203 protein-coding genes, 4 tRNA genes, 3 rRNA genes, 8 pseudogenes and 2 riboswitches (1 of these 220 cut by a window edge) are annotated in these 230686 nt (G+C 69.1%); of the genes and pseudogenes, 61 read left to right on the top strand and 157 right to left on the bottom strand.

Going from position 1 to position 230686, the window contains the following annotated elements; all coding sequences use genetic code 11:
- Positions 1-450, top strand: partial view of a tryptophan--tRNA ligase gene (gene trpS, locus IPN02_19900; protein ID MBK9299040.1) — the 3' portion only. The gene continues 579 nt to the left of window position 1, outside the view; only the last 450 of its 1029 coding nucleotides appear in the window; its start codon lies off the left edge, out of view; its stop codon occupies positions 448-450.
- 187 nt (positions 451-637) lie between these two features.
- Here trpS and IPN02_19895 read toward each other — a convergent pair whose 3' ends face one another.
- The 20 genes and pseudogenes from IPN02_19895 to IPN02_19800 form a co-directional block, all read right to left on the bottom strand.
- Complete coding sequence (locus tag IPN02_19895; GenBank protein MBK9299039.1) at positions 638-2377, bottom strand: amidohydrolase family protein; 1740 nt, start codon at positions 2375-2377, stop codon at positions 638-640.
- A gap of 116 nt (positions 2378-2493) precedes the next feature.
- Positions 2494-3021 (bottom strand): HD domain-containing protein, encoded by a 528-nt coding sequence (locus tag IPN02_19890; GenBank protein MBK9299038.1) that lies wholly within the window; start codon positions 3019-3021, stop codon positions 2494-2496.
- Complete coding sequence (locus IPN02_19885; GenBank protein ID MBK9299037.1) at positions 3018-4019, bottom strand: tyrosine recombinase; 1002 nt, start codon at positions 4017-4019, stop codon at positions 3018-3020. The genes IPN02_19890 and IPN02_19885 overlap by 4 nt, the downstream gene beginning before the upstream one ends.
- The gene (locus tag IPN02_19880) at positions 4016-4513 is read right to left on the bottom strand and encodes an NUDIX hydrolase (GenBank protein MBK9299036.1); all 498 of its coding nucleotides are present in this window, start codon (positions 4511-4513) and stop codon (positions 4016-4018) included. The genes IPN02_19885 and IPN02_19880 overlap by 4 nt, the downstream gene beginning before the upstream one ends.
- Positions 4514-4769: 256 nt before the next feature.
- Positions 4770-6356, bottom strand: a pseudogene (locus IPN02_19875) (CTP synthase).
- Positions 6357-6455: 99 nt separating this feature from the next.
- Positions 6456-8861, bottom strand: coding sequence for a hypothetical protein (locus tag IPN02_19870; GenBank protein MBK9299035.1), 2406 nt, complete (start codon positions 8859-8861; stop codon positions 6456-6458).
- Complete coding sequence (locus IPN02_19865; protein MBK9299034.1) at positions 8861-9967, bottom strand: glycosyltransferase family 4 protein; 1107 nt, start codon at positions 9965-9967, stop codon at positions 8861-8863. The genes IPN02_19870 and IPN02_19865 overlap by 1 nt, the downstream gene beginning before the upstream one ends.
- Positions 9964-11589 (bottom strand): hypothetical protein, encoded by a 1626-nt coding sequence (locus IPN02_19860; protein ID MBK9299033.1) that lies wholly within the window; start codon positions 11587-11589, stop codon positions 9964-9966. Before IPN02_19860 ends, IPN02_19865 begins: the two co-directional genes overlap by 4 nt.
- 28 nt (positions 11590-11617) lie before the next feature.
- Positions 11618-12742, bottom strand: a complete 1125-nt coding sequence (locus tag IPN02_19855) for a copper transporter (protein ID MBK9299032.1) — start codon at positions 12740-12742, stop codon at positions 11618-11620.
- Positions 12739-13983, bottom strand: a complete 1245-nt coding sequence (locus tag IPN02_19850; protein MBK9299031.1) for a hypothetical protein — start codon at positions 13981-13983, stop codon at positions 12739-12741. The genes IPN02_19855 and IPN02_19850 overlap by 4 nt, the downstream gene beginning before the upstream one ends.
- Entirely contained in the window at positions 13983-15584 is a 1602-nt protein-coding gene (recN, locus tag IPN02_19845; protein ID MBK9299030.1) for a DNA repair protein RecN, read from the bottom strand. The genes IPN02_19850 and recN overlap by 1 nt, the downstream gene beginning before the upstream one ends.
- A gap of 108 nt (positions 15585-15692) precedes the next feature.
- A complete protein-coding gene (locus IPN02_19840; GenBank protein MBK9299029.1) occupies positions 15693-16574 on the bottom strand; it encodes an NAD(+)/NADH kinase in 882 nt (293 codons plus the stop codon).
- Positions 16567-17394 (bottom strand): TlyA family RNA methyltransferase, encoded by an 828-nt coding sequence (locus IPN02_19835; protein ID MBK9299028.1) that lies wholly within the window; start codon positions 17392-17394, stop codon positions 16567-16569. Before IPN02_19835 ends, IPN02_19840 begins: the two co-directional genes overlap by 8 nt.
- Positions 17395-17428: 34 nt before the next feature.
- Positions 17429-17893, bottom strand: a complete 465-nt coding sequence (locus IPN02_19830; protein ID MBK9299027.1) for a hypothetical protein — start codon at positions 17891-17893, stop codon at positions 17429-17431.
- Positions 17894-17900: 7 nt separating this feature from the next.
- Entirely contained in the window at positions 17901-18956 is a 1056-nt protein-coding gene (locus IPN02_19825; protein ID MBK9299026.1) for a class I fructose-bisphosphate aldolase, read from the bottom strand.
- 57 nt (positions 18957-19013) lie between these two features.
- Entirely contained in the window at positions 19014-19634 is a 621-nt protein-coding gene (locus IPN02_19820; protein ID MBK9299025.1) for a tetratricopeptide repeat protein, read from the bottom strand.
- Between the two features lie 647 nt (positions 19635-20281).
- Positions 20282-20398 (bottom strand): 5S ribosomal RNA (gene rrf / locus IPN02_19815).
- 60 nt (positions 20399-20458) lie between these two features.
- Positions 20459-23522, bottom strand: a 23S ribosomal RNA gene (locus tag IPN02_19810).
- Between the two features lie 239 nt (positions 23523-23761).
- Positions 23762-25284, bottom strand: a 16S ribosomal RNA gene (locus IPN02_19805).
- The 16S, 23S and 5S rRNA genes sit together here, the layout of an rRNA operon.
- 538 nt (positions 25285-25822) lie before the next feature.
- A complete protein-coding gene (locus IPN02_19800; protein MBK9299024.1) occupies positions 25823-27145 on the bottom strand; it encodes a tyrosine--tRNA ligase in 1323 nt (440 codons plus the stop codon).
- A 197-nt stretch (positions 27146-27342) separates the two neighbouring features.
- Between IPN02_19800 and IPN02_19795 the strand changes: the two genes are divergently transcribed.
- On the top strand, positions 27343-29781 hold the full coding sequence (locus IPN02_19795) for a transglycosylase domain-containing protein (protein MBK9299023.1): 2439 nt from the start codon (positions 27343-27345) through the stop codon (positions 29779-29781).
- A 53-nt stretch (positions 29782-29834) separates the two neighbouring features.
- Complete coding sequence (locus tag IPN02_19790; protein MBK9299022.1) at positions 29835-30413, top strand: hypothetical protein; 579 nt, start codon at positions 29835-29837, stop codon at positions 30411-30413.
- Between the two features lie 49 nt (positions 30414-30462).
- Here the strand turns inward: IPN02_19790 and IPN02_19785 are convergent, their stop codons facing one another.
- On the bottom strand, positions 30463-31050 hold the full coding sequence (locus IPN02_19785; GenBank protein ID MBK9299021.1) for a DNA-3-methyladenine glycosylase: 588 nt from the start codon (positions 31048-31050) through the stop codon (positions 30463-30465).
- Between the two features lie 32 nt (positions 31051-31082).
- Positions 31083-32573 (bottom strand): argininosuccinate lyase, encoded by a 1491-nt coding sequence (gene argH / locus IPN02_19780; protein MBK9299020.1) that lies wholly within the window; start codon positions 32571-32573, stop codon positions 31083-31085.
- A gap of 139 nt (positions 32574-32712) precedes the next feature.
- Here argH and IPN02_19775 point away from each other — a divergent pair, with 139 nt between their 5' ends.
- The 3 genes from IPN02_19775 to mgtE all read left to right on the top strand — a co-directional run bounded on the left by IPN02_19775 (position 32713) and on the right by mgtE (position 36558).
- Positions 32713-33663 (top strand): ribonuclease Z, encoded by a 951-nt coding sequence (locus tag IPN02_19775; protein MBK9299019.1) that lies wholly within the window; start codon positions 32713-32715, stop codon positions 33661-33663.
- Between the two features lie 225 nt (positions 33664-33888).
- Complete coding sequence (gene glsA, locus IPN02_19770; protein MBK9299018.1) at positions 33889-35097, top strand: glutaminase A; 1209 nt, start codon at positions 33889-33891, stop codon at positions 35095-35097.
- A gap of 129 nt (positions 35098-35226) precedes the next feature.
- Complete coding sequence (mgtE, locus tag IPN02_19765) at positions 35227-36558, top strand: magnesium transporter (protein MBK9299017.1); 1332 nt, start codon at positions 35227-35229, stop codon at positions 36556-36558.
- A gap of 68 nt (positions 36559-36626) precedes the next feature.
- On the opposite strand, the gene bfr is transcribed toward mgtE, so the two are convergent.
- From bfr to rimK, 4 genes are all read right to left on the bottom strand, one after another.
- Entirely contained in the window at positions 36627-37097 is a 471-nt protein-coding gene (bfr, locus tag IPN02_19760) for a bacterioferritin (protein MBK9299016.1), read from the bottom strand.
- Complete coding sequence (locus tag IPN02_19755) at positions 37094-37318, bottom strand: (2Fe-2S)-binding protein (GenBank protein MBK9299015.1); 225 nt, start codon at positions 37316-37318, stop codon at positions 37094-37096. Before IPN02_19755 ends, bfr begins: the two co-directional genes overlap by 4 nt.
- A gap of 113 nt (positions 37319-37431) precedes the next feature.
- Positions 37432-38460 carry a succinylglutamate desuccinylase/aspartoacylase family protein gene (locus IPN02_19750; protein MBK9299014.1) on the bottom strand — a complete coding sequence of 343 codons (1029 nt, stop codon included), beginning with the start codon at positions 38458-38460 and terminating at the stop codon, positions 37432-37434.
- Between the two features lie 17 nt (positions 38461-38477).
- The gene (rimK, locus tag IPN02_19745; protein MBK9299013.1) at positions 38478-39389 is read right to left on the bottom strand and encodes a 30S ribosomal protein S6--L-glutamate ligase; all 912 of its coding nucleotides are present in this window, start codon (positions 39387-39389) and stop codon (positions 38478-38480) included.
- Positions 39390-39477: 88 nt separating this feature from the next.
- Here rimK and IPN02_19740 point away from each other — a divergent pair, with 88 nt between their 5' ends.
- The gene (locus tag IPN02_19740) at positions 39478-39984 is read left to right on the top strand and encodes a flavin reductase family protein (protein ID MBK9299012.1); all 507 of its coding nucleotides are present in this window, start codon (positions 39478-39480) and stop codon (positions 39982-39984) included.
- 140 nt (positions 39985-40124) lie between these two features.
- Positions 40125-41438 (top strand): argininosuccinate synthase, encoded by a 1314-nt coding sequence (gene argG, locus IPN02_19735; GenBank protein MBK9299011.1) that lies wholly within the window; start codon positions 40125-40127, stop codon positions 41436-41438.
- Between the two features lie 307 nt (positions 41439-41745).
- Here argG and IPN02_19730 read toward each other — a convergent pair whose 3' ends face one another.
- The 6 genes and pseudogenes from IPN02_19730 to argB form a co-directional block, all read right to left on the bottom strand.
- Complete coding sequence (locus IPN02_19730; protein ID MBK9299010.1) at positions 41746-42198, bottom strand: ATP-dependent zinc protease; 453 nt, start codon at positions 42196-42198, stop codon at positions 41746-41748.
- A gap of 39 nt (positions 42199-42237) precedes the next feature.
- Positions 42238-42441 (bottom strand): annotated as a pseudogene (locus tag IPN02_19725) (ATP-dependent zinc protease).
- Positions 42438-43031 carry an ArgR family transcriptional regulator gene (locus tag IPN02_19720; GenBank protein MBK9299009.1) on the bottom strand — a complete coding sequence of 198 codons (594 nt, stop codon included), beginning with the start codon at positions 43029-43031 and terminating at the stop codon, positions 42438-42440. The pseudogene IPN02_19725 and the gene IPN02_19720 overlap by 4 nt, the downstream one beginning before the upstream one ends.
- On the bottom strand, positions 42979-43947 hold the full coding sequence (gene argF, locus IPN02_19715; protein MBK9299008.1) for an ornithine carbamoyltransferase: 969 nt from the start codon (positions 43945-43947) through the stop codon (positions 42979-42981). Before argF ends, IPN02_19720 begins: the two co-directional genes overlap by 53 nt.
- A gap of 154 nt (positions 43948-44101) precedes the next feature.
- Positions 44102-45247, bottom strand: a complete 1146-nt coding sequence (locus IPN02_19710) for an acetylornithine transaminase (protein MBK9299007.1) — start codon at positions 45245-45247, stop codon at positions 44102-44104.
- A gap of 246 nt (positions 45248-45493) precedes the next feature.
- A complete protein-coding gene (gene argB, locus IPN02_19705; protein ID MBK9299006.1) occupies positions 45494-46354 on the bottom strand; it encodes an acetylglutamate kinase in 861 nt (286 codons plus the stop codon).
- 197 nt (positions 46355-46551) lie between these two features.
- On the opposite strand from argB, the gene IPN02_19700 reads away from it, so the two are divergent.
- Complete coding sequence (locus IPN02_19700; protein MBK9299005.1) at positions 46552-47661, top strand: N-acetyl-gamma-glutamyl-phosphate reductase; 1110 nt, start codon at positions 46552-46554, stop codon at positions 47659-47661.
- Between the two features lie 110 nt (positions 47662-47771).
- Here IPN02_19700 and ald read toward each other — a convergent pair whose 3' ends face one another.
- Positions 47772-48893 (bottom strand): alanine dehydrogenase, encoded by a 1122-nt coding sequence (ald, locus tag IPN02_19695; protein ID MBK9299004.1) that lies wholly within the window; start codon positions 48891-48893, stop codon positions 47772-47774.
- An 83-nt stretch (positions 48894-48976) separates the two neighbouring features.
- Between ald and IPN02_19690 the strand changes: the two genes are divergently transcribed.
- The 3 genes from IPN02_19690 to IPN02_19680 are packed head-to-tail and all read left to right on the top strand — an operon-like array spanning position 48977 to position 51501.
- Positions 48977-50599 carry a succinate-semialdehyde dehydrogenase (NADP(+)) gene (locus tag IPN02_19690; protein ID MBK9299003.1) on the top strand — a complete coding sequence of 541 codons (1623 nt, stop codon included), beginning with the start codon at positions 48977-48979 and terminating at the stop codon, positions 50597-50599.
- 27 nt (positions 50600-50626) lie between these two features.
- Positions 50627-51157, top strand: coding sequence for a hypothetical protein (locus IPN02_19685; GenBank protein ID MBK9299002.1), 531 nt, complete (start codon positions 50627-50629; stop codon positions 51155-51157).
- On the top strand, positions 51154-51501 hold the full coding sequence (locus IPN02_19680) for a hypothetical protein (protein ID MBK9299001.1): 348 nt from the start codon (positions 51154-51156) through the stop codon (positions 51499-51501). Before IPN02_19685 ends, IPN02_19680 begins: the two co-directional genes overlap by 4 nt.
- 79 nt (positions 51502-51580) lie before the next feature.
- On the opposite strand, the gene IPN02_19675 is transcribed toward IPN02_19680, so the two are convergent.
- The 6 genes from IPN02_19675 to IPN02_19650 form a co-directional block, all read right to left on the bottom strand.
- Positions 51581-53974 (bottom strand): phenylalanine--tRNA ligase subunit beta, encoded by a 2394-nt coding sequence (locus tag IPN02_19675; protein MBK9299000.1) that lies wholly within the window; start codon positions 53972-53974, stop codon positions 51581-51583.
- 169 nt (positions 53975-54143) lie between these two features.
- Positions 54144-55172, bottom strand: coding sequence for a phenylalanine--tRNA ligase subunit alpha (pheS, locus tag IPN02_19670; GenBank protein ID MBK9298999.1), 1029 nt, complete (start codon positions 55170-55172; stop codon positions 54144-54146).
- A 64-nt stretch (positions 55173-55236) separates the two neighbouring features.
- Positions 55237-56043: an RNA methyltransferase gene (locus IPN02_19665; GenBank protein MBK9298998.1), complete on the bottom strand. Its 807-nt coding sequence runs from the start codon at positions 56041-56043 to the stop codon at positions 55237-55239.
- Between the two features lie 35 nt (positions 56044-56078).
- Positions 56079-56474 (bottom strand): 50S ribosomal protein L20, encoded by a 396-nt coding sequence (gene rplT / locus IPN02_19660; GenBank protein ID MBK9298997.1) that lies wholly within the window; start codon positions 56472-56474, stop codon positions 56079-56081.
- A gap of 67 nt (positions 56475-56541) precedes the next feature.
- Complete coding sequence (gene rpmI / locus IPN02_19655) at positions 56542-56739, bottom strand: 50S ribosomal protein L35 (protein MBK9298996.1); 198 nt, start codon at positions 56737-56739, stop codon at positions 56542-56544.
- A 105-nt stretch (positions 56740-56844) separates the two neighbouring features.
- The gene (locus tag IPN02_19650; GenBank protein MBK9298995.1) at positions 56845-57567 is read right to left on the bottom strand and encodes a translation initiation factor IF-3; all 723 of its coding nucleotides are present in this window, start codon (positions 57565-57567) and stop codon (positions 56845-56847) included.
- A gap of 356 nt (positions 57568-57923) precedes the next feature.
- Here IPN02_19650 and IPN02_19645 point away from each other — a divergent pair, with 356 nt between their 5' ends.
- Complete coding sequence (locus IPN02_19645) at positions 57924-58595, top strand: hypothetical protein (protein MBK9298994.1); 672 nt, start codon at positions 57924-57926, stop codon at positions 58593-58595.
- Between the two features lie 19 nt (positions 58596-58614).
- Positions 58615-58890, top strand: a complete 276-nt coding sequence (locus IPN02_19640; GenBank protein ID MBK9298993.1) for a hypothetical protein — start codon at positions 58615-58617, stop codon at positions 58888-58890.
- 3 nt (positions 58891-58893) lie between these two features.
- On the opposite strand, the gene hisC is transcribed toward IPN02_19640, so the two are convergent.
- Genes hisC through IPN02_19625 form a run of 3 tightly spaced genes read right to left on the bottom strand, consistent with a single transcriptional unit; the run spans position 58894 to position 62678 of the window.
- Positions 58894-59964 carry a histidinol-phosphate transaminase gene (gene hisC / locus IPN02_19635; protein MBK9298992.1) on the bottom strand — a complete coding sequence of 357 codons (1071 nt, stop codon included), beginning with the start codon at positions 59962-59964 and terminating at the stop codon, positions 58894-58896.
- 12 nt (positions 59965-59976) lie between these two features.
- The gene (locus tag IPN02_19630) at positions 59977-61701 is read right to left on the bottom strand and encodes a hypothetical protein (protein ID MBK9298991.1); all 1725 of its coding nucleotides are present in this window, start codon (positions 61699-61701) and stop codon (positions 59977-59979) included.
- On the bottom strand, positions 61698-62678 hold the full coding sequence (locus tag IPN02_19625; GenBank protein MBK9298990.1) for a 3-deoxy-7-phosphoheptulonate synthase: 981 nt from the start codon (positions 62676-62678) through the stop codon (positions 61698-61700). The genes IPN02_19630 and IPN02_19625 overlap by 4 nt, the downstream gene beginning before the upstream one ends.
- A 279-nt stretch (positions 62679-62957) precedes the next feature.
- Between IPN02_19625 and IPN02_19620 the strand changes: the two genes are divergently transcribed.
- A complete protein-coding gene (locus IPN02_19620; protein ID MBK9298989.1) occupies positions 62958-63137 on the top strand; it encodes a hypothetical protein in 180 nt (59 codons plus the stop codon).
- Entirely contained in the window at positions 63134-63469 is a 336-nt protein-coding gene (locus IPN02_19615; protein MBK9298988.1) for a hypothetical protein, read from the top strand. Before IPN02_19620 ends, IPN02_19615 begins: the two co-directional genes overlap by 4 nt.
- A 12-nt stretch (positions 63470-63481) precedes the next feature.
- Here IPN02_19615 and IPN02_19610 read toward each other — a convergent pair whose 3' ends face one another.
- From IPN02_19610 to IPN02_19580, 7 genes are all read right to left on the bottom strand, one after another.
- Complete coding sequence (locus IPN02_19610; protein ID MBK9298987.1) at positions 63482-63928, bottom strand: SRPBCC family protein; 447 nt, start codon at positions 63926-63928, stop codon at positions 63482-63484.
- A 65-nt stretch (positions 63929-63993) separates the two neighbouring features.
- Positions 63994-65673: an iron ABC transporter permease gene (locus IPN02_19605; GenBank protein ID MBK9298986.1), complete on the bottom strand. Its 1680-nt coding sequence runs from the start codon at positions 65671-65673 to the stop codon at positions 63994-63996.
- Entirely contained in the window at positions 65670-66809 is a 1140-nt protein-coding gene (locus IPN02_19600) for a thiamine ABC transporter substrate-binding protein (GenBank protein MBK9298985.1), read from the bottom strand. Before IPN02_19600 ends, IPN02_19605 begins: the two co-directional genes overlap by 4 nt.
- The gene (locus IPN02_19595) at positions 66806-67636 is read right to left on the bottom strand and encodes a thiamine diphosphokinase (protein ID MBK9298984.1); all 831 of its coding nucleotides are present in this window, start codon (positions 67634-67636) and stop codon (positions 66806-66808) included. The genes IPN02_19600 and IPN02_19595 overlap by 4 nt, the downstream gene beginning before the upstream one ends.
- Positions 67620-67731, bottom strand: a riboswitch (TPP riboswitch). (Overlaps the previous gene by 17 nt.)
- Positions 67732-67773: 42 nt before the next feature.
- Positions 67774-68928: an acyl-CoA dehydrogenase family protein gene (locus tag IPN02_19590; GenBank protein MBK9298983.1), complete on the bottom strand. Its 1155-nt coding sequence runs from the start codon at positions 68926-68928 to the stop codon at positions 67774-67776.
- Entirely contained in the window at positions 68928-69329 is a 402-nt protein-coding gene (locus IPN02_19585; GenBank protein ID MBK9298982.1) for a hypothetical protein, read from the bottom strand. Before IPN02_19585 ends, IPN02_19590 begins: the two co-directional genes overlap by 1 nt.
- A gap of 76 nt (positions 69330-69405) precedes the next feature.
- On the bottom strand, positions 69406-70089 hold the full coding sequence (locus tag IPN02_19580; protein MBK9298981.1) for an alpha/beta hydrolase: 684 nt from the start codon (positions 70087-70089) through the stop codon (positions 69406-69408).
- Between the two features lie 391 nt (positions 70090-70480).
- Here IPN02_19580 and IPN02_19575 point away from each other — a divergent pair, with 391 nt between their 5' ends.
- A complete protein-coding gene (locus tag IPN02_19575; GenBank protein ID MBK9298980.1) occupies positions 70481-72133 on the top strand; it encodes an acyl-CoA dehydrogenase family protein in 1653 nt (550 codons plus the stop codon).
- 74 nt (positions 72134-72207) lie between these two features.
- On the opposite strand, the gene IPN02_19570 is transcribed toward IPN02_19575, so the two are convergent.
- From IPN02_19570 to ygiD, 5 genes are all read right to left on the bottom strand, one after another.
- A complete protein-coding gene (locus IPN02_19570) occupies positions 72208-74646 on the bottom strand; it encodes an HAD-IC family P-type ATPase (GenBank protein MBK9298979.1) in 2439 nt (812 codons plus the stop codon).
- A gap of 96 nt (positions 74647-74742) precedes the next feature.
- A complete protein-coding gene (locus IPN02_19565) occupies positions 74743-75576 on the bottom strand; it encodes an SDR family NAD(P)-dependent oxidoreductase (GenBank protein MBK9298978.1) in 834 nt (277 codons plus the stop codon).
- 28 nt (positions 75577-75604) lie between these two features.
- Positions 75605-76684 (bottom strand): FUSC family protein, encoded by a 1080-nt coding sequence (locus IPN02_19560; GenBank protein ID MBK9298977.1) that lies wholly within the window; start codon positions 76682-76684, stop codon positions 75605-75607.
- Positions 76685-76716: 32 nt separating this feature from the next.
- A complete protein-coding gene (locus IPN02_19555; protein MBK9298976.1) occupies positions 76717-78273 on the bottom strand; it encodes an NAD(P)/FAD-dependent oxidoreductase in 1557 nt (518 codons plus the stop codon).
- Positions 78274-78640: 367 nt separating this feature from the next.
- Complete coding sequence (gene ygiD, locus IPN02_19550) at positions 78641-79513, bottom strand: 4,5-DOPA dioxygenase extradiol (GenBank protein MBK9298975.1); 873 nt, start codon at positions 79511-79513, stop codon at positions 78641-78643.
- A gap of 94 nt (positions 79514-79607) precedes the next feature.
- Here ygiD and IPN02_19545 point away from each other — a divergent pair.
- A pseudogene (locus IPN02_19545) lies at positions 79608-79880 on the top strand (DUF1905 domain-containing protein).
- A 289-nt stretch (positions 79881-80169) separates the two neighbouring features.
- Here the strand turns inward: IPN02_19545 and IPN02_19540 are convergent.
- The 3 genes and pseudogenes from IPN02_19540 to IPN02_19530 all read right to left on the bottom strand — a co-directional run bounded on the left by IPN02_19540 (position 80170) and on the right by IPN02_19530 (position 82176).
- A pseudogene (locus tag IPN02_19540) lies at positions 80170-81124 on the bottom strand (transposase).
- A gap of 286 nt (positions 81125-81410) precedes the next feature.
- Positions 81411-81776, bottom strand: coding sequence for a hypothetical protein (locus IPN02_19535; protein MBK9298974.1), 366 nt, complete (start codon positions 81774-81776; stop codon positions 81411-81413).
- A gap of 49 nt (positions 81777-81825) precedes the next feature.
- Positions 81826-82176, bottom strand: a complete 351-nt coding sequence (locus tag IPN02_19530) for a hypothetical protein (GenBank protein ID MBK9298973.1) — start codon at positions 82174-82176, stop codon at positions 81826-81828.
- 109 nt (positions 82177-82285) lie between these two features.
- On the opposite strand from IPN02_19530, the gene IPN02_19525 reads away from it, so the two are divergent.
- Both IPN02_19525 and IPN02_19520 read left to right on the top strand, forming a co-directional pair.
- Positions 82286-82540: a DUF4277 domain-containing protein gene (locus IPN02_19525; protein MBK9298972.1), complete on the top strand. Its 255-nt coding sequence runs from the start codon at positions 82286-82288 to the stop codon at positions 82538-82540.
- The gene (locus IPN02_19520) at positions 82537-83994 is read left to right on the top strand and encodes an IS1634 family transposase (protein MBK9298971.1); all 1458 of its coding nucleotides are present in this window, start codon (positions 82537-82539) and stop codon (positions 83992-83994) included. Before IPN02_19525 ends, IPN02_19520 begins: the two co-directional genes overlap by 4 nt.
- Before the next feature lie 59 nt (positions 83995-84053).
- Here the strand turns inward: IPN02_19520 and IPN02_19515 are convergent, their stop codons facing one another.
- From IPN02_19515 to IPN02_19495, 5 genes are all read right to left on the bottom strand, one after another.
- Complete coding sequence (locus tag IPN02_19515; protein ID MBK9298970.1) at positions 84054-84287, bottom strand: carboxymuconolactone decarboxylase family protein; 234 nt, start codon at positions 84285-84287, stop codon at positions 84054-84056.
- Between the two features lie 272 nt (positions 84288-84559).
- On the bottom strand, positions 84560-85426 hold the full coding sequence (locus tag IPN02_19510) for an MMPL family transporter (protein ID MBK9298969.1): 867 nt from the start codon (positions 85424-85426) through the stop codon (positions 84560-84562).
- 100 nt (positions 85427-85526) lie between these two features.
- Positions 85527-87233, bottom strand: a complete 1707-nt coding sequence (locus tag IPN02_19505) for an MMPL family transporter (protein MBK9298968.1) — start codon at positions 87231-87233, stop codon at positions 85527-85529.
- 334 nt (positions 87234-87567) lie between these two features.
- Positions 87568-87641, bottom strand: a tRNA-Val gene (locus IPN02_19500).
- 69 nt (positions 87642-87710) lie between these two features.
- Entirely contained in the window at positions 87711-88442 is a 732-nt protein-coding gene (locus tag IPN02_19495; GenBank protein MBK9298967.1) for a DnaJ domain-containing protein, read from the bottom strand.
- A gap of 233 nt (positions 88443-88675) precedes the next feature.
- Here IPN02_19495 and IPN02_19490 point away from each other — a divergent pair, with 233 nt between their 5' ends.
- Positions 88676-90073 (top strand): MFS transporter, encoded by a 1398-nt coding sequence (locus IPN02_19490; GenBank protein ID MBK9298966.1) that lies wholly within the window; start codon positions 88676-88678, stop codon positions 90071-90073.
- Here IPN02_19490 and murF read toward each other — a convergent pair.
- Positions 90051-91370: a UDP-N-acetylmuramoyl-tripeptide--D-alanyl-D-alanine ligase gene (gene murF / locus IPN02_19485; protein ID MBK9298965.1), complete on the bottom strand. Its 1320-nt coding sequence runs from the start codon at positions 91368-91370 to the stop codon at positions 90051-90053. The genes IPN02_19490 and murF overlap by 23 nt on opposite strands.
- A 210-nt stretch (positions 91371-91580) precedes the next feature.
- Between murF and IPN02_19480 the strand changes: the two genes are divergently transcribed.
- Positions 91581-92750, top strand: coding sequence for a D-alanine--D-alanine ligase (locus IPN02_19480; GenBank protein ID MBK9298964.1), 1170 nt, complete (start codon positions 91581-91583; stop codon positions 92748-92750).
- A 115-nt stretch (positions 92751-92865) separates the two neighbouring features.
- Here IPN02_19480 and rpsA read toward each other — a convergent pair whose 3' ends face one another.
- The 12 genes from rpsA to IPN02_19420 form a co-directional block, all read right to left on the bottom strand.
- Complete coding sequence (rpsA, locus tag IPN02_19475; GenBank protein ID MBK9298963.1) at positions 92866-94134, bottom strand: 30S ribosomal protein S1; 1269 nt, start codon at positions 94132-94134, stop codon at positions 92866-92868.
- A gap of 387 nt (positions 94135-94521) precedes the next feature.
- Entirely contained in the window at positions 94522-97218 is a 2697-nt protein-coding gene (gene polA / locus IPN02_19470; protein ID MBK9298962.1) for a DNA polymerase I, read from the bottom strand.
- 36 nt (positions 97219-97254) lie between these two features.
- A complete protein-coding gene (locus IPN02_19465; GenBank protein ID MBK9298961.1) occupies positions 97255-97851 on the bottom strand; it encodes a response regulator in 597 nt (198 codons plus the stop codon).
- An 11-nt stretch (positions 97852-97862) separates the two neighbouring features.
- Positions 97863-98159, bottom strand: a complete 297-nt coding sequence (locus IPN02_19460; protein MBK9298960.1) for a hypothetical protein — start codon at positions 98157-98159, stop codon at positions 97863-97865.
- 65 nt (positions 98160-98224) lie between these two features.
- Positions 98225-98455, bottom strand: coding sequence for a preprotein translocase subunit SecG (gene secG, locus IPN02_19455; GenBank protein ID MBK9298959.1), 231 nt, complete (start codon positions 98453-98455; stop codon positions 98225-98227).
- A gap of 187 nt (positions 98456-98642) precedes the next feature.
- Entirely contained in the window at positions 98643-99416 is a 774-nt protein-coding gene (locus IPN02_19450) for a triose-phosphate isomerase (protein ID MBK9298958.1), read from the bottom strand.
- A gap of 30 nt (positions 99417-99446) precedes the next feature.
- A complete protein-coding gene (locus IPN02_19445; GenBank protein ID MBK9298957.1) occupies positions 99447-100613 on the bottom strand; it encodes a phosphoglycerate kinase in 1167 nt (388 codons plus the stop codon).
- Between the two features lie 6 nt (positions 100614-100619).
- The gene (gene gap, locus IPN02_19440; protein ID MBK9298956.1) at positions 100620-101627 is read right to left on the bottom strand and encodes a type I glyceraldehyde-3-phosphate dehydrogenase; all 1008 of its coding nucleotides are present in this window, start codon (positions 101625-101627) and stop codon (positions 100620-100622) included.
- A gap of 135 nt (positions 101628-101762) precedes the next feature.
- A complete protein-coding gene (gene yvcK, locus IPN02_19435; GenBank protein ID MBK9298955.1) occupies positions 101763-102665 on the bottom strand; it encodes a uridine diphosphate-N-acetylglucosamine-binding protein YvcK in 903 nt (300 codons plus the stop codon).
- Between the two features lie 61 nt (positions 102666-102726).
- Complete coding sequence (gene rapZ / locus IPN02_19430; protein ID MBK9298954.1) at positions 102727-103578, bottom strand: RNase adapter RapZ; 852 nt, start codon at positions 103576-103578, stop codon at positions 102727-102729.
- Positions 103579-103588: 10 nt separating this feature from the next.
- On the bottom strand, positions 103589-104548 hold the full coding sequence (locus IPN02_19425; protein ID MBK9298953.1) for a class I SAM-dependent methyltransferase: 960 nt from the start codon (positions 104546-104548) through the stop codon (positions 103589-103591).
- On the bottom strand, positions 104545-105243 hold the full coding sequence (locus IPN02_19420; protein ID MBK9298952.1) for a thymidine kinase: 699 nt from the start codon (positions 105241-105243) through the stop codon (positions 104545-104547). Before IPN02_19420 ends, IPN02_19425 begins: the two co-directional genes overlap by 4 nt.
- A 225-nt stretch (positions 105244-105468) precedes the next feature.
- Here IPN02_19420 and IPN02_19415 point away from each other — a divergent pair, with 225 nt between their 5' ends.
- Genes IPN02_19415 through IPN02_19400 form a run of 4 tightly spaced genes read left to right on the top strand, consistent with a single transcriptional unit; the run spans position 105469 to position 110174 of the window.
- Positions 105469-107517, top strand: coding sequence for a GNAT family N-acetyltransferase (locus tag IPN02_19415; GenBank protein MBK9298951.1), 2049 nt, complete (start codon positions 105469-105471; stop codon positions 107515-107517).
- A complete protein-coding gene (locus IPN02_19410) occupies positions 107514-108290 on the top strand; it encodes an enoyl-CoA hydratase/isomerase family protein (protein MBK9298950.1) in 777 nt (258 codons plus the stop codon). The genes IPN02_19415 and IPN02_19410 overlap by 4 nt, the downstream gene beginning before the upstream one ends.
- An 18-nt stretch (positions 108291-108308) precedes the next feature.
- Complete coding sequence (locus IPN02_19405) at positions 108309-109184, top strand: SDR family oxidoreductase (GenBank protein ID MBK9298949.1); 876 nt, start codon at positions 108309-108311, stop codon at positions 109182-109184.
- Between the two features lie 45 nt (positions 109185-109229).
- Complete coding sequence (locus IPN02_19400) at positions 109230-110174, top strand: alpha/beta hydrolase (protein ID MBK9298948.1); 945 nt, start codon at positions 109230-109232, stop codon at positions 110172-110174.
- Positions 110175-110211: 37 nt separating this feature from the next.
- On the opposite strand, the gene IPN02_19395 is transcribed toward IPN02_19400, so the two are convergent.
- Positions 110212-110544 carry a hypothetical protein gene (locus IPN02_19395; GenBank protein ID MBK9298947.1) on the bottom strand — a complete coding sequence of 111 codons (333 nt, stop codon included), beginning with the start codon at positions 110542-110544 and terminating at the stop codon, positions 110212-110214.
- 50 nt (positions 110545-110594) lie between these two features.
- On the opposite strand from IPN02_19395, the gene IPN02_19390 reads away from it, so the two are divergent.
- A complete protein-coding gene (locus IPN02_19390) occupies positions 110595-111818 on the top strand; it encodes an AMP-binding protein (protein ID MBK9298946.1) in 1224 nt (407 codons plus the stop codon).
- On the opposite strand, the pseudogene IPN02_19385 reads toward IPN02_19390, so the two are convergent.
- The 4 genes and pseudogenes from IPN02_19385 to IPN02_19370 all read right to left on the bottom strand — a co-directional run bounded on the left by IPN02_19385 (position 111781) and on the right by IPN02_19370 (position 115606).
- A pseudogene (locus tag IPN02_19385) lies at positions 111781-113114 on the bottom strand (FAD-dependent oxidoreductase). The gene IPN02_19390 and the pseudogene IPN02_19385 overlap by 38 nt on opposite strands.
- Complete coding sequence (locus tag IPN02_19380) at positions 113111-113830, bottom strand: transposase (protein ID MBK9298945.1); 720 nt, start codon at positions 113828-113830, stop codon at positions 113111-113113. Before IPN02_19380 ends, IPN02_19385 begins: the two are co-directional and overlap by 4 nt.
- Before the next feature lie 404 nt (positions 113831-114234).
- A complete protein-coding gene (locus IPN02_19375; GenBank protein ID MBK9298944.1) occupies positions 114235-114945 on the bottom strand; it encodes a deoxyribose-phosphate aldolase in 711 nt (236 codons plus the stop codon).
- A gap of 7 nt (positions 114946-114952) precedes the next feature.
- Positions 114953-115606, bottom strand: coding sequence for a phosphoribosylanthranilate isomerase (locus IPN02_19370; GenBank protein MBK9298943.1), 654 nt, complete (start codon positions 115604-115606; stop codon positions 114953-114955).
- Positions 115607-115800: 194 nt separating this feature from the next.
- Here IPN02_19370 and IPN02_19365 point away from each other — a divergent pair, with 194 nt between their 5' ends.
- The 3 genes and pseudogenes from IPN02_19365 to rpiB all read left to right on the top strand — a co-directional run bounded on the left by IPN02_19365 (position 115801) and on the right by rpiB (position 117698).
- Positions 115801-116358, top strand: a complete 558-nt coding sequence (locus IPN02_19365; protein MBK9298942.1) for a DnaJ domain-containing protein — start codon at positions 115801-115803, stop codon at positions 116356-116358.
- 113 nt (positions 116359-116471) lie between these two features.
- Positions 116472-117187, top strand: a pseudogene (locus tag IPN02_19360) (indole-3-glycerol-phosphate synthase).
- A gap of 64 nt (positions 117188-117251) precedes the next feature.
- Positions 117252-117698 carry a ribose 5-phosphate isomerase B gene (rpiB, locus tag IPN02_19355; GenBank protein MBK9298941.1) on the top strand — a complete coding sequence of 149 codons (447 nt, stop codon included), beginning with the start codon at positions 117252-117254 and terminating at the stop codon, positions 117696-117698.
- A 112-nt stretch (positions 117699-117810) separates the two neighbouring features.
- On the opposite strand, the gene IPN02_19350 is transcribed toward rpiB, so the two are convergent.
- The 5 genes from IPN02_19350 to IPN02_19330 form a co-directional block, all read right to left on the bottom strand.
- Positions 117811-118674 carry a class I SAM-dependent methyltransferase gene (locus IPN02_19350; GenBank protein ID MBK9298940.1) on the bottom strand — a complete coding sequence of 288 codons (864 nt, stop codon included), beginning with the start codon at positions 118672-118674 and terminating at the stop codon, positions 117811-117813.
- Between the two features lie 315 nt (positions 118675-118989).
- Positions 118990-119886: a DUF1365 domain-containing protein gene (locus IPN02_19345; protein MBK9298939.1), complete on the bottom strand. Its 897-nt coding sequence runs from the start codon at positions 119884-119886 to the stop codon at positions 118990-118992.
- A complete protein-coding gene (locus tag IPN02_19340) occupies positions 119883-120137 on the bottom strand; it encodes a hypothetical protein (protein MBK9298938.1) in 255 nt (84 codons plus the stop codon). Before IPN02_19340 ends, IPN02_19345 begins: the two co-directional genes overlap by 4 nt.
- A gap of 60 nt (positions 120138-120197) precedes the next feature.
- Positions 120198-121214 (bottom strand): FAD-dependent oxidoreductase, encoded by a 1017-nt coding sequence (locus IPN02_19335; protein MBK9298937.1) that lies wholly within the window; start codon positions 121212-121214, stop codon positions 120198-120200.
- A complete protein-coding gene (locus IPN02_19330; GenBank protein ID MBK9298936.1) occupies positions 121147-122241 on the bottom strand; it encodes a hypothetical protein in 1095 nt (364 codons plus the stop codon). The genes IPN02_19335 and IPN02_19330 overlap by 68 nt, the downstream gene beginning before the upstream one ends.
- A gap of 81 nt (positions 122242-122322) precedes the next feature.
- Between IPN02_19330 and IPN02_19325 the strand changes: the two are divergent.
- A pseudogene (locus tag IPN02_19325) lies at positions 122323-124007 on the top strand (YdiU family protein).
- Positions 124008-124091: 84 nt separating this feature from the next.
- Positions 124092-124952 (top strand): enoyl-CoA hydratase, encoded by an 861-nt coding sequence (locus IPN02_19320; GenBank protein ID MBK9298935.1) that lies wholly within the window; start codon positions 124092-124094, stop codon positions 124950-124952.
- A 43-nt stretch (positions 124953-124995) separates the two neighbouring features.
- Here IPN02_19320 and IPN02_19315 read toward each other — a convergent pair whose 3' ends face one another.
- A complete protein-coding gene (locus IPN02_19315; protein ID MBK9298934.1) occupies positions 124996-126018 on the bottom strand; it encodes a pirin family protein in 1023 nt (340 codons plus the stop codon).
- A 251-nt stretch (positions 126019-126269) separates the two neighbouring features.
- Between IPN02_19315 and IPN02_19310 the strand changes: the two genes are divergently transcribed.
- Positions 126270-127814: an acyl-CoA synthetase gene (locus IPN02_19310; GenBank protein MBK9298933.1), complete on the top strand. Its 1545-nt coding sequence runs from the start codon at positions 126270-126272 to the stop codon at positions 127812-127814.
- 523 nt (positions 127815-128337) lie between these two features.
- Here IPN02_19310 and IPN02_19305 read toward each other — a convergent pair.
- The 5 genes from IPN02_19305 to IPN02_19285 all read right to left on the bottom strand — a co-directional run bounded on the left by IPN02_19305 (position 128338) and on the right by IPN02_19285 (position 134720).
- Positions 128338-129489 carry an acyl-CoA dehydrogenase family protein gene (locus tag IPN02_19305; protein MBK9298932.1) on the bottom strand — a complete coding sequence of 384 codons (1152 nt, stop codon included), beginning with the start codon at positions 129487-129489 and terminating at the stop codon, positions 128338-128340.
- A gap of 10 nt (positions 129490-129499) precedes the next feature.
- Complete coding sequence (locus tag IPN02_19300; protein ID MBK9298931.1) at positions 129500-130411, bottom strand: endonuclease/exonuclease/phosphatase family protein; 912 nt, start codon at positions 130409-130411, stop codon at positions 129500-129502.
- Between the two features lie 83 nt (positions 130412-130494).
- Positions 130495-131637: a zinc-binding dehydrogenase gene (locus IPN02_19295; protein MBK9298930.1), complete on the bottom strand. Its 1143-nt coding sequence runs from the start codon at positions 131635-131637 to the stop codon at positions 130495-130497.
- A gap of 23 nt (positions 131638-131660) precedes the next feature.
- Entirely contained in the window at positions 131661-133010 is a 1350-nt protein-coding gene (locus IPN02_19290) for an SLBB domain-containing protein (protein ID MBK9298929.1), read from the bottom strand.
- Positions 133011-133250: 240 nt separating this feature from the next.
- Complete coding sequence (locus IPN02_19285; GenBank protein MBK9298928.1) at positions 133251-134720, bottom strand: multicopper oxidase domain-containing protein; 1470 nt, start codon at positions 134718-134720, stop codon at positions 133251-133253.
- Between the two features lie 283 nt (positions 134721-135003).
- On the opposite strand from IPN02_19285, the pseudogene IPN02_19280 reads away from it, so the two are divergent.
- The 5 genes and pseudogenes from IPN02_19280 to IPN02_19260 all read left to right on the top strand — a co-directional run bounded on the left by IPN02_19280 (position 135004) and on the right by IPN02_19260 (position 137749).
- Positions 135004-136316 (top strand): annotated as a pseudogene (locus tag IPN02_19280) (DUF222 domain-containing protein).
- 58 nt (positions 136317-136374) lie between these two features.
- Complete coding sequence (locus tag IPN02_19275) at positions 136375-136584, top strand: type II toxin-antitoxin system CcdA family antitoxin (GenBank protein MBK9298927.1); 210 nt, start codon at positions 136375-136377, stop codon at positions 136582-136584.
- Entirely contained in the window at positions 136581-136886 is a 306-nt protein-coding gene (locus IPN02_19270; GenBank protein MBK9298926.1) for a type II toxin-antitoxin system PemK/MazF family toxin, read from the top strand. The genes IPN02_19275 and IPN02_19270 overlap by 4 nt, the downstream gene beginning before the upstream one ends.
- A gap of 81 nt (positions 136887-136967) precedes the next feature.
- Positions 136968-137396 carry a hypothetical protein gene (locus IPN02_19265; GenBank protein ID MBK9298925.1) on the top strand — a complete coding sequence of 143 codons (429 nt, stop codon included), beginning with the start codon at positions 136968-136970 and terminating at the stop codon, positions 137394-137396.
- Positions 137393-137749: a DUF5615 family PIN-like protein gene (locus IPN02_19260; GenBank protein ID MBK9298924.1), complete on the top strand. Its 357-nt coding sequence runs from the start codon at positions 137393-137395 to the stop codon at positions 137747-137749. Before IPN02_19265 ends, IPN02_19260 begins: the two co-directional genes overlap by 4 nt.
- Here the strand turns inward: IPN02_19260 and IPN02_19255 are convergent.
- The 8 genes from IPN02_19255 to hisB form a co-directional block, all read right to left on the bottom strand.
- The gene (locus IPN02_19255; GenBank protein ID MBK9298923.1) at positions 137746-139317 is read right to left on the bottom strand and encodes a chorismate-binding protein; all 1572 of its coding nucleotides are present in this window, start codon (positions 139315-139317) and stop codon (positions 137746-137748) included. The genes IPN02_19260 and IPN02_19255 overlap by 4 nt on opposite strands.
- Positions 139314-139664 (bottom strand): phosphoribosyl-AMP cyclohydrolase, encoded by a 351-nt coding sequence (gene hisI, locus IPN02_19250; protein MBK9298922.1) that lies wholly within the window; start codon positions 139662-139664, stop codon positions 139314-139316. Before hisI ends, IPN02_19255 begins: the two co-directional genes overlap by 4 nt.
- Complete coding sequence (locus IPN02_19245; GenBank protein MBK9298921.1) at positions 139661-140032, bottom strand: co-chaperone GroES; 372 nt, start codon at positions 140030-140032, stop codon at positions 139661-139663. The genes hisI and IPN02_19245 overlap by 4 nt, the downstream gene beginning before the upstream one ends.
- A 42-nt stretch (positions 140033-140074) precedes the next feature.
- Complete coding sequence (locus tag IPN02_19240) at positions 140075-141121, bottom strand: 2-oxoacid:ferredoxin oxidoreductase subunit beta (GenBank protein MBK9298920.1); 1047 nt, start codon at positions 141119-141121, stop codon at positions 140075-140077.
- Positions 141118-142980 carry a 2-oxoacid:acceptor oxidoreductase subunit alpha gene (locus IPN02_19235; protein ID MBK9298919.1) on the bottom strand — a complete coding sequence of 621 codons (1863 nt, stop codon included), beginning with the start codon at positions 142978-142980 and terminating at the stop codon, positions 141118-141120. The genes IPN02_19240 and IPN02_19235 overlap by 4 nt, the downstream gene beginning before the upstream one ends.
- Positions 142981-143115: 135 nt before the next feature.
- Positions 143116-143907, bottom strand: coding sequence for an imidazole glycerol phosphate synthase subunit HisF (gene hisF / locus IPN02_19230; protein ID MBK9298918.1), 792 nt, complete (start codon positions 143905-143907; stop codon positions 143116-143118).
- Positions 143904-144524: an imidazole glycerol phosphate synthase subunit HisH gene (hisH, locus tag IPN02_19225; protein MBK9298917.1), complete on the bottom strand. Its 621-nt coding sequence runs from the start codon at positions 144522-144524 to the stop codon at positions 143904-143906. The genes hisF and hisH overlap by 4 nt, the downstream gene beginning before the upstream one ends.
- Positions 144521-145144, bottom strand: coding sequence for an imidazoleglycerol-phosphate dehydratase HisB (hisB, locus tag IPN02_19220; GenBank protein MBK9298916.1), 624 nt, complete (start codon positions 145142-145144; stop codon positions 144521-144523). The genes hisH and hisB overlap by 4 nt, the downstream gene beginning before the upstream one ends.
- Positions 145145-145298: 154 nt before the next feature.
- On the opposite strand from hisB, the gene IPN02_19215 reads away from it, so the two are divergent.
- From IPN02_19215 to IPN02_19205, 3 genes are read left to right on the top strand one after another with little or no spacing between them, the layout of a single operon-like run.
- Complete coding sequence (locus IPN02_19215; protein ID MBK9298915.1) at positions 145299-145700, top strand: hypothetical protein; 402 nt, start codon at positions 145299-145301, stop codon at positions 145698-145700.
- Between the two features lie 37 nt (positions 145701-145737).
- Positions 145738-147165: a right-handed parallel beta-helix repeat-containing protein gene (locus IPN02_19210; GenBank protein ID MBK9298914.1), complete on the top strand. Its 1428-nt coding sequence runs from the start codon at positions 145738-145740 to the stop codon at positions 147163-147165.
- 14 nt (positions 147166-147179) lie between these two features.
- Positions 147180-148043 carry a DUF1996 domain-containing protein gene (locus tag IPN02_19205; GenBank protein MBK9298913.1) on the top strand — a complete coding sequence of 288 codons (864 nt, stop codon included), beginning with the start codon at positions 147180-147182 and terminating at the stop codon, positions 148041-148043.
- Between the two features lie 5 nt (positions 148044-148048).
- Here the strand turns inward: IPN02_19205 and IPN02_19200 are convergent, their stop codons facing one another.
- The 3 genes from IPN02_19200 to hisD are packed head-to-tail and all read right to left on the bottom strand — an operon-like array spanning position 148049 to position 151499.
- Positions 148049-149074 (bottom strand): hypothetical protein, encoded by a 1026-nt coding sequence (locus tag IPN02_19200; GenBank protein ID MBK9298912.1) that lies wholly within the window; start codon positions 149072-149074, stop codon positions 148049-148051.
- Between the two features lie 44 nt (positions 149075-149118).
- Positions 149119-150216, bottom strand: coding sequence for an aminotransferase class I/II-fold pyridoxal phosphate-dependent enzyme (locus IPN02_19195; protein MBK9298911.1), 1098 nt, complete (start codon positions 150214-150216; stop codon positions 149119-149121).
- Positions 150213-151499, bottom strand: coding sequence for a histidinol dehydrogenase (gene hisD, locus IPN02_19190; protein ID MBK9298910.1), 1287 nt, complete (start codon positions 151497-151499; stop codon positions 150213-150215). The genes IPN02_19195 and hisD overlap by 4 nt, the downstream gene beginning before the upstream one ends.
- Before the next feature lie 27 nt (positions 151500-151526).
- Between hisD and IPN02_19185 the strand changes: the two genes are divergently transcribed.
- Complete coding sequence (locus IPN02_19185; GenBank protein ID MBK9298909.1) at positions 151527-151718, top strand: hypothetical protein; 192 nt, start codon at positions 151527-151529, stop codon at positions 151716-151718.
- Here the strand turns inward: IPN02_19185 and IPN02_19180 are convergent.
- From IPN02_19180 to IPN02_19170, 3 genes are read right to left on the bottom strand one after another with little or no spacing between them, the layout of a single operon-like run.
- Entirely contained in the window at positions 151704-152708 is a 1005-nt protein-coding gene (locus tag IPN02_19180) for an alpha/beta hydrolase (GenBank protein MBK9298908.1), read from the bottom strand. The two genes, IPN02_19185 and IPN02_19180, sit on opposite strands and share 15 nt — an antisense overlap.
- A gap of 17 nt (positions 152709-152725) precedes the next feature.
- Positions 152726-154117 (bottom strand): hypothetical protein, encoded by a 1392-nt coding sequence (locus IPN02_19175; protein MBK9298907.1) that lies wholly within the window; start codon positions 154115-154117, stop codon positions 152726-152728.
- 6 nt (positions 154118-154123) lie between these two features.
- Complete coding sequence (locus tag IPN02_19170; GenBank protein ID MBK9298906.1) at positions 154124-155185, bottom strand: NAD-dependent epimerase/dehydratase family protein; 1062 nt, start codon at positions 155183-155185, stop codon at positions 154124-154126.
- A gap of 119 nt (positions 155186-155304) precedes the next feature.
- Between IPN02_19170 and IPN02_19165 the strand changes: the two genes are divergently transcribed.
- Both IPN02_19165 and IPN02_19160 read left to right on the top strand, forming a co-directional pair.
- Positions 155305-155958 carry a glycosyltransferase family 2 protein gene (locus IPN02_19165; protein ID MBK9298905.1) on the top strand — a complete coding sequence of 218 codons (654 nt, stop codon included), beginning with the start codon at positions 155305-155307 and terminating at the stop codon, positions 155956-155958.
- A gap of 7 nt (positions 155959-155965) precedes the next feature.
- Entirely contained in the window at positions 155966-156592 is a 627-nt protein-coding gene (locus tag IPN02_19160; GenBank protein MBK9298904.1) for a DUF2064 domain-containing protein, read from the top strand.
- A 21-nt stretch (positions 156593-156613) separates the two neighbouring features.
- Here the strand turns inward: IPN02_19160 and IPN02_19155 are convergent.
- From IPN02_19155 to IPN02_19115, 9 genes are all read right to left on the bottom strand, one after another.
- Positions 156614-156687 (bottom strand) — tRNA-Val (locus IPN02_19155).
- A gap of 49 nt (positions 156688-156736) precedes the next feature.
- Positions 156737-157825, bottom strand: a complete 1089-nt coding sequence (locus tag IPN02_19150; protein MBK9298903.1) for a hypothetical protein — start codon at positions 157823-157825, stop codon at positions 156737-156739.
- Between the two features lie 116 nt (positions 157826-157941).
- Positions 157942-158012 (bottom strand) — tRNA-Cys (locus tag IPN02_19145).
- Between the two features lie 20 nt (positions 158013-158032).
- Complete coding sequence (locus tag IPN02_19140; protein MBK9298902.1) at positions 158033-159598, bottom strand: FAD-binding oxidoreductase; 1566 nt, start codon at positions 159596-159598, stop codon at positions 158033-158035.
- Positions 159599-159747: 149 nt separating this feature from the next.
- Positions 159748-159823: transfer RNA gene (locus tag IPN02_19135), tRNA-Gly, on the bottom strand.
- A gap of 54 nt (positions 159824-159877) precedes the next feature.
- Entirely contained in the window at positions 159878-161041 is a 1164-nt protein-coding gene (locus IPN02_19130; protein ID MBK9298901.1) for a hypothetical protein, read from the bottom strand.
- 65 nt (positions 161042-161106) lie between these two features.
- Positions 161107-161928: a formamidopyrimidine-DNA glycosylase gene (locus IPN02_19125; protein MBK9298900.1), complete on the bottom strand. Its 822-nt coding sequence runs from the start codon at positions 161926-161928 to the stop codon at positions 161107-161109.
- On the bottom strand, positions 161916-163082 hold the full coding sequence (locus IPN02_19120) for an aminotransferase class I/II-fold pyridoxal phosphate-dependent enzyme (GenBank protein ID MBK9298899.1): 1167 nt from the start codon (positions 163080-163082) through the stop codon (positions 161916-161918). The genes IPN02_19125 and IPN02_19120 overlap by 13 nt, the downstream gene beginning before the upstream one ends.
- Positions 163079-164356 (bottom strand): homoserine O-acetyltransferase, encoded by a 1278-nt coding sequence (locus IPN02_19115; GenBank protein ID MBK9298898.1) that lies wholly within the window; start codon positions 164354-164356, stop codon positions 163079-163081. The genes IPN02_19120 and IPN02_19115 overlap by 4 nt, the downstream gene beginning before the upstream one ends.
- A 48-nt stretch (positions 164357-164404) precedes the next feature.
- Positions 164405-164521, bottom strand: a riboswitch (SAM riboswitch).
- A 169-nt stretch (positions 164522-164690) separates the two neighbouring features.
- Between IPN02_19115 and IPN02_19110 the strand changes: the two genes are divergently transcribed.
- Positions 164691-165125: a hypothetical protein gene (locus IPN02_19110; GenBank protein ID MBK9298897.1), complete on the top strand. Its 435-nt coding sequence runs from the start codon at positions 164691-164693 to the stop codon at positions 165123-165125.
- Positions 165126-165172: 47 nt separating this feature from the next.
- On the opposite strand, the gene IPN02_19105 is transcribed toward IPN02_19110, so the two are convergent.
- The 3 genes from IPN02_19105 to IPN02_19095 all read right to left on the bottom strand — a co-directional run bounded on the left by IPN02_19105 (position 165173) and on the right by IPN02_19095 (position 169481).
- On the bottom strand, positions 165173-166198 hold the full coding sequence (locus IPN02_19105; GenBank protein ID MBK9298896.1) for a hypothetical protein: 1026 nt from the start codon (positions 166196-166198) through the stop codon (positions 165173-165175).
- A 209-nt stretch (positions 166199-166407) separates the two neighbouring features.
- Positions 166408-168306 (bottom strand): SAM-dependent DNA methyltransferase, encoded by a 1899-nt coding sequence (locus IPN02_19100; GenBank protein ID MBK9298895.1) that lies wholly within the window; start codon positions 168304-168306, stop codon positions 166408-166410.
- Between the two features lie 5 nt (positions 168307-168311).
- A complete protein-coding gene (locus tag IPN02_19095; GenBank protein MBK9298894.1) occupies positions 168312-169481 on the bottom strand; it encodes a DEAD/DEAH box helicase in 1170 nt (389 codons plus the stop codon).
- A gap of 93 nt (positions 169482-169574) precedes the next feature.
- Between IPN02_19095 and IPN02_19090 the strand changes: the two genes are divergently transcribed.
- On the top strand, positions 169575-170405 hold the full coding sequence (locus IPN02_19090; protein MBK9298893.1) for a beta-lactamase family protein: 831 nt from the start codon (positions 169575-169577) through the stop codon (positions 170403-170405).
- Positions 170406-170414: 9 nt separating this feature from the next.
- Here the strand turns inward: IPN02_19090 and IPN02_19085 are convergent, their stop codons facing one another.
- From IPN02_19085 to IPN02_19075, 3 genes are all read right to left on the bottom strand, one after another.
- Positions 170415-171419 carry a prolipoprotein diacylglyceryl transferase gene (locus IPN02_19085; GenBank protein MBK9298892.1) on the bottom strand — a complete coding sequence of 335 codons (1005 nt, stop codon included), beginning with the start codon at positions 171417-171419 and terminating at the stop codon, positions 170415-170417.
- 13 nt (positions 171420-171432) lie between these two features.
- On the bottom strand, positions 171433-171936 hold the full coding sequence (locus tag IPN02_19080) for a CarD family transcriptional regulator (protein ID MBK9298891.1): 504 nt from the start codon (positions 171934-171936) through the stop codon (positions 171433-171435).
- Between the two features lie 99 nt (positions 171937-172035).
- On the bottom strand, positions 172036-174750 hold the full coding sequence (locus IPN02_19075) for a vitamin B12-dependent ribonucleotide reductase (protein MBK9298890.1): 2715 nt from the start codon (positions 174748-174750) through the stop codon (positions 172036-172038).
- Between the two features lie 527 nt (positions 174751-175277).
- On the opposite strand from IPN02_19075, the gene IPN02_19070 reads away from it, so the two are divergent.
- Positions 175278-176021 carry a dihydrofolate reductase family protein gene (locus tag IPN02_19070; GenBank protein MBK9298889.1) on the top strand — a complete coding sequence of 248 codons (744 nt, stop codon included), beginning with the start codon at positions 175278-175280 and terminating at the stop codon, positions 176019-176021.
- A gap of 10 nt (positions 176022-176031) precedes the next feature.
- Here the strand turns inward: IPN02_19070 and nrdR are convergent, their stop codons facing one another.
- Both nrdR and IPN02_19060 read right to left on the bottom strand, forming a co-directional pair.
- Positions 176032-176508: a transcriptional repressor NrdR gene (gene nrdR, locus IPN02_19065; protein ID MBK9298888.1), complete on the bottom strand. Its 477-nt coding sequence runs from the start codon at positions 176506-176508 to the stop codon at positions 176032-176034.
- Positions 176509-176553: 45 nt separating this feature from the next.
- Positions 176554-177009: a LysM peptidoglycan-binding domain-containing protein gene (locus IPN02_19060; protein MBK9298887.1), complete on the bottom strand. Its 456-nt coding sequence runs from the start codon at positions 177007-177009 to the stop codon at positions 176554-176556.
- Between the two features lie 314 nt (positions 177010-177323).
- On the opposite strand from IPN02_19060, the gene lexA reads away from it, so the two are divergent.
- Entirely contained in the window at positions 177324-177941 is a 618-nt protein-coding gene (gene lexA, locus IPN02_19055) for a transcriptional repressor LexA (protein ID MBK9298886.1), read from the top strand.
- Positions 177942-177956: 15 nt separating this feature from the next.
- On the opposite strand, the gene IPN02_19050 is transcribed toward lexA, so the two are convergent.
- The 10 genes from IPN02_19050 to IPN02_19005 all read right to left on the bottom strand — a co-directional run bounded on the left by IPN02_19050 (position 177957) and on the right by IPN02_19005 (position 189493).
- Positions 177957-179030, bottom strand: a complete 1074-nt coding sequence (locus IPN02_19050) for a 2,3,4,5-tetrahydropyridine-2,6-dicarboxylate N-succinyltransferase (GenBank protein ID MBK9298885.1) — start codon at positions 179028-179030, stop codon at positions 177957-177959.
- Between the two features lie 109 nt (positions 179031-179139).
- Positions 179140-180294 (bottom strand): succinyl-diaminopimelate desuccinylase, encoded by a 1155-nt coding sequence (locus IPN02_19045; protein ID MBK9298884.1) that lies wholly within the window; start codon positions 180292-180294, stop codon positions 179140-179142.
- The gene (locus IPN02_19040) at positions 180236-181039 is read right to left on the bottom strand and encodes a hypothetical protein (GenBank protein ID MBK9298883.1); all 804 of its coding nucleotides are present in this window, start codon (positions 181037-181039) and stop codon (positions 180236-180238) included. Before IPN02_19040 ends, IPN02_19045 begins: the two co-directional genes overlap by 59 nt.
- Positions 181036-181692 carry a hypothetical protein gene (locus tag IPN02_19035; protein MBK9298882.1) on the bottom strand — a complete coding sequence of 219 codons (657 nt, stop codon included), beginning with the start codon at positions 181690-181692 and terminating at the stop codon, positions 181036-181038. The genes IPN02_19040 and IPN02_19035 overlap by 4 nt, the downstream gene beginning before the upstream one ends.
- A 58-nt stretch (positions 181693-181750) precedes the next feature.
- Positions 181751-182854, bottom strand: coding sequence for an aminotransferase class I/II-fold pyridoxal phosphate-dependent enzyme (locus tag IPN02_19030; GenBank protein ID MBK9298881.1), 1104 nt, complete (start codon positions 182852-182854; stop codon positions 181751-181753).
- Positions 182851-184302, bottom strand: coding sequence for a GTPase HflX (gene hflX / locus IPN02_19025; GenBank protein ID MBK9298880.1), 1452 nt, complete (start codon positions 184300-184302; stop codon positions 182851-182853). Before hflX ends, IPN02_19030 begins: the two co-directional genes overlap by 4 nt.
- Positions 184303-184313: 11 nt before the next feature.
- Complete coding sequence (gene dapF, locus IPN02_19020; protein MBK9298879.1) at positions 184314-185117, bottom strand: diaminopimelate epimerase; 804 nt, start codon at positions 185115-185117, stop codon at positions 184314-184316.
- A gap of 76 nt (positions 185118-185193) precedes the next feature.
- The gene (gene miaA, locus IPN02_19015; protein MBK9298878.1) at positions 185194-186270 is read right to left on the bottom strand and encodes a tRNA (adenosine(37)-N6)-dimethylallyltransferase MiaA; all 1077 of its coding nucleotides are present in this window, start codon (positions 186268-186270) and stop codon (positions 185194-185196) included.
- 44 nt (positions 186271-186314) lie between these two features.
- Positions 186315-188840, bottom strand: coding sequence for a DUF3516 domain-containing protein (locus IPN02_19010; GenBank protein MBK9298877.1), 2526 nt, complete (start codon positions 188838-188840; stop codon positions 186315-186317).
- Complete coding sequence (locus IPN02_19005) at positions 188837-189493, bottom strand: DNA-3-methyladenine glycosylase I (GenBank protein ID MBK9298876.1); 657 nt, start codon at positions 189491-189493, stop codon at positions 188837-188839. Before IPN02_19005 ends, IPN02_19010 begins: the two co-directional genes overlap by 4 nt.
- A gap of 155 nt (positions 189494-189648) precedes the next feature.
- On the opposite strand from IPN02_19005, the gene IPN02_19000 reads away from it, so the two are divergent.
- Positions 189649-190380 carry an SDR family oxidoreductase gene (locus IPN02_19000; GenBank protein ID MBK9298875.1) on the top strand — a complete coding sequence of 244 codons (732 nt, stop codon included), beginning with the start codon at positions 189649-189651 and terminating at the stop codon, positions 190378-190380.
- A 30-nt stretch (positions 190381-190410) separates the two neighbouring features.
- Here the strand turns inward: IPN02_19000 and IPN02_18995 are convergent, their stop codons facing one another.
- Both IPN02_18995 and IPN02_18990 read right to left on the bottom strand, forming a co-directional pair.
- Entirely contained in the window at positions 190411-191154 is a 744-nt protein-coding gene (locus tag IPN02_18995) for a phosphotransferase (GenBank protein MBK9298874.1), read from the bottom strand.
- Between the two features lie 20 nt (positions 191155-191174).
- Entirely contained in the window at positions 191175-192689 is a 1515-nt protein-coding gene (locus IPN02_18990; protein ID MBK9298873.1) for a radical SAM protein, read from the bottom strand.
- A gap of 172 nt (positions 192690-192861) precedes the next feature.
- Here IPN02_18990 and IPN02_18985 point away from each other — a divergent pair, with 172 nt between their 5' ends.
- Positions 192862-195045: a glutamine synthetase III gene (locus IPN02_18985; protein MBK9298872.1), complete on the top strand. Its 2184-nt coding sequence runs from the start codon at positions 192862-192864 to the stop codon at positions 195043-195045.
- Between the two features lie 30 nt (positions 195046-195075).
- Here the strand turns inward: IPN02_18985 and IPN02_18980 are convergent, their stop codons facing one another.
- Positions 195076-195465 (bottom strand): VOC family protein, encoded by a 390-nt coding sequence (locus tag IPN02_18980; protein MBK9298871.1) that lies wholly within the window; start codon positions 195463-195465, stop codon positions 195076-195078.
- A gap of 65 nt (positions 195466-195530) precedes the next feature.
- Here IPN02_18980 and IPN02_18975 point away from each other — a divergent pair, with 65 nt between their 5' ends.
- Positions 195531-196829, top strand: a complete 1299-nt coding sequence (locus IPN02_18975; protein ID MBK9298870.1) for an MFS transporter — start codon at positions 195531-195533, stop codon at positions 196827-196829.
- Between the two features lie 26 nt (positions 196830-196855).
- Here the strand turns inward: IPN02_18975 and IPN02_18970 are convergent, their stop codons facing one another.
- Complete coding sequence (locus IPN02_18970) at positions 196856-197758, bottom strand: NTP transferase domain-containing protein (protein MBK9298869.1); 903 nt, start codon at positions 197756-197758, stop codon at positions 196856-196858.
- Positions 197759-197840: 82 nt separating this feature from the next.
- Here IPN02_18970 and fdhD point away from each other — a divergent pair, with 82 nt between their 5' ends.
- A complete protein-coding gene (fdhD, locus tag IPN02_18965; GenBank protein MBK9298868.1) occupies positions 197841-198686 on the top strand; it encodes a formate dehydrogenase accessory sulfurtransferase FdhD in 846 nt (281 codons plus the stop codon).
- Positions 198687-198898: 212 nt separating this feature from the next.
- Here the strand turns inward: fdhD and recA are convergent, their stop codons facing one another.
- Positions 198899-199981, bottom strand: a complete 1083-nt coding sequence (gene recA, locus IPN02_18960; GenBank protein MBK9298867.1) for a recombinase RecA — start codon at positions 199979-199981, stop codon at positions 198899-198901.
- Between the two features lie 318 nt (positions 199982-200299).
- Here recA and IPN02_18955 point away from each other — a divergent pair, with 318 nt between their 5' ends.
- Positions 200300-200698 (top strand): nitroreductase family deazaflavin-dependent oxidoreductase, encoded by a 399-nt coding sequence (locus tag IPN02_18955; protein ID MBK9298866.1) that lies wholly within the window; start codon positions 200300-200302, stop codon positions 200696-200698.
- Here IPN02_18955 and IPN02_18950 read toward each other — a convergent pair.
- From IPN02_18950 to IPN02_18920, 7 genes are all read right to left on the bottom strand, one after another.
- Positions 200685-202115: a hypothetical protein gene (locus IPN02_18950; GenBank protein MBK9298865.1), complete on the bottom strand. Its 1431-nt coding sequence runs from the start codon at positions 202113-202115 to the stop codon at positions 200685-200687. The genes IPN02_18955 and IPN02_18950 overlap by 14 nt on opposite strands.
- 4 nt (positions 202116-202119) lie before the next feature.
- Positions 202120-203673: a hypothetical protein gene (locus IPN02_18945; GenBank protein ID MBK9298864.1), complete on the bottom strand. Its 1554-nt coding sequence runs from the start codon at positions 203671-203673 to the stop codon at positions 202120-202122.
- A gap of 20 nt (positions 203674-203693) precedes the next feature.
- Positions 203694-204944 (bottom strand): competence/damage-inducible protein A, encoded by a 1251-nt coding sequence (locus IPN02_18940; protein MBK9298863.1) that lies wholly within the window; start codon positions 204942-204944, stop codon positions 203694-203696.
- A gap of 88 nt (positions 204945-205032) precedes the next feature.
- Positions 205033-205893, bottom strand: a complete 861-nt coding sequence (locus tag IPN02_18935) for a hypothetical protein (GenBank protein ID MBK9298862.1) — start codon at positions 205891-205893, stop codon at positions 205033-205035.
- Positions 205894-205947: 54 nt separating this feature from the next.
- Complete coding sequence (locus tag IPN02_18930; GenBank protein ID MBK9298861.1) at positions 205948-206607, bottom strand: CDP-alcohol phosphatidyltransferase family protein; 660 nt, start codon at positions 206605-206607, stop codon at positions 205948-205950.
- A gap of 2 nt (positions 206608-206609) precedes the next feature.
- On the bottom strand, positions 206610-208043 hold the full coding sequence (locus tag IPN02_18925) for a radical SAM protein (GenBank protein ID MBK9298860.1): 1434 nt from the start codon (positions 208041-208043) through the stop codon (positions 206610-206612).
- 94 nt (positions 208044-208137) lie between these two features.
- Entirely contained in the window at positions 208138-210486 is a 2349-nt protein-coding gene (locus IPN02_18920; protein ID MBK9298859.1) for a DNA translocase FtsK 4TM domain-containing protein, read from the bottom strand.
- Positions 210487-210743: 257 nt separating this feature from the next.
- Here IPN02_18920 and IPN02_18915 point away from each other — a divergent pair, with 257 nt between their 5' ends.
- Together IPN02_18915 and IPN02_18910 are read left to right on the top strand one after the other, a co-directional pair.
- Entirely contained in the window at positions 210744-211214 is a 471-nt protein-coding gene (locus tag IPN02_18915) for a flavodoxin family protein (GenBank protein ID MBK9298858.1), read from the top strand.
- 34 nt (positions 211215-211248) lie between these two features.
- Positions 211249-212385 (top strand): beta-lactamase family protein, encoded by a 1137-nt coding sequence (locus IPN02_18910; GenBank protein ID MBK9298857.1) that lies wholly within the window; start codon positions 211249-211251, stop codon positions 212383-212385.
- 102 nt (positions 212386-212487) lie between these two features.
- Here the strand turns inward: IPN02_18910 and IPN02_18905 are convergent, their stop codons facing one another.
- The 10 genes from IPN02_18905 to IPN02_18860 form a co-directional block, all read right to left on the bottom strand.
- Positions 212488-213156, bottom strand: coding sequence for an alpha/beta fold hydrolase (locus tag IPN02_18905; GenBank protein ID MBK9298856.1), 669 nt, complete (start codon positions 213154-213156; stop codon positions 212488-212490).
- Between the two features lie 91 nt (positions 213157-213247).
- The gene (locus tag IPN02_18900; protein ID MBK9298855.1) at positions 213248-214909 is read right to left on the bottom strand and encodes a ribonuclease J; all 1662 of its coding nucleotides are present in this window, start codon (positions 214907-214909) and stop codon (positions 213248-213250) included.
- Between the two features lie 82 nt (positions 214910-214991).
- A complete protein-coding gene (gene dapA / locus IPN02_18895) occupies positions 214992-215870 on the bottom strand; it encodes a 4-hydroxy-tetrahydrodipicolinate synthase (GenBank protein MBK9298854.1) in 879 nt (292 codons plus the stop codon).
- Between the two features lie 108 nt (positions 215871-215978).
- Positions 215979-216611: a transcriptional regulator gene (locus IPN02_18890; GenBank protein ID MBK9298853.1), complete on the bottom strand. Its 633-nt coding sequence runs from the start codon at positions 216609-216611 to the stop codon at positions 215979-215981.
- A gap of 15 nt (positions 216612-216626) precedes the next feature.
- Complete coding sequence (locus IPN02_18885; GenBank protein MBK9298852.1) at positions 216627-217526, bottom strand: ferritin-like domain-containing protein; 900 nt, start codon at positions 217524-217526, stop codon at positions 216627-216629.
- 97 nt (positions 217527-217623) lie between these two features.
- The gene (locus IPN02_18880; protein MBK9298851.1) at positions 217624-217806 is read right to left on the bottom strand and encodes a hypothetical protein; all 183 of its coding nucleotides are present in this window, start codon (positions 217804-217806) and stop codon (positions 217624-217626) included.
- A complete protein-coding gene (locus IPN02_18875) occupies positions 217803-218573 on the bottom strand; it encodes a helix-turn-helix transcriptional regulator (protein MBK9298850.1) in 771 nt (256 codons plus the stop codon). Before IPN02_18875 ends, IPN02_18880 begins: the two co-directional genes overlap by 4 nt.
- Positions 218574-218666: 93 nt before the next feature.
- Positions 218667-219311 (bottom strand): TetR/AcrR family transcriptional regulator, encoded by a 645-nt coding sequence (locus tag IPN02_18870; GenBank protein ID MBK9298849.1) that lies wholly within the window; start codon positions 219309-219311, stop codon positions 218667-218669.
- Positions 219312-219390: 79 nt separating this feature from the next.
- On the bottom strand, positions 219391-220329 hold the full coding sequence (locus IPN02_18865) for an SURF1 family protein (GenBank protein MBK9298848.1): 939 nt from the start codon (positions 220327-220329) through the stop codon (positions 219391-219393).
- A 130-nt stretch (positions 220330-220459) separates the two neighbouring features.
- A complete protein-coding gene (locus IPN02_18860) occupies positions 220460-222097 on the bottom strand; it encodes a long-chain fatty acid--CoA ligase (GenBank protein ID MBK9298847.1) in 1638 nt (545 codons plus the stop codon).
- 415 nt (positions 222098-222512) lie between these two features.
- Here IPN02_18860 and IPN02_18855 point away from each other — a divergent pair, with 415 nt between their 5' ends.
- Positions 222513-223148, top strand: coding sequence for a hypothetical protein (locus IPN02_18855; protein MBK9298846.1), 636 nt, complete (start codon positions 222513-222515; stop codon positions 223146-223148).
- Here IPN02_18855 and IPN02_18850 read toward each other — a convergent pair.
- Positions 223119-223484 carry a hypothetical protein gene (locus tag IPN02_18850; protein ID MBK9298845.1) on the bottom strand — a complete coding sequence of 122 codons (366 nt, stop codon included), beginning with the start codon at positions 223482-223484 and terminating at the stop codon, positions 223119-223121. The two genes, IPN02_18855 and IPN02_18850, sit on opposite strands and share 30 nt — an antisense overlap.
- A gap of 1296 nt (positions 223485-224780) precedes the next feature.
- On the bottom strand, positions 224781-225143 hold the full coding sequence (locus tag IPN02_18845; protein MBK9298844.1) for a hypothetical protein: 363 nt from the start codon (positions 225141-225143) through the stop codon (positions 224781-224783).
- A 74-nt stretch (positions 225144-225217) separates the two neighbouring features.
- Here IPN02_18845 and tadA point away from each other — a divergent pair, with 74 nt between their 5' ends.
- The 3 genes from tadA (at position 225218) to IPN02_18830 (ending at position 228118) form a co-directional block, all read left to right on the top strand.
- Positions 225218-225814 (top strand): Flp pilus assembly complex ATPase component TadA, encoded by a 597-nt coding sequence (tadA, locus tag IPN02_18840; GenBank protein MBK9298843.1) that lies wholly within the window; start codon positions 225218-225220, stop codon positions 225812-225814.
- A gap of 834 nt (positions 225815-226648) precedes the next feature.
- Positions 226649-226921: a hypothetical protein gene (locus IPN02_18835; GenBank protein MBK9298842.1), complete on the top strand. Its 273-nt coding sequence runs from the start codon at positions 226649-226651 to the stop codon at positions 226919-226921.
- 840 nt (positions 226922-227761) lie between these two features.
- Positions 227762-228118, top strand: a complete 357-nt coding sequence (locus tag IPN02_18830) for a hypothetical protein (protein MBK9298841.1) — start codon at positions 227762-227764, stop codon at positions 228116-228118.
- 44 nt (positions 228119-228162) lie between these two features.
- On the opposite strand, the gene IPN02_18825 is transcribed toward IPN02_18830, so the two are convergent.
- Positions 228163-228336 (bottom strand): hypothetical protein, encoded by a 174-nt coding sequence (locus IPN02_18825; GenBank protein MBK9298840.1) that lies wholly within the window; start codon positions 228334-228336, stop codon positions 228163-228165.
- Positions 228337-228365: 29 nt separating this feature from the next.
- On the opposite strand from IPN02_18825, the gene IPN02_18820 reads away from it, so the two are divergent.
- Both IPN02_18820 and IPN02_18815 read left to right on the top strand, forming a co-directional pair.
- On the top strand, positions 228366-229037 hold the full coding sequence (locus tag IPN02_18820) for a hypothetical protein (protein ID MBK9298839.1): 672 nt from the start codon (positions 228366-228368) through the stop codon (positions 229035-229037).
- 1016 nt (positions 229038-230053) lie between these two features.
- Positions 230054-230524, top strand: a complete 471-nt coding sequence (locus IPN02_18815) for a hypothetical protein (GenBank protein ID MBK9298838.1) — start codon at positions 230054-230056, stop codon at positions 230522-230524.
- The last annotated feature ends 162 nt before the right edge of the window (positions 230525-230686 follow it).

Below are 230686 nucleotides of genomic sequence, written 5' to 3'. Positions count from 1 at the left end.
CTGGCCGGTGCCCGGGTGATGGACCTGCAGGCACCGACCAACAAAATGTCAAAGTCGACCGACACCGACGCCGGGATCATCTACCTCTCGGACACCCCGGCGGCGATCACCAAGAAGTTCAAGCGGGCCGTGACCGACTCGGAGACCGAGGTTCGATACGACCGGGCCGCCAAGCCCGGCGTGTCCAACCTGTTGTCCATCCTCGGTGCCGCCACCGGCCGCACCCCCGAGGCGGCGGCCGAGGGCATCGAACGCTACGGCGACCTGAAGGTGGCCACCGCCCAAGCGGTCGTCGAGCTGCTCGCGCCGATCCAGGCCCGAGCGGCCGAGCTGCGGGACGACCCGGCTGAGGTACGCCGCCAGCTGGCCCGAGGCACCGAGCGGGCGACCGAACAAGCGGCTGCTGTGATGGACCGCGTCTGGGACCGCCTGGGCACCCTCCGCTCCTGAGCTGTCGGGAGGCGCCAACGTGATGGACCTCGTCTGGAACGGTGTTCAAATGTGTCTTCAAGCCGCCCTAGCATCACGACGACACATTTGACGCATCAGGCGCCGGGCGCAGGCCGATCAGCACGCACCAGGTACCAGGCGCAGGCCGATCAGGACGCTCCGGCCGACCGCTCGGCGGGGCCGTTGGTCAACCGCCGAGGGGGAGGAACTGGCCGTAGTGCCTGGCGGTGCCCAAGTCGGCAGCAGGAATGCCGCCGCGCCAGGCCACCCGACCGTTGACCAGCACGGCCCGCACCGTGTCGTCGTTGCGACGCACCAGGCGATCGAGATCCCCAAAGCCCACCATCTGCTGCTCGTGCACCTCCTCGACGCTGTCGTCGAGCCGCTCGGGGTCGATCACGACCACGTCGGCCCGCTTGCCGACCGCCAGACGGCCGGCGTCGATGCGGTGGAAGTCGGCGATGTCGGCGGTCAGCTTGTGCACGGCCTGTTGCACCGACATAAACGGCGCCCCGGCCAGCTCGGCGTCGCGCACGCGCTTCAGCATGCGCAGCGGGAAGTTGTAGAAGGCCATGTTGCGCAGGTGCGCTCCGGCGTCGGAGAAGCCGATCATCGCCGCCGGATGGGACACGATCGACTGGAGGTGCCCTGGGTTGGCGTTGGCGATCACCGTGTACCACCGCAGGTCGTTGCCATAGGTCGCCTGCAGGTCGAGGAAGGTGTCGAGCGGATCGGCGCCCCGTTGGGCGGCCACCTCGGCGAAGGTGCGACCGTCGAGCGAGGTGTCGGGTGCCGACACGATACGAGCCTCCGACAGGTTGCGGTGATAGGCCCGTGGCGCCACCTTGGAGGTCCATTGCTTGCGGAACATCTGCTGATAGCCCGGAGCGCCCATCAGCTGGCGGCGGGCGTCGACATCCTCGAGGTGCAGCGCCTCGGTGCCGGCCCCGAACTCCTCGAACACCGGGTTCTCGATGCCGTCGGTGTACACGTCGAACGGGGTGGGCAGCGCCTGAAAGCGCACGTGGGCACCCAGCTTGGAGTTGTACAGGTTGGCGACCGCACCGAGCGCCCGGTAGGCGCCCATCGCCGGGGGCGCATCCATCATCGTCAGCATCGACGTTCGCAGCGCCCGGCCGTCTCGGGGTCGGCTCATATCGAGGATCGGGCCGAAGCTCCAGCGGGTCTGCAGGTTGGGGATCGCCTGAAACACCCCGTCGCCCGCCCGGATGGGTTCGGTGAGGCGCCGGTACTCGGCGAAGCGGGCGAACACCGAGGGGGTCGGCCGGCTGCGGAACCGTTCGCCACCCATCTTGTCCCAGGGCAGCAGGTTGACCGACATGCCCAGCAGGCCCGCCTCCATGCCCTCGGAGACCAGGCGCGACATGGCGTCGAGTTCGCCTTGGTCGGGGCGCACGGTGCGGTCCAGGCTGCGCTCCATGCCCAGTACGTGGGTGCGCAGGGTGGAGTGCCCGGCCATGCCGACGACGTTGGGGCCCAGTGGCAGCGACGACAGGTGGTCGACGTACTCGGCCGGCCCCTTCCAGTCGACGATGTCCTCGAGCATCGGCAACACGATGTCGCGCGGGATGCCCTCCACCCGACAGAACGTGTCGGCCAGGTCCTCGGGTTCGCCGACGACGAGCGACAGCCCGCACGAGCCGATCAGCGTCGTGGTGACACCGTGGCGCAGCGACTCCGACAGCGCCGGGGCGATCTCGAGTTCGGCGTCGTAGTGGGTGTGGATGTCGAGAAACCCGGGCGTCACCCAGCACCCCTCGGCGTCGATCACCTCGGCGTCGTCGGGCGCCGCCAGCGCGACGCCGATCGCCTCGACCGTGCCGTCGTCGGCGATGAGCACATCGGCGCGCTTTGGCGCCGCCAGCTCGCCGTCGTAAAGCGTTCCGTTGCGGATGATCGTGCGCATTTCTCGGCCCTTCCGGCTGCCCTCAACTGGCCCGCCAGACTAGGCGTCGCCACGGTCCGCTCCCTGGCGCACGGGTCGCCCCCGTCGGCGTCGGACGAGCCTGGGCTCGGCGACGGTCAGGCAGCCCCGTCGGCCTCGGCCAACACCTGTCCGATCGCCTGGGGCACGGTCCATTGGTCCGCCGGTAGATGATGCTCTCGGGCCCAGGCGCACACCATCGGATGTGAGCCCAGCCGCTCGAGGCGCTGCGCCCCGAGCTCGGTGTACGTCAGGTAGGCGCCCATCCTTGCGATCGGGGCGACCCGGCTGTGGGCCCGGGCCTCGAGCCAGTCGCCGGCGGCGCTGCCCTCGGCGAGCGAGGCGATCACCCGGCCCGTCGTGCCCAGCGGGGCGAGCGACTTACCGACGTCGTGAAGCAGCGCTGCCCGCACCGCCCAGTCGACCGCCGAACCGATGAGCGCCGCCTCCACCCGGCGGGCGACCGCCACCGAATGGACCCGGTCGCGCACGGTCATCGACGCGAACAGCGCCAGCTCCTCACCTTCGAGGCGTTGGGCGGCCCAGCGGTCCGACGACCACGGGTCGGGGGTGGGGCCGACGTGATAGCGGAATCGGCGGTACAGGTGCGCTGGTGAGTCCTTCATGATCCACCGCCGGCCTTCTGCCGGCCGCCGGGCATCGAGGCCCGGGGATGGGCCGAGCGATAGGCCGCCACCAGCGTGTCCATCGCCACCCTGGTGTAGCGCTGGGTGGTCGTCAGCCGTGCATGGCCGAGCAGTTCCTGCACCGTGCGCAGGTCGGCGCCGCCGTCGACGAGGTGGGTGGCATAGCTGTGGCGCAGGACGTGCGGCGACAGCGTGGTGACGTCCAGGCCGGCCGCAGCCCCACGACGCTGCAGGATCAACCAGGCTCCCTGGCGGGACAGGCGACCCCCCCGCTGGTTGAGAAAAACCGCGTCGGCCGCGTCGCGGGTGGGGCGGGCGTTGCGGGCGGCCAGCTCGCCCCGGCCGCCATCGAAATAGTCGGCCATCGTGGTCAGCACCGAGCGGCCGACCGGCAAGATGCGTTCCTTGCGGCCCTTGCCGAGCACCCGCACCAGGGCGCCGTCGAGGTCGACGTCCCCCAGCGACAGCCCGGTCGCCTCCGACACCCTCAGGCCCGCCCCGTAGAGCAGCTCCAACAGCGCCCGGTCGCGCAGCGAGGCCGGGTCGGCACCGTCGATGCCGTCGAGCAACGCCGCGACCACGTCGGCGGCCAGTGCCTTGGGCACCAGATCGGCGGTACCCACCCCGTCGAGGTCGACGGCCGGATCGTCGCACCCCAGCTCCTCGGCCCGAAAGCGGTACCAGCCCCGCACCGAGGCCACCGCCCGGGCCACCGACGAGCGGGCCCGGCCCTCGTCGAGCAGCGAGCGCACCCACCGCTCCAGGTCGGTGCGCGTCGGCTCCGGGGCCGCTCCCCCGTCGACGCTCAGCTTCGACCGCTCCAGCCAGGCGAGGTGGGCCAGGAGGTCGCGACGATAGGCCTGGACGGTGGACGGGGCGCGGCCCCGCTCCACCCGCAACCACCCCAGAAACGCGTCGACGGTGGGATCGGTGGGCGCGCAGACCTCGCCGTCGACGGCGACCGAGCCTCCGGTCATGTCGAGCGCGCGCCCGGTCCCCGGCGTTCGGTGGCCAGCAGCGCGATGATCGTCTTGGCGTCGACGATGCCGCCGGAGGCGACCGCCTCGACCGCATCGGTCAGGCCGAGCCGCACCAGGTCCATGTGGCGCTCCTCGACCCCGTCGAACTCGGTGGGCACCTCGCTCAGGCCGGTGGCGAGGAAGGTCTCGTGCCATTCGTCGCTGTAGCCGGGCGACAGATAGAACCCGGCGAGGCGCACGCAGCTGCTCGCTGCGAGACCCACCTCCTCGGCCAGCTCACGCAGCGCCAGGTCGACCGGATCCTCGTCGTTTCGATCGGCCTTGCCGGCGGGGATCTCCAACAGGTCGCCGTCGGGGGCCACCCGATACTGGCGAACGAGCGTGACCGTGCCGTCGTCGTGCAGCGGCAGTATCGAGACCGCTCCTGGATGACGCACGACGTCACGGGCGTGGACGCCGCCGTCGGGGTCGCACATCTCGGCCTCGACCATGTCGATGACATAGCCGGAGTGGATCGGGGTCGTGGCCTTGACCGAGAACCCGGCCGCGGACGACATCTCCGGTCGTGCCCAGCCGGTCGCAGCCCGGTCGCTCACGCGGGGTCGCTGTCGGCGGCCGGGGCCAGTCCCCCGCCGGCGCCGACGCCGACCGGATTGCGTCCGTTGGCCGGTTCGCCGTCGGCCTTGCTCGAGGCGGTCTCGGTGGACTCGCCCCCGGCCCGGCGGCGGCCGTGCGGCCGGTCAGGCGTCGCGCCGCCGCCTCGACAAAGGCGGCAAACAGCGGCGCCGGACGGGTGGGGCGGCTCTTGAACTCGGGATGCGCCTGGGTGCCGACCCAGAACGGATGGCCCTCCAACTCGATGAACTCGACCAGGCGACCGTCCGGCGACGTGCCCGAGCAGCGCAGGTCGGATTCCTCGAACCGGCTCCTGAAGCGGGGGTTGAACTCGTAGCGGTGGCGATGGCGCTCCGACACCACCTCGCTGCCGTAGGCCTCGGCCACCTGCGACCCCGGCTCGAGCCGGGCGATGTAGGCGCCAAGGCGCATCGTTCCACCCTTGTCGGTGACGGTTCGCTGGCTGTCCATGATGTCGATCACCGGGTACGGCGTGGTCGGGTCAAACTCCGAGCTGTTGGCCCGCTCCATGCCCAGGGCATTGCGCGCGTACTCGACCGTCATCACCTGCATGCCCAGGCACAGACCCAGGCACGGCACCCCGTGCTCTCGGGCCCAGCCGGCGGCGGCCACCTTGCCCTCCACGCCTCGGGGGCCGAACCCGCCGGGGATGATGATCCCGTCCAGGTCGTGCAGGCGACCCTCGGCCAGCAGGCCCTCGGCGTCCTCGGCCTGGATCCAATCGATCGTCGGCTTGACGCCGCTGAACGCCGAGGCGTGGTTGAGCGCCTCGACGACCGACAGGTAGGCGTCAACCAGGCTGACGTACTTCCCGACGATGCCGATGCGCATCGGTGTGACGGCCGCCTCCCCGCGGGCCACCACCGCCTCCCACTCGGTCAGGTCGGGTTGGCCGACCTCGAGGCCGAGCACCTCGCCGACGACGGTGTCGAGGCCCTCCTCGTGCATGGCCAGCGGCAGCTCGTAGAGGCTGGACACGTTGGCTGCGCTGATGACCGCCGACAGGTCGACGTCGCACATCGATGAGATCTTGCGGCGCAGGTCGCCACCCAGCTCGGCCTCGGAGCGACAGACGATCACGTCGGGGGCGATGCCCCGGCTGCGCAGCTCGGTGACCGAGTGCTGGGTCGGCTTGGTCTTCAGCTCGCCCGAGGCACCGATGAAGGGCACCAGGGTGACGTGGACGTAGCACACGTTGGGCCGGCCGACGTCGAGGCGGATCTGGCGTATCGCCTCGAGGAAGGGCAGGATCTCGATGTCGCCAACCGTGCCGCCCACCTCGGTGATCACGATGTCGACATCGTCGGTGGCCAAGGAGGTGATCCGGCTCTTGATCTCGTCGGTGATGTGGGGGATCACCTGCACGGTCTTGCCCAGGTAGTCGCCCCGGCGCTCGGCGGCGAGCACCGCCTGGTAGATGCCGCCGGTGGTGGCGTTGGAGGCCCGGGTCAGAAACTCGTCGATGAAGCGTTCGTAGTGACCGAGGTCGAGGTCGGTCTCGCCGCCGTCCTCGGTGACGAACACCTCGCCGTGCTCAAAGGGGTTCATCGTGCCCGGGTCGACGTTGATGTAGGGGTCGAGCTTTTGCAGCGTGACCCGAAGGCCCTTGGCCTTCAACAGGGTGCCCAACGAGGAGGCGGTCAACCCCTTGCCCAGGCCGCTCACCACCCCTCCGGTGACAAAAATGTGCTTGGCCACTCTCACGCTCCCACAGTCGTTGACGCGCCCAGGACGCGGAGAAGCCCCAGCGTCATCGGTCCGCATCTGCTCGCTGGGTGATCAGGCTACCGGAAGTGCTCACGCGTCCTTCGGACGACGATGCCCGGCGATCACCGGGTAGTCGGCTTGGATCTCGTCCAATCGTGTGAGCAGGAACAGCGTCATCGGGACCAACACGGCGAGGAACAAGCCGATGATGGCCACGCCGGAGTCGTTGAGCGCGGCGCCGAGCAGGGCACACAGCATCGCTGCGTCGACGAGCAGCCGCATGCCGGGCACCCGACGGAGCACCTCGGTCAACGGCGTGTTCGAGCGGGTGGCGAGGAAGACGACAAAGACCGCAGCGACGGGCAACACGAGCGACCAGACCGACGAGGTGAGGATCGACAGGTTGGCGTCGATCTTGCGGGACAGGATGGTGCCCGCCTCGCCGTTGGCCACCGACTCGAGGAACCGCCCCAGATGGGTGCGCTGGTCCGGCGGTCGGGCCAGATCGATCGCCCCGAACACGCCGAGCACGGCCACGGTGCCGATACCGATCAGGCCCATCGTTTTCCACCCGACCCTCCGCCCGGCCAACAGCAGGACGATGATCGAGAACGCCGGGACCAGCGCCAACACGCCACCGACGTCGCTGCCCAGCGCCGGGTGGCCATCGACGATCACGGTGGTGATCGCCAGCAGGCCGATCGCCACCAGGACGACCGGCGATGCCCGGGTGGACCCAGGTTCGTCCCCGTCCTGGCGGGACGGCCACACCAGCGCCTGACCGACCGACGCCAAAATGAGCGCCGAGACGGCCAACAGCGCGAAGGCCAGGTTGCCCAGCCCGGCGAAGCGCCCGGCCACCTGTGGCGAATAGCCGAACACCGTGTCGATCTGAAGCGTGGCACCGGTCCACAGGTCGACGACGAGCACGACGAAGCTCAGCGCAGCGATCGTGACCGGGGCGGCCACCAGGCAGCGTCGCGTCAGCGCCATGACCGCGAAGGCGAGGACGGCGGAGCCCCCGACCATCAGCGCGACGTAGAGCGGGGGCGGAACGCAGGCGAGCCGGCCGGACAGCCCCATCATGAACGCAACCGGCGGTACCGCCATCAACGTGAGCGCCGGAACCGCCAGGTGCCGCACCAGCGTCGGCCGGAAGTACCACAGCCCGACGGTCAACAACACCAACAGGACGATCAGGACGACGAAGATCGTCGCTGCGGGATCGTGCGTCGCCATGATGCACACCGACGTGTCGTTGGCCTCGGTCAGCTCGGCGATCGGCAGCTGACCGCCGGCGCGGTCGGCCGAGCGGATCAGCCGGGTATCGGGCATCGACGTCGGCAGTTTGATGTCGAAGGCCGCCAGGATCGAGGGGGCGATGTCGGTCAGCGTGACGTAGCCGGTTCGACGGGTAGAGGCCGAGCGGGCCCACCCCGGGTCCAAGCCGGGCCCCTGAGCGGCAAAAATCCCCAGCTGTGCAGGTCCAAAGGGCACGTCCGGGGTCAACATCAGGGTGAGGTCCCTGGTTGGATCGACCAGGTCGAGCACCTCGCCGAGGACCTCGTCGGATTGTTGGAGCGCGCGGCGTTGCAGCCGTTCGGCCTCCGCCGGCGAGAGCTTGTCGTTGATCACCTGCGCCGCCCGCTCAAGGTCGGAGAGCTCGACCACCACCACATCGGAGCTGTCGAGGGCCTCGGAGGTGGCCTTGGCGACGGCGCCCGGGTCGAGCCGAACCCCTCCCGCCGACTCGTCATCGGACATCAGCAGGCTGGGCGTGACCGAGCCTGCCGCCACCTGCCCATCGGGGGTGATCGCCATCAGGGCTGCCGCCCTCGAGCGCCGCTCGGGGTCGGCCAAATCGGCGTTGCCGATCGCAGCCATCTGCCGGTCGTCTCGGGTGAGGGCGTCGGCCAGCGACCCCACCTGGGAGCCGTACTTGAGGGCTTCGTTGTACTCGATGATCGCGCCGATGTTGACGGCGAGTGCGACACCGGTCGGGTCCACCCCGGTTCGCTCCTCGAACACTTCGGCGGCGGTTTGGCCCTCGACCATCTCGTCGGGGCCGTAAACCAACCCGGGCCGGTCGAGTTGAACGAACGAGCTGGGCGGCGCGCCCGCCCGGTTGCCGGCCCCCAGTGTCAGGTAGCCCTCGGGGGGGTCGGTGACCGGGCCCAGGGTTCGCACGCTCATCGACGCGATCACCCCGTCGCCGGCGAAGGCCGCCAGATTGGGCGTGTCGTCGGTGACGTCAGCCCACCTCAGGCGGGGTGTGGTGACGACGATGATGCGCTCGGGGGCCTCGGCCGCGGTTGCCAGCTCCACCTCGGCGGCCCCGGAGCGGGCGACGACGGCGAGGATCGTGCCGAGGGTCAAGACGACCAGCGATGCGATCACCACCCGCTGTACCCAGGTGCGCACGGCGGATGCGGGTGGCACACAGTTGGACGCCGGTGGCACGCTGTTGGACGTCGGCGGCGAGCGGTCGGGGGCCATCAGATGCTCGCCTCCATCAGTACCTCACCATAGACGTCGACGATCTGGTCGACGAGACGATCGGGCTCGTAGATGCGCTCGGCCAATTTCCGTCCCCGCTGGGCCATCGCCTCGGCCTTCACCGGGTCTGTGAGCACCTCGACGATCGCCGTCCCGAGTGCCGCGGGGTCACCGATCGGCACCACCCGGGCGTCGACCCCGTCGGTCAGGTCGTAGGGGACGGTGCCGACCGCGGTTGACACCAACGGGCGTCCCAGGCGCAGCGCCTCGACGACGGCGATCGGCGATCCCTCCCAGGCCGACGACAGCGCGACGACGTCGGCCGCCATCATCTCGTCGGCCGGGTTGGTCCGCCGACCCACAAACTCGACGGTGGACCCCAAGCGGAGGGACTGGCGCAGTGCCTCCAGCGTGGTCGCCTCGGCCTCCTCACCGTCGCCGACGACGATCGCACGGACCTGGGGCAGGCGGTCACGTACCGCCGCCATGGCCCGCAGGAACGTGCCCAGGTCCTTCTGAGGGTTGATGCGGGCGACGACCACCACCAACGGGATGCCCTCGGCGATGCCGAGCGCCTCGCGGGTGGTGGCCCGATCGCGGTCGGGGGAACGTTCGGCCGACATCGGCAGGACGTAGCGTCGACGCTCGTCGGGGACGACCGTGGCCACCTCGGCATCGATCTCCGGGGAGATGACGATCACGCGGTCGCAGCCGGCGAGCACCTGACGGGCCAACCACACCTTGGCGGCGTGAAACCGGCCAGCGTTCTCGGGGATGACCAGGTTGTGGACCGTCACGACCAGCGGACGCCCGAGGCGGGCCAGCCGGCTCACCGCCGCGGCACCGAAGCCATGGGCGTGGATGACCTCGGCGTCGCCGCGGACCCGGCGGAGCTGACCAGCGGCGCGCAGCAGACGATCCGGCCGCTTGGACGCCGGGACGTCGATCTCGGCATCGAGACGGCGGAGCCCGTCCATCACCCCGGGAGGGCCCGCCACCCGCACCGTCCAGCCCCGCTGTTCCAGCGCGCCGGCCAGCACGGCGACATGCTGGCGGATGCCCCCGGCGGATGGCCCGAGCACCAACAGCACGCGACGGGGGCTCATGACCAGCCCCGCTCGGTGGCGCCCATCGTCTTGACCGCCCGGCCGGGCGTCGGCCCGCCGATCCCCCACCACAGCACGAGGAAGGTGGCGACGACCACCCCGCCGGTGACACCCGATCCGAGCGCCGCGACTGACCAGCCGGCGCCGACGAACTCGTGGGCCACCATCCACCCCAACGCGGTCGCCCCGGCGGCCGCCGCCAGGCGACGCCCGAACTGCGCCCCCAGACGCGCCAGCGGCGAGTCGCGCGCCACCCCCCGCCGATACAACAACACGGCGAGCACCGCTGCGCCGAACGTTTGACCCAGCGAGAAGCCCAGCGACATCGCCCCCACCCGAAGCTCGTCGCTGACCAGCTGGATCCCAACGATCATCGCCAGTGCGGCCAGGGAGGTGGCCACGACGTTGACCAGCGCCGGGGTACGGGTGTCCTGGAGCGCGTAGAAGGCGCGGGTCAACAGCAGGAAGATGCCGAAGCCGATCAGCCCGGGGGCAAAGCCGATCAGGCCACCGGCGAGCACGTCAGGGTCGCCTGCCCGGTCGCTGATGGCGATGACGCGCGCCACCAGCGGGGCGGCCGCCACCAAAAACGCCCCGGAGACCAGCGAGACGGTGGCGATCGCCCTCACCCCGGCGCCCACCGACCCGGAGAACCCCCGGCGATCGCCCGCCTGCACCTGACGGGACATCGTGGGAAACCTTGTCGTGAGGATCGGAACCGCCAGGACGGTATGGGGAAGCAGAAAGACCTGCCAGGCGGTCTGCCAGATGATGAAGTTGCCGGCTTCGGCGGACGACAGCCTGATCACGACGAGCACGAGCAGCGGTTGGAGGGCCAGGTAGGCGATTGCCCACGTCGACTGGCGCCCGAAGTGCACCAGCGCCGGGTCGCGCGGCGACAGCGGCCGCCTGGGTCGGAAGCCGTCGGCCCACGCTCCGGCGCCGACCGCCACGCAGAACACGACCACGCCCAGTGTGGTTCCCCCGGCGAGCACCCACTTCTCGGGCCCGGTCAACAGCAGGTTGGGCTCCTGGTCGCCTCGCATCGCAGCGAAGACCAGGTAGGTGGCGATCACGACGATGTTGTTCAGCAGCGGTGCGGCCGCCGGCAACAGGAACCGGTCGCGGGCATTGAGCAGCGCTGTGGCCACAGCGTTGATCAGGTACAACACCACCTGCGGCAAAAACAGCCACAGGAACTGGGAGCCCAGGGTGATCGCTCGCTGCCGTGCGATCGGTTCGCTGATCCCGCCGAGCGACACGGCCATGATCTGCGGGGCCAACACGATGCCGATGGCGGCGACCACCCCGAGGATCACCGATCCGTGCACCAGTACCGAGCTGGCCAACTGGTCGGCCTTGCGCCGGTCATCATGTTTCAGCTCCGCCACGATCTGTGGCACCAGCACCGCCTGAAGCGCACCGGCGGCCAGCAGCTCATAGAGGATGTTCGGGACGTAGTTGGCCGACTGGTAGACGTCGTTGAGCAACGTGGAGCCGAGCACGTTGAGCACGACCCAGACGCGGACGAACCCGGTCAACCGGCTGACCAGCGTCACCGCCGACATCCCGGCGGTCGCACGGGTCAGGTTGGTGCGGGGGGCGACGGTCGTCTCGGTCAAGCCGCCCCCCTGCGCAGAGGGGTGTCGCTCATCGGGTGATCGACGGCACCGGACCGTCGGTCCCGGCGGCCAACCCGTAGTCCCCGGTCTTGCCCTCCCGCAGCTCCATCAGCGCCACGACGACGGCGGCCTTGCCCAACGGGCTCTCCAGCCCATCGAGGGTTGAGCTCTGACCGCGCAGTGCATCGTCGGACCGCACCACCTCGAGCGCGGCCCCGCGAACGGGGACGTCGTCCTCGGTGGCTTCAGCTTGAATTGTGCGGGTGTTGCGGGTTTCGGCCACCAGCACGCGACCGGGGTTGAACGACACCAGCTCGGTGACGATGGGCAGATAAGCCTTCTTCGGATCCAACGAGGAGCCCTCGCCGGTGATCGAGACGATCAGCGCCTCAGGTCCGGGCACCGACAGGTTGCCCGCCGGCGCCGCCTCCTGCTCGATCAACTCGGCGTCGGTCAACCGTTCGAGCAGCTCTTCGGGGCCGGCGTCGAGCGCAACCGTGGTGCCAGGTGAGATGCCGGTGGTCGATGTCGACGCCGCGCCATCCGTCGGCGCCGTGGTCGTCGGATCACCCTGCGCCGTGGTGGACGGGGCATTGGTGGCCGGGGCAGTGGTGGCCGGGGCAGTGGTGGCCGGGGCATTGGTGGCCGGGGTCGGTCCCGCAAGCGCCAAACCGAGCATCGCCGCCGCTTCGGCGGTCACCTGGGCCGGGTCGGTTGTGTCGAGGTCGAGCGACTCCGCAATCTCGGCGGACCGCTGGGGGTCGGTCGGATTCCAGCGATCGGTCAGCCACACCACCGCCGGCACCTCGGCGTCGGCCGCTTGGAGCACCTCGACCGTTCGGTTGACCTGGTCCTCGTCGATCCCCCGGTTGGCCAGCACGACGACCTGGGCATCGGTCAGCTGTCCGGCCAGCAGCTGTTCGTAGCCGGCGTCCGCCGCCGCCTCCTCGGTCAGGGTCTGCTCGTCGATCACCCGGTTGAGCGCCTCGACCTCCTCGGTTCGCTGGTCGACCCGATCGTTGAGCCGCCTCACCTGGGCGTCGAGCGCGTCGACGAAGGTCCGGTCGAGGAAGGTCGAACCGAGCACCAGCCCGATCCCGAGGGCGAGGAACACCGCCGTCAGGCTGATGATGTGGGTGCGCAGCTTGATCACGAGAAACTCCAGAGGGCCACCAGGCTCAGCAGCCTTCCGGGGGCGGGGACGGCAGACAACAGCGCCATGTTGGTCAGGTTGAGCCACGCGGTCTTGATGATCAGACGGATCGGCGCCGAGATCATCACCACCGCGCCGAGGGCGAACGCAGCCGCCAGCACCATCAGGATCAGGTCGCGGGTGTGAACCTCGGTGTGGTAGAGCTTGGACACGCCCTTGGCGTCGACAAGGCGGGTGCCGATCTTCATGCGCACCAGGACGGTCGAGGCCATCCCCGCCCGGCCCTTATCGAGAAACTCGACCATCGACGTGTGGGTGCCCACCGCCACGATCAGCTCCGCACCCTGTTCGTAGGCCAACAGCATGGCGATGTCCTCGCTCGTACCCGACGCCGACATCGTGTGGTACTCGAGGCCGAGCTCGTCGAGGCGGGCGGCGCCGGGGGCATGACCGTCCTTGTAGGCGTGCACCACCAGCTGGGCACCGGAGCGGAGCGTCCGTTCGGTGACCGAGTCGAAGTCGCCAACGATCAGATCGGGCGTGTGCCCCAGCTCCATCAACGCGTCGGAGCCCCCGTCGACGCCGATCAGGATCGGCTTGAGGTCGGCCAGGTAGCCGTTGTCGGAGAGAATCTGGAGATCCTCCCGATAGGTGGAGCCGCGCACCACGATCAGAACGTGTCGGCCGTCGAAGTCCAGGCCGACGTCGGGAAACTCCAGGTCGCTGCCCAGCAGGTCGCGATCCTGTTCGATGTAGGTGAGGGTGTTGGCGACAAACCGGCCGAATTCGGCGTCGAGGCCGTCCATGGCCAGCTGGTGGCTGACGGCGATGGTCTCGACGGTCTCCTCGACACCTCGGGCGATCAACACGTCGCCCCGGTAGACCTCGGCGCCGACCACCTGAACCTGGTCCCCGTCGGCGATCTCCTCGATCACGTCCGGACCGCAGCGGTCGACCAACGGGATCCCCGCCCCGATGACCAGCAGCGGCCCCTGGTTCGGGTAACGCCCAGAGGACGAGGCGTCGGCGTTGATCACCGCTGCCGGGCGGGCCTCGACCAGGGTTTCGGCCGCCACGACGTCGAGATCGGTATGGGAGATCACCGCGATGTCGCCCGGCTTGAGCCGCTGGACGAGGTCCTTGGTGCGCCGGTCGACCTTGGCCTCACCGATGATGTGGGCGCGCGCCGCCAGCGACTCCTCGTCGCTGCGCGCCTGGGACTTCGACGGGCGCAACGCCATCAGTGCCTCTCCGCAACGGCGGGCCTGCTCGCCCGGGCCAGCAGTTCCTCGGCGTTCGAACGGGTCGCCGTCGAGTCGGGCGTTCCCGACAACATGCGCGCCAGCTCGGCCAGGCGAGCCTCGCCATCGACCGGCTCGACGGTCGTCGTCGTCGCCTCCTCGCCGATCGACTTGGCGATCCGCACCTGTTGGTCGGCGTGGGCGGCCACCTGCGCCAGGTGGGTGACGACCAGCACCTGCGAGCCCTCGGCCACCTCCGCCAGGGCACGACCCACCTCGAGGGCGGTTGCGCCGCCGATGCCGGCATCCACCTCGTCGAACACCATCGTGTCCGGGCCGCCCGACAGCACCAGCCTGAGCGCCAGCAATACCCGGGACAGCTCGCCGCCCGAGGCAGCCCGTTGCAGCGGTGCCGGGTCGATCCCCGGGTTGGCGGCGAGGCGAAACTCCACCCGGTCGCCTGGATCCTCTTCGCCGACCTCGATCTGCAGGGTCGCCTGGGGCATCGCCAGCGCTGCCAGCCGGCCCTCGACCTCCGCCGCCAGTTTGGGAGCGGCGGCCCGGCGGGCGGCCCCGACCTTGGCGGCGGCCCGGTCGCGGCGGGCGGTGGCCTGGGCGAGTTCGTCCTCCAGCTCGGCCGCGCGGCGCTCCCGATTGGTCAGCTCGTCGAGACGCCGACGGCACTCGTCGCCAAAGGCGATGACATCCGCCAGCGTCTCGCCGTACTTGCGGCACAGATCGCGTAGCTCGACGCGTCTCAGGCGGATGGCTTCGAGCCGTTCGGGGTCGTCCTCGATCGTCTCGGCCTGATTGCGAAGATCGCTGGTCAGGTCGGCGAGTTCCGCCTGCTGGGCGAGCACCCGCGCCAACGCGTCCTCATAGGGTTTGCGGTCGGCGAGGGCGCCGGCCATGGCGGCGAGGGCGTCGGACAGGCCGCCCTCGTCGGAGGCGATGCCCAGGGCCATGGCCGCCGCCTCCCGGTGCCCGACCGCATCGGCGAGCAGCGATTCCTCGGCGGCGAGCGACGCGTCCTCGGCGGCGTCGCCCAGGCCGGCCGCATCGATCTCATCCACCTGAAACCCCAACAGGTCCATCTCGCGCACCCGGGCCCGTTCGTCGCCACCCAGCTCGCCGAGCTGGGACCGCAGCGCTGCGGCCTCGGCGTCGGCGTCGGACAGCTCGGTCAGGTCGATGGCCGCCCATCGGTCGAGCGCCCGACGTTGAACCGCTGTCGTCGTCAGCGCCAGTTGGGCACCTTGGGAGTGGATCTCGAGGAGCCCCTCAGCGGCCGCAGACAGCTCGCCGACCGTGACGAGTTCGCCGTTGCGATACGCCCGGCTGCGGCCCTCGCGGAGGACCACCCGTCGGAGCACCAGTTCGTCGCCGGATTCGGTCGAGAAGCGTCCCTCGACCACCGCCTGGTCCGCACCGGTCCGCACCACCGTGGCGTCGGCCCGTGCGCCGGAAAGCAACTCGAGTGCACCGAGCAGCAGCGTCTTTCCGGCGCCGGTCTCTCCGGTGAGGGCGGTCATGTGGTCGCGCAGATCCAAGCGGGCATGGGCGATAACGCCCAGATCGGTCACTGCCAGCTCATCCAACATGGGTGCCCACCATCGTAGGGCTCCCCCGGGTACCCGATGGGGCCCGGCGACGGCTGGTGGCTGCGCAGCCGGACCGTCGTCGTCGCGGTCGGGCGTTCCGGGGGTAGCTCAGCGGTCGGCCAAGGAGAACTTGCGCTTCAGGACGTCGTGAAAGCGCAGCTGCTCGAAGCGGATGAAGCGGGCCGGGACCGGCGCCATCGAGCAGCACACCCGGCCGCCTGGTGCCACTTCGGTTCCGGACTGGCCGTCGACCGACAGGACTGCAGAACGGTGACCGACCACCTCGAGCTCCACGGTGGACGAGGCCTCGAGCACCATCGCCCGATCGAACAACAGGTGGGGCGCCACCGGCACCATCACCAACGCCCGGTGGGTGGGGGCGACGATCGGACCGCGCACTGAGAGGGCGTAGGCGGTCGACCCGGTCGGGGTGGCCACCACCATCCCGTCGGTGACATAGGAGGTGAAGAACTCGCCGTCCAGGTACACCCGCAGTCGCAGGGTGTGCCCGGTCAGCGAGCGCTCGACCACCACCTCGTTCAGGCCGGTGCGGGTCGAGATCGGCGTCTGTGGGTCGCCCGCAGCCGGAGTGACCGTCGCCTGCACCCGCATGCGCTCCTCGAGGCGGCCCCTCCCGGCGGCCAACTCGTCGAGCGCCCACTCCGCCCGTTCGGGGGCGACGTCGGCCAGATATCCAAGCTGACCGGCGTTCAAGGCCACCAACGGAACCCCGGCGTCGGCCACCATCCCGACCGCTCGCAACACGGTTCCATCGCCGCCGATGGCGACGACGACGTCGGCGGTGACCAACTGCTCGCTCTCGACCGCCAGCGAGGGGGCGCCGGCCGCCCGGGCATCCGCGTCGGTCAACATGACCGTCGCCCCCAGCGCCTCGGACCAGGCGATCACCCGTGCCGCCAGCTCGGCGGCAAGCGGTCGATCCTGATGGACGACCACCCCGATGCGCTTCAGCGTTCGCTGCTCAGCCATCGGCGGCACCGATGTCCTCGTCTGTGGGTTTGGTCGACGTCACCAGAGTGTCGATCCACCCGTCGCCAAGCGCGGGCACCTCCGAGGAACCGTCGTGGCGAAAGCGCACGAAAAACTCGGTGTTGCCCTGTGCGCCTCTCACGGCCGAGACCGTAGCCCCGACAACCCTCAGCCCGCGATCCTCGGCGGAGCGTTCGACCGCGCCGAGCGCCGAGCGCCACAGACGCGGATCCCTGATCACCCCACGACCGCGGGACGCATCGCTGCGCGCAACCTCAAACTGGGGTTTGACCAGGACGACCAGATCGCCGTCGGGGGCGGTCAGGGCCGCCAGCGACTCGATGATCGAGCACACCGAGATGAACGAGACGTCGACGGTCACCATCGGGAACGGAGCGGCGACCGCTTCGTGGTCCAGCGAGCGGATGTCGGTCTGCTCGAGCACCGTGACGCGAGGGTCGTTCCTCAGCCGCTCGTGCAACTGATGGGTGCCCACGTCGACGGCGACGACCGCTGCGGCTCCGTTCTGGAGCAGGCAGTCGGTGAATCCTCCCGTGGACGATCCGACATCGAGGGCGCGTGTGCCCTCGACGTCGAACGCCCAGTCATCAAGGGCGTGGCGCAGCTTGTCACCGCCACGTCCGACAAACCGTCGGTCGGCGACGAGGCGAACCGGCTCGCCGTCGTCGGTCAGCCGTTGCGGGGTCAGAGCCGGTGCGCCTCCAACCAGCACCAGCCCGGCGGCGATCAGCTCGGACGCCGAGTCGACATCGGCCGCCAGCCCGCGACGCACCATCGACCGGTCCAGACGGCGTCTCATCTGCCGAGTACCGGCTCGACCGGCCGCAACGCAGCTACGCGTCGGGCGTGCTCGACGGGGTGGGCGTTGTCGGAGCCTTCTTGGCCGGAGCCTTCTTCGCCGGAGCCTTTTTCGCCGGAGCCTTCTTCGCCGGAGCCTTCTTCTTCGCCGGAGCCTTCTTCGCCGGAGCCTTCTTCTTCGCCGGAGCCTTCTTCGCCGGAGCCTTCTTGGCCGGGGCCTTCTTCTTCGAAGAACCCTTCTTGGCCGCGGAGCTGTCCGCCCCTTCGAGCGGCTCGGCGACCAAGTCCCCGACCATCGGAACCCGTTCCAGGAAGGGCCGGAGCGACTCGGCCATCGGCTGGATGCTCTCCACCACCTCGTTGGCTGCCTCGAGCGCACGGTCGCTGATGCGATCGGGAGTCTTGCGAAGCGCCTCGGTCACCTGCTCCAGGTAATCGCGGAGCGTTTCGGCAGCCTTCTGGGCGGCGTCGTTCAGCTTGGCCAATCGGTCATCGTTCATCGTCATATCATGCCACCGTGATCGTCTCGTCGAGGTATACGTCTTGGATGGCGTTGAGCAACTCCACGCCCTCGGCCAGGGGGCGCTGGAACGCCTTGCGGCCCGAGATCAGGCCGGTACCACCGGCCCGCTTGTTGATCACGGCGGTGCGGACGGCATCGGCCAGGTCGGTCGAACCCGAGCTGGCACCACCGGAGTTGATCAGGCCGATGCGCCCCATGTAGCAGTTGGCCACCTGCCAGCGGCACAGGTCGATCGGGTGATCGGTGGTCAGCTCGTCGTAGACCAGCGCGTGCGTCTTGCCGAGCCCCTTGATCTGGTTGAAGCCGCCGTTGTTCTCGGGGAGCTTCTGCTTGATGATGTCGGCACCGATCGTGACGCCGATGTGGTTGGCTTGCCCGGTCAGGTCGGCCGCTGCGTGGTAGTCAACGCCGTCGACCTTGAAGTCGTTGTTGCGCAGATAGCACCACAGCACGGTGAACATGCCCAGCTGATGGGCTTCCTCGAACGCCGCCGACACCTCCTGGATCTGGCGGTCCGACTCCTCGGAACCAAAGTAGATCGTCGCACCCACGCCGGCGGCGCCGAGGTCGTACGCCTCCTGGACCGATCCGAACATGATCTGGTCGAACGTGTTCGGATAGGTCAACAGCTCGTTGTGATTGAGCTTGACAATGAAGGGGATCCGGTGGGCGTGGGTCCGGCTGGCCATGCCCAGCACGCCGAAGGTCGTCGCCACCGCGTTGCAACCGCCTTCGATCGCCAGATCGACGATCTTCAGCGGGTCGAAGTAGTCGATGTTGGGAGCAAAGCTGGCTGCCCCGGTGTGCTCGATGCCCTGGTCGACCGGAAGGATCGACACGTAGCCCGTGCCCCCGAGTCGCCCGTGGTTGTAGAGGCTCGCCAGGCTGCGCAGGACCTGCGGCGACCGGTTGGACGTCATCATCGTTCGCTCGATGAAGTCGGAACCGGGCAACGTCAGGCGATCACTCGGGATCCCCGAGGCCTCGTACCCCAGCAGCGCCTCGGCATCGTCGCCCAACAACTTTGAAATATCGACCACATCAACTCCTTGTCCGCGAACCGCCAAGCGTAGAAGACCGGCACTGCGGAGGCACGTTCACCCCAGCGCGCTCAGGCGGGCGTCCACATCGGCGAAGCCCGGTGCGACGTTGGACAGCCAAGCAAACAGCTGCCGTGCACGGGGCACCGATCCGGCCCGCTCGAGCAGATCGGCCAACGCATAGGCCCGGCGGAGGTGGACGTCCTTGGGCCGTTTTGGTGCCTTCCAGCCCTTTTCCAGGAGGCGGATGGCGTCGGCCAACCGGCCCTGGTCGGCCAAGGAACCGGCGGCCACGATGCGACCCTCGTTGACCAGCTCGGCCGACGGTGACTGCTCGCGCAGCTCCAGCCACAACTCGTCCACCCGTGAGTGCCGGCCGAGCGCCCGATAGGAGTCGGCGAGCACCGGGTACTGCTCGTTGCTCGCCGTCAGCGATCCAAAGGCCTCGAGCTCACGCACCGAGTCGCGCCAGCGGCCCAGCCGGTAGTAGGTCAGGCCCAGCAGCTCCCGCACCTCGGGGGTGTCGGGAGCCTCCCGAGCAATCGGTCCCAGGATCGACCTGGCTTCCTCAAAGCGGTCCGCCTCGAAGGCCACGGCTGCGTCGCCCACCCGGCGGGCTAAGCGTTCCGCTCGGCGGGGGCTGACCGCTTGGCCGAAGGCCTCAGGTGCAATCGTCAACCGTGCCGACCGGGCGGCCTCGCCTCGGGCGGAGCGTCGTGGACGGTCGGGCCGTCGCTGACCCGAGCCGCTGGAAACCGGGCCGTCATCGACCCATTCGTCGCGTTCCGGGGCTTCCTCGATCCCGCTATTGGGGATGTAGCCGGGCCTTGGCGCGGCCCCGCGCCCCGTATAGGCCGTGCGGCGCCCAGAACCCGACCCCCGCCCGTCACGTCCTCCCGGGCGGGAGCCGCGCTGGTCGCGCCCACCGGAGCGCGATCCACGCTCGTCAGGGCCGCGGGAGCGCCCACGGTCTGAACCAGAGCGCCCATCCGAGCTACGCCGGTCGGAACCGGGACGTGCATCAGAGCTGCGTCCGTCGGAGCTGCGTCGGTCGGAAGCAGGCGCATCACGGCCGGCACTCGAGCCACGGGAGGAACTCTGCCCACGAGAAACGCCTCCACGCGCGCCACCGTCCCGTCGTGCAGGACCTCGACTCCCCGGCTGGTTCCGACCTCGGTCGCCCCTGGATTCCATTTGCTCTCTCCTGAACGGTCGACTGATCACGCATGGCCGCCACTCCGGACGGACGCCGCTAGAAGGAGCCTGTCAGCAATTGTGCCCGGACGCGAAACGAGGGGAGCCAATGGCTCCCCTCGCTCGTTCGAAACCGGCGGCGACCTACTCTCCCAGGGACTCTCGTCCCAAGTACCATCGGCGCTGGAGGGCTTAACTTCCGTGTTCGGGATGGGAACGGGTGGAGCCCCTCCGCTATGGCCACCGAGACCTAGGCCTCGTATGGACGATCGTCCTTGTAGAACTTCATTGCGAGCACGAGCTTGTGTGAATTCAAGCCCTCGGCCGATTAGTACCGGTCAGCTGAACGTGTTGCCACGCTTACACTTCCGGCCTATCAACGTGGTGGTCTACCACGGGCCTTACCAGGTTAACCCTGTGGGTGAATTCATCTTGGAAGAGGCTTCCCGCTTAGATGCTTTCAGCGGTTATCCTTTCCGCAGGTCGCTAACCAGCCATGCCCTTGGCAGGACAACTGGCACACGAGAGCTGCGTCCGTCCCGGTCCTCTCGTACTAGGGACAGCTTTCCTCAATTCACCTACGGCTACAGAGGATAGGGACCGAACTGTCTCACGACGTTCTGAACCCAGCTCGCGTACCGCTTTAATGGGCGAACAGCCCAACCCTTGGGACCTGCTTCAGCCCCAGGATGCGATGAGCCGACATCGAGGTGCCAAACCTTGCCGTCGCTATGGACGCTTGGGCAAGATTAGCCTGTTATCCCCGGGGTACCTTTTATCCGTTGAGCGACGGCGCTTCCACACGCAACCGCCGGATCACTATGCCCAGCTTTCGCTCCTGCTCGACTTGTAGGTCTCGCAGTCAAGCTCCCTTTTGCCATTGCACTCGACGCCTGATTGCCAACCAGGCTGAGGGAACCTTTGGGCGCCTCCGTTACTCTTTAGGAGGCAACCGCCCCAGTTAAACTACCCGCCTGACGCTGTCCCCAACCCGGATAACGGGTCTAGGTTAGAGCCTCACCATATGCAGGGTGGTATTTCAACGATGACTCCACACAGACTAGCGTCCATGCTTCCTTGTCTCCCACCTATCCTACACAACATATGACAAAACACAACATCAAGTTATAGTAAAGGTCCACGGGGTCTTTCCGTCCTTCTGCAGCTAACGAGCATCTTTACTCGTACTTCAATTTCGCTGGGTCTATGGTTGAGACAGTAGGGAAGTCGTTACTCCATTCGTGCAGGTCGGAACTTACCCGACAAGGAATTTCGCTACCTTAGGACCGTTATAGTTACGGCCGCCGTTTACTGGGGCTTAGGTTCAGAGCTTCGTCCCGAAGGACTAACCCATCCCCGTAACCTTCCAGCACCGGGCAGGAGTCACAGCGTATACAGCGCCTTACGGCTTAGCACGCTGCTGTGTTTTTGGTAAACAGTCGCTTCCCTCAATTTTGTGCCACCCCTTCACGCTCGGAGAGCAAGTCTCGTCACGCTACTGGGGTCCTCCTTATCCCGAAGTTACGGAGGAAATTTGCCGAGTTCCTTAACCATAGTTATCCCACTCGCCTTGGTATGCTCTACCTGTCCACCTGTGTTGGTTTGGGGTACGGGCACCATGTCAACTCGCTACTGGGCTTTTCTAGGCAGCATAGGATTAATGACTTCGCCTGAAGCGGCTCGGTATCACGTCTCAGAGTATGTGAGGCCCGGATTTGCCTGGTCCTCCTCCTACACGCTTACCCCGGTTCTACCATTCACCGGGTTCATCTACCTTCCTGCGTCCCCCTATAGCTTTCCGCAACAATGTGGGTCGGTTCGTGTTGACCGAAGTCAACACAGCCCCTTAGCAACAAAGTATTGGAACGGTCGCGAACATGGTGGTACTGGAATATCAACCAGTTGTGCATCGACTACGCCTTTCGGCCTCGCCTTAGCTCCCGACTCACCCTGGGAGGATTGGCCTCGCCCAGGAACCCTTGGACATACGGCGGAGGGGGTTCTCACCCCTCTTTCGCTACTCATGCCAACATTCTCACTCGAACGCACTCCACGGCTGGGTTATCCCGCCGCTTCGCTGCGCGCTCGACGCTCCGCTACCACGCGACTCAAAGAGTCGCATCCGCAGCTTCGGTACTGAACTTGAGCCCCGTTACATTGTCCGCGCAAGATCACTCGACCAGTGAGCTGTTACGCACTCTTTAAAGGATGGCTGCTTCCAAGCCAACCTCCTGGCTGTTTTCGCAATCTCACATCGTTTACCACTTAGTTCAGATTTTGGGACCTTAGCTGGCGGTCTGGGCTGTTTCCCTCTCGACCTCGAAGCTCATCCCCCGAGGTCTCACTGCCGTGCTCTGGAACGATGGTATTCGGAGTTTGATTGGGGTCGGTAGTCTTGTAGGACCCCTAGCCCATTCAGTGCTCTACCCCCATCGTTGAACGCACGACGCTGCACCTAAATGCATTTCGCGGAGAACCAGCTATCACCGAGTTTGATTGGCCTTTCACCCCTATCCACAGGTCATCCGCTCCATTTTCAACTGAAGTCGGTTCGCGCCTCCACAGAGTCTTACCTCCGCTTCACACTGCCCATGGATAGCTCACTCGGCTTCGGGTCTACGGCATGCGACTGAACGCCCTATTCAGACTCGCTTTCGCTCCGGCTTCCCCTCATCGGGTTAACCTTGCCACACACCGTAACTCGTTGGCTCATTCTTCAAAAGGCACGCCATCGCAGCCCTAAAGCTGCTTTGACTGTTTGTAGACCAACGGTTTCAGGTACTATTTCACTCCCCTCCCGGGGTACTTTTCACCTTTCCCTCACGGTACTAGTTCACTATCGGTCGTCTGCATGTACTTAGCCTTACGAGGTGGTCCTCGCAGATTCACGCCGGCTTTCCCGGATCCGGCGTTACTCGGGAGACACAACAGGAGGCTGATGACTTTCGTGTACGGGGCTCTTACCCTCTACGGCGCGCCGTTCGCAGGACGCTTCCACTAGCCAGCAGCTTTGTAACTCCTTGAGGGTCCGATGACTCCTCTGTTAGTTCCCACAACCCCATACTGGCAACGCCATCGGGCTTTAACACCAGTACGGTTTAGGCTGATCCCATTTCGCTCGCCGCTACTCAGGGAGTCGCTTTTGCTTTTCGTTCCTCGCGTTACTGAGATGTTTCAGTTCACGCAGTTCCCTCTACCGCCCCTATGAATTCAGGGCGGAGTAACACCCCATTACAGGTGCTGGGTTTCCCCATTCGGACATCCACGGATCGACAGTTGGTCGGCACTTCCCCGTGGCTTTTCGCAGCCTCCCACGTCCTTCATCGGCAGCAGACGCCAAGGCATTCACCGTTGGCCCTTCATAACTTGAATATTTCTCACAAAGATGCTCGTGCTCGCAATGAAATTCTCAAGGAACGACCGATAGCGCACCCAATGAATGGGTGCGCTATACGAGGGGAAGACCGGACCACAATGGTCCGGGCGCTCCCTCACAACGGAATAGAGAACGGTGGCCAACCCCGAGGGGTCGGCACCAACGAGTGCCTCAACTAGTTGTTCCAATCTCATCCCGGTCATTCGACCGAGTTAAGAGGAAAGGAACTCCTTAGAAAGGAGGTGATCCAGCCGCACCTTCCGGTACGGCTACCTTGTTACGACTTCACCCCAATCGCCAGCCCCACCTTCGGCAGCTCCCTCCCCTAGGGGTTGGGCCACTGACTTCGGGTGTTGCCGACTTTCGGCGTGTGACGGGCGGTGTGTACAAGGCCCGGGAACGTATTCACCCCGGCGTTGCTGATCCGGGATTACTAGCGACTCCAGCTTCATGAAGTCGAGTTGCAGACTTCAATCCGAACTGAGACCGGCTTTGTGGGATTCGCTTGACCTCGCGGTTTAGCTGCCCGTTGTACCGGCCATTGTAGCATGTTTGCAGCCCTGGACATAAGGGGCATGATGACTTGACGTCGTCCCCACCTTCCTCCGAGTTGACCCCGGCAGTCTCCTACGAGTCCCCGGCTTTACCCGCTGGCAACATAGGACAAGGGTTGCGCTCGTTGCGGGACTTAACCCAACATCTCACGACACGAGCTGACGACAGCCATGCACCACCTATCGTGGACCCCGAAGGACACCGCATCTCTGCGGCTTTTCCCACGTAGTTCAACCCAGGTAAGGTTCTTCGCGTTGCCTCGAATTAAGCAACATGCTCCGCCGCTTGTGCGGGCCCCCGTCAATTCCTTTGAGTTTTAGCCTTGCGGCCGTACTCCCCAGGCGGGGCACTTAATGCGTTAGCTACGGCGCGGAGAGAGTTGAGTTCTCCCCACACCTAGTGCCCAACGTTTACGGCATGGACTACCAGGGTATCTAATCCTGTTTGCTACCCATGCTTTCGCTCCTCAGTGTCAGTACCGGCCCAGAGTGCTGCCTTCGCCGTCGGTGTTCCTCCTGATATCTGCGCATTTCACCGCTACACCAGGAATTCCGCACTCCCCTACCGGACTCTAGTCAGAGCAGTATCAAATGCACGCTCAGGGTTGGGCCCTGAGATTTCACATCTGACTTACTCAACCACCTACGAGCCCTTTACGCCCAGTAATTCCGGACAACGCTTGCTCCCTACGTATCACCGCGGCTGCTGGCACGTAGTTGGCCGGAGCTTCTTCTGCAGGTACCGTCATTTTCGTCCCTACTGAAAGCGGTTTACGACCCTAGGGCCTTCGTCCCGCACGCGGCATTGCTGCGTCAGGCTTTCGCCCATTGCGCAAGATTCCCTACTGCTGCCTCCCGTAGGAGTCTGGACCGTGTCTCAGTTCCAGTGTGGCTGATCGTCCTCTCAGACCAGCTACCCGTCGATGCCTTGGTGAGCCGTTACCTCACCAACTAGCTGATAGGCCGCGAGACCCTCCCAGAGCGATAAATCTTTCTTCAAACCACCATTCGGCGGTAAGAAGGTATGCGGTATTAGCTCGAATTTCTTCGAGTTATTCCCCACTCCAGGGTAGGTTTCTCACGTGTTACTCACCCGTTCGCCACTCGACTTCGCCAGTGCAAGCACCGGCTGGTCGCGTTCGACTTGCATGTATTAGGCATGCCGCCAGCGTTCGTCCTGAGCCAGGATCAAACTCTCCGTCGAAGATTGACAGCCCAACACCCCCAAAGGGGGACCGAGCTGACGATCAGAAGAGCCGGCATTGGGAGTTGTCCCTTTGCCAACTGGAACAGTACGTCACGATCCCGTGAGACGGGATCGGTCCATATTGCTGGTATTACTAACTTCAATTGATTGGTCCAAGCAGATCGACAAAGTCGATGCACTTGGCCCGCACTCGCTGCGTCCTCTATTCCGTTGTCAAAGAGCGCTGCAACCCTTGGTTGCTGCTCGGATGCGCATCCCGGAATCCTTGGAGGGAGACCTGATGGGGACCGTTGATCCGTTTGCCGTTCGAAGCTGTGCTTCAAGCGACTGCTTAACTTACGGACTGTCTCTCGCCCTGTCAAGTCGTTTCGCAGGTTTTTCGGAAGTTTCTCCGAGTGCCTGCCTTGGAGGGCTAGTCCGTGTTGCCGGGGCAACGAGGGGAGAACCTAGACAGCCCTCGCCTCCTCCGCCAATCGAGTTGACGAGCCGTCCGTCACAGCGACCCTGGTGTCTCGACCCGGATGGGCCACACCCGCTAGCCGACAGTGATCCCGTCCCGGAGGACCACCAGGCGATGTTGTCGCTTTCCGTGGCTCAGCAGGATGGCCGCCCCATCGAGTAGGGCGTGGCGGTCAAGGGGTTCGGCCAGGTCACACGGCTGTCCGTTGACCCGAAACCCGGAGGCGTTCTTGCGAACCTCCCCTTTGGAACGGGCCAGACCTGCACGGACGAAGGTGTCGGCCGCGTCGAGGCCGTCGGCCAACTCGTCGACCGTCACGTTGGTGGTCTCCAGTTCGACCGCCAGCATCCCCAGGGTGTCGCGATCCAGCCCAGCCGGATCACCACCGAAGAGCACCTCGCTGGCGATGGCAGCGGATCGGGCCGCCTGCTCGTCGTGGACCAGCGAGGTCAGCTCGTGGGCCAGCCGGCGTTGGCCCTCCCGACGGTGCGGTTGCGCGAAGTGCTCGGAGACGATGGCGTCGATGACCTCGATGTCGAGCCATGTCAGCCGGAGCAGCAGCGCCTCGACGTCGTCGTCGGGAATCTGCATCCAGTATTGGTAGAACGCATAGGGGCTGGTCTGCTCGGCCGACAGCCAGATCGCACCCCCAACCGACTTCCCGAACTTCTTGCCGTCGGATCGCACGATCAGTGGGGTTGTCAGGCCGTGCAGTGAGGCACCCTCCACCCTGCGGACGAGGTCGATACCGGCGGTGATATTGCCCCACTGATCGGTGCCGGCCACCTGGAGCTCACAGTCCTCGGACCTATACAAGGTGAGGAAGTCGTTGGCCTGAAGCAGTTGGTAGGAGAACTCGGTGAAGGAGATGCCCTCGCTGCGGTCCATCCGAGACCTGACCGAGTCGCGGGCCAGCATCGAGGAAACGGTGACGTGCTTGCCCACATCGCGAAGGAAGCCGAGCAGGTCCAGCCCTGCGCTCCAGTCGAGGTTGTTGACCATCGTTCCCGGTTCGGTGACGTCGACAAACTTGCTGGCCTGCGCCCGAATGGCCGCCACGTTGGCGTCGAGGGTGTCGTCGTCGAGCAGGGGCCGCTCCGTGTCCCGTCCAGAAGGATCACCGATGCGGCCGGTCGCCCCGCCGACGAGCACGAGCGCGCGATGGCCGGCACGTGCGAAGCGGGCGAGCGTCATCAGCTGCTGCAGGTGTCCCGCATGCAGCGAGTCCGCTGTCGGATCGAACCCGCAGTACAGGGTGATGGGGCCTTCGCTCAGCCGGCGATCCAGTGAGTCGAGGTCGGTGCTGTCGGCGATCAGCCCCCGGGCGTGCAGGTCGGTGAGCAACGGCGACCGAAAACTCCCACCGGACGCCGGCGCATCGCCCACCGGTTGGGACATCGGGTCGGTGCCGGGGGCGTCCACAGTCATGCAGCCGAGCGTAGCGACCCGGGTGAACGAGGCGGAGCGACCTGGGTGAACCCGCCGTTGGGACCTGGCCCAATTGACCGATGGCACCTGTGAACAGTGCGCCTGTAGCCGGGGTGCACACCCATCGGGTGCCGCCCCCGCCACAATAGGGAGCAATGCGCCGCCCCTTGACCATCCTTGCAGTCCTTGTCGTCGTTGCCGGATCGCTCGCTTCGTGCACGACCGAGAAGCGCGCCCTCCCCATCCCACTGCCCGACACCGCCGAGACCTCGGCGGTCTTCGACGCCAACGGCACGCGCATCACCACCCTCCAAGCCGACCAGAACCGCATCAGCGTTCCGCTCGATCAGGTGTCGACCAACATGCAGAACGCCATCGTGTCGATCGAAGACCGGCGCTTTTGGGAGCACAACGGGGTCGACCCCCGGGCGATCGCTCGTGCGGTCAAGGAGAACAACGAGGCCGGCGGGGTGTCCCAGGGCGGCTCGACGATCACCCAGCAGTACGTAAAGAACGCACTGCTCGGTGACGAGGAGACCCTCAGCCGCAAGCTGGAGGAGGCATCGCTGGCGATCGAGATCGAGCGCACCTACTCCAAGGAGCGGATCCTGGAGCTGTACCTGAACACGGTGTACTTCGGCAACGGCGCCAGCGGCATCGAAGCGGCGGCCAACACCTACTTCGGGAAGTCGGCCAACGGCCTCGACCTGGCCCAATCGGCGATGCTCGCCGGTATCGTTCAGTCCCCGACGATGCACGACCCCTACAAGCGCCCCGAAGATGCAACCAAGCGACGCAACGTGGTGCTCGGTGAGCTGCTCTCCGAGGGCTACATCAACCCCGAGACGGCAAAGACCGCCAAGTCCTCCCCCCTCGGCGTGATCCCCAAGGGCACCTCGCCGGGCCAGGCCGCCTTCCCCGCCGGGCACTTCGTCTCCGAAGTGAGGGAGTGGTTTCTCGACAACCCGGAGTTTGGGACCACCCGGGCCGAACGCGCCGAACTGCTCTACGGCGGCGGACTGCGCATCTACACCACCCTCGACCTCAACACGCAGGCCCAGGCCGAAGCGGCGATCGCCGGCCGGCTGCCCAACCCGGGTTTCGAGGGTGATCCAAACGATGGCTCCCACGACCCCGATGCCGCGCTGGTCACGATCGAGCCCCGCTCCGGGTACGTCAAGGCGATGGTGGGTGGCAAGGACTACTTCGGTGACACCGACTACGCCAAGGTCAACCTGGCGGTCGGCGGTGGTCGGCCCACCGGGTCGAGCTTCAAAGGCATCACGCTGGCCACCGCTCTCAAGCAGGGCATCAAGGCCGGCGATCGGTTCCCCTCCCCCAGCCAGACCTGTTTCGGCAACTGGTGTCCGTCGGGCGGCGGCGGGCTGGGCGGGTCGGCGACGCTCGAGGACTGCGCAGCCTTCTCATCCAACACCTGCTTCGCCCACCTGGCCTCCCGGGTGCTTGGCCCCCAGAAGATCCGCGAGACCGCCTACGACCTGGGTATCGGGCAGAACCAGCTCAAGGAGCGCGACGGCAGCGTCAACGCCACGATCACCCTCGGCACCTACAACTCGACCGTCATGGAGATGGCCTCGGCCTATTCGACGTTCGCCAACCGGGGCATCCGAGTCGATCCGGTGCTCGTCACCCGCATCACCAAGGCGGACGGTTCGGTGATGTACCAGAACCAGCACCGCCAGAGGAAGGTGCTCGAACCGGAAGTCGCCTTCGAGGAGAGTCGCATCCTCACCGGCGTGATCACCAAGGGCACCGGCAAGACCAACGCCGACATCGGACGACCCGAGGCGGGCAAGACCGGCACGGTGGAGCTGAAGAGCGGGGCCAACTCCGACGCCTGGTTCGTCGGCTACACCCCCGACCTGGCCACGGCGGTGTGGGTTGGCTACTCCCAGTCGATCAAGGGCCCGGACGGCCGCCCGGTCAGCCCCAAGGACCTCGGGTCGGTGCAGGGCGGCAAGGTACCGGCACAGATCTGGGCCGACTTCATGAAGCAGGCACTGGCGCTCACCCCACCGACGCCCTTCACCCAGCCGATCCCCCAGCAGCCGCAACCGACCATCCCCGAGGTTCGCCAGTTCGAACCGCTGGAGCCGCCCGACGTCGTCCAGATGCCCGATGTGCGGGGCCGGGGCCAACGCGATGCGCTGGCCCGCTTGGAGGAACTCGGCCTGGTCGTCACCTTCCGTGAGCTGCTGCCGAATCCTCAAAACCAACCCGGTGCGGTCGTCAACCAGAGCCCGCTCCCCGGGCGGACACTGACCCGGGGCGCCGAGGTGTCGATCGAGGCGGCGCCCGGCACCCAGGCGGTCCCCTCGCTGCTCGGCCTGAGCGCCACCGATGCCAAGCAGTTGCTCAAGCAGGCCGGGTTCGAGGTGGCCGAAGCCGCCACCGCCGCCCCGGCGGGCACGGTGGACGCCACCGGAGCAGCGGTCGGCCCCGGAACGGTCTGGAGCCAGACGCCCGGCCCCGGCGCTGCGCCGCCGGAGGACCGGACCGTCGAGATCAGGGTCGAGCCCGCCGCGTCAACCGAACAGCCCCCGACCGGCAACGACTCGGCCGGCCTCGCCCCCGCCGGGGGCTGAGCGTCGTGCCAGGCGAACTGTCCCCACCGCGCCGCTAGTGGCAGGCTGGCGCCGTGACCCCGCCCGAAACCGACCCGAACGACCCCGCCGACGAATCACCGGACGCCCCGCTGGCCGGAGGAGCACTCGTCAGGAGGCGCATCGGCATGGCGCTCGCCACCCTCGGGGTGCTCGCCATCGTGTTGATGTGGGTTGCGGCCTTCAACGGGTGGGGATCGACCGACTCGGTCGACCAGCTCAGCGACACGCAGTGGACCAAACAGGCCAACGCCGTCTGCACCAAGTGGCGGGACGAATTCGACACGTTGCCGGCAGCCTCCGATGCCAAGACACCCCAGGACCGCGCCGCTTCGGTCGAGGATTCGATCGACATCCTGACCGACATGACCGACGAACTCGCTGCGCTCGAGCCGCCCCCCGACCCGACCGAGGCATCGTTGGTCACTGCCTGGCTCGGCGACTGGGACCGTCATATCGAGGACCGGCAGCGCTTCGTCGACGTGCTCGAGAGTGGTCGTAAGGACTCCCAGTTCACCGAGTCGTTGCGGGACAAGAAGCAGGTCAGCCGCTACATCGACCGCTTCGCCAGGGTGAACAACATGGAGGAGTGCGGCACCCCCGGCGACATCTGAGCGGAGCTGAGGCCGCCCGGTTGCGACGCCGGGGATGACGGGACGCACCTCATGAGGACGCCTGAGGGATCGGCCCCCGCCACCGGGAGTCGGCGTCGACGAAACGCCAGCGGCGCTCCACCGCCCGGGTGATGCCGATGCGAGGTGTCGCCAGCAACCGTGCCGGGCGCTCCTGCTGCGTTGGAGCCAGCAGGCGGATGGGCGACCTCGGATCGAACACGTCGAGGCCGTCGTGTTCGCCGGTGATCCCCAGAGCGGCGGCCAGCTTGCCGGGGCCATTGCTCCAGTCGACCTGTCGGCGGGCCTTGGGACGACGGGACTCGATCAACGAGCGCGCCAACGCATCCGGGTCGGGACCTGCCAGCTCGACCGCCCGCACGAGTACCGCCGAGCCTGTGCCCTCCGGACCGACGGCGACGTTGGCGCACCAGTGGATGCCGTAGGAGCGGTAGACGTAGAGCCGCCCGGCGGGACCGAACATGACCCGGTTGCGGGGCGTCGGCCCCCGGTGGGCGTGGGAGGCGGGGTCATCGCCGCCGCCGTAGGCCTCGGTCTCGACGATGCGACCGATCAGCGGATCGCCGCCGTCGATCCCCACGGTGCTCGCCAATCGCCAGCCGATCAGCGCCTGCGCCACCCGAACGACGAGTGGGAGCTGGCCCCCCGGGGCTAGTTGGCCCAACGCTCGGCGGCGGCGTCGACCGCAGCGGTCAGCGACCTCAGCTGGGCCGCCACCGGCGCATGGCCCGCCCCACCGGGGGTGGTGCGGTTGGCCACCGACGCACCGGGCTCGAACAAGGCGACCGCGTCCGGCCCCAGGCGCGGTTCGGCACGCACCAGGTCGGCGAGGCTCGCCCCCTCGGTCAGCGAGCGCCGCACCAGCGCCCCCACCACGGCGTGGGCCTCGCGGAAGGGCATGCCCGATTCGACCAGCAGCTCGGCCAGGTCGGTCGCCACCGCCCCCGGGCTGTCGGCCGCAGCCGCCATCGCCTCGGTGTTGAAGCGCAGCGTGGCGTACAGGCCGGCCATCGCCGAGAGAGCCCGACCCAGCTGGTCGACCCCGTCGAACAGCGGCTCCTTGTCCTCCTGGAGGTCCCGGTTGTAGGCCATCGGCAGGCCCTTCAACGTGGCGAGCAACCCGGCATGGTTGCCGATCAGCCGGCCCGCCTTGCCCCGGGCCAACTCGGCGATGTCGGGGTTCTTCTTCTGGGGCAGCATCGACGAACCGGTGGCGTAGGCGTCGTCGAGGGTGGCAAAGCCGAACTCGTCGGAGGACCACAACACCACCTCCTCCCCCATGCGGGACAGGTGCACGCCGGCCATCGCCACGATAAAGGTCGCCTCCGCCACCCAATCACGGTCGGAGGTGGCATCGAGGGAGTTCTCGAAGGGTCGGGACAGGCCGAGCTCCTTGGCCGTGCCGGCCGGATCGAGCGGCAGGGACGACCCGGCCAGGGCGCCCGCCCCGAGCGGGCTCCAGTCGGTGCGGTCCATCCAGTCGGCGATGCGGTCGGCGTCGCGCAGCAGCGCCCAGGCATGAGCGGCGAGGTGGTGGGCGAGCAGCACCGGCTGGGCCCGCTGGAGGTGGGTGTAGCCGGGGATCGAGGGGGCGTCGGGGCCGGCGCCGGCCTCGTTGGCCCGGACGGTCAGCACCTTGGCCAACTCGGCCAGACCGCCCGCCAGCTGGGCCATCGCCCGGCGGCTCCACAGGCGGAAGGCGGTGGCCACCTGGTCGTTGCGGCTGCGGCCGGTGTGCAGCTTGGCGCCCGCCGGGCCCGCCAGCTCGGTCACCCTCCGCTCGATCAGCGTATGGATGTCCTCGTCGTCGGCGTGGGCCACCAGTCGGCCGGCCCGCTCCTCGGCGGCGACCGCCTCGAGCGCCTCGAGCACCGCCCGCTCCTCGTCGGCGTCGAGCAGCCCGCCCCGGGCCAGCCCACGCACGTGGGCCTGGGAGGCGGTCACGTCGTCGAAGAGCAGGCGTCGGTCGAAGCTGATGCTCTCGGTGTAGGCCATCAGCGACTCGGCAGGCCCGGACCCGAACCTGCCGTGCCACAGGGCCCCACCGCCGGCGATCCCACCCTCGGCGGTCGGCCGGTCGGCCGGTGCCGGGTCGACGGTCTCGCTGTCGTCGTTGAGGTTCGCGTGGGGGTCGGCGGCCATGGGGCTCCTCGGTCGGGATTGGAAGCGGCCAGGCTACGCGGCGGGCCTCACCCGCACGGTGGCCGCACCCACGCCCGATGCTGCCGGCACCTCGCGCACGCTGGACCGCTTCCAGCCGGGGTCGCCCTAGATTGGACCCGTGCGTCTCCTTCCCCTCGGCACCGCAGCGGGTCGGCCCACCCGGGACCGCTTCACCTCCTCGACGCTGCTCGAGGTGCCGGCGCCGACCGAGTCGGCCGTTCGGGTGCTCATCGACTGCGGCGAGGCCGCTCAGAACCGGTTGCTGTCCGTCGGGGTGTCCCCGACGTCGCTCGACGCCATCTGCTGCACGCACCTGCACGGCGACCACGTGCTCGGCCTGCCGGGCCTGTTGGCAACGATGGGCATGGACGACCGCCAGCGTCCGCTTCGCCTGATCGGCCCGACCGGACTCAGCGATCTGCTCGACGCGCTGGCGGCGACACCGGCCCTGCGGATCGCCATCCCGCTCGACATCGAGGAGTTCGACCCGGCCGGGCTCCCCGACACAGACGTGACGCGCCTCGCCCCGATCGATCATCTCGGCGTGGCGATCGCCCCCCTCGATCACCGCGTGCCGACGATCGGGTTTCGCTTCGACGCCTCCGACGCTCCGGGCAACCTCGACCTCGATCGCCTGGCAGAACTGGGCGTGCCCCGCGGTCCGCTCCTCGGAGCGCTTCAACGCGGCGAAGCGGTCATCACACCCAGCGGGCGGACCGTCGAGCCCTCGGAGGTGACCGGGCCGACCACAGCGGGGGCGTCGGCGGCCTTCGCCTACGACACACGACCCTGCGACGGAGCACGAGCGTTGGCCACCGGCGTCGGGCTATTGGTCCACGAGGCCACGTTCGCCCAGGCCGATGCCAACCTGGCCGACCGTCACGGCCACGCCACCGCGTCCGAGGCCGCCGGGGTCGCCAGCGACGCCGGCGCCACGGCGCTGCTGCTCACCCACTTTTCGATGCGCTACGACTCAACCGACGGGTTGCTCGAAGAGGCCCAGAGCGTTTTCCCGGCCACCGAACTGGCCCAGGAACTTGTCTGGAACAACGTGCCGCAGCCGGGCTGAGGCCGGGCATCACGAACCCGGCCGGACCCTCGACGCGTGCCGTCGACGGGGAGCTCCGGGCCCGGCCGGTCGTGTGGTCGCTCGACGTTGCTGGTGCAACCGGATCGCCCGCCGGGCACCGGTAGGGTCGCCGCCGTGCCTCCGCCTTCGACGCCCAACCCTCCGCCGACCGTCCGGGCCACACCCAACCCAACCGGCCCACACGCGACCGGCCGCACCGACCACATCAGCGCCGGTCTGGCCGACCTGCTGATCCGGGCCAGCCGCCAACACGGCGGTCGGCTGGCCGACTACATCCCGGAGCTCGCCCACGTCGACCCCGACCGCTTCGGCATCGCCATGACCAGCGTGCTCGGCCGCAGCTACCGGGCGGGCGACGAGAACACGTTCACGATCCAATCGATCTCCAAGCCGTTCGTCTATGCGATGGTGATCGACGAGCTGGGACTGGAGGAGGTCGCCCGCAACGTCGGATTCGAGCCCAGCGGCGAGCCGTTCAACGCCATCAGCCTCGAGCCCGACACCGGTCGACCGGACAACGCAATGATCAACGCCGGGGCGATCGTCATCAGCTCGATGGTCCCAGGCATCGACGTCGATCGTCAGGTGCGGCGAATGCGTGAGGCGATGTCGGCCTTCGCCGGGCGGGACCTCGAACTCGACGAGGCGGTGTTGTCGTCGGAGGCCGCCACCGGCGACCGCAACCGGGCGCTCGGTTACCTGGCGCTGGCGGCCGGCCGACTCGACGGGTCGGTCGCCGACGCGATGGAGGTCTACTTCCAGCAGTGCTCGCTGAAGGTGAGCGTCGAGGACCTCGCCGTGATGGGGGCCACCCTGGCCCACGGCGGCATCAACCCGGTCACCGGCGATCGGGTGGTCAGCGAACTCGCCGCCCGCCACACGCTGTCGATGATGGCCAGCTGCGGCATGTACGACTATTCGGGCGAATGGATGATCCGGGTGGGCCTGCCCGCCAAGAGCGGGGTCGGCGGCGGCATCGTCGCCATCCTGCCGGGCCAGTTCGGCATCGGCGTCCACAGCGCACCCCTCGATGCCCGGGGCAACAGCGTGCGCGGCGTCGAGGCGCTCGCCGAGCTGTCGGACTACTTCGACATGCACCTGCTCGGTCATCCCCGCTCGCCCCTCTCCCCGATCGTGTCGACCAGCGACGACGACGGAGTGCACACGGTCGCCGTGCGTGGCGAGCTCGACTTCGTGTCGACCGCGCAACTAGTGCACCACCTGCTCGACCACTCAGAGCTTGCCGAGCCGGGCACGGTGCGTGTGGACCTGTCGGCCGTCACCCGGGCTCGCCCGATCGCCGGCCGACTGCTGACCGCGACCGCCGACGACCTGAGACGCTACGGCTGGGAGTTCCAGCTGCTCGACTCCGCCTGCCTGCTCAGCCCGGACGGCGACAACGGGGCACCCTGATCCGACCCCCAGGGCGTCGGCGAGACGGGCCGGCTGTCACTTGGTCGACCCCCGAAACCCACCACGACGAACCGAAGGGCCCGGCCGCATGATTCGACCGGCCCCGTCGACGTCGGGGAGGGTACAGCGATGGGACCCGAACCGATCGCAACCCTCGTCCGTTCGTCGGACACCCAGGCGCTGAGCGATTCGCTGGCATCGATGGGTGCCCGCGACATCGTTGCCGAACTGGTCCGGCTCGACGATGAGGCCATGGGCGTCGTCTTCCGTCTGCTCGACCGCGACCGTGCCGCCCAGGTTTTCGAGATCCTCGAACCGACCTACCAGCAGCGGCTGCTCCGCGGTCTGCGCGCCGACCGGGTGGTCCACCTGATCGAGGAGCTCGACCCCGACGACCGGGTGCGCCTGCTCGACGAGGTGCCGGCCAAGGTGGCCAACCGGCTGCTCGCCTCCCTGAGCCCGGGCGAGCTCGCCCTCACCTCCACCCTGCTCGGCTACCCCGAGGACTCAGCCGGACGGCTGATGAGCCCCGAGTTCATCTCGCTGCGCGAATCGATGACCGTCGGCGAGGCGCTGGCCAAGATCCGCCGCGACGGCCTCGACGCCGAGACGATCTACGCCCTGCCCGTGCTCGACGACGAACGTCACCTGATCGGCGTCACCGGCCTGCGCGCCCTGGTGATCGCCGACCGCGAGTCGCTGGTCGCCGACCTGATGAACACCGACGTGCGCTACGTCTCCACCCATACCGACCAGGAGGTGGCCGCCCGCCTGGTCAGCAACGAGGGCCTGATCGCACTGCCGGTGGTCGACGCCGAAGAGCGCCTGGTGGGCGTGCTGACCGTCGACGACGCCATGGCCGTGCTCGAGGAGGAGGAGAGCGAGGACATGGCGCTCCAGGGCGGGCGCAGCCCGGCCCGCGAGCCGTACCTGGCCATGTCGGTGTTCGGTCTCGCCCGCACCCGGGCGCTCTGGCTGCTCGTGCTCATCGTGGCGGCGGCGCTGACCGTCAACGTGTTGCAGATCTTCGAGGACTCGCTCGCCCGCGTGGTTGCGCTCGCCCTATTCATCCCGCTGCTGATCGACACCGGCGGCAACTGTGGTTCCCAGGCCTCGACGTCGATGGTGCGGGCGCTCGCGGTCGACGAGGTTCGTCCCGAGGACCTCCGCCGGGTCGTGTGGCGCGAGGCACGCGTCGGGTTCATGCTCGGGCTGATGCTGGGCTCGGCAGTGTTCGTGCCCGTTGCGCTGATCTGGGAGGCGGACCTGGCGCTGGTCGTCGCCCTCACCCTGGTGACGATCTGCGTGTGGGCCACGATGGCCGGCGCTGCCCTGCCCTTCTTCGCCAGGCGGATGAACATCGATCCCGCTGTCGTGTCGGCCCCGCTGATCACCACGCTGGTCGACGCCTCCGGCCTGCTGATCTACTTCGGCTACGCCCACCTGATCCTGTCCGTATGAGGTGACGGTCGTCCGCGGTCGTCGAGATGACGGTCCGCCAACGGTGGGGGCCGCGTGACCCGGGCCGGTCAGGCGTCGAGCTGGGACTGCAGGTAGCGCTCGATGCCGATGTCACCGATGGCGTGCAGCTGGGTCTCGATCCAGTCGAGGTGCTCCTCCTCGCCGAGCACCAGCTGATCGAGCAGCTCCCGTGTGCCGGGGTCACCCTCCGTCGCCGCAAGGGCGGAACCGCGGCGGTACATGGCGACCGCGTTCTCCTCGAGCGCCTTGTCGAGCTCGAACTGCTCGGCGGGGGTCTCCCCCACCCGGACGCTGCCCAGGCGCTGCAGGTTTGGCATGCCGTCGAGCAGGAGGATGCGCTCCATCAGCTTCTCGGCGTCGCGCATCTCCTCGATCGACTCCTCGCGGTACTTGGCTCCCAGCCGGGCCCAGCCCCAGTTCTCGCACAGCTTGGCGTGTGCGAAGTACTGGTTGATGGCGGTCAGCTCGGCGGTCAGCGCCTCGTTGAGAAACTCGATAATTGCCGGGGAGCCCTTCATGCGGCCGACGCTACACGGGCGGCCGAACCGGCCCCGACCAGTTCAACCGGCGTCGCCAACCCCTGGTGCTCGGCCAGCAGTGCCTCGATCGTCGGTCGGCACCCTCCGCAGCGGCCGCCGGCCCCGCACTGGGCGACGACATCGTCGACCGTGACCGGGCCGTCGGTGCACAGCTCTCTGATCGTGCGATCGTTCAGCGCCAGGCAATGACAAACGACCATCGATTCGCTGCTCCCGTGTCGGTGAGTACCCCCACCTGCGGGAGGGGACCTGACTGAGTATATGAGGCTCGCCTAACTCGAGCAATGGGTTTGGTTCTGCGACCCTGCCCCGGTCAGGCGGTGGGATCGCTGGCGATCCCGCGTCCCGAGTCGGCGAACTCGCCAAGATGCACCAGCGCATCGCCCTGGTTGACGAGCGGATTGCGGGTGATGCCGATCACCAGGCCGTCGGTCCGGCTCTTGACGATCGAGCGGGTGTGGCCGTGGGCGTCGGCGACCGTGCCGATGCGCTCGCCGACGGTGACGCTCGCTCCCAGGTCGACGTCGAAGCGCACCAGGCCCGAGCGGCGCGAACGCACCCAGGTCGACGAGCGGATCACCGGGGCGGGCCGGCCGGGTGGAGGCGGGGCGGGTTCATGGGAGGGGGTGGGGCGCAGCATGCCGAGGTGGGCCAGCGTGCGGCGCACCCCGGCCACGCCCACCTCGATCGGGTACTCGGCGTAGCGCAACGCCTCTCCCGCTTCGAGCAACAGCACGGGAAGGCCGCGCTTGGCGCAGGCGTCGCGCAGCGACCCCGCCCGCAGCTTGGAGTGCACGATCACCGGAGGGGCGAACGCCTCGGCCATCGCCAACGTGGTCGGATCGTCGGTGTTGCAGCGGATCTGCGGCAGGTTTTCCCGGTGGTTCGAACCGGTGTGCAGGTCGAGGCCGGCATCGCAACGGGCGACGATCTCGGTCATGAACAAGTGCGCCAAGCGGCTGGCCAACGACCCTCGGGGCGACCCGGGGAACGAGCGGTTGAGGTCGCGCCGATCCGGGGTGTATCGGCTCTGGGCCAGGAAACCGGGCACGTTGACGACCGGCACGGCCAGGATGGTGCCCGACAGCCGCCGAGGGTCGATCCCCCGCATCACCTGGCGGATGATCTCCACGCCCAGCAGCTCGTCGCCGTGGACGGCGGCCGACACCCACACGGTGGGTCCGGGGCGGGATCCGCACAGCACGACGACCGGCAGCGACATCCACGACCGGGTCGGAAGGCGGGCGACCGGCAGCTCGATCGACGCGCGACGCCCCGGCTGCACCGTGACCCCGCCCAGCTCGACCGGTGAGTTTCGGGGGGCTCGCTGGCGGGACGCCATCGCCGTGGTCCGATCGCTCAGGTCGTCGAGCGACGGGGTCGCTTGGTGGCGGCCGCCGGCTGGTTCTTCTCGATGTAGGCGATGATCTTGCCCGCCACGTCGATGCTGGTCGCCTTTTCGATGCCCTCCAGGCCCGGCGACGAGTTGACCTCCATCACCACCGGGCCGTGGTTGGACCGCAACAGGTCGACGCCGGCGACGGCCAGGCCGGTGATCTTGGCGGCCCGCGACGCGGTCGATCGCTCCTCCGGCGTCAGCTTGATCACCTCGGCCGAGCCACCCCGGTGCAGGTTGGATCTGAACTCCCCCGGCGGCCCCTGTCGGCGCATCGAGGCGATCACCCGGCCGCCGACCACCAAGGCACGGATGTCGGCCCCCTTGGCCTCCTTGATGTACTCCTGGACCAGGATGTTGGCGTCGAGCTGGCGGAACGCCCCGATGACCGACTCGGCCGCCTTCTTGGTCTCGGCCAGGACCACGCCCATGCCCTGGGTACCCTCGAGCAGCTTGACGACCACCGGTGCGCCGCCGACCGTCTCCAGCAGGCCGTCGATGTCCTTGGTCGAGTGGGCAAAGCCGGTCACCGGCAGCCCGATACCACCCTGGCTGAGCAGCTGCAGCGACCGCAGCTTGTCCCGGCTGCGGCTGATCGCCTGGCTGCCGTTGACCGAAAACACCTTCATCATCTCGAACTGCCGTACAACCGCCGTGCCGTAGAACGTGTGGCTCGCCCCGATGCGGGGCACGATGGCGTCGAATCCCTCCAGCTCGGACCCCTGATAGATGATCTGGGGTCGATGGGCGGTGATGTTCATGTAACAGCGCAGGTAGTCGACCACCCTGGCGTCGTGGCCGCGCTCCACCGCCGCCTCGCGCAGCCGGTTCGTCGAGTACAGGTTGGAGTTTCTCGACAGGATGGCGATCTTCATACACGAGCCTTGAACACGTTGACGGGCGGGACACACCCCAGATCGTGGGGCCCCGGCGCACCCTATCGGTTCCAACTACGGTGCCGACATGAGCCTCGACCCGGAGCTGATCAACCGCGTCACGTGGAAAATCCCCAACGCCCTGGTGCTCGTCGGCTCCCGCTCGGGCGATGAGCGCAATGCGATGACCACCAGCTGGGTCACCCAGCTGTCGATGGAGCCGGTGATGATCGGCATCGGCGTCGACAACACCGCAATCACCCACCGGTTGATCAGCGAGGGCGGTTGCTTCAGCGTCAACCTGTGGGACGCCGAGAACACCCGTCCGTTCGTGAAGTTCTCCAAGCCGGCGAGCGACGCCGATGGGGCGCTCAACGGGCGGCCGGTCACGGCACAGGCCACCGGCGCGCCGATATTCGACGAGGCGATCGCCTGGCTGGACTGCCGGGTACGCCAGGCGATCGACTTTGGCACCCACACCCTGTTCGCCGGTGAGCTTGTCGACGCCGGGATCAACGACGACGACGCCCGGGCCGCATCCCTGGCCGACACCCGTATGAAGTACGGCGGCGTACCCCGAGGCGGCCACAAGTAGCACCGCCCGGGGGAAACGACCGGCAAATACCGGACGCCTACACTCCTCCGATGGCTCAAGCACCCCCCGAACCCTCCGCCGACGATCCTTCAGCCGACGGCGCAGCTGCCTCCGACCCCGCCTCGAACTCCAAGGTGTTGATGAAGCTGCCGGTCGGCGAGCGGGTGGGCATCGCGTTCTCGGGCGGCCTCGACACGTCGGCCGCCGTCGCCTGGATGCGCGAGCGCGGCGCCATCCCTTACGCCTACACCGCCGACATCGGCCAGTACGACGAGCCCGACCTGGACTCGGTTCCGGTTCGGGCCAAGGAGTACGGCGCCGAGGAGGCCCGGCTGATCGACTGCCGCACGGAGCTGGTTCGCGAGGGGCTGATCGCCCTGCAGTGCGGCGCCTTCCATATCCGCACCGCCGGCCGGACCTATTACAACTCCACGCCGCTTGGCCGGGCGGTCACCGGCACGCTGCTCGTGCGTGCGATGCACGAGGACGGGGTCGACATCTGGGGCGACGGCTCCACCTACAAGGGCAACGACATCGAGCGGTTCTACCGCTACGGCCTGCTGGTCAATCCCGAGCTGCGCATTTACAAGCCGTGGCTCGATCCGACCTTCGTCGACGAGCTCGGCGGGCGGGCGGGCATGAGCGAGTTCCTCCAAGCCAACAACCTGCCCTACCGCGACCCGACCGAGAAGGCGTATTCGACCGACGCCAACATCTGGGGCGCCACCCACGAGGCCAAGGCGCTCGAGGACCTGTCGACCTCGATGGAAATCGTCACGCCGATCATGGGCGTCGCCCATTGGGATCCGGACGTCGACATCGCCACCGAGGACATCACGATCGGCTTCGAGGAGGGCTGGCCGACCACCCTCAACGGTGCGACGTTCGCCGACTCGGTTGCGCTGGTGATGGAGGCCAACGCCATCGGCGGCCGCCACGGTCTGGGCATGAGCGACCAGATCGAGAACCGGATCATCGAGGCCAAGTCGCGGGGCATCTACGAGGGCCCGGGCATGGCGTTGTTGCAGATCGGCTACGAGCGCCTGTTGAGCGCCATCCACAACGAGAACACGCTGGAGAACTACGCCACGATGGGCCGCCGCCTGGGGCGCCTGCTCTACGAGGGCCGCTGGTTCGACCCGCAGTGCCTGATGCTGCGCGAACCGCTGATGCGTTGGGTGGGCTCGGCGGTCACCGGCGAGGTCACCGTGCGTCTGCGGCGCGGCGACGACTACACGATCACCGACACGACCGGCGAGAACTTCACCTACGAGGAGGACCGCCTGTCGATGGAGCGCGTCGAGGACTCCGCCTTCGGCCCCCTCGACCGGATCGGGCAGCTGACCATGCGCAACCTCGACATCGCCGACACCCGCTCCAAGCTGGACGCCTACCGCCGCATCGGCACCCTGGGCAAGGGCGATGTCTCCCCCGCCCTGGAGCCGGGCGAGTAACCGGTCACGACCGCAACACCAACTGCAACCGCAACCGCAACCGCAACCAGCACGAACCAGAACCGCAACTCGGGAGTCGAGACGTACGCCAGAGCGCGCATCGGGCTCCCGAGTTGCCGGTGAGCCCCGAACCGGGGAGTCGAGACGTACGCCAGAGCGCGCATCGGGCTCCCGAGTTGCCGGTGAGCCCCGAACCGGGGAGTCGAGACGTACGCCAGAGCGCGCATCGGGCTCCCGAGTTGCCGGTGAGCCCCGAACCGGGGAGTCGAGACGTACGCCAGAGCGCGCATCGGGCTCCCGAGTTGGCTCACACCCCTCCGGCCCCAGCGATGATCGACCCGGTGTCGGTCAGGAAGCTGCGGCCCGGGTGCACCAGAAAGCGGCGCCGGATGGCCGTGCGGCCAAGCAGCACCGGGTGACCCATCGAGCCGCGCTCGGCCAGCGTCATCTCGCATACCCAGCGATGGCCTCCAAGGGCGACGGTCGTGCGGATTACCGGGCGCAGCTCCTCGACACCGTTAGAGGACCGGATCACCCGGTCGGCCACCCAGCGCGCCCGCACCGGGCCCGGCGGGACGACCAGGTCCCGATCCTCCGCCGAGGTGTTCCCGGACGGGGCCCCGGCGGCCTGGGGCGGTTGCTGCCGTCGGCCGGCGTCGGTGGGATCCGGGGACGGGTCGCCATCGGGATCGGCCGTTGCATCCCGGCCGCGAGGGCGGGGGTCGGCGCCGGCGTCCTCCTCGGGGGCGAGCAGCTCCATCGTCAGCCAGGTGCGGCCCAATCGATCGGAGTTGCGATGGAGTTCCCGGGCGTGCAGCGACGACGTCCTGGCACCGGTATCCAGCTTGGCGACAAGCCGGTAAGCGCCCAACTTGGGGAGATCGATGTGCTCGCGCCATCCGGCCAACCAGGCGGGGCGCACCACCCCGTTCGGACGGAACAGCTCAAGATCGGCAACAGGTTCGCTCCCGGGATCGGCCGGCCCGGGCTCCGCGTCGGTCATCGCTCGTTCGTCGGGGCGATGAAGCCCACCGGACCGGGCGCCGGGCCAGGTCGGCTCCACCCGACGTCCAGGCCGGCGAGTTCCGCCAGCGAACCGGCCAACGCCGAGCCGCCCGGATCCTCGGCTGCGATCACCAGCAGTGTGTCGTCGCCCGCAACGGTGCCGAGGATCCCGTCGAGGCCCGAACGGTCGACCGCCGAACCCACCACGTGCGCGCAGCCGGGCGGGGTGGACAACACGACCAGCTCGCCGCTGTTGGCAACCGCCACCACCCACTCCCCCAACACCCGGCGCAGGTGGTCGGCGGGCGCCACCTGGTTGCGAGGAAGCTCGGCGATCACGTAGGCGGATTCCCCACCGGGAATGCGCACCTTGACCGCGCCCAGCTCCTCGAGATCTCGGCTGACCGTCGAGGGGTTGACCGCAATGCCCTCCTCGGCGAGCAGCTCGGCCAGACGGCCCTGGCTGGTCACCCGCACCTCGCCGAGCAGCGCGGCGATCCGATGTTGGCGCTGATGCTTGGAGAGCGGCCTGGCCTCAGCCACGGTCGCGCCGACCTTCCAGAGCCGCGCCGCCCGCCCGGGCAGCATCACAGCGTTCAACCAGCCACCAGATCAGGCCCCGGGCGGCGTGCATGCGGTTTTCGGCCTGGTCGAAGACGCGGCTGCGGGGGCCGTCGAGCGCGCCGTCGGTGACCTCCTCGCCCCGATGCGCCGGCAGGCAGTGCAACAGGATGGCGTCGTCTCGCGCCGCCTCCAACAGCTCCTCGGTCACCTGGTAGCCCTCGAAGGCTACCCTGCGGCGGTGCGCCTCCTCCTCCTGGCCCATCGATGTCCAGGTGTCGGTGTACACCGCGTGGGCCCCGGTGACCGCCTCGATCGGATCGTCGATGACGGTGACGTCGGCGCCCGCCTCGGCCAGTCGGGCCAGCTCGGCATCGTCGAAGCGGTATCCGGCCGGGCCGCACAACCGCACCGAATAGCCGGCCAGCGCCGAGCCCCGGGCCAGCGAGCGGGCAACGTTGTTGGCGTCGCCCACCCAGGCGATCTCGAGGGGGGCGACGTCGCCGAACTCATCGTGCAGCGTGAGCAGGTCGGCGAGGATCTGGATCGGGTGGCCATCGTCTGAGAGCAGGTTGATCACGGGCACGAGCGAGTGGGTGGCCAGCTCGGTCAGGGTGCGGTGCGCGAACGTGCGGGCGCCGAGCACGGCGAAGTAGCGGGACAGCACCCGGGCCACGTCCGAGATCGCCTCCCGTTCGCCCAGGCCGATCTCGTCCGGGCGGATCGTCACCGGATGCCCGCCGAGCTGCACGACCGCCATCTCGGTGGAGTTGCGGGTGCGGGCGGACGGCTTTTCGAAGATCAGCCCGGCGCCCCGACCAGCGAGCAGTGTTCGGGGCGGTTCGGGGTTGGCCGCGCGCTCGAGGACAGCGCTCAGGTCGTCGGCCGAGAGATCGGCCATCGACAGGAAGTGCGGCACCTGGCGGTCGGTCTGGGCAGTCATCTGAGGGGTCCTTCGATCGGGTTCATGTGCGCACTCGTCGTGTGGGTCGGCGTCATGTGGGTCGGCATCATGCAGTTGGGCGTTGCACTGGTAGGTCGGTGCGGTTCGGAGCGTCGGGTCGGGGCGATGCCGTTGCTGGCACCGGGCGCGGGCATCAGTCACCCCCGGCGCGATGGGCGTCGAGCACGGCACCGATCCGGTCGGTCGCTTCCTCGATCTCCTCGTCGGAGATCAACAGGCTGGGGGCCAGGCGGAGCGCGGTCGGCGTCACCGCGTTGACGATCACGCCGGCGACGAGGAGGTCGGCGGCCACGGGGCCGGCGTCGATGCCGTCCAGTTCCGCCGCCAGCAACAGCCCGGCTCCTCGCACCTCGGCCACGCCCGCCAGCGCAGACAAGCCGCCCCGCAGCAGCGCACCGGCCCGAGCGGCGCGGGCGGGTACGTCCTCGTCCTCCATCACCTCGAGCGTGGCCCGTGCGGCGGCGGTACACAGCGGGTTGCCCCCAAAGGTCGAGCCGTGGTCGCCGGGCCGAAAAGCGGCGGCCACCTCCGCCCGCGCCCAACAGGCCGAGATCGGCACGCCGTTGCCCAACGCCTTGGCGATGGTCACCACGTCGGGGGCCACCCCGGCGTGCTGAAACCCGAACCACTCGCCGGTGCGCCCCAGCCCGGTCTGCACCTCGTCGAGGATCATCAACAGGTTGCGCTCGTCGCACAGCCGGCGGATGCCCGCCAGGTACTGGGTCTCGGCGGGGTGAACCCCTCCCTCCCCCTGGATCGGCTCGATGATCACGGCGGCGACCGTCTCGTCGATCGCCGACTCCAGGTGGGCCAGGTCGGCCCACGCCACGTGCCGGTAACCCTCGGGCATCGGGGCAAACGGTTCGTGCTTGGCCGGCTGGCCGGTGGCGGCCAGGGTGGCCATCGTGCGGCCGTGGAACGACCCGTAGGCGCTAACGACGACGTAGCGGCCGTGCCCGGCCCACTTGCGGGCCAGCTTCATCGCGCACTCGTTGGCCTCGGCCCCGCTGTTGGCGAAGAACACCTGACCGCCTCCACCGAGCAACCGGTCGAGCGTCTGGGCCACCGGGGCGGCGTGCTCGGTGGCGTACAGGTTGGAGGTGTGCACCAGCCGCTGGGCCTGGGCCGCCACCGCCTCGGCCACCGCCGGGTGGGCGTGACCCAACGATGTGACCGCCAGGCCGGACAACAGGTCGAGGTAGCGCTTGCCCTCCCGGTCGGTCAGCCAGCTGCCTGCCCCTTCGACGAACTGGATCGACGGCGCTGCGTAGGTGGGCATGATCGGGCAGCGCTCCATGCCTTCGGGTGCCCCCATGGCGGTGCTGTGCGGATCTGGGTTGTGTGTGGTGGTCATGTTCGCTCCAGGCGAGACGATTGACGGATCAACGGTGTGGACGGAAGGCGTGGACGGAAGGCGTGGACGGAAGGTGTGGACGGAAGGTGTGGACGGAAGGTGTGGACGGAAGGTGTGGAGGTGTGCCGGTGAAATTCACCGGCACACCTCCACACCCCTCCAGGATCGGGTTCAGGTTCGGGTCAGCATCGTTCCGACGCCGGCGTCGGTGAGCAGCTCGAGCAACAGCACGTGGGGCTGGCGGCCATCGACCAGGTGGACGCTGCCCACCCCGCCGTCGAGCGCTCGCAGGCACCCCTCGATCTTGGGCACCATGCCCCCGCCGATCGTGCCGTCGCCGATCATGGCGCGAGCCCGCCCCGCCGTCAGAGCGGCCACCAGGCTGTCCGGGTCGGTCTGGTCGATCATTACGCCGGGGACGTCGGTGAGGAAGATCAGCTTCTCGGCGCCGAGCGCCTCGGCGACCGCGGCGGCGACGTCGTCGGCGTTGATGTTGTAGCTCTGCCCGCCGAAGGTGCCGATGGTCGAGATCACCGGAACGAGTTCCTCGTCGAGCAGGCGCCTGATCAGCTCGGGCCGCACGCTGGTGACCTGCCCGACGAAGCCGAGTTCGGCGGCCGCCGGGGTCACCTCGAGGAGCTGGGCGGCCGAGCCGGACAGGCCAACCGCCACCGGGTGGTGGGCGTTGATCGCAGCGACCAGCCCGTGGTTGACCTTGCCCACAAGCACCATCGATGCCACCTCGAGGGTATCGGCATCGGTCACCCGACGCCCCCCGACAAAGGTGGACGTCAGGCCCAGGCGGTCGAGCCAGGCCCCGATCTGGGGGCCCCCACCGTGCACGACCACCGGCTTGAGGCCAACCTGGTGCATCAGGACGATGTCGCGGGCGAACTCGGCCGACAGCGCCTCGTCGACCATGGCATGGCCGCCGAACTTCACGACGACGGTGGCCCCTCGAAACCGCTGGATGTACGGCAGGGCCTGCAACAGCACGTCCACGTCGCGCCGAAACCCGCCGAGCGCATCGATCACCGTCTCGCTGACCGTGTCGGGCTCGGCTGCGCCCTCCGAGGAGGATCCAGGGTTCGATGGATCGCGGTTCGAGAGGTCCTGATGCGGTGGGTCGACGTTGGACGGCCCAGGATCGTTCATCGGGGCAGGCTAACCGTCTTCAGCGAACTTGTGCAATGAATTGCAACAAATTGTACCCCTGGTAGGGTTCGGCCATGGAGACCGCCGCCCCGTCCAGCCCCACCTCGACTCCCCCAGCGTCACCCGGCCCCGCTCCGTCAAGCGGCGCAGCATCCCCGCCCGCAGCGCCGTTGCGGGTGGGAATCGTGGGGGCATCCGGCTACACCGGCGCCGAGCTGATGCGCCTCCTGGCCGGCCATCCCCACCTCGAGGTGGCCTTCGCCACCGGCGCCTCCCAGGCCGGCTCCGGGGTGGCCGAGCTCTACCCCTCCCTCGCCGCCGCCTACGGCGACCTGGCCTTCGTCCCCTACGAGCCCGATCTGGTCGACGACGTCGACCTCGTGTTCTGCGGGCTGCCCCACGGGGCATCGATGGGCCTGATGGGCGAGCTGTTGCCCCGCGCCGGCAAGGTGGTCGACCTCGGGGCCGACTTCCGTTTGCCCGACGCCGCCACCTACCAGCGGTGGTACGGCGAGGAGCACACCGCCCCCGAGCTGCTCGATGCCGCCGTCTTCGGGCTGACCGAGCTGTGCCGGGACGACGTCGCCGGCGCAGCGTTGGTCGCCAATCCGGGGTGCTATCCCACCGGGCCGTCGCTGGCGCTGGTGCCGTTCATGCGGGCCGGGCTGATCGAGACGTCGGGGATCATCGTCGACGCCGCCTCCGGTGTGTCAGGCGCAGGGCGGCCACCCAAGCCCAACACCACCTTTTGCACCGTCGACGAGAACTTCACCGCCTACGGCCTGCTCGATCATCGCCACACCGCCGAGATCGAACTGATGACCGAGGCGCAGGTGCTGTTCACCCCGCACCTGGCACCGATGAACCGAGGGATCCTCGCCACCAGCTACGCCCGCCCCAGCGGCGAGATGACCACCGACGACGCTTTGGGCGTCCTGGCCGACGCCTATGGATCCGAGCCGTTCGTCGTCGTCTCCGAGGCCAGCCCGTCGACCAAGGCCACCCTCGGCGCCAACACGGTGCACCTCACCGCCCGGGTCGATCCCCGCACCGGATGGCTCCTCACCATCTCGGCGATCGACAACCTGGTCAAGGGCGCCTCGGGCCAGGCGATCCAGAACGCCAACGTCATGCTGGGCCTGCCAGAGACCGCCGGGCTGCCCGTCGCCGGCCTCATGCCTTGAGGCTGATCCAGCCTCAGGGCTGAGCCGACGCTCGGAGCAACTCGACCCTCCGAGCAACCCGACCCCCGGCGTGACCTGTCCGGCAGAGCGATGCGTCCGTTTGGGAACGCTCAGCCAGCCAGCGCCTCGACCAGGTCGACCGACGGCCGCCCCAGGGCCTCGGCGACCACCGGGTTCACCATGTGGCCGGCCGCCGTGTTGACGCCCAGCGCCAACGCCGGGTCGGCGGCGGTCGCCTGCGCGACGCCGTCCCGTCCGAGGGCGGCCAGGTACGGCAGCGTGACGTTGGTGAGGGCGTAGGTGGAGGTATGGGGCACTGCGCCGGGCATGTTGCCAACCGCGTAGTGAAGGACGCCGTGCCGCTCGAACACCGGGTCCTCATGGGTGGTCTCCCGCGACGTCTCGACGCAGCCGCCCTGGTCGATAGCGATGTCGACGATGACCGCTCCCGGCTTCATCGTCTTCACCATCTCCTCCGACACGACCACCGGTGCCCTACCCCCGGCCACCAGCACCGCGCCGATCAGCAGGTCCGCCTCGGCCGCCGTGCGCTCCACCTGGCCGCGGTTGGCGGTCAGCGTCCGCACCCGTCCGTTGTGGATCTCATCCACCCAGCGCAGTCGGTCCACCGACTTGTCGAGCAGGTCGACGTCGGCGTCGAGGCCCGCTGCGGTGCGAGCGGCGTTCCAGCCGACGTTGCCGGCGCCGATGACCGCCACCCGCGCCGGGCGAACGCCGGGGACGCCGCCCATCAGCACGCCGCGACCCCCGTGGTGCCGCTCCAGCAGGTTGGCGCCCACCTGCACCGACATGCGCCCGGCCACCTCGCTCATCGGTGCGAGCAGCGGGAGGGCACCGGAGGCGGTCTGCACGGTTTCGTAGGCGATCGAGGTCACCTCCCGCTCGATCAGCGCGTCGGCCACCGCTGGGTAACCGGCCAAGTGGAGGAAGGTGAACAGCGCCAGCCCGGGCCGCAGGTACTCAAACTCGGGCTCCAGGGGCTCTTTCACCTTGCACACCAGGTCCGAGCGCTCCCACAGCTCGGCTGCCTCGTGCGCCAGCTCGGCCCCGGCGGCGGCGTAGTCCTCGTCGGGGATGGCAGCGCCCGCGCCCGCTCCCACCTGGACGAGCACCGTCACGCCCTGCTGGTGCAGCTCGCGGACTCCATCCGGGGTGATCGCCACCCGAAACTCGTCGGTCTTGATCTCGGTGGGAATGCCTACGGTCGTCACGGGCCGTGACGATATCGGCTGACGGCTCCGGCGCCGGTGCCGCGTTGGTCGAGCCGAACGAGCTCGCAGGTAGCCTGAGCAGCATGTCTACAACGGAGACCTCCGCCGGGACGGCGTCCGCACCGTCCGAGAGCACCGCACCGACGCCCACCCATGATCGGGGGACCCCCGAACGGGCCGAGTTGATCCGGCTGGCCCGTCGGGTCGACCTGTTGGAGGACGATCGCCCCTCCCATACCGTGCTGTCCCCGATCGACGGCGAACCCCTGGGGCTCATGCCGATCGGCACCACCGACGACGTCACCGCCGCCATCACCGGCGCACGGCGAGCCCAGCGCATGTGGGCCGAGACATCGACCAAGGATCGGGCCCGGATCCTGGCCGACTACGCCGACCTCGTGCTCGATCATCGCGAAGAGCTGTGCGATCTCATCCAGCTGGAGAACGGCAAGAGCCGGGCCTGGGCCTTCGAGGAGGTCGCCGACACGACGATCACCGCCCGCTATTACGCCAAGACCGGCCCCAAGCTGCTGGCCGAGACCGGCAGGGCGAGCGCGTTCCCCGGCCTGATCCGCACGGTGGAGCGCCACGTGCCCAAGGGCGTCGTCGGCATCATCTCGCCGTGGAACTACCCGCTGTCGCTGGCGGTTGGCGACGCGCTGGCAGCGCTGATGGCCGGCAACGGCGTGGTGATCAAGCCGGACTCGCAAACCCCCTATACCGCGCTGCGTGCGGTGGAACTGCTCGAGGAGGCCGGTCTGCCCAAGGGGCTGATGCGGGTGGTCACCGGGCAGGGCCGTGTGGTGGGCACGGCCATCATCGAAAGCGCCGACTACGTGATGTTCACCGGGTCGACCGAGACCGGCAAGTCGATCGCCACCCAGAGCGCCGCCCGCCTGGTCGACTTCTCCGCCGAGCTCGGCGGTAAGAACGCCATGGTCGTCACCGACGACATCGACGTGGAACGGGCGGCCAAGGTGGCCACGATCGCCTGCTTCGCCAACGGTGGTCAGCTGTGCATCGCGATCGAGCGCATCTACGTGCTCGCTGAGGTGGCCGAGCAGTTCACCAAGGCCTTCGCAGCCGCCACTCGGGCGCTGCGGCTGGGTTCGGAGGTGGGCTACGGCCCCGAGATGGGGCCGCTGGCCTCCGCCGATCAGCTGGACAAGATGCGCGAGCACGTGACCGACGCCGTGTCCAAGGGCGCCACGGTCGTCGCCGGCGGCGATGCCCGCCCCGAGCTGGCGCCGTGGTTCCACGAGCCGACGATCCTCACCGACGTCCCCGCCTCGGCGGCGGTGTACCGGGAGGAGACGTTCGGTCCGCTCGTGTCGATCTACCCGGTGGCCAACGTCGACGAGGCGATCGCCGCCGCCAACGACACCGAGTACGGGCTCAACGCCTCGGTGCTGTGCCGGGACGCATCGAGGGGCCGGGCGATCGCCCGCCGCCTGCGGGCGGGCACGGTCAACGTCAACGACGGCTACGCCGCCGCCTGGTCCAGCCTGGATGCCCCGATGGGCGGCATGGGCGCCTCGGGCGTCGGGCGGCGCCACGGCGCGGTCGGCCTGCTGAAGTACACCGAGTCGCAGAACATCTCCACCCGTTCCCCGCTACTCGACCTGGTCCAACGACCCAGCAACCCGAAGGAATACGCTGAGCGGTTGAGCGCTGCGCTGAGGCTGCAGAAGTATCTGCCGTTCTAGCGCCCCACGGTCGAGGAGGATGAGCCGGTGAGCGTCGAGATCATCACCATGTTCGTGTACCTGTTCGTGGCGTTCGCCCTGGTGATCGTGGCGATCCCGCAGTGGCAGGCGGCGGGCCAGGAATACCTCGAGCACGTGTTCAGCACCAAGGAGCGGGCGGAGGCGGTCAACCGCCTGTTGGTGACCGGCCTGTCGCTGATCACGTTGTCTCTGGCCCTGTTTTTGGTCGGCGTCGGGTCACCGCGTACCCCCACCGACGCCGTCACCACGCTGTTCCTTCGTCTGGCCGCCCTGCTGGCCGTCGTCGGCGCCGCCTTTCTCACCAACCTGGGCGCCTACGGCTACCTCGGCAACCGGATCCAGGACGAACGGGACGAGGACGCCGAGGACGCCGAGGAGAAGGCCTCACGAGCCGAGCAGGCACGAACCGAGGCGGCCACGCCAGGCCGCACCCCCGCCGACACGACCGGTGAGCCCTCCACTCCGTTCGATCCGGTCATCACGGCCGATCCTCCAGCCACGCAAGCGGACCCGGGCCGATCGGAACCGCAGCGATGACCTCGGTCCTCATCTCCGCCGTCGTCTACATCGGAGTGGCGGTGGTCCTGCTGGTCTTTCTGGGCCCCTTGATGCGCGAGAGCGGGCAGATCTACCTCGAGGACGTCTTCCCGGACGAGAAACAGGCGGCGACCGTCAACAACATGTTGCTGATCGCTTTTGCCCTGTTCACGCTGGCGATGGCGTCGTTGCTGGTCGGCCTGGGCATCCCGTCGGGCGGCGAGGCGGCCGTCCGGGTGCTGGTCAGCAGGGTGGCCCTGCTGTTGTTGATCGTCGGCGTCAGCCACCTGGTCAACCTGGCGATCTTCGGCACCCTGAGGCGCCGCTTTCACGCCGAGGCCTGACCGGCCTCAGCTACGGAGCGCTGGGCCGGTCTCAACTCCGGAGAGCCGTGCTGCCTCAGCTCCGGAGAGCTGTGCTGCCTCAGCTCCGGAGAGCTGCCCCCAGCGACTCGGCGGCATCGATCAGGGCGGCCCGGGCAGCGGTGACCTCGTCGTCGCTCAGCGTGTGATCGGGAGCGCGCAGCACCACCGACCAGGCCAGCGACTTGTTGCCCTCGCCGATGGCATCGCCTCGGAACTCGTCGAACAGCTCCAAGCGCTCGAGGAGGTCGCCCCCGGCCCCGGTCAGCGCCGAGCGGAGACGACCGGCCGGGATGGTCTCGTCGAGCACGAAGGCCAGGTCCATGACCGCCACGGGGTAGTGGCTGACCGGCCGGGCCAGCGCCGGTGGGTGCGGTAGGGCGAGCAGGGCACGCAGGTCGAGGCGCAACCAGGCCACCCGTTCGTTGACCTCCGCAGCGGCGAGCACCGCCGGGTCAACCTCGCCCACCTCCCCGACGACCACCCCGTCGACGGCGACGGTCGCCGAGCGGGTGGGGTGCAACCCTCCGGACAGCGCGCCGCTGTGCTGATCGAGTTCGGGGGCGCCGAAGCCCAGCGAGTCCAACAGCACGCCCAGCAGCTCAACCGCCTCGGGAGCGGCGGCCCCGCCGAGGGCGGCGCCCAGGTCGGTGCGCTCACCGACGAGCACCGTGTCGGCGGCCAGCGGGTCGTCAACCACCGAGCGTCCGGGGAACACGGTGCCGATCTCGAAGATACACAGCCCGGTGGAGCGGGCCCTGGCGTTGGCTCCCAGGGTGTCGACCAGTCCGGGGAGCAGCGAGGGCCGCAGCACCGACTGCTCGGCCACCAGCGGATTGACCACGCTGGGCGCGCCCAGCTCGGCCAGCCCGAAGCGGTCGAGGTCGGCGGCGGACAGGAACGGCAGCGGCGCCACCTCGGTGAGGCCCCGGCCCACCAGCGTGCGGCGCAGCATCCGCGTGTCGGCCTGGGAGGGGCTGAGCGCCCCGACGAACGCCGAGGTGACCGTCGCCCGGGGGAAGGTGTTGTAGCCCTCGAGGCGGGCCACCTCCTCGATCAGGTCGATCTCGCCGGTGGCGTCCGGGCGCCACGATGGCACGGTGACCTCCAGCGACCCGACCTCGTGTGTGGCGACCTCGAAGCCGATCGAACGCAGGTGCTCGGCGATGCGTCCGGCGTCGAGCGACCCCCCGGTGATGCGGTTCACCTGGGCGGTCCGCAACGTGATCACCGTGGGCTCGGGGGCAATGCCCGCCTCGTCGATCACGCCGGGGTGAAGCTGGGCGCCGGCGTGGTCGACCAGCAACTGCGCACCGCGGCGCGCGGCCAGCGGCGCCATTCCCACGTCGGCGCCCCGTCGGTAGCGGGTGCCGGCTTCGGAGTACACGTTGAGCCGATCGCTGCTCACCTGGATGCGCTCGGGCCGCCACCAGGCCAGCTCCAGGAGGACGTCGGTGGTCGAGGGGCTGATCTCGGTCGATGCTCCACCCATCACCCCGGCGATGCCCACCGCCGTGCCGGTGCCGTCAGCGATCACGCCGTCGCCGGCGGTCAGCGTGCGGGTGACCCCGTCCAGGGTCTCGATCGTTTCGCCGTCGCGCCCGTCGCGCACCACCAGCTCGCCGTCCGGCACCTTGGCCAGGTCGTAGGTGTGGCTGGGCTGGCCCAGCTCCAACATGACGTAGTTGGACACGTCGACCACCGCCGAGATCGGTCGCATGCCGGCGGCGATCAGGCGCTGGGCCATCCACCGAGGCGACTCGGCCGCCGGGTCGATGCCCGACAGCACCCGGGCGACGAAGCGCCCGCACAGGTCGACGTCATCGATGCGCACCGACGCCAGCTCGGCCGCATCGGTGCCCGACGTGGCCACCCGCGGGTCGGGCAGGGCGAAGGGCACCCCGAAGTAGGCGGCCAGGTCGCGGGCCACCCCGGCCATCGACAGCGCGTCGGGGCGGTTGGCCTCCACCTCCAGCTCGATGACCACCTCGGCGCTCAGGCCGAGCGCCTCGCCCACCGGGGCGCCGAGGGGCAGGTCGCCGCTCAGGTGCAGGATGCCCTCGTGGTCGTCGCCGAGGCCCAGTTCCTTGGCCGAGCTGAGCATGCCGTTGGACCATTCGCCGCGCATCTTGCGGCGGGCGATCTCCATGCCGTCTGGCATCACCGTGCCGATCGTCGCCAGCGGCACCAGGATGCCCGGCTCCAGGTTGGAGGCGCCGCAGGCGATCTGCAGCGCCTCCCCGTCGCCGGCGTCGACGTCGACCAGGCGGATGCGGTCGGCGTCGGGGTGGGCCCGGACGTCGAGCACCTTGGCGACGACGACGCCCTCCAGGTCGGAGCCGACCGTCTCGATCGACTCGACCGACAGGCCCAGGCTGCCGCACGCCTCGGCGATCAGCGCCGGGTCGTCGGGCAGGTCGGCGAACTCGGACATCCAGGACAGAACGACTCGCACTAGTTCACTCCAGTGTCGACATCATGCACGCGGGAACCCCACAGGTTCACCGCAGCATTGCGGGTGGTTGGATCGATCAACGTGACGGGAGGACCCGCAACGCAGCGCCCGACTCCAGGGTGGGGTCGAGTGAGACTCTCGGCATGGGTCACAACGGCGCTCGCCAAGATCAGAACTGAGACAGGAAGCGCACGTCGTTGGCGACGAACTCGCGGATGTCGGGCACGTCGTGGCGCATTTTCGCCAGCCGGTCGATGCCAAAGCCAAAGGCGAAGCCGGACCAGATCTCGGGGTCGATCCCCCCGTTGCGCAGGACGGTCGGGTGCACCATGCCGCAGCCGCCGATCTCCAGCCAGTCCCCGCCGGCGGTTCGCATATCCACCTCGGCCGACGGCTCGGTGAAGGGGAAATAGCTCGGCCGGAACCGGGTCTCGAACTCGGTGCCGAAGTAGGTCTTGATGAACGTATCGATCGTCCCGGCCAGATGCCCCAGCGTGATGTCGCGGTCGATCACCAGCCCCTCCAGCTGGTGCAGGGCGGCCAGGTGCGTGGCGTCGGTGCGCTCGTTGCGGTACACCCGGCCCGGCATGATGGCGTAGATCGGTGGTCCGCCGCGCTCGGCGGTGACCGCCCGCATGTGACGGATCTGGACCGGCGACGTGTGGGTGCGCAGCACGTAGTCGCCCGGCCCGCCCAGATCGAGATGGAACGTGTCGTGCATGCCCCGGGCCGGATGATGGGGCGGGATGTTGAGGGCGCCGAAGTTGAACCAGTCGGTCTCCAGGTCGGGGCCCTCGGCCACCTCGAAGCCCAGCCCGATGAAGATGTCCTCCAGCCGCTCGCGGGTGGCGGTCACCGGATGCACGTGGCCACGGTCGACCGGCCCGACGAAGCGGGTGAGGTCGAGCGCTTCGGCCTCCATGCTCGCCCGATGCTCGGCGGCGGCGAGCTCGGACCGGCGGGCCCCGATCGCCGCCCCCAGCGCCTCGCGCGTGGCGTTGAACGCAGCACCGGCCTCGCGACGCTGGTCGGGTTCGAGCGAGCCGAGCGACCGGCGGGCCATCGACAGCTCCGACTTCTTGCCCAGCAGCGTCGTTTCCAACGCCGTCAGCTCGGCGAGCGTCGCCACGGCGTCGACGGCCTCGACACCCGCTTGCGCAATTCGTGTGGCGGCGATCTGGGTGGCCTCGACGGTCATGTCCTCATCTTCGCGGTTGTGCGGGCCCGGGCCGAATTCGTTCGACGGGCGCCTGCCGGGCGGTTCAGGCGATCCGGGCCTGGCGTGCCGCCTCGAATGCGATGACGGCTGCGGCGGACGCCACGTTGAGCGACTCCACCCCCGAGGCCATCGGGATCGACACGCGGTCGGGAAACTCGGCGAGCAGGGCGGCGTCGACACCTTGGCCCTCCGAACCCATCACCAGGGCCGTCGGGGCAGACCAGTCGATCTCGTCGGGGGCGGGACCACCGGGAGCGGCGGCCACGATCGCCACGCCGGCGTCGCGCAGCCGGCGCAGCTCGGCGAGCAATTCGTCGGTCTCGGCCACCGGGTAACGCAGCGCCCAGCCGGTCGAGGCCCGAAGCGCTTTGGGGCCCCATGGGTCGGCCGAGTTGCGGTCGCACACCATGCCCGGGCTTCCCGCCGCAGCGGCCACCCGAACCAGGGCGCCGACGTTGCCGGGGTCCTGGACGCCGGCGGCGATCAGCAGAGGCGCCCCGCCGTTGCTCGACGTCGCCAGCTCCGCCGGATCGTGCTCGGGTCGGGGCACCAGCGCCACCACGCCCTGAGGTGTCGTGGAGTCCAGCACCTTGTCGAGCACGCCGGTGCGCACCGCCTCGAGTGGCACTCCTGCCCGGTCGGCGACGGCGATCAGGTTGGCGACTGCCTCGTTGCTCGCCGAACCGATGTCGTAGAGCATCCGCTGCACCGGAGATCCGGCCTCGAGCAGCTCGAGGAGCACCTTGGGGCCTTCGACGACGACGACGCCGCTGTCACGACGCGAGCTGCGACGCCCCAAAAGGCGTCGCAGCTCGATGATCAGTGAGTGTTTGGCCCCGATGGTCCGCACTTCGGCGGCCCGCTGGGGGTCGACCGGGGACGACCTCAGGAGGCGGCCTGGTCGGCGCCGTCTGCGCTGTCCGCCTGATCGTTGGCGGCCTTGGCCACACCGACGAGGGCGGCGAACGCTGCCGGCTCGTGGACGGCCAGGTCGGCGAGGACCTTGCGGTCCACCTCGACCTCGGCGGTCTTCAGCCCGGCGATGAAGCGTGAGTAGCTCATGCCCTCGGCGCGGCACCCGGCGTTGATCCGCTGGATCCACAGCTTGCGAAACTCGGCCTTGCGGGCCCGGCGGTCACGGTAGGCGTATTGCCCGGCGTGCATGACCGACTCGTTGGCCGCCTTGAAGGTCCTACTACGGTTTCCGTAGTGGCCCTTGGCCCGCTCCATGACGGTACGGCGCTTCTTGCGGGCATGGACAGATCTCTTGACACGTGCCACGGCGGTGCTCCTTCTCTCTCGAACTAGGGGGAAAACAATGGGGCCGAGGCCCCGGACTACTCAGCGATCAGCGCTTGCCCAGCAGGCGCAGCGCCCTGTCACGATCGCCGCCGGTGACCTCGGCCTCGTTGGCAAGGCGGCGCTTGCGGCCTGAGCTCTTCTTCTGCAACAGGTGGTTCTTGCCCTGGTGCCGGCGCATGATCTTGCCCGACCCGGTGACCTTGAACCGGGCCTTGGCGCCGCGGTGCGTCTTCATCTTCGGCATGACGATTGCTCCTTCCGGCGCTTGGCCGGTTCGTCGCCCGTCGGTAGACGGGCGGCTCTTACTCGGGGATGTTCCTGCGAAGTGGTCGGCGGTGGCCGGCGCTCCTCAGGACTCGGTGGCTGCGGTCTCGACCTCAGCCGCAACGGCTGAGGCCTCGTTCGATTCGGTCGGCTCCGGCGCCTGCGCCTCGGTGCCGGCCTCGGTCGACTCCGGGGCCTCAGCCTCGGGTGCGCCCTCGGGCTGCGCGATCGGTGCGGCCACCTCGGCCTCTGCCCTGGCTTGGGCGGCTGCGTCGTGCTCGGCCTTCTTCAGCTCAGCGGCATAGGCCGCCTGCGCCTTCTTGTCGGGGCCCAGCACCATGGTCATGTTCCGACCGTCCTGACGGGGCGGGTTCTCCACCCGTGCCAGGTTCTTCAACTGGTCGGCGATGCGGTTCAAGATCTTCATCCCCAGCTCGGGGTGTTGCATCTCTCGACCACGGAACATGATCGTGATCTTCACCTTGTGTCCCTCTTCGAGGAACTCGGTGACCTTGCGGGTCTTGGTGTCAAAGTCGCCGATCCCGATCTTGGGGCGGTACTTCATCTCCTTGACCACGATGTTGGTCGACTTCTTGCGTGACTCCTTGGCCCGCTGTTGCTCCTCGTACTTGAACTTTCGATAGTCCATGATGCGGACCACCGGTGGTTTGGCCTTGTCGGCTACTTCCACCAGATCCAGGTCCCGATCACGGGCGAGGTTCAAGGCTTCGGGCAAGGGACGGATACCGAGTTGTTCGCCATCGAGATCGATGACCCGCACCTCGCGGGCCCTGATCCGGTCGTTGATCCGTGGTTCGTCTGCTGGCGGTGCTATGACCGATCACTCCTCAAGTGCACGTCCTTTCGAAACGTCTGCAGTTCTGCATTTCTCTGGATGCGGCCACCGAGGTGGCCGGCCCACGCACCCCGCTGTTGCGGAGGGCGGCGCAGTAGGTTCTTTGGATGTCCTCGGAGCCTGGGCGCCTGCAAAGAAACCGCGCCGTCGGGCTCGACAAGGCCGAGATCCGTTGGTTCGACCCGGGCAGCTCACTCGCTTCCCAGGTGGGGGCAAGCCCCGCTTCGTTGTAGTGAGGGCGTTACCCTACCAGCCGCCCAGTGACGCCAACCACCCCCGGGGTGACCGACGCCCCAGCCTGACGCAGGGTGGCCTCGCGGCGTACCCTCGGGTTTCCTCGCGATGGCCGACGCTGCGGCGCCACCATCGTCTCATCGGCCATCCCCTCGGGAGTCATCACCATGCCCAGCCTCTGGACGCCGGACGGCGAACGTAACGTCGAGCGCGAGAGCCCAGCTCCCGCCGCCGAGCCCACCGCCTCGACCCCACCGCCCGCCGGCGGGCCGGGCGCAGCCCCGGCCGGAGGGGACGACATGGCCCTGAGCGCCACCGAGCTGAAGGCGCAGGCCGAACAGCTGGGCATCGATCTCGATTCGCTCAGCCCCGAGGAGCGGGCTCAGGCCGAGGCCGCCGTCGTCGAGATGGCCGCCACCCGCGCCCGCCTGGCCGAAACACCCGCAGCCGAGGTGATCGCCAACCACCTGATGGGCTTCTACGAACTCGGCGCGATCCACCTCAGCCGCCAGCCACCGGCCTTTGAGGACGCTGCCCTCGCCATCGACGCCTTGCGGGCCGTGCTCGAACGGGTCGGCGACCGGCTCGGCGAGGCCGGCGCAGTGCTCAACCAGGCGCAGACGCAGATTCAGATGGCCTTCGTGCAGGTCAAGGACCAGCACGCCGCCGCAACGTCCGGCACCGCTGCGGGCGACGCTGCCGGTGGCGGCGAGGCTCCCGATGCTTCCGGCTCCGGCGACGCCTGAGCCTCGCCAAGCCATTCAGATGAGCGACGCACCGACGCCGTTTCCGCCGACCGGGCCCCAGCACGGCACGGTCGACACCTTCGACTCTCACGCCTGCCTGGGCACGATCGTCGATTCGGCCGAGCGCCGGTGGCCGTTCCAGTGCACCTCGCTCGTCGACGGCAGCCGTGAGGTCGACCCCGGCACCCCGGTCACCTTCGTCGTCGCCCGCCGCCACGGTGGCACGTTCGAGGCCGACCTGATCGCTCCAATTCTGCCTGCCGATGAATCCGAGCAGCTCGAAGAGAAGCGCTGAGCCCTAGCTCGGCGGCGCCAATGCCGCCAGGATGCGGTCGGTGTCGGCCGCCGTGCCCACCGTCAGCCGCACGCCGACATCGGGGAACACCCGGGCGATGATGCCCGCGGCCTCCAGCCGGTCGCCCACGTCGACGGAGCGCTCCCCCACGCCGAACCAGACGAAGTTGGCCTGGCTGTCGGGCAGGTTCCATCCGGCGCCGTTCAGCCCCTCGATCAGCCGTGATCGTTCGGCGATCACCTCGGCGACCGCCGCCTCCATCGCCGCTCGCTCCCCGAGCGCCGCCAGAGCGGCCGCCTGGGCCGGGGCCGACACCGAGAAGGGCAGCCTCACCGCATCGAGGGCGGCGATCACCGTCGGTGAGCCCAGCGCGTAGCCAATCCGCAGCCCGGCCAGGCCCCACGCCTTGGAGAACGTTCGCAGCACCACCAGGTTGGGGTACTCGCTGAGCAGCTCGACGCCGTCGGGCACGTCGGGATCGGTCACGAATTCGTGGTACGCCTCGTCGAGCACAACCAGCGTCTCGCTGGCGACGCCGTCGAGCACCTTGCGCACGTCGTCGGTCCGCCAGGCGGTGCCGGTGGGGTTGTTGGGGTTGGCGATCAACACCAGCCGGGCGTCGCTGCCGTTGGCTGCGCTGACAAACCCCTCGGGGTCCAACGACGCGTTGACGTTGGGCACGGCTGCCGAGGAGGCCCCGGACAGGCGGATCAGCTGCGGATAGGCCTCGAAGGATGGCGAGCCGTGCACCACGTGATCACCCGCCGAGCTGGTGGCCCCCACCGCTTCGGCGATCAGGGCCACCGAGCCGCCGCCCAGGCACACCTGGTCGGCCCCCAGACCGTGGTGGGAGGCGAGCGCCTGGCGCAACGCCCCGGAGACCGGATCCGGGTAGCGATTGGCTCCCGCCGCAGCGGCCGCAGCCGCGGCCACGGCGGCCACCGCCGGCGCCGCCGACAGCTCGTTGGACGACAGCTTCACCACGTCGCTACCGGTCGCCGATCGCCCTGGCCGATAGGGCGCACCGGCGTGCACCTGCGTTCGGAACCTCGGGCCGGCCACTCCGTCAGCCACGTCGGGACCCGCTCATTGCGCTGGGGACGCGCTCTCGACCGGCGACGTCGCTGAACCATTGGGGGGCGTCGCAGCGCGCGGCACCGAGAACCGCACCGTCGGCTCGGGGCTGAGTAGGTGAGTCAACCGGTCGGCCCAGGGTTCGACCACCGATTCGGGGCTGTGGTCGGTCCGTACCCGGGCCTCGACGGTCACGCGGGTGAGCCCATCGGCCTCGTAGGTATCGGTCACCTCGACCGACTCGACCGCCGCCGGCGCCAGCGAGGTCACCGCTGCAGCCAGGTCGACGTTGGGGCAGTCGCCCACCGGCCAGTCGACGCCGACGACCAGCCGGTATCGGGCCAGGTGCTCGGCGCTCCAAGCATCGAGCTCGGCCCCGGTGACCGTGGCGTGGTTGTGCACCCGCAACGACACCGGACCCACCCGGGCGTCCACCCCGATCCCGGCCAGGTACTCCTCCGCCCACGGCGAGTCGACGACCACTGCCCCGTTGGGCGTTACAACCAGGCGATCGTCGAGCTGCAGCTGATCATCATCCGCGCCGATCACCCGCCCGACGTGGGTGGGAGCGCCGCCCGACAGCCGGCGGATGCCGACGAGCGAAGCGTCCCGCGAGGCCGCAACCAGGTCCCGCTCGGTACTGCGCACCGCCTCGACAGCACCCTCGGATCCCTGGGCCAGCGTCCGTCGAAACCAGGTGGGCAGGCCCCGGGCCACGCGGTCCAGCTCGTCGATCAAGCCAGCGGTGTCGGCACCAGCGGATGGATCGACCCGTCGAGCCAGGTCGGCGACGGCCCGATGCAGGCTCTGTCGCACCAGCGGGTCGGTGCGCGAGGCGTTCAGCTGGGCGCTGGCCACCTGTTCGTAGCGCACGGTGTCGTAGGTGCGGGCCACCAGGGCGGCGAGCAGCTGGAAGGTGGGGGTCCGCACCTCCCACAACAGCTCGAGTGGCACGCCGGAGTCGACCAGCGCCGCACCCAGCGACAACAGCACGAACTCGCTCACACCCTCCACCCAGGCCATCGCCCGGTCGTGATCGGTCGGGCTGAGCAGGATCGGCCGCATGCCGACCTCGCCAAGTAGCGCCAGGGTGGCGGCGGCAAGGCCGTCCTCGAGCGCGCGTTCGTGGTCGACACCGTGCTCCGAGTCCACGGTCGGCTCGAGGTCGACAGCGTGCTCGGGGTCGAGGCAGACGACCGCCGTGTGGCCAACCGCCGACGCGGTGTCGGGACCGACCAGGACGTGCAGCCCCACGATCGAGTCGGGGGCGGCACGACCAGCAAACGCCTCGGCGGCGGCCACCTGGGCGGCGGTGAACACCAGCAGCGGCGGCAGGGCCGCTGCTCGGCCGGACAGCGAACCGACGGACAGGGCGCCGGCGACCTGAGCCAGACCGTCGGAGGCCACGGTGATCCACACCTGGTCGGCTGCGGCGGCCAGCGCGGCCAGTGGAACCCCGTCGTCGGTGGTCTCGGCGCCGTCATCGGCCACGTTGAGGTGCACCGCCTTGACGGTCGGGCCGCCCGGGCGCATGGGGGGAAGCCGGTATTCGACGTCCGGATCGGTGTCGGCGATGACGATGTGGCTCGGGGTTGCGCCTCCGCCGAGCGGCGCCATGGGGCCGAGGTGCTCGGCCACCCAATGTCCGGTCACGCCGGCGCCGCCCACCACGAGCAGGGTGCCCTGCGCCAGCCCTCCGCCCGCCGGGGGGCCGGTGCTGGTGGAGGTGGCGCTCACCTGTCGTGCCCGAGCGCAGCCAGCACCACCGGAGCTTCCGCCAGCCGCGTGGCGTGAACCTCGATGTCGAAGCCGGCGAGATGCGATCCCGCAGCGCCGACCACCGCGGACAGCCCCTTGGTGCGTTCGACCGCCGTTGCGCTGTCGACCGCACCGCCGTCGGGGTCGGCCAGCTCGGCGGTCGGGTTGCCCACCCACGTGGTGCCGGGACGCACGGCTGCGACACCGCCGACCAGCTCGGATAATTCCTCGACCTCGTCGCCCGCCGGTGTGAGTGACACGATCACCCGGCCCGGGCTGCGCAGACGGTCGATCGTCTCGAGCACCTCGAGCAGTTGCTCCGAGTCGATGCCCGCCTCCGCCTGAACCAGCACCGGGTTGTCCATCCGGGCCAACAGGTGCACCTGGTGGCTGTCCGGCACCAGCTCGGATGCTCGGGCGACCAGCAGATGGGCGTCGAGCAGCGCCCGGGTGCCGTCGGGCGCCAGGTCGGGGGTGAGGCGGCTGGAGAAGTACAGCGACGCCCGTTGGATTTGGGTGTAGACGTCGGGGTCGACCCCGCAGGCCTCGATGAACGCCAGGTCACGGCGCAGGTTGCCACGAACCTGGGTCCAGCGAGCGGTAACCGTCCGGTCTCCCCCGTCGGCGTCCAGCCAACGCTCCGACTGGTCGAACGCCGAGAAGCCGCTGGCGACCAGCGCACGCAGCAGGTTGGCTCGCGCCGAGCCGTCGGACGTATCGCCCGGGGAACCGTCGGCGTTGGGGTCGACGCCCAACTCGATCACCTTGAGGGTGCGGCGCCCCTCCTCCGACATCGAGGTACCGGTCAGTGCCAACACCAACCCCAGCGCAGCTTCGAGGTGCTCGGGCTGGACGACCGGTCCCCTCACCGCAGCGCGCAGAAACCGGCTGTCTCGACGGGCGAGCGCATCGGTGTCGCTGCGAAATCGGTCCAGTTCGTTGGTGACGACCAGCATCGGCTGGACGCTAGTGGTGCCCCTCGCCCGGGGGCACATGCGATCGCCTTGGCCGGTACATCCCTCACCCTTCCCGAAGTCGGGAGCCCAAACAACCGCCAGACCGCCCCCTGCACTCCCCAGTTCCAGGCCCTCCCCCAAGTCGGGAGCCCAAACAACCGCCAGACCGCCCCCTGCACTCCCCGGTTCGCGGCCCTTCCCCAACTGTAAGGGGTCGTCAGCTAGCCACCGAGGCTTTGGTCCTATCGGGTGGTCTGACGCTGCCGGTACTATGTGGTCATGGAACGCAACGTGACAACGGCAGCCGAGATCGAAAGCATGAGCCCGGCCGACCGTCACGCTGACTTCAAATCTTCCATCGTTGCCGATCTTGATACGGCGCCTCAGCAGCTCGTTCAGCAAACCCGAGCCAGGCTGGAACAGATCATCAACGACGCGGAGGCGAAGGCCGCAGGGTGACCTCCGAACGTCGCATCGTTCGGACGCTGCCATCCTTCTTCAACGACGTCGACCGCCAATTTCCACCGGAGCGAGGTTCGAATGGCGAGCCATCGGCGGTCGATTTCCAGTCCTACGATCTCCTTGAGATCGTCGAATTGTTTGCTACCGGCTTCGACGATCTGCCGGAACTCATTGTCGGCCGTCCGGATTATCGGGTGATGATCTCCGCTGGGCGTATGGTCTCCGCCTTCTCGGTCGTCGGCCAGCTGGCGCCCGACGAAGCAATCGAACTCATTGCTCTCGAAGTCGAAAATGATGCGGGTCCTTACGAACCCGAAGAAGGAAGGTAGCGCCGGCTATCGCTAGCCGGCTTCGAGCCAGGCCAGCAGCCTGGGGCGGCTGGCGTCGATCTCCCGCTGCAGCAGCCGCTCGAGCACCGGACCGAACAGCGAGCCGCCGTAGCTGAGGGTCATGTTCATCGTCGACACCTCGGGTTCCAGCTCGTCGATCACCACCGACAGGACCCAAGGGCTGTGGTCACGCCCGTCGTGCTCGCGCCGCTCGAAGCGAACCTCGGAAGGGTCGTCGCACACGGTACGCACCATGCGCAGTCGCTTCGAGCGCTGCAGCGGCCCCACCCGACTGCCCAGGTCGACGATCCATGCCGGGCCCTCGTCGTCGGGGTGAGGCTCGGTCCCCTCCACCCGCTGCACGATGTCGAGCCAGCGCGGGTAGTCATCCAACCGATCGATCCGGGCGAACAGCGTTGCCGGTTTGACGGGGGCGACGACCGCTGCGGTTACCTGCACGGGGGCACCCTATTCATTCCCGTCAGGATGCGACGAACGGCCAAACCCGACCGAGATGCGGTCCTCTACTGATCCAGCCGGGAGCGTTGGGCCAGTCCCTGGGCGGCGACGACGAGCAGACCGCACATCAGGCCGAGGACGGCGGCGACCAGGGTGCCCAGGGCGACCGCCTCCGGCGCCTGGCGGGACAGCAGGCGGCCGACCAAGGTGGGCAGCGTGGGGGCATCACCCCGCACGACGAAGGTCGATGCACCGAACTCCCCCAACGCCACGGCGGCCGACAGCGCCGCCCCTCCCGCAATACCGGTGGCTGCCAGCGGCAACAACACTCGGCGCCAACGCTCAACCTCGCCTGCCCCCAACGTGGCGGCCACCTCCTCGAGGCCCCGGGGGGCGGCGAGCATCACCGGGACGGTCACCCCGACGGCGAAGGGCAGCGCCATCGCCGCCTGCACCAGCACGACTGCGGCGGCGCTCCCCCGCAGGTCGACCGGGCCGATCAGGCCCATCAGCACCACGCCGAGACCGATCGCCGCCGCCGACACGCCCACCGGCAAGGCGACCACGCCCTGGGTGAGCCGGCCCCGACCTGAGCGCAACGCCAGGCCCAGGCCGATCGCCGCCACCGTGCACACCACCGCCACCGCCACCGCGTAGCCCAACGAGCGAGCGACCGCCGGACCCAGCGGCGGAACGCCCCGGGTGCCGTCGCTCCACAAGGCGGCGAAGCGCGCCGGGGTGACCCCGGTGAGCCGTCCGGCGAGGGCGACGAAGGGGGCGACCGTGAACAGTCCCACCAACGCGACGACCCCGGCGACCCAGCCCCACTCGGCGCCTGTGGGCCGGCGGGTGCTGCCGAGCGCCCCGGCGCCGGTTCCCAGACGCCCGCCGGCACCGATTGCACCCGACGAGCCACGTCCCAACGAACCACTCCCCAACGAACCGCCGCCCGGCGAGCGACGGCCCGCAGTGGCGTAGGCAACCCCGACCACCGCGACGAAGCCGGCCTGCACCAGCGCCAGGATGGCGGCACCCCGCAGGTCGAGCAGCTGGGTGCCCAGGTACCAGACCTCGGCATCGAGGGTCGCCCATCGCGGTCCCCCCAACACCAACACGACGCCCAGCGACCCGGCGGTGAGCAAGAAGACGAGGGCGGCCGCCCCGGCGACCGCCGGGAGGATCTGGGGCAGGACGACGGCGGCGCCGCGGCGCCACGCGCCGGCGCCGAGGGTTCGGGCGGTCTCGAGCTGGGCCGACGGCAAGGCTTCCAACCGGGCACCGACGATGGCGACGACGATGATCAGCTCGTAGCTGACGTGGGCGACGACGATCAGTGCCAGCGATCCCGCCGAGCCCGGCGGGGGCGCCAGCGACCCAAGCGGCCCACCTGGACCCAGCAGCGCCAGCACGGCGGCGCCGACCACGACGCTGGGCAAGACGAACGGAGCAGCGATCAGCGCCCGGAGGACGCTGCGGCCCGGGAACCGGAACCGGGCGAGCACGACGGCGATCGGCAGCCCGACCGCCAGGGTGGCGACGGTGGACGCACCCGCTTGGACGAGCGTCACCCAGCCGGTACGGACCAGACGCTGACCGATCGGCACCGTCGAGTCGATCGACCCGGGCACCCCGGTGCGGGCCGCCCAGGTCAGCGTTGCCAGCGGTGCGATCACACCGAGGCCGAGCAGCACCCAAGTTGGCACCTGGGCCAGCGTCGTACGCACACGACCGACGTCGACGCTCACCCGGCGATCGCCCGCCACTGTTCGGTCCAGCGGTCCCGGTTGGCGGCGATCTCGTCGGGATCGAGACGCAGCGGATCGACGGCCTTCACTGCGAAGCGCTCGAACACCTCGGGAGTCTCGACGTCTCGGATCGGGAAAACGAAGTTGGCCAGCGGGATCGAGCGTTGGTTCTCGTCGCTGAGCAGGAAGGCGACGAGCGCACGCGCCGCCTCGGGGCGTTGGGTGCCGGCGAGCACGCCGGCGTACTCGACCTGCTCGGTGCAGGTGGCCTCGATCACCTCGCTCTGCGGTTCGGTGCGCTCGCCCTCGGAGTAGAACACCTCGGCCGGCGGGCTGGACCCATAGGACACGACCAGGGGCCGGTCGCCACCCGACACGGTGTAGGCGGCCTCATAGGCGTCGGACCAGTCGGCGGCCACCCGCACCTCGTTGTCGACCAGGCGCTTCCAGTAGTCCTGCCAGTCGTCCTCGCCGAAGTGGGCGATCGTGCCGAGCACGAACGCAAGCCCCGGCGACGATGCGGCGGCGTTCTGCGTGACCAACAGCCCCCGGTAGCGCTCATCGGTCAGGTCCTCGAGGGAGCTGGGCACCTCGAGGCTGTTCTTGGCAAACCAGGCGGTGTCGGCGTTGACGCACACCTGGCCCGAGTCGATCGCCACCACCGTGTCGCCACCGGGTCCGTCGACCCGGTACTCCTCGGGCACCAGGTCGAGGATCTCCTCGGGCAGCGGCTCGAACAGCTCGGCGTCCAGTGCGCGGGTGAGCAGTGTGTTGTCGACGCCGAAGAGCACGTCGCCCTCCGGGTTGCCGGCCGACAGCACGGCCCGGGCGGTCATCGATCCGGCGTCGCCCTGTTGCAGCACCGAGATCTCCCGATCCTCCTCTTCGGCGAACGTCGCTGCGGCATCCTCGTCGAGCACATAGGCGTCGTAGGTGACCAGCTCGACCGGCCCGTCAGCGTCGGGAGCGGAGGCGCCGTCGGCACCGGTGGCCGAGTCGTCGCCGGCGCAGCCGACGAGGGCCATCGCCAGCACGGCGACGGCCACCAGCGGGCCGCGCAGGCCGACGGCGCGCCGGTTGCCGCAGGGGTCGTTCGGGGACCCGGGGTCTCCGCTCGAATGGAACATCGGGATCATCGCTCTCCTCGGGGGATCGGGCGTGTTGGCGGGACGGCGGCGGCTGACGCAGCCGGGTTCGAACGGTGATCGCGTCGGAACGCGGCCTGGGTTGGGCAGGGCACGTCGTCCGGCGCGGTGACCGGGCCGCCGACGTCCGGGTCATCGGCGTCGGCTCCGGCGGCGCGGGTGGCGGCGTGGCGACCCTCCGCCGCGAGGTCGGGGACGATCACGGCGACCACCCCGTCGGCGACCTCGACGGCAACCGTGGGCGCCTCGGCGCGGTTGGACACGCCGAGGCCCTCGTACGGGTTGAGTGTGGCGTCGGCCAACGGCCAGACCAGGCCGGATGCGGTGACCCCGGTTGCCGACCCGCCAACCGGTACCAGCGACACGGTACGACCGGGCTGGATCGACAGCTCCAGACGTACCCCCGGTGCGACGAGCCACATCAGATCGTCACCCGGGTAGGCCGCCACATCGAGGCCGCGCCGGGCGGCGCCGGCCAGTGCGGCGAGCACGCCGAGCAGGTGGTCGAGTCGGCCACCACCACCGCCGATCACGACCAGCTGCGACGCGCCGAGGGCCTCAGCGCAGGCGATGGCCAACTCCAGATCGGTCTCATCCTTGTCGGCAGGCGACGAGCGCACCTCGACGTTGCGGACGCGGGCAGCCGCCAGCGCGTCGACGGACACCGAGTCGAGGTCGCCGACCACCAGGTCGACGTCCGCCCCCGACGCCACGGCCAGATCGAGGCCGCTATCGGCGGCGATACGCACGATCGGCTCGGCCGGAAGCGCGGGCGGCGCGCTGGGGCCCATGCCCCCGACGTAGATGACAGCGACCATGGCTCCCTCCGCTGGCATTACCCAGTTCAGGTTGCGGGTCGGCGGACTTAATCCGCCCTCTCAGCCCGATCGATCGAGCTCCCCGGTAGGTGTCGGCAACCTAGCTCAGCGTGACCACCGTGACCACCGGTGGCGATTCAGGAGCGAGGCGGTGCGTAGCCATCCATGCGGGCCAACTGCCGCAGCATGACCTCGTCGGCTCCCCCGCCGATCGACCACAGCCGGGCGTCCCGGAAGAACCGGGCGGTCCAGGTCTCCTCCATGAAGCCGATGCCGCCGTGGAACTGCAGGCACCAGTCGGCAACCCGCCGCAGCGATCGGGCGGAGGTCAGCTTGGCGATCGTCGCCAGCCGAGTGACGTCCTCGCCGGCGATCATCGCCGCTGCCGCCCGGTAGTTGAGCGACCGCACCATCTCCATCTCGGCGGTCAGCTCGGCCAGCGTGAACTGCAGGTACTGGTTGGCCGCCAGCGGGGCGCCAAACGCGTTGCGCTCCATCAGGTAGTCGCGGGTGCGTACCAGCGCATGCTCCATCGCCCCGACCGCCTGGTAGGAGGCGACCAGGCGCTCGTTCTGAAACTGCTGCATCTGCTGGGGGAAGCCCCGGCCGATCTCGCCGATCGTGTTGGCGACCGGCACCCGCACCTCGTCGAAGACCAGCTCGGCGGTGTCCGATCCCCGCATGCCCAGCTTGTCCAGCTTGCGGCTCACCGAGAACCCGGCCGCATCGGTGGGGATGATGATCTGGCTGACCCCGCGGGAGCCGCCCTCGTCGGAGGTGCGCACCAGCGCGCACAGCCAGTCGGCCTGGGTGCCGTTGGTGATGTACAGCTTGGCGCCGGAGATGATCCAGTCGTCGCCGTCGCGCGCCGCGCGGGTGGTCAGTGCGGCCACGTCGGAGCCGGCGTCGGGTTCGGTGACCGCAATCGCCGCAACCGCCTCGCCGGTGATGGCCGGCGCCAGGTACTGCTGCTTCAGCTCGGCGGAACCGAACGCCGCCAGCGCCGGGGTGGCCATGTCGGTCTGCACGCCGATCGCCATCGGGATGCCCATCGACTCGGAGCGCCCCAGCTCCTCGAACAGGAGCAGCGTGTACAGGTGGTCGGCCCCGCCGCCGCCATCAGCCTCGTCGTATTCCAAGCCCAGCAGCCCGAGGGCGCCCATCTTGGTGAACAGCTCCTGGGCCGGAAAGGTGCCTTCGGCCTCCCATGTTTCGACGTGGGGGTTGATCTCGGTCTCGACAAATGAGCGGACCGTCGATCGGAACAGCTCGTGCTCCTCGGTGAAGGTGATCATGGCTTGAACACCATGAAGTACAGGGCGATCACCAGCATCAGGTGACAGACACCCGTGCCGGCGGCCAGCTTGGATTTGGCGGAGTCACCGGTTTCGGTCAGCGCCGGACGGACGAGAACCACGCTGACCACCAGCGCCACCAGCCATACGCCAAGGCCACCGGAGATCCACACGTCGGACATCTGGATCGCTTCGTCTGACATGCCGACCATGCCCATGCCGAAGACCCACAGCAGCACCATCGACGGGATCACCATGTACAGGTGCAGCTTGGCGATCTGCGCCGTGGCGCCCGCCCGCTGCAGCGACTGGTACATGAACAGCGGCCCGAAGGCCACCACCGCCGTCAGGATGTGCAGAATGTTGAGGATGTTGTAACCAGTTGAGCCGATTCCCATGGTCGGGATCGTAGTTGCCGCTCACCGCTGATCGACCATCAGAGCGCGCCGACACCGACGCTGACCTCGGGCCAGGTCAGTCCCGATCCTCCGAGATGAACGCCGCCAAGCGGTCGAGCGCGAAGCGTCGCTCCTTCAGCACCGGGACCGCCTGAAACACGTGGGGCATCTTCTCCCACACCTCGAGCGCCACCGGTACCCCGGCGATGGCCATCCGTTGGGCGAGCAGCTCGCCTTCCACGCCGATCAACTCGCTCGTGCCCACCTGGATCAGGGTCGGCGGGAGGCCGCGCAGATCGGCCCACAGCGGCGACGCGCTGGGATCGGCGATGCGATCTTCGGCATAGGCCAGCCCCGACAATTGGATCTGCTCGGCCCGCATCACCACGTCGAGGCCGGCTCGCGCCTCGATCGTCTCCGGGCTGGGCCCGCTCAGGTCCACCCAGGGCGAGATCAAGGCCAGGCGGTCCGGGAGTCGGACGTCCGCGTCCCTGCGATCGACCACCAGCGCGGTGGCCAGGCCCCCACCGGCGCTGTCGCCCGCCACGGCGAACGAACGGCCGGTGTTATGCGTCTGGGTCGCCAGCTGGTCATAGACAACGCGTGCGTCGTCCAACGCCGCCGGATGGCGGTGCTCGGGGGCGAGGCGATAGTCGGGGACGAACGCCCGAAAGCCGGTGCGCACCACCAGCGCACCGACCAACATGCGGTGGGTGTGTGGGCCACCGGCGATGTATCCGCCACCGTGCAGGTACAGCACGGTGCCCGGCCGGGCCCTACCGAACCGCGGCGGATCGTCACGCCACGCACCCGCGGCTGCAGACGAGCCAGCCGGTCGACCGTGCGCCGGATCTCGAGCGGGTCGGTTGCGTATCGAGCCGTGGCCAGCCGCCTCGCCGCCGCATTGACGACCTGCAGCCGACGTCGAGAGGTACGGGCGCGCACCTCCTTGGGGCGCAACGCGGGTGCATCGTCGTCCGTGGGGACCGCCTCCGGCTCCAGCTCCAAATTCGGCTCCGATTCGGGCTCCGGCTCGACGCCTGCGGTCGATTGGTTGACGTCGTCCATGAACTCCTTGCTACAACTTCGGTGGCCGGACCGCCAGCGGTCCACCCCTGCACGCTCCGCCCTGGCACCGTCATACTGCTGTCATGGCCACACATGATGTGACGAACCAGAGCCGGCCGTTGGTCGACTACGACGTCTTCGGCGCCGACCCGGCACTGACCGAGGCGCTGCAGCGCGAGGGGGCGGGCTGGGCGGGACCCGACCTCGAGCGCATCGGAAGGCTCGCCGGCAGCGAGGACGCCCAGGAGTGGGGACGGGCGGCCAACGCCAACCCCCCAGAGCTGTTGACCCACGACCGCTACGGCCAACGCATCGACGAGGTGCGCTTCCATCCCAGCTATCACGAGCTGATGACCGTGGCGATCGGCGAGGGGTTGGGCGCAGCCCCTTGGGCAGAGGACCGCACGGGCGCCCACGTCGCCCGGTGCGCCAAGGTGATCGTCTGGTACCAGACCGACGGTGGCCACATGTGTCCCACCTCGATGACGTATTCGGTCGTCCCGGCGATGCGGAACAATCCCGAGCTGTTCGCCGAGTGGGAGTCCGGCCTGACCGCCGCCAGTTACGACCGTCGGTTCATCTCGGCGGAACAGAAGTCGGGGCTGACCTGTGGCATGGCGATGACCGAGAAGCAGGGCGGCAGCGACGTTCGGGCCAACACGACCACCGCCCGCCATCTCTCCGGTGACGAATACCTGATCACCGGCCACAAGTGGTTCTGTTCGGCGCCGATGAGCGACGGGTTCCTCACCCTCGCCCAGACCGAGGCTGGGCTCACGTGCTTTTTCCTCCCACGCTGGCGGCCCGACGGCACGCGCAACGCCATGGCCATCCAGCGCCTCAAGGACAAGCTGGGCGACCGGTCGAACGCCTCGAGCGAGGTCGAGTTCGACGAAGCCTGGGTGCGTCGCGTGGGCGACGAGGGTCGCGGCGTGGCCACGATCATCGAAATGGTCAACCACACCCGCCTCGACTGTGTGCTGGGGGCGACGGCGATCATGCGCCAGGGAACCGCCCAGGCCATCTGGCACGCCCGTCACCGCAGCGCCTTCGGCCGCACCTTGGTCGATCAACCGCTGATGACGGCGGTGCTGGCCGACCTGGCCCTCGAGTCCGAGGCGGCCACCACGTCGGCGATGTGGCTGGCCGGCCTGTTCGACGCCACCGCTGGCGGTAGGGACTCAGACCGCAACGACGACACGGCTCGACTGCTCACCCGGCTGGCCACGCCGATCCTCAAATACTGGATCTGCAAACGGGCCCCGATGCACGCCGCCGAGGCCCTCGAATGCTTCGGCGGCAACGGCTTTGTTGAGGAATCGCCGATGCCGCGCCTGTTTCGCCAGAGCCCACTGAACGGCGTGTGGGAGGGTTCGGGCAACGTCATCTGCCTCGATGTGCTGCGGGCGATGGCCCGCTCCCCCGAGTCGACCGCCGCCTTCATGTCCGAGCTGCGGGTGACCGCCGAGGCCTCACCCACCATGGCCGCCGCGCTCGGCGAGGTGCAGGCGCTGTTGGACCAGCCCGACGAGCTGGAGCGATCGGCCCGATCGGTCGTCGAGCGCCTGGCCCTCCTGTTGCAGGCGTCCCTGTTGGTCCGCCATGCGCCGTCCGAGGTGGCCGAGGCGTTTATCCAAAGCCGGTTGGGCTCGGGCGGTGGCATTGCGTTTGGCACGCTCTCCCCCGCCGCCGACGCCGGCGCCATCGTCCGCCGGGCGCTCCCCCTGGCCGGCTGAGCCGACCGCCTGATGTCGCACCCTGGCCTGGGCCGCCTCAGCGGCCCGGCCCAGGCAACCGTTCGCTCGTGTGCTCAGGCACCCGTGCGCTCGGTGCGGTCGAGCAGCGCGGTCAACGCCACGATCAGCACTCCGCCAAGCAGGGATGCGCCCACGCCGACGCCCCACACCCCGGCATCGGCCACGTAGCTCAGCTCGAAGTAGTCCCGGGTGACCCAAAGTCCGCAGATCAGCGCATATGACACCGCCATCCCGACGGCGAGGCCGATCTTCCAGGGATGGAGGGGCCGGCTGCTGGCCAGCAGCACCACCAGCCCGATCGCCAGCAGCGTCAGCGTCGTCATCGTGCGGGCCTCCGGCAGGCCAAATTGGTTGCGGGTATAGACGAACGCCACCATCGCCATCGCTGCGGCGATCACCCCGGCGGGCAGGGCGAAGGACAACACCCTGCGCAGAAACCCGGGGCGCAGCCGATCGACCTCGGGAGAGAGGGCCAGGAAGAACCCGGGCAGCCCGATACTGAACGTGCCGATCAGGGTGAGCTGACGGGGCAACAGCGGAAAGGGCATGCTGGCCACGGCGACAGCAACGGTGAGCACGATGGCATACGCCGACTTGGTGAGGAACAGGTTGGACACCCGCTCGACGTTGTTGATCACCTTGCGGCCCTCGTCGACGACGACCGGCAGCGTGGCGAAGGCGTTGTCGGTCAGCACCAGGTCGGCGATCGACCGGGCGGCGGCACTGCCCTCCCCCATCGCGATGCCCAGATCGGCCTGCTTGAGCGCCATGACGTCGTTGACGCCGTCACCGGTCATCGCCACCACGTGACCCCTGGCCTGAAGCGAGGAGACCATCGCCTCCTTCTGGTGGGGGGTCACCCGCCCGAACACGGTGGTCGACTCCATCGCATCGGCCATCTCGTCGCTGGGTTCGCTGTCCAACGGCAGCCGACGGGCGTCGATCGGCTCGCCGATCTGTGTGATGTTGGCGCGCTCGGCCACCGCTGAAACCGTGCCGATGTTGTCGCCGGAGATCACCTTGAGGTCGACGCCCTGGCGGGCGAAGAACTCGATCACGCCGGCGGCGTCGTCGCGCACCTCGTCGGACAGCTCCACGATGGCCACCGGGGTCAGATCGTCGGGCAACGGATGGAACGACGAGCTCTCCGCTGCCCTCGACAGCAACAACACCCGCGACCCGCCCGTGCTGAGGGCACCCACCCGCTCCAGCACCGGGTCGTCGGCGTCGACCATCACGTCGGGTGCTCCCAGGATGAACATCCCCCGACCGGCGAAGGTGACGCCCGCCCACTTGTATTGGCTCTGGAAGGCTTCCACTGCAGCCACCGTCCAATCCGGCGGGGTGCCGGTACCCTCGGCGATCGCCGTACTGGTCGCGTTGGGCGACGGGTCCGCAGCAGCGATCGCCGCCAGCACCTGCTTCACCTCGTCCACCTCGATGTCGTCGAGCGGGACCGCCTCGACAAACTCCAGCTCGCCGGTGGTGATCGTGCCGGTCTTGTCCATGCACAACACGTCCACCCGGGCCAGGCTTTCCACCGTGGCCAGTTGCTTGGCCAGCGCCTTGTGGCGCGACAGCGTGACCACGCCGGCCACAAAGGCCACGCTGGTCAGCAGCACCAGGCCGTCGGGCACCATCGACACCGCGGCCGCCACCGTTCCTTGCAGCGCCTCTTGCCAGGTGTCCCCGCTGCCTCGTCGCGTCAGCCACATCCCCAATGCCGCAGGCGGCACGATGAACAGCAGCCAGTGGATGATGCGGTTGATCTCGCCCTGCAGCCAGGAGCCGGCCATCGAGAATCGTCGGGCCTCGGTGGTCAGCGAACCCGCATAGCTGTGTGCGCCAACCCCGGTCGCCCGGAAACGCCCCCGACCCGCCACGATGAAGCTGCCGGACAGGATGGAATCGCCGACCTCCTTGGCCACCGCCTTGGATTCGCCGGTCAAGAGCGACTCGTCGACGCTCAGCCCGACGGCGTCGGTCACCTCGCCGTCGGCCACCACCTGAAACCCGGCACTCACCTCGACGAGGTCATCCTCGACCAGGTCGTCGGCCTGCACCTCCGAGGTGTGGCCGCCTCGTACGACCGTGGCCGCCGGCTCGGTCAGCACTTTGAGCTGGTCGAGCTCACGCCGGGCCCGCAGTTCCTGGGTGATGCCCACCACCGTGTTGGTCACGACCACCCCGACGAAGAGGGCGTCCTTCCAGAATCCCGAGATCCCGATCAGGACGAACAGTGCCAGCATGATGCCGTTGACCGGGCTCAACACGTTGGTGAGGACGATCCGGCTCGTACGCATTCCCTGCACGCCGGGCCGACGATTGACCCGCCCGTCGGCAACCCGCTCGGCCACTTCGTCGTCGGTCAGCCCGTTTTCGGGGTAGGCGTCGGACACCTCGCCGGTGGGTTCGGGAGCACTGAAGGCGTCGTCGTTCCCGGGGGTGTCGTCCGGCGGAGCGTCAGGAGCAAAGGGGGCGAGGCGGGGCACGAACCATCCAATGGTAGTCGCAGGGTTGATTTTCCGGTAAGCGCGGGAGCGGTGCCAAGGGCGGCGCCGGAGGGTGGTTCGTTGGGCGCTCCGGGCTCAGCCCCGCTGGCGGCGGGCTCCACCGGCAAGCACGCGCTGATAGATGCCGGCGGGCAGGCGGGATACTCCGTCGAACACGACGGCGTCGGGGCCGATCAGCGCCCGTCGCCGGTTTCGCTGCACCGCCTTGAGGATCTGGCGGGCCGCCTTGTCGGGGTCGGTGCGCAGAAACTTGTCGAACTCCAACTTGGCTTCCTCGGCCGAGCCGGCCACATCACCGACGCTCTCGTCCATGCGGGCATCCTTGGCGATGTTGGTGGCGATGCCGCCGGGATGCACCGTGGTGGCCGACACCCCGCAGGGGTCGATCTCAAGCTCGATGCGCAGTGCGTCGGTGAAGCCCCGCACCGCAAACTTGGCGGCGTTGTAGGCGGACTGCGTCGGGATCGACACCAGCCCAAACACGCTGGACACGTTGACCACGTGGCCCTCTCCCGACGCCTTCAGATGGGGCAGGAATGCCTTGGTGCCGTAGACGACCCCCCAAAAGTTGATGCTCATCAGCCACTCGAAGTCTTCATAGGACATCGACTCGACCGTCGCACCCAGGGCGACGCCGGCGTTGTTGACGATCAGGTTGACCTTGTCGTGATCCTCGACGACCGAGTCGGCCCATGCCTCGACAGCGAAGCGGTCGGCCACGTCGACCCTTTGGGAGGTGACCCTCACGCCCTTCCCCTCACAACGGGCGACCGTGGCGGCCAAACCGGCCTCATTCACGTCGGAGAGGGCCAGATGCGCGCCCTGGGCCGCCAGGTTCTCTGCCAGCGCCCGCCCGATGCCCGAGCCGGCGCCGGTGATCGCTGCTACTCGTCCCTCAAACTGCTTCACTGCGCATCCTCGTCGTGTTGGTCGATCGTCATGTCGTGACTTCCGGTCGCTGATCGACACGCGCCCGCAGCCAATCGTTGAATCGCAGTGCCCCGAACGCTGCGGCGGCGCCGAGGATGGTGAGCCCCACCCGCTCGCCGTGCAGCAGCGTCGGGTTGTTCGCCGAGCCAAAGCCGCCGAAGAGCACGGTCGCCGTCAGGAAAGCGGCGTCCAAGGTGTAGGAGCCATGGGCAAAGACGATGGTGCCAACGGCTGCGAGGAGCGCCAGGCCGTAGATGATGTTGACGCTCAGTTCCGCCTCGGCGACCACGAAGGTGACGACCGCAACGACGGCGGCGCCCGCAACCGTTCCGATCACCCGGCCGCGCATGCGCTCGATTGCCGCCACGCTGACCGGCAACAGCACCACATAGACCGTCAGCAGAAACCACCACGAATGCGTGCCCGGGAAGAAGGCGCGGCACACCCACGTGCCGACGATGGTCAGCGGAATCACCGAAGCCCCGTACCACCACGAGTCCTGCACCGAGAGGTCGTCGCCCAACCGTCCGGGAAAGCGACGCAGGAAGATCTGCCCCGCCAGCGCAACGACCAAGCCGCCACCTAGGGCAAAGGCGGCCACCGGCAGTGCTCCGGTGAAGGTGTGAGGCTGGTTGAACGGCTCGGGGGCGCCGGCATAGACCCTGCCGTAGACGATCACGATCGCCGCCTGCGCCGTGATCATGCACCCAACGCTGGAAGCTCCGTAGCGCGAGGCGTACACGATGCCGACTGCCAACAAAGTCATCCACAGCACCGACAGCGGGAGCGAGCCGCTGACGGTTACGCCGACGAGTACGGCGCCCGCAGTCATCACGGCACTGAGAAAAGCGACCCGCGTCGACGCGATGACTGCGGCAATTCCGGGCACGACCCCCATGTAGGCGAAGCCAAAGCCGCCTCGCCATGGCGACGCGATCAGCACGATGAGCGACACGAGCACGACGGCGACGAAGCCGAGCATGCGGCTCATCGGGGCCTTGGGGTACCCCTCAGGCTCAGCAGGGTCGGCCGAACTTCGGTCGGCGAGGGCCTCAGATGCTGAAACCGACTGCTCGTTGCTGGTCACGTCATCTCGTTGCGTCTCGGGTTACGGCACGCTCAATCTCGTGCGTCGACGGGCACACTATCCGAGCCGGAACGACCCGCTGGCGCCGTGTGCGCTGTGTCCAAACGACCGCTGAGCGGCCGCGACGGCGACCGACGGTTGGAAAACTCCATCGCCTCGTCGACCACGTCGCTCATCCGCAGCGCCCGGTAGTCGCGCAGGTAGCTCTGGTGCACCTGCCACGGGAAGCGGCTGCCCTGCTGGGGAAACCGGTCGGCCGCACGGGTGATGTAGCCGGAGGTGAGGCCCAGCAACGGCGCGACGGTGATCGAGGCATCCCGGTTGCGCGGCGTGGCCTGGCGCAGCCCGGTGTCGCGCAGGTGGTTGAGGATGCGGCACACGTACTGACACGTCAGCTCGGCCTTGAGCGTCCACGAGGCGTTGGTGTATCCGATCGCCAGGGCCAGGTTGGGCACGTCCTCAAGCATCATGCCCTTGTACGTCAGCTTGCTGGGCAGGTCGAGCGGCTCGCCGTCCACGCTCAGCTCCATGCCACCGGCAAACAGCAGCTCCAGGCCGGTGGCGGTCACGACGATGTCGGCCTCCAGCTCGTCGCCGGACTTCAGCCGGATTCCGGACTCGGTGAACGTGTCGACGCGGTCGGTCACCACCGAGGCCGAGCCGTCGCTGATCGCAGCAAACAGGTCGCCGTCGGGCACCACGCACAGCCGCTGGTCCCACGGGTCGTACGGCGGGTTGAAGTGGGTGTCCAGGTCGTAGCCCTCGGGCAGCTGGCGGGCGGCCTCGCGGCGCAGCGCCTTCTTCACCACCGCCGGGCGCCAACGGGACAGCTTGTAGGAGCCGAGCGTGCCCAGGGCGAACGCCCAGCGGACCACCGGGCCCGACACCTTGGCGGGCAGCCAACGGCGCGCCCGGTCGGCCAGCGGGTTGATCGCCGGCAGCGAGGCGACGTAGCTGGGCGTGCGCTGCAACATGGTGACGTGCTCGGCGTCGCGCGCCAGCGACGGGATCAGGGTGATTGCGGTGGCCCCGCTGCCGATCACCACCACCCGCTTGCCCGTGACGTCCAGGTCGTCGGGCCAGTGCTGGGGGTGCACCACCGTGCCGCCAAAGCTGTCCAGGCCGGGGAAGTCGGGCGTGTAGCCGTGGTCATAGCGGTAGTAGCCGGTGCAGGAGAACAGAAAGTCACACGTGAGGGTGGTTGGCCCGTCGCTCCCGGTTCGCTCGACCTGCACGGTCCAACGGGCGTCCTCGGTCGACCATTCGGCCGCGACGATGCGGTGCCCGTAGCGAATCTTTCCGTCGATGCCCTCCTCGGCCGCTGTCTCTTGGACGTAGCGGAGGATCGAGTCGCCGTCGGCGATCGCCTTGGCGCCGTCCCACGGCCGGAAGGAGTAGCCCAGGGTGAACATGTCCGAGTCCGAGCGCAGGCCCGGGTAGCGAAACAGGTCCCACGTGCCACCCATCGCCTCGCGGCCCTCCAGGATGGCGTAGTCCGCCCACGGGCAGTCGTTGCTCAGGTAATGCCCGGCGGCGATACCCGACAGGCCGGCCCCGACGACGATGACGTTGAGGTGCTCCACGGTCAAAACATTACACCTTGAGCAATATTGTTATTTCATCACTTATCCAGGCCAAATGAACCATCGACTCCGCTGAACAGCCGGGGCATCCTTGGACGGCGGCACCGGGCCGACAGTCACGGCACGCCCGCTCGACAAACAAGGAGCCACCATGTCCCGTGAAGCCGGAGAGCGCTATGCCTGCCAGAAGTGCGACGCCCCAGCTCGTCTACGAGAAGCCCTGCCCGTGCCCACCGGAGATGGTGCACTCCGAGATCTGCTGCGGCGAGCAGATGGAGCGCGTCACCGGCAAGTAGCTGATCCGGCAGAACCGAGGGTCGCGCTGGCCAGCGCGACCCTCGGTCAACGTCACCAGCGCGACCAACCGCCGCCCTCAGAGGTTCGTCTGCTCGGCGGGTACGTCAGTGGGATCCGGCATCGCCGCGCCACCTGCCGCCGTGTCACCGGCCAGCGGGCCGGAAACGCCAACGCCGTAACAGGCCATGGATAGTGACCCGTACGCGGAGCCATCGATGAGTCTGACCGCAGGCTCGCCGGCTTCGGCTGCAAGAGCTGCGACGTAGAGGAGCGGAATGAAGTGGTCGGGTGTTGGCACGGCGCGCTCAAAGTCCGGGTGCTCGACCAGGCGAAGCACGTCGCCGGGGGCGTCGTGCAGCACCTCCCGAGCGGCGTCAGCGAAGCGCCGGTTCCAGTCGAAGGCTCCGTCGGGCTGGTCCCAAGCGATGCTCGGCAGATTGTGCACGACGTTGCCGCTGCCGAGCACGAGAACGTTGCTGTCTCGCAGTCCGGCCAGACGGCGACCAATATCGACGTGGTAGTCGAGTGGCTCCAGTGCGTTGATGGACAGTTGCACCACCGGCACGTCGGCGCTCGGGAACATGTGGGCAAGCACCGACCAGGTGCCGTGGTCGAGGCCCCAGCTGTCCCTGTCCAGACCAACCCATCGAGGCTTCACCACGTCGGCGACCTCCTCCGCAACGCCCGGCGCACCCGGGGCCGGATAGTCGAACGCGAACAGCTCGTCGGGGAAGCCGTAAAAATCGTGAATCGTCCGAGGCCTGGCCATGGCGGTGACGGCCGTGGCGTTTGTGTACCAGTGGGCCGAGATGACAACAACCGCCCACGGCTCGGGGATGTGGGTAGCGAGGGCGCGCCAGCCATCCGTGAACCGGTTGCGTTCCAATGCGTTCATCGGACTGCCGTGCCCCACGAACGCAGCTGCCGCCCGTCGCTGCTCCCCGTCCATCACGTCCCCTTCGGCCGTTTCCCGACGATGCTAGGCCCGGGAAACACGGCGCCACGCCCGACCGGTTGATCGCCAGATGCCCGAGGGGTGATTCATGAGCACTGACCCACCCAGCGTGGCGTTTGACGCCGTCATCGCCGGATCACCGACCAAGACCGGCATCCCCGTTCCAAACGAGGTTCTTGATCAACTCGATGCCGGACAGCGGCCGGCGGTCGTCGTCACCCTCGACGGGTACACCTACCAAACCTCGGTCGGGGTGATGGGCGGGCAGCACCTCGTCCCCGTCAGCGCCGCGATCCGCGAGGCGACCGGCGTCGCTGCCGGAAGCCACGTCCAGGTCACCCTCGCGTTGGCGGCGGGGCCCTCCCAGGAGCTCACCGCCACGCTTGATGACCCCCGTCGGTGTAGGTGTATCTGGGAGCGGTGCCGATGACATGTTCCCTGGGGATACCCCATGCGGACTCGGCGAAGAGGCGCATGAAGTCGCGCCCGCCACCGGAGCACACGAAGACCCGAAAGTCGTTGGCCTCCAACCTGGGTTCCGCAGCTGACTGTGCGGTCTAGGTGCCTGGATCCCAGTGTGGGCGCGGAGAATCGGCTCCCGTCGGGATGGGAGCCGTGTCACTAGGCGTTTTGGTGCCTCGGTGGCGGGTTCAGGCGGGGGTGGCAGGCTGGATGCTGGTGTAGGCGGCGGGCTCTTTGAGGCCGACAGCGGCCAGGATCTTGTGCTGGGCTGCGGTGGTTGTGGTCCGGCGTTGGATGGTGCCTGCGGGTCCGGTGAACGTGCCGAGGTGCATCAGGTCGAGCTCGTTGCGGATGTTGGTCCAGGTGTCGTTGGTGCGGGTTTCAACGATCCGGATGTGGAGGAGCGCAAGCCAGCACAAGATGACGTGGGCCCGGATGCGATCCTCGAGCCGGTGGTAGACGGGCCGGAGGTCAAGGGTGGATTTCATGTCGCGCCAGCCTCGTTCGACTTCGAGGAGCTGTTTGTAGCCGAGCGCGATGTCCTCGACAGTGAGCGACGGATCGGCGGTGCGGAGCAAATATTTCCCGTCGAGTTTGGCTTCGGCGGCGATGGCTGCCTTGTCGACAGTCGACACGCAGGAGACCGGTCTTGGTGGTGCGGAGGTAGCGGCGCACAGCCCCCGGGAGCTTCGCCGCCAAGGCGGTCCGTTCGTCGGGGGTGGCGGTGTCGGTGTCGTCGATCCCGGTTTGGAGCCGTTCAACAAGCTGGCCGCGGATCGTGGCGTCGCGTTCGGCTTGTTCGGGGTTGTGACAGGTCACGAACCGGTCCCGTGCGGCGCCGTCGTCGATCCGGACTTCCTTGACCCGCATGTTGTGACGGATCTGGTGGTAGCTGCCCGGTCGTGCCAATGCTGTGGCGGCTTCGGTGTTCCCGCGGATCTTCTCGCCGATGATGTAGTTCCCGCCGCCTCGTTGGAGGTACCGGCGGTTCTCAGCCGAGGAGAACCAGCGGTCCGCAACCCAGATGACATGCCCGAGTTTCCAGTCGGCGAGGTCGTCTTTGACCTGACGGATCAGGGCCTGGTCGTTGGTGTTCCCGGGCCAGCACCACACCCGGATCGGGATCCCGGTCCGTGTGACGGCCGGCGCCAGTCCTGTCCCGGGGCCATCTCTTGGAAGCCTGTCGGGCTCATCACCCGAAGGCCGAAGTTCAAATCCTGGCCACGCCAATCGAAAACCTTGGTGGGAGGCCCTCCCCGAGAAAAAGGAGCCGCACCGGCTCACGCTGGGTCGGCCGAAACCGTTGCTGCGGGCGGCTGCTTCACCGACGAAGCGGCACCGTGGTGCACGCTGCTCAAATCCGTGGCACCAAACCTGAGTGGCTTACCGGAGCGTGATCATCGAGTGCCAGGCGGTCACCGGCCCGTGGTCAACTTATCGTCTCGGGTTCGCGGTCGAATCGTTCGTTCGGCCGACCGATCAGACCTCTCAGCGCACCGTGGATCGATGCGATCGGCAAGATAGCGGGGCCAACAGCGAGCATCCCCAGCTCGTACGGCAGGGAACTGTCCGGGAAAGGCATATTCCGGAGGCGGGACTGGAACGCGCTCAACGGAATCCCATACACGTTGCCGGCGAGCATGACCTGAGCAGCCGAAAGCATGACCTGAGCCGACTCGCTGCCGTATTCATCAACCAGCGAGTCGTAGGCGTAGCTCTTGGGATGGCCCCCCGTATCCGCAAAGTGCTGAGCGAAAATGATGGCCTTCGCTTCTTCCGGTCTGACGTTCCGCACTTCTCGGAGGTGTTAGGTCGGCATTTGTTGGGCCGGGGCTGACGGTGTTCTAGCCGGTGGTCTTGGCGGCATGGTTGAGCAGGATTTTGCGGGCTTTGGCTGAGGTCTTGTCCATGTCGGCGATGATCCGTCGGAGCCGGCGGTTGTTGGCGATCCATTCTTTGTAGAGGGCGGCCTCGTCGGGGGTGAGCCGTACGGTGACGGTCTTGTTGGCGACTTTGCGGGTCCATTGCCAGTAGGGGCCGTGGCGTTGGGGTGGGTCGGCTTGGCAGCGACAGTTTGGGTTCCCGCATGATGTGTAGCGCTCCAGGACGCTGCCCTGGCAGGTGAACCCGACGTCGGCGAGTTCGGCTTGAAGCTGTTCGTACTGGTGTTGATACTGCTCGAGGCGTGTGGCCACGTCTGTCTCCGGGCTCGGTGTGCATCCGCGTTCTGACGAGCAGACAGTAGGTATACTGTCTGCCAACGGACGGGCCGTCAAGGACCCTCCTCAGGGATCGAGGCCGCACATGGTTCAAAGCGAGTCGGGGCCGTTCACGCTTCGCACCGAAACGTTGGGGGCCCTGCCGATCGTCAACCATTTCCTGGCCCGGATGAGTCTCGACGCGATCATCGACGCCCACCTCCCAGCGAACGACGCCCGACTCCGGTTGGACCCTGCTGTGGTGATTGGGCTGTTGGTCCGGAACCTGACCATCGACCACCAGCCGATCTACGCGTTGGGCGAATGGGCGGCGGGTTCGACCCGTCCCTGTTCGGCATGACCGCAGCGGATGTGGACGGGTTGAACGACGACCGGACCGGCCGGATGTTGGACCGGCTCTTCGGCGCGGATCGGGCCAGCCTGATCACCCGAACGGTGTTGGCCGCGGTCCGCGAGTTCGACATCAACATGGAGCAGTTGCACAACGACTCGACGACCGTCACGTTCTCCGGCGGCTACCACCAAGCGACCGGCCAAACCCGTGGCGACCAGGCAACCCCGACAATCACGTACGGGCACAACAAGGACCACCGCCCAGACTTGAAACAGCTGTTGTGTGTGCTCACCGTGTCAGCCGACGGCGCCGTCCCCGTCGCGTTCCGGGTTCTCGACGGCAACACCGGCGACGACCCCACCCACATCCCCACCTGGGACGGACTCGCCGCACTGGTCGGCAGAACCGACTTTCTGTATGTGGCCGACTCGAAACTCGCGAACCGTCCGGCGATGGACCACATCGCGAGCCGCGGCGGCCGGTTCGTCACGATCCTGCCCCGCACCCGGAAAGAAGACCACCAGTTCCGCGACCGGATCGCCACCCACCCGGTCACCACCTGGACCGAAGCCCACCGGCGGCCCGCCGGCCGACAGGGCAACCCCGCCGAGACCTGGCACACCACCACCAACCCGGCCGGACCCTCGATCGAGGGCTACCGGATCATCTGGGTCCGGTCCTCCACCAAAACCGACCGGGACGCCGACTCGCGAACCGACCGGATCTCCAAAGGCATCACAGCGCTCGACGACCTCAACCAACGACTGCTCTCCCCAAAAACCCGAATGAAAACCAAGGTCGCCGTCCAGACCGCAGCCGACGCCGCACTCAAGGCAACGGGCGCCGCCCGCTGGGTTGGCTACACCATCACCGAAGACACCACCACCAAGCTCAAACAGGAGAAGCGGGGCCGACCAGGCCCCAACACCAACTACCGCAAGATCGTGTCGACTCGCCACCGGCTCGTCTTCCACACCAACGAAACCCTCATCGCACACGACGCCGCCAGCGACGGCTGTTTCCCGCTCATCACCAACGACCAACATCTCACCGATGCCGAAGTCCTCGCCGCCTACCGCTACCAACCCAACCTCGAACGCCGAAACCACCTCCTCAAAGGCCACCAAGCCGTCGCCCCCGTCTACCTCCAAAACGTCCACCGAATCGAAGCGCTGCTGCTCTGCCAGTTCCTCGCGCTCCTCACCGGCGCGCTCATCGAACGACATATCCGCAACAACATGGCCGACCTCAACCTGGCCGACATCCCGCTCTACCCCGAACACCGGCCCTGCACCGCACCATCAGCCCAACGAATCCTCCAAATCTTCGCCGGTGTCGCACGCCACCACCTCACCGACCACACCGGCACCACCATCCAAACGTTCCAGCCCGACCTCACCCCCCAACAACACCAGATCCTTCAACTCCTCGACATCCCCACCACCACCTACACCACCTGACCGCCACCCCAACCCGGTCACCCAAATGCGGTTACAACGCCCCGGAGAAGTGCGGAACGTCAGTCCGGTCGTATGAAATCGGTGCTCCCACTCAGGAAGGAGGCAATTTCCTCGCCGTTCATCCCTTCGCGTAGGGCCATCTTCGTGTGTGCGTAGGAGCAGGCTGCACAACCGTTGACCTCGGTCACTGCAAGCTGCAGCCGTTCTACGAGGTGTATGTCGACGATGGAGTTTTTGCGGTTGTTGATCAGCGACAGCGCCGCTCGCGGTACGAACACGAGCGCGTCGTACATCTCGGCCACGTTGAACCTGCGCTTGTAGCTCTGTCTCAACATGACGGACGCAGGTCTCTCAGCGGACTGATGTGTGGTCTCGTTCGTGAGTTTCACTGGACCTCATTCTCGGCTGCCAGGGTGGCGACAGAAAACTTCGCCAATCGAAAAGTCTAGAGGAGAGCACGCTGCCCCTATTGGCGGGCAGGCGGTGTCCGGATCGGCAACGTTGATGACAAGACTCACAGGCCGGCGGTCACATCGCCGGGGCGGTCGGCGACGTCGATCGTCACTTAGCCAGGTGGCTCACCCTCCGGTCCCGCAGCGGGCGTGGCCGGCAGTTCCTGGGGCACGTAGTTGATCTCCGTGGTGTCCCCGCTCGCCGTGTCGGCTGCGAGGAACAAACCCACCGCCGTTGCAGCGACGATCACGACGCTGACGATCCACACGGCCAAGCGCGCACCCGTCGGTTTCGAGGCGAGCACCACCGCCGCTTCCGGGGCGTACTCGCCGGTGTCGAGGTAGCCCTTGGCGTCAGCCCATTGCAGGATCGGGGGCATGGCGACCAGCGCAGCCAGCAGGGCGATGGCCACGTTGAGCGTCACGATGATTCCGAAGTCGCGCAGCAGCGGCAGGGCGGAGCCGATCAAGACGGCGAAACCTCCGATGGTGGTCATCGCAGAGGTGAAGAACGCGCGCCCGGTGCGTCGGGCGGCTTGCTCCGAGGCTTCGGCCGGTTGGAGACCTCGCTGTCGCTCTTCGAGGAATCGGGCCATGATCAGCACCGAGAACTCGGTGCAGGTCGCTATCACCAGCGGACCCGACACGGTCGTGAGCGGTGAAAGGGTGAGCCCGACCGCCCCGACGATCGCAGTGGACACACCGACGGCGAGGCCGATGGGGATCATCGTCAGCAGCGCTCGCGCCGGACTGCGGTGGCGTACCAGCAACCACAGCGCAACCAGTGCCAGGCCCAGATAGGTGAGGATGGCGCGGTTGGCGGACAGGTTCTGCAACAGGCCGACACCGACCACGGCCAAGCCCGAGGGGGTTGCCCTGATGGGGGGGTCACCGTCCTCGAGCTCGGCGAGAAGGACCGAGTCCTCCGGCAGGTCGAGCTCCGCGATGCGCTCGGTCAGGTCGGCTTCGAGGCGTTCCACCACCACAGCACGCTCCTCGAGGCTGGCGGGAGCGAGGCGGAGGTTGACCTGTGTGGCGGCCCGGTCGGCTTTGAGCAGCAGCGCCTCGACATCGGGGGCATCACCTCCGTCGCGGCGACCAGATCCTCGGACGTGGGGCCAACGGAGTAGCGCCTGGAACGTTGATGATCTTGGCGATCGTGTTCTCGACGCTCGAAGAAGCCACGACGTCGTCGGTCGCTTCGGCATCCTCGGTGAAGTCGAACACCACATCGGCCACAGGCTGGGCGAGCACGTTGTTGGCGCTCACCAGCACCCCCAGGTTGGACGAGAAGCCGGTGGCCTCCTCGAGGGTGTCGACGTCCTTGACGGTCTGGCTCGACTGGTTGATCCAACGCACGGGATCCGATTCGATCCGGATGCTGCCCTCGAAGGCCACGCCTGCGATGAACAACAGCACCGACGCCAACAACAGCGGCACAGCTGACTTGGCGGGGAGCCCACCGAGCCACACGACGATCCGCTCGGGGATGGAGGTGCCCCGTTGAACGGTGCGCTGCTTCCACTCCCTGATACCCAACACGGCGGTGGGCAACACGATGCCGACCGCCACCAGCACCATCACGCCGACCGCCAGCATCACGCCGAAGTCGCGGATCATGGGCACCTGGGAGATCAACAACGCCAGGAACGCCAGCATCCCGGCGACTGTGGCGACGATCAGGGCGGGCGCCAGGTTCGCAAGCGTCTCCGAGATGGGATGGGTCGGTTTGTCCAACACCACCTCCTCCTCGACGCGGTTCTGGATCTGGATGGCGAAGTCGATCCCGAGTCCGATCAGGATGGGGAGACCCGAGATGGTGACCAGCGACAGGTTCACGTTGATCAGACCCAGGATTGCGAACGCCCAGACCACCCCGACCAGCACGCTCAGCAGGGGCAGCAGGCGCCACCGCACCCGAAACATCAACAGCAGGATCACGGCCATGATCGCCACCGCAGCGGCGCCGAGGGTGAGCATGCCGCCTTGCAGGTAGTCGTTGATGTCCTTGAGGAACACCGGGGAGCCCGTGGTGATCACGTCGAAGCCCTCGAAGTTGGCGTCCGAGACGATGTCGAGGGTCGCCTGGGTGACGTTCGACAGCGTGTCGAGGCTGGCGTTGCCCTCGATGACCACACCGCCAACAGCGGTCTGCAGGTTCGGGAACGTCGACTGCAGTGAACCCCGTACGTTGCGGTCCTCGGCCGCAGGTGGAACGACCTCGTCGCCCTCAACGGCGAAACCGGTGTTGTCGAACAACAGGAAGTTGACCCAGTCCGGATTGGACATGTCCTTGGTTTGCACCGAGTTGAGCCGTGCCAACGTGGTTGAGATGTCCGCCTGGCGGATTTCCTTGGCCTTGGGATCAGGGTCCCGTTCGGCGGCCGAAAGCAGAGCGTTGGTGCCGACCCCTTCGGTCACAATCGCCTCGGAGTACTGCACCGCGGTCAGCGGCGCGAGCACCGCGTAGACCTCGGGGATATCCCGCAGCTCGGCCTCCAGGCGCTTCAGCTCCTCGAGGTTCGCACCCTGAAAGAGCTCGGTGATGTCGTGGCCCTCCTGGGCCTGGAACAACACGATGGCGGTCTCGCCACCGAAGTCCGCCTGATAGCGCACGTTGTCGATGGCGATCTGGGAGTCCTGGTTGAGGTAGCTGTCCTGGCCGGTTGCGAACTCGAGCCGGGTCAGCCCGAACGCAAGCAACACCGTGATGGCCAACATGGCGCCGAACACCGCCCACCAGTACCTGCCTAGCTGTATCCCTGCTGAGCGCCAGAACCGTTCCATGGGTTATCTCACCTATCCAAATGTAGCGACTGAGAACCATGCCACGCGGACGGGTGCTCGCGCACCAATTCTCGGGCGAACTCACTAAATCGGGGCACGGTTGCCCGGAAGCGACGGGCTGCCGGGGCCGTGCCCGGACCGAAGCTCGGCGAACAGTGACCACTATGTTCGGCTACGGGCCGACGGCCCCGTTCACTTCAACGAGATCGAATCTGCGGGCCGCTACTGGTCGATCATGGACTACGACGACGTCCGGGCCATCGATGGCGACTGGGAGAACTTCTCGTCGGCCTCCGCTCGACCCCAGAGACCGATGCTCCGCCGCAACGTGGAGTGGGCCCAAGAGGACTCGAACCTCTGACCTCTGCCGTGTGAAGGCAGCGCTCTAACCAGCTGAGCTATGGGCCCCGAAGCGGCAAACCATACCCGTGCTCCGGGTACCACGCCAAGGTCGGAACCACCGTGTCCGAGGGGCGATTACGACTCGACGCAGTACTCGGCGGCCAGCTTGACCAGCCGCGACCCGGCAGGGCAGCGATGGGCGGCGTCGGCGAGGCCGACGATGCGCCCGTCGTTGGGCTTGGCGCAGTCGACCAGCGTGTTGCCCAGCACGCACCCGGGGTCATCTGTTGATGGGTCTTTGATGCCTCCGCCGGCAAACGCGCTGAACACGACGATCCCCAGCAGAAGCACCGCCACCAAAGCCGGCACCAACCGCGAGAACAGAAGCCCGTGCACGCCGTCGCCGGCGACGTCCACCAAATCGTCGTCGTGTTCCTCGGTCACCTCGACCGCCGCGCGGCGCTGACGTTCGGTGTGAACCTGCCCGCCGGCACCCCTCGGGCGACCCGAACCACCGGTTCGACCGCCCGATGACGGGCGTGTTCCACCTGATGCGGTGCTGCTGGAGGCAGCCCGGCCCGAGCGCTCCGAGCTGTCGGTCCCGAATCGGGCGTGATCGTAGGCGCGCCGACGAGCGGGCTCACCCAACACTCTGAAGGCCTCGTTGACCTCGCGCATGCGCCGCTCGGCCACCCGGCGCTCGGCGTCGGAGAGGCTCCCGGAAGCGCCGGGAGTCTCCTGACGATCGGGATGGAGACGCCACGCCAACTCCCGATAGGCCACGCGGATGCTGTCCCCGCCCGCCTGACGGTCGACTCCGAGGACTCGGTACCAATCGCGCTCCGTCGCGCTGTGACCGGTCTCCATCCACCCAGGGTACGTCGAACGGGGATGTTGGTTTGGTTCGGCCCCCCCCTGCCGGCCGATGAGCCGTCAGGCCGAGAATGCCAGGACCCACCATAAAGTGGCAGTTGTGACAGATGACCAAACCGAAACGGGGTTCCTCCGGTCACGGCCGGACGGAGGTGCCGTATCATCGCTCTGACACCGTACGGTTCTGAGATGTGCTTCTTGGGTTGAGCGGTGCTCCGACGACTCCCATGAACCCTCCCCCAGCCACCTCCACCTCCACCTCAGCTTCTCCTGTTGCCGATCACGAGCTGAGCGGCGCCGATCTGCCCTCCACGGTGGAGGATCCGACGGCGCTGGCCGAGCCAACACTGCGCCTACGACGTCGTCGAAGCGCCGGCGCCCGCAACGAACGGCGCCACGGGACCGTCGGGGCGGCGCTAAGCCACCAGGCCTTTCGCCGCGTCGCCGCTGGGGCCTTTGCATCCAACATCGGCACCTGGATGCAGAACGTCACGTTGATCGCTCTGGCCAACCAGCTGACGCACTCCGGCGCCTTCGTCGGATTGGTGTCCTTCGCCCAGCTGGGGCCGATGCTGCTCGCCTCGCCGGTCGGCGGGGTGCTGGCCGATCGCTTTGACCGCCGCCACATCATCATGGCCGGGTCCGCCGTACAGGGAAGCCTGTCGGTGGTGCTGGCCATGGTCGCCTGGAGCGGTCACCCGCCGCCCTGGGCGCTGGTGCTGATCGTGCTGGGGATCGGCATGGCCAACGCACTGATCGCGCCGTCCAACGGCGCCCTCCTCCCCCACCTGGTCGACCGTCGGGACCTGTCCGGCGCCGTGGCGGTCAACTCGGCGGCGATGAACGGGTCTCGGGTGCTCGGCCCGCTGCTGGCCGCCCTCGTCTCCTCGCTGGGCACCGGCTGGATCTTCCTGATCAACGCCGGCACGTACGTGTTCGTCATCGCTGCGGTCGGCGCCGCCAAGGTGGCGTTTACGCCTCCAACCGATGGGGCGGTGGGACCGTGGGCCCGCTTCCGAGAGGGGCTGGACACCGCCCGCCAGGATCCGGTGCTGCGCCGGGTGCTGGGCATCGTCAGCCTGTTCTCGCTGTGCTCGCTGGTATTCATCTACCAGCTGCCCGGCCTGGCCGAGAACCAGCTGGGCATCACCGGCAGCGCCTTCTACCGCCTGTTTGCCGCCTTCGGGTTGGGAGCGGCCGGCGGCGCCATCCTGCTGGGAACCGTCCTGGGCGGACGACCGCTGCACCGGGTGCCGCTGTTCGCCCTACCCGCCTTCGCCGTCACGCTCGCAGCGTTTGCGTTCACCCACGACCCGGTCGCCGCCCACTTCATCGTCTTTGCGCTCGGCTTCTTCTACTTCACCCTGGTGACGGCGCTGTCGACCACCCTTCAGGAGGAGGTCGACGACGAGCACAGGGGCAGGGTGATGGGCCTGTGGATGATCGCCTGGGCCGGGCTGGTGCCGGTCGGCAGCCTGCTCGCCGGTCCGGTGATCGACCGGGTCGGCGGCACGCCGGTGCTGCTGTTTGGGGCGGTGGTCGCGCTGGCGCTCACCAAGGTGGGCAACCTCGATCGCAACCAGCTTCCCGAGCGTCGGCCCCTTACCCGGCCAGTACTCGACTGACGATCTGTTCGAGACCCGCAACCCGGCTGCCCTTGACCAGCGCTGCCTCGCCCTCGCCGAGCGATGCCAAGGCTGCGACCGCGTCCGTCGGTTGCACCCCGTCGACCCCATAGGCCCCGGTGCTGACAGCGACCACCTCGATGTCGAGGCTGCGGGCCTGGGCGACCATCTCGTGATGCAGCGCCTCGGCGTCCGCCCCCAGCTCGGCCATCTCGCCGAGCACCGCCACCTTGCGGCGGGCGGGCAGCGCCGCCAGCGCCGTCAGGGCGGCGCTCATCGACGTGGGGTTGGCGTTGTAGGCATCGTTGATCAACGTGGCCCCCCCGGGGGTGGTCACCACCTCCATGCGCCACGGGCTGATCGTCGATGTCCCCAGCGCCTCGGCCAACGCCTCCACCGCGATTCCGGCGTCGAGGGCGACCGCCGCCGCCGCCAACGCATTGGTGACGTGATGCTCGCCGGCGATCGCCAGGCGCACCGGCGCCGACCCCCAGGGACTGCTCAGCAGGAAGGATGCCCGCAGGTCGTCGCCCAGAGCGACGTCGCTGGCACGTACGTCGCCTGCCGAGCGCCCGAAGGTGAGCACCGGCGCTGCGCTGCGACCGGCCATGGCGGCGACGAGCGGATCGTCGGCGTTGAGCACCGCGGTGCCATCAGCGGGCAGGGCCTCGATCAGCTCGCCCTTGGCCACCGCCACACCGGCCAGATCGCCGAAGAGCTCCAGGTGCGCTCCGGCGACCACGGTGACCACGCCCACCTGCGGCTGGGCCAGCTCGCACAGCGCTGCGATGTGGCCTGGGCCCCGGGCGCCCATCTCCACCACCAGCGCTTCGACGTCGTCGGGCGCATTGCACAGGGTCAGCGGGACGCCGATCTCGTTGTTGAACGACCGCTCGCTCGCCGAGGTGACCAGATGCGCTCCCAACACCCCCGCCATCAGATCCTTCACGGTCGTCTTGCCCACCGAACCGGTGACGCCGATGACGCGGGCCGACATGCGGTCCCGGGCGAAGCGGGCCAGGTCGTTCAGCGCCGCCCCGGTGTGGGCCACCAGCAGCAGGCGGGCGTCGTGGTCGAGCCCCAGATCGTCGGTGCCGCGCTCCGACAGCGCCGCCGTCGCCCCAGCGGCCAGAGCGGCGGCGACGAAGTCGTGACCGTCGCGCTCGGCGACCAGCGGCACGAACAGGTCGCCGGGCCGGGCCAGGCGGGAATCGGTGATGACCCGGTCGATCGTGGCATCGGCGCCGATCAAGGTGGCGCGAAGAGGACTGGTCAGCGCAGCGAGGGGTACCTGCATGCCCTCAGTCTCCCACGATCGACCGTTCCGACCTCAGTCCTGAACCGCCACACGGCCGGCCGGTCGCACCGACCGGCCTCCCCCCGCCGGCAGGCGACGCCTTCCCGCCTCCAGAGCCCGATTGCGTAGTCTCGGGGCCCGGCGAGCGGTGCAACATCAGCACGGCGAACCCCTCCCCTCGACCGATGACCGACCAGCGCGGAGCGTGACATGGCCGATCCAGTGGCACACGAAGGTCCGGCGACCGCCGGCGAAGCAGACCCGGTCGGTGGCACCAACCGCCCGACGCCGAGGTCGGGACGTGTCGACCTCCCACAGCGGGTGCGCCTGGTGGTGCTCTTTGGCGGCCAATCCGCCGAACACGACGTCTCCCGGGTGACCGCCCGCAACGTGTTGGCTGCGCTCGATCCCGACCGCTACGACGTCCATCTGATCGGCATCGCCCGCAACGGGCGCTGGCTGCAACTGCAGGGCCTCCCGGCGCTGGACGGCGCCGAGGCCAAGGCCCTCACCGTGTCGGGCGACCACGTCGACCCGATCGGCCACCTGCGCCACACCAGCGACAACGTGCATGGCGACGCGCTGGCGACGGTGGTGCTCCCGCTGCTGCACGGGCCCAACGGCGAGGACGGCACCGTGCAGGGGCTGCTGGAGATGAGCGGCCTCCCCTACGTCGGCAGCGGCGTGCTGGGATCCGCAGTCGCCATGGACAAGGCGGTCGCCAAGGAGCTGTGCGGCCACGCCGGCATCCCGCAAGCCGGCTGGGTGGCGCTCCACGAGCGGGAGGTCGGCCCCGAGACACTCGCCTCGGCGGTCGAGCGGCTGGGCCTGCCGATCTTCGTCAAACCGGCCAACCTGGGCAGCTCGGTCGGCATCTCCAAGGCGACGAACGCCGACGACCTGGCCACCGCCGTCGCCGTGGCGCTTGAGCACGACGAGTACATCGTGCTCGAGGAGGCCGTGAACGGCCGGGAGATCGAGCTGGGTGTCCTCGGCAACGAGGAGCCCCGGGTGTCGCTGCCCGGCGAGATCGTCTCCGGCGCCGAGTTTTACGACTACGAGGACAAGTACGTCACCGGCTCGGCCGAGCTGGTGATCCCGGCGGAGCTGCCCGCCGAGGCGATCGAGGAGGCCCAACGCCTGGCGCTGGTCGCCTACCGGGCGCTGCGCGGCGCCGACCTGGGACGGGTGGACTTCTTCTACGAGTCGCCCGGCCGCGGCCTGCTGCTCAACGAGATGAACACGATGCCCGGCTTCACCCCGGCGTCGATGTACCCGCGCCTGTGGGAAGCAAGCGGCGTGCCGTACACCGAGCTGATCGACGAGCTGGTGCGCCTGGCGATCGAACGCCATGCCCATCGAGGCAACCGCCGCCGATAGCGGTCGGCGCTCAGCACCCGCCCCCAGCGCTCCCGGACGCGACTGTGGGGAGGACCAAATCGGTCCTCCCCACAGTCATGGACTTTCGATCGGCAGGGTGAGGCCCCGCCGTGGATCAGGCTTCCGGAGCCGGCTCTGCTGCCGGCTCTTCGGCCGGAGCTTCGTCACCCTCGGCCGCTGCGGGCTCGTCGCCCTCGGGAGCCGGAGCGTCGCCCTGCTCGGCGTAGTAGGCCGTCCAGGCCTCCTCAGCCTCGCTGGGGCCTTCGCCCTCGATGCCCGAACCGATGTAGTTGCCCTCATCGTCGTAGGCGTGCTCGCCGAAGTGCTCCTGGTACTCGGCGGCCACGATGCCACCCTCGGCGGCCTGCTTGATCGACAGGCTGATCCGGCGACGCTGCAGGTCGAGATCGATGATCTTCACCCACAGCTCCTCGCCGGGGGTGACGACCTGCTCGGGCAGGTCGACGTGATGCTGGGACATCTCGGAGATGTGCACCAGGCCCTCGATGCCCTCGCCCACCTGGACGAACGAACCGAACGGCACCAGCTTGGTGACCCGGCCGTAGACCAGCTCCCCAACCTGGTGGGCGGAAGCGAACTCCTGCCACGGATCCTGCTGGGTGGCCTTGAGCGACAGCGAGATGCGCTCGCGGTCGGTGTCGACCTCCAACACCTCGACGTCCACCTCGTCGCCGACGGTGACGACGGAGCTGGGGTGATCGACGTGCTTCCAGGACAGCTCGGACACGTGGATCAGCCCGTCCATACCGCCCAGGTCGACGAACGCACCGAAGTTGACCACCGAGGACACGACGCCCTTGCGGCGCTCGCCCGGGGCCAGGTTGGCCAGGAACTCGTCGCGCTGTTCCTTCTGGGTCTCTTCCAGGTAGGCACGGCGGGACAGCACCACGTTGTTGCGGTTGCGGTCGAGCTCGATGATCTTCGCCTCGAGGTCACGCCCGAGGTACGGGGCCAGGTCGCGCACCCGGCGCAGCTCGACCAGCGATGCGGGCAGGAAGCCGCGCAGGCCGATGTCGATGATCAGGCCGCCCTTGACGACCTCGATGACCGGGCCGGTGACGACGCCGGAGCCTTCCTTGATCTCTTCGATCGTGCCCCAAGCGCGCTCGTACTGGGCACGCTTCTTGGACAGGATCAGGCGGCCGTCCTTGTCTTCCTTCTGGACGACGAGGGCTTCGATCTGCTCACCCGGCGACACGACCTCGGAGGGGTCGATGTCGTTACGGATCGACAACTCGTTGACGGGGATGACGCCTTCGGACTTGTAGCCGATGTCGAGGAGGACCTCGTCGCGGTCGATGCGAACGACCGACCCGGTGACCATCATGCCGTCTTCGACTTCCACCATCGAGGAGCCGTACATCTCGTCGAGGGCATCGCCAACGTCGTCGAGCACGATCGGGTCGTCGGCGTCGCGGATGCCGCTGGGGGGGCCTACCGCTGAGACGAATTCGTCAGAAGCTTCCTGGGTAGCGGTGGCCGCCGACGCGGTTGCGTCGGCACTGGCCTCCGAAACCTCGCTGGTAGCGGAGGTCTCGGAGGGGGTCGGGGTCGGGTCGGACACGAAATACAGCCTTGGGGTTGATGGATAGACGGACCGCAAAGAATACCACCGAAGGTCCGGGGCCTACCTCATCAACTGTGACCGCAGGTCTTCATCAACCGGCACTGCCCCTTCCAACCGAACTCGGGAGTCCGGAACGCGCTCAGACGGCGGTGTGCACTCCCGAGTTCCGGGAATTGGCGGTGATTAGGACTTGGCGCCGGCCCAGGTGTCGCCGAAGGCCAGGTTGACCTCGAGGGGGACGGCCAGGTCGAAGGCCCCGGACATGGCGTCGAGCACCACCTCGCTCATCTCGACCTCGTCGGCCGGCGGCACCTCGAGCACCACCTCGTCGTGCACCTGGAGGATCAGCCGTGACGTGCCGCCCCGCTCCTCGAGCGCCTCGTCAAGGCGGACGAGCGCAATCTTGAAGATGTCGGCGGCCAGGCCCTGGATGCCGGCGTTCATCGCCTGGCGCTCGCCGGCCTGGCGCACCGCCCGCACCCGCGAGGCCAGCTCGGGGATCTGCCGGCGGCGCCCGAGCAGGGTTTCGGTGTAGCCCTTCTCCCTCGCCTCGGCCACCGCGCCCTCCATGTAGGCCCGCACGTTGGGGAAACCCTCGAAGTAGGCGTCGAGGATCACCTGGGCCTCGCCGGTGGGGATCGACAGCCGCTGGCCCAGGCCGTAGGCCTCCATGCCGTAGGCCAACCCATAGCTGACCATCTTGGAGGTCGAGCGCTGAGCAGTCGTCACCTCGTCGGGTTCGACCTCGAAGATGCGGGCGGCGGTCTGGGCGTGGATGTCCTCGCCGGCGGTGAACGCACCGACCAGCCCAGGGTCCTTGGACAGGTGAGCGATGCAGCGCAACTCGATCTGGTTGTAGTCGGCGACGCACAGCCGATACCCGGGGGCAGGAACAAATACCTGGCGAAACAGGCGGCCCTCTTCGGAGCGCACCGGGATGTTGTGCAGGTTGGGCTGGTCCGAGCTCAGACGCCCGGTGCGAGCGACCGTCTGGTTGAACGTGGCATGGATGCGGCCGTCGACCGCCACCTCGGCCAGCAACCCCTCCCCATAGGTCGAACGCAGCTTCTCGACCTCCCGGTAGCGCAACAGGTGCTCGATGATCGGATGTTCGCCGCGCAGCTTCTCCAGGGTGGCGGCGTCGGTCGAGTAGCCGGTTTTCGTCTTCTTCTGCGGGGTGAGACCCAGCTCGTCGAAGAGCACCTCCCGCAGCTGCGGGGTGGAGTTGACGTTGAACTCGCGGCCGGCGGCCGCCACGATCGCCTCCCGTTCCTCGGCCACCTCGGCGACCAGGCGATCGGCCAAGGCCTGCAGCTCGTCCCGATCGACCCCGATGCCCAGGTCCTCCATCCGGGCCAGCACCCGCACGAGGGGCACCTCGACCTCGTCGTTCAGCTTGGTGAGGCCGCGAGCCTCGAGCGCCTCGCGCATCGGCGCAGCCAGCGCAGCGGTGGCCAGGGCGCGACGGGCGGTCACCCGGTCGCGACCGTCGCCATCGCCGTCACCCAGGTCGAGTTGGCCCGGCGGCGTGCCCTCCTCGCCGGCCATCTCCGCCCCGGCGTATTTGGCCAGCAGCTCCGCCAGGTCGTAGCGGGGGTCGGCCGGATCGAGAAGGTAGGCGGCCAGCTTGGTGTCGAGAGCCAGGCTGGACACCTCCACCTCGAGGCCGAAGAGCGACCGCAGCAGCGGCTTGGCGTCATGGGCGACCAGACCCACCGAGCCGTCGAGCAGCCCGACCACCTCGTCGTCACTCAGCGCCAACACCCCGGTGGCGGGCTCGGGGAACCACGCCACCTCGCCCTCGGAAGCATCGAGGACGACCGCCAGCCCGGTCAGCGGTGATCGGCCGGGCTCGCCCGCCCAGTCCGCCGCCAGGGCGACCAGACCGTCGACCGCCGAGCTTCTCGCCTTGTTGAGCGCGGCCCGAGCCTCGGCGCCCGTGGTGGGCACGACCAGCTCCGCCTCGAGCACCCGTGCGTCACCGTCGGCCAGCGGAGCGGTCAGAAAGGCGCCGAACGCTTCGGAGAAGCGGTCCTGCAGGCTGGAGAACTCGAGAAAACCGAACAGCTCGGCCACCGCGTCGGCATCGATGCTGCCGACCCGAAGCGACGTGACGTCCTCGGGCAGGTCGACGTCGCGCACCAGCGCCATCATCTGCTCGTTCATGCGCACCTGGTCCTCGTTGGCTTCGAGGGAGGCGGCCAGCTTGGGGGTCTGGTCGGCGGCGTGGGCGAACAGCTCATCGACCGTGTGGTACTTGTTCACCAGCTTGGCGGCCGTCTTCTCCCCCACCCCGGGGACGCCGGGCAGGTTGTCCGACGGATCGCCCCGCAGGGCGGCGTAGAACACGTAGTCCGACGGCTTCACGCCGGTGCGCTCCGCGATGCCGGCCTCGTCGTAGAGCACGTAGTCCGACACGCCGCGGCGGTTGTACAGCACGCGCACGTGCGGGTCCTCGACCAGCTGGTAGCTGTCTCGGTCGCCGGTGACGATGATGACGTCCTCACCGTTCGCCTTGGCCCGTTCGGCCAGGGTGGCGATCACATCGTCGGCCTCAAACCCGGGCGCCTCGACCACGGGAAGCGCCAACGTGTCAACGACCCGTCGCACCAGCTCCATCTGCTGGACGAGCAGGTCGGGTGTGGCGTCGCGGTTGGCCTTGTAGGTCTCGACCGCACGATGCCGAAAGGTGGGCTCGGGCAGATCGAAGGTGACGACGATGCGATCGGGCCGGTGGTCCCGCACCAGGTTCACCAGCATGGACGTGAAGCCGTACACCGCGTTGGTCACCTGCCCGGACGCGGTGGCCAGGTCGGTGGGAAGCGCGAAGAACGCTCGATAGGTGAGGGAGTTCCCGTCGACGAGCATCACGGAGGGCATTCCCGCAACCCTATTGGAACGCCCGAAGCCGTTCGCTCAGTCGGTGCTCGCGTCGGCGTTCGGGCGCAGCGTTCCATCGACGATGCGGGTGGCCACCTCGGCCATCGTCGAACGGGCCGACATCGCCGTCGTCTGCAGGAAGCGGAACGCCTCATGCTCGCCCATGCCGTAGGCGTCCATCAGGGTCCCCTTGGCCCGATCGATCACCTTGCGTTGCTCAAGTCGCTGTTCGGCCTCATCGGCACGGCCCGCCAGCGCCTGCAGCTGGGCCCGCCCGGCCAGCGCCACCTCGATCGCCGGCACCAGGTCGCTGGCCTGGAACGGCTTGACGACGTAGGCCCCCACGCCGACGTCGACCGCCTCGCCGATCAGCTCCCGCTGCGAGAACGAGGTGAGGATCACGACGGCCGCCAGATCCTCCTCGACCACGATGCGGGCTGCGGCCAGGCCGTCGAGTCCAGGCATCTTGACGTCGAGTATGCACAGGTCGGGCGCCAGCTCCCGGGTGCGTTCGACCGCCAGGTCGCCGCGTCCCACCTGCTCGATCACGTCGTAGCCCTCGGCCACCAGCATCTCGGCCAGATCCATCCGGATGATGACCTCATCCTCGGCGATCAGGATCCGGGCGCTCACCGCGTCACCGGTCAACGCCTGTACTGACGTTCGGTCAGGTCCTCGAGCAGCCGATCCTGTTCGCCCTCCAGCTTGGCGATGCGTCCGACGAGATGATCGCGCTCCCGTGCGAGCGCGTCCCGCTGACGAACCGCGTCGTCGGCCTCCGAGTCGGCCAGCGGCGTCTCCGACACGATCGAGCGCAGCTCGGCATCATCGGCCACCTCGTTCACCGCCTGCAGCTGCTCCGACACGACCGACAGATCCTCGTGGAACTGGCGGAGTTTCTCCTGGTTCGCCCGCAGGCGACGCTCGATCCGGGTTGCCATCACGGCCCCCATACTACGGGAGACCACCGAGGGGGACGCACATGCGCTACCCGGGGGCCTGCCGCTCAGGTGTTCATGATGAAGGCGAGGATCAGCGTGTTGAACGTAAACGCCACCGCCAGCACGACGGTGATGCGGTCGAGGTTCTTCTCCATCACCGTCGATCCGGCGGCCGCCGAGCCCATGCCCCCACCGAACATGTCGGAGAGGCCGCCGCCTTTACCCGAGTGCACCAGCACCAAGACGATCAGGCCCAGGGACAACAGCACCTGGGTGATGGTGGCAAGGATTTGCATGGAAACTCCGAGGGGACGATTTGATGCGGCCGGGCATGGGCCACAAAGACGTTGAAGCGAGCTGCGCGACCGTCGATGCTAGCGCCCCGACGACCCGACACGAACTCGCCACGCTGCCAACCCGGGAGCGCACAGCACCGCCAGAGCGCGCTCTGGGCTCCCGACTACGACGTTGGCTCGCTCGTGCTCAATCCTGGTAGGAGCAGATCGACGCGAAGTCGTCGGGGTCGAGGCTGGCCCCGCCGACGAGGGCGCCGTCGATGTCGGCTTGGCCCATCAGCTCGGCGATGTTGCCTGGCTTCACCGACCCGCCGTACTGGATGCGGACACCGTCGGCGGCAGCCGCACCGGCCGTCTCGCCGACGACCGAGCGCACCGTGGCGCACATGGCCTGGGCATCCTCGGACGTGGCGGTGCGCCCGGTGCCGATCGCCCAGATCGGCTCGTATGCGATCACCATCGACGCCACCGCATCGGCGGCCACCCCGTCCAAACCGGCGCGCACCTGGGTGGCCACCTTGGTCTCGGCCTCGCCGGCCTCCCGCTCTTCGAGCGTCTCGCCGCAGCACAGGATCGGGGTCATGCCGGCGGCCAGCACCGCCTTCACCTTGGCGTTGACCACCTCGTCGGTCTCGCCGAAGAGCTGACGGCGCTCGCTGTGCCCGACGATCACCAGGCTGACCTCCAGCTTGGCCAGCATCGGAGCCGACACCTCGCCGGTGAACGCACCCTTCTCCTCGGCGTGGCAGTTCTGGGCGCCGAGCAGGATCTTCATCCTGTCGGCACCGATCACCGTCTGCACCGAACGGATGTCGGTGAACGGCGGGTGGATCGACACGCCCACCTTGGAGTAATCGTGTTCACCCAACCGGTAGTGCAGCTTCTGGGTCACCTGGATGGCCTCGAAGTGGTTGTGGTGCATCTTCCAGTTGCCGCTGATCAGTGGCGTGCGCTCGGTCATCGTGCGTCCTTCTTTCTCAGTCGCTGTTCGCTACTCGTTGAACTCGTCGGACTCGTCTGCCTCGACGGCGTTGGGTGCCCGCCGCAAGGCTTCGACGCCGGGCAGGTCGCCCCGCTCGATCAGTTCCAGGCTGGCGCCGCCGCCGGTGGAGATGTGATCGACCTGATCCTCAAAACCGAACTGGGCGATCGCCGCTGCGGAGTCGCCCCCGCCGATGACGGTGAAGCCCCGGCAGTCGGCCACCGCTTGGGCGACCGAACGGGTGCCCGCCTCGAAGCGGGGGTCCTCGAAGACCCCCATCGGGCCGTTCCACAACACGGTGGACGCTTCGAGCACGTGGTCGGCAAACTCGGCGGCCGAGCCGGGACCGATATCGAGGCCCATCCAGCCATCGGGCACCGAACGGCCCATGTTGCGCACCTCACCGCCGGCCTCTGGGTCACCGATCTTGCCCCCGGGGCCCATGGCCACCACGTCGGAGGGCAGCACCAGCCGGTCGCCGAACTCGTCGAGCAAGGCCTTGCAATCGTCGATGCGGTCCGGCTCGAGCAGGGACGATCCGACCGAGTGGCCGAGCGCAGCGAAGAACGTGAAACACATGCCGCCGCCGATCAGGATCTGATCGGCCACGCCCAGCAGCGCCCGGATGACCCCGAGCTTGTCCGACACCTTGGCGCCACCGGTGATCGCCACGAACGGACGGCGTGGATGGCTGCGCAGGCCGAGCAACACCTCCACCTCGCGGGCGAGCAGCAGTCCGGCCGCCGACGGCACCCGGCTGGGGGGCCCGACGATCGAGGCGTGCGCGCGGTGCGACGCCCCGAACGCGTCGTTGACGTACAGGTCGTGCCCCGCCATCAACTCGTCGACGAAGTCGGGGTCGTTGGCGGTCTCCCCCGGGGAAAACCGCAGGTTCTCCCCGAGCGTCACCCCGGGCGCCAACTCGGCCAGGCGGCGGCGCACCGGCGCCACGTCGAAGGCCGGGTCGGGCGTGCCTTTCGGGCGTCCCAGGTGGGTCACCGCGGTCACCTTGGCCCCGCGCGACGTCAACCACTCCAGGGTGGGCAACGCCGCACGGATGCGGTGGTCATCGGCGATCTCACCGTCGCGCAGCGGCACGTTGAAGTCGCAGCGCACCAAGACGGAACGGCCGTCGACCGAGGGGAGATCCTCAAGAACCGGGACGCCGAAAAGCACGTCGGCTCAGCCCGCTGCGCCGACGATGGCGGCCAGGTCGACGAGGCGGTTGGAGTAGCCCCACTCGTTGTCGTACCAGCCAAGCACCTTCACCAGGCTGCCCTGGGTCATCGTCAGGCCGGAGTCAAACGTGCAGCTGGCTGCGGTGCCGACGATGTCGGAGGACACCAGCGGCTCGGTGGAGTAGTCGAGCACCTTGGACATCCGTCCGTCGGTGGCGGCCGCCTCGAACGCGGCATTGACCTCGTCAACGGTGACCTCGCGGCCAACGACGGCAACGAAGTCGGTGACTGAGCCGGTGGGGATCGGCACCCGCAGCGAGGTTCCGTCCAGCTTGCCGTCCATGGCGGACAGCACCAGGCCGGTCGCCCGGGCAGCGCCGGTGGAGGTGGGGATGATGTTGACCGCAGCGGCGCGGGCGCGGCGGGGGTCGGAGTGGGGGCCGTCGACCACCGACTGGTCTCCGGTGTAGGCGTGGGTGGTCGTCATCAGTCCGTGCTCGACACCAAAGGCATCGTCGAGCACCTTCACCATCGGCACGAAGCAGTTGGTGGTGCAGCTGGCGTTGGACACGACCGTGTGCTTGGCCGGGTCATAGGTGTCGTCGTTGACGCCAACCACGAACGTGGCGTCGGCGCCGCTGGCCGGGGCCGAGACGATCACCCGGGGGGCGCCGCCCTCCAGGTGGGCTGCGGCAGCCTCACGGGTGGCGAAGAAGCCGGTCGACTCGATGACGACGTCGACGCCGAGGTCGCCCCACGGCAGCTCGGCCGGGTTGCGGGTCGACAGCACCTTCAGGACGTCGCCGTCGACGTCGAGGCCGTCGTCGGTCACCGAGACGGTGCCGGGGTAGCGGCCGTGCACCGAGTCGCGCTGGAGCAGCCCGGCCATGATGTCGAGCGACCCCAGGTCGTTGACGGCCACGAAATCGATGTCGGCGCCCGACGCCTTGGCGGCCCGGAAGAAGTTCCTTCCGATGCGCCCGAATCCATTGATGCCTACTCGAACTGTCATGTGTATCCCCTCGTCGAAGGTGTGTGCCCCGGCGCCGTGCCGAGGTGGTCGGGCGGCGATCTCGCCGCTCGAAAAGGTCGGGTGACGGGTTCGACCTCCCGCCTATGGCACCAGATCAGCGCCGCCGCCGCCAGTTCAGTCGTTTGCGGCCTGCTCCCGTTCGGACCAAAGCGGGACGCCGGCCAGCCCGGCGAGGGCCTCGGCCAGGCGCTCGGCATCGTGGACCCACGGGTTGGCCTCGGTCAGTTGCTCGCCCACCGCGGTGCTCACCCCGTCGACGCCGGCCAAGCGGTCCGGGTCGTAGAGCACGGCGTCGGGGGTAAGCCCGTGCACGGCGAGCGCGGCAACGTGATCGGAGACGTCATATCCCTCGCTCTCGGGCTCCTGGGCGGCCAGGTTGGCCACATAGACGACCTGTGCGGTCGAGCGGGCGACGGCTCGACGGATGCCGGGCACGGCCGCCGCCGCCAACACCGAGGTGTACAGGCTGCCGGGTCCGAGGATCACCTGGTCGGCCGCGACGATGGCGTCGACCGCGTCGCCGGGCACCATCGGATCCGCCGGTTCGAAGCCCAACCGCACCAGGTTGGTCGTCGAGGCCACCTCGACCTGGCCCCGCACCCAGCCCTCCGAGGTCTCGCCGAGCAGGGTCACCGGATTGACCGCAGCCGGCAGCACCCGGCCCACCGTGCCGAGGGCCTCGCCCAACGCGTCGAGCACAGCGATCAGGTCGCCGCCGCACTCGCGCATCATCGCACCGAGCAACAGGTTGCCGGCAGTGTGGCCCGCCACCTCGCCGGCCTCGAAGCGGTGCTCCAACCCGGCGGCCAGCAACGATTCCGGCGGGGCGAGGGCGACCAGGCTCTTGCGCAGGTCGCCGGGCACCACGTCCCAGCCCGCCCGTCGCAGACGGCCGGTGGAACCCCCGTCATCGCCGACGGTCACAACGCCGCAGATGTCATCCGCGTAGCGCCGGACGGCCCGGAGGGTCGCAGACAGGCCGTGCCCTCCACCGATCGCCACCACGTTGCAGGCCATTGGAGCTACCCCGCTCCCGTGGCGACCGGCGCTCCGCAGAGGTCGCGGTCCCAGGTCACGATCAACCGTCCAGTTCTCGGTGGCGGAGCCGGACGGTGTAGCCCTCGCTGCGCAACCAGCCGGCGAAGCGCTCGGCCATCGCCACCGAGCGGTGCTTGCCGCCGGTGCACCCGAGGGCCAGGTTGAGGTAGGCCCGGCCCTCATGCAGATAGCCGGGGATGGCGGTGGCCAGGAAGGCACGAAGCTGCTCGTAGGCCACGTCGGTGATCGGCTGTTCGGTGAGCCACTGCTGCACGGAACTCTCCCGGCCGTCGTGCTCGCGCAGCTCCTCGTTCCAGTGGGGGTTGGGAAGAAACCGGCAGTCGACGACCAGGTCGGCGTCGTTGGGCACGCCCTTCGGGTAGGCGAAGGACTCCACGCTGACCAGCACCCTGGGCTCGCCCTGCTCGGGGGCGTAGCCGTCTCCCAGGCGGCGGCGCAGGTCGTGCACGCTCAGCCCGGTCGTGTCGATCACCGCGTCCGAGGCGTCCTTGACCGGGTTCAGCTCGGCCCGCTCGGCCTCGATCGCCTCGTGCAGCCCGCCGTCGGTGCCCTGCGGGTGTCGCCTCCGGGTGCTCTCGTAGCGACGGACCAGCGTCTCGGTGTCGGCTTCGAGAAACATCAATTGGACGTCGGCGCCGTGGGAGCGAAGCCCGGCGACCGCATCGAGCAGACGGGCCTTCTCAGCGGTGGGGCCCACGACCAGCGCGATGCGGTCGAGGTCGCTGCCCGGCACCTGGGCAAGCTCCGCCACTTTGGGCACCAGCGACGGCGGCAGGTTGTCGATCACGAACCAGCCCAGGTCCTCGAGGATGTGCCCGACCTGGGTTCGCCCCGCGCCCGACATGCCTGCGACGACCACGAACTGTGCCACGGCGGCCACGCTACTGCGCCTGGTCGGGCGGCGGTTGCCCGATTGCGTGGAGTGCCGGCGTGCGGGTGAACTGCAGCGCCATCAGGCGGGGGATCTCCACCACCTCGGCGTATTCGGGGGCGCGAGCGATAAACCCGGGCGGCGGCGCCGGCTCGTCCATGCGATCCAGGCTGAGCCCAACGGAAATCGCCGAGTTGAGATACGACGACAGCGGCCGGTGGTGGAACGTGATGTGGATCCCGGGCTGCACCTCCTCGACGTTGATGACCTCGCTCAGGTACGGCCCGATGCGCCAGTACTGCTCGGGCGGGTCGAGCACGTGGTCGTCGATCCAACCCGAGTCGGGGGTCTGGAGCAGCGGGTGATTTAACAACAACAAGAACCGGCCCCCCGGCACGAGCACCCGGGCGGCCTCGGCCAGGCCCCGCCGGTAGTCGCCGACGTGTTCGAAGACCAGCGATGCCACGACGAAGTCGACCGTGGCGTCACCGACCGGCAGGTCGAGCAGACTGCCCCGCGCGTAGGCGGCTTCGCCGCCCGGGGATACAGCGGCTTCGCCGCCCGGGGATACAGCGGCTTCGCCGCCCGGGGATACAGCGGCTTCGCCGCCCGGGGATACAGCGGCTTCGCCGCCCGGGGATACAGCGGCTTCGCCGCCCGGCGACACGGCTCGAGCCCGGCGTCGTCGTTCCGCCTCGTCGATCTGGGCACCCGCCGGGTCCAGGCCAACCGCGCACAGGCCGTGCTCCACCGCCAGGCGGGTCACCTGGCCCTCGCCGCAGCCGACGTCGAGCACCCGGCCCTCGGCGGGCAGCCGGGAGGCGATCAGCGGCAGGATCTGCTCGACGTACTCCGGGTCCGCACCCTCGGTGAACTCGTCCTGCCACCATGCGGCGTGGGCATCCCAGGGGTCCGGAGGGCCGGGGCGCCATGGGTTCGGGTGCTCGGTGGACGCCTGCGGTTCGGTCATGTCTGCTCGCCTTCGGCGGCCGTGTGGCCGGCGCTCTCGGGGGTTGGTTGACGCGCCGCCCAATGGGCCCGACACAACAGCTCATAGGTCACCCGTCGCTCGTCGAGCTCCATGGCGGTCTGGGGGTCGGGCCCCGATGGCGGGGTGTCGCCGACGACGAGCAGGTCACCATCGAAGGTCTGGGCTCCGTCGATGAGCCGGGCATTGTGGGTGGCCCGCGACCCGCACCAGCACCGGGCCTCAACCTGCAGCTCGGAACGCTCATCGGCCAGCTCCAGCCACCGCGCCGTCGCCGGAAACAGGCGACCCTGAAAGCTGGTCAACAATCCAAAGGCATAGACCTCCACGCCGTGAAGGTCGACCAGTTCGGCAAGCTGTTCCACCTGGGCCTCGGCGTAGAACTGAGCCTCGTCGGCGACCACATAGGTCACCGGGCCGGCGGCCTGACGGCGAGCGGCGGCGGCATCCGGGCCGGGCGCGTCGGGGGCCAGAAGTTCGACCAGGTTCATCGTGTCGGTCACCTCCAGCGCCTCGGCGGCCACCCCCAGCCGCGATGACACCTGCCCACCGGACCGGTCCAGCTTGGTGGCGAGCACCCCGGTCAGCCTGCGGGACCGAAGGTTGTGGTGGATCTGGAGCGCCTGGGTGCTCTTGCCCGAGCCCATCGTGCCGAAGAAGAAGCGGAGCTTGGCCACCCCCGCACCGTAGTTCCGTGCTCGACCGCCGGGATCGGGCCGGCGATTGAGGACCACCGTGCGGACGGCCCGGCCGTGAAAACGGGTGGCGCTCGCCCAAACGGCTGCGCGCACCACCCCGCAGCGTCCAAGATAGGAACCATCAGCACTCCTTCGACCAGCGACGACGACGCGATCGGCCCCGGCGGAACGGAACCCCGGATCGTCTTGGCGGACCCCGGCCCGGTGGCACCGGCCGCCGGCGAGGCCCTGCCCAGGCTGCCCCCGGTTCCGGTGCCCGAGGCCGGCCGCCGGCTGCACGGTCGCGCCGCCGATGCGGCCACCGAGCATCCCGAAGCGATGGCCCAGCTGGTCACGTCGATGCTGGGCATCCATCCGCCCCGTTGGACCGTCGAACAGTTCGCCGCCAAGACCGAAGTCCCGGCCCCGATCCTGCTCCGCATGCGACGGTCCCTGGGGTTTCCCGACCTTCCATCTGGCGAGGCGGCGTTCTCCGAGGACGACCTGGCGATCGTCGAGGTGATCAAGACCGCCATCGATGCGGGTGCCATCGACCTGGAACGACAGCTGGCGCTCAACCGGGTGCTCGGCTCATCGATGGCCCGGGTGTCATCGGCCGCCGTGGCCGCCTTCATCGAGGCGCTGACCGTCGAGGGCGGCCTGAGCGCCGAAGGGTCGATGATCGACGACCTGGACCTGGCCCAGCTGGTGGACGCGGTCAAGATCACCCTGCCGATGCTCGACCAGACCCTGGGCCTCGTCTGGCGCCGACACCTGGCCTCCGCCGCCCAGCGCGTCGTGCTGGCGGTGGGGACCGAGGAGGCCGACACCCACACGGCGGTGGTCGGCTTCGCCGACCTGGTCGAGTTCACCGAGCTGACCGAGCAGCTGAACGAGGCCGAGCTGGCGGCGGCCATGGATCGCTTCGACGACCTGGCCTACGACACGGTCTCGGCGCTGGGGGGACGCGTCATCAAGATGATCGGCGACGAGGTGATGTTTGCCGCCCCCAACGTCGAGTGTGCCGCCGCCATCGCCTGGCGCCTGATCGACCTGTGCGACGTCGACGAATCGCTCACCACGCTTCGTGCCGGGTTTGCCTCCGGACCGGCGATCGACCAGGACGGCGATCTGATCGGCCCGGCGGTCAACCTGGCCCACCGCCTGGCCTCCCTCGCCAACCCGGGCACGGTGCTGGCACCCGCCGACCTGGCCCCCGAACCCGAGCCGGACGATGCCGCCGAGGGCGCGACGGGCGACACGGACGCGGATGAGGCGGCCAAGCTGCCCTCCGAACCGGGCAGCACCACCGGGTTCGCCTGGTCTCCGTTGCGCCTCGCCCGTGAGGTGCGGGGCATCGGTCAGCTGAAGCTGGCCACCGTGCGACCGGAGGTCCACGTACCCTCACCCGCCAGCCCCGCCGAGGTGGAGCAGCTGAGCGATGTGGCCGGGCGGGCGTTCGCCAACGTCCCGATCGAGGCGCTGGGCGGCTGGAGCATGCGCGTTGCCGGCGGCGGCCGACGGCGGGCCAACTCGGTCGACACGCACGGCCTCCCCGGCCTCGAGATCGACGACGCCCTGCGCATCGTGCGGGAGCGCTACGCCCAACTCGAACTGCCCGCCCGGGTGATCGTCTCGCCGCTCAGCGACCCCGAGGGTCTGGATGAAGCGCTGGCCGAACGGGGTTGGCAGATCGAGGCGCCCACCGTGGTCATGGTGGGCGACCTGCGCGAGATCCGCAACCGCTGCGAACGTCGGGCCAAGGTTCCGCTGGTGTCGCACCACCGGCCGTTTCCATCGTGGCTGGTCGGCTTCGACGACCTGGCCGGCGACACCTCCGAAGCGGACCTGTCGATCATGTACGGCGCCGCCGAACGCTCACCGATCGTCGAGCCCGGGCTGGGGACCCTGCAGCGCGACCTTCCAAAACCTGGCGCACCGCTCGCCCTGGGACGCCGGCGATTTGCCGCCGCCCTGGAGCCCGACGACAACCCGGAGGGTGACGTCGAGACCCAGGCGGTCGGTGCCGGCATCGTCGACGGCCCATGGCTGGGGGTGTTCTCGATGTGGACCCGAACCGCCCGGCGGCGGCGGGGGCTGGCAGCCGCCGTGCTCTCCGAGCTGGCCGCCTGGGGCACCCGGGCCGGCTGCCGGCTGGCCTACCTGCAGGTGGAGGAGTCCAACAAGACCGGCCGCAGCGTCTACGGGAAGCTTGGGTTCACCGAGGCCTACCGCTACCACTACCGCACCGAACCCGAAGAGGATGCCCAATGAGCAACGTCCGACTGGACATCGACGGCCCGATCGCCGTGATCACCAACGACCGTCCGGACAAGCACAACGCCTTCGACGACGACATGGACCTGGCGCTGTTCGAGATCCTCGGTGAGCTGCGCAGCCGCCCCGACGTACGGGCGGTCATCTGGCGGGGCACCGGCAAGTCGTTCTCGTCTGGTCGCGACGTCAGCGCCATCGGCGTCAACCAAACCTCGATGAGCCACCACGAGCTGATGACCCGGGGCCACCGAGGCATCCAGCAGCTCTTCGACCTGGACGCCCCGGTCATCGTGGCCTGCCACGGCTGGACCCTGGGTGGGTCGTTTCAGCGGGCGCTGCTGTGCGACATCCGGATCGCAGCCACCGGGGCGCGGTTCATGCTGCCCGAGGTGGGCCACGGGGTGATCCCCGACACCGGCGGGGTGGCCCGCCTGTTTCAGATCTGCGGCCCCGGGCTGGTCAGCGACCTGGTGCTCACCGGGCGCGTGCTCGAAGCCGAGGAGGCGCTGGCCCACGGCATCGTGTCGCGCGTGGTCGCCCCCGAGGCACTCGATGACACCGCCCGGGAGATGGCCGAGCGGATCGCCGCCGCCCCGGCGGCAACCGTGAAGCTGGCCCGGCGCGTGATCGGCCGCATGTCGGAGCCCCAGGTGCGGGCCTCGATGGAGGACGAGTTGATCGGCCAGACCTACGTCAACCGATCCGACGACTTCGCCGAGTTCCGCGCCGCCAGGGCCGAAGGCCGCCAGCCCCGCTACACCGGGAGCTGAGCCGTGCCGTCCAACGAGATGCCGTCCGGCCTCCCCACACCTCCCCCGCTGGGCGCCGCCGCGCTGCCGGCGGGCACCTACGACGGTTCGGTCGTGCTCGTCACCGGCGGCGGCACCGGCCTGGGCGCCGCCATCGCCGCCGAGTTCGCCCGCCTCGGTGCCGACCTGGTCGTCGCCAGCCGCAACCCCGATCACCTCGCCGCCGCCGAGGCCGCCCTCGGTCCGCTCGGCGGGCGGGTGCTCACTGTCCGCTGCGACATTCGCGACGCCGACGCGGTGAGCGCCGCTTTCGAAGCGGCCACCGACGCGTTCGGCCTGCCCAACGTGCTCGTCAACAACGCGGCGGCCAACTTCCCCTCCCCCGCCGAGGACCTGTCGCCCAACGCCTGGCGCACGGTGGTCGACATCACCCTCAACGGCACCTACCTGTGCTCCCGAGAGTTCGGTCGGCGTCACCTGGCCGCCGGCACCCCGGGGTCGATCGTCTGCGTCGGCGCGTCGTATGCCTGGACCGGCGGCCCCGGCTTCGCCCACTCCTCGGCCGCCAAGGCCGGGGTGAAGAACCTGGTCGAGACCCTCGCCGTCGAATGGGGCCCCTACGGCATCCAGGTGAACGGCCTGGTTCCTGGCCTGATGCCCCACGAGGACATGACCGCCGACATCCGCACCAACCTCGACCGCAACCAGGCCCGGGCCCGCAGCCAGCCCGCGCTGCGCCTCGGTGAGCCGCGCGAGCTGGGGTGGGCGGCCACGTTTCTGGCATCGCCGTACGGGCGTTTCATCTCCGGCCACTCCCTGGTGGTCGACGGCGCCAACTGGCAGCGCCGACATCTGACCAACCCCGACGTCGTCACCGTGCGCGACCAACTTGGCCGGGGCCCCTTCGAGCCCTGAGGTTCGGGCCCCAGCGCCCGACGGCCACGCCCTATCGTCGGGGCGGTGACGACCGACGCCGACTCGCTTCCCCGCTGGTTCGAACGGGCCACCACCTCGCTTCCCACCGAGCACCGGGTCGCCTCCGGCGGGGCGGACATCCACTACCTGGCCTGGGGCCCGCCGGGTGCGCCCGGCCTGGTGTTCGTGCACGGCGGCGCCGCCCACGCTCACTGGTGGAGCTTTCTGGTGCCGCTCCTGGCCGACGATCACCGGGTGGCCGCCATCGACCTGTCCGGGCACGGCGACTCGGCCCGGCGTGACGAATACACCCTCGACGCCTGGTGCGACGAGGTGATGGCGGTGGCCAACGACGCCGACATGGCGCCCAAGCCGGTCGTTGTCGGGCACTCGATGGGCGGGTTCGTCTCGATCGCCACCGCCGCCCGGCACGGCGACGAGCTGACCGGCATCGTCATCCTCGACTCGCCGGTGTCCCGGCCCGACCCCGAGGTCGAGGCCTCCCGGGTGGGCAAGCTGTTCGCCAACCGCAAGGTGTACGACGACTACGAGGATGCGGTCGCCCGGTTCCGTACCGTGCCCGAACAGGCCCACTACGTGCCCGAGGTGCTCGACTGGGTGGCCCGCCACTCGCTCGTCCCGTTCCACCCCGACGACTCAGGCGCCGACGCCGGATCGGTCACCCTGGCCGGTTGGACGTGGAAGTTCGACCCGGAGATCTTCGTGCCGCCCCGCTCCGCGCCCCGGGACCTGCTCGATCAGGTGAGCTGCCGGGTGGCGCTGTTTCGGGCCGAGGACGGTCTGGTCACCCCCGACATCGGCGCCTACATGTACGAGCGACTGGGCCGCCGGGCACCGGTGGTCGAAATCCCCGAGGCCGGCCATCACCTGATGCTCGACCAGCCGCTCAGCCTGCTGACGGCGCTGCGCACGCTGCTGGCCGACTGGGACCACTCCCGACCCGCCGGCCCGGCGCCCGAGCGGGCCTGACCGTGCTGCTGGGCGACGAGCTCGACGCCGCTGCGCGTCACGCACCCCGCACGATGGCCCTGGCCTTCGGAGAGCGCAGCTGGACCTTCGCCGAGTGGAACCGGGCCTCGCTGGCGCTGGCGGCGCGGGTGAGCGCCGAGGTCGCCCCCGGCGCCCGCGTGGCGGTGCTGGCCCACAACCACCCGACGGTGGCGCTGGCCCTCAGCGCCGTGCCACGTGCCCGACGGGTGCTGTCGCTCCCCAACCAGCGCCTGCACCCCGCCGAGATCGCCGACGTGCTCACCGATGTCGACGCCGCCCTGGTGATCGGCCCCGACAACCTGGTCGACCCGGTGGTCGCCCGCCTCAACGCGCGAGGCTCGAGCCCCATGCGCTGGAGACTGCCGCAGATCGACGACCTGCTCGTCGAGGTCCCCACGGGTGTCGGGCCCGGCTACCGCCCGTCGGTCACCGCCGGGCCGCCGCGCTCGCCCGCACGACCCGGCCTGGATCATCCACACGTCGGGCACCACCGGCACCCCCAAGGGGGTCGTGCTCACGCATGCCTCGCTGCTCGCCGGCGCCACCACCGCGCTGTTCGGGCGCCCGGTCGGCGCAACCGACACCTACCTGTACCCGTTCCCGTTGTGTCACGTGTCGGCCCACAATGTGCTGGCGCTGCACCTGGCCCGTCGCCCGGTCGTCCTCGCCGAGCGCTTCGAGGCCGGCCTGTTCTGGGACCTCACCCGCCGCTTCGGCGCCACGATGGCCAGCCTGGCGCCCACCATGCTGGCGATGCTGCTCGACGATCCCGCAACCGACTCGGTGCCGCCGGGAACCCTGCGCGCGGTCGGGTACGGCGCCTCGGCGATCACCCCCGAGCTGCTCACCGAGGCGTCGGTCCGCCTGGGGTGTGAGTTCTCCGGCGGCTACGGCATGACCGAGGCCTCGGGCAACGCCGTGTTCCTCGACGCCGCCAGCCACCGCTCCGCGCTCGGGAGCGAACCGCGCCTGCTCGCGGCGGCCGGCTTCCCCGGTCCGCTCACCCGCGTTCGTGTCACGCCGATCCCCGGCTCTGAGCCACCCACCGGTCGGGCGGCGGCTCTCGAGCCGGACGCAACAACTGAGGTCGCCTCCGGCGAGGCCGGCCAGATCGAGCTGGCCGGTCCGCAGGTGGCCGCCGGCTATTGGAACCGTCCCGAGGCCTCCGCCGACACCTTCGGCGCCGACGGCTGGCTGCGCACCGGCGACCTGGGCCGCCTCGATACTGACGGGCGGCTGTGGGTGACCGACCGGCTCAAAGACCTGGTGATCTCCGGCGGTGAGAACGTGTCGGCCCGCGAGGTGGAGCTGGTGTTGGCGACCCACCCGGCGGTGAAGGCGGTGGCAGTGGTCGGTACCCCCGATGCCCGCTGGGGCGAGGTGGTGACCGCCGTCGTCGTGCCCCATCCCGGTCGCAGCGCCGACGTCGACGAGCTGCGCGCCTACGTCCGCAACTCGATGGCTCCGTTCAAGGTGCCCAAACGGATCGCGCTGGTCGCTGCGCTGCCCCAGAACGCCACCGGAAAGATCGACAAGGTGGCGCTGCGATCCACCCTCGCCCACCCTGAGGCCGGGCCGGTTTCGGCTACAGCTTCTCGCCCAACACGCGGGCGGCGATCGTGATCGGATCGAACACCGGCGAGAACGGCGGGGCGTAGCTGAGGTCGACGTCGGCCAGCTGCTCGGCGGTCATCTCGTTCGACAGCGCCGTCGCCGCAGTGTCGATGCGCTTGGCCGAACCGGCTCCCCCCACGATGAAACAGCCGAGCAGCCGGCCCGTGCCCCGCTCGGCCACCATGTTCACCCGCACCTGCTCGGCGGTCGGGTAGTAGCCGGCGGTCGTCGACGAGGTGATCGTCGTGGCGACTGCGTCGAAGCCGGCATCGATCGCCTCGTCCAGGTTGAGGCCGGTCATCCCGATCTCCACCCCGCACAGCTTCAGCACCGCCGTGCCGAGGATGCCGGGGAAGCGGGCATCGCCGCCGCCCAGGTTGGTGCCCGCCACCCGCCCCTGCCGGTTGGCGGTGGTCCCCAACGGCACGTAGGCCAGCTCGCCCGAGATGCGGTGCCGGGCCACGCAACAGTCGCCGGCGGCGAAGATGGCCTCGGCACTGGTTTGTTGGCGGTCGTCGGTGACGATGCCGTCCTTCGGGCCCGTCTCCAATCCGGCCCGCACGGCCAGGTCGGTGTTCGGCGCCACGCCGAGGCCGAGCACGACCAGGTCGGCGGGATACTCGCCGTCGTCGGTCGTCACCCGGTCGGTTTCGATCGTGTTGACGCCGGCGCCGGTGCGGAGCTCGACCCCGATGCCCTCGATGCCGGCGCGCAGGTCCTCGGCCAGGTCGGCGGGCAGCCGCAGGATGGCCTGGTCGCCGGCCTCGAGCATCGTCACCTTGGCGCCCCGGTTGGCGAAGGCCTCGGCCAGCTCGACGCCGATGTACCCGGCACCGATCAGGGCCACCCGGCAGCCCTCGGCCCGCTCGGCCTCGGCGAGCAGCGGCGGCACAGCATCCAGGTGCTGCACCCCGTACACGTGGGGGGCATCGATGCCGTCGATCGGCGGGCGCACCGGGGTGGCGCCGGTGCCGATCATCAACTGGTCGTAACCCTCCCACCGCTCGGCCCCGGTCTCCAGCTCGCGCACTTTGACCCGGGCACCGTTGATGTCGATCTCGGTCGCCTCGGTGGCCATCTTCACGTCGATGCCGTGCTCGGCGTGTTCCGCCGGCGTGCGGGCGACCAGGTCCTCGATCGAGTCGACGTCGCCGCCGAGCACGTAGGGAATGCCGCAGGCCGCGAAACTCGTGTGCTCGCCCCGCTCGAAGGCCACCACGTCGAGGGACGGCTTCCGTCGCTTAGCGCGGACGCAGCCGACATCCCGGCGGCGTCACCACCGATCACCAGTAGTCGTTCGCTCATCTGTGTCGGGACTCCTCGTCGTCGGTTGGGCTCGACGACGGAGTCGCCGACGACAGTTCTACCCGACCGCCGCGTTCGTTCGCCCATGGGATCGGCGAAGAACGACACGATGCACGCCCTTCGCCACCGTGTCGAAGAATGATCCCTTGAAGCCCAGGAACGAATTTCGCACCGGCGACGATCGAACGCACACGCTGGGTTGGACGGTCGGCCGGCTCCATGCGGCGCCGTCGCGACAGACGGCGGCGGGCGTCTCGGCGATCCCGGCCGCCGAAGCCGGCAGGGGGCGGGGTGAAATGGGCCACCCAACGGGGGTGATCCTCGAACCAGGCCGTGGTGTGCTTCGACCGGTGCGACGAGCCGTTGTCCAACACCACATGGATCTCCAGGTCCGGGTCGACGACCCGGTCAATCTCGGTCAGAAACCCACAGAAGTTGATCGAGTCGTTCTTGACGTCGATCGGCTGCGCGAGGACCTGACCGGAATGCACATCCATGGCGGCGAACAACGACGCGGTGCCGTGACGGCCGTACTCGAACTCGCGTCGCCGGTGCCGACCGGGCCGGGCGATCTGACGTATCGACACTCCCTCCGCACACAACAAGATGATCCGGGCCCGTTGCACGTCGCGGACCGGCATCGTCGTGGAACGCGCCCTCGCCTCCAGCTCGACTCTGGTCTGGTCGTCCAACACGACCGCAGCGACTTTGAACACTGTGTGGCTCCCCTGATCGGCAAGCCGACCAGATTTCACGCGTGTTATTTGCGCAGGGCGGCGCTGGCGGGGACTGCAATTAAGAGAGCGGCGAGGCCCACGGCCGCCAGCATGGCGCTGGTCGGGGCAAGGAGATTTCGAAATCGAACAAACATGGGTCCGCCTTCAAAGCGTAGAGAGCATCCCGAAGTTTGACGATATTGAAGGGGGAACTCAACAGGTGACCCCGGGGTGTCATCACACCACGGATTTGTGCACTCTGTGAGTAAATCTTGTGCCGGTCTGGGCGAGCATGTCGTGCGGCTGATGAATTTGGCTGCGACGTCAGCAACAATGACGCGACGACGCCTTGTCAATCGGTATCAGCGACCGGGACCTCCTCGCTGCATCGATCCCCGGGGGTCTCAAGCGAAGACGGGGTCCTCAAGGATGGCCCGGGAGGCCGAGGCACCGATACGGGTGGCACCAGCGTCGACCATCGCCAAGGCGTCGGCCGCACTGCGGATGCCGCCCGAGGCCTTCACCCCCACCGAGCCCGATCCCCGACCGGCGACCGCAGCGGCCATCAGCGCCACCGCCTCGGTGGTCGCTCCCCCGGCGGGATGAAACCCGGTCGACGTCTTCACCAGGTCGGCCCCGGCATCGGCGACCGTCCGACAGGCGCCGGTGAGCAGGCCACTCCCCCGGTCCCCGAGCGCCAGGATGGCGGCGCTCTCCAGGATCACCTTGAGCACGATCCCCGGACCGATCGCAGCGCGGATGGCCTCGGTTTCGACAGCGAGGGCTTCAAGGTCTCCCCCGGCGACCGCAGCCAGGTCGGCGACGACGTCCACCTCCGAGGCCCCGGCGGCCACCGCCACCGACGCCTCGGCGGCCTTGATCGCCACCACGTGGGCGCCGGAGGGGAACCCCACCACCGACGCGACCGCCGGTCGAGCCTCGCCCGCACCGATGAGGAGGTCGGTCACCAGACGCGCCCGCGAGGGCGAGACGCAGACCGCCCCCACCCCCAGGTCGACGGCTTCGGTGACGAGAGCCTCGACCTCGCCGGCCGACGCTGTCGGCATCAGCAAGGTGTGATCGATGATGGCGGCCAGCGCATCCCGGGAGGTCATCGGCGCACTACTCCTCATACCCGTCGAAGGGGCCGGGGCCCTGAACACGGGCCACCGGATCCTCGGCGTCGCGGGCGGCATGGATGAACGCCCGCACCAGGCGCGGGTCCTTGACTCCCGGCGTCAGCTCCACGCCGGTCGACACGTCCACGCCCCACGGACGCACCACCGTGACGCCGTCGGCGACGTTGTCCGGGGTCAACCCGCCTGCCAGGATCACCCGCCGGTTGGACGGCATGCCTTCGGTGAGCGACCAGTCGAACACCTCGCCCGAACCGGGGGCATGACCGTCGAGCAACAGCGCGTCGGCTCCGAAGCGATCGAAGTGGCCCAGCGGCGAGGACCCGGCAGCCATGGCGACGATCAACACCGGAAAGCTCGGCCGGATGCGGTCGGCCATCTCGGGGGTTTCGTGCCCGTGCAGTTGCACCCCCCGGCATCCGGCCCGCAGTGCCAGGTCGACCACCCGGTCCGGGGCCTCGTCCCGAAACACGCCCACCGCCAGCACGTCCGGGGGAAGTCGCTTGATGATGTCGGCGGCCGCTGCTGGGGTGATCTGGCGGGACGACCGAGCGAAAACGAAACCCAAGGCGTCGGCCCCCAGGGCCACGGCCATCAGCGCGTCCTCCTCGTTGGTGATGCCACAGATCTTGACGAACACTCAGTTCACTCCCGCCTCGGTTTGCTGATCGTTCGTATGCAACCGGTTCACGACGCCTTGACTCCCGCCTCGGTTTGCTGATCGTTCGTATGCAACCGGTTCACGACGCCTTGACTCCCGCCTCGGTTTGCTGCAGCTCGCACGCTACCCCTCGGCGCCTGGGTGGCGACCGGACCGGCCGGTACGATCGAGGGGTGACGCTCTACGACACGATCGGCGCCCACTCCGGCGACGACGCCCCCACCCTGCGTCGCGCCTATCTGGCCCAGGTGCGCAGGTCCCACCCCGACGTCGGACCGCCAACCGAGCGGGCGATGCGGGAGGCCAAGATGCGGGAGCTGAACGCGGCCTGGGCGGTGCTCTCCGACGAGGACCGGCGAGCCAACTACGACGACACCCTCACCAGCAGCGGGGGCGGCAGTTTCTCCGCCGGACGCAGCGGTGCGGCCACCCCACCGCGTCCCCAGCGGCCCTTTCGACCGCTGCACCCCGACGACGACGATACCGGCTGGCGGGAGGAGTCCGACGCCGGCGTGCCCGGCACCGCCATCCACCCGCTGCTGCAGTTCGTGCCGGTCGGGTTCGGGCTCGCCGCCGTGCTCACGCTGCTGGCCAGCTTCGTCACCCACCAAGATCGGTTGGTCGGTCTGGCGGTCGTCTTCGGCTTTCTAGCCGGCGTCGCTTTCCTTTTGGTTCCGTTGTTGGCCATGCTGGCCGGCGCACGAGCCGAGAATTCCAGCTCGCGCCGCTGAGGCACCCCGCCGCTCACCAGAACGACAGGACGATCCACGTGGCCACCTACCTCGACGACATCCTCGCCGCGCACCGCAGGGCCGCCGCCGATGACCAGCGTTCGCTGTCCGGGCTGATCGAGCAGGCCAAGGCGATGGCGCCCACCGTGCCAGCCGCCGATGCCCTGACCGCCGGCGACCGGCTGGCCGTGATCGCCGAGGTGAAGCGGGCCAGCCCGTCCAAGGGCGACCTGCACCCCAACCTCAACCCGGCCCGCCTGGCGGCCACCTACGGGGAGGCCGGTGCAGCGATGGTGTCGGTACTCACCGACGAGGACTTCTTCGCGGCTCGGCGGCCGACCTGGCCGCCGCCCGGTCGGGTTTCGTCGGGCCGCTGCTGCGCAAGGACTTCACGGTCTCCGCGCGCGACGTGTGCGATGCCCGGCTGATGGGCGCCGACTGCGTGCTGTTGATCGCCGCGGCGCTCGACGACACCGAGCTCGCCGACTTCGCCGCCCTGGCCGCCGAGATCGGCCTGTCCGCGTTGGTCGAGGCCCACGACGAGGCCGAGGTGGAGCGCGCCGTCGAGGTTGCGGGCGCATCGATGATCGGTGTCAACCAGCGCGACCTGGTGACGTTCAAGGTCGACACCGCGCGTGCGGTGCGGGTGGCGGGGACGATCCCAAGCGACGTCGTCGCCATCGCCGAGTCGGGGGTGACCGGCCCCGCAGACGCACGGCAACTGGCCGACGCCGGCTACCACGCCGTGCTGGTCGGCGAGCACCTGGTCACCTCGCCCGACCCGGCCGCAGCGCTGGCGGCGCTGGCCGTTCCGCGCCGCGTGGGCTGACCTCAGGTTTTTCTGCGCCCGGACCGTATCCGGGCCCTGCAGGTCCCGGCCCTACGATGAGCACATGACCCGCATCGCCATCGGCTCCGACCATGCCGGCTTCGAACTCAAGTCCCACCTGATCGACCTCCTCACCGGCCAGGGTCACGACATCGTCGACCTGGGCACCGACTCGACCGCCAGCGTGGACTACCCGGCGTTCTGCGCCGCCGTGGGCCGCGCCGTGCGCACCGGCGACACGGAGCTCGGCATCGTGCTGGGCGGCAGCGGACAGGGCGAGCAGCTGGCCGCCAACAAGGTGCGCGGCGTGCGCGCTGCGCTGTGCAACTGCCTCTACACCGCCCGCATGGCCCGGGAACACAACGACGCCAACGTGCTGTCGATGGGTGCCCGCGTCGTCGGCGTCGGCCTGGCCGAGGAGATCCTGGCCACCTTCCTCGGCACCGAGTTTGAGGGCGGGCGGCATCAGCGCCGCGTGGACCAGATCAGCGCCCTCGAGGACGAGTTCTAGCCCGACGTTCGGCGAGGTGTGGAGTGAGGTGTGGAGTGAGGTGTGGAGGAGTGGCGGTGAGTTTCACCGCCACTCCTCCACACCCCTGACCCCTCGTTTCGCGGAGCGTTGCTCAGCCGGCGTGCTCCCAGGTCCATTGCTGCACGGAGATGCGGCCCAGCTCGAAGCCAACCTGGCAGTAGGCCAGGTAGTAGCGCCACATGCGCCGAAAGCGATCGTCGAAGCCCATCGCCTCGATGTCGGGCCAGGCGGCCTCGAAGCGGTCCGACCAGTCGGCCAGGGTGCGGGCGTACGACTGACCAAAGTCGAGGACGTCGACCGTGGCCAGACCGGCGGCGTCGGACAGCTTCGAGATCACCTTGGGGGCGGGCAGGCGGCCTCCCGGGAAGATGTACTCCCGGATGAAGTCGTTGCGCTGACGGTAGGTGTCCCACAGGCCGTCGTCGATCGTGATGATCTGGAAGGTCGCCCGTCCACCGGGCTTCAGGCAGCGGGCGACGGTGTCGAACAGCTCGGGCCAGCGGTCCTGCTCGATCGACTCGATCATCTCGATCGAGACGATGGCGTCGTAGCGGCCGGTGGCATCGGCAAAGTCGCGTAGCTGGAAGTCGCTGGCGTGGCTCCAGCCGCCCTGCGCCGCCCGCTTCTCGGCGTAGTCCAACTGTTCCTGGGCGATCGTCACGCCGGTGATCCGGGCGCCCACAGCGGTGGCGGCCTCGGCGAAGCTGCCCCAGCCGCAGCCGATCTCCAACACGTTGGAGCCGGCGGTGATGCCGGCCCGGTCGAGCACCCGGGCGTACTTGGCCCGTTGGGCTTCGGCCAGGTCGTCGGTGCCGTCGTAGAAGCCGGAGGAGTAGGTGACCGAGGGGTCGAGCCACTGCTCGTAGAACCGGTTGCCCAGGTTGTAGTGGTCGGCCATGGCGTCGACGGCACCGCCGCGACGCCGGGGTCGCCGATCCCACACCGACGAACCCACGACGCTGCACGTTGGAGCCGAGCGAGCTGGCGTTGGACCGGTCGACCGACGCAGCGGCCAACTTGAGGAAGGCCGGTAGATCATCGGTGTCCCACTGGCCGTCGACATAGCCGGCGCCCAGCCCGGCGGCGCCTTCGGCGACCACCCGGCGGGCGAGGGCCGGGTCGTGGGCCACCAGCGTGGCCTCCGGACCCGCGGCTGCGCCCCGATGGGTGCTGCACGTTCCGTCGGGCGTGGTCAGGTGGAGGGTGCCGGTGGTGACCCGACTCGCGATCGTTCGGGCGAGACCGGCGGCGAGCCGGTCGGAGGTGGAGCTCATCGTGAACTTCCTTTCGGGATTCGACGGACCGTGCTGTTGGGTGGACGGAAGTCGCAGTAGCGGCGGGCGCCGACCGGGCAGCCGGTGCCGGCGGTCGTGGGACGCTGCGGCGGTTCGGGAACGCTGCGGTAGGCGAACGCCCTTGCGCCAGATGCGCAGGGCCTGGAAGTGGATGCCGACGACGGCCTTTGGGCCATCGCCGGGGTGTGGGCGACGGCGGCGAGGGTGCCCAGCGTGGTGAAGGGCCGCCGCACCCCGGCAAAGGAGGCTGTCAGCAACGGGCCGTCATCGTCGCGGTAGACGATGCGGACCGACACCGGGGAACCTGGTCGTGCTGTGGGCGGAACGATCCGAAAGTCGTAGCGGCCGTCGCGGTCAAAGAACGGGGAGACGTGCATGGTCTTGTCGGCGCGCTGGCGCCAAGGAGTGTGCTGGGGGTCGTCGATCGGCGCCACGTAGGCGTGTCGGTCGCCGAAGGTGTTGCGCACCTCGTGGATCAACGCGCTGGGGGTCCCGTCGGCAAAATGCAGGAACCAGACGGTGATCGGGTCGAAACCGAACCCGAAGGTGCGCGGCATGCACAGCAGGCGAATCGGCCCTTCCGCTGCGGCGGCGTCGATGCCGGCGTCGGCGAGCCGCTCGACCGCCCAGGGGCGCAGCGGCGACCCGTCGGCGGCGCCATGATCGGCGGTATGAAAGCCGATCGGCGAATGGCGGTCGACCCCAAAGCCGCGCACCTCGGCGTCGAGTCGATCGAGTTCGTCCAGGTCGAACAGGCCCATCATCATCGAAGAGTCGAAGCGGTGAGTCACCGGGCGATGGCGCACGTGGCGGACCCGACCGACGTACCACCCGGAGGCCAGGCCGCCGAGTTCGACCGAGCCCGAGTTCATACCAGTTCCTTCGCCCGGGCCGTCTCGGTGACGATCGAGGCCGGCCGGTCGACGCGTCGGATGAGCTCCCAGGGCACGTCGCCGCCGAGCGCCTGTCCGACGGCAAGGCCGGATTCGGCCCCATCCTCGTGAAAGCCGTAGCCGCACCAGGCGCCGCAATGCCACACCGAGCCGAGGCCCTGAATCGTCGGCAGCACCCGCTGGGCGGCGGCCGACTCCGCCGACATCACCGGATGGGTGTAGTCCCGCACCCGCAGGACACACTCGGGACGGGTCGGGGGTTCAAGGTGACGAACAGGTCGGTGTCGCACTCAAGCGGCTGCAGACGGTTCATCCAATACGTCACCGTGACCTCCTCCGACGGTGTCCCCGAGACGTTCCATGCCGACCAGTGGCTGCGTCGGCTGCGGCATCCAGGTCGGATCGGAATGCAGATATGCCCGATTGGGGCTGAAACGAAACCGGCCGAGAACGTCGCGCTCGGTGGGGGTTGCATCGTCGCCAAGCAAGGCCAGGGAGACGTCGGCGTGGGTGCCGAGCACCACCCGGTCGGCGCTCCAGGACTGTCCGTCCGCCGCGGAGACGACGACGGCGTCGCCCACCCGGGTGACGCTGCACACCGACACGCCGTGACGAACCTCGCCGGCGAGCGAGCCGACCAGCGCGTCGACGTAGCTGGCGCTGCCACCGGCCAGCGTCGACCACCGGGGGCGGTTCCGCAGGCGAAAGAGGCCGTGCTGGTGGAAAAAGGCGATCAGCGAGCGGGCGGGCATCGCTGCGACGTCGATGTCCGGCGAGGACCAGATGGCGGCCGCCATCGGGTACAGGTAGCGATCGCGAAACTCGGGCGAGAATCGGGCGGACAGCTCGGCCAGCGTGATGTGGTCGGTGCCGTCCGCAGACGCGGCGGCCGCCACCCGACCGAAGTGGACGATGTCCCGGGTCAGCCGAAGGTTGCTGCGTCGGTGCCAGCCGCCGTGGCCCAGCAGGCCACCCAGCGAACCGGAGTACTCGGCCTCGCCGCCCCTCGAACCGGCGGCCGGGCCTCCGGTGAAGGCGAAGGACATGTCGCTCGGGGCACGTTCGACGTCGAGATGCTCGAACAGGGCGACGAGGTTGGGGTAGGTGAGGTCGTTGTGGACGATGAAGCCGGTATCGACCGCCACCTCCGGGCCGTCGGGCCCATCCGGCCGCACGACGGCGGTGTCGCTGTGTCCACCGACGTGATCGCCGCCGTCGAGCACCAACAGATCGGGGTCGTCACGTAGTGCCCAGGCGGCGGAAAGCCCGCCGATACCGGCACCGACGATGATGGTTGAGTGTTTCATCGAGGGAAGTTCGGCGCCGACGACGCGTCTGGATCACCGCTCGATGGCTGACATCCGTCACTCGGTGCCCATCACTGAGCCCGACCGGTGGCTCGGCTCGGGTTCTAGCCCGGTCGACAGCGTGAACGGGTTGCCCGTCGGCCAGGGGTGAGTTCTGCCGGCGTGTCCACGGTGCGATGCAGGTATCCCAGACCTGTCCACCCTCCCCGGCGGCGGGGACGGCCGTGGTGACGCTGGCCCGGTCGGTGCCGTCGACGCTGAGCGCAGCGTCCCGTTGCGGCACCTCGCCGTCGCCTGTGAGGAGGACCAGCCGGGTGGGGGTCACGTTGCCCCGGCTGTCGATGCGCGCCACCAACTCCTGGCCGGTATAGCAGCCCTTGGTGAAGTCGACCGAGGCCTCGACCACCCGGGCCGCAGCCGGGATGGTGTCGGGCCCGATCTCGGTGCCCATCGCCGGCACGCCGCTGGCCACCCGGGCCCGTTCCAGCGCCTGACGCCCCGCATCACCCTCGAGCCTGACGACGTCGTCGGGGAGGGTCGCCCCGTCGCCGATCAGATCGAAGCCCGGGTGCGTCGGCCACGGCGCCGGCGCCACCAGGATCGGGTCGGCTCCGCCGGGTGTGACGTCCTCGGCTGCAGGCACGGCCAAACCGTCCGGCCAGGCGCGCACGGCCAGCGTCGGCACATTGAACCGTGTCGACAGCTCGGCCTTCGTCCGCAGCCAGAAGCGACGCAACCGCTGCTCGACCACCGTGCCGAAACCCGCGTCGACCACCAAATGCACAGTGTCGTCGGCCGCCCGGTGCACGCGCATCCAGGCGCACATCTTGCCCTGGGGCTCCAGCAGCAACGACGGCGCCCACGCCCCCACCGCCAAGCCGGACACGTTCTGGCTGAGCTGCCCCTGGAGGTATCCGACCGCGTCGGGGCCGACTACCTCGATCACGTCCAGCGACGTGTCGGCCGCCCAGGCGCCGGGTCGGGCTTCATCATCGATCTGGTGGGTGTCCGGTGCAACCTGGCTCATGGGCGCAACCTATCGGCCCGGGGCACACTGGACCGCCCGACCCGACCGCCACCCCCTGTGCCGAGCGAGAAGGAACGCACCATGCCCACCCCCGTCTCCACGTCCGGCCATCAGCCCGGCGAGCAGCCACCCGAAGCGCAGTCGACCGAGGCGCAGCCAACCGAGGCACAGCCGACCGGGGCACAGCCGACCGGGGCACAGCCGACCGGGGTGTCGTCATCCAACGGGCTCGAATCCCCAGCGAACACACTCGACCCGGTGATCAACCTCGACGATGGCTTCGCACGCGCCTTTCCCGAGCTCGTCGTCGAGTGGGCGGCAACCGCGGTGCCCGATCCGCAGATCGTGGCGCTCAACGAGCCGCTCGGCGCCGAGCTGGGCCTGAAGGCGCACGCACTCTGCAGCGACGACGGCGTGGCCACGCTGGCCGGCAACCGGGTCCCCGTCGGGGCACGACCGGTTGCCATGAGCTACGCCGGTCACCAGTTCGGCAACTACTCGCCGCGCCTGGGCGACGGTCGGGCGTTGCTGCTCGGCGAACTGGTCGGCCCCGGCGACCGACGCCTCGACGTGCACCTGAAGGGGTCGGGCCGCACCCCGTTCGCTCGCGGGGGCGACGGCAAGGCGACCATCGGCCCCATGCTGCGCGAGTACCTGGTCGCCGAGGCCATGTCGGCGCTCGGGGTGCCGACCACCCGGCCCTGGCGGTCGTTACCACCGGCGAGTCCGTGCGCCGCGACCTGGCCGAACCGGGGGCCGTGCTCACCCGTGTGGCCGCCAGCCACCTCCGGGTCGGCACCTTCGAGTACGCCGCCAGGCTGGGCGTCGATGGGCTGGTGCAGCGGCTGGCCGACTACGCCATCGCCCGCCACCACCCGGAAGCGGCCGCCTCCGAGACGCCCTACCTGGCGTTTCTCGATGCGGTGGTCGGAGCCCAGGCCCAGCTGGTGGCCCGATGGATGCTCACCGGGTTCATCCACGGGGTGATGAACACCGACAACATGACGATCTCCGGCGAGGGCATCGACTACGGGCCGTGCGCGTTCATGGACCGATACAACCCGGCGACCGTGTTCAGCTCGATCGATCACGCCGGTCGTTACGCCTACCGCAATCAGCCTCCGATCGCCACGTGGAACCTGGCCCGGCTCGCTGAGGCCCTGCTTCCGCTCATCGCCGATGAGGTCGGTCGCCCACTCGACGACCAGCCCGGCGACCAGACCGACGAGCCGACGGATCATCCCGCCATCGCCATCGCCACCGACTCGCTCAACCGCTTCGCCACGCGTTACGACCTTGAATGGCGCGCCGGCATGCAGGCCAAGCTCGGCCTCGTCGCAGCGCCCACCGATCCGGAGCTGTTCGCAGACCTGCTCGGCGTGATGGCCGACGACCGGCTCGACTACACCCGGACGTTCCGGCGGCTCGCCCGTTCGTTCGACGATCTCGACGAGGGCGAACCGACCGAACCCGCGTCGTCGGCAGCCCTCCGGTCCTGGGTCGGTCGCTGGCGCGCCCAGCTGTCCGCCGAGGGACGCCCCGTCGGGGTGGTCGCCGAGGAGATGAACGCCCGAAACCCGGCGGTCGTCCCCCGTAACCATCTGGTCGATGAGACGCTGCAGGCCGCCACCGACGGCGATCTTGATCCGTTCAACCGTCTGCTGGTCGTCGTGACCAACCCGTTTGACGAGCCGGACGATCCCCGCATGGCCCAGCCAGCGCCCGAGGAGTTCACGGCACGGTTTCGCACCTTCTGCGGAACCTGACCGCCGGTCGACCGCGCGCCCTCGCTGAGGGGTGCGACCAATGGCATCCGGTCGTGGCCACCGGCGATCTGCCATCGTGGCACCATGGCCGAGTTCGACCCCGTCCGACCCCCTCCCCCGGCATCGGGGGGCGGCCCTGAGGAGCCGTTGGTCCTCATCGACCGAACCCACCCCCAGACGGCGGTGATCACGCTCAACCGCCCCGAGCGCATGAACTCGATGAGCTTCGAACAGATGGTGCCGCTTCACGCCGCGTTCGCCGAGGTGGCGGACGACAACGACACCACCTGCGTCGTGCTCACCGGCACGGGACGCGGCTTCTGCTCCGGTGCCGACACCGGCCCGTCCGAGCCGCCACCCAACATCGAGAACCTGTCGATGAGCCGCATCGCCACCCGGGCCATGTCGCTGCTCGCCGACCTGGTGCCCGCCATGCAACGCATGCCTCAGCCGGTCATCTGCGCCATCAACGGTGCCGCAATCGGCGGTGGGTTCTGTCTCACCCTGGGGGCCGACATCCGCCTGGCCGCCGAGTCCGCCTACTTCAGGGCGGCGGGCACCAACAACGGCCTGACCGCCACCGAACTGGGCCTCAGCTTCCTGTTGCCGCGGGCGATCGGCTCCTCCCGGGCGTTCGAAATCATGCTGTCGGGCCGCGACATCGATGCCCATGAGGCGGCAGCGATGGGCCTGGTCTCGCGGGTGGTACCCGACGATGCCCTGCTGGACGAGGCGCTCGAGCTGGCCGATCGGATCAACGGTTGGAGCGCCCAGGGCATGGCCCTCACCAAGCGCATGATGTGGGCCGGGTTGGAAACCTCCAGCCTGCGGGCGGCCATCGAGATGGAAAGCCACACCCAGTTGTTCGTGCGGATGACCACCGGCAACTTCGAGGAGGCCGCCCGCGCCCGACGGGAGGGTCGGCCGCCAGACTTCCAGGACTGATCACCAGGCGGCGGCGTTCCCGGCCTGGGCGACGGCCGGCGGCTCAGCGGCCCGGGCGGTCGATCCGCCCGTCCGGGTGGCGGGCAAAGCGGGCCGGGTCGGCCCCGTGCACCGGACCATCGACGTCCCATGGCCAGCCGCCAAACCCGGTCGCCCGGTAGTCGGCGAAGGCCGCTTCGATGCCCGCCCGGTCGTTCAAGACGAACGGTCCGTACTTGGCCACCGGTTCGCCGATCGGGCGGCCCTGCATCACCAGCAACTCGACGCCCGCCGGCCCTGCGACCAGGCCCACCGGGGAGTCGCTGTCGACCAGCGCTCCGGTGCCGGCATCGAGACGCTCCCCACAGAGGTCCACGTAATCCCCCTCGAAGACGTACACCATGCGCTCGGTCTCGACGTGCTCGGTTGCGGGCATCTCCCAGCCGGCCCCAGGGCCCAGCCGAACGTGCCAGATCGCCACCTCAGCGTCGTCCCGGGCCGCCCACGAGTCGGGCGGCGCCGCTGCGGATGCTCGACCGGCCAACTCGCCGACGACGACGGTGACCGAGGCTGTCCGCCCTTCGTCGTCGGTCACGTCAACCACCGGCGTGTCCTCGGCCCACAGCATCGTGAACGCCGGCGGGGCCATCTTGTTGGCGGCGGGCAGGTTGAGCCAGATCTGGAACAGCTCGGTGGGGTTGGGCGCATCGCCGTTGAGCAGCGGGAACATCTCCGAATGGACGATGCCCGCCCCAGCGGTCACCCATTGGGTGTCGCCGTGTCCAAAGCGAGCGGCGGCGCCCAACGAATCGGCGTGATCGATCAGTCCACGCCGCACATAGGTGATCGTCTCGAACCCACGGTGCGGGTGCTGGGGGAACCCCGGGACCACCGCACCGTGGTACATGTTCCAGCCATCCTTGGCGGCAAAATCCGAACCCATTTGACGCCCCTCGAGCGATGCGTCGGGGCCGAAGTCCTCGGTGCCCTCGGGATAGGCGTCGTCGTGGTGGGCGACGAACAGAAACGGATCGAGCGTGGGCCACTGGGCCCCCAGAGGAAACCGCTCGCGGATCGCGCCGGCCATGCCGGCCGGGGTGGTTGGCGTGGTGGTTGCGCTGGTGGGGCTCATGTCGGCTCCTGGAAATCGAGTGGCGTCACCTCGGACACCCTCCGAGGTACTTCCAAAGAGAACCATCTTGGGTGCGGAGTATTCCCCTCCCATCGTCCCCGGCGATCCCGATCGATGATCAGCCTTCGGGTCTCGCCCGCAAGCCCAGCCACTAGGTTCCTTTGCAGTCTGTTCCCGTTCACGACAAGGAGCGTCCATTGAGCCAGCTGCGCTACCCAGGTGCCCATGCCCAAGCCAATCCGGACCGGGTGGCCATGACCATGGCCGGTACTGGCGACACGGTCACCTTCGGTGAGCTCGACGCCACCGCCAACCGGTTGGCGCGCACGTTTGCATCGTTGGGTCTTGAGTACGAGGGCCACGTGGCCGCCTGCATGGAAAACAGGCTCGAGGTGCTCGAGGTGGCCTGGGGCGCCCACTACGCCGGCCTGCACTACACGTTCTTCTCCACGCACCTGACCGCGGACGAGGCGGCCTTCATCATCGAGGACTCCGGTTCCAAGGTGGTGGTGCTCACGCCGGCGATGGCCGAGCGTTTGATGCCCGCACTGGCCGAGCTGGTGGGCGACGACGTGACGTTCGTGTCGGTCGGCGGCGAGGTGGAGGGCGCCCAGAACCTCGACGCGCTGGCCGCCGAGCAATCGCCCGACCCGCTCCCCGGTGCCCTCGAGGGGACCGACATGTTGTACTCCTCGGGCACGACCGGTCGCCCCAAGGGCGTGCTCCGCCAGCTGACAGGCCAGCCGCTCGGCACCAGTGCCGGCCTCGGGCTGCTCGGCGAGCTGCTGATGGGCATGAACACCGAGAGCGTCTACCTCTCCCCCGCCCCGATGTACCACGCCGCCCCGCTGAAGTGGAGCATCGAGAGCATCGCTCTCGGCGCCTCGGTCGTGCTGATGGAGCGCTTCGACCCCGAGGCGGTCCTGTCGGCGATCGAGACCCACCGGGTGACCCACGCCCAGTTCGTCCCGACGATGTTCGTGCGCATGTTGAAGCTGCCCAAGGACGTCCGGGACCGCTACGACGTGTCCAGCCTGGTGGGGGTCATCCACGCGGCGGCGCCCTGCCCGCCCGACGTCAAGCGCCAGATGATCGACTGGATGGGCCCGATCATCAACGAGTACTACGCCGGCACCGAGGGCTCGGGGTTCTGTTGGGCGTCGGCCGAGGACTGGCTGGGCCACCCCGGCACGGTCGGCAAACCCCTCGTCGGCGTGATTCACATCGTCGGGCCCGACAACGAGGAGGTGCCCGTTGGCGAAGAGGGGGTGGTGTACTTCGGCGAGGGCCCGCAGTTCGCCTACCACAACGATCCCGCCAAGACCGCCGAGGCCCATCACGAGAAGGGCTGGTCGACGCTGGGCGACATCGGGAAAGTGGACGCCGAGGGGTTCCTCTACCTCACCGATCGCCAGAGCAACATGATCATCACCGGGGGCGTCAACGTCTACCCCCAGGAGGCCGAGAACGTGCTCGCTTCCCACCCCGACATCTACGACGTGGCCGTCATCGGCGTGCCCAACGAGGACTTCGGCGAGGAGGTCAAGGCGGTCGTCCAGTTGATGGACGGCGTCGAGGCCTCCGATCAGCTCGCCGCCGAACTCGTCGAGTACTGCCGCGAGCGCATGGCCCACGTCAAGTGCCCCCGCAGCATCGACTTCACCGACGAGCTGCCCCGGCTGCCGACGGGCAAGCTGGTCAAGCGACACCTGCGCGACAGCTACTGGGAGGGCACCGGTTCCCGGATCTAGGCCGCTCGGCCCTGCGGCCGTCTCGGCTGCCACCGGGCGGCGAAGCTCACAGCTCGATCCCCTCGGTTCGCAGGTCCAACTTCAGGGTTTCGAGCCCTCGGACTGCCCGCGGCCCGGCGGCGTCCCCCGGGGGTTGGCGCTTGGGAGGGGCGGGGTCCCGTGGGGCCCCGGCGGCCCTCTCGCGGGGTGTCGGTGCGTGGGGGCGGCCCCCCCCCCCCCCCCCCGGGGGCGGGCGGCCCCCCCCGGCGGTGCGGCGACCTCGCCGCGGTCGGCCAGCCAGGCGCGTGCGGCGGCTGGCTGGCTGGCGAGCTGTTCGCCCACCCGCCCCGCCGGGTGTCCGCCGGTGCCCCTCCCCCCCCCCGCCGGCCCCCCCCGGGCCCCCCCCCGGGGGCCCCCGGCCGGGCGGGCGCCCCCGGGGGGCCCCCCCCTTCGTTGCCGGCGCGTGGCGGCCCCCCCCCCCGCCCCCCCCCCCCCCCCCGCCCGCGGGGCGGGGGCCCCCGCGCGCTTCCGCTTCCCCCGGGGCTCAACCGACCTTCGGCTCCCGGGGCAGGCCCAGCACCCGCTCGCCCAGGATGTTGCGCATCACGGTCGAGGTGCCGCCCATGATCGTGTACGCCGGCGAGTACGCGAACGAGCGAGCAATCACACCCTCTGGAGAACTCTCGAGGCGGGCATCCGGTCCCGAGCTTTCGGCGATCGCCCGCGGACCCAGCATGCGGACGGCAAAGTCGGCCACCCGCTGTTCGTGCTCGGTGCAGAAGCACTTGGTGGCGGCGCTGAACCCGGCGGGCGCCTGCCCCAGCGCCTCCCGGTACACCAACAGCCGGCCCAGCCGGTAGCCCGTCTCCAGGCGGGCGATCGCCTGGCGCACCAACGGATCCCCCCGGTCGCAGACCTCGAGCGCCCGCTCATACAGCGCCCGATTGGACACCAGCCGGTCGATGCCGCCCCGTTCGTGTTCCAGCTGGCGCATCGTCTGCTTGAAGGCGTCGCCCTCGATGCCGACCAGGTTGTCGGCCGGCACCCGCACCTCGTTGAAAAACACCTCGCAGAAGTGGGCGTTGGTCGTCATGTCGACGACCGGTCGCACCTCGATGCCCGGGGTTTCCATCGGCACGACGATCTCGCTGATGCCCCGGTGCGGCGGGCCCTCCCTCGACGTGCGACAGATCAGGTAGCAGTAGTCGGCCACCTGGGCGAAGCTCGTCCAGATCTTCTGCCCGGAGATGACCCAGTCGTTCCCGTCGCGAGCGGCGAACGTGGCGAGCGAAGCCAGGTCGGAGCCGGCGTCGGGCTCGGACATGCCGATGCACCAGGTGGTCTCGCCAGACAACATGCCCGGCAGGAAGCGCTCGCGTTGCTCGGGCGTGCCGTAGGCGATGAACGACGGCCCCAGCTGCCGGTCGGCAAACCAGCTGGCGGCGACCGGGGCGCCGACGCTGATCATCTCCTCGGCCATCACGATCCGCTCGATCGCCGGGCGGCCCCCACCACCGTGTTCGGTCGGCCAGGTCATGCCGATCCAGCCCTCGGCGGCCAGCGTGCGGGAGAACTCCTTGGAGTAGCCGTTGATCCACGAATCGTGAAACGCGCCGTGTTGGGCCACACCTGCGAGGGCCACCTTGCGCGCCCGGCACCGCAGCGCCGTCAGCTCATCTCCCAGGTCAACGTCCATGTGCCCCGTTCTAGTCGCTCGGCCGATCGGGCCAGACGATCTCGGCCAGCACGCCGAAGTGGTCGCTGGCGACGATTCCGGTGATCGGCTCGTCGGCCACCACCCGTGCGTCGATAACCCGTCCGGCGTTGCCCCGACGCACGAAGGCGTCGCCGACGAACACGTAGTCGATGCGCTTGCGGTGGACGTTAAGGGCGGCGCAGTACGGGTTGGCCTGCCAGTCGTTGGTGTAGCCCGAGCCATCGCCGGCCGTGCGCCACGCGTCCAGGTAGAAGGTCGTCTCACCGTCCAGGTCGGTCAGCCCGCACAGGTAGCGGATCTCGTCGCTGTCCGGCTCGGCGTTGAAGTCGCCACACAGGATCGCCGGCAGCCCCTGGCGGCGATCGCCAAAGCGCTGCTCGTCGCGATCGCCTCGCACCGCCTTGATGATCCGGTCGATCTCGGTCACCTGAACCCGCCGGTGAGCCCCGTGGCTGGGGGCGGGCGCAAGGTGGGTGGAGAACAGGTCCATCCCCGCCGTCCGGACGTGAAACAACTCCCACGGCACCGCATCGACCATCGCGTCAGTGGTCGCGTCGGGGACGGCGGTGCCCAGCCGGTGGTACTCCGACGCCTCGACCGGCCAGCGCGACAGCACCGCCGATCCGAACAAGGTCGTGGTATCGGGCCACAGGTCAGTGGCCAGGCCGGCGCCGCCGAACGCCCAGTGCCACTCCCGAGCCGCCGCATCGGCGATCCACCCGGCGGTGTTGGGCCGTTCCGCCCCCTCTGACACCTCTTGAAAGCAGACGACGTCCGGATCGAGGCGATCGAGCCAGGCGACGATCTCGTACCGCCGCCGGTCCCAGTCCGGCTCGAGCAGCGATCCAATGTTGAGGGTGAGCACCCGCAGCGACATCGTCACGTCCTCAGCAGTGGCCATGGCCCGACCCCCCCCCGGCCGGACCCCGGCCGGCGCCGCCGCCGCGGCCGCCTCCCGCCGGCGCGCCGGCAGGCTTGTCATCGTCAGGCCTGCGGGGTGACCAGCGCCTTCTCGCCCGTGGCCATCACCCCGTACCTCTTGACCATCTCGGGGTCGACCGCGTCTGCGAGCGACAGCGCCATGCCGTACGAGCTGGCGAACGTAGTGGTGATCTCGTCGGCGACGCGGGTGCGGAGACGATCCACTACTTTCTTGCCGCTCTTGACGAGAAACGGTGTCAGCAACCATCCGCCGACCGACCACGACATGCCATAGCTGCGCCTCAGCGTGGTGGGCCCGCGGTCGAGGCCACCGTAGATGTAGACCTGCTTGTGGGTGTCGGAGCCATAGCGGCTGAACCCGTCGGCCTGCTCACCGGCCACCGTCTCCATCGCCGACAACAGCGTGTCTGCGAGGTCGCCGCCGCCGATCGCGTCGAAGGCGATGGTGGCGCCGGTCGAGCGGAGCGCATCGGTGAGGTCGCTGCGGAACGACTCGGCGCTCGAGTTGCACACGTACTCGGCGCCTGCGGCGCGGAGGAGGTCGACGTGATCCTGTGAGCGCACGATGTTGACGAGGCCGACCCCATCGTCGAGGCAGATGCGGTGAAGCATCTGGCCGAGGTTCGATGCACCGACGGTGTGGACCAGCGCCGTGTGGCCTTCAGCCCTCATCGTCTCGACCATGCCGAGCGCGGTCAACGGGTTAACGAATGCGGCCGCTGCATCGGCCGGATCCGTCCCGTCGAGCATCTCGAGGCACTGCGAGGCCTCCACGGTGCGGAACTGGGCATAGGCGTTGCCGGAGGAGAACCCGACGACCTTGCCGAGCAGCGCCTGGGCTTCGCTGGCCGGTCCGGCGGCCACGACGGTGCCTCCCCCTTCGTTGCCGGTCGGCATCGGCTTGTCGATGCGCCCTCGCTGAGCGGCGACTGCGCCGGCCGACACCGGGACGGTCACTGCGGGGAACTCGGTGCCCTCGCCGGCCGACGCCCTGGAGATGTCGCCCATCGCGAACAGCATCCCGAGGTCCGACGGGTTGATCGGGGCGGCCTCGACCCGAACGACCACCTGGCTGCCCGTCGGAGCGTCGACGTCACCCTGCACCATGCCGAGCGTGACCACCCCGTCACCGGTGAGTGTCGAACGTAGCTCGAGGGCGGTCTCGGGAACTTCAGGCTGAGTCATGTTGGCCATACTGCCCGATCGGCTCAGTCGGCGTAGGTCCAGTCGGGGCGCTTGAGCATCTGCCGAGCGTCATAGGTGACCACGCCGTCGGCAAGGTCGACGATCTTGGGGACCGGCAGCTCCGCTCGATCCGACGGACAGTGACCGTCGAGGTGGGCGACCACGTCCTCGGGGAAGGCCCGCAGAAAGCTTGAGATCAGCTCCCGTTCCTGCACCGGCAGGTAACAGCGGTTGCCGTCGGCCACCACCTGCAGGCGGCGCTGGATCGTATCCAGGTCGGCGTCGCGCCCGTCGCCGGTTCGGATGCGGTCGAGTGCCTCGGTGATCGCACCGGTGCCCAGCTTGCACGGCGGGCACTGCCCGCACGACTCGACGTAGAGAAACCTCGACAACATCGCCGACACCTCGACCATGCAGGCGCTGTCGTCGTAGACGATGAACCCGGCTGCACCCAGCCCCGACCCGGCGGCGGCAAAGTGCTCATGGGTCAGGGGCGTGTCGAGCTGCTCGGCGGTGAGCACTGCGTTGGCCACCCCCGGCAGGATCGCCTTGACGCTTCGGCCCTCGGCCACGCCGCCACAGGCGTCGATCACCTGACGCAGCGGGGTACCCATCGGCACCTCGACCACCCCCGGCGCCAGCACGTCGCCGACGACGGTGCACACCACTGTGCCGGGCGACTCATCGGTGCCCAACGAGCGGAATGCCTCGGCGCCGTGGGCGACGATCCACGCCGCCTGCGCCAGCGTCTCGGCGTTGTTGACCAGGGTGGGGTTGGACTCGTGACCGGCCTCATGGCCCGGCTCCGATTCGGCCGACTCCCAGCCCAGCTGCGGGGCGGTGGCGAACAGGCCGTGCAGGAACGGCGGCAGCCAACGCGGCAACGGTTCGTTGCCCTCGATCACCTCGAGGAGGGCCTTCTCCTCGCCGAACAGATACTCCTCGGGGCCGGTCACCACCGTGACGTTCAGCCCCTCGAGCCAGCCGGCGGCGGCCATCTCCTCGACCGCCGCGCCAACCCGAGCCAACTCGGGTTCGAAGCTGGCCTTCAACGCGATGTAGGCCTCGAGGGCGCCGACGCTGTGGGCCGCCACCAGCAACCCTTCGATCACCGCATAGGGGTTGTGGCGCATCACCGCCCGGTCCTTGAACGTGCCGGGTTCGCCCTCGGCGGCGTTGCAGACGGCGTAGTGGTGCCGACCGCCACCGTTGAGGATCGAGTCCCACTTTCGTCCCGCCGGGAACCCGGCGCCGCCGCGTCCGCGCAGCCCGGCGGCGCTGACCTCGGCGATGGTGGCCACCGAGCCCAACTCGAGGGCTCGGGTGAGGGCACTACCCCCGCCACGCTGCAGGTACTCCTCGAGCGACGCCACCGGTGCACCGGCCAAAATCCGGGGCCAACCCCGGCCGTCGGCCTCCGTCGGTCTCGCTGGCCTGTTGTGTTCCGGGGCTCACAAGCATCCTCCTGTCCTGGCACCTGACACCCTGACGGCTCACGGCGTTGCGGCCACCATAACCAGAACCCTCAGGAAAACGTCACGACCGCCGGGGCCCGAAAGCCCCGGCGGCCGTTCGCCCCCCTCATGGAGTCGGGAGGAGGCCTGTCGGCTCGCCTACTCGACGATCACCGTGCCGATCATCCACGGGTGCGGTTCGCAGTGGTACGGGAACTCACCCGCTTCGGTGAAGGTGTACGAGAACGTGTCACCCGCTTCGATGTTGCCCGAGTCGAACTTCCCGTCCGGCTCGGCCTTCGACCCGTCGGACGGGCCGGAGGTGACCGTGTGGAAGATCGTGTCCTCGTTCGACCACGTCACCTTGTCGCCAACAGCGACCTTGATCGTCGGCGGGGTGTAGGACCGATCGGCATTGGCCGGGTCGAAGGCGCCCTTGATGATGGTCACCTCGTTGGTCTCCACCGGCTTGGACGGATCGACCGCGGCCGCTGCGGTCGTCGGGGTGACCACCTCGCCGCCTCCGCCACCGCCGCCATCCTTCGGCGGCTGGATCTTCGAGTACACCTCGGGGTCCTCCGGGCCGTCGATCATGACGTGGCCGATCGCACCCTTGTCGAATGCCCGGGCCAGGGCATGGTCCACCAGCACGACCATGGACGGCGTCATACCGAGCATCTCGACGACCGTGCCGCCGCCGGCGACGACCGAGGTCGACTGCGACCCACGGATCACCACGTTGTCGGGATGGGTGGCCGCCTCGGGGTACACCACATCCCATTGGGACCCGATCGGGTGGAAGTTGGAGGTGAGGTTGAGGCCCTCATTGACGAAGTAGATGCGGGCCCGCTCCCCAACCTTCATCTTCAGCGCATTGTCGTCAGCGATGGCGCCGACCGAGCCGTTGAAGGTGACGTAGCGGGGGTTCTCGTCGGTCACGTTCTGACGGTTGAACGTGGCCATGCCGTCGCTGCCGGGCTCGTCGACAAACCACTCGCTCTGCATGACCGCCCACTCGTGTTCGGCCTTGGGAAGCGGTTCGGCGGGATCGACGATGAACATGCCGTACATACCCATGGCGATGTGCATCGGCACATCCTCGGCAGCGCAGTGGTACATGAAGGCGCCCGGGTACAGCAGCCGGGCCTGGATGGCAGCAGACTCGCCCGGCGGCACCAGCAGGTCGGAGGCACCGCCGTGCATGCCGGTGACTGCGTGGAAGTCGATGTTGTGCGGATGCATGTTGGACTTGGGGTTGGTGAGCGTGACGCGCACCACGTCTCCCACCCGACCTCGGACGACGGGGCCTGGTGCGCCGGTGGTCTTGTTCTTGTCACCGAAGACCTTGAAGCCCCACATCTCGGTCATCACGTTGTTCGATGGGTCGAGGTCGCCCATCCCCTCGACCACCTCGAGGTGCACGTCGAAGCGTCGCGGCTCTGAACGCTGAGCGGGCGGCGGCACCGCCGGTGCGTAGGCGAGGTGAACCTCGCCGGGGTCGGCATCCTTCAGCGCCGACAGCGGCACCATCTGGGGCACGACGTCGGCGGCCACTTGGGCTCCGGCTCCGTCGCCGCCCGTGTCGTTATCACTGCAGGCGGCAACGACCACGGGGGTCGCCGCCAACATGCCCAGTATTGTCCGGCGTTGCATTTTGGTTGACTCCATGCCGAGCACAATACTTCTATTTTCCACTAGTTCAAGTCGACACGAGTCACTATGTCGGTGTACGACACGCTACCACGGTGGCGAATGCCCGAGGGGCAACGCGACCACTCCCGGTTCAGCGGCCGACGAGGATGCGGAGGCGACGATTGGACCGGTCGGCCACGCCGGACGCAGCTGCCAAATGCCGAAGGAATCGGTGGAAAAACTTCTGGCATCGGCGATCGAACAGGTGTACGATACTACCATGTTCACCGGCGGATCGAGCGCCAACAAATTGAACAGCGACGGTGACAGCGCAGCGGCAACGCCCGACGCTGTTGAGGCCAACTCCGAAGGGTCCGCTGAGTTGGATGAACTCGTCGGCATCGCTGCGCAGCGATGCCGGCTGGATCATCGGGAGAGCGTGTTGCTGGCCGAGATCGCCCAGTCCGATCTGTGCGATCGCCTGCACGGCCACACGCCGAACGCCTGGTACGCCGACCGCACCCGGCAGGCCCGCTCCGCCGCCTCGGCCCGCATGCGTACCGCCCAACGACTCCACGCCCGGTATGGCGAGTTGGCTGATGCCCTCGAAACCGGGGTGATCGGCTGGCAACACGTCGGGGTGTTCGACCGGGCCGCCAACAGCCGCGTCCGAGCGGCGATGATCGAGCTGTTGCCGGCGCTGATCGACCTGGCCCAAGTGGCCGGGTTCGAACGCTGGGCCCGCGAAGTACGCGGTATCGCTCAACGTTTGGATCAGGACGGCGGCTACGACCCAGCCTCCGATCCGGCCAACAACCACCTCCACCTCGTGCCCACCACCGACGGCATCACCTACATCTCCGGCCAGCTGGTCGGCGAGTTGGCGTTGACGATCCGCAAGCTGATCGACGGCGAAACCGATCGCGTGCTGAAGCGCTACCGCGCCGACGCCGAAGCCACCGGCGGCGACACACCGGTCCCCAGCCGAGGACAAGCATGCGCCGAAGCGCTCGGCGAACTCCTCGACCGAGGCTCCGGGGTACCCGACGGCAAAGGCAAGCTCCCCGAACCCGAAATCGTCGTGATCCTCAACGACACCGGCGACACCGAGAACGGCGGCGAACTCACCGACGACGACGGCAACCACCTCTCACCACACATCCTCCGGTTCATCATCGCCGCCGGCCTCATCCGACCGCTCGAGGTCGCTGGTTCCGGCGATCCCTCAACATGGGTCGCACCCTCCGCTACGCCAACCGCCACCAACGCCGCGCCCTCCTCGCCCGCGACGGCGGCTGCATCTTCCCCGGCTGCGACCGGCCCGCCAGCTGGTGCGACGCCCACCACGTCGACGGATGGGACAACAACGGCCCAACCGACATCAACAACCTCGGGCTTTTATGCCGACACCACCACCGGGTCACCCACCGACCCGGCTGGACAATGACCAGAACCGCACAGCCCCCAACCACACAGCCCAACGACCCCAACACCGGCGACCCCGACCAGGTCAGATTCCGATGGCGAACACCCACCGGACGTCTCATCGACTCCCAACGACACCACCAGCGCAGCCACCCGACAGCGGCGTGAGGGAGTACTCGACTCAACCGGGAACAGCGATGCCATCACCAGTTGGTAACATCAGGTGATGGCATCGACGCGCACCAGTTTCACCCTCGACGAATCGCTCGCCGAGAAGGCTCGGGTGTTGAACATCAACATCTCGGCTGCGGCCCGAGATGGAGTCGCTGCCGCCGTTCGAGAAGCTCTGGCCGCGTCGGACCGGGCTGCCTACCTGCGGAATCCGGAGCAGGCGGACCCGTTCTGGGACGACGCCGAGGCCTGGAGCGCCGAATGAATCGCGGAGAGATCTGGTGGGCCTATGTTGGCAACAAACGACGGCCGGTTTTGATCGTGACGCGGAACGAGGTGATCGATGTGCGCAGCCTGGTCACGGTGGCCGAAATCAGCACTACCAGTCGGGGCCTGGCTGCCGAAGTCGAGGTCGAAGACACTGTGGGCCTCGATCGACCCTCGGTGGTCAACTGCGATGGACTCCACACGATCGAGCAGCGGGTGTTGACCGGCCGGGTCGGCCTCGTTGATGAGCCGGTCATGGACCAGGTGTGCGAAGCGATCGGCTACGCCCTCGGCTGTTGAAGATCGAGGCGGTCAACCCGATCTCTACACATCTTGCTGCTCAAGCGACCGGCTTCAACGGGTTGGGTTACAATGGGATACATGGCTACAGTTCCAGGTTCGGTACAGCGCTCGTTTCGGCTTTCTCGGTCAACCAGCTCGCTGCTCGACCAGGTCGCCAAGTCGACCAACGAGTCACGGAATGCGCTAGCCGACCGGCTGCTCGGCCAAGCTCTCCGAACCGAACGTCACCCGTTGATTCGGTTTCGCACCGGCGCAGCGGGACGCAACGAGCCCTACCTGGTCGGCACGCGGCTCAAGGTCCGTCAGGTCATGGAAACCGTCCGAGGTCACGATGCCGACATCGATCAGACCGCCTCATCGCTCGGCATAGCCTCGGCGACGGTTCGCGCCGCGGTTGCCTACTACGCCGAGTTCACCGAGGAGGTTGACGCCGATGCCGACTGGTCCGCAGAGGTGGAAGCCGACGAGCGGCATCGCTGGGAACGCGAGCAGGCCGCCATCGCGTGAAGCTGGCGCTCGACCACCACTACCCGTCGTCGATCGCGCCGGCGCTTCGAGATCATGGGCACGACGCCGTGGCAGCGATCGAACGGGGTTGGCAGGCGGAGGAGGACGAGGACTTGCTTGAGTTCTGCGCGAGCGAGGGGCGCTCGCTGTTGACCAACAACGTCGCCGACTTCGCCATCATCGCTCGTCGTTGGCGGAGCGAGGGACGATCACACCTCGGCCTGATCTTCACCTCCGACTCGACGCTGCCCCGAACCCACCATGCCAGCGGCCGCTACATCGACGCACTCAACGGGTTGCTTCTAGCCAATCCCGGCGATCACGATCTCGTCGACCAGATCCGCTGGCTTTAGGACAACCGCTGGGCGGTCATCCGCTCGGCGGCTGGTACGGCAACCAAAAGCGCCTTGGCCTTGTTGCGGGTCTCCAGGTACTCGTCGGCCGGATCGCTGTCGGCGACGATGCCCGCACCCGCCTGCACCGCACCTCGCCACGGGGCGATGGATTGGTCGGGATGGCGATCGATCACCATCGTGCGGATGGCGATGGCCGTGTCGATGTTGCCGGAGAAGTCCAGGTAGCCGACAACACCGGAGTATGGGCCGCGTTTGATCGGCTCGAGCTCGTCGATCAGCTCCATCGCCCGCACCTTGGGCGCGCCCGACACCGTGCCGGCGGGCAGCGTCGCCGCCAGCACGTCGGCGGGGGTCTTGCCCTCGGCGAGGGTGCCGGCCACCTGGCTGGTCAGGTGCATGACGTGGCTGAACTTCTCCAGCGTCATCAGCTCCTCCACCTCGCAGGTGCCGAACTGGACCACGCGGCCCACGTCGTTGCGGGCCAGGTCGACCAGCATCAGGTGCTCGGCCCGCTCCTTGGGATGCTCGGCCAGTTCGGCGGCCAACTTGCGGTCGTGTTCCGGCGTGCGGCCCCGAAAGCGGGTGCCGGCGATCGGCCGGGAGATCACCCGGTCGCCCAGCAGCTGCACCAGCGGCTCGGGTGAACAGCCCACCAACACCAGCTCGGGCTCGCGGACGAAGAACATGTAGGGGCTGGGGTTGATCTGGCGCAGCACCCGGTAGACGTCAAAGGGGTCGGCGTCGAGGTCGAACTCGTAGCGGGTGGACAGCACCACCTGAAAGATGTCGCCGTCGAGGATGTGCTCCTTGGCCACCTCAACCGCCTGGCAGTAGGCGGTCTCGTCCAGGCTGGCCCGCACCGGCGGCACCGGATCGTCGCTGCGGGGCGGGTGGACGAGCGGCTCGTCGAGCGGACGGGCACCATCGGCGGTCAGCGTGTCGAGCGCCGCCACCGCGTTGTCGAACAGATCGTCCAACATCGCCTCGTCGGCATCGGGCGGCACGACGACGTTGACGATCAGCGTGACCCGCTGGCTGAAGTGGTCGTAGGCGGCCAGCTCGCCGATCACCGACTGAACCGCCTCGGGAAACCCGCGGTCGTCGAGGGGCGTATCGGGCAGGTGCTCCACCTCGCGGACGACGTCGTATCCCAGATAGCCGACCAGGCCGGAGTGCAGCGGCGGCTCGGCGCCCTCGGGGAATCCGATCGACTCGCTGCTCGGGGCGGTCAGGATCCGCCCCATCGCCTCGATCGTCGCCAGCATGCCGACGGGGGGCAGCTCGGCGAGCAGGTCGCTGAGTGGCCCCGGACGGGCGTCGACCGTGACCTGACCGCCGGCCAGCGACAGGCGGGCCAGTGGGCGGCGGCCGACGAAGGACCACCGACCCCATCCCCCGCCCAGTTCGACCGACTCGAGCAGGAAACCCGGCTCGTCGCCCTCGCACAGGCGGGCGAACGCCGCCACCGGGGTGGTGAGATCGGCGAGCAGCTGGCGCCAGACCGGCACGACGGTGAAGTCGGCAGCCAGCTCGCCGAAGCGCTCGCGGGTCAGCTCGGAGCTCATCGTTCGGCGTTCTCGGTAACGAGCGATCGAAAGAAGCAGCTGCGTGAGCCGGTATGGCAGGCGGCCCCGACTTGATCGACCCGGAACAACAGCGCGTCACCGTCGCAGTCGTAGGCGGCCGAGCGCAGGTGCTGCACATCTCCGGAGGTATCGCCCTTGCGCCACCGCTCCTGGCGGGAGCGCGACCAGTAGACCATGCGTCCGGTCTCGATCGTTTCGATCAGGGTCTCACGGTTCATCCAGGCCACCATCAGCACCTCGCCGGAGTCGTCGTCGACGACGACGGCGCAGATCAGGCCGGCCTCATCGAAGCTCAGGGCGTCCAGCGGTAGGTCGACGGCGCTCACAAGTACAACCCGGTCGAGCCCTCGGCCAGACGTTGGGCGGCCACGGCATGCACGTCACGTTCGCGCAGGATGATGAACGTTTCGCCCCGCACCTCCACCTCGAAGACGTCCTCGGGGTTGAACAGCACCTGGTCGCCGTCCTTGACGCTGCGCACGTTGGGCCCCAGGGCCCGCACCTCGGCCCAGCTGAGGCGCTTGCCCCGTTCGGCGGTTGCCGGGATGAGGATGCCGCCGGTCGAGCGCCGCTCGCCCTCGGAGTCGGGCGCGACCAGCAAACGGTCGGCGAGCATCTTGATCGGCAGCGGTTCACCGTCGTGGTCGACGGGTCCGCTCGAGGTAGGGGTTTCGGGGGCGCTGTGATCAGTCATCGGCACCGGGCAACCTACTCGCCCGGGCTCCCCCGCCGGCGGCTAGTCGACCGTCCAGGTCGTGCCCGACGCGAGCATGGCGGTCAGGTCGTCGCGGCTGCCCGGACCGGTCACCTCGGCAGCGCGATGCACCGGCGCGGTGACGTCGCGGAAGATGCCCATCGGTGTCGGCTCGGTGGGTTCGGGCGCCATCAGCGCCAGGGCCATGGCCGCGGTCGGACTCACACGTCGTTCCTCGTGCACGTAGAGGCTGCCGGCGTCCACCTCGTCGACCTCGACCACCCGAGCCCCGTCCAGGTCGATATGCACCCCGGCATGGCCGTCCTCGCCAAAACGGGCGGGCTGACCGTCGACGAGCGGGATCAGCATCTCGGAGCGGACCGACTTGCCGGTGACGTCGGTGAACGCACCGTCGTTGAACACGTTGCAGTTCTGCAGGATCTCGACGAAGGCGGCCCCCTGATGGGCGTGAGCCCGGCGGAAGATCTCCTGCATCCCCACCCGGTCCATGTCGTGGGTGCGGGCGACGAACGTGGCGCCGGCGCCGAGCGCCACCGCCAGCGGGTTGAGGGGGGCATCGACCGAGCCGAACGGCGTGCTCTTGGTGGTCTTGCCCACCTCGGAGGTCGGGGAGTACTGCCCCTTGGTCAGGCCGTAGATGCGGTTGTTGAACAACAGGATCGTCAGGTTGACGTTGCGGCGCAGCGCGTGCAGCAGGTGGTTGCCACCGATCGACAGCAGGTCGCCGTCGCCGCCGACGACGAACACCGACAGCTCGGGTCGGGCCAGCGCCAACCCGGTGGCCAGCGCAGGCGCCCGGCCGTGGATCGAGTGGATGCCGTAGGTGTCCATGTAATACGGGAAACGGGCGGCACACCCGATGCCGGAGATCACCACCGTGTCCTCCCGGCGGATGCCCATGTCGGGCAACGCCAGCTGCATCGCGGCGAGGATCGAGTAGTCCCCGCAGCCCGGACACCAGCGCACCTCTTGGTCGCTTTGCCAGTCGGCCCGCTTGGTGGTCGGGATCCCGACCCTCTGTTCGTCGAGGACAGGTTCGTCGAGGACAGGTTCGTCGATCACGCTCATCGCAGTACCTCCGAGATTCGGGCGGTCAGTTCGGCCGCCGAGAACGGTTGCCCCTCCACTTTGGAGACCGGGTGGGCATCGACGAGAAACTCGGCGCGCAGCAGGCGGCTGAGCTGGCCGGAGTTCAGCTCGGGCACCACGATCGTCGAGTAGCGCCCGAGCACCTCGCCCAGGTTGGCCGGAAACGGGTTGAGATGGCGCAGGTGCACGTGGGCGGTGCGGTGACCGGCGTTGGCCAGGCGGGCCATCGCGTGGGTAATCGCCCCCCAGGTGGAGCCCCAGCCGACGATCAACACGTCGGCGTCGACATCGCCTTCGACGACGGCCGGCGGGATGTCACCGGCGATACCGGCCACTTTGGCGGCCCGCAGGTCGGTCATGCGCTGGTGGTTGTCGGGGTCATAGGAGATGTTGCCGGTGCCGTCCGCCTTCTCCAGGCCACCGATGCGGTGCTCCAGCCCCGGCGTGCCGGGCACGGCCCACGGTCGAGCCAGCGTGTCGGGGTCACGCTCGTAGGGCCAGAAGTCGCTCCCGCCATCGGGACGCTCGTGGTTGGGTTCGGTCGTCTTGGCCACCGAGATGTCGGGCAGCTCGGACACGTCGGGCAACCGCCACGGCTCCGATGAGTTGGCCAGATAGCCGTCGGACAACAGGATCACCGGCGTGCGGTACTTCAGTGCCAGCCGGGCCGCCTCGATCGCCACCTCGAAACACTCCCCCGGCCGTGACGCAGAGATCACCGGCAGGGGACTTTCGCCGTGACGGCCGTACATGGCGATCATCAGGTCGGACGCCTCGGTCTTGGTCGGCAGTCCGGTCGCCGGCCCGCCCCGCTGGATGTCGACCACGATCAGGGGGAGCTCGAGCGACACGGCCAGGCCGAGCGCCTCCGCCTTGAGTGCCAGGCCCGGCCCGGAGGTGGTCGTCACCGCCAGGTCGCCACCGAAGGCGGCGCCGATGGCGGAGGTGATCGCCGCGATCTCGTCCTCGGCCTGAAAGGTGCGAACGCCCGCATCGGGGTGGCGGGCCAGCTCGTGAAGGATCGCCGAGGCGGGGGTGATCGGATAGCTGCCCAGAAAGACGGGCAACTCGGCACACACACCGGCGGCGATCAGCCCCCAGGCCAGGGCGGTGTTGCCATCGACCGAGCGGTAGGTGCCCGGAGCGCGTTTGCTGGCGGGCACGATGACCGCGTTGGCGCCCAGCTCGGCGGTTTCACCGAATGCGTGGCCGGCGCTGAGTGCCCGGCGGTTGGCCTGGCGCACCGCGTCGTCACCGCTGAACTTCTCGTCGATCCAGGCGTTGACCGCCTCGGTGTCGCGGGTGTACATCCAGGCGAGGATCCCGAGGGCGAAGAAGTTCTTCGACCGTCCTGCGTGGCGGCCCGAGACGCCGGTGCCCTTCACCGCCAGCTTGGTGAGGCTGGTCATCGGCACGTCGATGACCTCGTAGGCGTCGAGTTCGGCGGTGCCGCGCGGGTCGGCGTCGTAGCCGGCCTTGGCCAGGCTGCGCTCGTCGAACCCGTCGCCGTTGAGGATGAGGGTGCCGCCCTTGGCGAGTCGGGCCAGCTCGCTGCGCAACGCCGCAGGGTTCATCGCCACCAGCACGGCGGCGTCGTCCCCGGGGGTGGTCACCTCCCGATCGGCGATGCGCACCTGGAAGGCGGAGACGCCCGGCAGGGTGCCCGCCGGAGCTCGGATCTCCGCCGGGAAGTCCGGCAGCGTCGCCAGGTCGTTGCCGGCCAGCGCCGCCAGGGCGGTGAACCGGTCCCCGGTGAGCTGCATGCCATCACCGGAGTCCCCGGCCAGCCGGATGGTGACGTCGTGAACGATTTGTGGTGTGGCCACATCGAGCGACATGTATTCCCCTTGAAAGTGCGGTGAACCAGGTCTACCCGTCTGCGGGAACACCCAACCAATCAAAGCTGGCAGCGTTCACATATGAGCCGCCTCCGGCGGCCTTTGCGGCGACGGTAGCACCGTCGGCGCAAGGGGCTAGGGAGCCTCGCTCCCCGGGGCGGACGGCCCGGGGCGGACGTCCACGCCGGCCGCAGCCAGGTGCGCTTTGGCCTCCCCGATCGTGTGCTCGCCAAAGTGAAAGATCGAGGCGGCCAGCACCGCGTCTGCGTGGCCCTCGGTGATGCCCTCGACCAGGTGGTCAAGGCCGCCGGCCCCGCCGGACGCAATCAACGGAACGGCGACTGTGCCCGCAACGGCGGCGGTCATCTCCAGGTCAAAACCGTCGCGGGTGCCGTCTCGGTCCATCGAGGTCAACATGATCTCGCCGGCACCCAGCTCGACGACCCGGGCGGCCCACTCCAGCGCATCGAGGCCGGTCGTGGTTCGCCCGCCGTGGATCACCACCTCGTAGCCGCTGGGAGCATCGCCCCGGCGGGCGTCGATCGAGACGACCACGCACTGGCTACCGAACTCGGCCGCCAGCGCACCGATCAGCCCGGGGTTCTCCACCGCAGCCGAGTTGATCGACACCTTGTCGGCCCCTGCCCGCAGCAGGCGTCGGGCGTCGTCGACCGACCGGATGCCGCCGCCGATCGTGAACGGGATGAACACCACCTCGGCGGTGCGCGCCACCACGTCGACGATCGTCTCGCGCTGATCGGACGAGGCGGTGATGTCGAGGAACACCAGCTCGTCGGCGCCCTCCGCGTCGTAACGGGCGGCCAGCTCGACCGGGTCGCCGGCGTCGCGCAGGCCGACGAAGTTCACCCCCTTGACGACGCGTCCTGCGTCGACGTCGAGGCATGGGATCACGCGGGCGGTCTTCATTGGCTCTCCTGGACACTGGTGACGAAGTTGTCGAGAAGATCGAGCCCGACGAGGCCCGACTTCTCCGGATGGAACTGGACCGCCCACACGTTGTCGCTGGCGACGGCGGCCACCCCCGGGCCGCCGTACTCGCAGGTGGCGATCACCGTGTCGTCCATCGGGGCGGCAAACGAGTGAACGAAGTACATCCAGGCGTCCTCGACCCCTGCGAGCAGGCGGTGGGTGGGCTCGGTGGCCTCGAGCCGATTCCACTGCATTTGGGGGTGCTTCACCCCGTCGGGCAGCCGACGGACGGTGCCCTCGAGCACCCCCAGCCCGGGGCGGCCCGGCGACTCATCGCTGGCGTCGTAGAGCAGTTGCATCCCGACGCAGATGCCCAGAAACGGCCGGCCGGAGGCTGCGAAGCTGCGAGCGGTTCCGGCCAACCCTGAGGCGTCGAGCGCGTCCATGCAGGCACCGAAGGCACCAACCCCGGGCAGCACTGCGGCTGCGGCGCCCTCGATCACGTCGGGGTCACTGACGAGCGCCGCATCTGCGCCAAGGTGTTGCAGGGCCTTTTCCGCCGAGCGCAGGTTGCCGATCCCGTAGTCGATCACGGCGATCTTTGGAGTGTTCACCGAGTCGGGGGCGACAGGGTGCCCTTGGTCGAGGGCACACCTTCCCCATCGACCCGCACCGCGTCGCGCAGGGTGCGGGCAAGCCCCTTGAACGTGGCTTCGATCAGGTGGTGGGTGTTGGTACCCGCCCGCTTGGTGACGTGCAGCGTGATCGCCGCCGACGTGGCGAAGCTGACGAGGAAGTGCTCGGCCATCTGGGGGTTGAACGGCGGGTTACCCAGCGGCAACGCCTCGTTGACCGGCAGGTCGACCACCACGAAGGGTCGGCCCGAGAGGTCGAGGGCCACCTCGATCAACGCCTCGTCGAGGGGGTAGAGCCCGCTGGCGAAGCGCCGAACGCCGGCCTTGTCGCCCAGCGCGTCCCGGAAGGCCTCGCCCAGGGCGATCCCCACGTCCTCGACGGTGTGGTGGCTGTCGACGTGCAGGTCACCGGTCGCCTTCACCTCGAGGTCGAACCCGCCGTGGCGGCCGATCTGGTCGAGCATGTGGTCGAAGAACGGCAACCCGGTCGACACCTCGACGGTGCCGGCGCCGTCCAGGTCGATCGCGATCGCGATGTCGGTCTCGGCGGTGGTGCGCCGCCTGGTGCCCGTGCGGCCCTCCGGTCGATCAGAAGTCATGGGGCCAGTCTGCCCCCCGAGGCTGGCTTGGGTGGAACCGGATTCCGGTTTCGAGCCATGATGTGCGCTCTCGGACCGGCGCTAGGGGGCGATCGTGGGATCACACAGGCGTTGGAGCGGCATCCGACTGGCCTCGTTATTCATGGTCGGCACGATGACGATCGCCACCGGTGCGTGTGCCGACGACGACGTCACCGCCGGGGCGCCCGAGGTGCCCGGGCCCGCCTACAGCGGCTCGGTTCGGGTGTCGGCGCTCGACAACATCTACCGACCCGAGGCGTTGAAGGTGGTGACCGACACCGAGGTGGTGTGGAGCAACGACGGCCGCAACGACCACAACGTGATCGAGAACCCCGACAACCAAGGGTCGGACGACGCTGGTTTCGGCGTGGAGACCGCCGACTTCGCCCCGGGTGACGAGTACTCGGCCACGTTCCCGACCCCCGGCGCCTACCGCTACTTCTGCTCGCTGCACGCCACCGCCACCGCCGGCTCGATGCGGGGCACGGTCGTCGTGGTCGACGCCGACTCGGCCACCGACGTGGTCGAGGGCTGAACCCAATCGCTCAACAGGACACTTCCCTTGGGGAATGATGACCAGACCACACACGCTCACCCGCTTGCTGGGGGTGCTCTTCGCGTTCGCGCTGTTGGCCTCGGCCTGCGGAGGTGACTCCGAGGACACGGACTCCGCCTCTGAGACCGACCAATCGGATGGGGATCAGGGCGCCTCGGGCACGACCATCTCGGTGCCCGAGGACCACCAGACGATCCAGGCGGCGGTCGACGCGGCCAAGCCGGGCGACATGATCATGATCGGCGAGGGCACCTACAACGAGGCGGTCGACGTCGAGACCGACCGCCTCACCATCCGGGGTGCAGATCGCAACACGACGATCCTCGACGGCCAGTTCAAGCTGGAGAACGGCATCCGGGTGCTGTCGGCCAAGGGCGTCGCCGTCGAAAACCTGACCGCACGCAACTACACGACCAACGGGTTCTTCTGGACCGGCGTCGACGGGTACCGGGGCAGCTACCTCACCACCTACCGCAACGGCGACTACGGCATCTACGCCTTCGACTCGGTCAACGGGTTGCTCGAGCACAGCTACGGGTCGGGCAGCCCCGATGCCGGCGTGTACATCGGGCAGTGCTACCCGTGCAACGCGGTGATCGACGATTTCGTCTCAGAGAACAACGGGCTCGGGTATTCGGGCACCAACTCCGGGGGCAACCTGGCGGTCGTCAACTCGGTCTTCCGCAACAACCGGGCCGGCATCGTGCCCAACTCGGGCAGCTACGAGCTGTGCTACCCCGAGCGGGAGACCTCGGTGGTCGGCAATCTGGTGTACTCGAACAACAACGGCGACACCCCGGCCATCGACGTGGCGCTGCTGGCGATGGGCAACGGCATCGTCGTCCCGGGCGGGGTGCGCAACACGATCGAACGCAACCGGGTGTGGGACCACACACGCACCGGCATCGGGCTGGTGCCGTTCCTCGAGGAGGACGCCAACGACAACATGCCGGAGGCCTCCGACTGGGAGCAGCCCTGCGACGAGCAGAAGGCCAAGCCGGCGACCGCACCCGAGGACGTCGAGAACCCGTTGCTGTGGAACCCGCAGGAGAACATCGTGCGCGACAACGTCGTCTCCGGGTCGGGCATCGCCGACCTGGGCATCGGTTCGGTCGACACCGACCTCTCCGAACTGGGCAACTGCTGGTCGAACAACGAGGCCACCACCAGCCGGCCCAAGGACCTCGAATCGCTGGCGCCCTGCGACGGCGACCAGGTGGGCGAGGTGGCCGCCAAGGGCTGGGACGTCGACGAGCTGGATGTGGTGAGCTGGCTGGCCGAGCAGGGCGACCAGCCCGAGCCCAAGGACTACCGGGACTCCCCCGAGCCGCCCGAGCAGGAGAACATGCCCGACGCCGCCACCGCGCCTGCCGAACCGGCCACCAACATGCCGCCCAAGGTGGACCTGGCCAGCATCGAGGTGCCCGAGAAGCCCGTTTCGTGAGGCGGGCGGGCCGGTTGGCCCTGACGGGAGCGCTGTGCGCGCTGATCGGCGTTGCGGCGTCCTGCGGCGGCGGCGGCGGTGACGATGCAGCGCGGGCCGAAGCGCTGGCCAAGCGGACCGGCCCACAAGGACGGGTCCCCCAGTTTCTGGTCGAATGCACGTTCAGCCACTTCGCCCCCGACGACCCGATCGTCTGGCCGGACGCACCCGGTCGCTCCCACAACCACACCTTCGTCGGCAACGACTCGGCCGAGGCATCGTCCACCGTTCAGTCCCTCGACCGAGCGGGGACGACCTGTCGCAACCAACAGGATCGGGCCAGCTACTGGGCACCGACGCTGTACGACCATCGCCAGCCGGTCGTCCCCGACAAGGCCGACGCCTACTACCGGCCGGGCCCGATGGTCGACCCGACCACCATCGAGACCTATCCGCACGGGCTGAAGATCGTGTCGGGCGACCACACCAAGAACGCCCAACCGCCGGAGGTGGCCCGCTGGAGTTGCGGCACCGGCGGCGAGCGCCAGGCGACGGCGCCCGAATGTCCGCCGGGGCGCAACCTCCGCCTGGAGGTGGTGTTTCCCGACTGCTGGAACGGGACCGATACCGACTCGGACGACCACCGCAGCCACATGTCCCGATCGGTGGGCGGGCTGTGCCCCGACACCCATCCCGTACCGGTGCCCGAGCTGATGTTGGCCTACACCTACCCGATCAGCGGACCGGGCCACGAACTGCTGCTCGCATCCGGGGACACCGGGACGGCCCACGCCGACTTCTTCAACGCCTGGGACCCCGACACGCTCGCCGGCGAGATCCGCTCGTGTCTGCACCGTCAGGTGATCTGCGGGGTGGCCTCCAACCGGCCGACCAGCTGACCGAGCTAGCCCAGTCGGTCGATCAACTCGCCGGCGCGGCCGCTGCCATCGGGGCGGGCCGAGCGGGCGCGCTCGACCGCCTGATCGAGGTTCTTGCGTGCCTTGCGGCCCGTCACGTTCGCCGACTCGAGCAGCGCCTCGGCCTGAGCCTCGGATGCGCCCTGGAGACGCTTGGCCGCCTTGTTCGCCTTCTTGCGGCTGCGACGGCTGGCATCCTGGGCGGCGTCGCGCAGGTCGTGTGCCCGCTCCTCGCCGGCGAGCCTCAGCGCCACCGCGCCGTCGACGGCATCCTGGCGGGCTCGTTCGACGGCCGCCTTGGCGTCGGCCTTGGCCCGCTTCCGCGCCTTGCGGCCCTTCACCTTGGCCGCCTCGGCCTCGGCCTTGGCGCTGGACAGCGCATCGGCCATCAACGTCTTCGCCTGCTTGCGGGCCTTCCGGGACGACTTGGCCACCGAGTCGGCCTCTGCCCGAGCGGCTTCCTTCAGCGACTTGCTCGCCTTCTTCGAACCATCGAGGGTGTCCTGGGCCAGCGCCTGCAGCTCGGCGCGCACCTCGTCGGAGGTCGCCTTGTTGCGCTTGGCGGCCTTGCGCGACAGCTTCTGCTGCTCGGCCTTCGCGGCCTTGGCCGCCTTCTTGCGGGAATTGCGGCTTTGCTTGGCCACTTTTTGACCCCGCTCACCGGCTGCACCGGCAACGTCGCCGCCTTCGACGCGGGCGACCTCGACCACCCGGTGGGCACTCTTCAGGCCGGCGTCGGCCAAGTCGGAGAGTTCCTCGCGGGCAGCGTCCGCCAGCTTGGCGGCCATCGTCTTGGTCTCCTCGAGCGTCTCGCCCAGCTCCTCGCGAGCCGACCCGGCCACCTCACCGGCCTGCGCCTTCAGCACGTCATAGAGCCGCTTGGCGCTCTGGGCGCCTTCATGGGCCTGTTCGGCGGCGGCGTCCTTGGCCTTCGCCGCCGCACGGGACGCATGCGCGCCCGTGTTGGCAACGGTGCTGCGAACGTCGTCGGCTGCGTCCTGGGTTTTGGTCATCGTTCCTCCGGGCAGTGAGCGTCGACCGCCGATCCTAGCGGCGGCTACCCGACGTTCAGTACCAAGCCGAGGGCATCGATAAACACCCGGTTCTCCTCGGGTGTTCCGACCGTGACCCGCAGGCAGCCCTCCAGCCCTGGCCACGATGCGCAGTTGCGTACGAGCACTCCCCGGTCGACCAGCGCCTGCCACACCTCCTCGCCCGAGCCGTCGTCGGGCCGGAACAACAAGAAGTTGGCCGAGGACGGCCAGGTGCGCACCGGCAGCTCCGCGAGCCGGGCCTCGATCCAACCTCGCTGCTCGGTGATGCGCGACACCCGCCGGTCCATCTCGCCGACGTAGTCCAAGGCCAGCTCGCCGGCGGCCTGGGTCATCACGTCGAGGTGGTACGGCAGGGCCACCCGCTCGAGATCCTCGATCAGCCAGGTGGGGCCCAGCAGGTAACCGAGGCGCACCGCCGCCATCGACCAGGTCTTGGAGAAGGTGCGGGTGACGACCATCGGTACTGCGTCGGCATCGTCGACCCCGCGCACGAGCTCGATCGCCGACCAGGGGGCGAACTGCCCATAGGCCTCGTCGACGACCAGCAGCGTGCCGGTCTCACCGCACGCCTCCAGGGCGGCCCGCACCGTGTCGGGATCCTCGGCGACGCCGGTCGGGTTGTTGGGGTTGCAGAGAAACACCAGGGCCGGGCGATGGCGGGCGATGGCCTCGCCGACCGTGTCGGGCGCGAGGGTGAAGTCCTCGGCCCGAGGCTCGCTGACGACCTCGGTGCCGGTCACCCGGCAGATGTGGCTGTGCAGCGCGTAGGTGGGCTCGAACGTCAGCGCGCGGCGCCCGGCCCCGCCGTAGGCCAGCGCCAGGCTCTGCAGGACCTCGTTCGACCCGTTGGCGGCGAACACCCGGTCGGGCGTCGTCCCCTCCACCTCGGCGATCCGGGTACGCAGCGCCTCGGCGCCCCGGTCGGGATAGCGGTTCCAATCGGCGCCCGCCAGCGCCTCGGCCAGGCGAGGGCCGAAGTCGGCCGGGGGCGGCTCGGGTGCCTCGTTGGTGTTCAGCCGCACCGCAACATCGAGCTGGGGCGAGTGGTAGCCGGGGATGAGCGCGACGTCGTCGCGCACCGCCGGACGGATGAGGCTCATCGGCCGATCCCCCGCTGGCGCACCGATTGGGCGTGGGCGATCAGGCCCTCCGCTTCGGCGAGGGCGATCACGTCGTCGCCGAGTCGTTCGAGCGCGTCCCGGTCGAGGGTGACCGTGTGGTGCTGGCGCAGAAAGTCGTCGACGGTGAGCGCCGAGGAGAACCGGGCGGTGCCGCTGGTCGGCAGCACGTGGGAGGGGCCGGCGACGTAGTCGCCGACCGAGGCCGGGCTGAATCGTCCGCAGAACACGGCGCCCGCGTTGCGCACCCGCGCCGCAACCGCCTGGGCGTCGGCGAGGTGCAGTTCGAGGTGCTCGGGGGCGATGTGGTCGCTGACCGCCAGGGCGCCGTCGAGGTCGTCGACGAGCACCGCGTGCCCGGCGCTGGCCAGCGTCGCCTCGATGTCGGCCCGGCGGGGGGCCCGAGCCACCTGGGCAGCGATCTCGACGTTGATCGCAGCGGCGACGTCGGCGTCCCAGGTGATCAGCCAGGCCAGCCCGTCGGGCCCGTGTTCGGCCTGGAGGATGACGTCGGCCGCCGAATCCCCAGCGGGCACGCTGCCATCGGCGATGACCACCACCTCGGAGGGGCCGGCAAAGGCGCTGGGCACGCCGACCTGCCCGGCGACCTCGCGTTTGGCCAGCGCGACGAAACGATTGCCGGGCCCGCAGATGACGTCGACCGCCGGGATCGATTCGGTCCCGTACGCCAGCGCAGCGATCGCTTGGGCCCCACCGACGGCGTAGACCTCCTCGACCCCCGCCGCCCGGGCCGCCGCCAGGGTCACCGGGGTCACCCCGTCCGGCCCGGCGGGCGGCACGCACACCGCCACCTGGTCGACCCCGGCGACCAACGCCGGCACGACGGTGTGGATCACCGTCGAGGGGTAGGCCGCTCGGCCGCCGGGCACATAACAGCCGGCCCGCGTCACCGGGGAGTACGAGGACATGATCCTCACCCCGGTCGTCGGGTTGACGAACTCGCTCGGAGCGCGCAGCTGGTGGCGGTGGTAGGCGGCGATCGAGTCGACCGCCCGTTGCAGCGCCCCCCGAACCGCCGGATCGGTCGCCTCCCAGGCGCGATCGATCTGCTCGTCGCTCACCCGCAGGGCCTCGAGCTGCGCACCGTCGAAGCGGGCGGTGAGCTCGATGAGGGCGGCGTCGCCCTCGGAGCGGACCCTGGCGATCAGGTCGCGCACCACCGTCAGCGGCTCATCGCCCGCCAGGTCGGGACGGGGAAGGTCGGAGGTGGGGTCGGGTGCCCCGCGACGGTCGAGAACGTTCAGCACGAGCGCGCAGGCTATAACAGGCCGATGAGCATCGTCGCCGAGCTGTCCGCCCTGTCCACCGCACTGGACGAGCTCACCGCGAGGGTCGTCAACCTGGCCGACGCCCGAGGCTCCGACGACGAGGACCCGATCCGATCGGACCTCCAGGAGGTGGAGCGCCACCTCACCCAGGCCGGTCGGCGGGTGGCGAAGTCGCTGCGCTCACTCGATGTGTGAGGGCATCTCGTTGCCGACCGAGAACGTGGTGAGCAGCGACGCCAGCTCTCGGGGCCGATCGCCCTGCACCGAATGGCCTGCATCGGCGACCGACGTCACCCAACCGTCGGGCTGACGGCGCAGAAACTCCGCCTCGTCCTCATCGTCGACCACCGGCGAGGTCGCTCCGCGCACGAGCAGGGTCGGCATCTCCAACGCCGAGACCGCCCGCCACAGGTCCTCGTGGGCGTCGTCGCTGCGCTGGCCCATCGGGCGCCGGTCGTAGTTCCACACCCACGACCGGTCCTCTTGGCGATGGGCGTTGTGCAGGATTCCCCGACGCAGTGAGGACGCGCTGCGCGTCGGGTTGAACTCGGTGGTGCGGGCGAAGATCTCGGCGAAGCTGGGGAACGACTGCGGGCCCTCGATGAAGGCGTGCACGTCGGCGGCCTTGTCCCGGGTCACGCCGGGGGTGATGTCGACGAGCGCCAGTCGGCGACAACACGAGGGACGAGCGGCGGCAAGCGCGAGGGCGGTCAGACCACCGAGGGACATCCCGACCAGCGCCTCGGGAACAAACCCGAGGCGGTCGAGTGCGGCACCGATCGTGGCCGCCGAGGTGGCCGGATCGTAACGACCGTCGCTGCGCCAACCCGATGAGCCGTGCCCGGGCAGGTCGAAGGCCACCGCATCGACGGTGGGATCGGTGCCCAGCACCGGCGTGAGCGCCGGATCGGACAGGGCGAGCAACACCGTGTCCCAGGTGTGGGCGTTCTGGGCGCCACCGTGCAGAAACACCCACTGCGGGGGGCCGCTCCCCCAGCGGAGATACGACAGCGGGGGCTCGCCGCCGCCAACATCGACCCGGTGACGGGTCACGTTGGGAACCTCGGGGCCGCCCAGGTCGTACTCGGCGCGGTTCTCGTCGAAGAACGCAAACTCGTCGTAGACGAAGTCCGGGTCGTCCGGGTCGTGATCCGCGTGATCGGGGTGGTGGCTCACCGCAGTCATTCTTACCAGGGCGGTGCTTACCAGGGCGACGCAAACGTCACAGCCAGCACAATCCCCGAGGCCAGCTGCGCCGCCAGCGCCGGGCGCTGCCAGCGGATCGGGATGGCGGCGGCCGCCACGGTCAGCCAGGGAACGAACGGCAGCCAGATGCGCTCGACCTCGCCCTTGGACAACCCGGACACCTCGGCGGCGGCCAACCCGGCGAGCACCCCTCCGACCAGGATCCAGGCACCGGCGCGGCGACGACCCGGAAGCGACACCAGGACCACCGGCCCCACCGCGATCGCCAGCGCCAAGAGGTTGGACAAGCGAAAGAAGCCGCCGGGCCTCAGCGAGGCGATGCCCTCGTGGTAGGCGGTCACCGTCACCCGAAGACCGTCGAGCAACCAGAAGCCGGCCCACGCCATCAGCGCCACCGGCACCACCGCCCCCAGCACCGCCAGGCCGGCCGGTGCCCACCGGCGTCGCCACGCCAACAACGCCAGGCACAGCCCGGGCGGGACGAGAAACAGCGGTGCCCCGTAGGTGCCCAACACGAGCAACCCGGCGAACGTCCCTCCGAGGGCGGCCATCGCACCACCCGCCCAAGTCGGTCGAGCCCCACCCTCTCCCGGCGCAACGCAGCGTCCTTCCCCCGAACGCGGCCAGGCGCCGCTGCGCACCGCCGCCAACGCCAGCGCTGTGCCCGAGGCCACCGCCACCGCGGCAAACACGGCGTCCATCGACGTGGCCACCCACAGCACCGACGGCGTCAACCCGACGAACACGGCCGCCCGTCGGGCCTCCCGCTCGGTGGCCAGCGCCCGCACGGCGATCAGCACCAGCGGGCTGGCCAGGCATGCCACGCCCACCAGCACCAGCGCCGTGCCGCTCGCCCCGCGGATGCCGATTCGATCCAACGCTTCCAGGCCGAGCACGGGCCCGGGCGGGTGGCCCTGCACATGGATGGGATAGACGCGCAGCTCGTCGACGAACCGGCCGATGAACACGAGCGGGTCGGTCGGCGAGTTCCGCACGGCAGCGAGGTATTCATGGGGGTCGTCCAACGGTGCGCCGAGGCCCGTCCATCCGCCGGGCAGGTTGATCGCCAGGGTCCATCCCAGGCTGACCAGCCAGGAACCGGCGAGCAGCCCCACCCAGCTCAGGGTGCGCGTCAGCCTCGGCCACCAGACGACCAGCGCGCCGCCGAGCAGTGCCGCAACGATCAGCTCCGGGGCCCAGTCGGTCTCCCACAGGCCGAAGAGCGGTGCGGCGCCGAGCATGATCGTTCCGCCCGAGTCCCAGATGTGTTGCTGCCAGGCCCCCATCACCCAGAGCAGACCAACCCCGACGACGAGGATCGCCAGCCCCGAGGCCACGCGCCACGGGGACCAGCGGGCCGGCTGATCGTCGATCGGATCCGTCGTCACCGGGTCTTACACCTGGGCTGGGGGACGCCGCAACGGGGCATGGACGAACTCGGCCAGGCCAACCTCGGGCGCCACCCGCGCGCGGAAGCCCAATGCCTCGCTGGCTAGCGCCGGATCGGCGGTGACGTGGCGCACGTCGCCGGCCCGGTAGCGCCCGACCACCTCGGGTTCCAGGCCCCGCCCGTCCTCAACCGCCATCGCCGACGCCATCCCGAGCAGGGTGATCGGCCGACCCGAGGCGATGTTGAGCGCCCCTCGGTAGGGCTCCGAGCGCTCGAGGCCGGCGACGTTGGCGGCGGCCACGTCGGCAACGTGGACAAAGTCCCGCCGCTGCCCCCCGTCCTCGAACACCTGGGGGCAGGTGCCCGCCTCGAGCTGGGAGCGAAAGATGGACGCCACGCCGGCGTAGGGCGTGTCGCGGGGCATCCGGGGCCCATAGACGTTGTGATAGCGCAGCGAGGTCGTCACCACCCCCAGCTCGGCCTCGGCCGTCGCGCACAGGTGTTCCTGGGCCAGCTTGGTCGTCGCGTAGACGTTGCGCGGGTCGAGCGGGGCGTCCTCGGGCACCAGTTCGGTCGACAGCTCGCTTCCGCAAAGCGGACACCGGGGCTCCCAGCGCCCGGCCTCCAGGTCGGCGCTGCGCCGGGCCAGCGGCACGACGACGCCGTCGGACTCACAGCGGTAGCGCCCCTCGCCGTAGACCACCATCGACGAGGCCAACACGATGCGGCCCGACCAGCCCGCAGCCGACATCGCCCCGAGCATGACGGCGGTGCCCAGGTCGTTGTTGGTGACGTAGGCCGGAGCGTCGGTGAGGTCGACGCCCAGGCCCACCTTGGCCGCCTGATGACTCACCGCATCGAGGCCGTCGAGCATCCCGTGCCAGGTGGCCGGATCGGCGACGTCGGCCCAGCGCCACTCCGCCTCGGGGTTGAGCCAGTCGGGGGCGCCATCGTGGGCGGCCGGACCGAGGTTGTCGATCACCACCACCCGGTGGCCCGCCTCGATCAGCTGATCGACGATGTGGGAGCCGATGAACCCGGCCCCGCCGGTCACCAGCACGTTCATGCCCGTCCTCCCATGTCCCGATCTCCCGTGTCACGACTTCGTCGGGTAGGTCCCGGTGTTTCGGTCGCCTACCGTGTGTCAGCTTGGACGCCGCATCGCCCGCACCACCAAACGACGCCATCGCCGTCGATGTCGTCCTGCCCGCCCTGGACGAGGTGGAGGGCGTCCGCTGGCTGCTCCCCCGGCTCCCAAGCGGCCACCGGGCGATCGTGGTCGACAACGGTTCGACCGATGGCACCGCCGAGGCGGCGGAGGCGGGCGGTGCACTCGTCGTGCGAGAGCCGACCAAGGGGTTTGGCGCCGCCTGTTTCGCCGGGCTGAGCGCCGCCACCGCACCGGTGGTGGCGTTCATGGACGCCGACGCCAGCTTCGACCCCGCCGACCTGCCGAAGGTCACCCAGCCGGTGCTGGAAGGCCGAGCCGACCTCGTCCTCGGGGCGCGTACGCCCGAAGGCCGGTCGGCCTGGCCGCTGCACGCCCGGGTGGCCAACCGGTTCCTCGCCTGGGAGTTGCGTCGACGTGCCGACGTCGACCTCACCGACCTGGGTCCGATGCGGGCCGCCCGCCGCCGGGACCTCCTGGCGCTGGGGATCGCCGATCGACGATCCGGCTGGCCCCTCGAGATGGTGTTGCTCGCCGCCGAGGCAGGCTGGGACATCGAGGAGGTGGCGGTGCGGTATCTGGCGAGGGCGGGGCGATCCAAGGTCACCGGGACGATCCGAGGCACGATGACCGCAGTATCCGACATGAGCCGGGTCCTCGCCCGTGGCTGAGCGCGACCTGACCGTCATCGTGTTGGCCAAGGCCCCAGTACCCGGTCGGGTGAAGACCCGCCTGTGCCCGCCGTGCACCCCCGAGCAGGCGGCAGCGCTGGCGATGGCCGCCGTACTCGACACCCTGCACGCCGCCGCCGACGTGGATGCCACCCGGCACCTGCTCGTGCTCGACGGCGACCCGGGGGGCTGGGTTCCCGACGGCTGGGAGGTGGTGCCCCAGTGCGACGGTGGCCTGGACCGTCGCCTTGGAGCCGCTTTTGCCGCCGCCGGTGGGCCGGCGGTGCTCGTCGGCATGGACACCCCGCAACTCGATCCGGCCGTCGTGGCCCGGGCCGGTGCCGCCGTGGTCTCCGCACCCGGCGTCGGGGTGCTGGGCATGGCCAACGACGGCGGGTTCTGGATCGTCGCCCTCTCTGCGGGCGGGCCAGAGGACTTCGAGGGTGTCCCGATGAGTGACGCCAACACGGGCGCCCTCCAGCTGGAGCGGTTGATCGAGCGGGGACACCGGGTGGAGCTGGTCGAATCGCTCACCGACGTGGACTCGTGGGATGAGGCGCGGGTGGTCGCCGGCGCTGCGCCGACGGGCCGCTTCGCCACCGAGGTCGAACGCGTCGCCGCCCGCCTCGGCTGAGGCGGGCGGCGATCTCTCGGGTGGGCCGTACAGGATTCGAACCTGTGACCCCCTGCGCGTCATGCAGGTGCGCTAGCCAACTGCGCCAACGGCCCGTGAAGGCTCAACCTTACCGCACCGCCGCAGTACCCATGATCCCAGGGATCAGTTTTTCGGGCGGGATGCCTGCTTCTTGCCCCGACCCAGGAACGTGCCGACCAGGCCGAGCACGGCACCCGCCAAGCACAACCACAGCCCGATGAGCGCGTTGGCCTCATCGAGTTGCAGGGACACGAGCAGGTACACCACCCATCCCAGGCCGGCGAGCGACCCGACCAGCGCCAGCGTGCGCTTCAGTGCACCGACGCCGCTCTTCATCGAGGCGAGGTACAGCACACCGGCGATGACGAGCACCGCTCCCGCCGCCAATGTGCCAGGGGCCCCCCAGAGTTTGTCCTGGGCATTCTTGAACCCGGTGAGGACCACCCGCTGGCCCCCGACGAGCCCCTCGCCCCAATCGAGAAAGCTGCCGACGATCAGCGCCACACCGCCGAGCAACAACAACAGGCCCCCGAAGAGGGCCATCGGCCCGCCACCCCGGGTTGGCCCGGTCGGCGCGGCCGGCTGCTGAGGTACCCCGTAGGGCTGCTGATACTGCTGGGGCTGGTACTGCTGTTGGGGCTGCTGGTACTGCTGGGGCTGGTACTGCTGTTGGGGCTGCTGGTACTGCTGCTGGGGCGGTCCCGCCGGCTGTTGCTCCACCGGCGGCTGCTGGAAGATCGGCTGTTGCATCGTGGGCGGTGAGCCGGGCACGGTCCAGCTGCCGGCCGGCGGGGCCTGGGGGCCGGAGGGCGGCGGAGCCGTCGGCTGCTGCCACTGCTGGGTCGCCTGCTGATCCCAGGACTGAGGTGCGGCCCCCGACTGGTCGTCCCCGGCCGGCGAGAGGTCCGACCATGCGGGCGCTCCGGGTTGGGCTTGGCCCCCCGCTTGGACCTGGGGTTCTTGCGCGGTCGGTGGCACGTAGGGCGGCGGCTGGCTCGCAGGCCGGGCCTCAGCCGAGGCCTCTGCCGGGGCCTCTGCCGGCACCTCGGGCTCGGGCTGGGGCTGGGGCTGGGGTGATGCCTCCTGGTGCTCCGGGGCTGGGTCGCTCGGTTCCGTTCGGCCGGCCTCACCGACCGTCGAGGTGTCGCTCGCCTCGTCCGGGGACGGTTGATCGCCGCCGTTCGCGTTGGTGGCCTCGTCGTTACTCGCCATCGGTCCTCCTCGGTGTCACCTCGACCTGACCAACCAAGGTAGTCACTCGAGGTCCCCGCTCAGGGGAACGCCGAACGCGAAGCGGGGCCGGACCCTGACAGGTCCGGCCCCAACCGAGGCCACGACCGGATTCGAACCGGTGTACAAGGCTTTGCAGGCCTCTGCCTAACCACTCGGCCACGTGGCCACGAGCCAGCATCGTACCTGCTACGCCGGACCAATCAACACTCCGGGATTCATGACGCCGTTCGGGTCGAGGCGTCCCTTGACCGCAGCCAACGCCTCCGCGAACAGTTGCGGCCGTTGCCGGTCGTAGGCGGGGCGGTGATCGCGGCCGATGGCGTGATGGTGCGTTGCGGTCGCCCGCTGCGCATCGATCACCTCCATCGAGGCCGCTTTGACGATGTCCCAGCGGTCCACCCGCTCGGACGCGCTCGTCGGCCGGTCGCCGATCGGTCGGGCGAGCACCGTGTAGTAGGGCGCCAAACCGTCCGGGTAGGCGTGGGTGATCCGCATCGACACGATGCCATCGAGCCCCGCCTCGGCCATGGCGGCCTGAAGCCCGGCGCGCAGCGCCGCATCGGTCTCGGCGAAGCGGCTCCACAGGCAGGCGGTCTCGAAGGTCTCGATCACCGCTCCCAGGGCGATCAACGCATCGCGCCGATAGGGCGCCCGCAGGAACGATGAGCGCCACGCCTCCTCGGCGCCGGCCCGCCCGGAGGACGCCCCCTCGGCGTCGGGAACGGCGGGGTCGTGGCGGATCGAGACCCCCTCGTCGTCCACGACCCCGGAAAAGTCCCGGCACAGCGCCAGCGCACGGTGCAGCGGTTGGTCCAGCGGATGATCGGCGCCCTCGAACCCAACGATCAGGACGGCGCCGGTGCCGCCAGGAACGTCGGTGCTGGCCAGCAGCGCCTCCACCGGATCGAGCAGGCGGCAGTTGCTGGGCCAGAGCCCGCTTTGAGCCAGCGCCCGCAGCGCGTCGACGGCGTCGGTCATGGCGGCGAAACCCACCGAGGCCGACGCCCGGTACGCCGGTCGGGGCTGCACACGCAGCCAGGCGTCGCAGATGATGCCCAGCGAGCCCTCCGATCCGAGCACCAGCCGGTCGGGCGACGGCCCGGCCCCGCTGCCGGGTAGGCGACGGCTCTCCCATGGCCCAGCGGGCGTCTCCATCGTGATCGATTCGACGAAATCATCGATGTGGGTGGGTCCGGTGGCGAAGTGGCCGCCGGCCCGGGTGGCCACCCATCCGCCGACCGTTGAAAACTCGAAGCTCTGGGGGAAGTGCCGCAAGGTCAGACCGTGAGGGCGCAGCGCCTCGTTGACGGCGGGGCCGTAGGTGCCGGCGGCGAAGTGGGCCGCCCGGTCGGTCGTGTTCAGCTCCAGGAGGCCCGATAGGGCCTCCAGGTCCACCGAGACCGCCGGGCCTCCCACGTCGGGCTCCACGCCACCGCAGACCGACGACCCGCCGCCGTAGGGGATCACCGCCACGTCGACGTCGCCCGCCCACCCCAGTATCGACGCCACCTCGGTCCGGCTCGATGGGCGCAGCACCGCATCGGGCGGATGGTCGAAGCGACCGGCGTGGGCACGTGCGACGTCGCGGTACGACCGCCCGTAGGCGTGCTGGGCACGGTCTCGGACGTCGGTCGACGCCATCTGCGCCAGCGAGCCGGGCACGGCCACCCTCGGCCTTGGCAAGGCCAGATCGCGCACCGCCACCGCCGTCGACGGGGCCAGGTCGTCCCAGCCCAACCGGCGATGCAACATGGCGGCCAGGCCATCCTGATCGGCGATGGTCGGCTCATCGGCCGCCCTCCCCCACGCCCAGTGCGATCTCATCGTGTGCCCCCCCTCGTTCGATGAACGATATCCCCCAAAAACGCCGGTACCCCCCGGCAGAACCGGGGGGTACCTCATGGAGCGGACGACGAGGTTCGAACTCGCGACCTCAACCTTGGCAAGGTTGCGCTCTACCAGCTGAGCTACGTCCGCACGGCCTGAGACTGTACTACACGACCCTCGACGGATTCCTATCGCTCGCCGCAGTCAGGACTCGTCACCATCGGGCTCCTCGGGTCGCACGACCCGCACCCCACGCTGGTATCCCCGGTCTTCGGGATCGGGTGGTGGAAGGGGGGGAACGTCGGGCCGGTGGCCACCGCCGACGCCCTCACCCCAAGGGCCGGCCGGGCGGTCGCGACGACGGCGCCGCACCACCACTTGCGGTTCATCCTCGCCGGGTCCGTCGCCGCTCGCCGGCGGCCGCTTCGGGGCGGACGTCGTGACGATCGCCGAGTCCTCGACGGGCTGAGGCGGCTGCGGAACCCGACGGGCCTTGGTCGGCTCCCGCTCGACGGCCCGTTCGACGTGTGGGCGGTTCTCCGCATCTGCGAAGGGCCTGTCCGGTTGTGGCGGCAGGTCCTCGGGGGCTGGCACCTGATAGGCGCCGCGACCTTGGGGCGTAGGCGGCACCGCATCGGGCGGCGGAACCTCTGGCCGCCCGGGCGACGCTCCCGAACCGAGGGTGCTGATGTGCTCACCCAGGGGATCGGCGGCATCGACCGGCGCCGGCGGCGGGTCCTTGGGCGGGACCGGGGACGACCCTGAAGCCGGATGCCCGGGTTCGCCGAGCGGTGACGACGGGAAGCTGGCCATCACCCGGCGGCCAGGCGCCGGCTGCGCAGGCGGCGCAGCCTGGTCATCGGGCAGCTGGGCGTCGGATGGGCGCACAGCGGCCATCGGTGCCGGACCCGAGGCCGGGACGTCGGGCCGAGCCGGCTCGTCGTCGGGCTCGGCATCGTCGAAGTCGGCATCGTCGCCATCAGCGTCGGCGTCGGCGTCGCTGCCCTCATCGTCCTCGGGTGCGGTCGACTTCCAGAACAGCAGGGTGGCCACGGCGATCACCGCCGCCAGCACGAGCAGTCCGATGATGATCAGGTTGAGCAGCTTCTCGTCGCCTTGGGCCGCGTCGTCGGGCGTCGGGGCACTGTTGCCGTCGTCGGCGATCGCATCCGGCGGCACGGTCTGATCCGCGGGTGCCTGGGCGTCGGCCACAGTGGTCGCCGGTTGGGTCGCAGCGGGATCCGTGTCCTGAGCCCCGGCGATGCCGACGGCACCCAGGCCCAGCATGGCGCTCCACGCCGCCACGATGAGGGCGGCCCGGGCCACCCGTCGGCGTCCCGGTTGGTTGGTGGTCAACTCCAGCTGCACGCAGCACTCCTTGAATGGGCTCCTCGTGGCCCTCGGCCGCCCTCCAGTCAAGCACGAACCGCCGCTCAAACCGGTGACGCTCCCCACCGTGGGCGTCTCTGATGCAGCGAACACCACCAGGTGGTGCGCCCACCGACGCGCCCTCGCACCAGCGGGGCACCGTCACGAGGGCAAACGCCGTCGGGGGCCCGCTGGGGCTGAAGGTCACCGGTGTGGGATCCACCACGCTTCGAGAGCTCGGCGACCACCAACGCGATCGTGTCGGCCAGCAGTACGAGCTCGTCGTCCTTCAGCGTTCCGGCCGGCGTCTCGGGGTGCATCCCGGCCCGCCACAGCACCTCGTCGACGAGCAGGTTGCCCAAGCCGGCCAAGCGTCGCTGATCGAGCAGCGCCGCCTTCAACGGCGTCGTGGTCGTCCCAAAGGCGTCGGCGAGTTGCTCGGCGTGGATGCCGACCGCGTCGGGACCCAGGTCGGACAGGTCGGCATCGAGCTCGACCGAGCCCAGGCGCCGAGCATCCTCGACCGCCAGGCGGTGCGCCACCTCCTCGCCGGGGTGTTGAAGCGACAGCGCGAACCGCACCCACGCCTCCTCGCTGCGTTTGGGGCCGTACACCAGCTCGTCGATCGGGGCGTCGTCGTCCCACAGCAGCCGCCCGGTCATGCCAAAGCGCAGCGCCAACGTCGGCCCATCGGTACCGAGCAGCACCACTTTGCCCAACCGCCCCACCTCGACGACCTCGGTACCGACCAGCGCCGAGGCCAGGTCGTCGCCGCTCAGCCCGCCCCGCACCCAGGAGGGATCGGCCAGCATCACCTCCACGATGGTCGCCCCCACCGCCCGCCCGGCCGCCCTGGCGTAGGCGGCCGCCTCGATCAGCTCGGGCACGCGTCGAGCGCGCTCAGCAGATCGCTGACCACGTCGTCGGGATGCTCGAGGCCCACCGAGATGCGCACCGTGCCCGGGCGGATGCCCGCCGCTTCCAGCTCGTCGGGAAACAGGCTGACGTGGGTCGTCGACGCCGGATGGGTCACCAGCGTTTCCGGGCCACCGAGCGACGGCGCCAGCTGAGCGATCCTGGTCGACTCGACAAACGCCCTCCCGGCTTCGAGTCCGCCGCTCAAGTCGATGGTCAACAGACCGCCGGCCAGGTCCATCTGGGCGGCCGCCAGTTCGGCCTGTGCGAAGCCGGGCAGCCCCGGATACACAACCTCGGCCACCTTGGGGTGATTCGACAACTCGGTGGCCAGCCGGGTGGCGGTCTCGGTCTGGCGGGCCACCCGAACGCCCAGCGTGCGCAGGCCGCGCAGGCCGTTGACCGCATCGAAGGGCGACGCGTTGGCGCCCTGCAGCACGGCGAAGCCCCACACCCAGTCGAGCAGCTCCTTCGACCCGGCCACCACGCCCAACGAGGCGTCGTTGTGACCGGCGAGCGCCTTGGTGGCCGAGTGCAGCACCAGATCGACCCCGTAGCTCAGCGGGCGCTGGGCCAGGGGCGTGGCGAAGGTGGAGTCGACGACGGTCATCGGTCCGGCGATCGCCCCCAGACGTCGCAGGTCGACCAGGTCGAGGCGGGGGTTGGCCGGGGTCTCCGCCACGCACAGCACGGTCTTGCCCGGCCGGATGGCGGCCTCCCATGCGTCCGGGTCGGTGCCGTCGACCGCGGTGACCTCGATCCCGAAGCGGGGACACACCGCCGAGAACAGCATCTGGGTGCCGGCGTACAGGCGGTTTTGGGTGACGATGTGATCGCCGGTGGAGCACAGGCCCAGCACGACCGCCGACATCGCCCCCATGCCCGAGGCGAACGCCCGCGCCGCCTCGGCTCCTTCCAACTCGGCGATCGCCTCCTCGAAGGCGGCCACGCTCGGGTTGCCGTAGCGGCTGTAGAAGTTGGTCGACCCGGGTGCGCTCGCCAGGCGTCGGCCCTCGTCGACGCTTTCGAGGGCGAAGGTGGTGGATGCGTGCATCACCGGGGCCAGCGCCCGGCCGTCGGCGGAGCGGCCGGCGCGGATGGCCGTCGTCTCGAGATGGTCGGTCACGGTCGGCCTCTTTCGTCGGTGCGGTCGGGTTGGGCGGGGTGGTCGTCGTTCGGCTCACCGGCCGGTTCGTCGCCGGCGAGAAAGCTCGACACGATCGGGCCGATCTGATCGATCGCCAGAAGAAACCCGTCGTGGCCCTCGCTGCTGTGGATCGACCGGAAGCCGGCGGTGCCGCCGGCCGCCCGCAGGCCCCGGTACAGGTCGAGCTGCTGATACGGAGGGTAGAGCGCGTCCGAGTCGATCGAAATCACCTGGACCGGTACGGTGATCCGGCGCAGCGCCGCTTCGATCCCGCCCCGTCCGCGGCCAAGGTCGTGGAGGTCCATCGCCCGGTTCATACGCAGGTAGCTGTTGGCGTCGAAGCGTCGAGACAGCTTGTCCCCGTGGTAGTCGAGGTAGCTCTCGACGTCGTAGCGGACCGCGGCGTCGAGGTCGCCGCGCGCCGCCACACGAGCCCGTCCAAACCGTTCGGCGTAGGCCGACTCGCTGCGGTAGGTGATCTGGGCCACCGATCGCGCCACGGCCAGTCCGGCGTGGGGGCCACAACCCGGGGCCCGGCCGTAGTAGTCGCCGCCGGCAAAGTTCGGGTCGTTGGCGATCGCCCGCCTGCCGACGAGCGACCAGCCGATCTGTTGCGCCGAGGCCGCCGTCGTCGTCGCCATGGCGACGAGCCGTCCCAGACGGTGGGGGTACATCACGGCCCACTCCAGCCCCTGCATGCCCCCCATCGAGCCGCCGACCACCGCATGCCACACCTCGATGCCCAAATGGTCGGCGAGGTCGGCCTGGGTGCGGACCATGTCACGAATCGTCACCCACGGAAAGCGGGACCCGTAGGGCCGACCCGTGCCCGGTTCGGGGTGGGCAGGCCCGGTGCTGCCCTGGCTACCGCCCAGCACGTTGGGGCAGACCACAAAGTAGCGGTCGGTGTCGATCGGGCGCCCGGGGCCGATCATGGCGTCCCACCATCCCGGCGTCGGGTGCGCCGGCCCCGCGCGACCGGCCGCATGGCTGTCACCGGTCAGCGCATGGGGCACGAGCACGGCGTTGTCGGCGGCCTCGTTCAGCCGTCCCCAGGTTTCGTAGGCGACGGTGACCTCGGAGAGCTGGCCGCCCGCTTCGAGCTTCAGGGTGCGCCCCCGCCCGACCGGCGCAAACCGGCGGCGGCCCGGCGGGTCACCGGGCACCCAGGCACCGCTGACCGGCAACGGATCCTGTGACGCTGGCGCGCCCGATGACTGATCGGGTGTTCGCTCGGTGGGGGCAGTGGTCATGGACGCTCGGGGGTAGGTGAACCGCGGCGTCGGGGCAACACACATGGCGACGGACACGTTGGTTGTCCCGGTGGACCGCATCCCCACCGCTAGGCGGGATGGCACCTTGGGTGTCCGTCCCAGGTTGCCGGACCCGACACCAACGGGTCGCTCGAAATGCTGTTGACGAGCCGAAGGGTAGTCCAGGGGCCATCCGGCCGCATGTTGGGGAAGCGCTGGGTTTAGCCGTGGCAAAAGGCGTACCCTTGCCCCGATGGATCTCGTCGAGTCAGCCCCGGAGCACGCGTCGAGCGAGTCTCCCCCCGTGACGACCGCCCCGGCTCCCGGCTGCCCCATGCACGCAGGTTCCGAGGAGGCCGTCGCCCTGTGCCCCATGGATGCGGCCGCTCTCGCCGCCGGCACCCCCGAGCGCTCCGCCTGGGATCTTCGGGCGCGCCGGGTGCTCCGCCTCCCCGCCGACGCCCCCCGGGAGAGCCTCCTCGGCGCCAACAACGCCTTCGCCAAGTCGATGTGGATCTCGGCGACCCGCTGCCTGATCACCTACGTGGCGCTCCCCCTGCTCGGCCCCATCGTCGGGCTCTCCGGCGTCTTCGGACCGGTGTTGGGCATCGTGTTGTCGCTGGTGTCGATGACGGCGATCTTCTTCTCGGTACGCAGGTTCTTCGCCGGCGATCACCCCTGGCGTTGGCGCTACTCGGTGATCGGCGGTGGCGTGTTCATCCTGTTGATCGTCCAACTGTTTCAGGACGCCCACACGCTGCTCAGCTGACCGGTCCCGACCCCGAGGGCCTCCGCCGATGGCTGCGCCCGGGCGGGTCAGAAGTCGATGACGACTCGCGCCGGTCCAGTGAGTTCCGATGTGTCCTCGACGGCTGTAACGCCTTCGATGAGCCAGGAGTTGGCCCCATCGCGGTTGACCGACCCCACGACCGTCGACTTGAAGTCGGTGGATGCGGGCCCGCGAACGTCGCCGTCAAAGGAGACGACCACGCGGTCCGAGTCGTCGGTCACGTCCCATGGCGGCACCGGTCCGGCGAACTCGAAAACCACCCGATTCCTGCTGCCCTCATCGCCGGTCCGAACTTCAACCAGGTTGTATGTCGCCCGTGCGCCGGACTCGTCAGGCGGAGCGGTTGCCGAGGCGAAGGTCGGACCGGAGAGGTCGACCACCAACCGGTTCGGCCCATCCAGCCACTCGTGTGTCATGACAACGCCGGCGGGAACCGGCACCGTCCACCGGGTGCCCGCCTCCCCCACCACCGGGGTACCGATTCGGGAAGTGTCCAGGATTTCTTGATCCATCGCACCTCCGATCTGGTTCTCGGTGAACTGCACGGTCAGTTCCGAGCCAGACACCCCCACGTTCACGTCGGGTCGCGGACCCGACGTGAACTCGAACACCAGACGGCTGTAGTCGTCGTGCTCGCCGGTGCGAACTTCGACCAGGTTGAACCTCGGTGCTACCGGAACGGCCGTCCGCTGCGGCAGGGGCTTGGGGGCCGCGGTCGGTTTGGTGGTCGCGACCGTGCCCGCCTCCCCGCCTGCAACCAGCGTGGTCTTCGCCAGGGAGAAGTCGGGGGCGTCCGTTCGAAGGGACACCTCGCGCCCGGCCGTCACGGCGCAGTTTGTGAACTCGAAGTCCAAGCGGTGTGACGAACCTGCATTCGGCACCTCGTCGAAGCTGAACTTTGCCGAACACAACACCTCGGAGGTGTCCACCCCGACGACCTCCCATCCCGCTCCCATGGTGAAGCTGCGCCCATCGGGCCAGCAGTCGGGAACCTCGACGTCAACCTGCGCGCGGGTCGACGCTCCGCCTTGCACCCCCGTAGCTGTGGCCACAAGACCCGATGTGCACCGTTCTCCTGCGTCGCCTGATGCGGTCTCGGAACCGCTGCCTTCGCCGCTCCCACATGCACCCAGCGCCACCACGAGCAGGCTCGTCACAACCAGTCGAACGGATCCGGTCCTGTGTGATGAACGCCGCACCGATGCCCTCCAGATTCTTCGAACGAACGGTGGTCGATCCCACCGAAGCGTATTCGGGGAACCTAGTTCGCCGGTGGCGGTCCCGCCAGAGTTTCGAACCATGCACGTACCTCGTTGCCATTGCCGATTCCCGACGCTCTCAACATGAGCTCGCGCACCGCCTGCATCGTTGCGGGATCGACGCCTGAACCCAGTGAGCACCGGCCTGCGAGCAGCGCCGCCGCCTCGTCCCACGGCTCCCGGTGAACCGGCAGCTCCAGGTCGGCGAGCACGGAGGTCGACACCCGCACGCCCGCTCGACCCAGGCCACTGCCCGCCATCGCGCTGACGACGGCCAGGGTGCTGACCGGGGAGCACAGCACGGCCAACAGGTGGGCCAGGTCAATACCGTCGGGCACCCCGCTGATCACCGGGGTGAGCCCGATGGCCCGGCCCTGACCGTCGGGAGCGGCCTCGATCACCCGGGTCTGGCTGGCGACGAGCACCTTGGGCACCAGCTGGCGCCGGGCCCAGGTCGCCCCCGGGTGATCCGGGTCGTCCAGCGCAGCCAGCGCAACGACCGGCGCCCGCCATGGACGCTTCCCGAACCGCATCGGCTTGCGCCCCCATCGACACACACCGGGGTCGATCAGCCCGGACGAAACCAGCGCCGCATACCCCGCCGGGAGGGCACGGTCCGCCATCTGCTCGTCCGGTGCCGCGCCGTCGAAGCCCGGGGCCTCCTTTGCCAGCTCGAGCATGGCGTAGTACTCGTCGCGAAACCCGGCGCTGAACCGGGCGACCTCGCCCAGGCGGCCGGCGGACCGACCGGTCGGCGACCGCAGCGCCGGCAACCCCTCGGCGGTGGCGACCAACGCGCCCCAGCTGTCCTGGCGCAGCACGTCGGCCGGCACCCGCCCGACCTCGTGCTCGGCCTCCGCCCCGCCGACCACCCGCACCTCCGTGACCCGAGCGCCCCTGCGGATGAGCACGGGTGCCCACACCTCGACCGATGCCCCAAACCCACCGTCGCCCACCCAGGCGGCGCACACCTCGGTTCGGCGGACCAACTCGGCCCGAACGGCGCGCGCATCGCGGGCCGCCAACACCGAGCGGGGTTGGACGAGGCACACCGCTCCCCCAACCGAGATCAACTCGGTCGCCGCCAGCAGAAACAGCGCAGCCGTGTCGGTGTAGGCCCCGACCGCTGCCCCGAAACGGGAGGCCAACGATGCGCGGCGCTCGGCATCGTGGCGGGTGCCCGCCCGAAGCTGGGCGAGGAACGGCGGGTTGCCGACGATCAGCCCGACGGCATGGTCGCCGACCGACGCCACCAGCTCCTCGGGTTGGGTGAGGGAGTCGCAGCACGTCAGCGCAGGCTCGTTCAGGGCGACGCCGACGCGGTGACCACCCTCGTCCAGCGCCCACCTGGCCAGCGCGGCCCGAGCGACGACCAACGCGTCCGCGTCGAGGTCGGCTCCGACCAGGCGGGTGAGCGCCTCGTTGGCCGTCGGCGGGTGAGCAGCGGGGTCCGACGGGTCGGTCGAGGTCGCAACCAGGTGACGGGCGACCGCCACCAGGAACGCACCGGCGCCACAGGCCGGATCGAGGGCGACCTCGCCCTCGACAAGCGCGGCGCCCTCGGCGCGTCCACCGGCCGGACGAGCCCCCACCGCCAGCGCCACCAGGCCCGAGGCCAGCGCCGGACGGGTGAAGTGCACGCCGGCCGCCCGACGGGCGGCGTCGGCCAGCATCAGCTCGTAGAGCGGACCCAGCAGGTCACAGATCGGCACCCCGGCCGGAGGATCGAGGGCACTGGCCGAACCTCCCGACAGGTGATCGACGACGTCGCACCACCCGGGCAGGTCCGATGGCGCCCGGCCGTGAAGCGCCAGGGTGGCCACGGCAGCCAAGGGGGCGACCCCGTCGGCCCGAAAGTCCGAGGCGGTCCGTGCCAGCCAGCGCCCGGCCGGGTCGGACAACGCGTTCAGACGCTTTCCGACTCCAGCTCGTCGAACACGGCCAGGTTTTCCAGCCTGGAGTCGTTGGAGAACACCTCGACCATCGGCAGCTCCAGGCCAAGCCGGCGCTGGATGCGCCGCACCTCGAGCTCGTCCTTCCACAGCACCAGGCTGACCACCCGGCCCGACGCGCCGGCCCGTGCGGTCCGGCCCGAGCGGTGCAGGTAGGTCTTGTGGTCGGCGGGCGGATCGAAGTGGATCACGACCTGGACATCGTCGACGTGGATGCCACGGGCGGCCACGTCGGTGGCCACCAAGGCGCCGAGGCGGCCCTTCATGAAGTTCGACAGCGCCTTCTCACGATGCTTCTGGGGCACGCCGCCGTGCATCGCCTCGGCCTCGATACCCAAGTCGTTCAGTTCCTGGGCAACCCGGTCGGTCCCGTGCTTGGTGGCGCAGAACACCAGCGTGCGACCGGTGTTCTCGATGATCGACGCCGCCACCTTGGCCTTGTCGCGATCGTGCACCTTGAGGAACGTGTGGTGCATCTCCTCCACGGTCTCACCCTTGGAGGCCACCTCGTGGAAGCTCGGGTCCTCCTGGTAGCGGCTGACCAGCGTGTTGACCACGCCATCGAGCGTCGCCGAGAACAGCAGGGTCTGGCACTTGCCCTCGACGTTGCGAAGGATCCACTCCACCTGAGGCAGGAAGCCCATGTCGGCCATGCGGTCGGCCTCGTCGATGACGATGTGGGTCACCTCGGACAGGTCGAGCGCATCGCGCTCGATCAGGTCGATGGCGCGACCGGGCGTGGCAACGACCAGTTCGACGCCTCGGTTGAGCGCCGCGATCTGCTTCTCGATCGGGGCGCCGCCGTAGATGGCGAGCACCCGTACGTCGGTGCCCTCGCCCAACGGGGCGAGTTCGTCGCGCACCTGGGTCGCCAGCTCACGCGTCGGGACCAGGCAGATCGCAGTCGGACGCTTGGGACGGGCGGTCTCCAGCTGCTGCAGAAGCGGCAGGCCGAACGCCAGGGTCTTGCCCGAACCGGTCTTGGCCTTGCCAAGAACGTCTCGGCCGGCCAACGCGTCGGGGATGGTCAGGGTTTGGATGGGAAAGGGCGAGGTGATGCCCCGCTCGGAGAGGTTGTCGACCAAAGCAGGGTCGACGCCGAGATCAGCGAAAGTTTTTGTCATGTTGCGCACTCACGTTACTGCCAGCGGACGGCCAAACCACGATCGCTCGGGGTACCGCGGCTCGAACCGAGGTGGTGCGCCTACGCTCGAAACATGGTTGACCACCTCGAATCCATCGTTGACCAGGCGCTCGGCGGTCGGCCAGGCCACTGGACGTTCGCCGTCGCCGGCCCGAGCGGGCCGGCGACGATCGTCGGCGATCCGTCGAGGAGCTACCGGTTGGCGTCGGTCACCAAGCCGCTGGCCGCAGCGGCGACCTGGTTGGCGATCGAGGAGGGCACCGTCTCGCTCGACGATCCGGCCGGGCCCGAGGGCTCGACCCTTGGGCACCTGCTCGCCCACGCCTCGGGGCTGCCCTTCGAAGGCCGCGATGCAATCGCCGCACCGGGCACCCGACGGATCTACTCCAACACCGGCTTCGAGGTGGCCGCCGAACACCTGGCGGCGGCGAGTGGTCTCAGCATGGCCACCTATCTGCACGAGGGCGTCTGCGCGCCGCTCGACATGGCCTCCACCCACCTGGATGCCAGCCCCGCTTGGGGTGCCACGTCGACGGTGGCCGACCTGATCCGCTTCGGCCAGGAGCTGCTTGCACCCACCGTGTTCGACCCGACGACGATAGACCGGGTGACGAGCGTGGCCTTTGCCGGGCTCGACGGCGTCCTGCCCGGCTACGGCCGCCAGACACCCAACCCGTGGGGGCTGGGCGTCGAGGTGCGGGGCAACAAGTCGCCGCACTGGACCGGGCTCGACAACTCGGCGGCCACCTTCGGACACTTCGGCCAGACCGGCACGTTTCTGTGGGTCGATCCCGAGGCGAGGCGCACGGCGGTGTTTCTGGGCGACCGGGACTTCGGGCAATGGGCGATCGACGCCTGGCCGAGGATCAACGACGCCGCGCTCGACGCCGCGCTGGAACGCTGAGGGCGAGCCTCAGGGCTCCGGCAGGGTCGCCCCGTCCGCCTCTTCGGGGCCGTCCTCGCCTTCCGGACCGACGGTCGGGTCACCATCACCTTCGGGGTCGTCGCTCGTCGTGTCGACCGGCTCGTCGCCCACAGGCACCGTCTGTGCGACGGCGTCGAACACGAAGGGCTCGACCGCCAGCGCCTCGGCGGTCGCGGCCTTCGAGCGCAACGGCCCCTTCCACAACACGATGACGGTGCCGATGGCGATGGCGATGATCGAGGTCCAGATGTTGACCCGCAGGCCGAAGACCTTGGTGGCCGTGTCCGAGCGCATCGCCTCGATCCAGAGACGGCCCAGGAAGTACAGCGCCACGTACAACCCGAGGATCTTGCCCTTACCCAACCGGCGCTTGGAGTCGATCCATAACAGCACCCCGACGACGCCCAGGTTCCAGATCAGCTCGTACGCGAACGTGGGGTGATAGGTCTCGAAGCCGGGCACGTAACCGTCGAGGAAGCCGCCCTTGGGATCGACCTTGAGCGCCCATGGCACGGTGGTCGGGCGTCCGAACAGCTCCTGGTTGAAGTAGTTGCCCAGCCGACCGATCGCCTGAGCCAACGGCAGCCCGGGAATGGCGGCATCGATGCAATCGCGCCAGTCGATGCCCATGCGATATCCGACGTAGACCCCGACGGCGACGCCGACGATGATGCCACCGGGGATGCCGAGCCCGCCGTTCCAGATCTCGAACGCCCCGGGGAACAGGCTTCGCTCGCAGTTGGGGGTACCGCAGTACAGGCGGTCGTAGTCGGTGATCACGTGGTAGATCCGCGCCCCGATCAGGCCGGCGGGAACCGCCCACAACGCAATGCTCGAAATCTGCTCGGGGTCGTTGCCCCGCGCAGCCCAACGCCTTCTGGCCAGCGCCACCGACGCCAGGACACCGAGGGCGATCATCAGGCCGTACAGCCGAAAGGGGCCGATCGTGTCGAATGGAGGCGCCGGGATGAAGGCGAGGGATCCCAAGCTCATCGCTCGAGTCGCCTCAGGCTTCGCTGGGCTCTGCGGTCAAGGTGTCGAGCACCTTGTCGAGCGCATCCTCTTCGGTCAGGTCGAGCGCAAAGCTCAACTCGGACACCAACACGCTGCGCGCCTTGAGGAACATCGACTTCTCACCGGCCGAGAGGCCCTTGGCCTGGTCGCGCAGGGACAGGTTCCGGACGACCTCGGCCACCTGATACACGTCGCCGGACTTCAGCTTCTCCTGATGGTTCTTGAAGCGACGGCTCCAGTTGGCCGGCTCGCGGATGTCCCGCTTGGCCAGCAGGTCGAACAGGTCCTCGACCTCGTCCCGGCTGATCGGCGGGCGCATGCCAACGTCGTCCACCTTCTCCGACGGAACCGAGATGGTCACCCGGGTCTCTTCCCGCTTGACCTCGAGGACCAGGTATTCGGTGTCCTCTCCGTTGAAGTCGCGCGTCTCCTTGCGGACGATGATCGCCGCACCATGATGGGGATAGACCACTCGGTCACCAACGTCAAACGCCACAGACACCTCTGTCGAAAACGGGGTGGGCCGACACTGCACTCGGCCCCGAAAATGAACGTGTCAGTCTCGCACGATTCCGAGGCGTTCGCCCAGTCGGCCTCAGCTGCAACCGGAGGTGCCGCCGCATTCCGGACAGGCGTGGCACGATCCGGAGCGCACCATTCGCACCCCACACTGCATACACAGCGGCGCGTGCGAGTCCTGGGCGGAGGACGCCGAGGTCGGCGTGGCCATCGGGTCGAGGTCCTGGCCGGTGACCGTCTCCACCGACAGCTCCTCGACGCCGGGCAGCGTGGGCTGAAGCCGCTCGGCGACCGAGAAGATACCCAGCCCGGCCCGCTCCTCCGGATCGAGATAATCGAGGGCCAACCGGCGGAACAGGTAGTCCATCAGGCTGTTGGCGATGCGAATCTCGGGATCGTCGGTCATGCCGGCGGGCTCGAAGCGCATGCCGGTCAGGCCGCGAACGTAGGAGGACAGCGGAACGCCGTACTGCAGGCCATGGGACACCGAGATGGCAAAGGCGTCCATGATCCCGGCCAACGTCGAACCCTGCTTGGAGACCCGCACGAACAGTTCACCGGGGCGCCCGTCCTCGTACTCCCCCACGGTCGCGTACCCCTTGCAATCCGCCACCCGAAACTCGAAGGTGCGCGACCGGCGAGAGCGGGGCAGCTTCTCCTTCGTGCCCCGGAAGACAACCGGCTCCGCTGGGGCCGCCGCTACCGGGTCCTTGCCGGCGGACAGCGGTTGACCCACCTTGCAGTTGTCGCGGTACACCGCCACCGCCTTGATGCCGAGCTTCCACGACTCGATCAGGAGGGATTCGAGCTCGTCGACCGTGGTCTCCTCGGCCAGGTTGACCGTCTTGGAGATACCGCCGGACAGAAACGGCTGAACCGCCGACATCATCCGCAGGTGCCCCATCGCACCAATCGTCGGTAGCCCCATGGCACAGGCGAAGACATCGATATCGGAGGCCTTCAGGCCCGGTGCGCCCACCGCTGTGCGCTCTTCGGCGATGTAGGCCACGATCGCCTCGATCTCGTCCTGGGCGTAACCCAGGCGCCTGAGCGCCCGCGGCACCGTCTGGTTGACGATGGCCATCGTGCCGCCTCCGACCAGCTTCTTGGTCTTCACCAGCCCGAGGTCCGGCTCGATCCCGGTCGTGTCGCAATCCATCATGAAGCTGATCGTGCCGGTCGGCGCGAGCACCGACACCTGGGCGTTGCGCACCCCCACCCGCTCGCCGGTCTCGATCGCCTCGTCCCACGCCTCCGCTGCGGCGGCGTTGATCGCCTGGGACGACGCCAACGTCGAGAGCCCGGCGAGGGCATCACGGTGTTGGTGCAACACCCGAAGCTGGTCGGCTCGGTTGTCCTCAAAGCCGGCGTACGGGCCCATGCGCTCGGCCACCCGGGCCGACGTGCGATAGGCGGCACCGGTCATCAAGGCGGTAATCGAGCCCGCCCACGCACGCCCGGCATCGGAGTCGTAGGGAAGCCCGAGCGCCATCAGCAGCGCGCCGAGGTTGGCGTAGCCCAGGCCGAGTTGGCGAAAGCGACGGGTGGTCTCGCCGATTGCCTCGGTCGGGTAGTCGGCGTTGCCGACCAGGATCTCCTGGGCCAGCAACGTGATGTTGACGGCGTGAGCGAACTCGTCCAGGTCGAAGCCGTCGTCATCGTCGAGGAACGACAACAGGTTGAGGCTGGCTAGGTTGCAGGCCGAGTTGTCGAGGTGCAGGTACTCGCTGCACGGGTTGGAGGCGTTGATCGGGCCGGTGGCGGCCGAGGTGTGCCACCGGTTGATCGTCGAGCTGAACTGCACCCCCGGGTCGGCACATTCCCAGGCCGCCTCGGCAATCTGGCGCAAAAGACGGCGAGCCGGCACGGTGCGCAGGGTCTCGCCGGTGGCCACCGCCCGCAGCTCGTAGTCCGCATTGCCCTCGACCGCCTCCATGAACTCGTCGGAGAGACGGACCGAGTTGTTGGCGTTCTGGTACTGGACCGAGTGGGAGTCGGCCCCATCGAGATCCATGTCAAAGCCGGCCTCGGCCAGCACGCGTGCCTTGCGTTCCTCGGTGGCCTTGCACCAGATGAAGTCCTCGACGTCGGGATGATCGACGTCGAGAACAACCATCTTGGCCGCCCGTCGGGTGGTCCCACCAGACTTGATCGTGCCCGCCGAGGCATCGGCGCCCCGCATGAACGACACGGGACCCGACGGCGTGCCGCCACTGGAAAGCCGCTCGTAGGACGAACGGATTCCCGAGAGGTTGACGCCGGCTCCCGAACCACCCTTAAAGATGACCCCCTCCTCCCGATACCAGTTGAGGATCGAGTCCATCGTGTCGTCCACCGACAGGATGAAGCAGGCCGATGCCTGCTTTGGAGCGCCGGCCACGCCGATGTTGAACCACACCGGCGAGTTGAACGCCACCCGCTGGTGCACGAGCAGCCAGGTGAGCTCGGCGGCAAACGTGGCCCGCTCGGCCTCGTCGGCGAAGTAGCCGTCGGCGAGACCCCAGGAGGCGATGGTCGACACGACGCGGTCGATCACCTGACGAAGCGAGGTCTCCCGTTCGGGGTTGCCCTGCGTGCCCCGGAAGTACTTCTGAGCGACGATGTTGGTGGCGTTCTGCGACCACGACTCGGGAAACTCGACGTCGGCCTGCTCGAAGGCCGCCTCGCCAGTGCGGTAGTCGGTGATGCGTGCGGTCCGGCGAGACCAGGAGATGTCCTGGTATCCATCGTCGCCGGGCGCCGTGTGGTGCCTGCGGATTCCGACGGAGGGCGCAACTGGGGCCAGTGTCATGGCTACTCCTCGACCTTGTGGACGGGATTGGGGGGGGTGGTCGATCGACGGGCTCGGCCCGTGGTGAGCGAGCCGTTGCATGGGCGGAAGGGGGGGCTCCCGAAAAATCATTCCGGCACCCGACTCATCGTCGGTGCCGGTGCCGATCCTTCCTCGACCCAGGTGTCGTCGACCACAGCCGACTTGCCAGCCACCACCGTCCGACCGCCCATGCAACGTTCGTTTCGACCACCATAGAGACCGCCCCACCGGGTCTGTCGAGCCCAAATCTCGTCGTCGACCCACCGGCACCGTGCGCCTTGTCCACAACGCTCCAAACACGCTGTGGACAAGGGTTCCTGGCAACCGCCGGTGTCGAAGACGAGACGGTGGCGAACCATCCGCGAGATCGCAGGGCCAGAGCCGCAAGGAGGCGGACCAGCAAGCCCGCAGCTCCAATCCACAGCGCTGTGGATGCACGTTTGGTGGCCGGTGGACAGACGGGCGCCCACCGGCCGAAGAAAATCTCGGGCCGGTAGGGTGCTCACATGCCCGAGGTGCGAACTATCGAATCCCACTCGACCGCTGTCGAACTCTTTCGACTGCTCGATCGGGAGCCTCGGCCGAGCGCCGAGAATTCGCCCTGGGTCATGGCCAACATGGTGTCGACGCTCGACGGTCGGGCTGCCCTGAACGGTCGCTCCGGGCGACTGGGTGGCCCCCTCGACCGAGCGATGTTCCAGGCGATACGTGCGCTCGCCGACGTCATCCTGGTCGGGGCAAAAACCGTCCGCGTCGAGCGTTACGGACCGATTCGGTTGTCCGCCGGGCTCCAGGAGGCCCGACGCGAGTCCGGACGGACCCCGCTGCCCACCTTGGCAGTGCTGTCCGGAAGCCTCGAGCTGCCTGAGGACACGGGCCTGTTCGACGCGCCGGAACGTTTGCACGTGCTCACCGGGTCCTCCACGCCTGAAGCCGCTCGGCGCGCCCTCACCGACATCGGCGTTGCCGTCGAGCCGCTTGCGGGCGTTCGCAGCGCCGCCGAGGAGGCCACCGAAACGCTTGCCCGCTCCGGCGCACCGATGATCCTGACCGAAGGTGGCCCCGGACTGCTCGGAGCGCTGTTGGCATCGCAGTCGCTCGATGAGCTCTGCCTGACGCTCGCCCCGCGCCTGGTCGGCGCGGGCCTGGCGTTGTTGGATCGACCGGACCTGGACCCTGATCGCTGGACGATGGCCCGGGCCTGGGCGGCCGAAGACGACCTGTTCCTCCGTTACCTCCGACCGGCCTAGCCGGCGGGGCCTACCCCGGGTCGGCGCCGTTGCTGCTCGGCACCTTCGACAGCCGACCCAGCTCGGCCTGGAAGTCGCCCAGGCCTTGAAACGCCTTGTACACGCTGGCGAAGCGCAGGTACGTGACCTCGTCGAGCTCGGCGAGTTGTTCCAGGACGAGCCGCCCCACCTCGGCGGTCGACGTCTCGCCGCCCTGCCCGGCCAGGCCCTCTTCGATCGCCACCGCCAGAGCGGTGGCGTCGGCCAGTGACACCGGCCGACCCTTGGCAGCCGACAACACCCCTGCCTCGATCTTGGTTCGGTCGAAGGGCTGCTTGGTGCCGTCACTCTTGCGGACCACCAACGGGGCTTCCTCGACCCGCTCGAAGGTGGTGAAGCGGGCGCCGCAGCCAGCGCACTGGCGACGACGGCGAATACCGGCACCATCATCGACAGATCGGGAGTCCACCACCCGGTCTTCCAGTTCGCTACAAATCGGACATCGCACGAGCGGGCACGGTAACGCCCTGACGCCCAGGGCGCACGACACCGCCTATCCGAGTGGGAGCACCACACGCTGTCCCGCTCGCAAATCCTCTGATCCGTTGAGTTCGATGATCGAGTCCACAGCGTCTCGAATGTCACCCGGACGATCCAGTTCGCCGGCCAGCGACCACCAGGTGTCGCCGGGCACGACCACGTGGGTGCGAACGTCCTCGGCGGCGCCGGCCGAGCCCGACCCGCCACCAACCATCTCCGTCACGACCGCGATCGCCGCCCACATCAGCGCCAGCAGCACCAACGCAGCCACCGCCCGTCGACGGAGGTAGACCCATCGGCTGCGGCGCACCGACGGGCGCACCGGGGCCGTCGGAGCGAGCTCGCCTCGACGGGCTCGAACCGCCGGGTGGGCCGCCGACCATCGCTCTGAGTCGACCACTCGCAGGCGCGTCGCCCGCTCGATCGGCTCGGTTCGAGGATTGGAATCTGATGTCTGTAGCGCAACCATGTCGCAAGTGTCCTGATCGGGTGTGACAGTGAAGCTCGCCGGCGAGTTTCCGAACGAGTGTTCGCTCAGTTTGGGGAACGGACGTTCGACTGTCAAGGACCGATCGCACTCGCGTTCGTCGAACGGGTGTTCTTGCACTCGTAGGTGACCCCCGTTACACTGGGGAACGCTCGTTCGACCACCTCGGTCAACAGATCCATCGAGGAGCGACCATGGCCGCCAAGTCACAGCCCCCCCAGTCACAGCACCCCAAGCCTCAGACCCGGAAATCTCGGCTCTCGAAGGCACAGCCGACCGGCGAGAGCCCCGATCCGCTGACCGCACGCCAGCGTGAGGTGCTCGACTGCGTGATCGACTCGGTCAACGCCCGTGGGTATCCCCCGTCGGTGCGGGAGATCGGCACCGCAGTTGGCCTGACCTCGCCCTCCACAGTCCACTCCCACCTCGCCACGCTTCAACGCCTGGGCTACCTCACCCGGGACTCGACCAAACCGCGAGCGATCGAGGTGCACACCGACGGCAAGGCCGACGTCGCCGAACGTCGGCCGGTACGCCACGTGCCCCTGGTCGGCTCGGTTGCAGCCGGCACTGGCGTCATCGCCCAAGAGCAGATCGAAGAGCTACTCCCGCTCCCCCAGGACCTCACCGGCGACGGTGAGTTGTTCATGCTGACCGTTCGCGGGGATTCGATGATCGATGTCGGTATTTTCAGCGGCGACTATGTGGTCGCTCGTCAGCAGTCGACCGCCGATCGCGGCGACATCGTCGTCGCCGGCATCCCGGGGGAAGAGGCCACGGTCAAAACGCTGACCACACACTCGTCGGAGGGCACCACCCTCACGCCCGCCAACTCGACGATGGAGCCCCTGTGCTATCCGCCCGGGGAGGTCGTGATCTTCGGTCGGGTGGTTACCGTGCTCCGCAAGCTCTGACCGCTTCCGGGCGGCTCAGTTGGCGTGGAGGTCGGGGTTCAACCCACCCCAGTCGGGCACCCTGGGCACCATCTCCACGGCCCCGGTTTTACCATTTCGCCGAAACAGCATCTGCGAGCCCCCGGACAGGTCTCGGGCCTTGCGAACCGACCCGTCGGCCATCGTCACCGGGGTGCCGGCGGTGAGATACAGCCCTGCTTCGATGACGCAGTCGTCGCCGAGCGAGATGCCGCAGCCACCGTTGGCACCCACCAGGCAGCGCTGGCCGATGCTGATCACCTCGTTGCCACCGCCGGAGAGGGTGCCCATCACCGAGGCCCCGCCGCCCAGGTCGGTCTGGTCCCCGAGAACGACGCCGGCACTGATGCGGCCCTCGATCATCGCCGACCCGAGCGTGCCGGCATTGAAGTTGACGAAGCCCTCGTGCATGACGGTGGTGCCCTCACCCAGATAGGCGCCCAGCCGGACTCTCGAGGCGTCTGCGATGCGAACCCCCGACGGCACCACGTAATCGACCATCCGTGGGAACTTGTCGACCGAGTGCACGGTGAGCTGACGACCCTCGGTGCGATGACGGCTGCGGACCTCGGCCAGAGTGTCCGGATCGGCTGGCCCGTGGCTGGTCCATGCCACGGTGGACAGCAGCCCAAAGATGCCGTCCAGGTTGATGCTGTGCGGCCGCTTCACTCGATGCGACAACAGGTGAAGCCGGAGGTAGGCGTCGTGAGCATCGATCGGCGGCGCGTCGAGGTCCTCGATGAAGGTGACGACGACCTCGAAACGGGTGCCGAGTCCCTGATTCTCCGCAAAGCGACTCTCCCGAAGGGCCGCCAAGCAACGCCGGTTGGCTTCGGCATCCTGGGCGGTCGCCTGCAACTGCATGACCACGTCGGCCAACCGGTTTGGCGAGAAAGTCACCGTACCGGGGCCACCTTCGTGGCCGGCATGACGGGCCAACACCTCGGCGACGTCGCCGTGAGCTGCGACGTTGACCACCTGAAAATAGGTGTCGAGAACCTTGGTGCCGTCACCCTGCACCGAGAAGGTGGCCGTGCCGATGCCGAAGGCGGCGGGTGGGGTGGCTGACATCAAATGCGCTCCCAGGGGATCGAGGATCGTCGCCGTTGCCGGTCAACCCTACGGGCCCCGCATCATAGGGTCGCCCCGCAGAACCGGTAAAAGGTGGGAAGGGACATGGCTACGGAACGTCGACGACGCCGTTCACCAAGAGGTCCCCGAGCACCGCCCAGACCCGATCGATGCTCGCTCGCTCAAGCCGTTCGTCGGCGGTGTGGGCAACGACCGGGTCCCCGGGCCCGAAGTTGGCCGCAGGGATACCGCGCTCAGCAAAGAAGGCGGCGTCGGTCCATCCGAGCTTGGCTCTGGTCTCCAGGTGATGACGCTCGATCAGCCGAGCGAGCAGCGGGTGCCCGAGCCCTGGAGGGGCAGCTCGCGACCGGTCAACCACCGTGATCGCATCACCGTCGGACAACGAAGGGACCAGCCAGCCCCGCAGCCAGGCCTCCGCCTCGTCGAGGCCGCGGTCCGGGGCGAAGCGGTGGACGACGGTGAGCGTGACCGCATCTGGCACCACGTTGCCGGCCACGCCGCCCTCGATGGCCACCGCCTGGAGGGCCTCATGGTAGGTGCAGCCATCGATCGTCGGTCGCCGAGGCCGCCAGTCGTTCAACCGCAACAAAAGCTCGCCCGCTCGATGGATGGCGTTCTGCCCCATCCATGCCCGAGCGGTGTGGGCCCGGACACCCCTGAGCGCAACCTGCACGCGCACCGACCCCTGGCAGCCCGCCTCCAGCGCACCATCGGTCGGCTCCCCCAGGAGGGCGACGTCTCCGCCGAGCAGGTCGGGTCGAAGGCGCTCCAGCTCGAGCAGCCCCGAATGGGCGGTCGCCACCTCCTCTCGGGCATAGAACACCCAGGTGACGTCGACCGCCGGTTCAGCGATGGCGCAGGCCAGGTCCAACATGACGGCCAGGCCGCCCTTCATGTCGGCCGAGCCCAGCCCCCACAGCACATCGCCGTCCAGTCGCGGAATCGAATTGTCGTTGGCGGGAACCGTGTCGAGGTGCCCAGCCAGGATCAATCGGGCGGAACGGCCGAGGTGGGTCCGGGCCACGACGTTGTCCCCAACCCGGTCCACCGTGAAGGTCTCCCCTCGAGCGCTCACCAGCGCAGACAGGTCAGCCTCGACGAGATCGGCCAGTGCACGCTCGTCGAAGCTCTCCGACCGCACCCCCATCAACCGGCTGGTCGCCGAGAGCAGGTCGGTCGTGAGCTCAGGCACGGTCGTCGGCGACCGGAGGCTCACCTTCGGTCGGCGGTTGGTCGCCGGCATCGGGGCCAGCCGGGGGCCCTGCCCGGGGGAATTCCGGCGGCGGCGGCGGATCGCGGAAGGCGTGATCGGTTGGCGGGCCCCAGCGGCCGGCGAATGCCGACCCGCCCGAAGGTCCTCGTCCGTCCGCCCGGCCGGCCCGGGCACTCCGCGCCCGGACCCACACCGAGGCGACCCCGAAGCAGGCCGCCAAAACCAACCCGGCCGCCGCCGGTGCGAGACCCAGCAACATCCACAAGGCATCGGCCTCCCGGTTGGCCCGATCGAGGACGACGCGGTCGTCCTCGAAAAGGGATCCCGCCGGCTCGCCTCCCTTGACCGCCACGTCGAGGGTGTACGTGCCGGCGCGCGGGATCCTCACGGTGTGAAAGGCCACGTAGCTGCGATCGTCGATGATCGTGCTCAGCACCGGATCCGGCGTGTCCAAGCCCAGCTCGCCCCGATCCGAACGGACGGTGACGTCGAGGGATCCGGGCACCCCCGTCGACGGCGCTGCCTGCTCGTAGAACACGTCGTAGGTGCCCGGTTGTTCGATGCGCACCTTCTCGCTGGAGGGAACCCGTTCACGGACCACGGCATCGCTCGACGGGCCGAGACGCTCCATCGACCGGCCGGTCAGCAACTGGGTGGCGAGAAACCCGACCATCACCGACACGCCGGCTGCGAACAACAACCCCATCGCCCAGCGCATTGCCTTGGACTGAGCCACCTCGTCGGCCGTCTGTACCGCTCCCTCCTGAGGACTCACGGAGTTCCGCCGGACTCGGTACCGGCGCGACCCTCGACCAGTGCCCTCACCCGCGCCCGGTCGCGTGCTCGCCCGACGCCGACCGCCACTCCCATGCCGACCACGAACAATCCGGCGCCAACTGCCGCCCCCCAGATCATGAGGGCGGTGCCGGTCGACGCCACATCGGGATCGGCGACGACGATGGCAACATCGTCACCGGCCGAGGAACCGTCCGGGTCGACCGTCACCGTGTAGTCACCTCCGACGGCGACAAACGAGCCGATCGGGATCATCTCGGTCGACACACCGGCATGGCGATCGATCTTGGCATCGGTATCGACCGGAACCTCGCCATCGCCTCGGGTGACGATCGGTGTCAAATACCCCGGGACACCTGGGTCCCCGGACAGGGTGGAGCGCTCGAGGTAGATGGCAAACGGCTTGTCCCGGGACGGGGATGTGAAGGACACCTGACCGGGGAAATCTGCTCGTCCCACCTCTTCGGGACCACCGTCGGAGAGAAATCCGATGGCGACCAAGCTGACGGCAAGAATCACCCCGACCACCGCCATCGCAGCCCCCAGATAGGCCCAGATCACCGATGGTCTCACCGACTGGGGGCGCGTCGAGGCGCCGGGCAGGTGAGGGCGCGAGGTTGCCGACGACGTCATCGCCCCCATCATCGCAGCCCCAACCCGTCGGGTGGGTGCACGAGCATGCCTGGAGCGTTCACCGCCGCAAACCGGCGCCGCCGGCGAGGACCCCACGCAGTGCCTCCAGACGCCGGGCGGCCTCATCGATCTCGGCGTCGGGGCGTACGGCGGCCAGGCGGACCCGGCCTGCTCCGGCCGCCCCGTAGATCGAGCCCGGCTGCACCAGGACGCCCGCCCCGGCGAGGGTCGCAACCGCCGCACGGTCGTCATCGCCAACGTCCAGCCACAGGTAAAACCCGCCCTCCGGCAGGCGAACATCGAAGCACCCGGCCGACACGGCCGCCTCCGCCAGGCGTTCGAGGCGCCGAAGATAACGCTCGCGCTGCTCGGTCACGTGTTGTTGGTCGCTCCAAGCCGTCGCTCCGGCAGCCTGCATGGGTCCGGGCACCACCAACCCCAATTCCCGGCGCCGCTCCCCCAGCTCGGCGATGAGGGCGGCGTCGCCGGCGTAGAACCCGATCCTCCCCCCGGCCAGGTTTGATCGCTTGGAGAGCGAGTGGAGCGCCAACACGCCACTCGTTCCCGAGGAGAGCATCGTCGAGGCCGGCAGCCCCACCTCGCCGACCGGCGCTCCGCTCCACGTGTACTCGACGTAGCACTCGTCGGAGCACACGACGATGCCCCGCTCGCGCCCCCAGGCCGCAGCCGCCTCCAGATCGTCGAGTCCGCCGGCCGGGTTGCCGGGCGAGTTCACCCACAGCAGCCTGGAACGGGCGGCATCGTCGGCATCGACCCCAGCCAGATCGAGCGTGAAGCGATCGGTCATCGGCACCCGCACCACCCGGCAGCCGGCCAGCTCGGCGCCCACAGCGTAGGTGGGATAGGCGACCGCCGGGATGAGCACGGTGTCCCGGCCGCGGCCACATCCCGCCCCGAGCAGTAGGGCCAGGCCGGCGACGAACTCCTTGGTCCCCACGCAGGCCGCCACCGACTCGGGGTCGATCTCGACATCGAGTCGACGGCGCATCCAGTCGGCCGCCGCCTGCCGGAAGACGGGCGAGCCCACCGACTTGCCGTAGGGCCCCAGGCTGTCGGCGGCCGACGCCATCGCGTCGATCACCAGGTCGGGCGGGGGGTCGCACGGCGACCCGAGCCGCAGGTCGATCGCCCCTTCGATCATCGAGGCTCGACTGGCGCCGCCGGTTCGAACTCGGCGAAACGGCCCCGCTGCTCCTCGCGCAGTCGGGTTCGCATCACCATCTGGTCGGGTCCGGACACCTCGGAGAGCACCTCGCCGTGGGCGTGCACCGAGGCGATGACATCGCCCCGGGCCCAAGGGATGTGCAGTTCGACCACCGGGCGCTGCGAGCGGAGGCGGTCACCGATCGCCTCGACCAACGCGTCGATCCCCAAACCGGTTGCCGCAGACACCGCCACCGCACCCGGGCTCGCCTCGGCCAGCCGGTCGGCGTCGGGGGAAAGGTCGGCCTTGTTGAACACCAGCAGTTCCGGGCGATCCCCACCCCCTACCTCGGCGATGATCGCCCGAACCACTGCGATCTCCTCGGCCGGGTCGGCCGACGAGGCATCGACGACGTGCACGAGCAGATCGGCCTCGGACACGACCGACAGGGTGGTTTTGAAGGCCTCGACCAGCTCGTGGGGCAGCTTGCGGATGAAGCCGACCGTGTCGGTGAGCAGCACCACTTCCCCACCCGGCAACGCCAGCTGACGGGTCGTCGGGTCCAGCGTGGCGAACAACCGGTCCTCGACGAGGACCCCGGCGTCGGTCAGAGCGTTCTCCAGCGTCGACTTGCCGGCGTTGGTGTAGCCGACGACTACCACGTGGGCGACGCCCGAGCGTTGGCGGGCCTTTGCCTGGGTGGCCCGGTGGCGTCCCACCTCCCGGAGTTCGGACTCGAGCTTGTGCACCCGCCGTCCAAGCCGACGGCGGTCGGTCTCCAGCGCCTTCTCGCCCGGACCGCGTCGGGCGCCTCCGAGGCCACCGGCCTGCTGGGAGAGCGCCCGGCCGCGGCCCTTCAATCGGGGCGCCAGATAGCGAAGCTGGGCCAACTCGACCTGGGCCTTGCCCTCCTGGCTAGAGGCGTTCTGGGCGAAGATGTCCAGGATCACCGCAGTACGGTCGATCGCGGTGCGGCCGAGCAGCTTCTCCAGCTTGAACTGCTGGGCAGGGCTCAGCTCGTCGTCGAAGACGACCGTGTCACAGTCGGTGGCTTCGGCGAGCGCCTTGATCTCGGCCGCCTTGCCGGATCCGACGTAGGTGGCCGGGTCGGGGGCGCGACGCCGCTGGGTGATGCGACCCACCACGTCGGCGCCCGCCGTGTCGACGAGCAATGCCAGTTCGTCCAAGGAATCCTCGACGGTGCCGGCGCCCCCGGCGCCGTCGATGGCGACGGCGACCAGCAGGATCCGCTCCCGGTAGGTTCGCTCGATGAGACCTCGGGTCTCACCACCGAACTCGCCAAAACCACCGCGGTGCGAATCCTCGGTGGGCTCGGCCGGCTCGACGACCGATACCGCTTCATCGGCCGCATCGTCATCGGTCAGCGCTCCGCCGTAGAAATCCTCGTCGCCGATGCCGTCGTCGCTGATGTTGTTGCCCTTCATGTTCGTGTTGCTCAATGCGTCTCCACGTCCGCCACATAGGTGGCCGGACCGATCAGCGACGCCGACTGTGACCCGAGTTCGACCGTCACCTCACCACCGGGCATGGAAACGACCACCGTGTCGCCGACCAGCCCCCAGCTGCGGGCCACCCAAGCCGCCACGGTGGCGCCCGAACCGCAGGCCTCGGTGATGCCGACGCCGCGCTCCCACGGTCGCATGACCAGTCGGTCCTCCCCTGACTGTTCGATCAGGTGGACGTTGGCCCCGCCCGGCACGGCGCTCTCCACGCGACGCCCCACCTTGATCAAGTCGACCGAGGCCAGGTTCGGGGCCAACGAGCCAGGGCCGAGCAGAACGACGTGGGGGTTGCCCACCGACGCCGACATCGCTTGGTCGATCCCCAGTTCGCCGATGACCGCTGGCAGCTCCGGGCCGGCGCCGACCGGGCCCATCTCGACGCAGACGGTGAGTGTCGCCGGATCGTCCGAGGACGTTGCGATGGCCTGGCGGACCCCGCCGGGCGTGGCCACCGACACCTGACCATCGCTGCGGTTGGCGGAACGCAGCCAGGCCTGAGCCAGACAACGCAGCCCGTTGCCGGAGATCTCCGCTTCGGTGCCATCCGCGTTGTGCAGGCGAAAAGCCACATCTGCATCGGGGGCCGCAGCCCCCCAGATCAGCCCGTCGGCCCCGATGCCGGTGTGTCGATCGCACAGCGAGCGGGCGAGCTCTGGGCCGGCCGAAAGCGGGCCGTTGTTCGCTTCGAGGGCGACCAGAAAGTCGTTGCCCAGGCCGTGGTGCTTGGTGAAGTGCATGTGCAGCCCACGCTATCGGTCCTGGCCGGCCGTGGCCCTCGGAATTTCTCTCTCCCGGAATGGCGGCCATTGGACCTCAGGTCGGCTCCCATGCCCCAGCCGTTGCCCAGGCCGCCTGCACCCGGTCGGCGACGGTAGCCGCGTCCGCTTCTGCGTCCACCCACACCAGCCGGGGGTCGCGCCGGAACCAGCGTTCCTGGCGAACCGCCAGCTGCTGGGTGCGTTGCACGGCAGCCGAGACGGCGTCCGTCAGGGTGCGCTCACCGTTGAGGTGCTCGGCCAGCTCTCGGTATCCGAGCGCCTGGGAGGCGGTCCGCGAGAGGCCGCCCGGCAGCTCCACCAGGGCCCGCACCTCATCGAGCAAGCCGGCGTCGATCATTGCGTCGAAGCGCTCGGCGATGCGACCGGCGGTCACCGCCCGCTCCAGACGAAGCCCAACCTGCACGAACGGCGTCGGCGGGTGGGCATCCAGTCCCGGCCCAAACGACGAGAACGGGCGGCCGGCGCCCAGCGTGACCTCCAACGCTCGCAGCACTCGGCGCCGGTTGGTTGGCTCCATTCGCTCGGCCGCCACCGGGTCGAGGCTGGCCAGGCGCCCGTGCATCGACCGGAGGCAGTCCTCATCGACCGCCTCGGCCTCCAGCGTGGCAAGCACCTGCGGAAATCGGCCGGGAAGGGCCAGATCGTCGATCACCGCCTGGTGGTACAACCCGGTTCCACCGACGAGCAGCCCGTGTGCTCCGCGGCCGACGATGTCGTCGAAGGCCTCGTCGGCGGCGCTCTGGAAGCGGGCCACCGAAAACTCCTCATGTGGCTCGACCGTGTCGACGAGGTGGTGGGGCACTCTTCGGCGCTCGGCGAGCGTCGGCGTCGCCGTGCCGATGTCGAGGTGCCGGTACACGGTCATCGAGTCGGCGGCCACCGCCTCCAGCGGGCTCACCAGCTCGGCGAGCGCCAGCGTGACCGCCGTCTTGCCGGAGGCGGTTGGCCCGACCAGCGCGCACGGCCGATCCAGCCCTTCCGCACCCGCCCAACGGGCACGACCCGACCCGGGACGCGCAGTGCTTCCCGCCGCCGCCGGGCGCGGCGCTGCGGCGCCGAGTTCGGCGTCGGACAGGGGGGCCAGGCCCAGATCCCAGCGCACGTCGCTCATCGCCCGCCGAAGCTCGGCACCCAGATCCTCGGGTTCGACCACCCTCAGCCCCGTCCCACCCGCACCAGCGCCACGACGGGCTCGCCCGCCTCGTCGGAGGCCCGCAGATCCACCCGGGCGGTCAGGCTCCACTCGTTGGTCTCCTCCGGGTCGACCAACCACTGGGTGAGCGCCCAGCGATCGTCGTACTCGTCGATCTGCAGGAACCGTGCGCTGCGGGCATCGGCGTCGATGCCGATCGAGTCCCACTTTTCCCAGTAGGGCTCCATCAGGTCGCGCCACCACACCAGGTCCTGCTGGGTACCGTCCTCGAACACCAGCTTGGCCAACGCTCCGTGGTCGTGGCGGGCCAGCGCCTGCACCCAGCGAAACACCTCGGTGCGCACCATCGCACGAAATGCCCGCCGGTCGGCGGTGATCGGTGGCGGCGTGGTGTCGAGGGCCGCTGCGTCGAGCACCGCCACCTCGGCGCCTTCCCCCAGGGCGCCCTCCAACAGCTCGTATTCCTCCAGCAGCGACGAGTCGACCTGGCGGATCACTGCGCCCACCCAGGCGGTGATCTCCTCGAGCTCCTCGGTGCGGGCGCCCTCGGGCACGTTGCGCTGCAGGGTGCGATACACCTCGGTCAGGTAGCGCAACAGCACCCCCTCGGAGCGCTTGACCCCCAACAGCGACACGTAGTCGCGAAAGCCAAGGCCCCGCTCATAGAGATCCCGGGCAACCGCCTTCGGCCGCACCCACTCCCCCGTCACCCATGGGTGACGTTCGGAGAAGCTGGCGAGCATCGCCAGCAACTCGTCGCGCAGCGGTTGGGGCCAACGGATCTCCGCCAGCCGCTCCTGGCGTTCGTCGAAATCGACGCCGTCCATCTTCATCCGCTGGTAGGCCTCGTCGCGAGATTTGCGCTGCTGGGCGATCAGCACCTGGCGGGGATCGTCCAGCGAAGCCTCAACCACCGAGAGCACCGACAACGCGTACTCAGGGTCGTCGGGCTCGTAGCTGTCGACCACCTCGACGACGAAGGGCGACAGGGGCCGGTCGAGGGCGAAATCCTGCTGAAGGTCCCCGTGGACAACGAGTATCCGGCCGTCGCCTCCAGGCTCCTCCAGCCGGGTGAGGATCTCCGCCGCCTCGAGCGAGCCGATGATCGCCGCCGCCCGGTCGGCCAGGGCCAGCTTGGCCCCCTCGCTCTCGTGTGACCCCTCGATCAAACGGGCCAGTGCCACCTCGCCGTCGCCCGGACGCGAGAGCACGTGCAGCACCATCGAGTGGGTCATCGTCAGGCGGGAGTTGAGCCGCTCCGGCGTGCCGGCGGTCAGCCGTTCGAAGGTGTCGCGGTTCCAGTGGGCGTAGCCGCGTTCGGGCGGCTTCTTCTTGACGATCTTGCGCAGCTTGGCGGTGTTGGTGCCCGCCTTCTGCTCCGCCCGAAGGTTCTCGACCACGTGCGGAGGAGCCTGGGCGAGGACGTAACCCTCGGTGTCGTAGCCGCGCCGCCCGGCCCGGCCTGCCACCTGGGCAAACTCCCTGACCGTGAGGATGCGGGTCTCGACGCCGTCGTACTTGTAGAGCTGTGTAAAGAGCACCGTGCGGATCGGAATGTTCACGCCGACCCCAAGCGTGTCGGTGCCGCAGATCAACCGCAGCCAGCCCTCCTTGGCCAGACGCTCGACCAGCAGGCGGTAGCGGGGCAACAGCCCGGCATGGTGCACGCCCACACCATGGGACAAGAAGCGCTTGAGGTCCTTGCCAAAGGGGGTATCGAAGCGGACCCCGGCCAATACGCCGGACAACTCCTGGCGGTCGGCCTTGGTCAGCACGTTCAACGACGTGAACGCCTGTGCCTGCTCGGTGGCCGCCTGCTGGGTGAAGTGCACCACGTAGGCCGGCACCCGCTCGGCGGCGATCAGCTCCTCGACCGTTTCGGTCAGCGATGTCGTCCGGTATTCGAAGCTCAGCGGCACGGGCCGCTCGATGCCGGTCACCACCTCGACGTCCCGTCCGGTTCGCCGCAGCAGGTCGTCGGCCAACCAGCTGATGTCACCGAGGGTGGCGGACATGGCGAGGAACCGGGTGTCGGCCAACTCGAGCAGCGGCACCTGCCACGCCCAGCCTCGGTCGGGCTCGTCGTAATAGTGGAACTCGTCCATGGTGACGTGGGTCGGTGCGCCCCCCGGCGTACCGCCGAGGGCCTGGTGGGCGAGGATCTCGGCGGTGGCGCAGATCACCGGCGCGTCCGGGTTGATCGTGGCGTCACCGGTGAGCATCCCCACCATCTCGTCGCCGAGCGCTTCCCGAAGCTGGAAGAACTTCTCCGACACCAGCGCCTTGATCGGGGCGGTGTAGACCGAGCGCTCCCCCGCCGCCAGGGCGGCCACATGACCGGCGGTGGCGACCAGCGACTTTCCCGATCCGGTGGGCGTGGTGAGGATCACGTGGCTGCCGGCAAAGAGCGCCAGAATGGCCTCCTCCTGGGCCGGGTAGAGCGCGAGGCCCTGATCGGCCACCCACCCGAGGAACGCTTCCAGCGCGTCGTCGGCGTTGGGGTGTTCGGGCAGTACCAGGCGGGTCACCCGGTGGAGTCTGCCAGCCGCCCGCGTGCCCGGTCCTGTTCGGCCTGGCAGTCGGCGTGCACCCAGCACCGGGCCGGGTGGTCGTTGACGACCCCGAGCGACTGGAGTGTCGAATACACCGTCGTCGGACCAACGAAGCGAAAGCCCCGCTTCTTGAGTGCCTTGGACAGTGCTGTCGCCTCAGGAAGGGCTGCCTCGGGCGATGACCCCGAGGCGCCTCCGCACGACCACAGCAGCTCGCTCAGCGAGTCGCCCGCCACCCACAGATCGAGGGTCGCCCGGGCGTTGCCGACGGTGGCCTCCACCTTGGCCCGGTTGCGCACGATGCCGGCGTCGCCCAGCGCAGCCTCCACCTCGGATTCGCCCCAGGCGGCCAGCACCTCAGGATCGAAGCCATCAAAGCGCTCGCGGAACGCCGGGCGCTTCGACAGGATGGTCAGCCATGACAGACCGGCCTGGAATCCCTCCAGGCACAGCTTTTCAAAGATCGCCCGTTCGTCGGTGACCGGCCGACCCCACTCGGTGTCGTGGTAGGTGCGATAGATGTCGGGGTGGATGCCCCAGGCGCACCTCACCCGCCCGTCCTCACCGACGGCCAGGCCTTCGCCGGGAGAAGATGGTTCCGCCGTGTCGGGATCGGTTGCGTTCGCCATCGGTTCACGATGACCCAGCGACGGGTTCGGCGCCAGGGCTGCGCCCGGGTCGCGCTCCCCGGGTCGCGGCCAGAAGGCTTCCCTCCCCCAGGATGGCCGGCGGGCCGGCCTCATTCCCGGATCGGGTGCGGCATCTCGGGAACTACCCTGCTGAGATGCCGTCTGCTCCCGGGCCCTCCCCTGCCAGGTCAGGCTCCGCCAGGCCGGCGGCCCTGATCACCGGTGCCACCGGGGGCATCGGCCGTGCCTTGGTGGGCGCACTCGCCGACCATCGTCAGGTCCTGCTCGGGCGCGACGCCGCCGTGCTCGCCGGGTTGGCCGAAGAACTGCCCGAGGCCAGCTGGGTGGCCGCCGACCTCAGCCAACCCGAGGACCTGGAGCTGATCCTCGGTGTCGGGGCCGCGCTGCCCCGACGCCTCGACCTGCTGATCCACGCGGCCGGTGCGGTGCGGGTGGCACCGCTCGAGCACCAGCACCCCGAAGCGTGGGCAGAGGCTCTGGCGGTCAACCTGGCCGGACCGGCCGAGCTGACCCGCCTGTGCCTTCCGGCGCTGCGGGCCGCACGCGGCCGGGTGGTGTTCATCAACTCGACCGCCGGGTTGGTCGCCAATCCCAACTGGACCTCGTACGCCGCCTCAAAATGGGGTCTGCGGGGTTTCGCCGACGCGCTGCGCCACGAAGTGGCGCCGGACGGGGTGCGGGTCGCCACGCTGTTCCCCTCTCGGACCGACACCGACATGCAGCGGGCGGTCCGCAAGCAGGAGGGCGGCACCTACAACGCTGACGAGTACCTCGACCCGACTGCGGTGGCGCAGGCAGTGCGCGCCATCGTCGACGCCGGTGGCGACGCGGACTGGACCGACCTCACCGTCCGTCCGCTGCGTTGACGCTGGAGCGGGCGGAACCTTGGGACGTCCCTACAGGAACTGCTCGAGCAGCTGGTAGCCGTCGACCGCCAGCGTGTCGGCGATGTCGACGCCGTAGGCCTCGAACAGGGCCGGCACCAACAGCGGACCAAGGTTGGAGGCCACCGTCGTCGCCCCGATCATCAGGTCGCACCAACGCGACCCGACCCCGAGCCGACCGATGTCCACCCAGCCGGACAGCCCGCCGCCGCCGATGATCATGTTGGGCAGCGACGGGTCGCCGTGGATGACGACCAGATCGTCGGGGTCGTCGGGGTTCGGTCGATCGAGCGAGGCCAACAACACGTCGAAGTCGATCCGCTGATAGGCGGGGTCGAGGTCGGCCGCTGTGGCCTTCCCAGCGTCGATGCGGGTTCGGGCGACGTCCAGGCGGGTCGTCCAGTCGCTGCGGAACGGGCAGTCGGCGACCGGCAGGTTGTCGTGCCACACCCGCAACGCCTTGCCGAACAGGTCGACCAGTCCCTCGGGACGCGCCCGCGCCTCCTTGCGCGTCGCTTCGAACCCGCCCAGGCGTTCGGTCACCAAGGTGGCGGTACCGTCGCCATGGTCGGTGAACTTCACCACCCGAGGCACCGGGGCGCCGACCCCTGCCGCCCACTCGAGCCGGGCGACCTCGTCGGCGACGTTGCCCCAGGGAGCGTCCGGTCCAACCGGGCCGGTCTTGACGACCAGCTCCGGACCGTCATCGGCCTCCACGAACTCGACCGACGCACCGCTGTGCCCAGGGGTGGGCACGGACGGCTCGCCGGACCCGGTCATCCGGCGGCGACCGGGATGCGCGTGCGATGGGCCGGCGAATCGCCGATCTCGACGACCTCGCCGACCAGGCTGGTCATGCGGGCCTCGGTCACGCGGGCGGTCAGGTACGTCCCCGGGCGAGGGCGGGCCCCCGACGGTCCGGGCAGGTGGATGCGCTTGTTGTGTCGGGTCAGCCCGGTGATCATCGACGGATCGCGACGCGAGGGGCCGGTGACGACCACCTCGTCGATCCGCCCCACGCGAGCCTCGTTGGCTCGCCTCGCCGACCGGTCGATCACCGCACGCAGGCGTTCCATGCGCTCGACCGAGACCGCGTGCTCGACGAAGGCGTCGGTCATGTCCGCCGCCTCGGTGCCGGGACGGGGCGAGTAGACGAACGTGTAGGCGGCATCGAAGCCGACCTCGGCGCACACCTCCAGGGTCGCCTCGAAGTCGGCGTCGGTCTCGCCGGGAAACCCGACGATGACGTCGGTGGTCAGCGCCAGGTCGTCGATGCCGGCGCGGGCATCGCTCACCACCCGCAGGTAGCGCTCGGCGGTGTAGCCACGGTGCATGGCGGCGAGCACGGCGTCGCTGCCGGACTGCATCGGCAGGTGCAGGTGTTCGCACACCGCCGGCGTCTGGGCCATGGCGGCGATCGTGTCGGTGCGCATGTCCTTGGGGTGGGGGCTGGTGAAGCGCACCCGAGCGATGCCGGGCACCGAACCGACGGCGCGCAGCAGGTCGCCGAACAGCGGCCGGGCACGGCCGGGCCCACCCGCTGTCGCCCGCTCGTCGAGCCAGGCGTCGCCGACGGTGAAACGTGGATCGGGAGGGTCGTGTTCGGGTGAGCCGGTCGAAACCGAGGACCCCTCCCCCCGCAGGCGCAGCGTGAGGTCGCGCCCGTAGCTGTCGACGTTCTGGCCCAGCAGGGTCACCTCGGTCACGCCGTCTGCTGCGACCCGTCGCACCTCGTCGAGCACGTCGCCGAACGGGCGGCTGATCTCGGGGCCTCGCACGGCGGGCACGATGCAGAACGCGCAGCTGTTGTCGCAGCCGAACTGGATGGTCACCCAGGCGGCCCAACCCTGCTCCCGCTTGGCGGGCAGGGCCGACGGGAACGCTTCGTGGTCCTCGGCGGCGGTCGCTTCGAGAATCTCGATGATCGGGCCGTCGCGACGCGATGCCTCGAGCAGCTCGCCGACCCGGCCGACATTGTGGGTGCCCATGACGACGTCGACGTGCGGGGCCCGCCGCTGCACGGTCTCGCGGTCCTTCTGGGCCAGGCAACCACCGACGACGATCTCCAGGTCGGGCCGGCGGTCCTTTTCCGATTTCAGGTGGCCCAGCGTGCCGTACAGCTTGTTGTCGGCGTTCTCGCGGATGCAGCAGGTGTTGAGCACGACCACATCGGCATCGGCCACCTCGGTGGTGGCCTCCAGCCCGTCGGCCTCGAGCACGCCCGCGATGCGCTCGGAGTCGTGCTCATTCATCTGGCACCCGAAGGTGCGCACCAGGTACTTCCGAGCCATGACTTCATCCTACCGGTGCGGGTGGTCGGCGCCGGGGGCGCCGGCACCCCGGCGGTATAGTGGGGCTGACGTCGTCGCCGCCTCGGTGGGCAAACACACGTGGGCTCACCTGGCCCGGCCCGTGACGCTCGGCTCACGCCGACGCTTCCCCCCACCCCAGGAGCACCCACACATGAGCGGGAGAGCCGTTCGAACCCAGGCGCTAGCAGCCACGACCAGCCGTCCGAGCGCGATCCATCCCGGATCGGGCATCGAGACACCCGCCGAGCTGTTCGGCCGCAACGTGTTCACCAAAGCGGTCATGCAGAGCCGGTTGCCCAAGGCGGTCTACGAGTCGCTCCAGGCCACCGTCAACGAGGGCATCCGCCTCGACCCGTCGGTCGCCGACGTCGTCGCCTCGGCGATGAAGGACTGGGCCACCGAGCACGGCGCCAGCTACTACGCCCACGTCTTTTACCCCCTCACCGGTCTGAGCGCCGAGAAGCACGACAGCTTTCTCGATACCGACGGCGCCGGGCTGGCGATCTCCAACTTCTCCGGCGGCTCGCTGGTCCAGGGCGAGCCCGATGCGTCGTCGTTTCCCAGCGGCGGCATCCGGGAGACCTTCGAGGCCCGCGGCTACACCGCCTGGGACGTCACCAGCCCGGCCTACATCCTCGAAAACCCCAACGGCAACACGCTGTGCATCCCGACGGCGTTCGTGTCCTGGACCGGCGAAGCGCTCGACAAGAAGACCCCGGTGCTGCGTTCCCAGCAGGCACTCAACGTGCAGGCCCAACGCATGTTGCGCCTCTTCGGCGTCGAGGACCCCTCGCGGGTGGCGTCCATCGCCGGCGCCGAACAGGAGTACTTCCTGATCGACCGCAACTTCTACTTCGCCCGGCCCGACCTGATGTCCACCGGTCGAACCCTGATGGGCGCCCAGCCGCCCAAGGGCCAGGAGTTCGACGACCACTACTTCGGCGCCATCCCCGAGCGGGTGCTCACCTTCATGCTGGACGCCGAGCGGGAGATGCTCAAGCTGGGCATCCCCACCAAAACCCGACACAACGAGGTGGCACCCGGCCAGTACGAGCTGGCTCCCATCCACGAGGAGGGCAACGTCGCCGCCGACCACCAGCAGCTGGTGATGTCGACGCTCAGCCGCGTCGCCCACCGTCACGGGCTGGTCTGTTTGCACCACGAGAAGCCCTTTGCCGGGGTGAACGGCTCGGGCAAACACATCAACTGGTCGTTGGGCAACGCCGAGCAGGGCAACCTGTTGAACCCCGGCGACACGCCTCACGAGAACGCCCAGTTCCTCGTGTTCTGCGCGGCGGTGATCCGCGGCGTCGACAAGCATGCCGATGTCATGCGCGCGGCGATCGCCACGGCGGCCAACGACCATCGACTGGGCGCCAACGAGGCGCCGCCGGCCATCATGTCGGTGTTCCTCGGCGACCAGCTGCACGACGTGTTCGAGCAGGTGGCCCAGGGCGGCGGGGCGTCATCGTCCAAGGTGCACGGCACCCTGAGGGTCGGCGCCGACACGCTGCCGCAGCTGCCCAAGGACCCGGGCGACCGAAACCGCACCAGCCCGTTCGCCTTCACGGGCAACCGCTTCGAGTTTCGGGCGGTCGGGTCCTCGCAGTCGATCTCGGGTCCGCTGGTCGTGCTCAACTCGATCATGGCCGACAGCCTCGACTACATGGCCACCCAGATCGAGCAGGCGGTCGCCTTCGGCTCCGAATTCAACGAAGCTGTCGAGGACGTCCTGAGGGACGTGATGGTCAAGCACGGACGGGTGATCTTCAACGGCGACGGCTACTCCGACGAGTGGCAGGACGAGGCAGCACGGCGGGGCCTTCCCAACCTGAAGGCCACACCCGAAGCCCTCTCGGTGTACGAGACGAAGGAGGCCCAGGAGCTTTTCGATCGTCTCGACGTCCTCACCCCTCGCGAGCTGCACAGCCGCTACGAGGCGTACATGGGCCAGTACGTCATGTCGATCAGCGTCGAGGCCCGCTCGACACTCGAGATGGCGCGGACGTTGATCTACCCGTCGGTCAAGCGTTTTCAGGCCAATCTGGCCGGTACGGAGAACGAGCTGGTCGCCCTCGGCCTCGGCGGCGACACCGAGACCCTCACCCGGGTGACCGAACTGGTGACCGAGCTGACCTGCGCTGTCGCGCCGCTGGCACAGGCGATCGACGGTCTCCCCGACGCGGCGCCGATCGGCGAGCAGGCCACCTACTGCCGAGAGACGATTCTCCCGGCAATGAACGCAGTGCGTGCTGCGACCGACCTGCTGGAGGAGATCGTCGACGACGAGCTGTGGCCGCTGCTCACCTACCAGGAAATGCTCTTCATCAAGTAGGGCCGACTCGGACAGCGACGGCGGCTGGAGTCAAGCGGTGTGAAGCCGGCTCCGCAGCGGGTGGTCGTCGGGGATTTGAACCAGCACCAGCTCCACGCCCTCCGGTGAGGTGATCCGCCACTCGATCAGGCCCCACGGCATCTGTTCGGGCAGGCCCTCGTGGGCAACGCCGGCGACGACGAGCCGCTCGGCCTCGGCGAACACGTCGGGTACCTGCAACCACAGGACGAGCGACGCCGGGTCGCTACCCCGGCCGGTGAGCTCGACGAGCACCCCTCCACAGAACAACGCCACCCCGGTCACCACGCCGTCGGCGCCGTATTCCCGGGCGACGCTCAGGCCCAGCGTGTCGCACCACCACGCCACGGAGGCCTGGAGGTCGTCCGTGGCCACAAGCACTCGCGATGACAACACGTCCACGCCTCGACGCTAACCGAGGCGCCGAAGGTTGATCATCCAACGCCCGCCCCGGGGAGCGGACCTCCGTGGGTAGGTTGGCCGCCATCGCTTCCGCTCCGTCCCCCGGCGACGCCCCGACCGAGACGCCCGCCACGCCGCCGGCCAAGCCCGGCCTGCGCGATGCTGCGGCCGCGTTCCGGTTTCGAAACTTCCGGCTGTTCTGGATCGGGGCGCTGTTGTCCAACAGCGGCACCTGGGTGCAGAACCTCACAGTGCCCTACGTCGTGTTCCAGCTGACCGAGTCGTCGACGTGGGTGGGCATCGCCGCCTTCAGTCAGCTGGCACCGATGGCGCTCATGTCGCCGCTGGGCGGCTCGCTGGCCGACCGTCTCGACCGGCGGCGCATCCTGTTGGTCACGCAGAGCGCCATGGCGGTTGTGGCCATCGCCATGGGCGTTGCCTGGAGCTCAGGCCGAGCATCGGTGCCGGTGATCATCGGCCTGGTCGCCACCGGTGGGGTGATCACGGGCATCAACGCTCCGGCCTGGCAGGCCTTCGTCTCGGAGTTGGTGCCCCGGGAGGCCCTGCTCAACGCAGTGACCCTCAACTCGGCCCAGTTCAACGCAGCGCGGGCCTTCGGCCCGGGGCTTGGAGGGCTGGTGCTGGTCACCCTCGGCCCGGGCCCGGCATTCTTCATCAACGCCGCCTCGTACGTCGCCGTGCTCATCGCCTTGTCGATGATCTCCCTCGCCGCCCGGCAGCGGGTGACCACGCCCAGGCCGAGGGTCCTCACCGATGCGGCCGACACGATCGCCTACGTCCGTCGCCATCGTGGCATGGCTGCCTGTTATCTGTCGGTGGTGGTGTTGGGGCTGTTCGGTCAGCCGGTCTTCTCCCTGGTCATCGTGTTCGCCGAGGAGGTGTTCCGCGTCGGCGGGCTGGAGTACGGGCTGCTGAGCGCGGCGCTGGGGATCGGCTCGGTGCTCGCCGCTCCGATCATCGCTGGACCCGGATCGGGCGTCGCCCGCAGCCGCCTCGCCGGGGTGGCGATGCTGGTCTACGGCGTCGCGCTGGTCGCCTTCGCCGCCACCCCGGTGTACCTGATCGGGCTGGTCGCCTTGCTCGTTGCAGGTGCCGCCTATCTGCCGATTGCCGCAACGCTCAACACCACGCTGCAGATCCAGGTGGACGAGTCGATGCGGGGCAAGGTGCTGGCGCTTTACATCACCCTGTTCACCCTCTCGATCCCCCTCGGGTCGCTCGCCCAGGGATGGACCAGCGACCTTTTCGGGCCGGGGCCCACGGTTGTCGTCGCCGGGTGCGCCTATCTGGCGGCTACGTTCGCCCTGCGCCGCCCAAGCTGGTTGGGGCACCTGGACGACTGAGGCCGGACGCAGCCACAAGGACGCCGTCAGCGCTCCAGCGGAACCAGATGGGCGCCGGCCCAGTGGGCAGCGGGCGGGGCGGGAGGCCCCACGAACACCCAAGGGATGGCGGGCCGCACCGTCGTCCATTCCGAGGGCGGCGGCACGGCTTCAACGACGCCGAGCAGGGTGGCAGCGTGGCCATCGGGGTCGACGGTGTCGCCGACCCCACCAACGCCCCCAGCGCCGGACAGTGCGTCGACCACCCGGCTTCGGGCGGGCATCGGGCCGGCGACGCCAAGTGCCGGCGAGCCGTCGGCCACCGCCGCCCACAGGTCTTCGGCGTCGTCCAGGCTGACCACCCGAGGAACTTCCACCAACAGCGGCGTGCCGTGATTGGTGAGCGCCCGGGCCGACGCTCCGTCAGCCGTTCCCAGAGCGTCGACCGCCTCGATCAGCGTCGAGAACCGCCAGACCGCAGTCAGCCACTGCGGCTCGCCCGCGGGGGCAGCCACGGCCACTCCAGATTCGGGATGGCGCCGAATCGCCTCGACCAGCTCGGCGACCACCGCGTCGAGCGGGGCCAGGTGGTCGGCGGCCAGCACCGCCACGAGGGCGCCGACGTTCGTTTCGGCGGGCTCGCCGCCCGCATCACCGTCCCGGGGACGACCCAGGGCATTGAGGGCGGCCGCAATGCCGGCTGCGGGTCCGCCGCCAGCCGGCCGTTCGGCCACCGACTCCACCGTGGCCAACCCCACAACCCGCCCGATCGGGTGCCGGTCGGACGGGCGCACGACCAGGCATCGCCCGGTCACCGCAACGCCCAGGGCGTGGTCGATCAGACGTCGCCCGCCGACGACGCTGAGCGGCTTGTCCACCCCACCCAAACGCTCACCGCCACCGCCGGCGACGACGATGAGGTGGGCAAGCGCTGCACATCGATCGGCCATCGCCCGCACCCTGTCACCGTCGACGGACGATGTCACGCCGAAGCCCCGCCGGGCACGCGCTGCGCCGTGACACGATGGCCAGATGAGCCACCGCACCCGGGGACGGCCGGTCCTCCACATCCGTGCCGGCCGGCTGCACCCGGACGCCGCCAGCGACACGGTCGCCCACGAGGAGCCCCTCGAGCTCCGGCTCGACGGCCGGGTGCTGACGACGACGATGAGGACCCCCGGCGAGGACGTGGACCTGGCCCACGGGTGGCTGCTCGCCGAAGGCATCGTCACCGCCGTCGACGACGTGGTCTCGGCGCGGTTCAACCTGGGTGTCGACGGCGACGATGGGCTGAACGTGTTGGACGTGGTCCTCGGCGAGGAGGTTGATGCGCCGCCGGCCGCCCGGGTGCGTCTCGGAACGACGACCGCCTCGTGTGGCATCTGCGGGACCTCTGCGGTCGATGCGATGACCCTGGCCACCTCGTTTCCCGCTGATGGTGATCCGACGACCGTCGCCGCCGATGTGGTCCTCCAGCTGCCCGACCGGCTGCGCGCCGGTCAACACCTGTTCGAGCAGACCGGCGGCACCCACGGTGCCGCCCTGGCCACACCCGACGGCTCGATCCTGGCCGTCCGGGAGGACGTCGGCCGCCACAACGCGGTCGACAAGGTGCTGGGTTGGGCGCTGCAACACGGCCAGCTGCCGCTGGCGGGACGGCTGCTGGTGCTGTCCGGGCGGGCCGGGTTCGAGTTGGTGCAGAAGGCGGCGATGGCCGGGGTGCCGGTCGTCGCCGCCGTCGGGGCCCCAACAGCGCTGGCGGTCGCCACCGCCGAAGCGGCGGGCATCACCTTGGTCGGCTTTGTCAGGGGCGATCACGCCAACGTCTACACCCGCCCCGATCGCATCGTGGATGCTCGCTCAACACGAGCCAGGTAACGCCAAGAAAACGACGACGGGGAGAACGGGCTGGAGAGCCGTTCTCCCCGTCGTGAAAGCGGGACCGGTGGCTGGCAGGCTCGGGGGTCCCACGCCGGAGACGAACCTGGGAGGTCGTCTGCGGAATCGGAAGCCCAACATCGGACGGACCGGTGGGCTTCGTTGGATCAAGGTGCGCTCGACGTCGAACGCTCGTGATGGCTCAGCGGCAACTAGCCGTCCAGAGCGATCGGCACATCGTCGGCGGCGGTGAACTCGTCGTCGGCGGCGGCACCGGCATCGACAGGTTCGTCCGGCTGGTCGCCGATCCCCATCTGATTGCGGACCAACTCGGAGACCTCCACCATGATCTCGGCGTTGTCGATGAGGAACTGTTTGGCGTTCTCCCGGCCTTGGCCCAGCTGCTCGCCGTCGTAGGTGTACCAGGCACCCGACTTCTTGACGATGTTGAGATCGACCGCCAGGTCGAGCAGGGAACCCTCTCGGCTGATGCCCTTGCCGTACATGATGTCGAACTCGGCCTGCTTGAACGGCGGGGCCATCTTGTTCTTGACCACCTTGACCCGGGTGCGGTTGCCGACCACCTCGACGCCGTTCTTGATCGACTCGATCCGGCGGATGTCGAGACGGACCGAGGAGTAGAACTTCAGCGCCCGGCCGCCGGAGGTGGTCTCGGGGGAGCCGAACATGACGCCGATCTTCTCGCGCAACTGGTTGATGAAGATGCAGATGGTGTTGGAGCGGTTGAGGTTGGCGGTGAGCTTGCGTAGCGCCTGGGACATCAGCCGGGCCTGCAGGCCGACGTGGGTGTCGCCCATGTCGCCCTCGATCTCGGCCCGGGGGGTGAGGGCGGCGACCGAGTCGATGACGATGACGTCGATGGCACCGGAGCGCACCAGCATGTCGGTGATCTCGAGCGCCTGCTCGCCGGTGTCGGGCTGGGAGATGAGCAGCTGGTCGATGTCGACGCCGATCTTCGACGCATAGGAGGGGTCCATCGCATGCTCGGCGTCGACGTAGGCGCAGGTGCCGCCGTTGCGCTGGGCTTCTGCGACGACGTGCATGGCGAGCGTGGACTTGCCCGACGCCTCCGGACCGTAGATCTCGGTGACCCGACCGCGGGGGAGCCCGCCGATGCCCAGCGCCACGTCGAGGCTCAGCGCGCCGGTCGAGATCACCTCGACGTTCATCGAGGTCTTCTCGCCCATGCGCATGACCGAGCCCTTGCCGAACTGCTTGTCGATCTGGCCGAGAGCCATGTCGAGTGCCTTGCTGCGATCCGTATCTGTAGCCATGGTGATCTCCTTGGCGATTGAGGGGACCGCCTGTGGCCCCCGGTGCTGTGCGGGTTGTTGATGTCGACCCTACGGAGGGGGTGTGACAACGAATCGGGGAGGCCCGAACCCTCACAACCCGGTCATTCTCGGCGGGATGGTTTGGAACCGGTTCTCTGGTCAGCTCGCAGCCTGCGGCAACAAGATGACGTCAGTGTAGTTACGAACGCCTGTTCGGGGCAAGCACCAAAGCTGTGTTCGATTACGATCGGTCCCGTGACGACCAACGATTCCTACAACGACCGGCAGGTGAAGGTGGGGGGCGTGGTCATCAAGGTGATGAGCCGGCTGACCACCCGGCTGTACCGGCTGACCGACGGTCGCATCGGCGGCAAGTTCCTCAAGGGCACCGACGTGGTGCTGGTGACGACCATCGGCCGCCGCTCCGGCGAGCCGCGCACCGTGCCGCTGTTGTTCATGGAGGACGGGGCCGACCTGATCCTCGTCGCCTCCCAGGGCGGGATGCCGAGCAATCCTGCGTGGTACTACAACGTGATCGAACACCCGGAGGTCACCGTCAACCGGCGTGGCGTCGAGACCGAGATGGTCGCCCGCGAGGTCGGCGCCGATGAACGGGCTGCGCTGTGGCCGCGCCTGGTCGACATGTACGCCGACTTCACCGACTACCAACAACGCACCGACCGCACGATCCCGGTGATCCGCCTCAGCCCCCGCTGAGCGCCGCGAAGGCGGCGGCAAAGTCGGCTGCCCGCTCGTGGTAGGTACCCAGCCGCGACGGCGTGGGCGCGCCCGGGGCGAACAGCACCACCCCGTCCTCGGGGGTTCGGGTGGCCGCGATGCGCACCGCCTCCCCAACATCGGCGACCGCGACGGTCTCGAGGCCAACCGGCTGGGCTGCGGTGTCCCCCACGCCGGTGCCCGATGAACCGGACGAACCGAGCGACCCGGACGGGCCTGCCATCTGGGCGCACCAGGCCTCGCCGGTATCGGGCAGCCCGAGCAGCAGCGTCGGCGAGCGACGCAGCGCCAACGCGGCTGCCATCGGTCCCAGGGACACCTCCCTCGACTGCCCGCCGATCAGCCAGGTCACCGGCACCTCACCCACGGCATCGAGCGCGGCCGCCGCAGCGAACGGGTTGGAGGCCAACGCGTCATCGATGTAGCGGACCCCACGGTGCTCACCGATCGTCGCATGGCGTGACGGGAGGGCGACGTAGTGGTCGGCCAGTTCGGTCAGGGCCCGTCCGAGGGGTACATCGTCGATCCCCAGCAGGCCGCAGAGCCGTTCGGCGGCCGCCGCCGCCAGCGCCAGGTTGGAGCCAAGGTGCCGGGGAAAGCCCCGCTCGGCGAGCCGGGCCCCCGCAGCGCTGGCAATGCCATCGTCGGGATCGACCGCCTGGACGGGCAGACCGGTGCGACCGATCGCCTCGAGCGCCACCGGGTCGCCGCCGTCGACCAACACCACCTGCGGCGGCTGCTCGCCACCGCTGAAGAGCCGCAGCTTGTCGCTTCGGTAGCGCTCGATCGAGCCGTGCCAGGTGAGGTGATCGGCGTCGAGCGACGTCAGCACGCCGATCGTGGGCGCATGGTGCGCATCGGCGGCCATGTAGGACGACACCTCGATCACCGCCGGCACGCCCGGCGGGGGATTTGGCGCCTCCGCCCAGATCGCCAGGCCGATGTTGCCGCCCATCAGGTGCTCGATACCGAGGAGGTCGAGCAGCGAATCGAGCAGTGCGGTGACCGTCGACTTCCCCTTGGTGCCGGTGATCGCCACGATGGGACGGGCGGCCCCGTGGGTGCCGATCCACAGATCGACCGCCGTCGTAAAAACGGCGCCGGCATCCTCCAAACGGGTGCACACCTCACCCCGGCGCGGATACCCCGGCGCGCGGAGGACGATCAACGGTGCGCCGGCCTCGCGCCCGGCATCGATCGCATCTTCGGCCGCGATCAGCACGATGTCGAGCGCGCCCAAGCGGTCCCGGTCGGCGACGCTCGCAGCGTCGGGATCGTCGACCGCAGCCAGCACGCGCCCCGGTCCGGCGGCCAGAACGGCATCGAGGGCGGCCAGGTTGTCGATCCCCAGCCCGAGGACCAGGACGGTCGCCCCGGCCAGGTCGTCCAACCGCACGGGCTCAGCCCGCCGAGCGCTGAGTTGGTTCCGGGGCCAGCCGTTCGAGCATCCAGCCCAGGTAGGGCTCCGGCACCCGATGATCGGCGCTGGGCACCATCAGGGCGGCCAGCGAGCTGTGGTGGTCGCCGGCGTAGGCGGTGGCGCTCTCGCCGGTGAGGCGAACGACCGCCGCATCCGCCCAGGCATCCCGACCGGCCAGTTCGGCCATGGCCGCCGCGGACTCCACCATCTCGCCGACGCACTCGTAGGGCTTCGATACCTCGTCCCACAGCTCCCGGTAGCCCTCGGCCTGGTCCGGGTCGTGCAGCGGCCGCCCACCGAAGATCTCCTCGAAGCGTTCCGGGGACAGGTGCGGGGCCATCATCAGCGTCGTGAAGCGGCACTTTGGGCAGTTCAAACACCACGTGCCCTCTGCGCGCTGGGCGGTCGGCCGCCAGATGGTGAACGCCTCGTTGCACGAGAGGAACGCGCCGAGCTGAGCCTCGTCGGTGACCAAACCCGAGGCGATCGCCACCTCTGTGAACGGCCGCAGGATCGAGAACGTTCGCAGCCGACCCCCGCTGACCGCATCGAGCGCCCCCTGGGTGAGGTCTTCCGCAATGAGCGACTTGGCCCACTGGTGGTTGACCGCCTGCCCGCCGACCCAGCGGGTGGGCTCCGATGCCGACCGCTCGTTGCCGAGCACGACGTCGGTGCAGCCATGCGCCCGAGCGGCCAACGCCGAGATCGCCGTGACGACCGCCGTGACCGGGATGTGCCCGTTCAGGGCGCCCCGCTCGTTCCAGTCCCGCAGGGCGGGGTCGAGGCGGCGGGCGGCGGTGTGCAGGGTGAGGCCTGCCGCGGCCGCCACCCGGCGTGGCGCTTCGGTGGCGTTGATCGTGAAGGCGACGGCGCGATCGCCCAGCACCGACAACACGAGCGCCGAGTCCTTACCGCCACCGACCGGGACCAACGCACCGGCGGCCGCCAGCCGGTCCGATGCCGATGTGGGCCGCTCGTCGGGTGTGACCCGCGTAGGAGCCCGGCTGGCGTCGATCTCGAGCTCCCACCGCTGATCGAGCGGCACCGGCAGGTCGTTGCGGGCCGCGAACTCTCGCATGCCGTGGTCGTAGAGCTCTCGGACGAACATCGCCTCGGCAGCGGTGATCGGGCCGATCATCACGGCGATGGTCGTCGGCGCTGCCACCTTGTAGTAGCTGGTGCCCGCCGCCAACGCGACCAGCCGGGCGAGCCCGGCGAGGAGTGCCTCGTCATCATCGCCGCTGTCGCCGTCAGCGGCGTGCCCCCCGAGCGATTCGAGGCTGGCCGGGGCGAAGAACTCAACGACCTCGGAGAAGGCGGCCACCTCGTCGGCGCCCGCCAGAAGCCGGTAGCGGAGGGTCAGCCGGTACCGGCTCGTCGATACCTCGTCCGTCCCAGATACGCCCGCGGAGTCGTTCCCGGCCCCGGGGGCCGAGGCCTCGATCACCAGCTCCGGTTCGAGGATCTCGAAGCGATCCACCCCGACCAGGTCGGGGCAGCGGGCAGCGAGCAGCTGCTGGGGGGTGGTGGTCACGGCCGACCAGCTTGCCACCCTCAGGCCTCGGCGTCGTCGTCGACCAGCATGCGTCGACGCAGCAGGTCGAGCACTGAGATGCACGAGAACTCCCGGATCTGTTGGCGCCCACCCGGCAGGCCGAGCGTGGTCGACGCCTCGCCGCCGGGCCACACTGCGGCCAGACACACCGTGCCCGCCCGTTGGCCCTCCAGCTCCTCGGGTCCGGCCACGCCGGTGGTGGCCAGCCCGACGTCGGCCCCCAGCGAGGAGCGGGCGCCGCGCGCCATCGCCAGGGCGGCCTCCTCGGTCACCACCGGGCCATCGGGCACGCCGAGTAGCTGTTGCTTCACCTCGGGGTGATATGCGATGACGCCGCCACGGAACACCGCCGAGGCACCGGGCACCGACGCCAGCCGAGATCCGAGCAGGCCGCCGGTGAGCGATTCGGCGACCGCCAGCGTGTGGCCGCGTACCTCGAGCGCCGCCAACACCGTCGACTCCATGTTGTCGCCGTCGCGACCAAACACCAGCGGCCCCAGGAGGGCGCGCAGGTGGTCGGCCTCCTCATCGACGATCTCAGTGGCGGCGGCTGCATCGGCCGCCTTGGCGGTGATCCGCACCTTCAGCCCCTCGAAACCGGAAGCGAGAAAGGCCAGCGTCGGGTTGCCGACCTCGTCGAGTTCGGCCATGCGCGGCGCCAACATCTCGGAGAGACCGGATTCGGACTCGCCCCAGGTGCGCAGGGTGCGGCTGGCGATCGCCGCTGGGTCGCCGCTGCGGCGGGACAGGTCGCCGAGCACGAACCCGGTGAGCATCTCCTTCATCTCCCACGGCACGCCCGGGACGGCGTACACGACGCCGTGCTGGGTGGGCAGCACCAGCCCGGGGGCGGTGCCGGGCATCACCGGAATGAACTCAGCCGACGCCGGCTTGCGCGCCTGGTTGAGGTTGTTCATCGGCATGCGACGACCGCGGGAGCCGAACATCTCGATGATGCGCTCGACCATGGTGTCGTCCTCGTCGAGCGGCTCCTCGACGAGGACGCCGAGCGCTTCCCGCGTGAGGTCGTCCTGGGTGGGGCCCAACCCGCCGCACACGATCACTGCGTCGGAGCGGTCCAGTGCGCGGCGCAACGTGTCGACGAGGCGATCGAGGTTGTCGCCCACCTTGGTCTGAAAGAACGAATCGAGCCCGACGAGGGCCAGCTGCTCGCCGATCCAGCTGGAGTTAGTATCGACGATCTGACCCAACAACAGCTCGGTGCCGACCGCGACCACTTCAACGTTCATCTCGGCAACCTACTCAAACGGGAACCGTCTCAGCACGAGCGCTGTGGGCCCGAATGAGCCAGTGCGAGCCTCGGGTCTCACCGAAGGTCTAACCGGGAGGAGGAGGCGGTGGCGCGCCACCCTGACCACCGGGCACGGGCGGCGGGCCCGGGGGCGGTGGAGGTGGGCCGCCGGGAGCGGTGGGCGCGTTACCGAACGGCGGCGGCTGCCCACCGGGGGGAGGCGGCGCCTGGCCGCCCAGAGGTGGCACCTGGCCGCCTGGAGGCGGCGGCGCCTGCCCGGGGAACGAACCGCCTTGCCCGGGTGCGGGCGCCTGTCCGCCACCCGTCGGATCCCAGCCCGCCGGAGCCTGTGGCTGTGCTGTCCAGCCCTGCTGGCCGGGCGGTGGCTGATATCCGCCAGGACCCATGGGACCCGGGCCGTGGCGCTTCGTCCAGCTCGACCGGCGGAACAGGGCGATGATCACGAAGACGAGCCCGATGAAGAACAGCCCAAACCCTCCGAAAATCGAGCCGACAATCAAGCCGATCCCGGTCGCCAGCGCCGAGAACGACACCTCGATGACCGAGAAGGTCTCCCCTGGCGTACCGTCGCAGTCGACCGCGAAGTCCCGTCCGCTGGATGTGTCGAACCAACCGACCAGGTTGAAGCTCTGCCCCTCGACATCGGTCGACTGGCTGGTGCTGCCCGACGTGTTGAAGGTGACGTCACCACCGTTGACCGTGCAGTTGACGTACGAGCCCGTCGACCACACGGTGAACTGGCTACCAGAGCCGGCGACGGTCTCCGCGCCGGGCAGCGCCACGCTGTCGCTGGAGGTGATTTCGTTCGCAACGCCCGAGATCCTGGTGATCCCGAGGACGAGGGCCGTAATGCCTCCGATCGTCGCAATCACCATGATCACGATGCCCCCGATGAGCATCTTCTTCGGTTTGGTATCTCCGGCCACGGCGCCCCCGTTCGATCGGCGTAGAGGACCAACCTAACGGACGGTCAGGCCCGCTCAGGCCTTTGTTGCTTCCCCCGTGCTGGAGGTCGCTCTACTCCCGGCGAGCACGTACTGCACTGCGGTCACCCAGGCGATCAGGACGCTGGCCCACAGCCAACTGTCGGACAGCCATCGCCAATCGGTGAAGGTCGGCCAGGTCGTCCAGCCGACCGCACCGAGCTGGATGAAGGTCTTCCACTTGGCCAGCGAGGAGGCCGGCACCGACAACCCGCGTCGTCCCCAGTAGGTCCGAAAAGCCGAGATACCCACCTCGCGGGCGACGGTGAGGATGACCGCCGCCCATGGGAAGCGCCCGATGACGGCGAGGGTGATGAAACCGCCCAACACCAGCACCTTGTCGGCAAGGGGGTCGAGGAAGGCACCGGAACGGGTCGAGCCCTGCTTGCGAGCGAGATAGCCATCGAACATGTCGGTGGCCGACAGCACGAACCACAGGGCCAGCAACGCCCAGGTGCCAACACCATCGTTGGTCAGCATCATGGCGAAGGCCACCGGGGCGGCGGCGATGCGGCCCAGCGTGACCAGGTTGGCGGGGGTCAGCAGCGCCGACGGACCGAAACCACCCGGCCGTTCGGTCGACGGTTGATCACCCGAGGCGCTCCCCACTCGATCGCTCGACGGCTGGTCACTCGACGGCTGGTCACTCAGCGACATGATCACTCAGCAGCATGGTCACTCAGCGGGAGGGCCTCCAGGTCGGGCCCTTCGGCATCGACGATCCGGACCATGGCCATCGACCCGACCGGAAGGTGAGCCGGTACCGAGATGATCCCGTCGATCTCGGGTGCCTCACCGGTGCTGCGGCCCACCCCAGGGGCATCGATCAGGACCTCGACGGTGCTCCCCACCCGGTCCAGGCGCCGCTGGGCGGTGATCGCCTCGGCCAGCTCTGCCGCCTCGGCATGACGCTCCGCCACCAGCTCGGGAGCCACCTGATCGGGCAGGGAGTCGGCATAGGTGCCGTCCTCCCGGGAGAACTTGAACAGCCCGCACCAGTCGACCTGGGCGGCCTCGATGAAGGCCAGCAGGTCGTCGTGGTCCTCCTCGGTCTCCCCGGGATAGCCGATCAGAAAGTTGGAGCGAAACACCGCGGCCGGCTCGGCCGAGCGAATACGCTCGATCCGCTCGAGGAAGGCATCGCCGTCGCCCCAGCGGCGCATGCGGCGCAGCACCGGACGCGAGGTGTGTTGCAGCGACAGGTCGAAGTAGGGCACGCCGGTCGCCAGCACGGTCTCGATGAGGGCCTCGGTCAGGTCCGAGGGGTAGAGATACAACAATCGGACCCAATCGACCCGTTCGGCGACCGCCTGCACCAGCGGGATGATCGCCCGCTCCCCCACCCCCTGGTCCCGGCCGTAGGCGGCCAGGTCCTGGGCGACGAGGACGATCTCTCGAGCGCTGTTGGCGTTGTGGCCGAGCGCCTCGACCTCGTCACTCCCGCCACGGGCCGCTCGTGGGTTGGACCCGACAAGACCAGCGACCTCCGCAACAATCGACTCGATCGTGCGGGACCGTTGCGGCCCGCGGAAGCTCGGGATGGCACAGAACCCGCAGGCCCGGTCGCAGCCCTCGGCGATCTTGACGTAGGCCCACGGTGAGCTCGACGGTGGGCGTGGCAGCTCGAGCAGGTCCATGTCGGGCACGACCGCACCGTTGCTCGTGCCGCCCAGACGAGAGGGGCCGAGGGTGACGGCGACGGTGGCCGAACCGTTCGAACCTACCGACCCGGCGCCCTGAGCATCCCCGGCGAGCGGGTCGGAGAATCGCCCCAACAGGTCGGCCCCGAAGGGGGCCACCCGATCGATTTCGGGGATCGCCTCGGCCAACTCGGCACCCGCCCGCTCGGCCAGGCAACCGGTGACGACCAGCTCGGCCCCCTCGGCCCGGTCCTCGGACAGGCCGAGCACCGCTTCGATCGATTCGGCCCGGGCATCCTCGATGAACGCGCAGGTGTTGACCACGACCAGCTCGGCCTCGCCCGGTCCGGGCGCGGCCTCGTAGCCGGCGGCGAGGAGGGTGCCCTCCAGCTTGTCCGAATCCACCTGGTTTTTCGGACAGCCCAGGGTTTCCAACCAGTAGCGCTTCGACATGAGGCCAACAGCGTAGATCGCCCGCCGTCCCCAACCGTTTCGCTGCCTAGGCGCCCCCCGGGGCCGTCGTCGGACGGCGCCGGCCGACAGTGCCCTAAAACTGGCCTGCGTTGATCAGCTCGTCGAGTTCCTCGGGCGTCATGAGAACCGTGCGGGCCTTCGAGCCTTCCGACGCGCCGACGATCCCGCGCTCCTCGAGCAGGTCCATCAGGCGACCCGCCCGGGCGAAGCCCACGCGCAGCTTGCGCTGAAGCATCGAGGTCGAACCGAGCTGCGAACGAACGACCAGCTCCCAGGCCTGCTTCAGCAGTTCGTCGTCGTCGTTGGGATCGGCGGCGGAGGCGGTCACCGGATCCTCGCCCCCCGGTCGGTCGGTCTCATCGGCGACTCCCTCGGTGTAGCGCTCCTCGACCACCGGGGCCTGCTCGCGCCAGTGGCCGACGATGTCGCGCACCTCGCTCTCCTCCACCCAGGCGCCCTGGATGCGCTGGGCGACGGACGCTGCCGGGCCGAGCAACAACATGTCGCCCCGTCCGACCAGGCGCTCGGCGCCGACCTGATCGAGCACCACCTTCGAGTCGGTTGACGAAGCCACGGCAAAGGCCATGCGGGCGGGCACGTTGGCCTTGATCACGCCGGTGATCACGTTGACCGACGGACGCTGGGTGGCGATCACCAGGTGGATGCCGACGGCGCGGGCCATCTGGGCGAGACGGCAGATCGAGTTTTCGACGTCCCGCGGGGCGACGAGCATCAGGTCGGACAGCTCGTCGACGACGACGAGGATGTAGCGCATCCGCTCCCACTCGCGCTCCTCGCCCAGTGGCGAGTCGAGGCGGCCGGCGTCGTAGTTGGCGTTGTAGCCGCCGATGTCTCGCACGCCCGCCTCCTGGAGCAGGTCGTAGCGCTTCTCCATCTCCCTCACCGCCCAGTCGAGGGCGTTGGCGGCCTTCTTCGGGTCGGTCACCACGCTGGTCAGCAGGTGCGGGATGCGGTCGTACTGGGTGAGCTCCACCCGCTTGGGGTCGATCAGGATCAGCCCAACCTGGTCGGGGGTGACCCGCATCATGATCGACGTGAGGATCGAGTTGAGGCAGCTCGACTTGCCGGCACCGGTCTGGCCGGCGATCAGCACGTGGGGCATCGTCGCCAGGTCGACCATGACCGACCGGCCGTTGATGTCACGCCCGACGCCGACCTCGAGCGGCGCCCGAGCCTTGGCCGCCTCCGCGGAGGTGAGGATGTCGCCCAGCGCCACGACGTCGCGGTCGTCGTTGGGCACCTCGACCCCGATCGCCTGGCGGCCCGGGATCGGGGCGATGATCCGCACATCTGACGAGGCGAGTGCGTAGGCGATGTCGCGGTTGAGGTTGGTGACCTTGGCCACCTTGACGCCCACGCCGAGCTCGAGTTCGTAGCGGGTGACCGTCGGGCCGACCACCATGCCGACCAGGCGGGTCTCCACCCCGTGCTCAGCAAGGGCCGCCTCGAGGCGCTGACCCCGTTCGGCCACCGCCTCCTCGTCGACCTCCCGAGTGTCGCTGCGGCTGAGCAGGTCGATGCGGGGCAACACCCACGAGGACCCGGCGGCCGGGTCGAGATCCATCTCCAGCTGCTCGGGATCGACCGAGTCGTCAAAGGGGACGACCACCTTGGGGGGCCGGGGCGGGGTGACCTGGGCCTTGGTCGAGGTGGACGGCGGCGGACCGGTCGGCGGCAGCGCGGGCGGCGTCTCGAGATGGCCGGTGGCCGGGTCGTTGTCCTGGTCGAAGAAGCGCCCCCGATGCCCACCGGGCCCGTCCATCACGCCGGTCGGCGCATCCGGGTCGACCTCCTCCTCGGTGGCCGGTCCGTCGAGGATCGCCTCGCGGGGCCCCAGGCGGAACAGTGCGCCCGCTCCGTCGCCCATCAGGCGTCCCACCGGTGCCAGGGCAACCCGGGTATCGCCGGCAAGCGTGCGCATGCGGCGGCCGGTCAGCAACGACACGGCGAAGAACAACACCACCGGCATCAGCGCCAGGGCGCCCCAGCGGCCCAACAGGGTGCTGAGCGGGTTGGCCACCAACCAGCCGAACAGCCCACCGGCGTTGTCGTTGGCCACGCCGACGCCCACCTCGCCCATTGGCGGCGGGTCGACGATCAGGTGGGTGGCGCCGGTCAGGCTGGCGAAGGCCAGCAGTGCTCCAACCAACCGACGGCGGGTGCTGGCCGCCGACTCGGCGTCGATCTCGTTGGGGCGGGCGATCAGCCACACGCCCAGCGCGACGGCGAGGACCGGGACCACGTAGGCAAACAGGCCCGCCACGTCGATGACGACGTTGCGAAACAGGCGGCCAAGCGCACCGCCGAAGCCCCCGTAGATGCCGAGCCCGCAGATGATCGCCGCACCGATCAGCAAGGTGCCGGCGACGTCGTCCCCGTAGCCCTCGAAGGCTTCGCTCAACCAGCCCGAACGCCCATTGGCACCGGGCTTCTTGGTGTTGCGGGTACTGGAACGGCCAGAGGACTTGGGCGCGGACCGGCCGCGGCTGGTCGCCGTCGATCGCCCCGCGCGTCCCGCCACCGAAGAGGAGCGGGTACCCGAGGACCCAGCGCTGCTGGACCGATTGGATGATTTCTTCGTAGCCACGTCACCGTCCAAGGTAGTTGCGACCGGTGACGATCTGGCGCACCCTCGACCCGGATGGGCCAGGCTTGGGCATGGCCCGCCTGCTCGTGATCCACCACACGCCGTCACCGGATACCCACGCGATGCTCCACTCGGTGTGCGACGGGGCGACCGCTGCTGGCGACGAACTCGAAGGCGACCTCGAGGTCGTCCTCCGCCCGGCCCTGGCGGCGGTCGTGCCCGACGTGCTCGACGCTGACGGCTACCTGCTGGGCACCCCGGCCAACTTCGGTTACATGTCGGGGGCGCTGAAGCACTTCTTCGACACGGTGTACTACCCGTGCCTCGACGCCACCCGAGGTCGCCCCTGGGGGCTGTGGGTGCACGGCAACAACGAGGTCGACGGCGCCGCCCTCGCCGTCCAACGCATCGTCACCGGCCTCGGCTGGTCGGCGGTCAGGCCACCGGTGCTCGTCGTCGGGTCGCCGACGGTCGACGCCTCCGAGCGGCTGTGGGAGCTCGGCGCGGTCACCACCGCAGCGGTGCTGGAGTCCTGCTCCTAACCTCGTTGACCAGACCAGCATGGGGGCAGACGAGATGACCGAGATCCACGGAACCTGCGACGACGAGTTCGAGCCGGTGCAGGCGGCGATGGCCGCCAACTTCGACAGCGGGCAGGAGCTCGGCGCCTCGGTGTGCGTCACCCTGGGTGGGAACCCGGTCGTCGACCTGTGGGCGGGCGACGCCGACGAACACGGCCGCCCGTGGCAGGCCGACACGATCGTCAACGTCTACTCGACGACCAAGACGATGGCCGCCACCGTCATGTTGATGCTGGCCGACCGGGGCGAGATCGACTTCAGCGCGCCGGTGGCCACCTACTGGCCCGAGTTCGCCGCCAACAACAAGGAAGGCGTGCTCGTCAGCCACGTGATGGCCCACAACGCCGGCCTGTCGGGCTTCGACCCGGCCATCGCTCCCGAGGACCTCTACGACGAGGAGGCGGTCGAGCACCACCTTGCGGCGCAGCGCCCATGGTGGGAGCCGGGAACCCATTCGGGGTATCACGCCATCTCCCAGGGCAACCTGGAGGCGGGCATCGTCCGACGGGTCACCGGCCGCTCGATCGGCACGTTCTTTCGCGAGGAGGTGGCCGAACCGCTCGGCGCCGACTTCCACATCGGTCTGCCCGCCTCGGAGGACCACCGCGTGGGCGACCTGGTTCCCTCCGGCGCCGGGCTGGACGGGACCGACACCGCCATCGACTCGATCGCCGCTCGCACGCTGCTGAGTTGCCCGCTCGATGCCACCGAGACCCGGACCCGGGCCTGGCGAGGCGCCGAGATCCCGGCCGCCGGCGGCACCGGCAACGCCCGCTCGATCGCCCGGGTCCACGCGGCGCTGGCCTGCGGTGGCGAAGTGGACGGGGTGCGGCTGATGTCGCCGGGGGGAGTCGAGCGCATTTTCGAGCCTCAGAGCGAAGACGTCGACCTGGTGCTGGGCATGAAGATGAAGCTGGGCATGGGCTTCGGCCTGATGAACGAGTCGATCCCGCTCAGCCCCAACCCCCGAGCCTGCTTCTGGGGTGGCTGGGGCGGCTCGATCGCGCTGATCGACGTCGATGCCCAGCTGACGGTCAGCTACGCGATGAACAAGATGGCATCCGGCCTCGTCGGCGACCTGCGCGGCGCCATGATCGTCATGTCCGCCTACCAGGCCCTCGCACAGCTGTAACCGTCGACACCATCACCGCTCAGAGCGATGTGCGAAACCCTCCCGGGTGGGTTGCGCATGCTCCTCGGTACCAAACCCTCCGGTGAGGGTTTCGCATGAGGGTCACTCCGGCCCAGCTTGGAACCGTGCGATGAGGTCGGCGATCTCCGCGGCGTGGGTGTCCTCGTGCATCGCGTGGTCGCCGCCCTCGATCACGACCAGCCTGGCGTCGGGCATCTTGTGTTCGAGGTACCGACCCGAGCCGAGGTATTCCGGGCGATCGGCGCCCCCGACCAGCACCAGCGTCGGCGTTTCGATCCCGGCGAGCCGGTCCATGACCACCGAGTCGTGTTGCAGGTTGAGGTTGGCCACCCGTTCGGGAACGCCGAAGCGATGGGCGTTGCGGCGCGACCGCTCGTTCCAGGCCTCCCGCTTCTCGGGGTCCCGAAAGCCGGGGCCGGTGTTGAGCACGACGATGCCTGTGGTCGCTCCCGGCCGGGTCGCCGCATGCGCGAGCGCCATGTAACCGCCCAGCGAGTGTCCGACGAGCAGAGCGGGCTCGTCGAGGGTGGCGAGCACATCGTCGAGGTCGGCCAGGGCCGCATCCCTCGAGAACTCCTCAGGATCATCCGGACAGGGCGACTCGCCGTGGCCGAGCAGGTCGACCGCCATCGTGAGGTGCCGGTCCGAGAGCGTCTCAGCGACTGCGTTCCAGGTGGTCGCCGAGGCGCCGAGGCCGTGGAGGAACACGATGGGCGGGCCGGAACCCCGGCTGATCACGTTGAGGCGCACCGGGTGACGGTAGCCAACAGGCCGTCGTCGAGGCGTTCATCGCCCGACCCCGTGCCAGTGCCAGTGCCAGACCCGGATACCTCAGAGCGGGTCAGGCCTCGAGGACCACCGGCACGATCATCGGCCGGCGGCGCGTGCGCTGGTTGACGAACGACCCGACGGCCTTGCGGGCCGCCTTGGCCACCTGATCGGCGTTACCGCCGCCCGAGAGCGAGTCGTTGATCGCCTTGGCGGCGCGCTTGCAGCCCTCGGCAAGCAGGTCGGCCGACTCGACCTCCTGCACCCAGCCGCGGGTGCTCAGCTCGGGGCCGGCCACGATCTCGCGTCGGTCGAGATCGACCATCACGACGATGTTGACCACGCCCTCCTCGCCGAGCACCTGACGGTCGCGCAGCACCGACGAGCCGATCTCTCCCACCGTCTTGCCGTCGACATAGATGTACTCGGCCGGGACCCGGTCACCCCTGGTCAGGCCGTCGTCATCGAGCACCAACGTGTCGCCGTCCTCGCACACGAGGATGCGATCCGTCGGCGTGCCCATCTGCTCGGCGATCTTGGCGTGGTGGGTCATGTGGGTGAACTCACCGTGCACGGGCACGAACCAGTCGGCATGGGTGAGCGACTGCAACAACTTCAGCTCTTCACGCTTGGCGTGGCCGGTGGCGTGCACGTCCTCGATGCCCGAGTGCACCACCTCGACCCCCTGGCGGGTCAGCTTGTCGATCACCTTGTTGACCGCATGCTCGTTGCCGGGGATGGGGTGCGACGACAGGATCACCACGTCCTCCTCGCCCACGTTGAGCCAGCGGCTCTCGCGGGTGGCCATCAGCGTGAGGGCCGACATCGCCTCACCCTGCGAGCCCGTGGAGATGACGATCACTTCGCCAGGTTCGTACTTGCTGATCTCCTCGATGTCGATCAACGCGTCGTCGGGAATGTGCAGCACGCCCATCTCGCGCGCCATCGCCACATTGCGCTTCATCGAGCGCCCCAGCGTGGCCACCTTGCGGCCGTACTCGATCGCCGCGTCGGCGATCTGCTGCACCCGGTGGATGTGGGACGCAAAGCAGGCGGTGACGATGCGTCGGCCCCGGTAGCGGTGCATCAGGTCGTACAGCACCTTGCCCACCTCGGTCTCCGAGACCGAGTAGCCCGCCGAGCCGGCATTGGTCGAGTCGGCGAGCAGCAGGCGGATGCCCGGATCGGTGGCGATGGAGCCGATGCCGGACAGGTCGCAGAGGCGACCGTCGACCGGGGTGAGGTCGATCTTGAAGTCGCCGGAGTGCAACACCGTGCCCTGGCCGGTGGTAATCGCCGTGGCCACCGCTTGGGGCACCGAGTGGGTCATTGCGAAGAACTGACACGAGAACGGCCCGATCTGGTGGGTCTCGCCGTCGCGCACCTCGTTGAACTCGGTGCGCCCCAGCAGGCCGTTCTCCTCGATGCGCGGGTAGGCCAGCCCCAGGGTCACCTCGGTTCCGTAGAGCGGGAAGGACACGTCGGGCAGCAGGTAGCTGAGCGCTCCGACGTGGTCCTCGTGGCCGTGCGTCAACACGCAGCCGACGATCTTGTCGGCCCGTTCGTGCACCCACGAGAAGTCGGGCAGCACGATGTCGACGCCCAGCATGTCGTGGTCGGGGAACATGAGGCCGCAGTCGAGCAGCAGGATCTGGTCCTCGTACTCGAACGCCGCGCAGTTGCGTCCGATCTCTCCCAGGCCGCCCAGGAACGTGATTTTCAGTGGTGATGCCATGTGGGAGGCACCCTACGTGCCCGGTGGACCAACACGCGCAACACCGGGCACTCAGCGGTCGTGCCCGTCGAGTTCCGCTCGGCTACCGCAGGCCGGCCAACACGTCACGGGCTCGGTCCTCGAGGCCTTCGGGGGCCGCCCCCACCGGTGGACGACACTGGCCAACCGACAGCCCGAGCACCCGCATCATCGCCTTGGTCGGGATCGGGTTCGGGGTTTCGTCGCCGCCTTCGAACGCGAACGACGGCAACATCCTGGCGTTCTGGCGGCGGGCCTCGGGCAGGTCGCCGGCCTCGATGGCATCGAAGAACGCCTGGAACTGCTGACCGACCCAGTGGCTGGCCACCGAGATGACGCCGACACCGCCGACCGCGATGATCGGCAGGGTCATCGCGTCCTCGCCGGAGTAGATCTCGAACCCCGCTGGAGCGGCGGCTGCGACGACGGCGGTGACGGTCGGCGTGTTGGCCGCATCCTTCACCGCAACGATGTTGTCCACCTCGCGCGCCAGCGTCAGCAGTGTTTCGGGCTCGATGCGGCGGCCGGTGCGCACGGGAATGTCGTAGAGCACAACGTCGAGGTGGGTGGAGTTGGCCACCCGGGCAAAGTGGTCGGCCAGGCCGGCCTGAGAGGGCCGCGAGTAGTACGGCGTGACGACGAGCACGCCCTGGATGCCCGTGTCGGACACCCGCTTGGTCAGCTCGATCGTCTTGGCGGTGTCGTTGGTGCCGGTGCCCACCAGGATGGGCACGTCGACCGACTCGCGCACCCGTCGGGTGAGCGCCACCACCTCCGCCTCGGACAGCACCGGGCCTTCACCGGTGGTGCCGGCGAGGACCAACCCCTCGGAACCGTTTTCGGTCAGCCATTGGGCCAGCCGGGCGGCCGCATCGAGATCGAGCCCACCGCGTTCGTCGAACGGGGTCACCATGGCGGTGATTACCCTGCCGAACCTCGCCATGTCGCCTCCTTGTCGATCACGGCACGGTCGCCGGGATGCACTGCGTCTCGTCGGACCCACATCGTGCCACGGGGCGACCCCATCACCGTAGGAGATACCGGGGCCCGGTCAGTCGATCCCATCGTTGCGACGACGCCCGAGGGTGGCGAGCAGGTTCTCGTGCAGCTCGAACCACACGGTGTGATAGCTGTCGACGCCGGGCCGGACGAACCAGTCACCCTCGCCGGAGCGCACCCGTGCCAGCGCCAAGCTCAACCGCGGCCGGTACCCCGCCAGCCTGGGTAGGGGTGACTCCAACTCGGCGAGCAGTCCCTCCGCCCGCCGGTGCAGTGCTTCCAGCTCTGCGATCACCGCTGCGTCGTGATCCTCGTCAGCGTGGTCGTTGGGCACGTCGACACCACCCACGGTCCGCACCTGCCAGGCCGATGCGACCCGCAGCACCTCCGGGTTAAGCAGCAAAAACCGCCGGTAGAGCACGTCGGTGCGGGCGCGCGCGCCGGTGACATCCAGTTCCTGGGCCAAACGCCGCTCGCCCTCGGCACGGCCGTGACCGGTGAGCATCCAGCCGGGAAAGCGACCGGGCCGATATCTGGCCCACCCCGATTCGTCGAGGTGGGCCAGCACACGGTCGATGTCCGGCTGAGGCCATCCCGACCGCTCGGCAACATCGGGCGCGTCGGCGACGGCCAACAACCGCAGGGCGAGCAGAGCGCCCGTGATCGGGTCGGGGGCCGGCCCCACAGCCAGAGCGGCCGGTCAGGCCTTGGCGGCGGCGGCCGCATCGTCGGCGGCGATCTGCTCGAGCGAGAAGTTCTCGTACTCGTTGCCGGTGTCGACCAGGTCCTCGAACTGGATCACGCCGAGCTCCTCGTAGCGGCGGCGCAGCCAGGAGTCGTTGCGGTCCAGCAGGCCGAGCTTCTTGGCGTTGGGCACGATCTTGGAGAAGAGCATCATCTGAAACAGATCCCGCTCGGGGACGGCCATCGTGGCCTGGATGGCCTCCTTGACGTTCATGCCCATGCGCTCCCACACCTCCTGTTGGAGGAAGCGGTCGCGCATGCGGACGCCGGCTTCGAAGGCGAACTGTTGGCGCTCGAAGATCTCGGCGTCGGTCAGCTCGGCGTAGTACTCCCGCAGCGACAGCACACCGAAGGCCACGTGGCGGGCCTCGTCGCTCATCACGTAGCGCAGCAGCTTCTTCAGCAGCGGCTCGGTGGTCATCTGCTGCATGAAGCCGAACGCGGCCAGCGCCAGCCCCTCGACCATGATCTGCATGCCCAGGTAGGTCATGTCCCAGCGGGTGTCGCTGACGATGTCGTCGAGCAGCATCTTCAGGTGGGCGTTGACCGGGTACTCACCGCCCCACTTGTCCTGGAGGTACTTGGCGAACACCTCGACGTGGCGGGCTTCGTCCATCACCTGGGTGGAGGCGTAGTACTTGGCGTCGATCCACGGCACGGTCTCGACGATCTTGGCGGTGCACACCAGGGCGCCCTGCTCGCCGTGGAGGAACTGCGACAGGGTCCAGACGTTGGACTCGATGGCGAAGCGCCCAAAGTCGGCGTCGCTCAGGTTGGTGAAGGGGCCGCCGAGCGCCCGCATCTGATCCGGGGTGGAGGCGACGCCGGCGTTGGCGATCGCGTTTTCGGCAACCACCTTCTCCGGGTCGACCTCGGTTTCCCAGGGCAGGTCGGTCTCGCCGTTCCACTGGGCGTTCTTGGCCTTCTCGTACAGCTTGTTCAGCGCCGGGCGCTCACCCCTTGTCGTAGTTCCACGTGTAGATCGTCTCCGCGTGGTTCTGTACGTGGTGAACCACCTCGTCGCGGTCGGTGTTGGTGACCGCCAGGATCGACTCGAGGTCGTCGATCTCGTCCCGGCCGATCATCGAGCGGTTGTCCGCCGACATCGGGTCGGTCGTGGGCATGGTGTCGGTCATTGCGCCTCCAGTTGGTGATTGGCTTGATTGGTCGATGTCGTTTGTTCGGAACTGTGGTGTTCGAGATGGCGGGCCCGCCCGAACTCGCTCGTGCGCTCGGGAAAAAGCCCCGGCAGGAGATATCGGGAGGCGAGATGAGCGACGATGTTGGGATCCTCGACCGCCAGCCCGCCGGGCAACTCGGGCTGCAGCGCCCGGGCGACCACCAGCCGTGCGCCCCATTCACCGATCGTGCGAGCCCGATCGGGATCACACAGGTGACTCAGAGCCGGCGCCGCCACCTCGCCAAGCCTGACGTAGACGTGCGAGGCACGATCCATCAGCACCTCGGGCAACAGCAGCTCACGTTCGTGCTCCAACAGCCGTGACAGCACGGGGCGCCGCCACATCGCCTGGATCGCTCCGGACACACCCAGCGCCACCGCCCGGACCAGGTCGTCGGTTCGGGCCACCTCGCCCAAAACTTCGGCGACGACGTCGCCCGCTTCGCGTTCGACCACGGCCCGCAACCACTGGTCGCGCCCTCCCGGGAACCGGCGGTACAGCGTCGCTCGGGAACAGCCGGCCTCCTCGGCCACATCCCCGGCGGTGGTCTTGGCCACCCCCCACCGAGCGATGCAGACCGCCGCAGCATCGAGCAGTGGCGCCACGTCGTCGTGCTGGGGCTGGGCCGCCCTCGCCAGCCACGACAGGGCGGCAGGCAGCTCCAAGGTGACCGGCTCGTCGTCGAGCGCACCGGGGATGCGGATGTCGGTGAGCGTGATCATGGTGGGCGCGCCCAAGGTGCCGCCGGAACGGCTAGTGCTTTGGTCGATCACCTGCATCGCTTGAAACACTAAGACACGATGTGTCTCAGCGCATCAGCGGCTGGCGTGTCGTTCGTCACGCCCTGTGTCGGTGGGCATCACGTTCGGCACTGTGACCGACGCCAGGATTCCGCCGAGCAGCTGGGTGCGGACCAGGTGGGCCACCCGCGCCTCGTCGGTGAAATCGATCGATGCCGGGCTGCCCAGGTAGCTCAGGATCAAGGTGGCCAGGTAGCGCGAGGCCTCGTCGTGGTCGACCCCCGGGGCCAGGTCGCTCGAGAAGCGATCCAACAGGTCGGCCAGGTAGGCCGACAACAGGGTGAACACCGCGGGCTCGAGTTCGTCGAGGAAGAGGGCGAACTCCTCCGCCTCCTGGTGCACCAAGCGTTGCAGCAGCGCATGGTTCTCGGTTCGGAGCACGCCATCGATCAGGCCTCGGGTGAGGCGGCCCTCCAGCGTCGTCTCCTCCGCCACGGCGTTGGCCAGGTTGCGCCAAAACTCGGCCACTTCTGTGGCCAGCGCGGTGCGCAGCAGCTCGTCACGACCGTCGGGGAAAACCCGGTAGAGGGTTGCGCGGGACAATCCGGCCTCGCGGGCAACCGCCTCCAGGCCCAAGTCGTTCATGGCGACGTCATCCAGACAACGGACGGCGGCCTGGGCGAGGCGCCGCTTCGGGTCGTCCTCAGCCAGCCCGAACAACGGGTCCAGGCGGGCCGTAGGACGGCCGTGGCCGTCCTGGTCCTCAGCGACGAACGGGTGCGTCGCGATGGCCAGCCCCTCAGCCCTGCGTGGACGGTTGGACGCGCCGGGGTGACCCTGGAGAGGTGTCGGCCTCCGATATCGTCGCGTCGGTGGGCCGTGCCGGGCCCCCGCCGGGGGTTCCGCCTCCAGTGCTGCGGCCACCAGGCCCACCGCCGCCGTCCCCGGTGCCATCGTCATCGCGAGCGAGATCTCGCTCCTCGTACTGGCGCGCTTGGCGCCGCAGCATGAACGGGTACCCGAGGGCGAAGATCAGGGCAAACACAAACCACTGTCCGGCGTAGCCCAGATGCGGACCCAGGTCCGGCTCCGGCCGAGGCACCGGGGCCAGCTCATCGCCCGACGTCGCCGGCTGCTGCTCGATCGCCACGACCGCTACCGGGTCGAGGGGCACGCTCACCTGTTTGCCCAACCGTGCCAGGTCGAGCCGGTTGAACCGCTCCAACTGGCCGGGCCGATCGTCGGTCCCCCCGAAGGCGCCGCGCTCAGCGGTGGTCTGCACCCAACCGGTCACGGTCACCTGGCCCTCCGGCGGCGCCACCGCAGCGACGGGAACGCCTTCCTCGCCGAGGGCAAGCTGAACGAAGCCACGCAGGACCGCCACCGATTCGGTGGGCGAAATCTCCAACGGGGTGACCACCCAATAGCCGGCCTGGCCGTCCTGGGTGCGGTTGGCGACCAGCACCTCCTCGTCGGCCAGGTAGGTGCCGGTGGCGGTCACCGTCCGGTAATGCAGCGCTTCGGGCTCGTCGGTCCCCTTGTCGGGATCGACCAAGGTGTCGACCGGCACCGCAGGCTGCGCGGCGCTCAGCTCGATGGCGTCGGCAATGTCCTGCTTCTCGTGCAGCCGGTCGAGCTGCCAAAACCCCAACCTGACCATGAGCAGGACGGCGGCGATCAGCAGTACGTGGGTGGCGATCCACCACGGTCGAAGGAGAAACCGGTATCGCTCGGGCACGCCCAGGCTACCCGGCCCGATCTCCCCCCGCCGCCGCGCAATCACGTTGCAGCTTCGACCCCGCCTGCGACCCGACGGCAAGTCCCCACAAGGTGAGACCCGCCGTCGGGACGGTCGCCGGTCGCCGACCTCAGGCGTCCTCGACGCCCGGCAGCTGGTAATCGGCAAACTGATCGCGCAGCGTCTTCTTCGAGAACTTGCCGACCGAGGTCTTGGGCACCTCGTCGATGAAGACCACGTCGTCGGGGATCCACCACTTGGCCACACGGCCGTCGAGGAACTCGAGGATGTCCTCCCTGGTCGCCTCGGCGCCATCGCGCAACACGACGCAGGCCAGCGGTCGCTCCGCCCACTTCGGATGACTCACCGCGATCACCGCAGCCTCGGCCACCGCCGGATGCGCCATGATCTCGTTCTCGAGCTCGACCGAGCTGATCCACTCGCCGCCGGTCTTGATGACGTCCTTGGTGCGGTCGACCAACTTCATGTAGCCCTCGGGCAACATGACAGCGACGTCTCCGGTGCGGCACCAGCCGTCCTCGGTCATCGCTGCGTCCGAGCGGTCGTCGTTGTAGTAGCCGTTGGTGATCCACGGCCCGGCCGCCTGCAGCTCGCCTTGGGTCTCGCCGTCCCAAGGCACCTTGTTCCCGTCGGGGTCGACCACCCGCAGCTCGACGCCCAGCACTGGCAGGCCCTGGGAGGCGCGCAACTCGTCCAGCTTCTCCTGCGAAGAATCCTCCAGGGTGGAGATCACCTTGGCCACCGAGCCGACCGGCGAGGTCTCGGTCATCCCCCAGGCCTGAAGGATCGGCAGGCCGGTGACCTCTTCGAAGCGCTTCGACAGCGAGGTCGGTACGGCCGAGCCGCCGCACGGGACCACCCGCAGCGACGAGGTGTCGCGGCCCTCCAGCTCCTCGACGACACCCATCCAGATCGTGGGCACGCCGGCTGCGAGGGTCACCCGCTCCTCCTCGATCAGGCGGGCGAGGGTCGGCGCCGACAGGTCGGGGCCCGGGTTGACCAGTTTGGCGCCGGATGCCACGGCGGCGTGGGCCAGACCCCAGGCGTTGGCGTGAAACATGGGAACGACGGGCAGGATGACGTCGGCCTCGGTCACGCCGATCGTGTCGGCCAGCATGGCGGCCATCGTGTGCAGGAACGTGGACCGGTGGGTGTAGGTGACGCCCTTGGGGTTACCGGTGGTGCCCGACGTGTAACACATCGATGCTGCGGCCAACTCGTCGTTGCAGCGGAACTCGGTCCACTCGGCGGCGGCGAGCAGCTCCTCGTAGTCGTGCACTTCGGGTCCGCCGTCGAAGCTGGGGATCTCGCTCGGGGCGCCATCGTCCATGACGACGAGGTGCTTCACCGTGGGCAGCTCGCCGATGCGGGGCACGAGCAGGCCCAGCAGGCTGCGATCGACGAAGATCACCTCGTCCTCGGCATGGTTGACGATGTAGGTCAGCTGCTCGGGGAACAGCCGCAGGTTCAACGTGTGCAGCACCCGACCGCTGCACGGCGCCGCAAAGTACAGCTCGAGGTGTCGGGCGGTGTTCCATGCAAACGTGCCGACGCGGCCGTCTTCAGAGATGCCCAGGTTGTCGAACACGCCGGCCAGGCGATGGGTGCGCTCGGCCCACTCGCCGTAGGTGGTTCGCTCCACCCCGGCCGCGGTGTTGGTCACGATTTCCCGGTCGGGAAAGTAGGTCTCGACCCGGTTGACAAAGTGGTCCAGTGTCAGTGGACGGTCCTGCATCGTGCCGAGCATCGGCGCTCCCCCATGGCTGAAACGACGGCGTGTTCCGTCGTCGACTTCACCCTAGCGCTGTGGTTTGGGCTCACCGCCCACACGGCGGGAAGCCGCAAACGGGGCGGGCGCACCCGGGTTCGTCTCCCCGGTGAGAAATCCCCTTGCCATTCGGGGGAGACAACGCGCACACTGGTCATCCGCTCGACCTCGCCCAGCGCGAACGATCGAGCGGCGGTGATCCAAAACTCGGGGGGTTCTCGGCACCGCAACGTGGCTCTCGGCAAATGGACCGGTGACCGAACGGAGGAGAGCATCCGTGACTCAACTGACGGGACCGAAACCCGTGGCGAACAGTCGAGGTTCGAAATCCGCCGGCGGGGTTGAACTTTCAAGTTCGGACCGCGGCCACCCCAAGCGGGGCCTCGATCGGACGATGCTGCCCAACGGACGGGCCGTTCTGGGTGGCTTCCTCATCGCCGCATCGGGCGTGGGGCTCTTCGCCGCATACCAACAGGCTCATGCCGCCCCGGTGGACAAGTTCGTGGTCGCCACCCATCCCTTGGCTCCAGGCGACGTGATCGAGCGAGCAGATCTCGGCCTGGCGCCGGCCGAGTTGCCCCCAGAGATGGCCGGTCAGTTGACCGACGACTGGCGCTCGTTGGTCGGAAAGGAGACGACAGCTGCGGTCGGCCAAAACCAGTTGCTCAGCCCGGCGTCGGTCGTCGAGCCGGGAAACATCGACGGTCCCGCTCGGCGCGTCTCGCTGGAGTTGAGCCGCGCCAGCGCACTCGACGGCGATCTTGAGAGCGGGGCGGTGGTCGACGTGCTCTCCAGCACCGAGGGTGACTCCGAAGCGACCGTGGTCGCCAAGCGTTCACGGGTGCTCGCCGTCAATGCCGACTCCACCGGCGACCTTGGGCAACTCGGTTCGCTGGTCGTCACGATCGAGGTGGCCGACGAGCGGGCCCTGGCCGCCATCGTCGGCGCCAGCGCGTCAGGCAAGATGACGCTTGCCGCACCCACGCCAGGCCCAGCGACCTCAACGAACAGCGGGTCCGGCCATGGCTGAGCGCTGGGTGGTGCTGGGGCTGGCGCCGCCCCGTTCGGCACAAGGGGGCGGACCGCGATCTGATCGCGGCGGCGAGGGACGCCCGGCGCAGCGACGCTGGTCGTCAGCGATGCCCGGATTGATCACAACTGGCTCGAGCTCGGCGCCGCAGCGCTTCTGCCCGACGACTTCGGGCGCGACGACCTCACCGGCGCGCTGAGCGTCGCAGCCGCGCCGATCAGCGATGCCCACTCGATCGAGCCACTCGCTGAAGCGACCGACGAGCGGTGGGCCGGTCGCCTGATCGCCGTCATCGGGCGCAGCGGCGCCGGCACAGTCGACCGTTGCGATGGCCACCGCCCAGGCGGTGGCCGATGGTAACGATCGATGGCACCGTTGCCCTGGCCGACTTCTCGTTCGGTGCGTCCCAGGCGCTGTACCACGACACCGGCGATGTCGTACCCGGCGTCGTGGAACGACCGAGGCTCACCGTCACGGACACCCGGAGCGGGACGGGGGTGCGCGAGCACCTCTTCGAGCTCCCAAACCGGCACTACCACCTGCTGGTGGGGCTGCGACGCGGCGTCACTGGACGGCGCTGCGACCCCGCGTTCGGGGCGGGGCTCGATGGGCTGCTCGCCACCTTGCCACCGTGGTGGCCGACCTCGATGCCGATCTGGACGGCGAAGCCGAAACGCGTCGGCCGACACCGAGAACAGCACGTGGCGGCGCACGGTGTTAGCGGCTTGCCGACCTGGTGCTGGCGGTCAGCACGCCCAACGTGTGGGCGTGGCCCATCTCGTCAACCTGCTCGAGGCGATCTCGCTCGATTCGGTGCCTCATCGTCAGCCTCGGTGGTGATCAACGTTGCGATCACCTGCCCGTCGGGCCGAGTGCTGCGGGCGCTGACGCTCCAAGCACCGTCGTCGAGCTTCCGGGTCCGTGGCCGCCCGGTCAGCCGGACCGCACCGATGCCGGACCCGTCGACCGAGTCGGCCCCCAGGCGTCAGCAGCACCCGTCTTCATCCCCGAGCGGAACTCGGTCGAAGCAGTCACCGGGCGGCGGTACCGCTCCCCGCATGCATCGTCCGTCCGCTCGCTGCGAGGCTCACCGAAGAGTCGAGACGGCCGCCACCGTTGGGCACGGGAACCACACGAAGCCCCGGTGACCAGTCCGTCATGGACTTCGACGACGAAGCGCCGAGCATGACGTTCTCGCCGACCGACCGCCGGTCGGCGGAAATCCGGAGGAGGCGTCATGAGCGACCGGGCCGTCGCCGGCGGTGTTCCCGGCCCTCCGGCCTGCACCGGGGTGAAGCGCTGGCCCAGCCGACGGGTTGCCTCGCCCCTCGCCGAGATCGAGGCGAGGGTTCAACAACGCCAAGTCCATGGCCCTCGATCTCGACGTCGGCGGATCCGAGCAGGCCTTGCGGACCTGATCGCCGGGCGGGGTTGGCCGCCTGGTCGGTCGAGTGCCGCGGGGCCTTCGCAGTCAGGACATCTCCGATCCTTCCCAGGTCGCACAGCGGGCGTTCGTCAACCTGGCCAAATACGGCCCGCTCTCGGTCCTGCTGGAGGATCCCGACGTCTGGGAGATCATGGTCAACGCTCCGACGCCATCTTCGTCAAACGACATACCGGTCGAAGTGGCTTTCACCACGGGTGTTCCACGACGACGACCACGTCATCCGCACGCTGACCCGACTGCTCGACGATTCCACCGGGTCTCATCGCACGCTCGAGCCGTTGCTCGGCCTCCAGGGCGCGCAGCTCCCCGACGGGTCGAGACTTCACATCGTGCCGCACGATCTGGCCGCGCGGCGGCCGCCTGATGGTGAACATCCGGAAGTTCACCGGTGTGGCGTTCTCCTCACTCGACCAGCTGGTCAGGCACGGCATGCTGGGCGTCGCGGCCGCTCGATTTCTCCAGCGGTCGTGTCCGCCCGGCTCTCGATAGTCGTCTCCGGCGCACCCCAGCGGTTCGGGCAAGACCACGCTGTTGAACTGCGCGGCCACCTCGACCCCTCACTGCGGGTCGTCGTGGCCGAAGAGGTGTTCGAGACCGACGTTCCCTGGCCAACGTCGCCTCGATGCAGACCCGTGGCCAGGTCGGGGCGGGCCGAGAGGTCACCCTGCGTCGGCTCGTCGCCGGCTTCTTGCGGATGGCCCCCGACGTCGCCATCGTCGGTGAGGTCCGAGACCGCGAAGCACTCCCCCTGCTTCTCACCCTGTCGTCGGGAGTCAAGGGTTTCACCACCATCCACGCCGGGTCGGCTCGTCAAGCGCTCACCCGGCTGGCTTCGTCAGCCAGTTGGCCGACAGGCGACCTGCCGTTGTCGGCCCTCAACACCTTGGTCTCCGAGGCGGTAGACGTCGTCGTTCACTGCGCCGCACCGCGATGGGCCCGAGGGTTAGCGAGATCCTGGCCGTCGAGGACCTGGCCGGCGGTCCGGACGCCACCCAGTTCACGACCACGCCGGTTCTCCGGGGCCACTCCCCGACGATCCGTTGGCGTGGACCGGGCAGTTCCCCGTAGCCCGCTCTGGGCCGGTGGCAGTCCGGGACCAGCCCATCGACGCCCGATGCCCGGGTCATGGGCCGGGTCGCCGGAGCTAGGGCGTGACTTCAGCGGCCTGGCGCCGGCATCCTGGCCGGTCCCGGTGTTGCGCTGCTCGACGGCGCGCTGAGGAGATCGACGTTTGCCGGTCGCGCCCGTGGGAGCCTTCGACCTCGGCCGCACCTCGGCCCGTCACTGGTCGGCAGGGCTGGCCCAGGTCTCGAGGTCACGCAGTTCGTCGCGGTGTCGGCAACCTCCATGCCTTGGCTGACCGCGATGGTCACTTTCGGGACTTTGGGGCCTCGTGCCGGTGTTCCCATGGGGGTGCGCGTTTCGGCGTGCCCGCTCGGGCTCGTTCGAGACAACGCCGCCTCCGGCCCGGGAGCGTTCAGGGAGCGTGGCCTCGGATCATCGAAGAGATCCGCATCTCCCTGGCTCGGTGGGCCGGTCGATACCCCAAGCCTGTTCGAGGTGGGTCGCCGGGCCCCCGAAGAGCTGCGACCGCTTTCGCTGCCGCTCACCGTGAGTGGCTGCATCACCACGGACTTCGGACCGGCCCTCCCGGTCTTCAAGGGACCCGCTCGGCGATCCCACCGCCGATGCCACCGCGAGACGTTTTCGTCGCCCACCGGGCGGGGGGCTCGACCTCGACCGCCGGCTCGAAGCCCTGGCCGAAGACCGTCCACCGGATGTGCTCGAAGGCGGATGCCCGTGCGCAGCAAGCCGGCGTTAGGTTCGCCCGCCACTTCGTCCTGCTCGTGCCCCCTCGGGATGGCACTGGTCAGGATGTCGATCGGTGATGGACGGGAGAGCGTACCAAAGCGCCTGGGCCAGCTTCGGCACTGGGCGCTCGGCCCGTGCTGTCCGCCTGCTGGGTGTGGTCAGGCGGGATCCTGCGCCTGCCCAACAGGCGCAGGTGTTCGGCTCATGACCGGGCAATGGCGCTTACGCCTTCCTCAGGCTGATGGCGGGCTCGGTCTTGATCATCTCCTCCTTTCCTCAGCTCAACCCGGCGCCGTTGGCCCCAGCGGCTGCGCGCCTGCTACCCGGCAGGGGCGCAGCGGTGCGTCGCCAGGCGACGCTGAGCGCCCTGCACGGGAACGCTCGTGGCGCCCCTGGCCAAGAGCTGGGGCAGGCTCTGGCCCGCGCACCGTCGGCCTCGACGACGACGTCGGCGCTCTGCGTGAGGTTGCACCGCGACGATGACGCCACTGCCTTTCCCGGGTTCGCCAACTGATGTGGAGCCTGACCGGACTGATCGCCGGCGCAGCGATCGCTTCCGCGAAACTCCCGATCGTGTTGTCGCTCTTCGTATTAGCCGCTTCGCCGATCTTGGTCTTCCAATCCTCACCGAGCAGCACTTGGCCCGGCTCGACGAACGGCGCCGGAAGGCAGGTGCTCCACGACCTGTCGTCGCCGAGCAACTGGCACGATGCACCTATCGGCCCGGGTACTCGCTTTCTGCGTCGGTCGCCCGCCTCGGCCGGCGCTCCAGCAGCGCCTGCGCCGAGGATCTGAGTGGCGGCGCGCCGCATTCGCGGAGGGGCCTCCGGAGGGTATCAGCCCTGCGGGAGTGGGCGGAGCTGTCAAGGTCGAGGCGGTCTCCCGCCTGGTCGGGGTGCTCGCTTCCTCAACCAGGAGGCCGGCGATCTCGGCACCCTGATCGGGATGGAAAGCCCGCAGCATCCCGCCAACGAGGTTCATCGCAGGCTGATGCGACGATCGAGCGGCACGAGCAGATGGTCTGGATACCGGTCACCGTCGCCTCCCTCATTGGGGTGGTCTTCCTCGTCGTTCCCTTCATCCACGCCCTCAGCCGATTCACGGGCTGATCGGGGCAGTGCCCAACCCAGCCCCTCCTGCCGTCTTCGCCCGTTGCTCCGACACTGACCCAACCGAACCAAGAAGCTTTGAAACCGAAGGGAGCAACATGAACACCATCCAGACACTGACCGGCCCGTCGACGGCAGCCACGGAAGGCTCATCCGATCGGGTTCGTCGACAGCGCAGATGACGTCGACGCGGACGTTGGCGACCTCACCACCGACGCCATGGCCATACGCCCCACCCGCCGCATTTGGGGACCGAACCTTCACCCGGCAAACCAGACATCGAGGCAGGCGGCTCGGCACCGTCCCGCAACCCTCGAGCCGACCTGGCCGAGGGCGTCATCTCGACTGCGATCGCCGTGCTGGTGATCGCCTTCCTCAACCTGCTCATGTGGGTCGGGTTTCGGGTGATGTTCAACTCGGCGACCACCAAGGCAAACCAGACGATCGAACGGATCAGAAAACGATGCTCGGCCGGCGGCGAGAAGCAGCTCCGGCACGCTGTCGGCCGCCCTGGGGGTGACGGTGTTTCTCGCCTTCCTGCTCTTGGCCACCACGTGCTGGTGAACCTGTGGGTCGCTTCGTTGGTCGACCACGTGGCGTAGGACACCACCCGGCGTGCGGCCTCCGACCCTCGGTACGCCGACGTTCAGCCGAGGTCAAGCCGAAAGCCTGGCCTGAAGCGCGTGCCCGCCTGGGTGGCCACGCCGACCACGTCGAGTTGCAGTTCGTCGGGGACCCGACCGGGCGCTCGGTCATCCTCCGGGTGCGAAAGGCCCGGCGGCCGGTCGTCGGCGCAGCGACCCGCATCGGCGGCGTCCATACCGACGTCGTCGTCCGGCAGGAGCCATCGTGAGGCGCAGGCGTTGGGCTGACCAGGGCGTCGTCGGCGGCTCAGATGGGCTGCTGGCCGGGGTGCTCGTGGCGCTGGGGTGGGCACCGCTCATGATCGTCAATGTCTGGTCGGTCATCGCTGCCCGCACCGATGCGGACGCTGCGGTGCGGGAATACCTCCGGGTGCGCGGGCCGACAGCGCCGCTGCCGGACCGGCAGAAACCCGACGCAGCGGCGCGGGCCTCGCTTATCGCCTCCGGGCGCTCGATACGGCAATCTCAATCACACGGCCGGATGCGGCTGCCTTCGGCCCTTGCAGGCTGGCCCACGTCAGCCTTCGCCGCTCCGCTGGTGCAGGTGCCCCGGATTAGCCAACCTCGGATGGCGCACGGCGGTCACCGCCGACGGCGCCGAGGTGATCGACCCGTGGCGGGCAATGGACCGCAGTCCTGCCTGGCGAAGCAGGGGGTGTGGCATGCGCCGGGTGAGGGCACAGCGTCGGAATGCGCCCCGTCGCCGAGTGCGGCGGACCGATCGGGGTCGTCGCTGATGTTGGTCCCGGCAGGCGTGCTCGTCATCACGTCCTCCTCGGCGCTGTCGCAGTCGACCTGTCGGCGGCGCACCTGGCCCAGCGGCGGCTGGTTCAGGTCACCGAGCGTGCGCCGACGACGCCGCCGGCCTGCTCGATAGCGATGCGCTCCGTTCGGGCGGGCCGGTGCCGGACCAGCCAGGACAGGCCACCGAGGCGCAGCCAGGTTGCACCTGGCCTCGCTCGACGTCCCCGGGCTCGAGCGCCGGTGGGTTGATGTGGCGGTCTCGCCGGATGGCACTCAAGTCCGCGTCCGCAGCAGGCGGAACGGTCGGAGGCTCTTTTGGGCGGGGTCTGCCCGGGGTGTCCCCCACCTACAGGATCACCGCCCAAGCCACTGCCCAGTTGGGTTGATCGTCGTGGTCACCGACGTTGGCTCGGTCACCCGGCTCGTGCGCAAGCGAGCCTCGGCAGCCAGAAGCAGCCACGACCCGACCGGTTCCGGGTTCGTTGACACCCGACACGCTGGCCGTCCGCCGAGAGATCGACGTCTTGAGCCCACTTTTGACGCAGCGGCATCATCTGTTCGTCGGTTTTCGGAGAGGCATCCGGTGACGTGGCTCCGAGACCATTGACGCCCGGCGCCGAAACGCTCGCCTCACCGCCGCTCGCCGTCGCCGGTCGCCTGGCCGCGTTGGCTGCACTGGCCAGAATTGCTCGCCGGGCTCCATCGGCGCGGTTGGGTTCACCTGTCGCTCGAGCTGAGCACGTCATCTGGCGTCGTGGCGTCGCCACCGGCCGAGAACGTCGCGGGCGGCGACATCGACGTCCGCGCTGTGGTAGCACCGCTCGGCTCTGCGGTCTGCCCGGCAGGACCGGCCGAGCGAGCGGCGAACCACGGGCGCTGGCGACGATCATGGCATCAACGCTCCTCGCGGGGGCGCCACCTTCGCACCCGAGCTCAGGTCCGCCTGGCCGGCGTGGCCGTGGATCTCAGGTCAGGAGACCTCGACGACCTCGATGCGCTGGCCACCGGCCTCGACGATGGAATCGAAGCAGCGCGGCGATCCACCGACGTCCGGGGCGGGTAGGCACCGCACACCCGGGCAACTCCTCCGTCCGGCGACGGTTGGGAGAGCTCACCCGCCCGGCTGTCCCCCGATTGTGTGAAAGGTGGTTGCCGGTCCGTCTCGGTCTGGCAGCGGCGCTCGGGCTCACCGTGCTCGGCGGCGCGCCGGGATCCTCGTCGCCGGGCCGGGCCCGGGACCCCGCCTGGTCGCTCGACCGGATCAGCCGCCGTCTGCCCGATGCTCGCAACCGGCGATTGCCGCCACCAGCACCCGTCGACCCGACGGCGGCGGAGTGCAGGCGCTCCGCCGGATACCACTCATCGGTGCTGACCGTCGGCACCGCCCGATGGAGCCTGGGCGACGACGCATGCGACGGTCGCCTGGTCGGCCCGGACGGCGATGGCTGGAGCCAGCAAAACGCACTGCGCAACGACGGCGGGGTGTTCCTCGTCCGGCACTTCCCTGTCAACGCCTCCGATGCGGTCCGGGTCCGATCGGTAGCCACCGCCCCGGGGCCACACGGTTGTTGCGGCTTCCTCCGGCAGCGTCGGGCTCAAAGTAAGCGAGGGCGGGCATGACGCCCGACAGGGCACCGACCCCACTGCTCCCCAGCGCGACGGGGCCTGGCGCCGGTTCAGGTCGGACCGGTTCGCCGGCGACGGTCAAAGCGGCCCCGACCACCGAAGGGCGGACCATGAAGCAACACCCAGACGGTGAAGGCACCCAAAGCCGCTCAGCAC

Origin of the sequence: Candidatus Microthrix subdominans, from assembly GCA_016719385.1 — a bacterium.
Lineage (GTDB): Bacteria > Actinomycetota > Acidimicrobiia > Acidimicrobiales > Microtrichaceae > Microthrix > Microthrix subdominans.
The sequence above is the reverse complement of the archived record's forward strand: the minus strand, read 5'-3'. Positions and strand labels throughout refer to the sequence as shown.

Bases quoted from the DNA above. Each gene is read 5' to 3' on its own strand.
- IPN02_19170 (MBK9298906.1), bottom strand. From the start codon at position 155,185: ATGAACGTGCTGGTGACCGGCGGGGCCGGGTTCATCGGCTCCCACATC.
- IPN02_19275 (MBK9298927.1), top strand. From the start codon at position 136,375: ATGGCATCGACGCGCACCAGTTTCACCCTCGACGAATCGCTCGCCGAG.
- IPN02_19140 (MBK9298902.1), bottom strand. From the start codon at position 159,598: ATGTTGCATCGCCGGTTGGGCTGGGACGACCTGGCCCCGTCGACGGCG.
- IPN02_19600 (MBK9298985.1), bottom strand. From the start codon at position 66,809: ATGATCCCGATGTTCCATTCGAGCGGAGACCCCGGGTCCCCGAACGAC.
- miaA (MBK9298878.1), bottom strand. From the start codon at position 186,270: ATGAGCGACGTGCGCTGGGATCTGGGCCTGGCCCCCCTGTCCGACGCC.
- IPN02_19185 (MBK9298909.1), top strand. From the start codon at position 151,527: ATGAGCATCGTCGCCGAGCTGTCCGCCCTGTCCACCGCACTGGACGAG.
- fdhD (MBK9298868.1), top strand. From the start codon at position 197,841: ATGAGCCACCGCACCCGGGGACGGCCGGTCCTCCACATCCGTGCCGGC.
- IPN02_19200 (MBK9298912.1), bottom strand. From the start codon at position 149,074: ATGACCAAAACCCAGGACGCAGCCGACGACGTTCGCAGCACCGTTGCC.
- IPN02_18940 (MBK9298863.1), bottom strand. From the start codon at position 204,944: ATGAACGTTGAAGTGGTCGCGGTCGGCACCGAGCTGTTGTTGGGTCAG.
- IPN02_19450 (MBK9298958.1), bottom strand. From the start codon at position 99,416: ATGACCGAGCGCACGCCACTGATCAGCGGCAACTGGAAGATGCACCAC.
- IPN02_19885 (MBK9299037.1), bottom strand. From the start codon at position 4,019: ATGACCGGAGGCTCGGTCGCCGTCGACGGCGAGGTCTGCGCGCCCACC.
- IPN02_19730 (MBK9299010.1), bottom strand. From the start codon at position 42,198: ATGGAGCTGCTCGCCCCCGAGGAGGACGCCGGCGCCGACCCCCGCCCT.
- IPN02_19835 (MBK9299028.1), bottom strand. From the start codon at position 17,394: ATGAGACGCCGTCTGGACCGGTCGATGGTGCGTCGCGGGCTGGCGGCC.
- yvcK (MBK9298955.1), bottom strand. From the start codon at position 102,665: ATGGCCTGCAACGTGGTGGCGATCGGTGGAGGGCACGGCCTGTCTGCG.
- IPN02_18925 (MBK9298860.1), bottom strand. From the start codon at position 208,043: ATGTCGAAGCGCTACTGGTTGGAAACCCTGGGCTGTCCGAAAAACCAG.
- IPN02_19300 (MBK9298931.1), bottom strand. From the start codon at position 130,411: ATGGCCACTGCTGAGGACGTGACGATGTCGCTGCGGGTGCTCACCCTC.
- IPN02_19710 (MBK9299007.1), bottom strand. From the start codon at position 45,247: ATGCCCACCTACGCAGCGCCGTCGATCCAGTTCGTCGAAGGGGCAGGC.
- IPN02_19870 (MBK9299035.1), bottom strand. From the start codon at position 8,861: ATGGCCCCCGACCGCTCGCCGCCGACGTCCAACAGCGTGCCACCGGCG.
- IPN02_19045 (MBK9298884.1), bottom strand. From the start codon at position 180,294: ATGCCGGCGACCAACCGCCGACCGAAGGTGAGCCTCCGGTCGCCGACG.
- IPN02_19000 (MBK9298875.1), top strand. From the start codon at position 189,649: ATGCCGTCTGCTCCCGGGCCCTCCCCTGCCAGGTCAGGCTCCGCCAGG.
- IPN02_18970 (MBK9298869.1), bottom strand. From the start codon at position 197,758: ATGGCCGATCGATGTGCAGCGCTTGCCCACCTCATCGTCGTCGCCGGC.
- IPN02_19720 (MBK9299009.1), bottom strand. From the start codon at position 43,031: ATGCTGCCCGGGCGGGCGGCGCGGCTCTGGAAGGTCGGCGCGACCGTG.
- IPN02_19335 (MBK9298937.1), bottom strand. From the start codon at position 121,214: ATGAAACACTCAACCATCATCGTCGGTGCCGGTATCGGCGGGCTTTCC.
- IPN02_19095 (MBK9298894.1), bottom strand. From the start codon at position 169,481: ATGACAAAAACTTTCGCTGATCTCGGCGTCGACCCTGCTTTGGTCGAC.
- IPN02_19255 (MBK9298923.1), bottom strand. From the start codon at position 139,317: ATGAGCTCCGAGCTGACCCGCGAGCGCTTCGGCGAGCTGGCTGCCGAC.
- IPN02_18825 (MBK9298840.1), bottom strand. From the start codon at position 228,336: ATGGACGCCGCCGATGCGGGTCGCTGCGCCGACGACCGGCCGCCGGGC.
- argG (MBK9299011.1), top strand. From the start codon at position 40,125: ATGAAGCTGCCGGTCGGCGAGCGGGTGGGCATCGCGTTCTCGGGCGGC.
- murF (MBK9298965.1), bottom strand. From the start codon at position 91,370: ATGCAGGTACCCCTCGCTGCGCTGACCAGTCCTCTTCGCGCCACCTTG.
- IPN02_19620 (MBK9298989.1), top strand. From the start codon at position 62,958: ATGGAACGCAACGTGACAACGGCAGCCGAGATCGAAAGCATGAGCCCG.
- IPN02_19240 (MBK9298920.1), bottom strand. From the start codon at position 141,121: ATGAGCGTGATCGACGAACCTGTCCTCGACGAACCTGTCCTCGACGAA.
- gap (MBK9298956.1), bottom strand. From the start codon at position 101,627: ATGACAGTTCGAGTAGGCATCAATGGATTCGGGCGCATCGGAAGGAAC.
- IPN02_19865 (MBK9299034.1), bottom strand. From the start codon at position 9,967: ATGAGCCCCCGTCGCGTGCTGTTGGTGCTCGGGCCATCCGCCGGGGGC.
- argH (MBK9299020.1), bottom strand. From the start codon at position 32,573: ATGGCCGCCGACCCCCACGCGAACCTCAACGACGACAGCGAGACCGTC.
- IPN02_19320 (MBK9298935.1), top strand. From the start codon at position 124,092: ATGGCCGAGTTCGACCCCGTCCGACCCCCTCCCCCGGCATCGGGGGGC.
- IPN02_19890 (MBK9299038.1), bottom strand. From the start codon at position 3,021: ATGAAGGACTCACCAGCGCACCTGTACCGCCGATTCCGCTATCACGTC.
- IPN02_19880 (MBK9299036.1), bottom strand. From the start codon at position 4,513: ATGGTCGAGGCCGAGATGTGCGACCCCGACGGCGGCGTCCACGCCCGT.
- recA (MBK9298867.1), bottom strand. From the start codon at position 199,981: ATGGCTACAGATACGGATCGCAGCAAGGCACTCGACATGGCTCTCGGC.
- IPN02_19315 (MBK9298934.1), bottom strand. From the start codon at position 126,018: ATGGCCGGCGCGATCCGCGAGCGGTTTCCTCTGGGGGCCCAGTGGCCC.
- IPN02_19680 (MBK9299001.1), top strand. From the start codon at position 51,154: ATGACCTCGGTCCTCATCTCCGCCGTCGTCTACATCGGAGTGGCGGTG.
- IPN02_19050 (MBK9298885.1), bottom strand. From the start codon at position 179,030: ATGTCAGCCACCCCACCCGCCGCCTTCGGCATCGGCACGGCCACCTTC.
- IPN02_19480 (MBK9298964.1), top strand. From the start codon at position 91,581: ATGGCCGATCCAGTGGCACACGAAGGTCCGGCGACCGCCGGCGAAGCA.
- IPN02_19345 (MBK9298939.1), bottom strand. From the start codon at position 119,886: ATGAACTCGGGCTCGGTCGAACTCGGCGGCCTGGCCTCCGGGTGGTAC.
- IPN02_19690 (MBK9299003.1), top strand. From the start codon at position 48,977: ATGTCTACAACGGAGACCTCCGCCGGGACGGCGTCCGCACCGTCCGAG.
- dapA (MBK9298854.1), bottom strand. From the start codon at position 215,870: ATGGCGAGGTTCGGCAGGGTAATCACCGCCATGGTGACCCCGTTCGAC.
- IPN02_19395 (MBK9298947.1), bottom strand. From the start codon at position 110,544: ATGGGGCTCGAGCCTCGCGCGTTGAGGCGGGCGACCACCGGGTCGACC.
- IPN02_18955 (MBK9298866.1), top strand. From the start codon at position 200,300: ATGAGCCGGCTGACCACCCGGCTGTACCGGCTGACCGACGGTCGCATC.
- IPN02_19215 (MBK9298915.1), top strand. From the start codon at position 145,299: ATGACGATCGCCACCGGTGCGTGTGCCGACGACGACGTCACCGCCGGG.
- IPN02_19030 (MBK9298881.1), bottom strand. From the start codon at position 182,854: ATGATCGAAGGGGCGATCGACCTGCGGCTCGGGTCGCCGTGCGACCCC.
- IPN02_19740 (MBK9299012.1), top strand. From the start codon at position 39,478: ATGAGCCTCGACCCGGAGCTGATCAACCGCGTCACGTGGAAAATCCCC.
- IPN02_19520 (MBK9298971.1), top strand. From the start codon at position 82,537: ATGACCGCAGCGGATGTGGACGGGTTGAACGACGACCGGACCGGCCGG.
- secG (MBK9298959.1), bottom strand. From the start codon at position 98,455: ATGCAAATCCTTGCCACCATCACCCAGGTGCTGTTGTCCCTGGGCCTG.
- tadA (MBK9298843.1), top strand. From the start codon at position 225,218: ATGCAGACCCGTGGCCAGGTCGGGGCGGGCCGAGAGGTCACCCTGCGT.
- IPN02_19405 (MBK9298949.1), top strand. From the start codon at position 108,309: ATGCCGTCCGGCCTCCCCACACCTCCCCCGCTGGGCGCCGCCGCGCTG.
- rpiB (MBK9298941.1), top strand. From the start codon at position 117,252: ATGACCCGCATCGCCATCGGCTCCGACCATGCCGGCTTCGAACTCAAG.
- IPN02_18910 (MBK9298857.1), top strand. From the start codon at position 211,249: ATGACCGAGATCCACGGAACCTGCGACGACGAGTTCGAGCCGGTGCAG.
- IPN02_18855 (MBK9298846.1), top strand. From the start codon at position 222,513: ATGCTGCCCAACGGACGGGCCGTTCTGGGTGGCTTCCTCATCGCCGCA.
- rpsA (MBK9298963.1), bottom strand. From the start codon at position 94,134: ATGTACGGCTCCTCGATGGTGGAAGTCGAAGACGGCATGATGGTCACC.
- IPN02_19265 (MBK9298925.1), top strand. From the start codon at position 136,968: ATGGCTACAGTTCCAGGTTCGGTACAGCGCTCGTTTCGGCTTTCTCGG.
- IPN02_19150 (MBK9298903.1), bottom strand. From the start codon at position 157,825: ATGGCGAGTAACGACGAGGCCACCAACGCGAACGGCGGCGATCAACCG.
- IPN02_19075 (MBK9298890.1), bottom strand. From the start codon at position 174,750: ATGACACTGGCCCCAGTTGCGCCCTCCGTCGGAATCCGCAGGCACCAC.
- IPN02_19850 (MBK9299031.1), bottom strand. From the start codon at position 13,983: ATGGCGTTGCGCCCGTCGAAGTCCCAGGCGCGCAGCGACGAGGAGTCG.
- IPN02_19060 (MBK9298887.1), bottom strand. From the start codon at position 177,009: ATGGTTGCGCTACAGACATCAGATTCCAATCCTCGAACCGAGCCGATC.
- IPN02_19830 (MBK9299027.1), bottom strand. From the start codon at position 17,893: ATGAACGATGACCGATTGGCCAAGCTGAACGACGCCGCCCAGAAGGCT.
- IPN02_18875 (MBK9298850.1), bottom strand. From the start codon at position 218,573: ATGATCACGCTCACCGACATCCGCATCCCCGGTGCGCTCGACGACGAG.
- IPN02_19895 (MBK9299039.1), bottom strand. From the start codon at position 2,377: ATGCGCACGATCATCCGCAACGGAACGCTTTACGACGGCGAGCTGGCG.
- IPN02_18860 (MBK9298847.1), bottom strand. From the start codon at position 222,097: ATGCTCGGCACGATGCAGGACCGTCCACTGACACTGGACCACTTTGTC.
- IPN02_19840 (MBK9299029.1), bottom strand. From the start codon at position 16,574: ATGGCTGAGCAGCGAACGCTGAAGCGCATCGGGGTGGTCGTCCATCAG.
- IPN02_19270 (MBK9298926.1), top strand. From the start codon at position 136,581: ATGAATCGCGGAGAGATCTGGTGGGCCTATGTTGGCAACAAACGACGG.
- pheS (MBK9298999.1), bottom strand. From the start codon at position 55,172: ATGACCGTCGAGGCCACCCAGATCGCCGCCACACGAATTGCGCAAGCG.
- IPN02_18835 (MBK9298842.1), top strand. From the start codon at position 226,649: ATGGCGGGCTCGGTCTTGATCATCTCCTCCTTTCCTCAGCTCAACCCG.
- IPN02_19755 (MBK9299015.1), bottom strand. From the start codon at position 37,318: ATGGTCGTTTGTCATTGCCTGGCGCTGAACGATCGCACGATCAGAGAG.
- IPN02_19245 (MBK9298921.1), bottom strand. From the start codon at position 140,032: ATGACTGATCACAGCGCCCCCGAAACCCCTACCTCGAGCGGACCCGTC.
- IPN02_19700 (MBK9299005.1), top strand. From the start codon at position 46,552: ATGGAGACCGCCGCCCCGTCCAGCCCCACCTCGACTCCCCCAGCGTCA.
- IPN02_18985 (MBK9298872.1), top strand. From the start codon at position 192,862: ATGAGCGGGAGAGCCGTTCGAACCCAGGCGCTAGCAGCCACGACCAGC.
- IPN02_19285 (MBK9298928.1), bottom strand. From the start codon at position 134,720: ATGTTGGCGGCGACCCCCGTGGTCGTTGCCGCCTGCAGTGATAACGAC.
- IPN02_19005 (MBK9298876.1), bottom strand. From the start codon at position 189,493: ATGGCGAACGCAACCGATCCCGACACGGCGGAACCATCTTCTCCCGGC.
- polA (MBK9298962.1), bottom strand. From the start codon at position 97,218: ATGCCCTCCGTGATGCTCGTCGACGGGAACTCCCTCACCTATCGAGCG.
- hisB (MBK9298916.1), bottom strand. From the start codon at position 145,144: ATGACTTCTGATCGACCGGAGGGCCGCACGGGCACCAGGCGGCGCACC.
- IPN02_19090 (MBK9298893.1), top strand. From the start codon at position 169,575: ATGGTTGACCACCTCGAATCCATCGTTGACCAGGCGCTCGGCGGTCGG.
- argF (MBK9299008.1), bottom strand. From the start codon at position 43,947: ATGACTGCCCAGACCGACCGCCAGGTGCCGCACTTCCTGTCGATGGCC.
- IPN02_19625 (MBK9298990.1), bottom strand. From the start codon at position 62,678: ATGCTGGTCGTCACCAACGAACTGGACCGATTTCGCAGCGACACCGAT.
- bfr (MBK9299016.1), bottom strand. From the start codon at position 37,097: ATGAAGGGCTCCCCGGCAATTATCGAGTTTCTCAACGAGGCGCTGACC.
- IPN02_19460 (MBK9298960.1), bottom strand. From the start codon at position 98,159: ATGGCAACCCGGATCGAGCGTCGCCTGCGGGCGAACCAGGAGAAACTC.
- IPN02_19425 (MBK9298953.1), bottom strand. From the start codon at position 104,548: ATGACCGAACCGCAGGCGTCCACCGAGCACCCGAACCCATGGCGCCCC.
- IPN02_19595 (MBK9298984.1), bottom strand. From the start codon at position 67,636: ATGGTCGCTGTCATCTACGTCGGGGGCATGGGCCCCAGCGCGCCGCCC.
- IPN02_19585 (MBK9298982.1), bottom strand. From the start codon at position 69,329: ATGGGAATCGGCTCAACTGGTTACAACATCCTCAACATTCTGCACATC.
- IPN02_19505 (MBK9298968.1), bottom strand. From the start codon at position 87,233: ATGGAACGGTTCTGGCGCTCAGCAGGGATACAGCTAGGCAGGTACTGG.
- IPN02_19180 (MBK9298908.1), bottom strand. From the start codon at position 152,708: ATGACTGCGGTGAGCCACCACCCCGATCACGCGGATCACGACCCGGAC.
- IPN02_18990 (MBK9298873.1), bottom strand. From the start codon at position 192,689: ATGGCTCGGAAGTACCTGGTGCGCACCTTCGGGTGCCAGATGAATGAG.
- IPN02_19800 (MBK9299024.1), bottom strand. From the start codon at position 27,145: ATGTCCCAACCGGTGGGCGATGCGCCGGCGTCCGGTGGGAGTTTTCGG.
- ygiD (MBK9298975.1), bottom strand. From the start codon at position 79,513: ATGGACGGGGAGCAGCGACGGGCGGCAGCTGCGTTCGTGGGGCACGGC.
- IPN02_19235 (MBK9298919.1), bottom strand. From the start codon at position 142,980: ATGTCGCTCGATGTGGCCACACCACAAATCGTTCACGACGTCACCATC.
- IPN02_18930 (MBK9298861.1), bottom strand. From the start codon at position 206,607: ATGTCGCTGAGTGACCAGCCGTCGAGTGACCAGCCGTCGAGCGATCGA.
- IPN02_19085 (MBK9298892.1), bottom strand. From the start codon at position 171,419: ATGAGCTTGGGATCCCTCGCCTTCATCCCGGCGCCTCCATTCGACACG.
- IPN02_19210 (MBK9298914.1), top strand. From the start codon at position 145,738: ATGACCAGACCACACACGCTCACCCGCTTGCTGGGGGTGCTCTTCGCG.
- IPN02_19640 (MBK9298993.1), top strand. From the start codon at position 58,615: ATGAGCGACGCACCGACGCCGTTTCCGCCGACCGGGCCCCAGCACGGC.
- IPN02_19330 (MBK9298936.1), bottom strand. From the start codon at position 122,241: ATGAGCCAGGTTGCACCGGACACCCACCAGATCGATGATGAAGCCCGA.
- IPN02_19195 (MBK9298911.1), bottom strand. From the start codon at position 150,216: ATGAGCCTCATCCGTCCGGCGGTGCGCGACGACGTCGCGCTCATCCCC.
- IPN02_19410 (MBK9298950.1), top strand. From the start codon at position 107,514: ATGAGCAACGTCCGACTGGACATCGACGGCCCGATCGCCGTGATCACC.
- IPN02_19115 (MBK9298898.1), bottom strand. From the start codon at position 164,356: ATGACCACTGCCCCCACCGAGCGAACACCCGATCAGTCATCGGGCGCG.
- IPN02_19490 (MBK9298966.1), top strand. From the start codon at position 88,676: ATGAACCCTCCCCCAGCCACCTCCACCTCCACCTCAGCTTCTCCTGTT.
- rpmI (MBK9298996.1), bottom strand. From the start codon at position 56,739: ATGCCGAAGATGAAGACGCACCGCGGCGCCAAGGCCCGGTTCAAGGTC.
- IPN02_19495 (MBK9298967.1), bottom strand. From the start codon at position 88,442: ATGGAGACCGGTCACAGCGCGACGGAGCGCGATTGGTACCGAGTCCTC.
- IPN02_19515 (MBK9298970.1), bottom strand. From the start codon at position 84,287: ATGTACGACGCGCTCGTGTTCGTACCGCGAGCGGCGCTGTCGCTGATC.
- recN (MBK9299030.1), bottom strand. From the start codon at position 15,584: ATGTTGGATGAGCTGGCAGTGACCGATCTGGGCGTTATCGCCCATGCC.
- IPN02_19110 (MBK9298897.1), top strand. From the start codon at position 164,691: ATGCACGCAGGTTCCGAGGAGGCCGTCGCCCTGTGCCCCATGGATGCG.
- hisF (MBK9298918.1), bottom strand. From the start codon at position 143,907: ATGAAGACCGCCCGCGTGATCCCATGCCTCGACGTCGACGCAGGACGC.
- IPN02_19305 (MBK9298932.1), bottom strand. From the start codon at position 129,489: ATGGACGTTGACCTGGGAGATGAGCTGACGGCGCTGCGGTGCCGGGCG.
- IPN02_19525 (MBK9298972.1), top strand. From the start codon at position 82,286: ATGGTTCAAAGCGAGTCGGGGCCGTTCACGCTTCGCACCGAAACGTTG.
- IPN02_19575 (MBK9298980.1), top strand. From the start codon at position 70,481: ATGGCCACACATGATGTGACGAACCAGAGCCGGCCGTTGGTCGACTAC.
- IPN02_18880 (MBK9298851.1), bottom strand. From the start codon at position 217,806: ATGACCGACACCATGCCCACGACCGACCCGATGTCGGCGGACAACCGC.
- rimK (MBK9299013.1), bottom strand. From the start codon at position 39,389: ATGAAGATCGCCATCCTGTCGAGAAACTCCAACCTGTACTCGACGAAC.
- IPN02_19070 (MBK9298889.1), top strand. From the start codon at position 175,278: ATGCCCGAGGTGCGAACTATCGAATCCCACTCGACCGCTGTCGAACTC.
- IPN02_19750 (MBK9299014.1), bottom strand. From the start codon at position 38,460: ATGGCGTCCCGCCAGCGAGCCCCCCGAAACTCACCGGTCGAGCTGGGC.
- IPN02_18900 (MBK9298855.1), bottom strand. From the start codon at position 214,909: ATGGCATCACCACTGAAAATCACGTTCCTGGGCGGCCTGGGAGAGATC.
- hflX (MBK9298880.1), bottom strand. From the start codon at position 184,302: ATGAAGGGCAACAACATCAGCGACGACGGCATCGGCGACGAGGATTTC.
- IPN02_19295 (MBK9298930.1), bottom strand. From the start codon at position 131,637: ATGACTCAGCCTGAAGTTCCCGAGACCGCCCTCGAGCTACGTTCGACA.
- IPN02_19375 (MBK9298944.1), bottom strand. From the start codon at position 114,945: ATGACCTCCCGGGATGCGCTGGCCGCCATCATCGATCACACCTTGCTG.
- IPN02_19035 (MBK9298882.1), bottom strand. From the start codon at position 181,692: ATGACGTCGTCGGCAACCTCGCGCCCTCACCTGCCCGGCGCCTCGACG.
- IPN02_18915 (MBK9298858.1), top strand. From the start codon at position 210,744: ATGGCCCGCCTGCTCGTGATCCACCACACGCCGTCACCGGATACCCAC.
- dapF (MBK9298879.1), bottom strand. From the start codon at position 185,117: ATGCACTTCACCAAGCACCACGGCCTGGGCAACGACTTTCTGGTCGCC.
- mgtE (MBK9299017.1), top strand. From the start codon at position 35,227: ATGGGACCCGAACCGATCGCAACCCTCGTCCGTTCGTCGGACACCCAG.